Source organism: Sulfitobacter sp. R18_1 (genome assembly GCF_017743915.1).
GTDB classification, from domain to species: Bacteria; Pseudomonadota; Alphaproteobacteria; order Rhodobacterales; family Rhodobacteraceae; genus Sulfitobacter; species Sulfitobacter faviae.
On the sequence record NZ_JAGHRG010000007.1, the window covers coordinates 109755 to 279404 of the forward strand.

Annotated in this window: 170 protein-coding genes, 1 tRNA gene and 2 pseudogenes (1 of these 173 cut by a window edge); 56 read left to right on the top strand and 117 right to left on the bottom strand. The window is 63.0% G+C overall.

What is annotated here, in order from left to right:
* Positions 1 to 17, bottom strand: partial view of a 2-hydroxychromene-2-carboxylate isomerase gene (locus J7392_RS14730; protein ID WP_209218272.1) — the beginning only. Its footprint begins 580 nt before the window's first position; 17 of the gene's 597 nt are visible here — the first part of the coding sequence; the start codon lies at positions 15 to 17; the stop codon falls past the left edge of the window.
* Positions 18 to 119: 102 nt separating this feature from the next.
* Between J7392_RS14730 and J7392_RS14735 the strand changes: the two genes are divergently transcribed.
* A complete protein-coding gene (locus tag J7392_RS14735; protein WP_067262737.1) occupies positions 120 to 1139 on the top strand; it encodes a ribose-phosphate pyrophosphokinase in 1020 nt (339 codons plus the stop codon).
* 76 nt (positions 1140 to 1215) lie between these two features.
* Here the strand turns inward: J7392_RS14735 and J7392_RS14740 are convergent, their stop codons facing one another.
* The 7 genes from J7392_RS14740 to J7392_RS14770 all read right to left on the bottom strand — a co-directional run bounded on the left by J7392_RS14740 (position 1216) and on the right by J7392_RS14770 (position 7610).
* Positions 1216 to 1566: an H-type lectin domain-containing protein gene (locus tag J7392_RS14740; RefSeq protein ID WP_209218273.1), complete on the bottom strand. Its 351-nt coding sequence runs from the start codon at positions 1564 to 1566 to the stop codon at positions 1216 to 1218.
* A gap of 110 nt (positions 1567 to 1676) precedes the next feature.
* A complete protein-coding gene (locus tag J7392_RS14745; RefSeq protein ID WP_067262733.1) occupies positions 1677 to 2117 on the bottom strand; it encodes a F0F1 ATP synthase subunit epsilon in 441 nt (146 codons plus the stop codon).
* Positions 2118 to 2129: 12 nt separating this feature from the next.
* A complete protein-coding gene (atpD, locus tag J7392_RS14750) occupies positions 2130 to 3554 on the bottom strand; it encodes a F0F1 ATP synthase subunit beta (protein WP_209218274.1) in 1425 nt (474 codons plus the stop codon).
* A gap of 18 nt (positions 3555 to 3572) precedes the next feature.
* A complete protein-coding gene (locus tag J7392_RS14755; RefSeq protein ID WP_136720392.1) occupies positions 3573 to 4454 on the bottom strand; it encodes a F0F1 ATP synthase subunit gamma in 882 nt (293 codons plus the stop codon).
* A 15-nt stretch (positions 4455 to 4469) separates the two neighbouring features.
* Entirely contained in the window at positions 4470 to 6008 is a 1539-nt protein-coding gene (gene atpA / locus J7392_RS14760) for a F0F1 ATP synthase subunit alpha (protein WP_209218275.1), read from the bottom strand.
* Positions 6009 to 6569: a F0F1 ATP synthase subunit delta gene (locus J7392_RS14765; RefSeq protein ID WP_209218276.1), complete on the bottom strand. Its 561-nt coding sequence runs from the start codon at positions 6567 to 6569 to the stop codon at positions 6009 to 6011.
* A 294-nt stretch (positions 6570 to 6863) separates the two neighbouring features.
* Positions 6864 to 7610, bottom strand: a complete 747-nt coding sequence (locus tag J7392_RS14770; RefSeq protein WP_067262215.1) for a class I SAM-dependent methyltransferase — start codon at positions 7608 to 7610, stop codon at positions 6864 to 6866.
* A 63-nt stretch (positions 7611 to 7673) separates the two neighbouring features.
* Here J7392_RS14770 and gloB point away from each other — a divergent pair, with 63 nt between their 5' ends.
* The 3 genes from gloB to J7392_RS14785 all read left to right on the top strand — a co-directional run bounded on the left by gloB (position 7674) and on the right by J7392_RS14785 (position 11888).
* Positions 7674 to 8441, top strand: coding sequence for a hydroxyacylglutathione hydrolase (gene gloB / locus J7392_RS14775; RefSeq protein WP_209218277.1), 768 nt, complete (start codon positions 7674 to 7676; stop codon positions 8439 to 8441).
* A gap of 175 nt (positions 8442 to 8616) precedes the next feature.
* Positions 8617 to 10938, top strand: a complete 2322-nt coding sequence (gene clpA / locus J7392_RS14780) for an ATP-dependent Clp protease ATP-binding subunit ClpA (protein ID WP_067262217.1) — start codon at positions 8617 to 8619, stop codon at positions 10936 to 10938.
* Positions 10935 to 11888, top strand: coding sequence for a M23 family metallopeptidase (locus J7392_RS14785; protein ID WP_209218278.1), 954 nt, complete (start codon positions 10935 to 10937; stop codon positions 11886 to 11888). Before clpA ends, J7392_RS14785 begins: the two co-directional genes overlap by 4 nt.
* A 15-nt stretch (positions 11889 to 11903) precedes the next feature.
* Here the strand turns inward: J7392_RS14785 and J7392_RS14790 are convergent, their stop codons facing one another.
* The 3 genes from J7392_RS14790 to J7392_RS14800 form a co-directional block, all read right to left on the bottom strand.
* Positions 11904 to 13841, bottom strand: coding sequence for a peptidoglycan -binding protein (locus tag J7392_RS14790; protein ID WP_209218279.1), 1938 nt, complete (start codon positions 13839 to 13841; stop codon positions 11904 to 11906).
* Positions 13841 to 15040, bottom strand: a complete 1200-nt coding sequence (locus J7392_RS14795; protein ID WP_209218280.1) for a biopolymer transporter ExbB — start codon at positions 15038 to 15040, stop codon at positions 13841 to 13843. Before J7392_RS14795 ends, J7392_RS14790 begins: the two co-directional genes overlap by 1 nt.
* A gap of 71 nt (positions 15041 to 15111) precedes the next feature.
* A complete protein-coding gene (locus J7392_RS14800) occupies positions 15112 to 15642 on the bottom strand; it encodes a gamma-glutamylcyclotransferase (RefSeq protein ID WP_209218281.1) in 531 nt (176 codons plus the stop codon).
* Between the two features lie 66 nt (positions 15643 to 15708).
* On the opposite strand from J7392_RS14800, the gene J7392_RS14805 reads away from it, so the two are divergent.
* Positions 15709 to 16716 carry a DUF2125 domain-containing protein gene (locus J7392_RS14805; protein WP_209218282.1) on the top strand — a complete coding sequence of 336 codons (1008 nt, stop codon included), beginning with the start codon at positions 15709 to 15711 and terminating at the stop codon, positions 16714 to 16716.
* 6 nt (positions 16717 to 16722) lie between these two features.
* On the opposite strand, the gene J7392_RS14810 is transcribed toward J7392_RS14805, so the two are convergent.
* From J7392_RS14810 to J7392_RS14830, 5 genes are all read right to left on the bottom strand, one after another.
* Positions 16723 to 17517 (bottom strand): extensin family protein, encoded by a 795-nt coding sequence (locus J7392_RS14810; protein WP_209218283.1) that lies wholly within the window; start codon positions 17515 to 17517, stop codon positions 16723 to 16725.
* Positions 17514 to 18434 (bottom strand): prephenate/arogenate dehydrogenase family protein, encoded by a 921-nt coding sequence (locus tag J7392_RS14815; RefSeq protein WP_209218284.1) that lies wholly within the window; start codon positions 18432 to 18434, stop codon positions 17514 to 17516. Before J7392_RS14815 ends, J7392_RS14810 begins: the two co-directional genes overlap by 4 nt.
* A complete protein-coding gene (gene hisC / locus J7392_RS14820; RefSeq protein ID WP_209218285.1) occupies positions 18434 to 19516 on the bottom strand; it encodes a histidinol-phosphate transaminase in 1083 nt (360 codons plus the stop codon). Before hisC ends, J7392_RS14815 begins: the two co-directional genes overlap by 1 nt.
* Positions 19517 to 19698: 182 nt before the next feature.
* Positions 19699 to 20319 carry a 30S ribosomal protein S4 gene (gene rpsD, locus J7392_RS14825; protein WP_067262232.1) on the bottom strand — a complete coding sequence of 207 codons (621 nt, stop codon included), beginning with the start codon at positions 20317 to 20319 and terminating at the stop codon, positions 19699 to 19701.
* A 170-nt stretch (positions 20320 to 20489) separates the two neighbouring features.
* The gene (locus J7392_RS14830; protein WP_209218286.1) at positions 20490 to 21059 is read right to left on the bottom strand and encodes a DNA-3-methyladenine glycosylase I; all 570 of its coding nucleotides are present in this window, start codon (positions 21057 to 21059) and stop codon (positions 20490 to 20492) included.
* Between the two features lie 105 nt (positions 21060 to 21164).
* Between J7392_RS14830 and J7392_RS14835 the strand changes: the two genes are divergently transcribed.
* The 3 genes from J7392_RS14835 to phbB all read left to right on the top strand — a co-directional run bounded on the left by J7392_RS14835 (position 21165) and on the right by phbB (position 24144).
* Positions 21165 to 22007, top strand: a complete 843-nt coding sequence (locus J7392_RS14835) for an EAL domain-containing protein (RefSeq protein WP_209218287.1) — start codon at positions 21165 to 21167, stop codon at positions 22005 to 22007.
* A gap of 163 nt (positions 22008 to 22170) precedes the next feature.
* A complete protein-coding gene (locus J7392_RS14840; RefSeq protein WP_209218288.1) occupies positions 22171 to 23346 on the top strand; it encodes an acetyl-CoA C-acetyltransferase in 1176 nt (391 codons plus the stop codon).
* Positions 23347 to 23421: 75 nt separating this feature from the next.
* Positions 23422 to 24144: an acetoacetyl-CoA reductase gene (gene phbB, locus J7392_RS14845; protein WP_209218289.1), complete on the top strand. Its 723-nt coding sequence runs from the start codon at positions 23422 to 23424 to the stop codon at positions 24142 to 24144.
* A 162-nt stretch (positions 24145 to 24306) separates the two neighbouring features.
* Here phbB and J7392_RS14850 read toward each other — a convergent pair whose 3' ends face one another.
* The 3 genes from J7392_RS14850 to J7392_RS14860 form a co-directional block, all read right to left on the bottom strand.
* Positions 24307 to 24471 (bottom strand): DUF465 domain-containing protein, encoded by a 165-nt coding sequence (locus J7392_RS14850; protein WP_082852182.1) that lies wholly within the window; start codon positions 24469 to 24471, stop codon positions 24307 to 24309.
* A gap of 100 nt (positions 24472 to 24571) precedes the next feature.
* Positions 24572 to 25339 carry a methyltransferase domain-containing protein gene (locus J7392_RS14855; RefSeq protein ID WP_209218290.1) on the bottom strand — a complete coding sequence of 256 codons (768 nt, stop codon included), beginning with the start codon at positions 25337 to 25339 and terminating at the stop codon, positions 24572 to 24574.
* The gene (locus tag J7392_RS14860) at positions 25336 to 25551 is read right to left on the bottom strand and encodes a DUF2007 domain-containing protein (protein ID WP_040700850.1); all 216 of its coding nucleotides are present in this window, start codon (positions 25549 to 25551) and stop codon (positions 25336 to 25338) included. The genes J7392_RS14855 and J7392_RS14860 overlap by 4 nt, the downstream gene beginning before the upstream one ends.
* 55 nt (positions 25552 to 25606) lie before the next feature.
* Between J7392_RS14860 and J7392_RS14865 the strand changes: the two genes are divergently transcribed.
* A complete protein-coding gene (locus J7392_RS14865) occupies positions 25607 to 26605 on the top strand; it encodes a polyprenyl synthetase family protein (RefSeq protein WP_209218291.1) in 999 nt (332 codons plus the stop codon).
* Here the strand turns inward: J7392_RS14865 and J7392_RS14870 are convergent.
* From J7392_RS14870 to J7392_RS14880, 3 genes are all read right to left on the bottom strand, one after another.
* Positions 26602 to 27474 (bottom strand): 4-(cytidine 5'-diphospho)-2-C-methyl-D-erythritol kinase, encoded by an 873-nt coding sequence (locus J7392_RS14870; RefSeq protein ID WP_209218292.1) that lies wholly within the window; start codon positions 27472 to 27474, stop codon positions 26602 to 26604. The two genes, J7392_RS14865 and J7392_RS14870, sit on opposite strands and share 4 nt — an antisense overlap.
* Positions 27471 to 29180, bottom strand: coding sequence for a tetratricopeptide repeat protein (locus J7392_RS14875; RefSeq protein ID WP_209218293.1), 1710 nt, complete (start codon positions 29178 to 29180; stop codon positions 27471 to 27473). Before J7392_RS14875 ends, J7392_RS14870 begins: the two co-directional genes overlap by 4 nt.
* Positions 29181 to 29343: 163 nt before the next feature.
* A complete protein-coding gene (locus J7392_RS14880) occupies positions 29344 to 30996 on the bottom strand; it encodes an electron transfer flavoprotein-ubiquinone oxidoreductase (RefSeq protein WP_209218294.1) in 1653 nt (550 codons plus the stop codon).
* A 365-nt stretch (positions 30997 to 31361) separates the two neighbouring features.
* Here J7392_RS14880 and greA point away from each other — a divergent pair, with 365 nt between their 5' ends.
* On the top strand, positions 31362 to 31832 hold the full coding sequence (greA, locus tag J7392_RS14885) for a transcription elongation factor GreA (RefSeq protein ID WP_067268537.1): 471 nt from the start codon (positions 31362 to 31364) through the stop codon (positions 31830 to 31832).
* Positions 31833 to 31930: 98 nt separating this feature from the next.
* The gene (locus tag J7392_RS14890; protein ID WP_209218393.1) at positions 31931 to 32914 is read left to right on the top strand and encodes a hypothetical protein; all 984 of its coding nucleotides are present in this window, start codon (positions 31931 to 31933) and stop codon (positions 32912 to 32914) included.
* A 9-nt stretch (positions 32915 to 32923) separates the two neighbouring features.
* Here J7392_RS14890 and J7392_RS14895 read toward each other — a convergent pair whose 3' ends face one another.
* From J7392_RS14895 to J7392_RS14905, 3 genes are read right to left on the bottom strand one after another with little or no spacing between them, the layout of a single operon-like run.
* Positions 32924 to 34687: a bifunctional molybdopterin-guanine dinucleotide biosynthesis adaptor protein MobB/molybdopterin molybdotransferase MoeA gene (locus tag J7392_RS14895; protein ID WP_209218295.1), complete on the bottom strand. Its 1764-nt coding sequence runs from the start codon at positions 34685 to 34687 to the stop codon at positions 32924 to 32926.
* Positions 34684 to 35286, bottom strand: a complete 603-nt coding sequence (gene mobA, locus J7392_RS14900; protein ID WP_209218296.1) for a molybdenum cofactor guanylyltransferase MobA — start codon at positions 35284 to 35286, stop codon at positions 34684 to 34686. Before mobA ends, J7392_RS14895 begins: the two co-directional genes overlap by 4 nt.
* Before the next feature lie 4 nt (positions 35287 to 35290).
* On the bottom strand, positions 35291 to 36181 hold the full coding sequence (locus tag J7392_RS14905) for a formate dehydrogenase accessory sulfurtransferase FdhD (protein WP_209218394.1): 891 nt from the start codon (positions 36179 to 36181) through the stop codon (positions 35291 to 35293).
* A 49-nt stretch (positions 36182 to 36230) separates the two neighbouring features.
* Here J7392_RS14905 and J7392_RS14910 point away from each other — a divergent pair, with 49 nt between their 5' ends.
* Positions 36231 to 36956, top strand: coding sequence for an AzlC family ABC transporter permease (locus J7392_RS14910; protein WP_209218297.1), 726 nt, complete (start codon positions 36231 to 36233; stop codon positions 36954 to 36956).
* Positions 36953 to 37279: an AzlD domain-containing protein gene (locus tag J7392_RS14915; RefSeq protein WP_067265610.1), complete on the top strand. Its 327-nt coding sequence runs from the start codon at positions 36953 to 36955 to the stop codon at positions 37277 to 37279. Before J7392_RS14910 ends, J7392_RS14915 begins: the two co-directional genes overlap by 4 nt.
* A gap of 9 nt (positions 37280 to 37288) precedes the next feature.
* Here J7392_RS14915 and J7392_RS14920 read toward each other — a convergent pair whose 3' ends face one another.
* From J7392_RS14920 to J7392_RS14940, 5 genes are all read right to left on the bottom strand, one after another.
* Complete coding sequence (locus tag J7392_RS14920; protein ID WP_209218298.1) at positions 37289 to 37897, bottom strand: hypothetical protein; 609 nt, start codon at positions 37895 to 37897, stop codon at positions 37289 to 37291.
* A 33-nt stretch (positions 37898 to 37930) separates the two neighbouring features.
* Positions 37931 to 38065, bottom strand: a complete 135-nt coding sequence (locus tag J7392_RS14925; RefSeq protein ID WP_067265607.1) for an aa3-type cytochrome c oxidase subunit IV — start codon at positions 38063 to 38065, stop codon at positions 37931 to 37933.
* Positions 38066 to 38215: 150 nt separating this feature from the next.
* Positions 38216 to 38680: a DUF6173 family protein gene (locus J7392_RS14930; RefSeq protein ID WP_209218299.1), complete on the bottom strand. Its 465-nt coding sequence runs from the start codon at positions 38678 to 38680 to the stop codon at positions 38216 to 38218.
* Positions 38681 to 38683: 3 nt separating this feature from the next.
* Positions 38684 to 39760, bottom strand: a complete 1077-nt coding sequence (locus J7392_RS14935; RefSeq protein WP_209218300.1) for an MBL fold metallo-hydrolase — start codon at positions 39758 to 39760, stop codon at positions 38684 to 38686.
* Positions 39760 to 41487: an acyl-CoA dehydrogenase gene (locus J7392_RS14940; protein ID WP_209218301.1), complete on the bottom strand. Its 1728-nt coding sequence runs from the start codon at positions 41485 to 41487 to the stop codon at positions 39760 to 39762. Before J7392_RS14940 ends, J7392_RS14935 begins: the two co-directional genes overlap by 1 nt.
* A gap of 158 nt (positions 41488 to 41645) precedes the next feature.
* Between J7392_RS14940 and J7392_RS14945 the strand changes: the two genes are divergently transcribed.
* Positions 41646 to 42578, top strand: coding sequence for an L-threonylcarbamoyladenylate synthase (locus J7392_RS14945; RefSeq protein WP_209218302.1), 933 nt, complete (start codon positions 41646 to 41648; stop codon positions 42576 to 42578).
* Here the strand turns inward: J7392_RS14945 and J7392_RS14950 are convergent.
* Positions 42575 to 43129, bottom strand: a complete 555-nt coding sequence (locus J7392_RS14950) for a YqgE/AlgH family protein (RefSeq protein WP_120351756.1) — start codon at positions 43127 to 43129, stop codon at positions 42575 to 42577. The two genes, J7392_RS14945 and J7392_RS14950, sit on opposite strands and share 4 nt — an antisense overlap.
* Before the next feature lie 164 nt (positions 43130 to 43293).
* Here J7392_RS14950 and J7392_RS14955 point away from each other — a divergent pair, with 164 nt between their 5' ends.
* Entirely contained in the window at positions 43294 to 44106 is an 813-nt protein-coding gene (locus tag J7392_RS14955) for a protein-disulfide reductase DsbD domain-containing protein (RefSeq protein WP_209218303.1), read from the top strand.
* A 9-nt stretch (positions 44107 to 44115) separates the two neighbouring features.
* Here J7392_RS14955 and moaB read toward each other — a convergent pair whose 3' ends face one another.
* The 3 genes from moaB to J7392_RS14970 are packed head-to-tail and all read right to left on the bottom strand — an operon-like array spanning position 44116 to position 46026.
* Positions 44116 to 44658, bottom strand: coding sequence for a molybdenum cofactor biosynthesis protein B (moaB, locus tag J7392_RS14960; protein WP_209218304.1), 543 nt, complete (start codon positions 44656 to 44658; stop codon positions 44116 to 44118).
* The gene (locus J7392_RS14965; protein ID WP_209218305.1) at positions 44655 to 45269 is read right to left on the bottom strand and encodes a LysE family translocator; all 615 of its coding nucleotides are present in this window, start codon (positions 45267 to 45269) and stop codon (positions 44655 to 44657) included. The genes moaB and J7392_RS14965 overlap by 4 nt, the downstream gene beginning before the upstream one ends.
* Complete coding sequence (locus J7392_RS14970; protein WP_209218306.1) at positions 45262 to 46026, bottom strand: uracil-DNA glycosylase; 765 nt, start codon at positions 46024 to 46026, stop codon at positions 45262 to 45264. Before J7392_RS14970 ends, J7392_RS14965 begins: the two co-directional genes overlap by 8 nt.
* A 108-nt stretch (positions 46027 to 46134) precedes the next feature.
* Here J7392_RS14970 and J7392_RS14975 point away from each other — a divergent pair, with 108 nt between their 5' ends.
* The 4 genes from J7392_RS14975 (at position 46135) to plsY (ending at position 49813) form a co-directional block, all read left to right on the top strand.
* Positions 46135 to 47082 carry an aspartate carbamoyltransferase catalytic subunit gene (locus J7392_RS14975; RefSeq protein WP_067265620.1) on the top strand — a complete coding sequence of 316 codons (948 nt, stop codon included), beginning with the start codon at positions 46135 to 46137 and terminating at the stop codon, positions 47080 to 47082.
* A 56-nt stretch (positions 47083 to 47138) separates the two neighbouring features.
* A complete protein-coding gene (locus J7392_RS14980) occupies positions 47139 to 47672 on the top strand; it encodes a hypothetical protein (protein ID WP_209218307.1) in 534 nt (177 codons plus the stop codon).
* A gap of 252 nt (positions 47673 to 47924) precedes the next feature.
* Positions 47925 to 49205, top strand: a complete 1281-nt coding sequence (gene pyrC / locus J7392_RS14985; RefSeq protein WP_209218308.1) for a dihydroorotase — start codon at positions 47925 to 47927, stop codon at positions 49203 to 49205.
* A complete protein-coding gene (gene plsY, locus J7392_RS14990) occupies positions 49205 to 49813 on the top strand; it encodes a glycerol-3-phosphate 1-O-acyltransferase PlsY (protein WP_209218309.1) in 609 nt (202 codons plus the stop codon). Before pyrC ends, plsY begins: the two co-directional genes overlap by 1 nt.
* 34 nt (positions 49814 to 49847) lie before the next feature.
* Here plsY and J7392_RS14995 read toward each other — a convergent pair whose 3' ends face one another.
* From J7392_RS14995 to J7392_RS15005, 3 genes are all read right to left on the bottom strand, one after another.
* Positions 49848 to 51218 (bottom strand): glutamate--cysteine ligase, encoded by a 1371-nt coding sequence (locus tag J7392_RS14995; protein ID WP_209218310.1) that lies wholly within the window; start codon positions 51216 to 51218, stop codon positions 49848 to 49850.
* A gap of 96 nt (positions 51219 to 51314) precedes the next feature.
* Positions 51315 to 51845: a hypothetical protein gene (locus tag J7392_RS15000; protein ID WP_209218311.1), complete on the bottom strand. Its 531-nt coding sequence runs from the start codon at positions 51843 to 51845 to the stop codon at positions 51315 to 51317.
* A 16-nt stretch (positions 51846 to 51861) separates the two neighbouring features.
* The gene (locus J7392_RS15005) at positions 51862 to 52581 is read right to left on the bottom strand and encodes a 16S rRNA (uracil(1498)-N(3))-methyltransferase (RefSeq protein ID WP_209218312.1); all 720 of its coding nucleotides are present in this window, start codon (positions 52579 to 52581) and stop codon (positions 51862 to 51864) included.
* Positions 52582 to 52593: 12 nt separating this feature from the next.
* On the opposite strand from J7392_RS15005, the gene ubiA reads away from it, so the two are divergent.
* The 4 genes from ubiA to J7392_RS15025 are packed head-to-tail and all read left to right on the top strand — an operon-like array spanning position 52594 to position 56281.
* A complete protein-coding gene (gene ubiA / locus J7392_RS15010) occupies positions 52594 to 53568 on the top strand; it encodes a 4-hydroxybenzoate octaprenyltransferase (RefSeq protein ID WP_209218313.1) in 975 nt (324 codons plus the stop codon).
* Between the two features lie 59 nt (positions 53569 to 53627).
* A complete protein-coding gene (locus J7392_RS15015; protein ID WP_209218314.1) occupies positions 53628 to 55553 on the top strand; it encodes an OmpA family protein in 1926 nt (641 codons plus the stop codon).
* The gene (locus J7392_RS15020; RefSeq protein ID WP_007118939.1) at positions 55540 to 55863 is read left to right on the top strand and encodes a hypothetical protein; all 324 of its coding nucleotides are present in this window, start codon (positions 55540 to 55542) and stop codon (positions 55861 to 55863) included. Before J7392_RS15015 ends, J7392_RS15020 begins: the two co-directional genes overlap by 14 nt.
* Positions 55864 to 55885: 22 nt before the next feature.
* Complete coding sequence (locus tag J7392_RS15025; protein WP_209218315.1) at positions 55886 to 56281, top strand: VOC family protein; 396 nt, start codon at positions 55886 to 55888, stop codon at positions 56279 to 56281.
* Between the two features lie 9 nt (positions 56282 to 56290).
* Here the strand turns inward: J7392_RS15025 and J7392_RS15030 are convergent, their stop codons facing one another.
* The 10 genes from J7392_RS15030 to J7392_RS15075 all read right to left on the bottom strand — a co-directional run bounded on the left by J7392_RS15030 (position 56291) and on the right by J7392_RS15075 (position 64936).
* Positions 56291 to 56734 (bottom strand): molybdenum cofactor biosynthesis protein MoaE, encoded by a 444-nt coding sequence (locus J7392_RS15030; RefSeq protein WP_209218316.1) that lies wholly within the window; start codon positions 56732 to 56734, stop codon positions 56291 to 56293.
* A 3-nt stretch (positions 56735 to 56737) separates the two neighbouring features.
* Positions 56738 to 56983 (bottom strand): molybdopterin converting factor subunit 1, encoded by a 246-nt coding sequence (gene moaD, locus J7392_RS15035; protein ID WP_209218317.1) that lies wholly within the window; start codon positions 56981 to 56983, stop codon positions 56738 to 56740.
* Positions 56983 to 57648 (bottom strand): CDP-diacylglycerol--glycerol-3-phosphate 3-phosphatidyltransferase, encoded by a 666-nt coding sequence (gene pgsA, locus J7392_RS15040; RefSeq protein ID WP_209218318.1) that lies wholly within the window; start codon positions 57646 to 57648, stop codon positions 56983 to 56985. The genes moaD and pgsA overlap by 1 nt, the downstream gene beginning before the upstream one ends.
* Positions 57649 to 57733: 85 nt before the next feature.
* Complete coding sequence (gene uvrC / locus J7392_RS15045; RefSeq protein ID WP_209218319.1) at positions 57734 to 59602, bottom strand: excinuclease ABC subunit UvrC; 1869 nt, start codon at positions 59600 to 59602, stop codon at positions 57734 to 57736.
* Positions 59603 to 59887: 285 nt separating this feature from the next.
* The gene (locus J7392_RS15050) at positions 59888 to 60667 is read right to left on the bottom strand and encodes an SDR family oxidoreductase (protein WP_209218320.1); all 780 of its coding nucleotides are present in this window, start codon (positions 60665 to 60667) and stop codon (positions 59888 to 59890) included.
* Positions 60668 to 60679: 12 nt separating this feature from the next.
* A complete protein-coding gene (locus J7392_RS15055) occupies positions 60680 to 61639 on the bottom strand; it encodes a calcium/sodium antiporter (protein WP_247744594.1) in 960 nt (319 codons plus the stop codon).
* A gap of 167 nt (positions 61640 to 61806) precedes the next feature.
* Complete coding sequence (locus J7392_RS15060) at positions 61807 to 62604, bottom strand: S49 family peptidase (protein ID WP_209218396.1); 798 nt, start codon at positions 62602 to 62604, stop codon at positions 61807 to 61809.
* Between the two features lie 59 nt (positions 62605 to 62663).
* Complete coding sequence (locus J7392_RS15065; protein ID WP_067265544.1) at positions 62664 to 63425, bottom strand: ABC transporter permease; 762 nt, start codon at positions 63423 to 63425, stop codon at positions 62664 to 62666.
* Entirely contained in the window at positions 63422 to 64351 is a 930-nt protein-coding gene (locus J7392_RS15070) for an ABC transporter ATP-binding protein (protein WP_209218321.1), read from the bottom strand. Before J7392_RS15070 ends, J7392_RS15065 begins: the two co-directional genes overlap by 4 nt.
* 63 nt (positions 64352 to 64414) lie before the next feature.
* The gene (locus J7392_RS15075) at positions 64415 to 64936 is read right to left on the bottom strand and encodes a carbon monoxide dehydrogenase subunit G (protein ID WP_209218322.1); all 522 of its coding nucleotides are present in this window, start codon (positions 64934 to 64936) and stop codon (positions 64415 to 64417) included.
* Positions 64937 to 65039: 103 nt separating this feature from the next.
* Between J7392_RS15075 and J7392_RS15080 the strand changes: the two genes are divergently transcribed.
* Positions 65040 to 66020 carry a DMT family transporter gene (locus J7392_RS15080; protein WP_209218323.1) on the top strand — a complete coding sequence of 327 codons (981 nt, stop codon included), beginning with the start codon at positions 65040 to 65042 and terminating at the stop codon, positions 66018 to 66020.
* Here J7392_RS15080 and J7392_RS15085 read toward each other — a convergent pair.
* From J7392_RS15085 to J7392_RS15110, 6 genes are all read right to left on the bottom strand, one after another.
* Positions 66017 to 66982 (bottom strand): NADPH:quinone oxidoreductase family protein, encoded by a 966-nt coding sequence (locus tag J7392_RS15085; protein WP_209218324.1) that lies wholly within the window; start codon positions 66980 to 66982, stop codon positions 66017 to 66019. The genes J7392_RS15080 and J7392_RS15085 overlap by 4 nt on opposite strands.
* Before the next feature lie 82 nt (positions 66983 to 67064).
* Positions 67065 to 67175, bottom strand: a complete 111-nt coding sequence (locus J7392_RS15090) for a DUF2474 family protein (protein WP_136720396.1) — start codon at positions 67173 to 67175, stop codon at positions 67065 to 67067.
* Positions 67175 to 68182 (bottom strand): cytochrome d ubiquinol oxidase subunit II, encoded by a 1008-nt coding sequence (gene cydB / locus J7392_RS15095; protein WP_209218325.1) that lies wholly within the window; start codon positions 68180 to 68182, stop codon positions 67175 to 67177. Before cydB ends, J7392_RS15090 begins: the two co-directional genes overlap by 1 nt.
* Before the next feature lies 1 nt (position 68183).
* Positions 68184 to 69662 (bottom strand): cytochrome ubiquinol oxidase subunit I, encoded by a 1479-nt coding sequence (locus J7392_RS15100; RefSeq protein ID WP_209218326.1) that lies wholly within the window; start codon positions 69660 to 69662, stop codon positions 68184 to 68186.
* A 90-nt stretch (positions 69663 to 69752) separates the two neighbouring features.
* Positions 69753 to 71102, bottom strand: coding sequence for a HAMP domain-containing sensor histidine kinase (locus J7392_RS15105; protein ID WP_209218327.1), 1350 nt, complete (start codon positions 71100 to 71102; stop codon positions 69753 to 69755).
* On the bottom strand, positions 71099 to 71770 hold the full coding sequence (locus J7392_RS15110; protein WP_209218328.1) for a response regulator transcription factor: 672 nt from the start codon (positions 71768 to 71770) through the stop codon (positions 71099 to 71101). Before J7392_RS15110 ends, J7392_RS15105 begins: the two co-directional genes overlap by 4 nt.
* A 162-nt stretch (positions 71771 to 71932) precedes the next feature.
* On the opposite strand from J7392_RS15110, the gene J7392_RS15115 reads away from it, so the two are divergent.
* Positions 71933 to 73054 carry a Do family serine endopeptidase gene (locus J7392_RS15115; protein ID WP_209218329.1) on the top strand — a complete coding sequence of 374 codons (1122 nt, stop codon included), beginning with the start codon at positions 71933 to 71935 and terminating at the stop codon, positions 73052 to 73054.
* A gap of 105 nt (positions 73055 to 73159) precedes the next feature.
* Here the strand turns inward: J7392_RS15115 and J7392_RS15120 are convergent, their stop codons facing one another.
* Positions 73160 to 73798 carry a response regulator gene (locus J7392_RS15120; RefSeq protein WP_067265519.1) on the bottom strand — a complete coding sequence of 213 codons (639 nt, stop codon included), beginning with the start codon at positions 73796 to 73798 and terminating at the stop codon, positions 73160 to 73162.
* A gap of 1 nt (position 73799) precedes the next feature.
* On the bottom strand, positions 73800 to 76325 hold the full coding sequence (locus tag J7392_RS15125; RefSeq protein ID WP_209218330.1) for a PAS domain-containing protein: 2526 nt from the start codon (positions 76323 to 76325) through the stop codon (positions 73800 to 73802).
* Positions 76326 to 76610: 285 nt separating this feature from the next.
* Between J7392_RS15125 and J7392_RS15130 the strand changes: the two genes are divergently transcribed.
* On the top strand, positions 76611 to 76835 hold the full coding sequence (locus J7392_RS15130) for a hypothetical protein (RefSeq protein ID WP_209218331.1): 225 nt from the start codon (positions 76611 to 76613) through the stop codon (positions 76833 to 76835).
* Between the two features lie 13 nt (positions 76836 to 76848).
* Here the strand turns inward: J7392_RS15130 and J7392_RS15135 are convergent, their stop codons facing one another.
* Positions 76849 to 77454: a helix-turn-helix transcriptional regulator gene (locus J7392_RS15135; RefSeq protein ID WP_209218332.1), complete on the bottom strand. Its 606-nt coding sequence runs from the start codon at positions 77452 to 77454 to the stop codon at positions 76849 to 76851.
* 233 nt (positions 77455 to 77687) lie between these two features.
* Between J7392_RS15135 and J7392_RS15140 the strand changes: the two genes are divergently transcribed.
* Both J7392_RS15140 and J7392_RS15145 read left to right on the top strand, forming a co-directional pair.
* Entirely contained in the window at positions 77688 to 78551 is an 864-nt protein-coding gene (locus J7392_RS15140; protein WP_209218333.1) for an alpha/beta hydrolase, read from the top strand.
* A 162-nt stretch (positions 78552 to 78713) separates the two neighbouring features.
* On the top strand, positions 78714 to 80786 hold the full coding sequence (locus J7392_RS15145; protein ID WP_209218334.1) for an ATP-binding protein: 2073 nt from the start codon (positions 78714 to 78716) through the stop codon (positions 80784 to 80786).
* A gap of 31 nt (positions 80787 to 80817) precedes the next feature.
* Here the strand turns inward: J7392_RS15145 and J7392_RS15150 are convergent, their stop codons facing one another.
* Positions 80818 to 81672 carry a fumarylacetoacetate hydrolase family protein gene (locus tag J7392_RS15150; RefSeq protein ID WP_209218335.1) on the bottom strand — a complete coding sequence of 285 codons (855 nt, stop codon included), beginning with the start codon at positions 81670 to 81672 and terminating at the stop codon, positions 80818 to 80820.
* A 249-nt stretch (positions 81673 to 81921) separates the two neighbouring features.
* On the opposite strand from J7392_RS15150, the gene J7392_RS15155 reads away from it, so the two are divergent.
* Positions 81922 to 83511 carry an ATP-binding protein gene (locus J7392_RS15155; protein ID WP_209218336.1) on the top strand — a complete coding sequence of 530 codons (1590 nt, stop codon included), beginning with the start codon at positions 81922 to 81924 and terminating at the stop codon, positions 83509 to 83511.
* Between the two features lie 25 nt (positions 83512 to 83536).
* Here J7392_RS15155 and J7392_RS15160 read toward each other — a convergent pair whose 3' ends face one another.
* The 3 genes from J7392_RS15160 to J7392_RS15170 all read right to left on the bottom strand — a co-directional run bounded on the left by J7392_RS15160 (position 83537) and on the right by J7392_RS15170 (position 86310).
* Complete coding sequence (locus tag J7392_RS15160; RefSeq protein ID WP_209218337.1) at positions 83537 to 84676, bottom strand: aminotransferase class V-fold PLP-dependent enzyme; 1140 nt, start codon at positions 84674 to 84676, stop codon at positions 83537 to 83539.
* A gap of 72 nt (positions 84677 to 84748) precedes the next feature.
* A complete protein-coding gene (locus J7392_RS15165; protein WP_067265504.1) occupies positions 84749 to 85420 on the bottom strand; it encodes an amino acid ABC transporter permease in 672 nt (223 codons plus the stop codon).
* Positions 85421 to 85500: 80 nt separating this feature from the next.
* Entirely contained in the window at positions 85501 to 86310 is an 810-nt protein-coding gene (locus tag J7392_RS15170) for an ABC transporter substrate-binding protein (protein WP_209218338.1), read from the bottom strand.
* Between the two features lie 173 nt (positions 86311 to 86483).
* Here J7392_RS15170 and J7392_RS15175 point away from each other — a divergent pair, with 173 nt between their 5' ends.
* Positions 86484 to 87140: a GntR family transcriptional regulator gene (locus J7392_RS15175; protein ID WP_209218339.1), complete on the top strand. Its 657-nt coding sequence runs from the start codon at positions 86484 to 86486 to the stop codon at positions 87138 to 87140.
* Here the strand turns inward: J7392_RS15175 and J7392_RS15180 are convergent.
* Positions 87137 to 88012 carry a LysR substrate-binding domain-containing protein gene (locus J7392_RS15180; RefSeq protein WP_209218397.1) on the bottom strand — a complete coding sequence of 292 codons (876 nt, stop codon included), beginning with the start codon at positions 88010 to 88012 and terminating at the stop codon, positions 87137 to 87139. The two genes, J7392_RS15175 and J7392_RS15180, sit on opposite strands and share 4 nt — an antisense overlap.
* Before the next feature lie 130 nt (positions 88013 to 88142).
* On the opposite strand from J7392_RS15180, the gene J7392_RS15185 reads away from it, so the two are divergent.
* The 3 genes from J7392_RS15185 to htpX all read left to right on the top strand — a co-directional run bounded on the left by J7392_RS15185 (position 88143) and on the right by htpX (position 90162).
* Positions 88143 to 88847, top strand: coding sequence for an SDR family oxidoreductase (locus J7392_RS15185; RefSeq protein WP_209218340.1), 705 nt, complete (start codon positions 88143 to 88145; stop codon positions 88845 to 88847).
* The gene (locus tag J7392_RS15190) at positions 88837 to 89085 is read left to right on the top strand and encodes a DUF6552 family protein (protein ID WP_209218341.1); all 249 of its coding nucleotides are present in this window, start codon (positions 88837 to 88839) and stop codon (positions 89083 to 89085) included. The genes J7392_RS15185 and J7392_RS15190 overlap by 11 nt, the downstream gene beginning before the upstream one ends.
* Before the next feature lie 153 nt (positions 89086 to 89238).
* A complete protein-coding gene (gene htpX, locus J7392_RS15195) occupies positions 89239 to 90162 on the top strand; it encodes a zinc metalloprotease HtpX (RefSeq protein ID WP_209218342.1) in 924 nt (307 codons plus the stop codon).
* A 7-nt stretch (positions 90163 to 90169) separates the two neighbouring features.
* On the opposite strand, the gene J7392_RS15200 is transcribed toward htpX, so the two are convergent.
* The 9 genes from J7392_RS15200 to J7392_RS15240 all read right to left on the bottom strand — a co-directional run bounded on the left by J7392_RS15200 (position 90170) and on the right by J7392_RS15240 (position 106160).
* Complete coding sequence (locus J7392_RS15200) at positions 90170 to 91213, bottom strand: siderophore-interacting protein (RefSeq protein ID WP_209218343.1); 1044 nt, start codon at positions 91211 to 91213, stop codon at positions 90170 to 90172.
* 60 nt (positions 91214 to 91273) lie between these two features.
* A complete protein-coding gene (locus J7392_RS15205; protein WP_209218344.1) occupies positions 91274 to 93370 on the bottom strand; it encodes a TonB-dependent siderophore receptor in 2097 nt (698 codons plus the stop codon).
* A 98-nt stretch (positions 93371 to 93468) separates the two neighbouring features.
* Positions 93469 to 94293 carry an ABC transporter ATP-binding protein gene (locus J7392_RS15210; RefSeq protein ID WP_209218345.1) on the bottom strand — a complete coding sequence of 275 codons (825 nt, stop codon included), beginning with the start codon at positions 94291 to 94293 and terminating at the stop codon, positions 93469 to 93471.
* Positions 94290 to 95321, bottom strand: a complete 1032-nt coding sequence (locus J7392_RS15215; RefSeq protein ID WP_209218346.1) for an iron chelate uptake ABC transporter family permease subunit — start codon at positions 95319 to 95321, stop codon at positions 94290 to 94292. Before J7392_RS15215 ends, J7392_RS15210 begins: the two co-directional genes overlap by 4 nt.
* Positions 95318 to 96256 carry an iron ABC transporter permease gene (locus tag J7392_RS15220; protein WP_247744602.1) on the bottom strand — a complete coding sequence of 313 codons (939 nt, stop codon included), beginning with the start codon at positions 96254 to 96256 and terminating at the stop codon, positions 95318 to 95320. Before J7392_RS15220 ends, J7392_RS15215 begins: the two co-directional genes overlap by 4 nt.
* 62 nt (positions 96257 to 96318) lie before the next feature.
* Positions 96319 to 97236, bottom strand: coding sequence for an iron-siderophore ABC transporter substrate-binding protein (locus tag J7392_RS15225; protein ID WP_209218398.1), 918 nt, complete (start codon positions 97234 to 97236; stop codon positions 96319 to 96321).
* 188 nt (positions 97237 to 97424) lie between these two features.
* Positions 97425 to 102536, bottom strand: coding sequence for a GEVED domain-containing protein (locus J7392_RS15230; protein WP_348540705.1), 5112 nt, complete (start codon positions 102534 to 102536; stop codon positions 97425 to 97427).
* Positions 102537 to 103064: 528 nt separating this feature from the next.
* Positions 103065 to 105599 (bottom strand): ATP-binding protein, encoded by a 2535-nt coding sequence (locus tag J7392_RS15235; RefSeq protein ID WP_247744604.1) that lies wholly within the window; start codon positions 105597 to 105599, stop codon positions 103065 to 103067.
* A 78-nt stretch (positions 105600 to 105677) separates the two neighbouring features.
* On the bottom strand, positions 105678 to 106160 hold the full coding sequence (locus J7392_RS15240; protein WP_209218349.1) for a molybdopterin-dependent oxidoreductase: 483 nt from the start codon (positions 106158 to 106160) through the stop codon (positions 105678 to 105680).
* A 251-nt stretch (positions 106161 to 106411) separates the two neighbouring features.
* On the opposite strand from J7392_RS15240, the gene J7392_RS15245 reads away from it, so the two are divergent.
* The 5 genes from J7392_RS15245 (at position 106412) to J7392_RS15265 (ending at position 117470) form a co-directional block, all read left to right on the top strand.
* Positions 106412 to 107032 carry a response regulator transcription factor gene (locus J7392_RS15245; RefSeq protein WP_067267389.1) on the top strand — a complete coding sequence of 207 codons (621 nt, stop codon included), beginning with the start codon at positions 106412 to 106414 and terminating at the stop codon, positions 107030 to 107032.
* A 418-nt stretch (positions 107033 to 107450) separates the two neighbouring features.
* Complete coding sequence (locus J7392_RS15250; RefSeq protein WP_209218350.1) at positions 107451 to 107963, top strand: hypothetical protein; 513 nt, start codon at positions 107451 to 107453, stop codon at positions 107961 to 107963.
* Between the two features lie 58 nt (positions 107964 to 108021).
* Positions 108022 to 110655, top strand: a complete 2634-nt coding sequence (locus J7392_RS15255; RefSeq protein ID WP_209218351.1) for an NEW3 domain-containing protein — start codon at positions 108022 to 108024, stop codon at positions 110653 to 110655.
* Positions 110656 to 110774: 119 nt separating this feature from the next.
* Positions 110775 to 116516 (top strand): hypothetical protein, encoded by a 5742-nt coding sequence (locus J7392_RS15260; RefSeq protein WP_209218352.1) that lies wholly within the window; start codon positions 110775 to 110777, stop codon positions 116514 to 116516.
* Between the two features lie 225 nt (positions 116517 to 116741).
* Positions 116742 to 117470, top strand: a complete 729-nt coding sequence (locus J7392_RS15265) for a hypothetical protein (protein WP_209218353.1) — start codon at positions 116742 to 116744, stop codon at positions 117468 to 117470.
* A gap of 76 nt (positions 117471 to 117546) precedes the next feature.
* On the opposite strand, the gene J7392_RS15270 is transcribed toward J7392_RS15265, so the two are convergent.
* The 3 genes from J7392_RS15270 to J7392_RS15280 all read right to left on the bottom strand — a co-directional run bounded on the left by J7392_RS15270 (position 117547) and on the right by J7392_RS15280 (position 120993).
* The gene (locus J7392_RS15270; protein ID WP_209218354.1) at positions 117547 to 118653 is read right to left on the bottom strand and encodes a Xaa-Pro peptidase family protein; all 1107 of its coding nucleotides are present in this window, start codon (positions 118651 to 118653) and stop codon (positions 117547 to 117549) included.
* An 89-nt stretch (positions 118654 to 118742) separates the two neighbouring features.
* Positions 118743 to 120332 carry an ABC transporter substrate-binding protein gene (locus J7392_RS15275; protein WP_209218355.1) on the bottom strand — a complete coding sequence of 530 codons (1590 nt, stop codon included), beginning with the start codon at positions 120330 to 120332 and terminating at the stop codon, positions 118743 to 118745.
* Between the two features lie 52 nt (positions 120333 to 120384).
* Complete coding sequence (locus J7392_RS15280; protein ID WP_209218400.1) at positions 120385 to 120993, bottom strand: cupin domain-containing protein; 609 nt, start codon at positions 120991 to 120993, stop codon at positions 120385 to 120387.
* A gap of 206 nt (positions 120994 to 121199) precedes the next feature.
* Between J7392_RS15280 and J7392_RS15285 the strand changes: the two genes are divergently transcribed.
* The 6 genes from J7392_RS15285 to J7392_RS15310 all read left to right on the top strand — a co-directional run bounded on the left by J7392_RS15285 (position 121200) and on the right by J7392_RS15310 (position 126297).
* Positions 121200 to 122231: an ABC transporter permease gene (locus tag J7392_RS15285; RefSeq protein WP_209218356.1), complete on the top strand. Its 1032-nt coding sequence runs from the start codon at positions 121200 to 121202 to the stop codon at positions 122229 to 122231.
* Positions 122232 to 122240: 9 nt separating this feature from the next.
* Positions 122241 to 123146 (top strand): ABC transporter permease, encoded by a 906-nt coding sequence (locus tag J7392_RS15290; RefSeq protein WP_209218357.1) that lies wholly within the window; start codon positions 122241 to 122243, stop codon positions 123144 to 123146.
* Complete coding sequence (locus J7392_RS15295; RefSeq protein ID WP_348540706.1) at positions 123140 to 123979, top strand: ABC transporter ATP-binding protein; 840 nt, start codon at positions 123140 to 123142, stop codon at positions 123977 to 123979. The genes J7392_RS15290 and J7392_RS15295 overlap by 7 nt, the downstream gene beginning before the upstream one ends.
* Positions 123976 to 124731: an ABC transporter ATP-binding protein gene (locus tag J7392_RS15300; RefSeq protein ID WP_209218359.1), complete on the top strand. Its 756-nt coding sequence runs from the start codon at positions 123976 to 123978 to the stop codon at positions 124729 to 124731. The genes J7392_RS15295 and J7392_RS15300 overlap by 4 nt, the downstream gene beginning before the upstream one ends.
* Positions 124728 to 125225, top strand: a complete 498-nt coding sequence (locus J7392_RS15305) for a GAF domain-containing protein (RefSeq protein ID WP_209218360.1) — start codon at positions 124728 to 124730, stop codon at positions 125223 to 125225. The genes J7392_RS15300 and J7392_RS15305 overlap by 4 nt, the downstream gene beginning before the upstream one ends.
* 430 nt (positions 125226 to 125655) lie before the next feature.
* The gene (locus J7392_RS15310) at positions 125656 to 126297 is read left to right on the top strand and encodes a DsbA family protein (protein ID WP_209218361.1); all 642 of its coding nucleotides are present in this window, start codon (positions 125656 to 125658) and stop codon (positions 126295 to 126297) included.
* A 38-nt stretch (positions 126298 to 126335) separates the two neighbouring features.
* Here the strand turns inward: J7392_RS15310 and J7392_RS15315 are convergent.
* The 4 genes from J7392_RS15315 to J7392_RS15330 form a co-directional block, all read right to left on the bottom strand.
* Positions 126336 to 126412 (bottom strand) — tRNA-Arg (locus J7392_RS15315).
* Between the two features lie 76 nt (positions 126413 to 126488).
* Positions 126489 to 127874 (bottom strand): HAMP domain-containing sensor histidine kinase, encoded by a 1386-nt coding sequence (locus tag J7392_RS15320; RefSeq protein WP_209218362.1) that lies wholly within the window; start codon positions 127872 to 127874, stop codon positions 126489 to 126491.
* Positions 127875 to 127882: 8 nt separating this feature from the next.
* The gene (locus tag J7392_RS15325; protein WP_209218363.1) at positions 127883 to 129304 is read right to left on the bottom strand and encodes an FAD-dependent oxidoreductase; all 1422 of its coding nucleotides are present in this window, start codon (positions 129302 to 129304) and stop codon (positions 127883 to 127885) included.
* The gene (locus J7392_RS15330) at positions 129301 to 130035 is read right to left on the bottom strand and encodes a VTT domain-containing protein (protein ID WP_209218364.1); all 735 of its coding nucleotides are present in this window, start codon (positions 130033 to 130035) and stop codon (positions 129301 to 129303) included. The genes J7392_RS15325 and J7392_RS15330 overlap by 4 nt, the downstream gene beginning before the upstream one ends.
* A gap of 316 nt (positions 130036 to 130351) precedes the next feature.
* Here J7392_RS15330 and rpmH point away from each other — a divergent pair, with 316 nt between their 5' ends.
* From rpmH to J7392_RS15380, 10 genes are all read left to right on the top strand, one after another.
* Positions 130352 to 130486, top strand: a complete 135-nt coding sequence (gene rpmH, locus J7392_RS15335; RefSeq protein WP_007118882.1) for a 50S ribosomal protein L34 — start codon at positions 130352 to 130354, stop codon at positions 130484 to 130486.
* A gap of 26 nt (positions 130487 to 130512) precedes the next feature.
* Positions 130513 to 130935 (top strand): ribonuclease P protein component, encoded by a 423-nt coding sequence (gene rnpA / locus J7392_RS15340; protein WP_209218365.1) that lies wholly within the window; start codon positions 130513 to 130515, stop codon positions 130933 to 130935.
* Positions 130932 to 131153 carry a membrane protein insertion efficiency factor YidD gene (gene yidD / locus J7392_RS15345; protein ID WP_067267460.1) on the top strand — a complete coding sequence of 74 codons (222 nt, stop codon included), beginning with the start codon at positions 130932 to 130934 and terminating at the stop codon, positions 131151 to 131153. Before rnpA ends, yidD begins: the two co-directional genes overlap by 4 nt.
* Before the next feature lie 67 nt (positions 131154 to 131220).
* Positions 131221 to 132090, top strand: coding sequence for a tRNA 2-thiocytidine(32) synthetase TtcA (ttcA, locus tag J7392_RS15350; RefSeq protein ID WP_067267458.1), 870 nt, complete (start codon positions 131221 to 131223; stop codon positions 132088 to 132090).
* Positions 132091 to 132197: 107 nt separating this feature from the next.
* Positions 132198 to 133739: a bifunctional diguanylate cyclase/phosphodiesterase gene (locus J7392_RS15355; protein ID WP_209218366.1), complete on the top strand. Its 1542-nt coding sequence runs from the start codon at positions 132198 to 132200 to the stop codon at positions 133737 to 133739.
* Positions 133740 to 134040: 301 nt separating this feature from the next.
* Complete coding sequence (gene yidC, locus J7392_RS15360; RefSeq protein ID WP_209218367.1) at positions 134041 to 135921, top strand: membrane protein insertase YidC; 1881 nt, start codon at positions 134041 to 134043, stop codon at positions 135919 to 135921.
* Positions 135921 to 136658, top strand: a complete 738-nt coding sequence (locus J7392_RS15365; protein WP_209218401.1) for an MOSC domain-containing protein — start codon at positions 135921 to 135923, stop codon at positions 136656 to 136658. The genes yidC and J7392_RS15365 overlap by 1 nt, the downstream gene beginning before the upstream one ends.
* On the top strand, positions 136658 to 137308 hold the full coding sequence (gene yihA, locus J7392_RS15370) for a ribosome biogenesis GTP-binding protein YihA/YsxC (protein WP_067263087.1): 651 nt from the start codon (positions 136658 to 136660) through the stop codon (positions 137306 to 137308). The genes J7392_RS15365 and yihA overlap by 1 nt, the downstream gene beginning before the upstream one ends.
* 37 nt (positions 137309 to 137345) lie before the next feature.
* A complete protein-coding gene (gene argB / locus J7392_RS15375; RefSeq protein WP_209218368.1) occupies positions 137346 to 138209 on the top strand; it encodes an acetylglutamate kinase in 864 nt (287 codons plus the stop codon).
* Positions 138210 to 138275: 66 nt separating this feature from the next.
* Positions 138276 to 138770, top strand: a complete 495-nt coding sequence (locus tag J7392_RS15380; RefSeq protein WP_209218369.1) for a histidine phosphatase family protein — start codon at positions 138276 to 138278, stop codon at positions 138768 to 138770.
* 62 nt (positions 138771 to 138832) lie between these two features.
* Here J7392_RS15380 and J7392_RS15385 read toward each other — a convergent pair whose 3' ends face one another.
* The 28 genes from J7392_RS15385 to rpmC all read right to left on the bottom strand — a co-directional run bounded on the left by J7392_RS15385 (position 138833) and on the right by rpmC (position 159357).
* Positions 138833 to 139600 (bottom strand): amino acid ABC transporter ATP-binding protein, encoded by a 768-nt coding sequence (locus tag J7392_RS15385; protein ID WP_209218370.1) that lies wholly within the window; start codon positions 139598 to 139600, stop codon positions 138833 to 138835.
* A gap of 14 nt (positions 139601 to 139614) precedes the next feature.
* Entirely contained in the window at positions 139615 to 140913 is a 1299-nt protein-coding gene (locus tag J7392_RS15390) for an amino acid ABC transporter permease (RefSeq protein ID WP_209218371.1), read from the bottom strand.
* Positions 140914 to 140916: 3 nt separating this feature from the next.
* Entirely contained in the window at positions 140917 to 142131 is a 1215-nt protein-coding gene (locus tag J7392_RS15395) for an ABC transporter permease subunit (protein WP_067263100.1), read from the bottom strand.
* A gap of 242 nt (positions 142132 to 142373) precedes the next feature.
* A complete protein-coding gene (locus J7392_RS15400; protein ID WP_209218372.1) occupies positions 142374 to 143390 on the bottom strand; it encodes an amino acid ABC transporter substrate-binding protein in 1017 nt (338 codons plus the stop codon).
* A 193-nt stretch (positions 143391 to 143583) separates the two neighbouring features.
* Entirely contained in the window at positions 143584 to 144297 is a 714-nt protein-coding gene (locus tag J7392_RS15405) for an ATP12 family protein (protein ID WP_209218373.1), read from the bottom strand.
* Entirely contained in the window at positions 144294 to 144977 is a 684-nt protein-coding gene (locus J7392_RS15410; RefSeq protein ID WP_209218374.1) for an HAD-IA family hydrolase, read from the bottom strand. Before J7392_RS15410 ends, J7392_RS15405 begins: the two co-directional genes overlap by 4 nt.
* The gene (locus J7392_RS15415) at positions 144974 to 146020 is read right to left on the bottom strand and encodes an RluA family pseudouridine synthase (protein WP_209218375.1); all 1047 of its coding nucleotides are present in this window, start codon (positions 146018 to 146020) and stop codon (positions 144974 to 144976) included. The genes J7392_RS15410 and J7392_RS15415 overlap by 4 nt, the downstream gene beginning before the upstream one ends.
* Positions 146017 to 146370, bottom strand: coding sequence for a CrcB family protein (locus tag J7392_RS15420; RefSeq protein ID WP_209218376.1), 354 nt, complete (start codon positions 146368 to 146370; stop codon positions 146017 to 146019). Before J7392_RS15420 ends, J7392_RS15415 begins: the two co-directional genes overlap by 4 nt.
* Positions 146371 to 146401: 31 nt before the next feature.
* A complete protein-coding gene (locus J7392_RS15425; RefSeq protein ID WP_209218377.1) occupies positions 146402 to 147709 on the bottom strand; it encodes a replication-associated recombination protein A in 1308 nt (435 codons plus the stop codon).
* Between the two features lies 1 nt (position 147710).
* On the bottom strand, positions 147711 to 149084 hold the full coding sequence (locus J7392_RS15430) for a trypsin-like peptidase domain-containing protein (RefSeq protein WP_209218378.1): 1374 nt from the start codon (positions 149082 to 149084) through the stop codon (positions 147711 to 147713).
* Between the two features lie 113 nt (positions 149085 to 149197).
* A complete protein-coding gene (gene rplQ / locus J7392_RS15435) occupies positions 149198 to 149614 on the bottom strand; it encodes a 50S ribosomal protein L17 (RefSeq protein WP_067263154.1) in 417 nt (138 codons plus the stop codon).
* A gap of 163 nt (positions 149615 to 149777) precedes the next feature.
* The gene (locus J7392_RS15440; RefSeq protein ID WP_007118862.1) at positions 149778 to 150794 is read right to left on the bottom strand and encodes a DNA-directed RNA polymerase subunit alpha; all 1017 of its coding nucleotides are present in this window, start codon (positions 150792 to 150794) and stop codon (positions 149778 to 149780) included.
* Between the two features lie 114 nt (positions 150795 to 150908).
* Positions 150909 to 151298, bottom strand: coding sequence for a 30S ribosomal protein S11 (rpsK, locus tag J7392_RS15445; RefSeq protein ID WP_067263152.1), 390 nt, complete (start codon positions 151296 to 151298; stop codon positions 150909 to 150911).
* A gap of 15 nt (positions 151299 to 151313) precedes the next feature.
* A complete protein-coding gene (gene rpsM, locus J7392_RS15450; RefSeq protein WP_067263150.1) occupies positions 151314 to 151682 on the bottom strand; it encodes a 30S ribosomal protein S13 in 369 nt (122 codons plus the stop codon).
* Between the two features lie 261 nt (positions 151683 to 151943).
* Positions 151944 to 152591, bottom strand: a complete 648-nt coding sequence (locus J7392_RS15455) for an adenylate kinase (protein ID WP_209218379.1) — start codon at positions 152589 to 152591, stop codon at positions 151944 to 151946.
* Positions 152588 to 153970 carry a preprotein translocase subunit SecY gene (gene secY, locus J7392_RS15460; RefSeq protein WP_209218380.1) on the bottom strand — a complete coding sequence of 461 codons (1383 nt, stop codon included), beginning with the start codon at positions 153968 to 153970 and terminating at the stop codon, positions 152588 to 152590. Before secY ends, J7392_RS15455 begins: the two co-directional genes overlap by 4 nt.
* A gap of 119 nt (positions 153971 to 154089) precedes the next feature.
* Positions 154090 to 154572, bottom strand: coding sequence for a 50S ribosomal protein L15 (rplO, locus tag J7392_RS15465; RefSeq protein WP_209218381.1), 483 nt, complete (start codon positions 154570 to 154572; stop codon positions 154090 to 154092).
* 432 nt (positions 154573 to 155004) lie between these two features.
* Positions 155005 to 155193: a 50S ribosomal protein L30 gene (gene rpmD / locus J7392_RS15470; protein ID WP_067267994.1), complete on the bottom strand. Its 189-nt coding sequence runs from the start codon at positions 155191 to 155193 to the stop codon at positions 155005 to 155007.
* Positions 155194 to 155195: 2 nt separating this feature from the next.
* Complete coding sequence (rpsE, locus tag J7392_RS15475) at positions 155196 to 155777, bottom strand: 30S ribosomal protein S5 (protein ID WP_067267992.1); 582 nt, start codon at positions 155775 to 155777, stop codon at positions 155196 to 155198.
* Between the two features lie 170 nt (positions 155778 to 155947).
* Positions 155948 to 156307: a 50S ribosomal protein L18 gene (gene rplR, locus J7392_RS15480; protein WP_067267990.1), complete on the bottom strand. Its 360-nt coding sequence runs from the start codon at positions 156305 to 156307 to the stop codon at positions 155948 to 155950.
* Between the two features lie 11 nt (positions 156308 to 156318).
* The gene (gene rplF, locus J7392_RS15485) at positions 156319 to 156852 is read right to left on the bottom strand and encodes a 50S ribosomal protein L6 (RefSeq protein WP_067267988.1); all 534 of its coding nucleotides are present in this window, start codon (positions 156850 to 156852) and stop codon (positions 156319 to 156321) included.
* Between the two features lie 10 nt (positions 156853 to 156862).
* A complete protein-coding gene (gene rpsH, locus J7392_RS15490) occupies positions 156863 to 157255 on the bottom strand; it encodes a 30S ribosomal protein S8 (protein WP_209218382.1) in 393 nt (130 codons plus the stop codon).
* A 12-nt stretch (positions 157256 to 157267) separates the two neighbouring features.
* Positions 157268 to 157573, bottom strand: a complete 306-nt coding sequence (gene rpsN, locus J7392_RS15495; RefSeq protein ID WP_007118851.1) for a 30S ribosomal protein S14 — start codon at positions 157571 to 157573, stop codon at positions 157268 to 157270.
* 18 nt (positions 157574 to 157591) lie between these two features.
* A complete protein-coding gene (gene rplE, locus J7392_RS15500) occupies positions 157592 to 158155 on the bottom strand; it encodes a 50S ribosomal protein L5 (protein WP_209218383.1) in 564 nt (187 codons plus the stop codon).
* The gene (gene rplX / locus J7392_RS15505; protein WP_067267981.1) at positions 158148 to 158459 is read right to left on the bottom strand and encodes a 50S ribosomal protein L24; all 312 of its coding nucleotides are present in this window, start codon (positions 158457 to 158459) and stop codon (positions 158148 to 158150) included. Before rplX ends, rplE begins: the two co-directional genes overlap by 8 nt.
* Positions 158460 to 158461: 2 nt before the next feature.
* Complete coding sequence (rplN, locus tag J7392_RS15510; protein ID WP_005621870.1) at positions 158462 to 158830, bottom strand: 50S ribosomal protein L14; 369 nt, start codon at positions 158828 to 158830, stop codon at positions 158462 to 158464.
* A gap of 63 nt (positions 158831 to 158893) precedes the next feature.
* Positions 158894 to 159139, bottom strand: coding sequence for a 30S ribosomal protein S17 (gene rpsQ, locus J7392_RS15515; protein ID WP_067938762.1), 246 nt, complete (start codon positions 159137 to 159139; stop codon positions 158894 to 158896).
* Positions 159140 to 159153: 14 nt separating this feature from the next.
* Positions 159154 to 159357: a 50S ribosomal protein L29 gene (gene rpmC / locus J7392_RS15520; protein ID WP_209218384.1), complete on the bottom strand. Its 204-nt coding sequence runs from the start codon at positions 159355 to 159357 to the stop codon at positions 159154 to 159156.
* Between the two features lie 181 nt (positions 159358 to 159538).
* Here rpmC and J7392_RS15525 point away from each other — a divergent pair.
* Together J7392_RS15525 and J7392_RS15530 are read left to right on the top strand one after the other, a co-directional pair.
* A pseudogene (locus J7392_RS15525) lies at positions 159539 to 160158 on the top strand (TIGR02466 family protein).
* A gap of 295 nt (positions 160159 to 160453) precedes the next feature.
* A complete protein-coding gene (locus J7392_RS15530) occupies positions 160454 to 161008 on the top strand; it encodes a hypothetical protein (RefSeq protein WP_209218385.1) in 555 nt (184 codons plus the stop codon).
* Positions 161009 to 161077: 69 nt separating this feature from the next.
* Here the strand turns inward: J7392_RS15530 and rplP are convergent, their stop codons facing one another.
* The 12 genes and pseudogenes from rplP to tuf all read right to left on the bottom strand — a co-directional run.
* Positions 161078 to 161491 carry a 50S ribosomal protein L16 gene (gene rplP / locus J7392_RS15535; protein WP_007118841.1) on the bottom strand — a complete coding sequence of 138 codons (414 nt, stop codon included), beginning with the start codon at positions 161489 to 161491 and terminating at the stop codon, positions 161078 to 161080.
* Between the two features lie 13 nt (positions 161492 to 161504).
* Complete coding sequence (rpsC, locus tag J7392_RS15540) at positions 161505 to 162212, bottom strand: 30S ribosomal protein S3 (protein ID WP_067267970.1); 708 nt, start codon at positions 162210 to 162212, stop codon at positions 161505 to 161507.
* On the bottom strand, positions 162212 to 162592 hold the full coding sequence (gene rplV / locus J7392_RS15545; RefSeq protein WP_067267968.1) for a 50S ribosomal protein L22: 381 nt from the start codon (positions 162590 to 162592) through the stop codon (positions 162212 to 162214). Before rplV ends, rpsC begins: the two co-directional genes overlap by 1 nt.
* Positions 162593 to 162595: 3 nt before the next feature.
* The gene (gene rpsS, locus J7392_RS15550; RefSeq protein WP_067267967.1) at positions 162596 to 162874 is read right to left on the bottom strand and encodes a 30S ribosomal protein S19; all 279 of its coding nucleotides are present in this window, start codon (positions 162872 to 162874) and stop codon (positions 162596 to 162598) included.
* Between the two features lie 3 nt (positions 162875 to 162877).
* Complete coding sequence (rplB, locus tag J7392_RS15555; protein ID WP_067267965.1) at positions 162878 to 163720, bottom strand: 50S ribosomal protein L2; 843 nt, start codon at positions 163718 to 163720, stop codon at positions 162878 to 162880.
* A gap of 312 nt (positions 163721 to 164032) precedes the next feature.
* Complete coding sequence (locus tag J7392_RS15560; protein ID WP_209218386.1) at positions 164033 to 165175, bottom strand: PRC-barrel domain-containing protein; 1143 nt, start codon at positions 165173 to 165175, stop codon at positions 164033 to 164035.
* A gap of 242 nt (positions 165176 to 165417) precedes the next feature.
* Positions 165418 to 166449, bottom strand: coding sequence for a fatty acid desaturase (locus tag J7392_RS15565; RefSeq protein WP_209218387.1), 1032 nt, complete (start codon positions 166447 to 166449; stop codon positions 165418 to 165420).
* Positions 166450 to 166847: 398 nt separating this feature from the next.
* A complete protein-coding gene (locus tag J7392_RS15570; protein ID WP_067267962.1) occupies positions 166848 to 167144 on the bottom strand; it encodes a 50S ribosomal protein L23 in 297 nt (98 codons plus the stop codon).
* Positions 167141 to 167758, bottom strand: a complete 618-nt coding sequence (gene rplD, locus J7392_RS15575; RefSeq protein ID WP_067267960.1) for a 50S ribosomal protein L4 — start codon at positions 167756 to 167758, stop codon at positions 167141 to 167143. Before rplD ends, J7392_RS15570 begins: the two co-directional genes overlap by 4 nt.
* The gene (gene rplC, locus J7392_RS15580; protein WP_209218388.1) at positions 167755 to 168633 is read right to left on the bottom strand and encodes a 50S ribosomal protein L3; all 879 of its coding nucleotides are present in this window, start codon (positions 168631 to 168633) and stop codon (positions 167755 to 167757) included. Before rplC ends, rplD begins: the two co-directional genes overlap by 4 nt.
* 18 nt (positions 168634 to 168651) lie before the next feature.
* A complete protein-coding gene (rpsJ, locus tag J7392_RS15585; protein ID WP_067267998.1) occupies positions 168652 to 168972 on the bottom strand; it encodes a 30S ribosomal protein S10 in 321 nt (106 codons plus the stop codon).
* A gap of 424 nt (positions 168973 to 169396) precedes the next feature.
* A pseudogene (gene tuf / locus J7392_RS15590) lies at positions 169397 to 169650 on the bottom strand (elongation factor Tu); the annotation flags it as partial.

Consider the following 169650-nt stretch of genomic DNA (forward strand, 5'->3'; position numbering starts at 1 on the left):
TAGTCGATCCGGGCCATTTGGCTCTCCTTCGGGGGCGGTGCAGCTTTGCCCGACCGTAAGCGCATGCTAAGCGGTGTCAACGTCACGAATCTGCAACCTACCGCTGCCCCGGAGCCCCTATGCCACGCACTTCAGAACCTAAACTGATCTCAGGCAATGCCAATATGCCGCTTGCCAAGGCCATCGCGCGGCGCATGTCGCTGCATCGCGGCGTCAATGTCGGCCTTGTCGATGCGCGGGTCGAACGGTTCAACGACGGCGAGATTTTCGTCGAGGTTTATGAGAACGTGCGCGGCGAGGATATGTTCATCATCCAGCCCACGTCGAACCCCGCGAACGACAACCTGATGGAACTGATGATCATGGCCGACGCGCTGCGCCGGTCCTCGGCCGCGCGGGTCACTGCGGTGCTGCCCTATTTCGGCTACGCCCGTCAGGACCGCCGCACCAAGGCGCGTACGCCGATCACCGCCAAGATGGTCGCCAACATGCTGACCGGCAGCGGGATCGAGCGGATCCTGACCATGGACCTGCACGCCGCGCAGATCCAAGGTTTCTTCGACATTCCGGTCGACAACCTCTACGCCTCCCCGATCTTTGCGCTGGATATCAAGGACGCTTTCAAAGACCGTATGGATGAGCTGATGGTCGTCAGCCCCGACGTTGGCGGCGTGGCCCGCGCACGCGAACTGGCCAAGCGGATCAACTCCCCCCTGTCGATCGTCGACAAACGCCGCGAGAAAGCCGGCGAAGTGGCCGAGATGACCGTGATCGGCGATGTGAAGGGCAAGACCTGCCTGATCGTGGACGACATCTGCGACACCGCGGGCACGCTCTGCAAAGCCGCCGAAGTGCTGCTGGAGAACGGCGCCAAGGAAGTGCACTCCTACATCACCCATGGCGTCATGTCCGGCCCGGCGGTCGAACGTGTGGCCAATTCGGTCATGAAATCGCTGGTCATCACCGACAGCATCGCGCCGACCCCCGCGGTCAAGAAAGCGCCGAACATCCGCATCGTGCCCACCGCGCCGATGTTCGCCCAAGCGATCCTAAACATCTGGAACGGCACCTCCGTCTCCTCGCTGTTCGAGGCAGAAACGCTGGGCCCGATCTATGACGGGATGTATGCCGCGAGCTAAGCCGCGTGCTGTGATCTAGGGCCGGCCCCAACGGGCCGCCCGCGCCTTCTAGGCCCCTCCCGCCGAAGCGACGGGCCTAGCCGATGACCCAGTCATCCTCCTCCCCCAGTGATCCGATCGCCGTCCAAGCCAGCCGCGCCCGCGCGACGCGGGTGTCGCCCCATGTGCGGAACACTATGTCAAAGCCCGCCTCGGTCACCGCCTCGGCGCAGATGTCGGCGCGGGTGACGGTGCTGGCATCAATGTCCCAAAGCGACATCGTGACCTGAACATGGGGCGGCTCTCGGAAGGGTTCGGAAAAATTGATCCGGCGGCGGCGTTCACGCTGGCCATGGCCCGTCCACATCGAACCGCCGTCTTCGAACTCTGAAAACAGCATTACATCGCCGTTGTCCACGCCGATGGTATGGCTGCGCAGTCGTTTCATATCCCTAGCCTGCCCGCTTTTTTGATCACTGCACAATGATGCCGCAGCAGGGAGAGGCAGAAAAGCAAAAAGCCCCGCCGAAGCGGGGCTTTTCACGAATTTTCAACGCATTACAGGTTGGGTTGCTTGCTCGACAACCCGATGTGATCACCAACGGCAACCATATCGGAGAGCAGCTTGGCGGCGTCATCCACGGGACCGGGCTCATTCTCCCAGTTGTCCTTGGCGCGGGTGTAGACGGCATGCGCCTCTGCCACCATACTGTCCATCTGCTCCTGCGTCATGTCGGCACGCGCCACGGCACGTTCCGCCAGCACAGACACGCCGCCCTGCCCGCCGATTTCGGCGAAGCCGCCGGTCACGACGTATTCTGTCGTGCCCTCCGGCCCTTCCACGCGCAGAAGGCCCGGACGCAGGGTGGTGATGGTGGGCGCATGATCGGCCATGGCCGTCATGTCACCCTCGGTGCCCGGAATCTGCACGGCCGTCACCTGCATCGATGCCAGCCGCCGTTCCGGCGAAACGAGGTCGAATTGCATTGTGTCTGCCATTGTCAGCGCTCCTTAAGCGGCGTCTGCCGCCATTTTCTCGGCTTTCGCCTTCACTTCGTCGATGCCGCCAACCATGTAGAAGGCACCTTCGGGCAGGTGGTCATACTCACCGGCAACCACGGCCTTAAAGGACGCGATTGTTTCTTCCAGCGGCACCTGAACGCCGTCGGAACCGGTGAAGACCTTCGCCACGTCGAACGGCTGGCTGAGGAAACGCTCGATCTTACGGGCGCGGGCCACGGTCAGCTTGTCCTCTTCGCTCAACTCATCCATGCCGAGAATGGCGATGATGTCCTGAAGCGACTTGTAGCGCTGCAGCACCTGCTGGACGTCCGTCGCCACCTTGTAGTGCTCGTCGCCAATGATCAGCGGGTCAAGCAGACGCGAGGTGGAGCCGAGCGGGTCAACCGCCGGGTAGATGCCCTTTTCCGAGATCGAACGGTCAAGAACCGTTGTCGCGTCGAGGTGCGCAAAGGAGGTCGCCGGCGCGGGGTCGGTAAGGTCGTCCGCGGGAACGTAGACGGCCTGAACCGAGGTGATCGAGCCGTTCTTGGTCGAAGCAATACGCTCCTGCATGACGCCCATGTCGGTCGCCAGTGTCGGCTGGTAGCCCACAGCGGAAGGAATGCGGCCCAGAAGGGCGGACACTTCGGAACCGGCCTGCGTGAAGCGGAAGATGTTGTCGACGAAGAACAGAACGTCGGAACCGGATTCGTCGCGGAACTGCTCGGCCAGTGTCAGGCCGGTCAGGGCGATCCGCATACGCGCACCCGGAGGCTCGTTCATCTGGCCGTAGACCAGCGCAATTTTCGAGTCCACGAGGTTGTCGGGAACGATAACGCCGGATTCGATCATCTCGTGGTAGAGGTCGTTGCCCTCACGGGTCCGCTCACCAACGCCCGCGAACACGGAGAGACCCGAGTGCACTTTGGCGATGTTGTTGATCAGTTCCATGATGAGAACGGTCTTGCCCACGCCGGCACCGCCGAAGAGGCCAATTTTACCACCCTTGGTGTAGGGGGCCAGCAGGTCGATGACCTTGATGCCGGTGACGAGGATTTCGGTCTCGGTCGACTGGGCCGCGAACTCGGGCGCTTCGCCGTGAATGGCGCGGGAGTTGTCCGCGTTGACCGGGCCCTGCTCGTCCACGGCTTCGCCGGTGACGTTCATGATGCGGCCCAGGGTCGCGTTGCCGACGGGCACGCGGATCTGGTCGCCAGTGTCGGTCACGTCTTGACCGCGGACCAAACCTTCGGTTGCGTCCATCGCAATGGCACGCACGGTGTTTTCGCCAAGGTGCTGCGCCACTTCGAGAACCAGCGTCTTGCCTTGGTTCTCGGTGTGGAGCGCGTTGAGAATCTCGGGCAGGTCGCCCTCGAATTGAACGTCAACGACAGCGCCGATGACCTGTGTAATTTTACCGACAGCTTTTGCCATGTCGTGTCTCCGATTTGCTTACAGCGCTTCCGCGCCGGAAATGATTTCGATCAGCTCGTTGGTGATGACAGCCTGACGCGAGCGGTTGTACTCGATGGTCAGCTTGTCGATCATCTCACCCGCGTTGCGTGTGGCGTTGTCCATCGCCGACATCCGGGCACCCTGTTCGGATGCACCGTTCTCCAGCAGGGCCGAGAAGATCGCCGTGGCGACCCCGCGCGGCAGAAGGTCGGCCAAGACCGCCTCTTCGCTGGGTTCATAGTCGAACAATGTGGACGCTGCGCTGTCGTCGCCTTCTTCGCCGTCGAATTTGGCGGGGATGATCTGCTGCGCCGTCGGCGTCTGCATGACCACGTTCACGAACTTCGCATAGAAGATCGTCGCCACGTCAAATTCGCCCGCGTCAAAGCGGTTCAGCACGTCCTGCGCGATGTTTTGCGCATCACCATAGCCGATCTTTTTGACTTCGCTGAGGTCAACATGGCCCACCAGATGATCGCCCAGATCGCGGCGCAGCGCGTCGCGGCCCTTCTTACCAACGGTGAGGATTTTCACCTCTTTGCCCTGAGCCAGCAGATCGCGCGCATGGGCCTTGGCCTTCTTCGCGATGTTGCTGTTGAAGCCGCCGCACAGCCCGCGTTCGGCGGTCATGACCACCAGCAGATGCACCTTGTCTTCACCCGTGCCGCTAAGCAGCTTGGGCGCGCTGTCGGAACCGCCGACGCTGGCCGCGAGCCCTGCCATCACGGCGTTGAACCGCTCAGAATAGGGACGCGAAGCCTCGGCAGCCTCCTGCGCGCGGCGAAGTTTCGCCGCGGCAACCATTTGCATGGCCTTGGTGATCTTGCGGGTCGATTTGACCGACGAGATCCTGTTCTTCAGGTCCTTGAGATTTGGCATTGCCTTATCTCCCGTTTAAGCGAAGTCGGCGGCGAAACCGTCGATGGCGGCTTTGATCTTCTCTTCCAACTCGCCTTTGACCTTGCGGTCGTTGTTGGTGATGTCCTTGAGAAGGTCGTCATGCTTGCTGCGCAGATGCGCCAGCAGGCCCGCTTCGAAACGGCCGACGTCCGAGATGTCCACCTTGTCGAGATAGCCGTGGGTACCGGCGTAGATCACGCAGACGATTTCCGAGTTGGTCAGCGGCGCGTACTGCGGCTGCTTCATCAGTTCGGTCAGACGCGCACCACGGTTCAGCAGCTGCTGGGTCGCGGCGTCGAGGTCGGAACCGAACTGGGCGAAGGCCGCCATTTCGCGGTACTGGGCCAGCGACAGTTTCACCGGACCGGCCACCGAGGACATCGCCTTGGTCTGAGCCGAAGAGCCAACACGCGAAACCGACAGACCGGTGTTCACGGCGGGACGGATGCCTTGGTAGAACAGTTCGGTCTCAAGGAAGATCTGACCGTCGGTGATCGAGATCACGTTGGTCGGAATAAACGCGGACACGTCGCCACCCTGGGTCTCAATGATCGGCAGCGCGGTCAGCGAGCCGTTGCCAGCTTCGTCACCCAGTTTCGCGGAGCGCTCGAGCAGGCGGGAGTGGAGGTAGAAAACGTCGCCCGGGTAGGCTTCGCGGCCCGGCGGGCGGCGCAGCAGCAGGGACATCTGACGGTAGGACACGGCCTGCTTGGAAAGGTCATCGTAGATGATCAGCGCGTGGCGGCCATTGTCGCGGAAATGCTCGGCCATCGCGGTGGCGGCATAGGGCGCGAGGAACTGCATCGGCGCGGGCTCGGACGCGGTCGCGGCCACGACGATGGAGTAGTCGATCGCGCCGGTCTCTTCGAGCTTTTTCACCAGCTGCGCCACGGTCGAGCGCTTCTGGCCGATCGCGACGTAGACGCAGTACATCTTCTTGCTCTCGTCGTCGCCAGCGGCTTCGTTGACCTGAGCTTGGTTCAGCATCGCGTCGAGCGCGACGGCGGTCTTGCCGGTCTGACGGTCGCCAATGATCAGCTCACGCTGGCCACGGCCAATCGGGATCATCGCGTCAACGGACTTGAGGCCAGTGGCCATCGGCTCGTGCACGGATTTACGCGGAATGATGCCCGGTGCCTTCACGTCGGCGATGCCGCGCTTGGTGGCGCCGATGGGGCCTTTGCCGTCGATGGGGTTGCCCAGACCGTCAACAACGCGGCCCAGCAGTTCGTCACCGATTGGCACGTCCACGATGGAGTTGGTGCGCTTGACGGTGTCGCCTTCGGTAATGTCGCGGTCGGAGCCGAAGATAACGACACCCACGTTGTCGGCTTCGAGGTTCAGGGCCATGCCCTGAATGCCGCCGGGGAATTCGACCATTTCACCGGCCTGAACGTTGTCCAGACCATAGACGCGGGCGATACCGTCACCGACGGAGAGAACGCGACCCACTTCGGCCACTTCGGTTTCCTGACCGAAATCCTTGATCTGGTCCTTCAGGATCGCAGAAATCTCTGCTGCTTGGATACCCATTTATCCGACCTCTTTCATTACATTCTGGAGGGAATTGAGCTTGGAGCGGATCGAGGTGTCGATCATCTTCGAGCCCACTTTGACGACAAGACCGCCGATGAGGCTTTCATCAACGGTCGCATGAAGTGATACTTTTTTGCCGGTGGAAGCGGTCAGCGATTTCGCCAGCTTGTCCGACTGTGCCTTCGTCAGTGCCTTGGCCGTTGTGACCTCGGCAGTGATTTCGCCTTTGGCTTCGGCAATGGTCTCGCGCAGCGCTTTGACCAGCGCGGGCAGCGCGAACAGGCGGCGCTTTTGCGCCATCAGTTGCAGCGTGTTCGCCATGGCCTTGGTCAGGCCCATCTTCTCGGCCAGCACCTTGATCGCCTGTTCCTGCTCTTCGCGGGTATAGAGCGGCGAAGTGGTCAGGCGGCGAAAATCGTCGCTGTCGTTCAATGCCGCTTCAAGCGCGGTAAGATCGCCCTCGATGGCATCGACCTGATTGGCCTCGCGGGCCAGATCGTACACGGCTGTCGCATAACGTTCCGCGATACCGGTGGAAATGGAAGCAGGTTCGGACACGTCCATCCTCTCGTTCAATAAGCGCCGGATATGCGAAGATGTCGCGTCACCAGCAGTTGGCGCGGCTTGAAGTTACCCAAGACGTCTAAATCAGGGGCGATGTAGCAGACAGGTTCACGCCCGGCAACACAGTATAGCCAGGTAATGTCTCGGCGTGCTGCAATATTGCAAGGGCTGCGGCCTATCGCGGCTCTTTGCCGCAGAAAAATGCCACCCAACTCACCGCTGGAGCAGGCCCACGAATCCAGCCCCCTCGCGCACTGCATGCGCTAAGTCTACAAGGCGCTGAGGCGTTTAGACCGGTTTGGCCTGCGGCTCTGCCATCCCCTCCAACACCCCGATGGCGCGCCTTGCGGTGCTGCGTTGCGGACGGCCCCGTGGCGGGTAAACCAGTTTCGTGGCCTCCACCAAGATCGCGCCGCCGCCCATCATCGTCGGCATCTGACGCCCGATTTTTTCGAACAAAGGCGCCGATTTCATCCAGATTCGCTGCTGCGACGGGAACTGATAAAGCGCGCCGAGGTGCCGTTCGGGCAAGAACTGATGCTTGCGCAACTGCGTCTCTAGCTGCCCCGGCGAATAGGGCCGCCCATAGCCGAAAGGCGTGCGGTCGCGCCGCGCCCACATGCCCGCGCGGCTTGGCACGATAAACAGCGCCTTGCCCCCCGGCCCCAGCACGCGCCAGCATTCGTCAAGCAGTTCACTGGGCCGCTCAGAAGTTTCGAGCCCATGCATCAGAACCAGCTTATCCACCGCCCCCGTCTCGACCGGCCAAAGCGTCTCTTCCGTCAGGACCGAGGTGTTGGGCATCCCCGCAGGCCAAGGCATCACCCCCTGCGGGCCGGGCATCAAGACCATCACCCGCCGCGCATCCGCCAGATAAGGGCGCAGCAGGGGCGCGGCAAAGCCAAAGCCGACAACGGTCTGGCCCTTCGCCTCGGGCCAAAGCTCCAACAACCGCCCGCGCAGGGATTTCTGCGCCGCACGTCCCAACGCGCTGCGATAATAGAAATTGCGCAGATCCTGTACATCAAGATGCATTGCAGCCCGCCTTGGTGAGTGTCACTCTTACCGGACCATAACAACACAGCGAGGTAAGACGCCATGGCCTTTGATCTGGTCACGATTCCCTGTCTGTCGGACAACTACGCCTTTTTGCTGCGTGACCATGACAGCGGCGCGGTGGCGCTGGTCGATGTACCCGAAGCCGCGCCGATCATGGCAGAGCTTGACCGCCGCGGCTGGACGCTGAGCCAAGTCTGGCTGACCCACCACCACCCCGACCACGTTCAAGGTCTGGCCGAACTGCTCACCCGCTTCCCCGCCGAGGTGATCGGCGCCAAGGATGATGCCCACCGCCTGCCCACGCTCGACCGCGCGGTGGCCGAGGGTGACAGCATCAAGCTGGGCGCGCTTGAGGCCCAAGTGCTCGATGTGTCGGGCCATACCGTGGGCCATATCGCCTTTCATGTGCCCCAAGCCGAGGCGGCCTTTACCGCCGACAGCCTGATGGCGCTTGGCTGCGGCCGCCTCTTCGAAGGAACGCCTGCGCAGATGTGGGAAAGCCTGCAAAAGCTGACCGCCCTGCCCCGTGACACGACGATCTGCTCGGGCCACGAATACACCGCCGCCAACGCAAAATTCGCCCTGACCGTTGATCCGGACAATCCCGCCCTTATATCAAGGGCCAAGGACATCGACAGCGCCCGCGCCAAAGGGCAGCCGACCGTCCCCTCGTCGCTTTCACTGGAACTAGAAACCAATCCCTTCCTGCGCCCCGCCAACCCGGCCATCCGCGCGACCTTGGGGATGCCAGACGCCACCGACACGGAAGTGTTCACCGAAATCCGCAGGCGAAAAGATCAGTTCTGAGCGCCTGCAATCATGGCTCAAAGTCCTCGCTCACGGCAAATGTGACCGATTCGGACCAGAATCTTCTTGAAGATGGGCGATGATCAACCAAACTCTAATACTATGAGGCCATGGTCGGACCGGGGCCTGAGACATCTCAGCACCTCACCGACCCCGATCGAAAAGGAGCACGCCCGTGCCTTCATTCTCGACTACACTTGAGCAGGCAATCCACGCGGCCCTCGCGCTGGCCAATGCCCGCCGCCACGAATTCGCAACGCTTGAACATCTGTTGCTGGCCTTGCTCGATGAACCCGATGCCGTGCAGGTCATGAAAGCCTGTTCCGTCGATGTCTCTGACCTGCGCGATACGCTGGTGGAATTCGTCGACGATGATCTCAGCAATCTGATCACCGACATCGACGGTTCCGAAGCGGTGCCGACGGCGGCTTTCCAGCGCGTGATCCAACGCGCCGCAATCCATGTGCAATCCTCGGGCCGGACCGAGGTGACGGGCGCCAACGTGCTGGTCGCCATCTTTGCCGAGCGTGAGAGCAACGCCGCCTATTTCCTGCAAGAACAGGACATGACCCGCTATGACGCGGTGAACTTCATCGCCCATGGTGTCGCCAAAGACCCGGCATATGGTGAATCCCGCCCCGTCACAGGCGCGCCCGAGACCGAGGAAGAGGCCCAAGGCGTCACCGATGGCGACAAGAAGGAATCCGCGCTGGCGAAATACTGCGTGGACCTCAACGCCAAATCCCGCGAGGGCGACATCGACCCGCTGATCGGCCGCGAGGGCGAGGTTGAGCGCTGCATTCAAGTGCTCTGCCGCCGTCGTAAGAACAACCCGCTTCTGGTGGGGGATCCAGGTGTCGGCAAAACCGCCATCGCCGAAGGGCTGGCGCGCAAGATCGTCGCCGGTGAAACGCCTGAGGTGCTGGCCAATACCACGATCTACTCGCTCGACATGGGCGCGCTCTTGGCGGGCACCCGCTACCGCGGTGACTTCGAAGAGCGGCTCAAGGCCGTGGTGACCGAGCTTGAGGATCACAAGGACGCCGTGCTTTTCATCGACGAGATCCACACCGTGATCGGCGCCGGTGCCACTTCGGGCGGCGCGATGGATGCCTCCAACCTGCTGAAGCCCGCGCTTCAAGGCGGCAAGCTGCGCACCATGGGCTCCACCACCTATAAGGAGTTCCGCCAGCACTTCGAGAAGGACCGCGCGCTGAGCCGCCGGTTCCAGAAGATCGACGTGAGCGAGCCTTCGGTCGAAGACGCCACCAAGATTCTCAAGGGGCTGAAACCCTATTTCGAGGAGCATCACAGCGTCAAATACACCTCCGACGCGATCAAGACCTCCGTGGAACTGGCGCATCGCTATATTAACGACCGCAAGCTGCCCGATAGCGCGATTGACGTGATCGACGAAGCCGGTGCCGCCCAGCACCTCGTCGCCGCCTCCAAGCGCCGCAAGACCATCGGCACCAAGGAGGTCGAGGCCGTGGTGGCCAAGATCGCCCGCATCCCGCCGAAGAATGTCTCCAAGGACGATGTGGTGGTGCTGAAGGATCTGGAAAGCTCGCTCAAGCGGGTGGTGTTTGGTCAGGACGACGCCATCGTGGCGCTGTCTTCGGCGATCAAACTGTCCCGTGCGGGCCTGCGTGAGCCGGACAAGCCCATCGGCAACTACCTCTTCGCTGGTCCCACTGGCGTGGGTAAAACCGAGGTCGCCAAGCAATTGGCCGACACCCTCGGCGTGGAACTGCTGCGTTTCGACATGTCGGAATATATGGAGAAACACGCAGTTAGCCGTCTGATTGGCGCGCCTCCGGGCTATGTCGGCTTTGACCAAGGCGGCATGCTCACCGATGGCGTGGACCAGCATCCGCATTGCGTGCTGCTGCTCGACGAGATGGAGAAGGCGCACCCGGACGTCTACAACATTCTGTTGCAGGTGATGGACCACGGCAAGCTGACCGATCACAATGGCCGCACGGTGGATTTCCGTAATGTGGTGCTGATCATGACCTCCAACGCGGGCGCCTCCGAACAGGCCAAAGCGGCTGTGGGCTTTGGCCGCGACCGCCGCGAGGGCGAGGATACCGCCGCGATCGAGCGGACCTTCACGCCGGAGTTCCGCAACCGTCTGGACGCCGTGATCTCCTTCGCGCCTCTGCCGAAGTCGGTGATCCTGCGGGTGGTCGAGAAGTTCGTGCTGCAACTCGAAGCGCAGCTGATGGACCGCAACGTGACCATCGAGCTTTCCAAGAAGGCCGCCGAATGGCTTGCCGACAAGGGCTACGACGACAAAATGGGCGCGCGTCCCTTGGGCCGCGTGATCCAAGAGCACATCAAGAAGCCGCTGGCCGAGGAACTGCTCTTTGGCAAGCTGGCCAAGGGCGGTGTCGTCAAGGTCGGCGTCAAGGATGATGAGCTGACGCTCAAGGTCTTGGGCAGCGAAAGCAAGCGTCTTTCCGGTGATCGCCCCCCGCTGCTCACCGCGGAATGATCTATCGGGCCGCACTGGCCCTGATCCTCTCCTCCGCCAGCCCTGCGCTGGCGGAGGATTTGCAATTGGCCTTTCCGCTGGATTGCACCCTTGGGCAGGACTGCCACATCCAACAATATATGGACCGCGACCCGAGCGGCGGCGCAGAGGACTACCGCTGTTCCGGCCTGACCTATGATGGCCACAAGGGCACGGATTTCGCCCTGCCCGACCGCGCGGCGATGGCCGCGGGCGTGACCGTGCGCGCGGCGGCGGCGGGGGTGGTCAAAGGACTGCGGGACGGGATGCCAGATGGCGCGCCGCTTTCGGAGGTCCGAGGGCGCGAATGCGGCAACGGCGTGGTGATCGACCTCGGCCAGGGATGGGAGACGCAATACTGCCACCTGAAACACGGCTCGCTCCGCGTTCAAGAAGGGCAAGAGGTGGCGGTTGGCGACGCTCTCGGACTGGTCGGCCAGTCCGGCAAAGCGGCCTTTCCGCATCTGCACCTGTCACTGCGCCATCACGGCCAGCCCGTCGATCCATTCGCCCCCGAAGGCCATAGTTGTGACGTCGAACCACGCAAAACCCTCTGGCAAGACACCCCGCCCTACCACCCCGGCGGGCTGATTGCGCTTGGCTTTGCCGACCGCGTGCCCAGCTATGATGAGATCAAGGCGGGCGAAGCCAATCGCGACACCCTGCCAAAGGATGCGCCTGCCTTGGTCGTCTACGGCTACAGCTATGGCACGCGAAAGGATGACGTGCTGCGCCTCAGCCTCGCGGGGCCAAAAGGCACGGTCATCGAAAGGGATGTGGTGATGGAGAAGCCGCAGGCGCAAGCCTTTCGCGCCATCGGCAAACGCGCGGCTTCTGCGCCATGGGCCGCCGGGCGCTATACGGGCAGGGTCACCCTGCTGCGCGAGGGCCGTGTGATCGACGAAAAGACCGGCGTTCTGACCCTGCGATAGGCCGGGGCTGCCCGCCTACTTCTCGGTAAACTTCAACTCGATCCGCCTGTTCTGCGCCCGCGCGGCTTCGGTATTGCCCTCGGCTACGGGCTGATACTGGCCAAAGCCATTTGCGGCCAAACGATCCGGCGCAATGCCAAGGAAATTGACCATATATTTGACCACCGACAGCGCCCGCGCTTGGCTGAGTTCCCAGTTGTCCGCAAACTCCCCAAAGCCGGAAAGCGGTACATTGTCGGTGTGACCATCGACGCGGATCACCCAATCGATCTCGGGGGGGATGTCGTCCACCACGCTGCGCAGAATGCCCGCCACCTTGGCGATCTCACCCTGCCCGTCTTGGCTCAGCACCGCACTGCCCGGCGCGAAAAGCACCTCGGAAGAGAAGACAAAACGGTCGCCTTCAATCCGCACACCCTCCTGATTGCCCAGCAGATCACGCAACCGGCCAAAGAATTCTGAGCGGTACTGGGCGAGGTTCTTGCTCTCTTCCTCAAGCCGCTTGCGCTCTGCCGCCTCCAATTCGGCGCGGCGGCGTTCCTCTGCCGCGACCCGCGCCAGCGCGGTGTTCAACTCGGAGCCAAGCGATTGCAATTCCACCGATTTCGCCGCATCCCGCGCCACGGCGTCATCGAGCAGCGCCTGTAGGTTCCCCAATTGCGCGCGCAGTTCCGCGACCTGTTGGTTCAGCAACTCGGTCTGCCGCTGCGCCGCGGCGCTCACGGCTTTTTCCTCGGCCAGCGTTTCTTCGGCCTGCGCCAAAAGGGCAGCGCGGCGTTCGGCGGCGGTGGTCTTATCCTCGGCCAAAGTCTCCGCCGCGAGTTTTGCCGCCAGCGCCTGCGCCAGACGTTCGCGCAGATCCGACTGTGTGCCGCTCAGCGCTTCGCCCTCTTCCTCAAGGCTCTGCACACGGACCAGCGCCTCGGCCAGACGGGCGTTCAAGGTCTGCTCCGCCGCCTCGGCCTGCGCCAACCGCGCGCGCAGGTCCTCTTCGGTGCCTTCCGCGGCTTCCAACTCTTCGGCGAGCGCGGCGCGTTCGGCTTCCAAACCCGCGCCGCTATCTTCCAGCCGCTCCATTCGCAGCAGCGCTGCGGCAAGCTCACTGTCGAGATCGCTGCGCGCCGCGCGGGCAGCGGCCAAAAGAGTCAGCGTCTCTTCGGCCTTCTTGCGCTGCGCCTCAAGCGAAAGGGTCATGGCCGTCAGTTCCGCATCCGCATCCTCCAGCCGGTCGCGCAGGGCCTGCGCCGCTGCGGCTTCGGCCAGACGGGCGGCTTCCTCGGCGCTGAGCGCCTCTTCGGCCTCCGCCACCTCGGCATTGAGGGCGGCGACTTCGGCCTCGGCTTCGGCGTTTTGCGCCCGCAGATCGGCCACCAGCGCATCCAACGCCTCGCGTTTCGCGGCGGCAAGCCGGGCCGTTTCCGCCTGCGCGTCGATCTTCTCCCGCGCAGTGCTAAGCGCGAGGTTCAGCGCCTCTTGCTCATCCAACAGTGCGGCTTCGCGGTCTTCCAAGTCACCGATGCGCGCCTGATCTTCGGCCTGCGACGCCAAGAGCGCGGCCACCCGCGCCTCAAACCCGGTGATCTCGGCCTCCGCCGCCTGCAAGGCAGCCGCTTGCGCGTCGCGTTCGGAGGTCAGCCCAGCGATCACCGCCTCTTGTCGCGACACCTCATCGCGCGCGTCGTTTAGTGAGGCATTCAGCGCGCCAAGCCGAGCCTCCAACCGCGCGGTGGTGCGCTCTTCGACGCCAAGCGCTTGGGCAAGGGCCGCGACCTCTCCGGCCAATTCGTTAAGCTCGCTTTCCTGCCCGCTGATCCGCTCTGTCAGGACGAATTGCACCACCATGAAGATGGTCAGCACGAACATCAGAACCAGCAAGAGCCCGGTCATCGCATCGACGAACCCCGGCCAGATGGAGCCCTGAAACCGTGCGCCTGTCCGCCGGGAAAGTGCCATTACTGGTCCCCGCCACCGGGGATATCGCTGGCCCGCAGACGGCGGGCCTCAGGGGCGCGTTGCCCGGAGAGCGCCTTGGCCAGCAAGGAGATATCCTTGCGCAATTCGGCCATGGTTTCCTGCCGCCCGGCAGAAATCTCTTCCAAGATACGCAGCATCTGCACGTCGATGGAGCGCAAGCGCATCCGGCTTTCTGCGTCGATCCCTTCGCCCGCGACTTGACCTTCGAGCGTGGCGATCAATCGGTCTTGCCCATCGGCCACCCGCTCCAGCGCGCTGTTGGTGGTGGTGTCATGCTCCATCCGCGTGGTCATCCGGTCCACGGCATCGGCAAGCTTGCCCAGCTTGTCGTCGACCATGGCGCGGCTAACGTCGGACTGGGTGAACATCTGCTGCATCTCGGCCATCTGTTCGACCATTTGGTCCATCACGCTGGCCATGATATTTTGGTCGCCCACATCGTCGCCCGAGGTCAGCCCGACCCGCGTGATGGAACTTAGCCAATCTTCCAGCTCTTGATAGAAGCGGTTCTGCCCGTGGCCCGCGAAAAGCTCCAACAGCCCCACGACGAGTGAGCCTGCAAGCCCCAGAAGCGAGGAGCCAAAGGCCACGCCCATGCCGCCCAACTGCGCCTCAAGCCCGGTCATCAGACGGCCAAAGACATCGACGCCCGCCTCCCCCTCACCGGGGGCGAGGGAGCGGATCGTGTCGACCACCGCCGGAACGGTTGTGGCCAGCCCGTAGAATGTCCCCAGAAGGCCGAGGAAAATCAACATGTTGACGATATAGCGCGTGATCTCGCGCACTTCGTCGATGCGCGAGGCGACGGAATCGAGGATCGACCGGGTGGAGGTCGTGCTGACCTGCATCCGCGCGCCGCGTTGGCGCAGAAGCGACGCCAAAGGCGCCAGCAATTGCGGCGGTTTGGCATCGGGTTCGGCATTGCCAGCGGCGAAATCCTCGATCCAGCGGACCGAGCCGATAAGCTGCATCACCTGATAGAAACAGGCCAGCACACCGACGATGAAGACAAAGATGATGACCCCATTCAGCCATGGGTTCGCGGCAAAGATCGGCAGCACCCGTGGCAACGCCAGAAAGACCCCGGCCCCCGTGAGGCCAAGCGCGATCAGCATCAGAGAAATCTGACGCACCGGCTGTGAAAACTGCGGTTTTGCCTTGCGGTCTGGCTGTGCCATGCGGCCTTTCCTGACCCTTTGTTCTGCTCTTGCCGCAGCTTACACTGAAACGGCAAAGAGTTGCCAAGTTTTTATGAGGTCAAAGCCTTCACCCGATCATGCAACCACTCCAACGCGGGGTCATGCAAGCCCACTTCGGACAGATGCACGGCGGTGTTGATTAAATACTCGGTATTTGGTCCGCGTCCGCCTACGGCGCGGGCAATGATCTGCGCCTGTTCTTCCAAGGGCAGGCCGCCGCAATATTGCTCATGCGCCGCGTCGATCACATAGGTGACTGCCTCCACATCGCGGCCATCGGTCAGATGTACGGTGAGGTTTTTCTCGACATAGGCCGAAGAGATCAGTTCACGCTCGCGCAGGTACTCCAGCGTCTGCGCCTCCCGCCCCGCAGTCACCCGCATCGCCATGCCTTCGCAGGCCGAGCGGACGGATTCGTCCAGCGCCAGCACCAGCCCCGGCTGTTCGACCGTGCCCCGGTGATGGATCGAGCGCATGCAGAACGATCGGGCATAACCCGGCAGCGTGGCGATCACGCTTTCCGCTACCTCGAAACCGGGGTTCCACAAGAGGCTGCCATAGCCAAATACCCACATTGTCATCCTGCTGGTCCTTTCTGCTGGCCTTCGGTAAACCGCATCTGAAGCACGATTTGAAGGGCTATCGAAATGCGGAAATTGGTTTGGCTGCTGATTGTGCTCGCCGCACTTTGGGGCGCGTGGTGGGCTGCCGCCACGACGCAGATGCAAAGCACCCTGACCCGCCTGCTCGACACCCGCCGCGCGGCGGGATGGGAGGTGACGCTCAAAGACATCGACAAAGCAGGCTTCCCCCTGTCCTTGCAAAACCGGCTGAGCGGGTTTGCCGTGGCAGACCCGGCCCGCGGTCTGGCATTCGAGGCCCCGCAGCTTGATCTCTCCGCCCCGGTCTGGTGGCCCGGTGATCTCTCCGCCCGCGCGCCCGTTGCGGCGGCCGACCTGCCCGCAGGCGCATTGCCCCTAACGCTGAAGATGCGCGACCTGCGCGCCGATCTGGAACTGCATCCCGGCACCTCGCTTCAACTGGAGGCGATGGAGCTTCGCAGCACGCATCTTGAGGTCGACGGCCCCGACGGGCTGCTGCTGAAGGCCGAAGAGCCGCGAATGCGGATCGCGCAATCGGGCAGTGCGGCGCGGGATTATGACATCGCGCTGCTGCCCGGCGGCATCACCCCCGGCCCCTTGCTGCGCAAGGTTTTGGGCGATGGCGCGGGCCAACCCGGCGGCCAGCCAATCCTGTCGGCAATGATGGCCGTGACCTTTGCCCGCCCGCTGGACCGGCACAGCGCGATGGCAGGCACCCTGCCGCAGATCGACGCGCTGACGGTTGAGAATGTGGATGCCGCTTGGGGCGAGGTGGCTTTGGGCGCCGAGGGGGCGCTCACCTTTGACGCCGCGGGCATTCCCGATGGGGTGCTGAGCCTGCGGGTCACCAATTGGACCAAACTGCTGGACGCAGGCGAACGTGCGGGCTTTCTGCCGCCGTCGATGCGCGGGCAGGTCGACACCATGCTGCGGCTGTTGGAAGCGCGGGGCGGCACGCCGGGCGGATTGGACCTCGACCTGATCTTTACGGATGGTCAGATGATGCTGGCGGGGATCCCGCTTGGCCCCGCGCCGCGGTTAGTCCAGCCCTGACCGCGCTTAGCGGCAGTAGCTGCCACTGCGATAGCGCGCCGTGTCGAAGTGAAAGTGGTCTTGGTGAAAGCGGTCCGCCTCTGGCCCCAGCACCGTGCCAAACGGCCCGCAGGCGCCCCGGTGCATCCGTCGCAAGGCCGCGCTGCTGTGCCGCGCACGCCAGCCCTTCAGCAGGCTGATCGTGCTGCCGTCCGCCAGCTCAAACCCGGAAATGTCGATCGCGCGGCCCTTGCCATGTTCGGAGATCTTACCGCCCTTGCGGTTGTTCCGCGTCCGGCAGGCGTAATGCGCGGCGACCTTGAGCTCCTTCAGCCCGCCGCCCTGCCCCGCCAAAGCAGGCACCGCCGATTGGCGCACCCATGTGTTCAGCGCCTTGGCCGTGGTGCAATCCATCACCGCCTCGGTGCTGAGCCGGATGCCCGAGACCGAGCGTATCTTGACTGCATTCTCAACCCCGCAACCGCTGATCCGGCCCGGCACCCGGCCCACCCGCTTGCCCTGTATCGCCAGATCGCCGCAGACTGCGCCCTTGGCCAACATCCGCTGCCGCGCACGGGCGGCCTGTTCAACCTTGGCGCTGCGCAGGGAGGGACGGAGCGATGCTTTCATCCCCTGCCCGCCCTCGGCGGCGGCACGGGCGGCGGGGTCACGTTCGGGCGGGGCGATCGCGCCGCCGGGGGCGACGCTGACCGGCAAGCTATCCCCCTGCTGACGCGCCACGGGGCGCTCAGAACTGTCCGGCCCGTCAGCCAGAGCAATTTGCCCCAGCATGATCAGCGGCAGGACAGCCCAGCCCTTCATGACTTGGGCGCGCCCCGGCCAAAGTCGGGCGCGTCGGTATCCTGCCCCGCCTCAATAATGCCGCGCCGGATCGCCCGGGTGCGGGTGAAATAGGCGTGCAGATGATCGCCATCGCCGGTCCGAATGGCGCGTTGCAGGGCGAAAAGCTCCTCGGTGAAACGGCCAAGGATTTCCAGCGTCGCGTCCTTGTTGGTCAGAAAGACATCGCGCCACATCGTGGGATCACTGGCCGCGATCCGGGTGAAGTCGCGGAAACCGGCGGCGGAATACTTGATCACCTCGCTGTCGGTCACCCGGCGCAGGTCGTCGGCCACGCCCACCATCGTATAAGCGATGAGGTGCGGCGCGTGGGAGGTGACGGCCAGCACCAGATCGTGATGCTCGGCGTCCATTTCCTCAACATTGGCGCCCGCGCCTTCCCAGAGCGCGCGCAGCCGGGCGATGGCGTCCCTGTCGGTGCCTTCCACCGGGACCAGCAGGCACCAGCGGTTGTCGAAGAGCTCGGCAAAGCCGCTGCGCGGGCCGGAATGCTCGGTCCCCGCCAGCGGGTGCGCGGGGATGAAATGCACACCGTCGGGCAGATGCGGCCCCACCTGCGCGATGACGTCGGCCTTGACCGAGCCTACGTCCGTCACCGTGGCACCGGGTGCGAGATGCGGCGCGATTTCTGCGGCCACGGCGCCCATGACACCCACCGGCACGCAGAGCACCACCAGATCGGCGTCCGCGACGGCCTCAGCAGCGCTGTCGCAGACCCGGTCGCAGAGGCCGATCTCGCGCGCCGTGGCGCGGGTCTCGTCGCTGCGGGCATAGCCGGTGACTTCGCCCGCCAGACCGCCGCGCTTCATCGCCCAGAAAAGTGAGGAGGCAATCAGCCCCAACCCAATCAGTGCAACCCTGTCGTAGACCTGCGCCATCAGCTGCCTCCCTTGAACTGTCGCACCGCATGCACGACCCGGCGGCAGGCGCTTTCGTCGCCGACGGTGATCCGCAGGCAGTTGGGCAGGTTGTAGCCCGCCACCCGGCGCACGATCAGCCCTTGTGTCTTAAGGTAATCGTCGCAGGCCTCGGCCTCGGCCTGATTGGCGAAACGGGCCAGCACGAAATTGGCGAGCGAGACGTCCGAGGGCACGCCGATCTCGGCCAGCGCATCGGCGAGCCACGTGCGCCAGCGGGCGTTCTCGGCGCGGCAATGGTCGGTATAGGCGCGGTCGCGCATCGCCGCCTCGGCGGCGTTGAGCGCGGCCTGCGACAGGTTGAACGGGCCTCGTACCCGGTTCAGCACGTCGATCACATGGCCCGGCCCATAACCCCAGCCAATGCGCAGCCCGCCCAGCCCATAGAGCTTAGAGAAGGTGCGCGTCATCACCACGTTGTCGCGCCGGTCGACCAGTGCGGCACCGCCGTCGTAACCCTCGACATATTCAGCATAGGCCCCGTCGAGCACCAGAAGCGCCTGCGGCGGCAGCGCCTCGGCCAGACGCTCCAGCTCGGCCAGACCGATCATCGTGCCGGTGGGATTGTTTGGATTGGCGATGAACACGAGCCGCGTCGCCTCGGTGCAGGCGGCGAGGATGGCATCGACATCGGTCACCCGCTCACGCTCGGGGACTTCAACGGGCGTCGCACCTGCGGCCAGCGCCGAGATGCGGTACATGGCAAAGCCGTGCTCGGTATGCACCACCTCGGTCCCCGGGCCGGCATAGGCCTGGCAAAGGAAGGCGATGATCTCATCCGAACCGGCGCCGCAGATGATCCGCTCGGCATCGAGGTCCAGCACCTCAGCAATCGCGGCGCGCAGGGCGCTATGGTCGGAGGGTGGGTAGCGATGCAAGTCATAGGCCGCGCGGCGATAGGCTTCGACGGCGGCGGGGCTGGGGCCCAGCGGGTTCTCATTCGAGCTGAGCTTGACCACATTCTCAAGGCCCGCGACATGCGCCGCACCCCCTTGATAAAGGTCGATCTCCATAATGCCCGGTTGCGGTGCGATCTGTGTCATCTCGCTCTCATCCTCACGCTACTGCCGCCCTTCTATCGGGGGTGTCGCGGTGATGCCAGAATCATTCTGCATCCGCGGCGCCAGCGGACAGGCTGTTGCCCTGCTGCCCGCCGCCCTGCGCAAAACGAAAAGGCCGCGCGGTTTGCACCACGCGGCCTTTGGTATTCGACAGGCGAAGAAGCTTAGTTCTTCGCGTAGAATTCCACGACGAGGTTCGGCTCCATCACAACCGGGTACGGCACGTCGCCGAGGCTCGGTGTGCGCACGAAAGTCGCGGTCATTTTGGAGTGGTCGCACTCAAGGTAGTCCGGCACGTCACGCTCGGGCAGTTGCACGGCTTCGAGAACCGAGGTCAGCTGCTTGGAACGGTCACGCACTTCGATAACGTCACCCTCTTTCACGCGGTAGGAGGGGATGTTGACCTTGCGGCCGTTCACTTTGACGTGGCCGTGGTTCACGAACTGGCGTGCGGCGAAAACGGTCGGCACGAATTTGGCGCGGTAAACAACGGCGTCCAGACGGCGCTCCAGCAGGCCGATCAGGTTTTCACCGGTGTCGCCTTTGACACGCTCGGCTTCGCCGAAGATGCGACGGAACTGCTTCTCGGTCAGGTCGCCGTAGTAGCCTTTGAGCTTCTGCTTGGCGCGCAGCTGAATGCCGAAGTCCGACATTTTGCCTTTGCGGCGCTGGCCGTGCTGGCCGGGGCCGTATTCACGACGGTTCACCGGGGACTTCGGACGGCCCCAGATGTTTTCGCCCATACGGCGGTCTAGTTTGTGCTTGGCAGCTGTGCGTTTTGTCACGGCTGATCTCCTTTATAAGGCCCCGAGGGGCGGTAAAGGGCGTTGTCCTTTGGCCGAAGCCCGACAGGCTTCCCCTTGCGGGGTCCACCAACACCAATGAAGGGGCGCTTATACGGGGCCATGACAGGGAGTCAACGGGGGATTTTCGGCGAACTTGATACGCCTCGCCCCTACCGTGCCATCGCAGCGCAGGGTGCGTGGCGGTGACAGGTCAGGATATGATCATTCACCAGCCCGCAGGCCTCCATCCAGGCATAGGTGATCGTCGGCCCGCAGAACTTGAAACCGGCTTTCTTCAGGTCTTTGCTCACCTGCTCGGACAAGGCGGTCTTCGGCGGCACCTCGGCCTGTGTGGCAAAGCGGTTTTGCAGCGGTTTGCCATCGACATAGCGCCACATGAAGGCGTCGAACCCCTCGCGCGCCTCCACCTCCTGCCATGCGCGCGCGTTGGTGATGGCGGCTTTGATCTTGCCCCGGTGGCGGATGATGCCCGGATCACCCAGCAGGCGCAGCACGTCCGCCTCGCCCCATTCGGCGATCTGATGCGGGTCGAACCCGGCAAAGGCCGCACGGAAATTATCGCGTTTTTTAAGGATCGTGATCCAGCTTAGCCCCGCCTGAAACCCGTCAAGGATCAGCTTCTCCCAAAGCGCGCGGCTGTCGTATTCGGGCACGCCCCATTCGGTGTCATGGTAGGCTTGGTAAATCGGGTCATCCCCGGCCCAGTCACAGCGCTTCATCTTCGGCCCCCCTCTGCGCGATCCACCGCGGAAATCGCCGCCGATTAAGACCGTATTATCACCTTTGCGCCCATACCAATCGCAGGACAGCAAGAGAGTACCGCCGTGCCCCGTCGATTCCAACGCCCTTTCGCCGACGTTCCCCCCGGCGGGGACAGCCCGCTGAATCATGCAGTGATGCAGCGCGATGCCGCAACGCTTGAAATGGTGCGCGAGGCTGTGGCCCATCGCCAAACGCTGCTGGCGTTTCAACCTGTCATGCTGGCCAGCGATCCGACAAATGTTGCCTTTCACGAGGGGCTGATCCGCCTGCTTGACCCTACGGGTCGCGTGATTCCGGCCAAGGATTTCATGCCCGCGATCGAGGACACGGATACCGGGCGGCAGGTGGATGTTCTGGCCCTGCGTCTCGGGCTGAACGCGCTGCACCACCATCCCGGCCTGCGGCTGTCGATCAATATGTCCGCCCGCTCCATCGGGTATCAGGAATGGACTCGCGTCTTGCGCCACTGGCTGGCCCGCGACGCCACCTTGGGCGAGCGGCTGATCCTTGAGATCACGGAAAGCTCGGCCATGATGGTGCCGGAACTGGTGACAAGCTTCATGAACCAATTGCAGCCCCACGGCATCTGCTTTGCCATGGATGATTTCGGGGCGGGGCAAACGGCGATCCGCTATTTCAAGGATTTCTACTTCGACATCCTGAAACTTGACGGGCAGTTCATTCGCGGCATCGCGACGAACCCCGACAACCGCGCCCTGACCGCCGCACTGATGTCCATCGCCACGCATTTCGACATGTTAACCGTGGCCGAATGCGTGGAGAACGCCGCCGATGCGGCGGTGCTGACCGAGATGGGCGTTGACTGCCTGCAAGGCTACCACTTCGCCGCGCCAACCACCCGCCCCCCGTGGCTGAAATTCGACCGGGTGCGCGCCACCGGCTGAGCCAGCGCGGACAGGCCGCCGGGGCTGCGGCGGCGGGCTGCCTGCTCAGTTGCCGCATTGCAGCGCATCCGCTATCACTACCTCAGAGGGACGGGAGCGCCCACGCCCGACGATGGCGCGTGTCGGTGTGCCCCCGCCCAACAAGGTAGAGGAAAGTCACATCATGACCAATGTCGTCATCGCATCCGCCGCCCGGACCGCCGTGGGCAGTTTCGGCGGAGCGTTCGCCAATACGCCCGCCCATGATCTTGGTGCCGCCGTTCTGAAAGAACTGGTGGCCCGCGCCGGGGTGGACCCGTCCGAAGTTTCCGAGACCATTCTGGGACAGGTGCTGACCGCCGCCCAAGGTCAGAACCCGGCGCGTCAGGCGCATATCAACGCAGGGCTGCCGAAAGAAAGCGCGGCTTGGGGCATCAACCAGGTCTGCGGCTCGGGCCTGCGCGCCGTGGCGTTGGCGGCCCAGCATATCCAGCTGGGGGATGCGAATATCGTGGCGGCTGGCGGGCAAGAGAACATGACCCTCAGCCCCCATGCGCAGAACCTCCGGGCGGGCCAGAAAATGGGCGATCTGCAGTTCATCGACACGATGATCCGCGACGGTCTCTGGGATGCCTTCAACGGCTACCACATGGGCCAAACCGCCGAGAACGTGGCCGAGAAATGGCAGATCAGCCGCGACCAGCAAGACGAATTCGCCGTCGCCTCGCAGAACAAGGCCGAAGCCGCGCAGAAGGCTGGCAAATTCGCCGATGAGATCGTTCCCTTCACCATCAAGACCCGCAAGGGCGAGACGGTCGTGGATCAGGACGAATACATCCGCCACGGCGCCAATATCGAAGCGATGCAGAAGCTGCGCCCGGCCTTTACTAAAGACGGCTCCGTCACCGCGGCCAACGCCTCGGGCATCAACGACGGTGCGGCAGGTGCGCTGCTGATGAGCGCGGATGAGGCCGAAAAGCGCGGCATTCAGCCGCTGGCGCGGATCGCCTCCTATGCCACCGCCGGTCTCGACCCGTCGATCATGGGCGTGGGCCCCGTCTATGCATCGCGCAAGGCGCTGGAGAAAGCCGGTTGGTCGCCCGAAGACCTCGATCTGGTGGAAGCCAACGAAGCCTTCGCCGCACAGGCCTGCGCCGTGAACAAGGAGATGGGCTGGGATCCGGAAATCGTGAACGTCAACGGCGGCGCCATCGCCATCGGCCACCCGATTGGCGCCTCGGGCGCGCGGGTGCTCAACACCCTGCTGTTCGAAATGCAGCGCCGCGACGCCAAGAAAGGTTTGGCGACGCTGTGTATCGGCGGCGGTATGGGTGTTGCCATGTGCCTTGAGCGCCCCTAAGACTAAATCGGCGCGCAACTTTCTTGCGCGCCGAAACATGCATTTGCAAGAACATTACCTTGAGGGAGGGATTACATGTCACGCATCGCTTTGGTCACCGGGGGAAGTCGCGGGATTGGCGCGGCCATTTCGACCACGCTGAAGGACAAAGGCTATACCGTCGCCGCCACCTATGCCGGCAATGACGAAGCCGCCGCGAAATTCACCGAAGAGACCGGCATCAAGACCTATAAATGGAACGTGGCAGATTACGACGCCTCCAAAGCGGGGATCGAACAGGTCGAAGCCGAGCTTGGCCCCATCGAGGTGGTGGTCGCCAATGCGGGCATCACCCGCGACGCGCCCTTTCACAAGATGACACCCGACCAGTGGAATGAAGTCATCGCCACCAATCTGACCGGCGTTTTCAACACGATCCACCCGGTCTGGCCCGGCATGCGCGAACGCAAGTTCGGCCGCGTTGTCGTGATCTCTTCGATCAACGGGCAAAAGGGGCAGTTCGCGCAGGTGAACTATGCCGCGACCAAGGCGGGCGATCTGGGCATCGTGAAGTCACTGGCCCAAGAGGGCGCACGCGCGGGCATCACCGCCAATGCCATCTGCCCCGGCTATATCGCGACCGATATGGTCATGGCCGTGCCCGAAAAAGTCCGTGAAAGCATCATCGCGCAGATCCCCGCCGGACGTTTGGGAGAGCCCGAAGAAATCGCCCGCGCGGTGGCCTTTCTCGTTTCCGACGATGCGGGTTTCATCAATGGCTCGACGATCTCGGCCAATGGGGCGCAATTCGTCGTCTAACGGGCGGATGTTCTGGAAATTTAATGGGCCAGTCTTTTCCCAAGACTGGCCTTTTTTAATGCGACAAATGAAAGCCGAATGCGGCACTTACTAGCCATCCAGCCTGCCGCCCCGCCAAAGCGGAACGACAGCGATCAAAAACGCCGCATTGCGCGGCGAGGGTCAGCTCGACAGGCGGCTAATCTCCTCTTTCAAACGCAGTTTTTCCTTTTTCATGGAAGCCACTTTCAAATCGTCCATACCGGGGGCGCGTTGCGCGGTTTCCACCGCCTCACTCATCGCCTGATGCTTGCGCTTCAGGGTGTCCAGATGTGCGTTCAAAGCCATACAATCCTCCATGATTGGTGTGTGGAATTTCAGTGGACCACAGCGCGACCCACAAGTCACGCGGCACCGCAGCATAGGGGTGAAGTTGGTAAAGAAACGCTTAAGAAGTAGGATAGACCAGCGGCGCCCCCCGGCGCAGGACCGCTTCGATTTCCGGCACATAGCTATCGCCGTCCCCCTCATGCCGCGCGCCGAGGTGCATGACAAAGCTGTGATAGAGCCGAAAAGCACCGCGCCCGTTCTTGCGCGCACGCAAGAGAATCAACTCCGGCATCCTTCCCGCGCGCGAGGCGAGCGGCAGCACCTCGACCGATCCCATCTCATGCGGCAGCGCCGCCAGAATCTCGGGCAGACGTTCGGCGCGATGGATAAAATGCGCCTGCCCCTTGGGCTTTAGCCGCCGCGCGGCGGTGCGGACCCATTGTCGCAGGGGCGTCGCCTCGCCCAAGGCCGTCTCGCGCCCGGGATCGCGGGACTGGACCGAGGCGGCCCGGTCAAAATAGGGCGGATTGGCCAGAACGTGGTCAAATTGTCGCTGGCGCAGATGCAGGGGCATGTCGGTCAGATCGGCCTCGACCACCTCAAGCGCCGCGCCGCCATTGCGCCGCGCGAGTTCGGCGTAGGCAGGTTGCAGCTCACACCCCGTCAGCGCCAGCCCCGGCACCCGCGCGCCTAAGCAAAGCACCGCCGCACCGACCCCGCAGCCCAATTCCAGCACGCTTTGCCCCGCCGTGGCCTCAATGCTCGCGGCCAGCAAAACAGGGTCCACCCCGGCGCGGTAGCCACGCCCCCGGCGCGGCTGCCAGAGGTGCAGCTTGCCGCCCAGAAAAGCGTCACAGGTCAGGTCATCTTCGGCGAAACGGGTCACAGCCCCAGCGGAATCTCATTGTCGCGCATCACCCGCAAAGCGGCGTCATGGTCATCGGGGTGCACCATCAAGCGGCGCGGGAAAATCCCGATGCCGCCTTCGAGCACGCTCATGTTTACGTCCATTTCAAAGCAGTCTATATCCTCCCCCCTGAGAAGGGCGGTGGCAAAGGCGATGATGGTCATGTCGGTGCTGCGCAAAAGTTCCTTCATATCAAAGATGTAGAGCCGGATCACCGGCATGTCGAGCGGGACGCGGGAAATGATGATGAAAAGTGATGCAACGGCCAAACCGCACGACCGCATGGCGGCCTATCTAAGCGATGATATGGCGGCGGTCAGCGCGCTGATCCGCGAGCGGATGGCGTCGAAACACGCCCCCCGCATTCCCGAAGTCACCGCCCATCTGGTCGAGGCTGGCGGCAAGCGCCTGCGCCCGATGCTGACGCTGGCTGCGGCGCGGATGTGCGGCTATGACGGCCCCTATCACGTCCATCTCGCGGCGACGGTGGAGTTCATCCACACCGCGACCCTGCTGCATGACGATGTAGTGGACGAAAGCGCGCAGCGCCGCGGGCGGCCCACGGCGAACCTTTTGTGGGACAACCAGTCGTCGGTGCTGGTGGGGGACTACCTCTTTGCCCGCAGCTTTCAGTTGATGACCGAGCCGGGCTCGATGCCCGTCATGCGCATCCTGTCGAACGCCGCCGCGACCATCGCGGAGGGCGAGGTGCTGCAACTGACCGCCGCGCAGAATCTGGCCACGGATGAACAGGTCTATCTGCAAGTCGTGCGCGGCAAGACGGCGGCGCTCTTCTCAGCCGCGACTGAGGTGGGCGGCGTGATCTCGGATGCGCCGGAGGATCAGGTCACGGCGCTCTATGACTATGGTGACGCCCTTGGCATCGCCTTCCAGATCGTCGACGATCTGCTGGATTATCAGGGTGATACAGGGGCCACGGGCAAGAACGTCGGTGACGATTTCCGCGAGCGCAAGCTGACCCTGCCGGTGATCAAAGCCGTGGCCAAGGCCGACGAGGAAGAGCGCGCCTTTTGGACCCGCACCATCGAGAAGGGCAAACAGGAAGAGGGCGACCTCGACCATGCGCTGATGCTTCTGGACAAACACGACACGCTGACCGCGACGCAGCGCGATGCCTGTGACTGGGCGGAAAAGGCCAAAGCGGCGCTTGCCCCCCTGCCCGACCATGAGTTGAAAGACATGTTGATCGATCTGGCCGACTACGTCGTCGCCCGGATCAGCTAAGCGGCCAAGATCCGCGCGGCGGCGACCCACCATCGCGGCGCCGCGCTGGCGATGCGATGGGCCGCCGCCTCGGCCTGCGCCGCCGTGGCGTAGAGGCCGAAACAGGTCGCGCCCGAGCCGGACATCCGCGCCAGCGCCGCATCGCTCAGCGCCTCCAGACAGTCCCCGATGACCGGCTCCCGCGCGATGGCGGGCGCGGCAAGGTCGTTGCGCTGTGCGCTCAGAAAATCGATGAAGTCGGAAAAGCCCGCGAAGCTCGGGATCACCTCGGGCATCGGCGGCTGGTTCTTGTCGCTGAGCGCCGAGAAGACAGCGGGCGTCGGCACATCGACGCCGGGGTTCACCAGCACCATATGGCAAGGCGGCAGCGCGGAAAGCGGCGCGAGGGTCTCCCCCACCCCCTGCATCCGCTGCGGGCCGCGGGTCAGACAGACCGGCACATCCGCCCCGAGCTGCGCGGTCTCTGTGGTCAGCGGAACGCCCCAATGCGCCGCAAGCAGCTCCAAGGCCGCCGCCGCATCGGCAGAGCCGCCCCCGATCCCCGCCGCAGCGGGCAGGTGTTTCTCAAGATGCAGTGCGGCGCCACGGCCCGCGCCTGCGTCCAGCATCTCTGCCGCGCGCAGGACAAGGTTGCGCGCATCGGTCGGCACCCCTTCGGCCCGCGGGCCGCTGACCGTCAGGGTCAAATCATCCGCGGCAGCCACATCCAGCCGATCGCCCACACCAGCCCGCACCACCAGCGAATCCAGCAGGTGATAGCCGTCGGCCCGCTGGCCGGTGCAATGCAGGGTCAGGTTCACCTTGGCCCAAGCCATCCGCGACGCCGCAGCGCCGGGGTCGGCGGGCGCCCCATCCTTCGAAAGGCTCATTCGTCCGCAGCAACCTTGAGCGGGGCCGCGCCCTCTTCGGCCAGCACGGCATCGAGCCCGACTTCCAGCTTGCGGCGCATCCGCTCGGGGTCAGCCTCCGAATCCGCATCCGTCAGGTCAACGAAAGAGAGCGCCCGGCGCCACTGGAATTCGGCCTCGCGCTTGCGGCCCACGGCCCAATAAACATCCCCGAGGTGATCGTTCACCACCGGATCGACCGGCTCCAACTCGACCGCGCGTTCCATCTGCTCAACCGCTTCTTCGTAGCGGTCCAGCCGGTAGAAGACCCAGCCCAGCGAATCGACGATATAGCCGCTGTCGGGGCTGGCCGCGACGGCGCGTTCGATCATGTCCAGCGCCTCGTCCAAGTTGCGCTGCTGTTCGACCAGCGAGTAGCCGAGGTAGTTCAGCACCTGTGGCTGTTCTGGGTTCAACTCAAGCGCGGCGCGGAAATCCGATTCGGAGCCTTCCCAATCGCCGCTGCGTTCCTTGGCGATGGCGCGGGCGTAGAACAGCACCCAGCGGGCACGGGCGGTTTCGGGCGTCAGCGCGAGCGCTTGGTCGTAGGAGGCGATAGCCGCCTCATAGTCCTCTTCGGCCCGCAGCATGTCGCCTAGCGTGGAATGCACCACGGCCAGATCACCATGGCTGCGCGCGAGTTGTTCCAGCACTTCGATGGCCTGCGCGGTCTTGCCCGAGCGGCGCAGCGCATCGGCGCGGCCCAGTTCGGCGGCGTGATAGGCCGGGCTGTCAGCAGGCAGGGATTTATATTCGGCAATCGCCAGATCATGCTCGCCAAGGTTCTCTAAAAGGCTTGCCGTCAGCAAAAGCGCATCGACATGGTCCGGGCGCAGATAACGCGCGATGCGCGAATAGAGCAAAACGTAATAGTCCCCCGCCGCCTCATTGCGCAGTACGGCGGCGAAGGTGAAAAACACCTCGGCCATGCCCGCTTGGGCGTCGGGCATATGGCTGAAGGGCGCGGGCGTTTCCTGCTGCAAACCTTCGATGAGCCGCGCGATTTCGGGGTCGCTATCCGCGCCAAAACCGTCCGATAGCACGGCCAGCGCATCCTCGCTGCGCCCCAATTGGCCAAGAATCTCGGCATGGGCCATCACGCCGCGCCGGGTCTGGCCTGCGGCCCCTGCCTCACCACTGGCAAAGATCGCCTCCGCCCCTTCGAAATCGCCCACGCTCGCCAGCGCGAGGGCCTTGTGATACATCACGAAGCCCTGCATCCCGGCCTCTTCGCTCAGGCTGTCGAAAGCCTTTAGCGCGGCGGTGACATCGCCCGCCCCCATATGCGCCCAAGCCTGCACCAGCCCGCCGACCCAAGGGCCGATGGCCGAGGTATCGCGTTCAAGCAGAGCCTTGTAGTCGCCCTCTTTCGCCAAGGCGGCCACAAGGGTCATCTCGGCCACCTGGCTCTTGGTGCCGAGGGTGATCATATTGCGTGCCAGCGGCAGCGCCTTGTCCACCCGCCCGAGCGAGAGATAGGACAGCACCGCGCTTTCCATCAATTCGATGTTCTTCGGGTCCCGCGCCAGCGCCTCGGTGTAGTACCGCGCGGCCTCGGGATAGTCGCTGTTCACGGCAGCATGACGCCCCGCCAGATAGGGGCCTGCGACCGATTGCGCCATCAGCGGCGCCGACAGGCCGATGCAAAGCGCCGCAACGCTGGTGAAACCTAGGACATTCCGAAACATGCAAACCGCCTCATATCGCTTTGCTTGCAGGCTATCATCTTCGTGCCGGGGCGCAATGGCGGGGCGGTGATGTCGCCCGTGGCCGACAGTATTTCGCCGAAAAGACGAAAAGGACCGACACGCCTGCGCGTGCCGGTCCTTTAATTGCGCCTTTGGCGATGGCTCACATATTCGGGTAGTTCGGCCCGTCGCCGCCCTGCGGAGTGGTCCAGACGATGTTCTGTCTCGGGTCCTTAATGTCGCAGGTCTTGCAATGCACGCAGTTCTGGAAGTTGATCTGGAACCGCGTCTCGCCGGTTTTGTCATCCTCGACGAACTCGTAAACCCCCGCCGGGCAGTAGCGGGCCGAGGGGCCCGCGTATTTCGGCAGGTTCACCTCGACCGGAGTGTTCGGGTCTTTCAGCTTGAGATGCGCAGGCTGGCTTTCCTCGTGATTGGTAAAGGAGAAGGCCACGTTGGTCAGACGGTCAAAGCTGAGTTTGCCATCGGGTTTGGGGTAGTCGATCTTCTTGTGCTGATCTGCAGGCTCGGTCGCCTCGGCGTCCGATTTGCCATGGCTCAGCGTGCCCAAGAGCGAGAAGCCGAGCGTATTGGTCCACATATCGAAGCCCCCAATCGCCAGCGAGGCTGTGAGCCCGTATTTCGACCAGAGCGGCTTGAGGTTTCGCACCTTCTTGAGGTCGGTCCCAATCGGCCCCTCGCGCACATCGGTTTCATAGTCGGTCAGCTCATCGCCGCCACGGCCCGCTTGGATCGCGGCATAGGCGGCCTCAGCCGCCGCCTTGCCCGAGAGCATGGCGTTGTGGTTGCCCTTAATGCGCGGCACGTTGACCATGCCCACCGAACAGCCCAGCAGCGCCACGCCGGGGGCCACCATCTTGGGCATCGACTGATAGCCGCCCTCGGTGATCGCCCGCGCGCCATAGGCCACGCGTTTGCCGCCTTTAAGAAGTTCGGCCACCATCGGGTGATGCTTGAACCGCTGGAATTCCATGTATGGGAAGACATGCGGGTTCTTGTAGCCGAGGTGAACAACGAAGCCGACGTAAACCTGATTGTTCTCAAGGTGATAGATGAACGACCCGCCGCCCGCATTGCTGTTAAGCGGCCAGCCCATTGTGTGGGTCACGGTGCCTTCTTTGTGCTTGGCGGGGTCGATCTCCCAGATCTCTTTCATGCCAAGACCGTATTTCTGCGGCTCTTTGCCCTCATCCAGCCCGTATTTGGCGATGACCTGTTTGCTGAGGCTGCCGCGCACGCCTTCGGAGAGGAAGACATATTTGCCGTGCAGCTCCATCCCCGGCTCATAGCTCGGCCCGGGGGTGCCATCTGCATTTTTGCCCATCTCACCGGCGACAACGCCTTTGACTTCGCCGTTCTCGCCAAAGACGAGTTCGGAGCAAGCCATGCCGGGGAAAATCTCGACACCCAGTTCCTCGGCCTGTTCGGCCATCCAGCGGCAGACATTGCCTAGAGAGACGATGTAGTTGCCGTGGTTCTTCATCAGCGGCGGCATGGGAAATTCCGGGACGCGCAGCTTGCCCGCCTCGCCCAGCAGGTAAAAGTTGTCTTCTTTCACCGGCACGTTCAGCGGCGCGCCTTTTTCCTTCCAATCGGGGATCAGCGCGTCCAGCCCGCAGGGGTCAAGCACCGCGCCCGAGAGGATATGCGCGCCCACTTCGGAGCCCTTTTCCAGCACCACAACATTGCAATCGGCGTCCAACTGCTTGAGCCGGATCGCAGCCGACAGGCCAGCAGGCCCGGCGCCGACGATCACAACGTCATATTCCATCGCTTCGCGTTCAATCTCGGCCATTTTGGTGCTCCCTCACGGCAAATTCGGTTTGGATTTGGCTAAACCACCGCCGCGCGCAATGCAATCGCGACCCTGCGTTTATTGCGCAAAACGTGGGCTCCACGACATAACATAACGCGCGACCCTGCGGATCGCCGGTTTTTCCCCCTTGAGATAGTGCTGCCGCGCCCGGTTTCACCACCCAAGCGCTGCGGCCCGCACGGCGAAAACGGGACTGGATTGACGGCAGTCAACCGCCGATCCCGGCGCCGTTAGCCCCTTGCAATTGGCGGGCAGTTTGGGTCAGGTATCTGCCAAGTTAACACGCAATTGGCCGCCCCCCGGCGAAAACCCGGGTGCGGCCCTCATTATGTAGGCACACCGCCATGGAAAAAATCCCGATGACCCGCGACGGTCACACCGCGCTCGAAGTCGAACTTAAGCAGCTTAAAACGGTTGAACGCCCCGCCATCATCAAGGCCATCGCAGAGGCGCGCGAACATGGTGACCTGTCGGAAAACGCCGAGTATCACTCGGCCAAGGAAAAGCAGTCTTTCATCGAAGGCCGCATCAAAGAGCTTGAGGGCGTGATTTCGCTCGCCGATGTGATCGACCCCAAGAAACTGTCGGGCTCGATCAAATTCGGTGCCACGGTGACGTTGGTCGATGAGGATACGGATGAAGAGAAAACCTATCAGATCGTTGGCGAATATGAGGCCAATATCGAAAAGGGTCTTTTGAACATCAAATCCCCTATCGCGCGCGCGCTGATCGGCAAGGAAGAGGGTGATTCCGTCGAGGTGCGCACCCCCGGCGGGCAGAAATCCTATGAGGTTCTCAAGATCGTCTACGCTTGAACGGGAAGGCTGACATGGCAGAGCCCGACGCTTCCGCATCCCCAGAGCAAGCCCCCCGCGCCCCGCGCGGCGGGACCGGCGCGGCACGGCCCACGCCGATGGGCATCTACGACCGGCCCAAGGCCAATAGCATCACCGAGATCGAGATCATCGCAGGCGCCCTTTCGGCGCTCTGGCTGCTTGGCACGGCGATCTATTTCACCTTCATCGCCGCCGAGGTGCCCGAGGGCACGCCCGACAGCGGGCTGCGCGGGCTGTTGATCCTGCTGGTGGTGATCATGCCCGTCGCGATGATCTGGGTTGGGGCCACCGCCGCCCGCGCCGGGCGGGTCATGCGTGAGGAAAGCCAACGTCTGCAAGCCGCGATTGACGCAATCCGGCACTCCTATATCTCGCAACAGCAGGGCAACAAACCGGCGGGCGAGGGCAGCATTGCACGCAAGCTTGATGAACTCGCCGCCAGCCTCCGCAAGACCGAGATTGCGATGGCCGGGCTTCAGGGCCGCGATGCGCCGTCGCGCCCCGTCGATCCGGCCCCCGCGCCCACACCGCCCGCCGCCGAAGACCAGCCGACGCTGGCCCTTGGCACGCAGGCGAGCGACAGCGCGCAGCCGCTTTCTGCCGAGGATTTCACCCGCGCTCTGAACTTCCCCGAAACGGCGGAGGATCAGGCCGGTTTCGACGCCCTGCGCCGTGCGTTGAAAGACCGTTCCGCCGCGCAGCTTGTACAGGCCGCGCAGGACGTGCTGACCCTGCTCAGCCAAGACGGCATCTATATGGACGATCTGCGCCCCGATCGCGCCCGCCCCGAGATCTGGCGTCAGTTCGCCAGCGGCGCGCGGGGCCGTACAATTGCGCCTTTGGGTGGCATCCGCGACCGCTCTTCACTGGCCCTGGCCAATGCGCGTATGCGGCAAGACCCGATCTTTCGCGATGCCGCGCATCACTTCCTGCGCCGATTTGACCGGACCTTTGCCGAGTTCGAGAAACAGGCAACGGATGAGGAAATCTCATCGCTGGCTGACACCCGCACTGCCCGCGCCTTTATGCTGCTGGGCCGCTGTGCGGGCACCTTCGACTGACGCTCGGCCTTAGCTGGTAAAACTGCCGTAAGGAATGAAACGGACGAGATCGCCGGGCGCAATGTCGCGCGCGGTCTCGTCCAATTCGACCAGCCCTTCGGCCCAGCTTAGCCCGCTGATACGGCCCGATCCTTCGGAGGCAAAAACCTCGGCCCGGCCATCGCGCATCCGGGCGCGCAGATATTCCCGCCGCCCGGCCTTTTTGCGTTTCTCAAAGGCGGCAGGCACATCAAAGCCCTGCGGTTCCCGCCAGCCGCCCCCGGCAAGCAGCGCCATGGCGGGCCGCGCGAAAATCAACGAACAAACCATCGCCGCCACCGGATTGCCCGGCAGCCCGAACACCGGCACACCTTGCCACAGCCCAAGTGCCAAAGGCCGCCCCGGCTTCACCGCGATCCGCCAAAGCTGCATCGCTCCCGCCTCGGTCAACAGGGCCGAGACGTGGTCTTCGTCCCCCGCCGAAGCGCCGCCGCTGGTCAGGATCACATCCACCTGCCCCGCCGCCGCGTCGAGCCTAGCGCGCAGTGTCGCGCGGTCGTCGGCCACGCGGCCCAGATCGACGGCCTCGTGCCCAAAGTCCGCCGCGAGTTGCAACAACATGGGGCGGTTTGCGTCGTAAATCTGCCCGTCGCGTGCTGCCTCCCCCATCTCGACCAATTCGTCGCCGGTGGAGATCACGCCGACCTTCAATCGCTTGCGTAGGCGCACCTCTGCCACACCTGCTGCCGCCATCAATGCCAGTTCCGCCGGACCAATGCGCGTGCCTGCGGCGAGGATCACATCGCCGGCTTGTACGTCCTCTCCGGCTTTGCGGGTGTTCGCGCCCTGTTTCACCGGCCCGTGAAACCGCAACATGCCGCCCTCGGCGGTCACGTCTTCTTGCAGGATCACGGTATCCACGCCCTCAGGCAGCGCTGCGCCGGTCAGCACGCGGATCGCTTGGCCCGCAGGCACTGCGCCGGGGCGATCCCCTGCCGCTGCACGGCCCGGCACCAGCGGAAGCTCATGCAACCCTTCGCCGCGCCCACCGGCAAAACCGTAGCCATCGACCGCCGTGTTCGGCAGCGGCGGGTTCGCGCGGATGGCTGTGACATCTTCGGCCAGGATACGCCCCCCGGCATCGGCGGCGGGAAAGGTTTCGGCCCCCGTCACCGGGTGGAGGCGCTCTTTCAACAGCGCCAGCGCCTCATTCACCGGGGTCCAATGCACGCCGGGTGGGAGGGCAAAGCAGTCGTTGCGCAGGGGCGGCGGTGCGGTGGTGGCAGGTGCCGTTGGGGCGGCGATCAGCCCCACTTCGCGCAGGATAAAATCGGCAATCGCACGGGTGTCGTTCAGATCGAAAACAGGCCTGTCCATCTCAAGCGCCACGTCGCTGGCCACCGCCCGCACCGTCGGGTCATCCGGCGCGATCAGCGCGTTTCCGGTCTCGGCCCGATGCGCTTCGACCTTGGGATGGCCATCGCGTTTGTAGCCTTCGATCAGCACCAGATCGACGGGCGAAAGCCGCGCCAGATGCGCGTCGAGCGGCGGCTCTTCGGCCCCGCGCAACTCATGCATCAAGGCAAAGCGCGCGCCGGAGGCCAGCAGCACCTCACGCGCGCCCGCGACGCGGTGGCGGTGGCTGTCCTTGCCGGGGTGGTCCACGTCGAAAGTGTGATGCGCATGTTTGACGGTCGAGACGGTGAAGCCGCGCCCGGTGATCTCGGCCACCAACCGTTCCATCAATCCGGTCTTGCCTGCATTCTTCCAACCGACGACGCCGTAAACCCTCATGCCATCGCCTCTGCTTTCGCCAAATCCTCGGGCGTGTTCACGTTGAAGAAAGCGGCCTCGTCGGGGAAAAGCGCCTCGCGCCCATCATGTTTTTCAGTCCACAGCACCACCTTGCGCAGCCCGCCGGCCAAAGCGGCACGCAAGTCATCTCGCAGTGCCACCGGCCATAGGCCAAAAGTCGGATGCCGTGCGCTGCCGCGTTTGGCGTCAGGGGTCGCCGCCAAGGCGAGCGGGTGGGTCATGCCATCAGCGGCGAGCAACAGACGCGGCACCAAATCGCAGGGGAAGAAAGGCGTGTCGGCAGCCGCGGTGACAATCGCCTCCGCCCCCTGCTCCGCCGCCCAATCCAACCCGGCGAGCACGCCCGCGAGCGGACCGGCAAACCCTTCGATACTGTCGGCCAGCACCGGCAGACCCAGATCAGAAAAACGCGCCGCATCGCCATTGGCATTGAGTGCCAGTCCCGCGACCTGTGGCTCCAGCCGGTCGATCACCGAGGACAACAAGGTGCCCTGCCCCAGCGGCAGCAGCCCCTTGTCGCCACCGCCCATGCGGGTCGCCTGCCCGCCCGCCAAAATGACGCCAAGTGGTTGTTTCATCTTATTATTCCTTCGCGCCCTTGCGGCCACTTTTGCGCGGTTCTTCAGCCACGCTGGCGGGGTCTGCGTCGCGGATCAACCGGTTTTCCCCTGCCAAACAGGTGAACCGCTGCCCGCGCATCCGCCCGATCAATGTGAGGTTCACCTGCTGCGCAATCTCCACCCCCCAAGCGGTGAAGCCCGAGCGGGACGCCAGCACCGGAATGCCCATCATCGCTGTCTTGATCACCATTTCAGAGGTCAACCGCCCGGTGGTATAGAGCACCTTGTCGTCGGCCCCGACCCCTTCGGAAAGCATCCAACCCGCGATCTTGTCGACCGCGTTGTGACGGCCCACATCCTCCATATAGACCAATGGCCGGTCGCCTTGGCAGAGCACTGTGCCGTGGATCGCCCCGGCCTCCAGATAGAGGCTCGGCGTGCGGTTGATCTTGGCCGCCAGCGCATAGAGGTCCGAGGTGCGCACCGGCGTGTCGGGCAAGCTCACCTCCGCCAGCCCCTCCATCATATCACCAAAGACCGTGCCCACGGCGCAGCCGCTGGTGCGGGTCTTGCGCTGCATCTTGTCCTCGTAATCGGTGGCCCGTTTGGTGCGGACGACGACAGTCTCAAGCTCTTCGTCATAATCGACGCCGGTGATCTCTTCGTCCGGGCGCAGCATCCCTTGGTTGCGCAGAAACCCAAGCGCCAAATAGGCCGGGTAATCGCCAATGGTCATGGCGGTCACGATCTCTTGCCGGTTGAGGAATATCGTCAGGGGGCGCTCTTCGACCACATTGATCGCCACTTCGGCCCCGGTGTGATCCACGCCAGAGACGCTGCGGGTCAGCCGAACAGCAGTCGGATCCGGGGCGATCAGATAATTGCTAAGTTCATTGTCTCGGGCCAATTGTATCCCCCTGCGGTTAGGTCTAAGCCTTTGACATTATATTTAAGAGTTCGCCATGGCCATCACCACAACCAAATCCGCCTATCGCAAAGGGATCGTCGACGCGCTGCCCTTCGTGCTGGTGATCATCCCCTTCGCCTCGCTCTTTGGCCTATTGGCGACCGAGGCTGGGTTGAACGTGTTCGAAACGCTGACCTTTTCGATCGTGGTGATCGCCGGGGCCGCGCAGTTCACGGCGCTGCAACTGCTGCGAGAAGACGTGCCCACGGCCATCGTGCTGGCCTCTGCACTGGCGGTGAACCTGCGCATGGCGATGTATTCGGCCTCTCTCACCCCGTGGATCGGCGGCGCGCCGCTGTGGCAACGGGCGCTGGCGGCCTATATGACGGTCGACCAATCCTATGTCGCCGCGATGACGCAATATGAGCGCGACCCTGAGATGACGGTCCCGCAGCGGATGGCCTATTTCTTTGGGACCGTGACGCCGGTGGTGCCGCTTTGGTATATCTTCACGCTGATCGGCGCGATGGTCGGCTCCAGCGTGCCCGAAAGCTGGGCGCTGGACTTCGCCATTCCGATCACCTTTCTGGCCATGATCGCGCCAATGTTCCGCACGCTGGCCCATGTGGCGGCGGCGGTCGTGGCGGTGGTCGTGAGCCTTTTCGCCGTTGAGGTGCCCTATGCGCTTGGGCTGATCATCGCAGGGCTCGCGGGCATGATCACCGGCGCGCAGGTCGAGGCATGGATGGAACGGCGCAAGCCGGGGAGCATGGCACGATGATCGATAGAACCGCACTGTGGGTCGTGATCATCGGCCTCGGGCTGGGCAGCTTTTTCCTGCGCTTTGTCTTTACCGGATTGGTCGGCAACAAACAGATGCCCGCATGGCTCTTGCGGCATCTGCGCTATACTGCCGTGGCGATTCTGCCCGCGCTGGTGGCCCCGCAGGTGATCTGGCCCTCGGCCACCGGGGGGCAGTTCGACCTGCCGCGCGTTACCGCGGCGGCGGTGACATTGGGTGTGGGGCTGGTGACCAAGAACGTCCTCGCCGCGATCCTGTCAGGGGCCGCGGCGCTTTATGGGATGCTCTATCTGGTGGGGTAAGCGCGGGCGCTACTGTTGGGCCAGTTGCGCCGCGCGCAGGGCGTCGATCACATCGCCCTCATCGTCTTCGTAATATTTCGTCGTGGTGACACCCGGCAGGGCCTCGAACCGCTCTTGCAGCTTGACGGGATAGTAGGTCGACCCGACGCTTTGAAACCCCGGCAACTGGCTGAGAATGCCGCTGGTGGCATTGGCGCAAAAGGCACCAGGCACCGCGCCATTGGCGGTCACCAGTTCGAGCGCGCGTTCGGCCACCTCGGGGCTGACGGGGATTTCCTGACTGACCACATGAAAGGTGCTGCGCGCATGGGCCGATTTATAGGCCTGCAACCACGCGGGCGTCACCCCGTAGAGCACATCGCCCCGCTCGGCCATCCGCGCATCCCGAAAGGATCCCGCGGGGTCAAAGATCACCCGTTGCGAGCCGTTCACCATCAGCGCGCTATGGCCGCCGCTGCCGGTGCGGTTGTTCACCATGGTCATCAATGTGAGGGAGGGCGGCTCGGGCGAGCGGTAGGCTGCACGCGCCACAACGTCGGGCGGGCTATCGGGGCTTTGATCCACCGAACAGCCAGCCAGAACGCCAACAAGTGCAATCGACGCTAAGAAAGTTCTCAAACCGTTACCCTCGCGCCTAGGGATAGGACGTGATCAACCGGCAAAGATCGCCAGCAGAACAAGAATCACGAGGATGACGACGGTGCCGCGTGTCACGAAGGACATGAACCCGTCAAAGGTCTTTTGCTGCTCTTCGTAATTCATGCTGCCGTGTTCATGTTCAGCCATTTTCGTCTCCCTAAGACAATTTGTTGGCGCTGATTAACCTATTCGCATCACCCTGTCACGGGGGATTGATGCGCAGAAAACCATACTAGCTTTGCGCCGCATTACGCGCTATAGGGGAATCCTACACTTCCCCGCACGCTATAGAGTCTCTCAGCTTTCGCCGTCTTCCAGATCGGCGACCAGACGAAAGCCGATCCGTTGTGGCGCGGCATCCGGCACCTTCTTCGGCAAGGCCCGTAGCATCACGTTCAACTGCCCCACATGCTGCACCAATTGCGCCCGCGCCCCTGCCGGATCGACGCCGTAAAAGGTGATGATATCGGGGTCGAAATACCCCATGCCTTCAATCCGCAGCACCCCGGCGTCGCCCCCGGCAAAGCCGATCGCCGCCTCATGATCGTTGTCGAGCTTTTCCTCGAAATTCTTGAGGTAGAGCACGACCCGCTCATAGGCCCATTGGGCGGGAGATTTCTGTTTCACCGGCTTGTCGGTCACCGATTTCGGCAGGGGTTGATCGCCCGACTTGGGCTGGTCCGCGCCCGTATGCACCTCATGCATGCGCGGTAATGCCGCAGCCTCATAGGCCTCGGCTGCCGTTTTCACCTCATCGCCCATCGCTCACCCCTTGCGCTGATACACCCATGCGCCATCCGCCGCGCGCAAGCTGCGCTTGGCCTCTCCGGCTTGGTAAAGGTGGCTCAGATGGGCGACGGCTTCAACCAGCGCGAGGCCATATTCCGCCTCACCGATATTGCGTTTGAACAGCGGCGCGAAACATTCCGAGGCCGATTTTGGCGTGTCGATATAGGCCAGAAGCCTGCGCAGGGCGCTGTGATGGTTTTCGATCAACTGCTTCAACCGCGTCGGCAAGCCGGTGAAGGGCAGCTTGTGCCCGCCAAGCACTAGATGATCCTCCCGCGCCAAGGGCACGAAACGCTCGCAAGCCTCCAGCCATTCGCCGATGGGGTCGGCCATCGGCTCGGTCGGGTAGACGCCGATGTTGGGGCTGATGGAGGGCAGAATCTGATCCCCCGCGATCACCAGATTGTCGTCGTGGCTCCAAAAGGTCGCGTGCTCGGGGGCGTGGCCATTTCCGATATGCACTTCCCAATCGCGGCCACCCATGCGGATCACATCGCCCTGCCGGATGCGGGTGAACCCCAGCGGCAGCGGGGCCACCACATCGGCGAAATTGAAGGGCCGCTCATTGGCGCGTTTGTCATAGAGCGCCGAGGCCATCCCCGCCTTGCGGTAGAACGCAAGGGCTTCGGCGACCGGCACCTCTTGGACATCCAGCGTCAACATCCGCGCGGTCAACCACGCGGTGCGCGTGGTGACCAGTTCCGCCCCGAACTCGGTCTGCAACCACCCGGCAAGGCCGATGTGATCGGGGTGGTGATGGGTGACGACCACGCGCGAGATCGGCTTGCCGCCAAGCGGCCCCGCCATTAACCCGCGCCAAATATCCTTGGCCCGGCGCGAGGCAAAGCCCGTGTCGATCACTGTCCAGCTATCGCCCTCGTCCAAGGCATAGACGTTGACGTGATCGAGCTTCATCGGCAGCGGCAGGCGGAACCAAAGCACCCCCGGCGCCACTTCGGTCGCCTCCCCCTCGGCGGGGGGCACGTCCCATGGATAGCGCAGCCCCTTTGGCGGTTTCGGCGTGGTGGCGGAGAGGGTTGCTTGTTCTGACATCAGCGTCTCAAGTCTTCGACATCAAGCGCATAGAGGTCTTCGGCCCCCGCCTGCGCATGGGCCAGCAGCCCCTGATGCTCTGGCAAGAGCCGCTGGATATAAAACCGCGCCAGCTTCTCACGCGCGCCGCTGCCGCCTGCGGCTTTCTCAGCCATCGCGGCTTGCAGATGCAAGTGCCCGCCCAGCACACGGGCGAAGGCGCGCAGGTAGGGCACAGCCCCGGCGAAACGCTCATTCATGTCCTTTTGCGCGGTGACCCACTCGGTCGCCTCGCGCAGGGTTTCGCTGGCCTGCCAGACGGCATCGGCCATGCGCGGGAACGGGTCGCGTGCGGTTTCGGCATCGGCTTCGATCTCATCCAACAGCCGGTTCGCCGCCTCGCCGCCGTCCATCATCTTGCGGCCCACAAGGTCCATCGCCTGAATGCCGTTGGTGCCCTCATAGATCGCCGTGACACGCACATCGCGGCTGAACTGCGCCGCGCCGGTTTCCTCGATAAAGCCCATGCCGCCGTGCACCTGCACGCCCATTTCGGCAACGCTCATGCCTACGTCGGTGCCGAATGCCTTGGTGATCGGGGTGAGGAACGCGGCCCGGGCGGCCCATTCATCCCCCTGCCCGGCGCGCGCCATGTCACTGGCATAGGCACAGCTCAGCGCAATCGCGCGGGAGGCAAAGATATCGGCCTTCATGCTCAAAAGCATCCGGCGCACATCGGCGTGATCCACGATGGTGCCGGTGCCGCCTTCGACGGGGGAACGGCCCTGCTTGCGCTCCAGCGCGTAGTCCAGCGCCAGTTGATAGGCCCCTTCGGCCGCGCCGATGCCCTGTTCGCCGACACCAAGGCGCGCGTTGTTCATCATGGTGAACATCGCCGCCATGCCGCCGCCCTCGCGGCCTACTAGCCAGCCGGTGGCCTTGTCATATTGCATCACCGCGGTGGGCGAGCCGTGCAGGCCCATCTTATGCTCAAGGCTGACGACGTTCACGCCATTGCGCTGGCCCGGCGCGCCAGCCTCATCGGGGATGAACTTCGGCACGAGGAAGAGGCTGATCCCCTTGGTCCCCGCCGGCGCCCCCGGCAGGCGCGCAAGAACCAGATGGCAGACATTGCCTGCGAAATCATTGTCGCCCCAAGAGATGTAGATCTTCTGACCAGAGACCGCATAAGTCCCGTCGCCATTGTCTTCGGCCCGGCTGCTCAGCGCGCCCACGTCCGAACCCGCCTGCGGCTCCGTCAGGTTCATCGTGCCGGTCCATTCGCCCGAGATCAGCTTGGGCAGGTACAATTCCTTGATCGCATCGCTCGCGTGATGCTCCAGCGCCTCGATCTGGCCTTGGCTCATCAGGGGGGCGAGTTGCAGCGACAGGCAAGCGCCGCTCATCATCTCGTTGACCGCGCTGGTCAGGGTCATCGGCAGCCCCATGCCGCCAAACTCCGGGTCCGCCGACATGCCGATCCAGCCGCCCTCGGCAATCGCGGCGAAACCCTCGGCAAACCCCGGAGAGGTGCGCACGACGCCGTTTTCCAGCTTTGCGGGGTGCAAATCCCCGCCCCGTTGCAGCGGCGCCAGCACGTCATCGCACAGCCGCCCGGCTTCGGACAGGATCGCCCCGGTGACGTCTTCACTGGCTTCAGAGAAACGGTCGGTGCTGCGAAGCGTTGCGAAATCCAGTACGTCCTCGATCAGAAAACGGTAGTCATCCACGGCGGCGCGGTACGGCATATCATATCCTCCTGAAAGGCGCGCTTGATCTGGCAAGCCTGACATGGCCCTGATAAAGGCTCGTTTATGTTGCCGCCAGCATGAAATGCCCGGCCGCCCCCCGCAACCCAAACGCGGCGTCACGGGATGCTGCAGGATTAGACAGGATTAGCCCTGCTATGACCGAGACGCTGCCCCCCACGCCCCAAGGCATCGCCCGCGCCGCCCGCCTGTTGCAAGAGGGCGCGCTGGTCGCCCTGCCAACCGAGACGGTCTACGGCCTTGGCGCGGATGCACGCAATGGCGAAGCCGTGGCGGGGATCTATGCCGCCAAGGGGCGACCCAGCTTCAATCCGCTGATCGTGCATTTGCCGGATATCGAGACGGCCAAACGATACGTTGAGTGGACGGACGAGGCCGATCGACTGGCGCAGGCCTTTTGGCCCGGCGCGCTGACATTGGTCTTACCGCTCAAATCCGACAGCGGGCTTTCATCTCTTGTCACGGCAGGGCTGCCCAGTCTTGCAGTGCGCGTGCCAGCCCACCCCGCCATGCGGCAGGTCTTGCAGGCACTCAACGGTCCCGTGGCCGCGCCCTCGGCCAACCCCTCGGGCAAGATCAGCGCGACCACGGCTGCGCATGTGCTGGCGGGCCTCGACGGGAAGATCGCGGCGGTACTGGATGACGGCGCTTGCAGCGTGGGTTTGGAAAGCACGATCCTCGGTCTGACCGGCCCCCGCCCTGCCCTGCTTCGCGCAGGCGGTCTGCCGAGTGAGGCGATTGAAGCGGCACTCGGGCAACCGCTGGAGATCGTGGATGGGGCAGAGATCATCGCGCCGGGGCAGTTGGCTTCTCACTACGCCCCTGGCGCGGCGGTGCGGTTGAACGCGGAAACGGCTGGGCCGGGCGAAGTGCTGCTTGGCTTTGGAACGATGGTTTGCGACCTCAACCTCTCGCCCTCCGGCGACCTGACCGAGGCTGCGGCGAAGCTTTTTGACCATCTGCACCAGTTGGACGCCACCGGACAGAGCATCGCCGTAGCGCCGATCCCCGATCACGGCTTGGGCCGCGCGATCAACGACCGTTTGGCCCGCGCCGCCGCGCCGCGCTAGGCGTGGCCGGCTGAGGCCGACAGCCCCAAGGGGTCGATGCCCAGCGTTTTGAGCGCTGCCGCCCATTTCTCTGCATCCGGCAGGTCAAAAATCACCTCCGGCGAGGCTTCGCAGGTCAGCCAGCCGTTCTGCGCAATCTCGCCCTCCAACTGCCCCGGCCCCCAGCCCGCATAACCCAGCATCAACTGCGCGCGCTCCGGCCCCTTGCCGGTTGCGATGTCTTCTAGGATGTCGCGCGTGGCGGTCAGCGCAATGCCATCGCCGACCCGCAGCGTTTCAAGGGCAGAACGGTATTCATCGGAATGCAGCACAAAGCCGCGCCCCGTCTCGACCGGGCCGCCGAAATGCACCGCCAGAGATTTCGCCTGCGGCGGCGTGTCATCGACCAATTGATCCAGCACATCCGACAGGCGCAGTTCCGGGGCGGGTTTGTTGACCATCAGCCCCATCGCGCCCTGTTCGGAATGCGCGGAAAGATAGATCACGGAATGGGCGAAACGTGGATCGCCCATGCCCGGCATCGCGACCAGCAGCTTGCCCGTCAGTTCCATTGTCTGACCCGTCAACGCCCACCTCCTAAAGGTAACCTTTCTTTGAACATGGCCGCTTGCGCCCCACAAAACAAGAGATGCCGCCCGCCGCCCGCCCCATCGGCGAAACATGGATGATGCAAATGTGACTTGGCAGGCGCGGATGGATACCGCATCAAGACCCCATGAATATATCGCGCCTCTTCTCCGCTTTTGTGTCCTGCCTTGCCCTTGCCCTGCCCGCCGCCGCACAGGACGGTGTCGGCACGCCGTTGCAGGGTGATCTGCTCACTGGTTGGCAACAGTCTGACGGGCGGCGGGTGGCGGCGATCCGGCTGCGCATGGCACCGGGGTGGAAGACCTATTGGCGCAGCCCCGGTGACGCTGGAATTCCGCCGGAGTTCGATTGGTCCGGCTCTGACAACCTGCGCGATGTGCAGATCACATGGCCCGCGCCCAAGGTCTTTGACCAAGGCGGGGTGAACTCCATCGGTTATGCGCGCGAAGTGATCCTGCCGCTGACCATCACCCCCCGCCGCCCCGGTGCCCCGATAAGCTTGGACGCCAGCATCGACCTTGGCGTGTGCAGTGACATCTGCCTGCCGCAAACCATCCGCCTGCGCGCCCTGCTCGACACCCGAGACAGCAAACCCACTCCGGCCATCGCTGCCGCCTTTGCAGCGCGGCCCTATTCAGGGGCCGAGGCTGGATTGAAAAGCGCCCAATGCAGCCTGCGCCCCACCGCGCGGGGGTTGGAGATCGAAACTCGGCTGGCCCTGCCCTCAGCCGGGGGTAAGGAGACCGTGGTGATCGAGCCCGGCAACCCCAACATGTGGATGAGCGAGATGGACAGCCAGCGGTCGGGCAATACGCTTGTCGCCAGCGGAGAGATGATCGCCGAGAGCGGCACGGCGCTGGCGCTCGACCGCTCCGCCATTCGGATCACGGTGATCGGCAAGAACCACGCGGTGGAGGTAACGGGCTGCAGCTCTGGCTAAACCCGCGCACTACTTGCGGCGCTGATGCTCATCCAGCCGCGGCATGATCTCAACGAAGTTGCAGGGCATGTGGCGGTAGTCCAACTGTTTGAGCAGGATGCCATCCCACGCGTCCTTGCAGGCGCCCGGGCTGCCCGGCAGCGCGAACAAATACGTTCCCTGCGCCACGCCGCCCGTCGCGCGGCTCTGCACCGCGCTGGTGCCGATCTTCTCCATCGAGATCATGGTGAAGACCGTGCCAAAGGCGTCGATCTCTTTCTCATAGACATCGCGGTGCGCCTCGACCGTCACGTCGCGCCCGGTGAGGCCGGTGCCACCCGTGCTGATCACCACGTCGATCTCAGGGTCCGCGCACCAGTCGCGCAGAAGCGCCGCGATGGCGGGGCGGTCGTCGGTCACGATCTCGCGCGCGGCCAGCACATGGCCCGCCGCTTCGATCCGCGCGACCAACACGTCGCCCGAGCGGTCCTCGGCCAAGCTGCGGCTGTCCGAAACGGTCAGCACGGCAATTCTTACGGGGATGAACGCCCGGCTGTCGTCGATCCTGCTCATGTCCGCTCCATCATTGCCAAACGCGCGGCCAAAGCCACGAAAATACCGCTGCTGATCCAGCCCAGCAGCCGCCCACCGCCCGCCAAACGCCGTCCGATCCCGGCGGCAAAGACCCCGACCGCGCCGTTGATGACGAAACCGCCCAAGGCCAGCACCGCGCCAAAGGTCAAGAACTGCGCCAAGACCGGCCCGGCCTCGGGCACCACGAATTGCGGCAGAAAGGCCAGCACGAAAAGGATCACCTTTGGGTTCGTCAGATTGACGATAAACCCGGTGTTAAAAGCACGCCAGCCGCCCAGGCCGGGCGTCGTGTCGCGCAGTTTTCCGGCTTGCCGCAGTGTTTGCACCGCAAGCCACAGCAGATAGGCCACGCCGAGCCAGCGGATCAGATCAAGCGCCCAAGGCAGCGCCGCCACCAGCGCACCAAGGCCAAGCCCCGCCAGCGTCACATGCACCAAAGCGCCCGCGGAGATCCCGGCACTCGCCGCCAGCGCGGCACGCGGGCCCGAACGCAGCCCCTGCCCAAGGCAAAACATCATATCCGCCCCCGGTGTCAGGTTCAGCGCCAAGGCGGCAGGCACGAAAGCCAGAAGGGTCAGCGCATCAACCATCGCGCAGCTTCGCCTGAACGCTGAGCAGATCGGCCCAAGCCTCGCGCTTGGCCTCGGGGTTGCGCAGAAGGTAGCCGGGATGGACCATCGGCATGCAGGAAAGATCGGCGGCTTTGGTCCAATTGCCCCGCAACCGCATGATGCTGCGTTTTTCCAGCAGCGACTGGCAGGACCAATTGCCAAAGAGCACCAGCACCTTGGGCTTGGCCAACTCGATATGACGCTGCACAAAGGGGCGCATCATCGCGATCTCATCTGGCTTCGGGTCGCGCCCCTGCGGCGTGCGCCACGGCAGGATGTTCGACAGATAGACATTGCGGTCGCGCCCCATGTCGATCGCCGCCAGCATCCGGTCGAGCATCTGACCCGCACGCCCCACGAAAGGTTTGCCCGCGCGGTCTTCGTCCCGGTCGGGGGATTCGCCCAAGATCATCAATGGCGCGCCGGGCACCCCATCGGCGAAAACCAGATTGCGCGCGCCTTTGTGCAGCTCGCAATGCTCGAACCCTTGGATCGCGGCGCGCAGCTCTTCCAATGTCTGCGCGCCCTGCGCGGCGCGGCGGGCCAGCGCCACCGGGTCGGGTTGCTCCGAGGCTTGCAGGGGCTGCGGCCCTTTGGCCAGCTTGGCGCTGGCCTTGGGCGGGCTTGCGGGCACCTCATAGCGGTTGACCGGCGCGTCGCAGATCGCCTCGGTCGCGCCAAGCTCGACCTGCCACGCCAGCATCTCTGCCGCCTGATGATAATCGAATGATTCCATAGCCGCAGCTTACGCCCTGTCGGCGAGGGGCGAAATGCCCTATCGCTGCGCTTTACCTGCCAAGCCGCCCGCGCCTATAAGGCGGCAACAGCAGAAGGGATCGCCACCATGTCATTCGCCCATCGCCACCTGCTTGGCATCGAGCAGCTCTCGCAGTCCGACATTACCACCCTTCTGGATTTGGCCGACACCTATGCCGACCGGAACCGCCAGCCGAACAAACATTCCGACGCGCTGCGCGGTCTGACGCAGATCAACATGTTTTTCGAGAACTCCACCCGCACGCAGGCGAGTTTCGAGATCGCGGGCAAGCGCCTTGGCGCGGATGTGATGAATATGGCGATGCAGGCCAGCTCGATCAAAAAGGGTGAGACGCTGATCGACACGGCGATGACGCTGAACGCGATGCACCCCGATCTGTTGGTGGTGCGCCATCCGCAGTCGGGCGCGGTGGACCTGCTGGCGCAGAAGGTAAACTGCGCCGTGCTCAACGCGGGCGACGGGCGGCACGAGCACCCCACGCAGGCGCTCTTGGACGCGCTGACGATCCGCCGCGCCAAGGGGCGGCTGCATCGCCTCAGCATCGCGATCTGCGGCGACATCGCGCACAGCCGCGTGGCCCGGTCGAACATCCTGCTGCTCGGCAAGATGGAGAACCGCATCCGCCTTGTCGGCCCGCCGACCCTGATGCCCAGCCAGATCGACCAATTCGGCGTCGAGGTTTTCGACGACATGAAAAAGGGGCTCGAAGGCGTCGATGTGGTGATGATGCTGCGGCTTCAGAAAGAGCGGATGGACGGCGGCTTTATCCCGTCGGAGCGCGAGTATTACCACCGCTATGGGCTGGATGCCGAAAAGCTTGCCCATGCCAGCCCCGACGCCATCGTCATGCACCCCGGCCCGATGAACCGCGGGGTGGAAATTGACGGCACTTTGGCCGACGACATCAACCGTTCCGTCATTCAGGATCAGGTCGAGATGGGCGTCGCCGTGCGCATGGCCGCAATGGACCTGCTGGCGCGCAACCACATCGCCGCCCAACCCGGCGCGGCCTGACCGGAACCCCGACGGGCCAAGCGGCGTTTTCCTGAGAACAGTCAAAGGAAGCCGTCATGCCCCATACAGAAGTCGCCCCGCAAGAAGCCGGCAAGGTCCGCGTCTATGCCCTCTCGCTCTCGGATGCCGAGGCGCGGGCGATGCGCGATGATGAAACAGCACAGGCCGCGGCCCTCGGGGTCGATCGGATCGACGCGGCCTATACAGAGGTCTTCCGGGTGGCCGACCTCGATCAACTGGGGCTTGCGGGCTATCTGCGCGACGGCAATGGCGTAAACCCCGAGCAGATCGAGACGGACCGCAGCAAGCTTGCCGCGCTCGATGGTTGGGTGATGATCGTCTACTCCCGCGCCTTCGCCGGGCAATCGCTGCAACTGGCCCCGATCCCGGCGCTGACCCATATCGGCACCTATACCGAAGGCGGCCCCGATACGCCCGTGCAGGCGATGGAGGCCGAAGCCGCGCAGCCCTACACCGGCATCCCCCGCGTCGCCCCGTCCGAGCCCGCCAAGGGGGGCGGCGGCAAGACCATGGTGATCGTCGCCGTGGCCGTACTGATCCTGCTGATCATCTGGTGGCTGCTGGCCTAAGCGCGAAAACCACTGGCACCCTCGGGGCCAGCGGGCTACATCTGGCCCATGCAAGAACCTGAACACGATCCGAAAATGTCTGGCCGTATCGCCATGGTCGCCCTTCTAGTGGCCTTTGGCGTGGTCGGGCTGATGATTTGGATTGGCGGCTAGCGGCGCGCGCGCCGCGCCTGCGCCCAAAAGACCGCTTGGTTTGGGGGGCGATTTGGGGCATGACAGCGGCGCATCTGCTATCGCACCAAAGGCCCGCCCATGACCCAGTTCTTCACCAATCTGCGCCTTCTCGACCCTCAGGCTGGCACGCTTGAGCCTGCTGCGGTTCTGGTCCGCAACGGGGTGATTGCCGAAGTTTTGGACGATGGGGCAACAACGCCCGAGGGCGCGGAACTGGTCGATTGCGGTGGCCATATCCTCGCCCCCGGTATCGTCGACATCGGCGTCAAAGTTTGCGAACCGGGCGAGCGGCACAAGGAAAGCTACCGTTCAGCGGGCCTTGCCGCGGCGGCGGGCGGGGTGACCACCATGGTCACGCGCCCCGACACCGAACCCGCCATCGACAGCCCCGAGACGCTGGAATTTGTCACCCGCCGCGCCAATGAAGCCGCCCCGGTGAATGTGGTCCCGATGGCCGCGCTCACCAAAGGCCGCGAAGGGCGCGAAATGACCGAGATTGGCTTCCTGATGGACGCAGGTGCCGCTGCCTTCACCGATTGCGACCGCGTGGTGACGGATACCAAGGTCTTCTCCCGCGCGCTCACTTACGCCCGCAGCCTCGGCGCGCTGGTCATCGCCCACCCACAGGATCCGGGGCTGAGCAAGGGGGCGACCGTCACCTCTGGCAAATTCGCCTCATTGCGCGGCTTGCCTGCCGTCTCACCCATGGCCGAGCGGATGGGGCTAGACCGCGACATCGCCCTCATTGAGATGACCGGCGCGCGCTACCACGCGGATCAGATCACCACCGCCCGCGCCCTGCCCGCGCTGGAACGCGCCAAGCGCAACGGGCTGGACATCACGGCTGGTGTGGGCATTCACCATCTGACGCTGAACGCGCTCGACGTGGCCGACTACCGCACCTTCTTCAAGGTGAAGCCGCCGCTGCGCGATGAGGAAGACCGCCTTGCCGTGGTCGAAGCCGTGGCCAGCGGCCTGATCGACATCATCTGCTCCATGCACACCCCGCAGGACGAAGAGAGCAAACGCCTGCCCTTCGAGCGGGCCGCCAGCGGCGCAGTGGGGCTGGAGACGCTGCTTCCCGCCGCGATGCGTCTGGTCCATGCCGAGATGATGGACCTGCCCACGCTCTGGCGCGCGCTGTCGCTGAACCCGGCCAAACGCCTCGGCCTGCCCGGCGGGCTGATCGCCGTGGGGGCGCCTGCGGATATGGTGCTGTTCAACCCCGACGCGCCCTTCGTGCTGGACCGCGCGACGCTGCGGTCGAAATCCCGCAACACGCCCTTTGACGGGATGCGGATGCAGGGTAAGGTCGTGGCAACTTATGTAGCAGGTTCCTGCGTTTACGAGGCGAATTGATGCCCCCAATCGAGACTTCCGTTGAATTGATCCTTTTCTGGGCGCTGGCAGGCTATGTCATCGGCTCTATCGCCTTTGGCATGTTGCTGGCGCGGCTGATGGGGCTGGGCAATCTGCGCAGCATCGGATCGGGCAACATCGGGGCGACCAACGTGCTGCGCACCGGCAACAAGAAGGCGGCGGCGCTGACGCTGTTGCTGGACGGGGCCAAGGGGGCCGTGGCGGTGCTGCTGGCCCGCGCCTTCGCGGGCGAGGATGCGGCGCAGGCGGCGGCGCTTGGCGCGATGATCGGCCATTGCTACCCGGTCTGGCTGGGCTTTCGCGGCGGCAAGGGTGTGGCCACCTTTCTGGGCCTCATGCTGGCGCTGGCTTGGCCTGTCGGGCTGGCCTGCTGTGCGGTCTGGCTGGCCACAGCAGCGCTCTCGCGCATCTCGTCGCTTTCCGCACTGGCGGCGGCGGCAAGCTCGACCTTCTTGCTGGTCTTCCTTGGCTACGGGGAGATGCTGCTTTTGGGCATCGCCCTGACATTGCTGATCTTTTGGCGGCACCGCGACAATATCCGCCGGATCCGCGCAGGCACGGAATCGCGCATCGGCCAAAAAGGCTGACACCGCCCGAGGGCGGCCTCAGCCTCTTTCCCGTTCAGTAGGAATATTCGGCGTAGATACGGCTCAGATCGCCGTTCCATGGCCCATGATAATCCGCCAACAGATCGTCGGCGGGCACGCGGCCCGTCTCGATGCTGTCGCGCAGAGCGTTGAGGAAATGAGTCTCATCCGGCACCAGCCCACCGGCGCCGGGACGGGCGCGGGCTTTCAGCCCCGCCTCTGACAGGGCCACGGCCTCGCGCGCCAGATCATGCATCTTAAGCCCGCCCACCTCGGCCTGAAGGCCGTGGGTGGAGGCGGCGATGCGCAATTCTTCCCGGGTCTCGGCATCCCAGCCTTTGACCAAATCCCACGCGCCATCCAGCGCGCTTTGGTCATACATCAACCCGACCCAGAAGGCCGGCAACGCGCAGAGCCGCCGCCACGGGCCGCCATCAGCGCCGCGCATTTCGATGAACTTCTTGACCCGCGCCTCGGGGAAGAGCGTGGTCAGGTGGTCGGCCCAATCGCTCAGCGTCGGCTTCTCGCCGGGCAGCGCGGGCAACTCGCCTTTCAAAAAGTCGCGGAAGGATTGGCCGAGCGCGTCGATATACTTGCCGTCGCGGTAGACAAAATACATCGGCACATTGAGCGCGTATTGCACCCAAGCCTCAAAGCCGAAGCCCTCATCAAAAACGAAGGGGATCATGCCGGTGCGCGCGTCATCCAGATGCCGCCAGACCAGCCCCCGGGTGGATTTCACGCCGTTGGGCTTGCCGTCGAGGAAGGGCGAATTGGCGAAAAGCGCATTGGCGATGGGCTGCATCGCCACGGCGACGCGCATCTTCTGCACCATGTCGGCCTCGCTCGCGAAGTCGAGGTTGACCTGAACGGTACAGGTGCGGCGCATCATGGTGGTGCCCATGGTGCCGACCTTTTGCATATAGCCGTCCATCAGCTTGTAACGGCCCTTGGGCATCAGATCCATCTGCTCATGCGACCACTCGGGCGCGGCCCCCAGACCGATGAAACCGACGCCGATCTCATCGGCCACGTCTTTCACCTCGCGCAGGTGGGTGTTCACCTCGTCGCAGGTCTCGTGAATGGTCTCGACAGGGGCGCCCGAGAGTTCCAACTGGCCGCCCGGCTCAAGGCTGATGTTGGCCCCGTCTTTCTCAAGCCCGATCAGCTTGCCACCCTCTTCGACAGGGGACCAATTGTGGCGGTCGCGCAGCCCTTCCAACATCACCCGGATCGAGCGTTCCCCCTCATAGGGGAGCGGTTTGAGCGTGTCCTTGCAATAGCCGAACTTCTCATGCTCGGTGCCGATGCGCCACTGCTCGCGCGGCTTGCAGCCGTCCGCCAGATACTGCGCCATCTGGTCGTGATGTTCGATCGGGCCGCCGCCGGATTGAGGAATGGACATATGCGAGGGCTCCGTTTTGAAGGATCGTCTTGGGTGTCTTCTAAGGTGTCGACGTGGCGTCGCGTCTAGCAGGGATGGGCGGATTTGACGGGGCTGTCAATGCAGCAAGACATGCGCCGGGCGCAGCGGCGCGCGCTCCCAGATCACAACGGCGTCATGGCGGGTCTTGCGTAGCTCAAAGAGCATCCGCTCGGTACGCAGCCCCGGCAGGGCGGCGAAAGCATCAAACAGCGCCTCGGATCCTGCGGCGTTCACCGGGATCAACAGGGGCGTCTCATCGTCGCGCGGCTCAAGCCGCCAATGGGCCGGAAACATCTGCCGGTCGAGGCTCAGCCGCTGCAACTCGCGCAGAGCGACCGTGCCGCCGGTTAGCGGGCCAAAGTAGGTGATTTGCCCTTCGACGACCTGCACCGCGCCCGCACCATCGCCCTGCCCGCGAAAACGCGCGCGTTGCACGCCAAGCCAGATCAGCGCGGCACCGCCCGCCAGCGCCGCATAGCCCGGCACCGCCAGCAGGAAACCGGGGCCCGTCACGAGCCAGAGGCCAAGGCCCATCAGCCCGCCGCCGACAATCGCTTCGCGCCAGCGCCAAAGCTGGTCGCGGGCCCCTTGGCGCAGGAAACTCATCGGGCCACCCTTTGCATCACCAGTCTCCCAAAGCCTGCTGCCACATGGTCATCGCCGCCACGGCCGCCGTATCGGCCCGAAGGATGCGCGGGCCGAGCGTGACCGCATGGGCGTGATCGAAACTGTGCAGCCGTTTGCGCTCGCCCTCGGAAAAACCGCCTTCGGGCCCGATCAGGATGGCCCATGGCCCCTGCGCATCCGGCGGCAGCGCACCGCTTTCCCCGGCCAAAGCCTCATCGCAGAACATGATCTGACGGCTGCTGTCCCACTGGTCCAGCAGCCGCCCCAGCTTCTCGGCCTCGGCCACTTCCGGCACATAGGTGCCGCCGCATTGCTCTGCCGCCTCAACCGCATGGGCCTGCAGGCGCGGCTGCTGCACGCGGCCCGCGTTGGTAAATTCGGTCATGACCGGCAGGATGCGCGCGGCCCCCATCTCAGCCGCTTTTTCGACGATGAAATCGGTGCGGGTCTTTTTGATCGGGGCAAAGAGCAGCCACAGGTCCGGCGGCATTTGCAAAGGGCGGGTCTGTTCGACACAGGTCAGCACCCCGCCGCGCTTACCCGCCTCGGCCACCTCGGCCAGCCATTCGCCATCGCGCCCGTTGAACAAAAGCACCCCGGCCCCGACAGTGAGCCGCATCACCCCAAAGAGGTAATGCGCCTGCTCGCGCGCCAAAGGAACCGTTTGCCCCTGCCCCAAGGGCTGATCTACATACAATCTGATTTTCGCGTTCATAGGGCCAGATATATGCACAACCAGCCGCCTTCGCCAGATGCTACGCCCGATGCGCCTGTTGCCGATGCGGTGGCCGACAATTGGGTCGACCGTCACGCCCCGGCGGGGCTGCGCCCCTACCTGCGGCTAAGCCGCGCAGATCGGCCCATTGGCACATGGCTGTTGCTGCTGCCCTGCTGGTGGGGGCTGAGCCTTGCGATCCTCTTCGACCAGTCGCCACGGTGGGAGGATCTGTGGATCTTCGCAGGCTGCGGCATCGGTGCTTTCCTGATGCGCGGCGCGGGTTGCACGTGGAACGACATCACCGACCGGCATATCGACGGTAAGGTCGCCCGCACCCGGCTGCGGCCCATCCCCTCGGGCGCGGTATCGGTGAAACAGGCGCTGGCGTGGATGCTGGGGCAGATGCTGCTGGCGCTGCTGATCCTGCTGTCTTTCAACCAAGCAGCCATCGCCATGGGCGTGCTGGCGCTTTTGCCGGTGGCGGTCTACCCCTTTGCCAAACGCTTCACGTGGTGGCCGCAGGTCTTTCTGGGCCTCGCCTTCAACTGGGGCGCAATGCTGGCTTGGACGGCCCATGCAGGCACGCTGCATGCGCCTGCCGTGGTGCTCTACTTCGCGGGCATCGCGTGGACGCTGTTTTATGACACGATCTATGCCCATCAGGATGCCGAGGATGACGCGCTGATCGGTGTGAAATCCACCGCCCGGCTCTTTGGTGAGAATTCCGGCAAATGGCTGCGGCGCTTCCTGATGGCCACGGTGGGGCTGATGGGGATTGCCGTGATCTATGCCGGGCTGCCCCAAGCCTCGGTGCTGGCGCTGGCGCTGGCCCTCGGCGGGCCTTGGGCGATGGGATGGCATATGGCATGGCAGCTGCGCGGGTTGGATACCAAGGACAACGCCAAGCTTTTGCAGCTCTTCCGGGCCAACCGCGATACCGGCATGATCCCGCTGTTGTTTTTCGCGGCAAGCTTGCTGGCCTGATTGCACCCCCGGCAGGACGCGCGTATCAAGTCGCAAGCTTAACAATCAGAAGTCCGCCCATGCGCCTCTCCGCCATTTTCACGATCGCCCTGACCTTTGCAGCCGCAGCGGTGGTCTCTCTGGTGGCGGCGAGCTTTTCGGTGCAACTGATCGAAGACACCTCGGAAATCGGCGTGCGTGACGCACTGGACGCGCAGGGCATGACATGGGCCGAAGTGCAGGCCGATGGCTTGCAGGTCACCCTCGCCGGGATTGCGCCGACCGAGGCCGTGCGCTTTCGCGCCCTGTCGACCGCAGGCACTGTGGTCGACGCCGCCCGCGTCATCGACGAGATGGAGGTCGAGGCCCAATCCGGCATCGCCCCGCCGCGTTTCTCTGCGGAAGTGCTGCGCAATGACGCGGGCATCTCGATCATCGGCCTGATCCCCACCAGCACCGACCGCGAGGCGGTGATCGATGCCTTTGGCGACATGGCGGGCGACGCCTCGGTCACCGATCTTTTGGAATCCGCGGATTATCCCGCCCCCGAAGGCTGGGAAGACGCGCTGAGCTTTGCCGTGCAGGCGATGGCCGACCTGCCCCGCGCCAAAGCCTCGGTCGATGCGGGGCGGGTGACCATCACCGCCATCGCCGACAGCGCCGCCGCCAAGGCGCAGATGGAACGTAAACTGCAACGCGCCGCCCCGCCCAGCCTGCGGCTGCGGTTGGACATCGCGGCCCCGCGCCCAGTGATCACGCCCTTCACCCTGCGGTTTGAGATCGACGCAGATGGCGCGCGTTTCGATGCCTGCTCTGCCGATACCGAAGCCGCCGCCGACCGTATCTTGAAAGCGGGCATCACCGCCGGCGCGCCTGAGAGCGCCGATTGCACAATCGGTCTGGGCGTGCCCAGCCCGAACTGGGGCCGCGCCGTGGCGCTGACCATCGACGCGCTGCGCCGTTTGGGCCAAGGCAGCATCTCTTTCGCCGATGCGGACATCACCCTGCTGGCCGCGCCGGGCACCGAGTCCACCACATTCGATCGCGTGGTGGGCGAATTGGAAAACGCGCTTCCCGATGTCTTTGCCCTGACCGCGAAACTGCCCGAGGTCGAAGACCCAGAAGCAGGCCCGCCCGAATTCACCGCGACCCTCTCGCCCGAGGGGCAGGTGCAACTGCGCGGACGGCTCTCAAACGAGGGGCTGCGCGATCTGGCCGACAGCTACGCGAAATCGCATTTCGGCTCGGCCAACGTCTATACCGCCGCGCGGCTGGACGAGACCCTGCCGGGCGATTGGGCCACCCGCGTCCTGACCGGGCTTGAGGCCATGGCCTCCCTCGCCAATGGCTCTGTCAAAGTCACGCCCGACCGGCTTGAGGTGATGGGCAACACCGGCAACAAGGACGCCAACACCACCGTCGCCTCGCTCTTGGCCGATAAGCTGGGCGAAGGGGCGGATTACAGCATCGACATCACCTATCAAGAAAAGCTCGACCCGATCGCGGGCCTGCCGACACCGGAAGAATGCGAAGCCGAAATTCGCGAAATCCTGAAAATCGGCAAGATCACCTTTGAGCCGGGCAGCGCCACGATTGACGCCTCCGCGCTTGGGACGATGGACGATATCGCCGAGGTGCTGAAAAACTGCGGCGACATCCGGCTGGAGATTCAGGGCTACACCGACAGTCAGGGCCGCGAATCGATGAACCTGTCGCTGTCGCAAAGCCGCGCGGAATCGGTGCTGAACGAATTGCGCGCCCGCCGGGTGCTGACCTCCTCCTTCGTGGCCAAGGGCTATGGCGAGGAAAACCCCATCGCAGACAACAAGACCGAAGAAGGCCGCGAAGCCAACCGCCGTATCGAATTCCGCCTGATCCAGCCCGAGGCCGAAACCCCCGAGGACGAAACAGCGCTGGAATCTGCTGAAGAAACGGGCGATACCACGGCAGAAGAGATCGGGGAATCCGACGAAACCGAAGAAGGCAGCGGTGATGAGCAGAACTGAGTTTGTCCTGGCAACAGCCATCATTCTTTTCGTGGCCTTCTGCATGGGATGGTTCGCCAATTGGCTGCTGAACCGCTTTACCCGCGTGGCCGCCGATGATGTGGCCCAGCTGGACCGGATGAGCCAAGAGCTGCACGAGGCCGAGGAAACCCGCGATCAGGCGATCACCTATCTGCAACAGCGCGAGGCCGAGTTGACCAACCAACTCGCCCAGACCGAGGCCGAGCTGCGCGCCGCGATGGACGGGCTGCGCGACGCCCGCCATGAGGCCGAGGAAATGCGCGCCTATATCGAACGTCAGAAAGCCTAACCCAGACCTTCGGAGCCCTGCCATGGCCAAACTCGCCCACTCCATGATCCGCGTCTTTGATGAAGCGGCATCGGTGAAATTCTACGAAGACGTGTTCGGGCTGAAAATCGCGGACCGTCTGGATTTCGACAGTTTCACCCTGATCTACCTGCGCGACGCCACGGGCGCCTTCGAGCTTGAGTTGACCATCAACAAGGACCGCGAGACCCCTTACGATCTGGGCGACGGCTACGGCCATCTGGCCTTCGTGGTCGACGACCTCGAAGCAGCGCGCGAGACCGCGATCAAAGCCGGTGCCACCCCGCGCGAGATCGTTGATTTCCGCCCCGCCGGAGAGACCGTGGCGAAGTTCTTTTTCGTGGCAGACCCCGATGGCTACCAGATCGAAGTCATCGAAAAAGGCGGGCGTTTCGCCTGAGCCGAAGGCTCACCAACGCGCCAACGCCGCCTCGTCTTCGTCCTTTGCGGCGACCCAAGTGTCCCCCTTTGCCGTGATCTCGCGCTTCCAAAAGGGCGCGCGGGATTTGAGGTAATCCATCAGGAACTCCGCCGCCTCGAACGCATGGCGGCGGTGCCGCGCGGCGGTGGCGACCATCATGATCTGGTCCCCCGGCACCAAACGCCCGTAGCGGTGGATCACCAGCGCATCTTGCAGATCGAACCGCGCCATCGCTTGCTGTGCAATCTCGCGCAGGGCCTTTTCGGTCATCCCGGGGTAATGTTCGATTTCCATCGCGCTCAGCGTGCCCGCATCATTGTCCCGCACCACGCCTGTAAAGGTCACGATCGCGCCGCTGCTCCCCTCGCCCTCGGCAAAGCGCGCGGCCTCCTCACCCAGATCAAAGGGCGCTTCCTGCACCAAAACACGCATCGCTCAGCCCCCGGTCATTGGGGGGAAGAAGGCCACCTCGCGCGCGCCTTGCAGCGGGGCGTCGAAATCGGTCAACTCCTGATCCACGGCGACCCGCAGCGCGGAAAGGTCGGAAAAGGCCACTTCGTAGCGCTCCTCCCGGCCCCGCAATTCTTCGACCAATTCGGCCACCGTGGCAGCTTGGCTCTCGACCCGTTCGCGGGGCAGGCCGATGCGTTCGCGGACCCATGCGAAATACAAAACATCCATTAGCGTGGCTCCTTCAGATGCGGCATTGCCTTGCGCAGATAGTCAAAGCCGGTGATGGCGGTCAGCACGGCGGCGACCCACAAGAGCGCCAGCCCCAGCAGCCCGGCCCATTCCATCCCGGCGAGTTTCCAGCCCAGCCCGAGATGATCTTCGACCTCGCCATCAAGGATCGCTTCGATCATCTGCTGGTCCATCCCGAAAACGCTCATCCCCAGGTAATGCTCGAACACGCCTTGCGAGAAGAGCACGGCGATGGCGATCATCTGCAATGTCGTCTTCCACTTGGCCAGTTGAGTCACCTTCAACGTGCCGGCGACATCGCCCAGATACTCCCGCAGGCCCGAGACAAAGACCTCGCGAAACAGGATCAACGTGGCGGGCAACACCAACCACGGCGACCAGCTGGAAAAGGCGACGATTACCATGAGCGCGATCACGACCATCGCCTTGTCGGCAATCGGGTCGAGCATGGCGCCGAGTTTGGTTTCCTGCGCCCAAGCGCGGGCAAGGTAGCCATCGAACCAATCCGTCACCGCTGCCCCGACAAAGAGCAGCAGGGCGAACCAATCGGCATAGGGGCGCGTAAAATAGAGAAACATGACCGCCACACCGGGGGCCGCGACCAGCCTGAGCAGGGTCAGGATATTGGGCAAATTCCATTTCATGACGTTATCCTATCTTGCGCTGTTCGTGGCTGAAAGGACGAAACCGCCCCGCCTGCGGGCCGTCGCCACCACGGGGCCGCCCGCCCTAGCCTTTTTCATGGAAATAGCCGTAGATCGTCTCGGCCAGCGCATCCGACACGCCCTCGACCGCCTTGAGATCGCTGAGGTTCGCGCGGCTCACCGCCTTGGCCGAACCGAAATGCGCGAGCAGCGCACGCTTGCGCGCAGTGCCAACGCCCGGCACATCGTCGAGCGGCGTGGCGCTGACCCCCTTGGCCCGTTTGGCACGGTGGGTGCCGATGGCGAAACGGTGCGCCTCATCCCGCAGGCGCTGCACGAAATAGAGCACCGGATCGTTGTGACGTAGCGCCATGGGGCGCTTGCCGACGCGGTGGAACTCTTCCTTGCCCGCGTCGCGGTCGATGCCCTTGGCCACGCCCACCATGGGGATATCCTCGACCCCATGCTGCGCCATGATAGAGGCCACGGCGCTCACCTGCCCCGCGCCGCCGTCGATCAGCAGCAGATCGGGCCAAAGGCCGCGGCTGCGGTCCGGGTCTTCTTTGATAAGCCGTTTGAACCGGCGGTGCAGCACCTCTTTCATCATGCCGAAGTCATCGCCCGGGGTCAGGTCATCGCCGCGGATGTTGAACTTGCGGTACTGGTTTTTCATCATGCCTTCCGGCCCCGCCACGATCATCGCGCCGACGGCATTGGTGCCTTGGATATGCGAGTTGTCGTAAACCTCGATCCGCTCGGGCGGCTTGGGCAGGTCAAAGGCATCGGCCAGCCCCTGCAAGAGCTTGGTCTGGGTCGCCGTCTCGGCCATCTTGCGGGCAAGGCTTTCGCGCGCATTGCGCAGGGCCCCGTCGACCAATTCGGCCTTCTCGCCCCGCTTCGGCACCAGGAGTTCGACCTTACGGCCCAGCTTGCCGCTCAGCGCCTCGGCCATCAGATCTGGGTTCTCGATCTCGTTGCTGAGGATCAACTGCCGGGGCGGCTCGCGGGTGTCGTAAAACTGGCCGATGAAGGCCTCCAGCACCTCGGCGGCGTCGATCTCGCTCCCGATCCGAGGATAGTAGTCATGGTTGCCCCAGTTCTGGTTGGCGCGGATGAAAAAGACCTGCACGCAGGCCTGACCGCTTTCCATATGCAGCGCGATAATGTCGGCCTCGTTCACCCCCTGCGGGTTGATGCCTTGGGCGGTCTGAACCTGCGTCAGCGCCTTGATCCGGTCGCGCAGGGCGGCGGCGCGTTCGAACTCCATCGCCTCTGACGCCTCTTCCATGTCCCGCGCCAAACGGCCCTGAATATCCGTCGATTTGCCGCTTAGAAACCGCTCGGCATCGCGCACGGTCTCGCGGTAATCCTTGGCCGAGATTTTGCCGACGCAGGGCGCGGAGCAGCGTTTGATCTGATGCTGCAAACAGGGCCGCGTGCGGCTGTCGAACATCGCGTTGGAGCAGTCCCGCAACAGGAACACCCGTTGCAGTTGGTTCAGCGTCCGGTTCACCGCGCCCGCGCTGGCGAAGGGGCCGTAGTAGCTCCCCTTCTCCTTTTTCGCGCCGCGGTGCTTCTTGATCTGCGGGTAGTCGTGATCGGCGGTGACAAGGATATTGGGAAAGCTCTTGTCGTCGCGCAGCAGCACGTTGAACTTCGGCTTAAGCTGCTTGATCAGGTTCTGTTCGAGCAGCAGCGCCTCGGTCTCTGTCTTGGTGGTCAGAAACATCATCGAGGCGGTATTGGCGATCATCCGCGAGATCCGCGCCGAATGCCCCGTGGGCCGCGCGTAGGACGACACCCGCGCCCGCAGGTTCCGCGCCTTGCCGACGTAAAGCACGCGGCTTTCCGAATCGAGCATCCGATAGACGCCCGGCGAGGAATCGAGCGACTTTAGATAGGCTTGAATCACCTTGCGGCCTTGCGGCGGAGGGCTGTCGTTGGGCGTGGTCATCTCAGGCGCTGATTCTCGTGCTTCGCTGCAATAGGACGGCAATGGGGGCAAGCTTTAACATGTCCACCAAACATGTGGATAACTCTGCCGATAACTTCTGGGCATCTTGGATTTCTCTTTGTTTTTAACATGGTTCGCTGATTTGCCTAATTTTTAGGCGTGCCCATAATATCCTGATTTCGTTCATTCTTTTGTTTACCATGAAACAAGCCTCTGAAAACAAAAGGGTTTCGGTAACACTTTGGTTACATAGGTTAAGGACGTGCAAAACTTCCCGCATGCGCGTCAGTTTCGGGGGCATTTAGGGCTTGTTTCCCATTGCAAATGCTCTCCGCCATCGGTGCAGATAAGCTGCCCCGTGACCCCGGGCGAATCGATGAAATACCCCAGTGCCGCCGTGATATCCTCAGGGTTGGCCCCTCGCCCCAGAACCGTGCCACGGCGCTGCGCGGCAAAGTCATCGGGGTCTTGATGCGGGCCTTGCAGGGTCGGGCCGGGCCCGATGCCATTCACGCGGATCGCGGGGGCCAACGCCTGCGCACTGGTGCGCGTCATCGCCCAAAGGCCCATCTTGGCGATCGTATAGGTGGTGAATTCCGGCGTCAGGTTGCGCACCCGCTGATCAAGCATATTGACGATTAAACCGCTGGCACGCGGCTCTCCCCCGGCGTCGGTATCGGGGGTCAGCCCCTGCCCCGCCATCGCCTGCGTCAAAACGAAGGGCGCGCGCAGGTTGCTGCCCATATGGCGATCCCAGCTTTCGCGCGTGGCGCTGGCGATATCGTCCTGCTCAAAAATCGAGGCGTTGTTCACGAGGCAGGTGATCGGCCCGCCGAGCGCATCCGCCGCGCGGGGCAGAAGCGCTTCGGTTTCGGCGTCGTCGAGAAGGTCAGCTTGCAGGGCCACGGCGCGGCGGCCCATGGCCGCAATCTCGTCGGCGGTCGCCTCGGCCCCGGCGCGCGAGGTGGCATAATGCACCGCCACATCAAAGCCGCGCTGCCCGAGGTAGAGCGCCATGGCGCGGCCCAGACGTTGCCCGGCTCCGGTCACCAATGCCCGCCGCATCTGCCGCCCTCCTCAGATCAGGATGATAAACAAATAAAGCCCGTAAAGCGCGCTGAGCACCACGCCCCATAGCCGGGTGATATCGCGGCCCAGATAGACAAAGGGGATCAGCAAGAGGGACGCGCCCAACATCACCCAAAGGTCGATCCGCAAGAAAGCTTCGTCGACCGAGATCGGACCGACAAGGCTCGCAATGCCGATGATCGCCAGCAGGTTGAACATGTTGGAGCCGATCACATTGCCAAGCGCCACATCCGCCTGACGGCGCAGCGCCGCCATCACCGTGGTCGCGAGTTCCGGCAGCGACGTGCCCACGGCCACCAGCGTCAGGCCGATCACCGTGTCACTGACCCCATAGGTCTGGGCGATGATCGTGGCGTTATCCACCAAAAGGCTCGCCCCCAAGGGCAGGCCGATCAAGCCGAGGATCAGGAACATCGCGATTTGCCAGCCCGCCATATCGGGGTCCGCGCCTTCGGGCTCTTCCTCATCCTCTGCCGCACCGCTGCGGCAGGCGTGGCGGTGGTCCTTGGCATCGCGGAAAGCGTCGAAAAGCATATAGGCCAGACCGGCGAGCAGGATCAGCCCGGCGATCCAGTCAAAGACGCCGCGGAAGGCCAGCGCGATGAACAAGAGCGAGGCCGCGATCATCTGGTTATAGGTCTTGCGGGTGCTGCATTCCGAGGTGTGCATCGTCGCCAAAAGCGCCGGAATGCCCAGCACCATCAGGATATTGGCCGTATTTGACCCCACCACATTGCCAAGCGCCAGCCCCGGCACCCCGTCCAAAATCGCCTTGACCGAGATCAACAACTCCGGCGCCGAAGTGCCAAAGGCCACGATGGTCAGGCTGACGATCAACGCAGGCACGCCGAGGCGCAGCGACAGGTTCACTGCCCCTTTCACCAGCGCATCCCCCGCAAACAGCAGGATCACGAGGCCAAGCCCCGAAAGTAGCCATGGCATCAGCATCAACGCCCTCCCTTACAGGCACAATCGCCTTTGCCAATGCGGTAACGTCCGCAGTCACGGCATTTGGACCGGGTCAGACGTTTGCCCCCCAGCCAATGCATTTTTCCAAACCAAGCCATGAGGCCCATGGCCACCAGAAACAGCAGGACGATCTTGAAAACCATGGGCTAGAGTCCAAACCGCGCAAAGGCCGCGCGTTCCTCTATGCCCTGCACTGCGTCCTGCATCATCTGCACGCCAAATCGCGACAACAGCCCGCGTTTCACGCCATAGCGGCGCAGCCTGACCTTGTCGCCAAAGCGCTCTTTCAGCAGCGGTTTCAGATGACCGATCCCGTCAATCAGCCCCAGTTCGGCGGCGCGTTTCGCCAGCCAGATTTCCCCGGTGAAGAGGTCTTGCCCCTCGGGCAGCTTGCCCGCGCGGCGGGTCTTCACATGGTCGATAAAGTTCTCATGGATGTCTTCAAGCAGCAGTTTCAGCCGCGCGACATCCTCGGGATTTTCCGGGCGAAACGGGTCGAGCATGGATTTGCTCTGCCCTGCCGTATAGACCCGCCGCTCGACCCCATGATCGCGGATGAACTCATGCACCCCGAAGGAGGCCGAGATCACCCCGATGGAGCCGACGACCGAGCTTGGGTCCGCGTAGATCTCATCCGCTGCGGCCGCCAGCCAATAGCCGCCCGAAGCGGCCACATCCTCGACGAAGGCGATGACGGGAATGTTCTTTTCCTCGGACAGCCGCCGGATGCGCGCGCCGATCAACGACGATTGCACCGGGCTGCCACCGGGGGAGTTGATCTCCAAGGCGACAGCGGCAGGCTTGCCCTTGGCAAAAGCCTTTTCGATGACCGGACCCATGGTGGCATCGTTCAATACCGCGCGGCCCTGCGCGCCGATCATGCCGGAAAGCCGGATTACGGAAACGCTGGGCGGGGATTTCAGGAAGGGCAGCCGAATTCTCATGCTCTTCATGTAGAACGCCCACCCCGCGCAAACAAGGCGGAGGCCCAAGTTTCGTAGGCTCAGGCCCGCAGACGCCAGCCGGTGCGGAAAATCCACCAGATCACGCCGAGGCAAAGCGCGGTAAACAGCGCGATGGCGGCAAGGCTGGTGATGATCGGCACATCCGCCGCGCCGAAAAACGCCCAGCGAAAGCCCGAGATCAGGTAGACCACCGGGTTGAAATGCGAGATCACCTGCCAGACCGGCGGCAGCATCGAGATCGAGTAGAAAGACCCACCAAGGAAGACGAGCGGCGTGACGATCAAGAGCGGCACCAGTTGCAACTGCTCAAAATTCCCCGCCCAGATGCCGATGATGAACCCCATAAGCGCGAAGCTGATACAGGTCAGGATCAGGAAAGCGACCATGGCGATGGGATGCTGGATGGTGATATCGACAAAGAAAAACGCCGTGATCAAGATAATCGTGCCGATGAACAGCGCCTTGGTGGCCGCCGCACCGACATAGCCGATGACGATCTCAAAAAAGTTGATCGGGGCCGAGAGCAGCTCGTAAACCGTGCCGATGAACTTCGGGAAATAGATCCCGAAAGAGGCGTTGGAGATCGACTGCGTGATGACGCTGAGCATGATCAGCCCCGGCACGATGAAGGCGCCATAGCTCACGCCCTCGACCTCATCAATGCGGCTGCCAATAGCGGCGCCAAAGACCACGAAGTAAAGCGAGGTTGAGAGCACAGGGGAGATGATGCTCTGCGTGATGGTGCGAAAGAAACGCGCCATTTCAAAAGCGTAGATGGCTTTGATCGCGGTCCAGTTCATGCCGCATCCTCCTTGAGCAGATCGACAAAGATATCTTCCAAACTGCTTTGCCGTGTCGCCACGTCTTGCAGCACCAGACCGCTTTCCGCGACCTTGGAGAGCAGCTTGGTGATGCCGGTCCGCTCGGCATTGGTGTCATAGGTGTAGATCAGCGATTGCCCATCGGCGGACAATTCCACGTCCGGCGATTGCAGCGCCAGCGGCACTTCGGTGATCGGCTCAGTCAGCTGGACTTCGAGTTGTTTCTTGCCCATGCGCGCCATCAGCGCGTGTTTCTCTTCGACCAGCAGCAATTCGCCCTTGGCGATGACGCCGATCCGGTCGGCGATGGCCTCGGCCTCTTCGATATAATGGGTAGTCAGGATGATCGTCACGCCCGAGGCTTTCAGCTCCGCCACGATCGCCCACATGTCCTTGCGCAGTTCTACGTCGACGCCCGCGGTCGGCTCATCCAGAAACAGCACCTTCGGGTCATGCGCCAGCGCCTTGGCGATCAGCACGCGGCGTTTCATCCCGCCCGAAAGCTCGCGGATCTGGCTGTCTTTCTTATCCCAGAGCGAGAGTTGCCGCAGGATTTTCTCCAACACCGCCTCATCCGCCGGACGGCCAAACAGCCCGCGCGAGAAGCGCACCGTGTTGATGACCTTCTCAAAGGGTTCGAGATTGATCTCCTGCGGGACCAGCCCGATCATGGAACGGGCCGCGCGGAAATCATCCCGAATGTCATGGCCGCCGACGGTCACCTTGCCGCTGGTCGCGGTGGTGATACCGCAGATGGTCGAAATGAGCGTCGTCTTCCCCGCCCCGTTCGAGCCCAGAAGCGCGAGAATCTCGCCCTTTTCGATCTGTAAATTGACCCCTTTGAGCGCCTCGAAACCGCCCGCGTAGGATTTACGCAGGTTCTGAATATCCACGATTGTCGGCATGGTCGTCTCCGCTTTGGTAAGGCGCGCAACCTAACCGGCTTTGGACCGGCTGAACAGATGCCTTCAGGTCTTGGCGCGGCCGAACCAGCCCTTTTTGGCAGGCGCGTCTTCTTCGGTGGCCGGCGCCTCTGCGTCCTCCTCTGCCGGACCTTCGAGCGAGGATTGCAGGTTGTCGAAGAACTGATCCGCCATTTTCTTGGCGAAACCGTCGATAATCCGGCTGCCAAGCTGCGCCAGCTTGCCGCCGACCTTGGCCTCGACATCATAACTCAGCTCGGTCCCGCCGTCCTTTTCGGCCAGCCGCACCTCGGCCCCGCCTTTGGCGAAACCGGCGGCACCGCCCTTGCCCTCGCCGGTGATGGTCAGCGCTTCGTTCGGCACCAGATCGGAGAGCGTCACATGGCCCTTGAACGTCGCCTTCACCGGGCCAACCTTTTGCACCACCGTCGCGTCATAACCCTCTTTGACCGAGCCTGAGACGTCTTGCGCGCCGGGCACGCAGGTTTGCAGCATCTCCGGGTCCAGCAATGCCGCGTAAACCTCGGCGGGGGTGGCGGCGATCTGGCGGGTGTCGGACATCTGCATGGCTGGCTCTCCCTTTGGCGTATCGCAGCAGTCTAGCGGGTAATTCTGCGCAAACCAATGTCAAAGCGCTGGACCTTACGCCCCGGGCTGATAGGTCTTTGCCATGACAAGTAATTCCCATAACCGCGCCGGACTGGCGATCGGGCTGATCCTTCTCGGCGTCGCCGCGATTTCGGTCAATGACATGCTGATCAAACGTCTGTCGGGCGGCTATCCGCTGCATCAGATCGTCTTTACCCGCTCGGCCATTGGGATTCTGCTGGGGCTGGTGCTGGTCAAGCTCGAAGGCGGATTTCACCTGCTCAAGACGCGACAGCCGGGGCTGCATCTGCTGCGCGGGCTGCTCATCGTGATTTCGAACATGTCCTTCTTTCTGGCGCTGTCGGTTCTGCCGTTGGCCGAGGCGACGGCGCTGTTCTTTGCAGCCCCCCTCTTCATCACGGTGCTGTCGATCCCGCTGCTGGGTGAAAAGGTCGGCCCGCTGCGCCTTGGCGCGGTGATCGTGGGGTTCATCGGCGTGGTGATCATGATGCGCCCTTGGGCCAGCACGGCAACGCTCGAAACCTCTCGCTGGGTTCTGCTGCTGCCGGTACTAGCGGCGCTGACCTATGCGTTGAACCAATTGATGACCCGCAAGCTGGGCGTGAACTCCAAAGCCTCGGCGCTGATGGTCTATATCCAAGCCGCCTTTGTCGCCGTGTCGCTGGGGTTTTTCCTGATCGCAGGCGATGGGCGGTTCGTGGATGAGGGCAGCAGTGCCTCGCTCCAGTTCCTGCTGCGCGCGTGGATTTGGCCTGCGCGGGAGGATTACCTCACCTTCCTCGGCATCGGGTTGAACATCGCGCTGATCGGCTATTGCCTCAGCCAAGCCTACCGGCTGGGGGATACCGCCACCGTCGCCCCGTTCGAATATATCGGCCTGCCGCTGGCGGTGTTCTGGGGTTTCGTGATCTTCGGCGACCTCCCGGTCTGGGAGGTCTGGGTCGGGATCGCGCTGATCCTCGCCTCGGGTCTGTTCGTCTACCTACGCGAGCGCCAGAAGGCGCTGCGCGTGACCCGTTTGCAGGGCGGGCGGCGGGCTTAAGCCGCCACCTCCACCACCACCTTGCCCGTCGCCTTGCGGTCGCGCAGCAGGGCCAGCGCCTCGTTGGCCTGTTCCAGCGGCATGACGTTGCTGACATGGGGTTTCAGCTTGCCCGCGACATACCATTTGATCAGCTCGGCGAAACTGTCGGTCAGGACCGAAGGTTTGATCTTGGCATAGCCGCCCCAGTAAAAGCCCAAAACGGTGAGGTTCTTGACCAGCAGGATATTGGCCGGAATCTGCGGCACCTCGCCGCTGGCAAAGCCCAAGGGGATCAGCCGCGCTTCGGGGTTGCAGGCGCGCATGGCGGCTTTGAACTGATCACCGCCCACCGGGTCATAGACCACATCGGCCCCGCCCAATTCCTTGACGATGGCGCGGATGTCGTCGGTCTCGGAACTAATCAGGTGATCGGCACCCGCCTCTTTGCAAACGGCAAGCTTATCTTCGCCGCGCGCCACGGCGATCACCTCGGCCCCCATCAGCTTGCCCAGTTCCACCGCCGTCAGCCCGATGCCACCCGAGGCGCCCAAGACCAGCAGCCGCTCGCCCGGCTGCAACCGCGCCTTATAGTCCAGCGCCACATGGCTGGTGCCATAGGCGATCAGAAAGGCCGCCGCGTCGACCGCTGTCATCTCTTCGGGGATCGGCACGCAGACGGCTGCCGGAATGGCGGCATATTCGGCCAGACCGTCAAAGCCGGTATAGGCCGCCACGCGCTGGCCGACCTTCAGGTGATCCACCCCCGCGCCCAGAGCGGTGATCGTGCCCGCCATCTCCATCCCCAGCGTGAAGGGCAGCGGCGGTTTTTCCTGATAGGTGCCCTTGATGATCAACAGATCACCAAAGTTCAGCCCGCAGGTCTCGACCTGAACCAGCACCTCGCCCTGCCCCGGCATCGGCATCTCAAGCTCTTGCAGGGTGAGCGGTTCGTCATAGGCGGTGACTCGCATGGCGCGCATCGGGCTGTCCTTTCGTGCTGCTTTGGCCCGAAGAGGCCAGAAGCCAGCGCGCTTGGCAAGGCCCGTGGCCCGCGCCGCTGCGTCAGCCGGGCATGATCACCAGCCGGATGCCATAGGCCACCACCGCCAGCAGGGCGACGCTGGCCAGCCAAAGCGCCACGAACCAGCCCGCGCGTTTCAGCCAATGGCGCATCAGTGATAGCCCTCCTCGGGGTCGATCTTGCCGCGGAACACCCAATAGGCATAGGCGGTGTAGCTCAGGATCAGCGGCAGCAGCACCAGCGTGCCGACCAGCGCGAACATCAGGCTCTCATCCGGGGCGGCAGCCTCTGCAATGGTCAGGCTGGGCGGGACCATATGCGGGTAGAAACTGATCCCGATGCCGATGAAGCCCAGCACGAAGAGCGCCAGCGCGCAGAAGAACGGCTGCTTGTCGCCGCGGCGTTGCAACCCGCGCAGCATGCCGAAAGCCGCAAGCGCCACCAAGAGCGGCACGATGCCGCTGAAGAGCGCGGTGGGCCACGCGAACCAGCGTTCGAAATAGACTGCGTCGGTGAAGGGGGTCCAAAGGCTGACCAGCCCCATGAAGACCAGTGTCGCCACCGCCAACGGCCATGCAAGGCGGCGCATATGCGCTTGAATGCGGCCCTCAAGCTTCATATTGAGCCAAGTCGCGCCCAAAAGCGCATAGCCCGTGGTCACGGCCACACCGGTCAGGATCGAGAAGGGCGTGAGCCAGTCCCACCAGCCGCCCGCATAGGCGCGACCTTCGATCTCGATCCCCTGCACCAGCGCGCCCAAGGCGATGCCCTGACAGAAGGAGGCCACCAGCGAGCCGCCAAAGAATGCCATGTCCCACAGCGGTTTCCAGCGTTTCGTGCGCCAACGGTACTCAAAGGCGACGCCGCGGAAGATCAGCCCCAGAAGCATCAGGATAATCGGCATGTAAAGCGCGGGCATCACCACCGCATAGGCCAGCGGGAAGACGGCGAAAAGCCCGCCGCCGCCCAATACAAGCCATGTCTCATTGCCGTCCCAGATGGGGGCGACGGAGTTCATCATTACATTGCGCTCGCCCTCATCCTTGGTCATCGGAAAGAGCAGCCCAACCCCCAGATCGAAGCCGTCGAGGATGACGTAGATCAACACCGCTGCGGCGATGATCCCAGCCCAGATGAACGAAAGTTCAAGTCCAAACATCTCAGCTCTCCTCGCCTTTGTTGTACGCGGTCTTGTCTCTGACCGCCGCCTCTTCGCCGACAGCAAGGATCGGCCCCTCGCCGCGCGCCGGGTCGTTCTGCGCCGCCCCGTCTTGCGCGTCGCCCCCCTGAACGTCGTCACGCTCGTCTTCCAGCACATGGCCGACAACCGGTTTGCGCATCATCGCCAGAATATACCAAGTGCCCGCGCCGAAGACGAAGAAATAGACCACAATGAAAGCGATCAGGGAGGTCGCTACCGCCGGTGCCTCGATCGGGGCAAGGCTTTCCGAGGTCCGCAACAGCCCGTAGACGGTGAAGGGCTGCCGCCCGACCTCGGTCGTGATCCAGCCCGCCAGCACCGCGACAAAGCCGGTCGGCCCCATCACCAGCGCCAAACGGTGCAACATCGGCGCATCGTAAAGCCACCCGCGCAGCCGCGCGAAGGCCGCCCAAAGCCCCAGCCCCAGCATCGCAAAGCCAAGCGCGATCATGATGCGGAAAGACCAGAAGACGATGGCCACCGGAGGCTCATCCGCGTCCGGAATCGTGTCCAGCCCGTCGAGCGGCGCGTTCAGATCATGCTTGAGGATCAGCGACGACAGTTTGGGAATTTCCACCGCGTAGTCGATGCGCTTTTCTTCAGGGTTCGGGATACCAAAGAGGATCAGCGGCGCGCCCTCGGGGTGGCTGTCGTAATGCCCCTCCATCGCCATGACCTTGGCGGGCTGATGCTCCAGCGTGTTCAGCCCGTGCATATCGCCTGCGAGGATCTGGAGCGGTGTGACCAGCAAGAGCATCCACATCGCCATGGAGAACATCCGCCGCGCCGCCGCATCCGCACGGTCGCGCAGCAGGTGCAGCCCCCCGACGCCGCCGACGACCAGCGCCGTAGTGAGATAGGCCGCCAACACCATATGCACCAAACGGTAGGGGAAGGAGGGGTTGAAGACGATCGCCCACCAATCCTCGGGCACGAACTGGCCCACGTCATTGATGGCAAAGCCCGCAGGCGTCTGCATCCAAGAGTTCACTGACAGGATCCATGTGGCCGAGGCCAGCGTGCCAAGCGCGACCAGCGCTGTGGCGAACATATGCAACCCGTCGCCCACCCGTTTGCGGCCAAAAAGCATGATGCCCAAAAAGCCCGCCTCAAGGAAAAAGGCCGAGAGCACCTCATAGGCCATCAGCGGCCCGACCACCGGCCCCGCCTTGTCAGAGAAGACCGACCAGTTGGTGCCGATCTGGTAGGACATGACGATGCCCGAGACGACCCCCATGCCAAAGGCCACCGCGAAGATTTTCTTCCAGTAGTTGAAGAGCTTCAAATAGGTCTCATCGCGTTTCCACAGCCAGAGCGCGTTGAGCACGGCCAGAAAGCTCGCCAACCCGATCGAGAAAGCCGGGAAGATGATGTGAAACGAAACCGTGAATGCAAACTGCACCCGCGCTAGGATTTCGGCGGTGTAACCGTCGAGCATATGAAGCCCCCGCGTATTGTTTCCTGACCTATATAGGACCGGGCGGCGGGAGCGGCACAGGCTAAATTGCCGCAGTGCTTGGCCCGCGTTCTAGCTGTCGAACGTCACCACGACGCGCAGCCCCGGCGCGTTGTCGGCAAGCTCCAGCCTTGCCCCATGGAGTTTCGCCACCCCATCGACCAGCGCCAGACCCAGCCCATGACCCGGCGTGCCCCGGCTGCGATCCAGCCGGTAAAGCCGCTGCAACACTTTGTCGCGGTCCTCAGTTGGAATGCCGGGACCGCCGTCCGCCACCGTGAGCGTGACCTGCCCCGCCGCCTGCTTCAGCGCGACCTTCACCGCCTCGGCATCCCCGGAATGGCGCAGGGCGTTTTCAATCAGATTGGCCAGCAATTGCCCCAAAAGCGCGCGGTCACCGGTGACATGAACAGGGGGTTCGGGCAGATCGCAAAGCAGGCGTTTGCCCTGCTCCCCTGCTGCAGGCTCGTAAAGCTCGACCATGGTGCGGCAAAGCGCGGTGAGGTCGACGGAGGCGAAATGCGCGCGGGCCTCGCCCTGCTCCACCTGCGCCAATTGCAAAAGCGATTGAAAGATCGCGGCGATGCCCTCCAACTCGGCCCGGGCACGGGCCAGCGGTTCGGCGGGGTCCGCGCCCGCAGCCTCGGCCCGGTCCAGATCGTCAAGATGGACAGAGACACGCTGAATCGGGGTCTTCAGATCATGCGCGATATCGAGAGAGACCTGCCGCAGCGCGGCAACAGAGGTTTCCTGCGCCCGGGCCATCTGGTTCACCGCCTCGCCGATGCGCAACAGGTCATCCGACCAGCGCGGCCCCGGCGCGACCCTTGCGGCCAGATCCCCTGTCGTCAGCCGGTCTAGCGTGGCACGGATCACCTCCACATGGCGTTTGGAGCGGCGGGCAAGGATCAGCCCGCCCGACAGCGCGATCAGCACCGTGGGCAGCAGGCTTACCAGCAGAATATTGACGAAAACCTCACGCAGGGCCGTGATCTCGGCCCGGCTGCGCGCGATGGTCAAAAGCCCGCCATAAAGCGTGTCGGTCAGGGTCAGGTAAACACCCCGATACTCCGCCCGCGCCGCGCCAATCGAGACGATGTGATAGCCCTCGTTATCCCGCGCGATGGCCCCGTTGCCGTAAATGCGCCCGTTGGGACCGATGTAGCTGAGGATCAGCCGGTTCGGGTCGGTCTCACGCGATTCCGCCTCGACCAGCCGCGCGAGGGCGGCGGCACCGGGGGCGGCGCGAAAGCCCGCCATGTCCTGCGCCAGATCGGCGCGGATCGCTTGCTCGAACGACCGCTGGGTGACGGCATAGCTGGCCGCGAGGCTGAGCAGGCTGACGATGGTGAACAAAAGCACCAGCAAAAGCGCCAGACGCAGCGGCATCGACCGCCAGAGCCCCGCGAGCCGCGCCCTCATGCGTCGATCCTATAGCCCGCGCCGCGCACGGTCTGGATCAACTCGGTCTCGAAGGGCCGGTCGACCTTGGCCCGCAACCGGCTGATATGGGTCTCCACCACGTTGGTCATCGGGTCAAAGGAAATGTCCCAGACCGCCTCCAAGAGCATGGTGCGGGTCTGCACCCTGCCCTTGCGGCGCAAGAGATGCTCCAAAAGGGCAAACTCCCGCGGCAGCAGGTCGATCTCTTGGCCCGCCCGCGTCACCCGGCGGCTGATGAGGTCCATGGTTAGGTCGCCCGCGCGCAGGGTTGTCTCCTGCTCCAGCGCCTGCGGACGGCGGGCCAGCGCGTTGACCCGCGCCGAAAGCTCTCCGAAGGCGAAGGGTTTGACCAGATAGTCATCCGCCCCGGCATTGAGCCCGTCGATCCGGTCCTCCACCGCGCCCATGGCCGTCAGCAACAGCACCGGCGTGGTATTGCCCGCCCCGCGCAGGGTTTTCAGCAGCGTCAGCCCATCCAACTCAGGCAGCATGCGGTCAAGGATCAGCACGTCATATTGCCCGGTGGTGGCCTGCACCAACCCGTCGCGGCCATCGGCCACTACATCCACCGCATGCCCCTCTTCGCGCAGGCCGCGCGCGATATAGGTGCTGGTGGTGTTATCGTCTTCGACAACAAGCAGTTTCATCCTGTCCTCATGTAGGATTGCCGATGAGTTATGCCAAATTCGCGGCCCGTGCAGCCCACAGGCGGCAATCTCACAAATTTGTATAGGGCACGGCAAGGCACTGTAAAACCGCAGGTCCAGATAGGCTCCCGGAACGACCGAATGCACAGCAAGGAGCATGCAATGACCAAGACCCTTTCCAAGCCCCCCCGCGCCGCCGCCCTTGCGCTCAGCGCCGCGATGGCCGCCACGCCGATGCTGGCGCTGGCCCCCTCGGCCGCGCTTGCGGTCCCGCCGGGCGGCTATGCCGACCTGGTCGAGGCCGTCTCCCCGGCCGTCGTCTTCATCGAGGTGACCGGCAAGCAGCAGCAGGCCGTCGCCCAGCAACAGCTGCCCCCCGGCATGCCCGAGGAACTGCGCCGCCGGTTCGAGCACATGCTGCCCGGTCAGGATGGCGCCGCCCCCGCCCCGCGTCAGGGTCTGGGCTCGGGCTTCATCATCTCCGAGGACGGCCAGATCGTGACCAACCACCACGTCGTCGCAGGTGCCGAGACCGTGACCGTGAAGCTTGCCGATGGCCGCAAGTTCGACGCCGAGGTGGTGGGCAGCGACGCGATGACCGATATCGCGCTGCTGAAAGTCTCTGCGGATGTGGACCTGCCCAAGGTGGACTTCGGCACATCGAAAACCCTGCGCGTGGGGGATGAGGTCGTGGCCGTAGGCAACCCCTTCGGCCTTGGCGGCACCGTGACCTCGGGCATCGTCTCGGCCCTGTCGCGCGATATTCAGGCAGGCCCCTTCGATGACTTTATCCAGACCGACGCGGCGATCAACCGCGGCAACTCCGGCGGGCCGCTGTTCAACAACGAGGGCGAGGTCGTGGGCGTGAACACCGCGATCCTGAGCCCCGGTGGCGGGTCGGTCGGCATCGGCTTCTCGGTGCCCTCGGATCTGGTGCAGACCATCGTCGCCGATCTGGCCGATGACGGGTCGGTCGAGCGGGGCTGGCTGGGCGTGCAAATCCGGCCCATGACCCCCGAGGTCGCCAATGTACTGGGCTATGACGAGCCGCGCGGCGCGGTGATCGAAGCGATCACCGAAGACAGCCCCGCCGCCAAAGCGGGCCTTAAGAAGGGCGACATCATCCTGTCCTTCGGCGACACAGAGGTGGACGATCTGCGCGACCTGACCCGTGCGGTGGCCACCACCACGCCCGAGAGCGCGGCAGAGGTCGTTGTGTTGCGCAAAGGGTCCGAACAGACCCTCGACGTGACCGTGGGCGCGCTGGAACCCAAGCCGGCGTGATCCACGCCTTCCCGGCGCCCCTCATGCCGCCGGGAAGCCCCCAGCCCTTCGCCCTCGCCGGGGGCTGGGCAGCCTGCCCCGGTGGTCCTGCACTGCCGGGGCTTTTTATGTGCCCTCGCCGCCATCACCTTCCCCTGATGGAGCATTGTGCATATGAAACCGCACCAGTTCCGCCACGGAATTCGCCTCAAGCTTGCGCATCACCCGCGCGCGGTGCACCTCGACCGTCTTGATGGAGATGTCCATCTCGCTGCCGATCTCACGGTTCGACAGCCCCGCCGCCACACGTTCGAACACCCGGTGCTCCTGTGGGGTGAGCCGGGCCAGAAGTTGCGCATTTTCGACCTCTGCCGCCTTGCTCTTGCGCCGGGCCGCATCGGACTGAAGGGCCGCGTTAATCAGGTCGAGCATGTTTTGGTTGTTAAAGGGTTTTTCGATGAAATCCACCGCCCCCGCCTTCATCGCCGTCACGGCGGTAGAGACATCGCCGAAGGCCGTCATCAGGATCAGCGGCAGTTTGATCCCCCGCGCGTTCAGCGCCTTTTGCAACTCCAAACCGCTCATCCCCGGCATCCGCACGTCGCTCACAAGGCAGCAGCAACCGCTGTCCTCATAGCTGTCAAGGAACGCCGCCGCCGATGCAAAGGGAATGGCGCGCAGCCCAACGGAGCCCAGCAACCACACCAGAGACTCCCGCACCGCGGCGTCATCATCGACGACGTAAACGATCCCCTCTTGCGACATTCTACTTTTGCACCTCCAACGGCAGACGCACGGTCAGGCAGGCGCCCTCGGCATCGGATTTCGTCACGGCAATCGTTCCGCCATGGGACAGAACGATCGTTTCGCAAATCGCCAGCCCCACGCCAAGCCCCTTGTCCTTGGTAGAGCGGAAGGCGCTGAAAGCGGTCTGCGCGGGCATGTCCGGGGCAAAGCCGCGTCCCGCGTCGGCCACGTCGATCACGATCTCCCCGGCTTCGCAGCGCGCGGTGACCGAGACTTCGGCATCCGCACGCTCCGCCTCCCGACAGGCGTCGATGCCGTTCTTGATCAGGTTGATCAACAGCTGCTCGATCTCGATCCGGGCGCAATGCAGGGCGACTTCGCCACATTGATCGTTGATGGCAACGGTGACCCCGGTGGCCGAGCTTTCGGGCTGGATCAGCAGTTGCACCGAGCGGAGGATCTCATCGAAACGGACCGCATTGCGGTCGGCATCGTCGCTATGCAGATAGTTCGACATGGAGCGCAGGATGGCGCTGGCCCGTTCAGATTGGCTTTGCATATTGTTGAGCACGGCGATCATATCCTCTCTCTCAAGCTGGTCGTTCTTGGCACGCAGCACGCAGCCTGCGGCAAAATTGTGAATAGCGGCTAAAGGCTGGTTCAATTCATGGGCGATGGCGGCGGTCATCTGGCCCAGAGTTTCGCGCCGGTTGAGCAGTTGCAGCGCCGTTTCATGCCGGTGCAGCCGCTCTTCGCGCTCGACCTTTTCGGTGATGTCGGAGGCGATGGTCAAAAGCCCGCCCGCGGCCACGGGATAATCCGTCACCTCCAGCCAACGGCCCGTCGATGTCCGCGCACGAAAGAATTTGGCCGGGGTGTTGCGCCGGTCGCGCCGCTGCGCGCTCCAGCGGGTCTTGCCTTCGGTGGTCGTTGCCATTTTGCCGGTCTGGGTAAAATGGGCGAGCAATTCATCGAAGTGTTTGCCGATGATATCGCCCTCCATCCCGGCATAGGTCGCGCGATATTCCTCGTTGCAATAGACCAGCCGGTCGCTGCTGTCGAAAAGCGCCACCATGGTCGAGATATTCTCGAAAGCCAGCGCCAGAGCCTCCAATGCGCTTTTGCGCTCGGTCTCGGCGGTGGCGATTTCGGTCATGTCGAAACAGGTGCCGCGATAGCCTGCCAGTTCCGCTTGAGCATCGAAGAAAGGTTTGCCTGACATGTCGATCTGCCGTGTCCGCTCCTTGCCCAAGGGCAAGACCAATCGCAGATCGCGAAAGGCTTCTCGCGCGGCGAAGCGTTGTTGTAGCAGGTCGTAATCCCCTTGGTCTTTCGCCACATCGGCGTCGGCAAGGGTCTTGCCCAGATCGAAGATCGGGCTTTCGCTGTCGGTCTGACGGCCACCGCCAGACAGAAAGGTGAAACGCCCTTCGGCGTCCATCTCCCAGACCCAATCGGTCGCGCTTTCGGTGAAGTCGCGAAAGCGGGTTTCGCTTTCCACCAGTTCGGTCAGCACGTTCTGCTGATCCGTCACATCTTGAATCGCGGCCAGCAGATGCACATGACGGCCCCGGTCCAAACGGCGAATGCAGGCGCGCGCTTCGATCTGGCGTCCGCTGGCGGCAAGAAACTTGACGTTCTCCACCACATCGCGCGGGCGGCTGCCCGCCATATGCACCATATGCAGGTTGTTGCGGATCGTGGCGCGGCTGCGCGGCTCCACGAAACTCTGCCCCTGCTGCCACATCTCGCGCAGGTCTTGCGCGTCGCGGCCCAAAAGCGCTTCCACCTCGGGCGAGGCATCGACCAGCGCGCCCTGCTGATCCCACTCCAGATAGCCGATCCCCGCCACCTCTGCCGCAAGCGCATGTTTCGCCGCGCTGACCTCTGCCTCATGCACCGCGTCCTGCACGGCGGAGCGGTCCATGATCATCACCAACACCCCCACCACCTGCCCCCGGTCGGACAGCGGCTGATAGACCGCCGCCCCTTGGGTGCGGTCCAGCACGGGGCGCGAGAAATCGAAATGCCATGTGACCTGCCGCCCGGCCAAGGCCTTTTCAAGGTTGTCCGAAATCTCGTCCAGCAGGTCCGGTGGGACGATCTGCGACAGGTGTTTGCCCACGATCTCATCCGCTGGCCTGCCGAAGGACGCGCTATAGGCGTCATTGACGAAAGCATAGGTCATATCGGGCGTGAGAAAGGCCGCCTGCACCGGCAAATGGTCGAGGAAGTCGGGCAATCTGCGCCGTGTCTCATCGGTATTGGCGGTGTTTTGCAGCTTGCGCCGGTTGCGCATCACGCGCCAGACCTGTGCCACCAGCACCGCAAGCGCCGCCACCGCAAAGACCAGTTCGATCGGGTCGCCATAGGCGCCGCCGCGCGGGGCCGATGCCAACACCACGACGACATAAAGCGCCAAGACCGCAACCGCGCCCCCCACGGCGAAGCGGTTGATCGCATCGCCGATCTGCTTGGCGATCATCACGCCGGACAAGACGATCCCGCACAGCGCAATCAATGTAAACGCCGCGACCAAGCTCATGCGCACCTCTACTTTCCCTCAAAAGGTCGGCTTTTTCGGCTCCCCTGTCTATTGGGGGAAACCCTGACAAGGGCCGATTAAACCGCCTCGCAAAACGGGTATACGATGGCGCGCCGAAATTTCGTGAAAATATCTGCCCTAATTTCAGCAGCTTGTTCCTGCCTATAGGGGATAACCCTGACCCCGCTGGGGCTTTGCCCAATTGGCGACAAATTTTCGGGCCGTTAGCCTCTGGCCACCTACGGAATTAACCGTGTGTTTTATGGTCAAAACGCGGATTTTGCAGTGACAGATAGTGAAACCCCACCCTCGAAGCCCTCTGACGAAAAGGCAGAAAGCAAGACGCCCACGCAGGCCGATCTGATGGAGATCCGCAGCCTCTACGCTCAGGCCGACGCGATGGCCGAAGCCGCTGAGAAGGCGGGCAAATCCGACGGTGAGGCGCAGCCTGCCGCGGCCCCGCCCCCACAAAGCGCCGAACAGGGTGATGAACGAAATGACGCGGGCTAAGCCGCGAGACCGCTCACTTCGAACTGTTGGACACCACATGGTCACTGTCGATCCCGCCCAGCGAATGAAACAGGCCCGACGTATTGCTGACGCCGAATTTCTTGAGCAATTTCGCGCGATAGACCTCTACCGTCCGGTGCGAAATATCGAGGTTGAGCGCGATTTGCTTGCTGGTCAGCCCCTCTGCCAGGTGGCTCAGGATCTCGCGCTCGCGCCGGGTCAGCGGCAGATAGGGCCGTTCGGCAGAAAGGTCTGCAAAGCTCCAAACCGCGCGGTCGAGCGGGCGTTCGGGGGTGAAGGAATGGCCGCGCACCCGGCACCAGAACAGGCTGCCGTCCCGCCGTGCCATGATGCGCTCGTCCCAATAGGTATTGGTCTTGCGCAGCTGGTCGACGCCGCGGTCGCGGATGTTTACGAACTCTTCATCCGAGGGGTAGAGAATGGCGAAAAGCTGGTCGCGCAGATCGCCGCGCGCATAGCCGAACATGGCCGCGAAGGCGTTGTTGCAGTCGCGGATGCAGCGGTTCTCGGTCACCACAAGCCCGACGGGCGCATGAACAAAGGCAAGCTCTTCAAAGCGCCCCTGCGCAAAGCAATCGTCGGTACGTATTTCCACCATCTTGCTCCGTTTAACTCTATTTCCGATGCTGAAACCGCAAGCTAGTCGACGGGAGGAGGCGGCGCAACACGGCGCTGGCCCGCGCAGGGAGGACGCGATGCTAACACGCAAGCGCATGGCGGACGCGCCATGATCGCGCGGGCCGCGGTCGCGCGGGTACGGCTGGCAGGGGGCAAGGGCGCGGGTGACATCACCCGCGCTATGTCCATGCTGACCCGGAAAGGCACGCGCCAATGACCGCCCCCCATTTCCACTTTGTCCCCGTAATGGGCCATGAGGTGCATGTCGCCGAATGGGGTGATCGCCAGAAGCCCGCAGTGCTAATGCTGCACGGTCTGGCCCGCACCGGGCGCGATTTCGATGAGGCCGCCGCCGCCCTGTCGCGGGATTTCCATGTGCTCTGTCCTGATATGATCGGGCGCGGAAGGTCGAGTTGGGCGCGAGATCCTGAGGTGGAATATTCGGTCGAACATTACGCGCAAATCGCGACGGGGCTTTTGGATCACTTCCAGATCGACCGCGCCGCGTGGTTCGGCACCTCTCTGGGCGGCATGATCGGGATGCATGTGGCCTCTAGCCCTGAGGCGCGGCGGGTCAGCGCCTTGGTGGTGAATGACATCAGCCCCGAACTGCCCGAGGCCGCGGTGCAGCGGATCCTTTCCTATGTGGGCAGCCTGCCCGCCTTCGACAGTTTCGCCGAAGGAGAAGCCTGGCTGCGCCAGACCTATGCCCCCTTCGGCCCGGCGGCAGATGCCTATTGGCAGCGCATGGCGCGGTCGTCACTGCGGCGCCGTGGGGATGGGCGGCTGACCCTGCATTATGATCCGCGCATCACCGTGCAATTCACCGCCTCGGCGCATGAGTTGTCGACATGGGACCGTTGGTCACGGACCCGCACGCCTACTCATCTGCTGCGCGGCGCGCAGTCGGACCTGCTGCAACCCGAGGCCGCACAGCGCATGACGCAAAGCGGCCCCCGGCCAGACATGACCGAATTCCCCGGCTGCGGCCATGCCCCCAGCATGTCCACCCCCCAAGACATCGCCCTGCTGCGTCGCGTTCTGGTTGAACTATTGGGGCGATCCGCACCCTCATAGGCGCGATTTATGCAAAATTGACGCTACTGCCCCGGCATTTGCATGCATCCGGGTATTTTTCTTGCGTCAACAAAGAACTGTGCGGTCTAATGCCCCCGGGGCGCATCCGGCCCTCAGAAGGCCGGAGCGTGGAGGACAGGGACCATTTTGGGCAAAGCCGGCATGGAAAAGATCAGAAATGCGCTGTCTCAGCGCGCGAAACGGATTGTCGTGCTGGTCGCGCTCTGCGCCGTTGTCCTTGGCTTTGGCCACCGGATCGAGACGCTGTCCTACCAGACCTACATGCAGGATCTGGAGCTCGACACCACCTTGGAGCTGATCGAAGTCCGCGAACGGATCCGCGCGGATATCTTCGAGCAGATCCTGAAACTGCGCGAATTGGCCACCGTCATCAGCGAGAACCCGACGATCACCCAATCCGAATTCAGCGCCCGCGCGGCAGAGTTCATGGCCGAGAACCCGGATGTCATCAACCTCGCCGTGGCCCCCGATCTCGTTGTCACTATCGTTCACCCCTATGAGGCCAATCGTGGCGTGCTGGGGCTGGACTACCGCCAGAACGCGGCGCAATTGCCGAAAGTCGAACAGGCTTTGCAAAGCGGTGAGGGGCTGGTGACCGGCCCGGTCAATCTGGTGCAGGGCGGGCGCGGGCTGATCCTGCGGCATCCGATCTTTGATTCAACCGGCACCAATGCCGCGCCGGACACGCCTTGGGGCATCCTCTCGATGGTGGTCGATTACGACGCCCTCGTCACCCGGTTGCAAATCCCTGAACTGATCGAGAAATATGATCTGGCCATCCGCGAGTTGACGCCAGAGGGAGAGGTCGAACAGACCATCATCGGCGACCCAGAAATGACCTTGGTCGACCCGATCAAGCTCGACTTCAGCTTTGCCTTTGGCACTTGGCAACTGGCCGCCACGGTCAAAGGCGGCTGGCCAGAGCACCGCCCGGACTTCTGGCTGAACTGGCTCTTGCGTCTGCAAGGCGCGCTCGGCGTTACGATTTTTGCGTGGTACATCATGCGTCTGGCCGACAACCGCAAACTTGCCGAAGAACGCCTGCGCACCGGTGTCGAAGCCTTGGACCACGGTTTTGTCATGTATGACGCCAGGGGCACTTTGGTGCTTTGCAACGAAAAATACCGCGAGATTCATGGCTATAGCGACGTGGTGAAGCCCGGCTCAACCTATGAGAAGATCGTGCGGGACAGCATCCGCCGCGGCATGGTCCCCGATGCCATCGGCAAGGAAGAGGAATGGATCCGCATCTGGCTGGAAAAGCGGGAGAACGGCGCCTTTGAGACCGAGCAGCGCATGCCCGATGGTCGCATCATCCGCACGTCAGACCGGCGGATGAAGGACGGCAGCGTCGTGGGTCTGCGGATCGATGTGACCGATCTGAAAAAGGCGCTTTTGACCGCCGAGGACGCGAACAAGGCCAAGACCGATTTCATGGGCGTGCTGAGCCATGAGTTGCGCACGCCGCTGACCGTCATTCTGGGCCATGTCCGCCTTGCGCGGCATTTCGACCGGACCCCGGCGGCGCGTGACCTATGCACCGCCATCGAGGCTGATCCCCAGACCCGCGAAACGCTCTCCCCCAAGCTGTCGGCGACGATGTCCAAACTGGGCGACATCATGCAAACGGTCGAGCGGTCTGGCAATCACCTGCTGACCCTGATCAACGAGGTGCTCGACTTTGCCAAGATCGACGCGGGCAGCCTGTCCATCGCGATGGAGCCGGTGCAGATCGACGATATCGTCACCCCGACCGCGGACCAGCTCCGCCCGATGGTCGAAGACAAAGGGCTCGAGTTAAAGGTGAAATCGGCCAGCGGCGTGATGCTGGCGGATGGCAAACGCATTCAGCAGGTGTTGATCAACCTGCTAAGCAATGCGACGAAATTCTCCGACGAAGGGACCATTTCGCTGACCTGCCGCATCCGGGGGGAGGTGGTGGAATTCCGCGTGACGGATTCCGGCATCGGCATCCCCGAAGATGAACTTGAGCGCGTTTTCGAACCCTTCCATCAGGTCGATTCCACCGCCACCCGGCGCTTTGGCGGCACCGGGCTGGGCCTTGCCATTTCGCGCGACATCGCCACCGCCCATGGCGGCAGCCTTGTCGCCACCAGCATCATGGGCAAGGGCAGTAGCTTTTTGCTGACCCTGCCCCTGCGCCCTGCCATTGCCCTCGCCGCCGCCGAAGCGCGGGAGGCCGAGGTGGCCTGAACGACGCACCTCGGCTCTTCAACACCATGCCTCACCGCGCAGGCAGGTGCTCCACCACTTGCTCCTGCTCGCCCAGCCCTTGCACACCCAGCCGAACCCGGTCGCCAGGGCTGAGATAGCGCTGCGGTTTCAGCCCCATGCCCACGCCCGGCGGGGTGCCCGTGCAGATCAGATCGCCCGGCTCCAACTGGATGAATTCGGACATGTAGGAGACAATCGTCGCCACATCGAAGATCATCTTTTCGGTAGAGCCGTTTTGCAGCCGCTCGCCATTGACCTCGGTCCAAAGCGACAGCTTGCCCGGATCGCCCAACTCATCCCCCGTCACGAGCACTGGCCCTGTGGGGCAAAAGTTGGGAAAGCTCTTGCCCTTGACCCATTGCCCGCCCCGCTCGGCCTGCCACGCGCGCTCGGACACGTCGTTGACGACGCAATAGCCCAGCACACGATCCAACGCCTGATCGCGGCTGACGTTCAAGGTGGTACGCCCGATCACCACGCCCAACTCGACCTCCCAATCAAGTTTGCTCATCTCCTTGGAATAGAGAAGCGGATCGTTCGGCCCGCAATAGGTGCGGCTGGCCTTGTTGAACAGGATCGGCTCGCGCGGCACCTCCATGCCCGACTCCGCCGCATGGTCGGAATAGTTCAACCCGACGCCCCAGATGTTGCGCGGCTGGCTGACCGGTGCGGCGATGCGCTGGCCTTGGGTCTGGGCCAGCGGCAGCCCTTCCAGATCGACACCCTCCAACACTTCGCGCAACGTCGGGATTGTCTCGGGCGTGAAGTCTGGCACAAGGGCGCTGACATCCCGCGCCTGCCCTGCCGCATCCAGCACCACCGGCGTTTTCACGCCGTCCCGCGCCCCGTATCGCATCAATCGCATGGTGAAATCTCCCCTCTTCACAACCCTCGTTGGCCGTACCATAGCTACTGGGTTGGCGATGACCACCGCTTTGCAAAGTGGCGCACGCCGCCTCTGCCAATCGGCATCCGTCTGCTTATCGGGGTGAAAAGTCTTGTTCTTGCCCCAATTTAGCCGTTGCGGCATTGGCAGCGGAGCCCGAGGGGGATACCTTGGGTGAACATCTGCCCACGCGCCAAGTCAGATGCAAAGACCACGACAGAGGCAAATATGAACGACTTTTACAACGCTCTGGCGGATTTCGACGATCCGCTGCGGCAACTCTATATGCTTGCTGTCGAACCTGACCTCTCTGTCGAAGACAAGATCGCCAAGCTTTTGCAACTGGGCACAGAGGCGCTCGACCTCGAACTTGGCATCGTCTCCCGCGTGGATCACCCGGTCTATGAATGCGTCTATGTTCATGGGCCCGATTGGGCACCCGCCCCGGGCAGCACCTTCGACATCAATGGCACCTATTGCCTGCATACGCTTGGCAACGACGATGTGACTGCTTTTCACCACGCGGGCCAGCAAGAGATTTCGGCCCATCCCTGCTATGAGAACTTTGGGCTGGAAAGCTACATCGGGGCACCGCTGAAAATCGGCGATGCGCTCTTTGGGACGTTGAACTTTTCCGGCACCGCCCCGCGCCCTGCCCCGTTCAGCAAGGCGCAGACCCAATTCGTCCAGTTCCTCGCCCGCTGGCTCAGCAGCGAACTCTCGCGGCAATCCGAGCGCCGCGCGTTGCGCGAGCAGCGCGGGTTGCTCAAGGCGATGGTCGATGCCGTGCCCGAGGCCATCATCATGGCCGATCCCAACCGCCGCGTGGCCATGGTGAACCCGGCGGTCGAAACACTGTTCGGCTACACCCCCGACGCGCTTTTGGGGCGGCAAACGGCGGTTCTTTACGAGACCCTCGGCAGCTACGAACGTATGGGCGAAGAGCTTTCAAACGCTGGCACGGCAAGCAAGGAAAGCGGCTTTACCGTCGCCTGCCGCCGCGCCGATGGCTCTACTTTCGAGGGGCAAGTCGCCACCGCCAAGGTCGAGACTGACCGCGGTGAGCATCTGGGCTATCTCGGCGTGGTGCGCGACGTCAGTGAGCAGCGCGAGTTTGAACGCGCCAAGGACCAGCTTATCGCCACCGTCAGCCATGAGATGAAAACACCGCTGACCGCGCTGACCGGGGCGCTGCGCCTGCTTGAGTTGAACCCGGACGATCTGCCGCCGCAAAAGCGCAAACTGTTGCAGCTTGCGATGCGCAACGCGCGGGCGATCGATCAGATGGTGGGGGATATTCTGGATGTCGAAACCCTGCGCAGACCGGATCAATCGGGGTTCTCCGAACGCGCCTTGGCACCGCTCTTGGCCCAAGCCTCAGAGACCTTGGTCTCCTACGCGAAAGAGCGCGGCGTCGGCTTGGAAATGACCCCCTCCGAGGCCCCTGCACCGCTGTTGCGGCTGCACGAAGGGCGGCTCACGCGGTTGTTGTCGAACCTGCTGTCCAACGCGATCAAAGCCTCGGACGAAGGCGGCACGGTTCAGCTTGGTCTTTCAGAGGATGGCACCGGGTTCTGGGTCAAAGACCACGGCAGCGGCCTGCCTTTGGAACTGCAACCGGTTCTTTTCGAACGGTTTTCCCGCGGCTCCAGCTACCGGGTCAAAGAGGGGCATGGGCTGGGCATGAGCATCGTCAAAGCCATTGTCGACCAGCACCTTGGGGAAATCCGCTTTGAAACCGCCGAGGGCGAAGGCACGACCTTTTTCGTAGACTTCCCGCCGCTCGAAGGGCGGCCGGATGCGATGGCCGCCTCCTGACGGCGCATCGCGGCCCCGGCGAGCTTCAGGTCAGAAAAGCCCGAAGCGCGTGCAGCGTGCGGTCAATCCCGGCGGCGGTGGTCAGCACCCCCGGCGACATGCGCAGGGTCTGGCTGCGGTTGTCGACGTAAATCTCCAGCGCCGCCAATTGCGCCACCACATCCGCCGCGTCGATGTGATCGGGCAGAACCACCATGAGACTGCCGCCCCGCTGGTCCGGGTCCGCCGGGCTGGCAAGGGTCAGGCCCATCTCCTCAAGCCCCGCCTGTAGCTGCGCGGTCAGCTTGCGGTTATGCGCCGCCAAGACTTCGGTGTTCTGCCCCATGCGCCATTTCATCGCTGGCAGGCTGGCCACCGCAGGAACGGTCGAGGGCGTGCCACTGTCGAGCCGCCGAATGTCAGGCGCGAATTCGAAAGCGTCGAGATCCCATGAGAACGGATTGCCTTGCGAGAACCAGCCGCGCATCTCGGGTTGGCACTGCGGGATCAGTTCGGCATCCATATAGACGATCCCCGCCCCCGGCGTGCCGCACATCCATTTGAGGCTGGTCGACAGGGCGAAATCGACGCGCGGCGCGGTCACGTCATAGGGCAGCAGCCCCACGGCCTGCGTCATATCCACCCCGATGAGCGACCCCATCTTGCGGCCATGCGCCACCAGTTGCGGGATGTCCAACCGGTGCGAGGTCGTCGAACTGACCCAAGTGAGCAAAGCCAGCGCCACCTCCTCATCCCAATGGGCGATGATGTCTTCGGCCTCGACCCAATGGCCCCCTTGCCGGATCGGCACAGTGTTCAACGTGAAACCAAAACGCTTCGACAGGCCGGTGAGCAGGAAGTGCAGAGAGGGGAAACCATCCTCGGCCACCAAGACCTTCTTGCCGCGCAGGGTGCCTTCGGGCAACGCACCGATGACGGCCATCAGCCCGGTGGTGACGCTCTCTGTCGTGGTGACGGTGCCCTTCGGCGCGCCGATCAACTCGGCCCAGAGGTCAATGAACTGCTGGCGCTTGGGCAAGACATCGGCCCATTGATCGCCGTTGGGCGCGGCCCATGCATCTGTGAAATCGGTGAGCCCGGCCAGCATATCCGCATGTTTGCCGGGGTATTGGCCGATGGAGTGATAAAGGAGATAGGCGTCGCCCGTTCCTGTTTCTGTGGACATTGTAATCTCCGTAGGGTGTTGGCCGCGCAGGCGCGCGGGACGGTAGTTTTGTGGGGGACGGGGCGCTTCGGCTCAGCGGTAGCCGCGCTTGTAATGCTGCTCTAGCCAGCCGGTGAAACGGACCATCGGCCAAAGGATCGCGATGTAGATCAGCGCGGCCAGCAGCAGCGGCGTGGGGTTGGCGAAAAGCGCCTGCGCGTCGGTGGCCTGTTTCAGAAGGTCATCCATCGCCACGACCGAGGCGAGCGAAGTGTCTTTCATAATCGCCACCGCATAGGAGGCCAGCGGCGGGATCATCATCCGAAACGCCTGCGGCAGGATCACCTTGCGCATGGTGGTAAAGAAGGACAGGCCAAGCGCATCGCAGGCTTCGAACTGCCCGCGCGGTACGGCTTCGATCCCGGCGCGCACGACCTCTGCCGTATAGGCCGCCAGCACCAACGCCAGCGCAATGGTCGCCCCTACGAATGAGGAAAAGACGATGCCCGCGAAGGGCAGCGCGTAGTAGACGAGGATCAGCACCACCAGCACCGGAATGGCGCGGAAGATATCCGTATACAGAACCGCCAGCAGCCGGAACGGCTTGGCCGCATAGAGCCGCACCAGACAGACCAGCACGCCAAGGATACCGCCAAAGAAAATCGCCGAAGCGCCCAGCAGAATGGTGTTGAGCAGCCCGCGCATCAAGATCGGGAAAGCGCGGCGCATCACGTCGAGATTGAAGAAGATGTCGATGATTTCCATTGCGCAGTCCGTCAGTTTGATCGCAGAGGGCGAGCTTTGGGCCGTGGGCGGAGCGGCGCCCCGCCCACGGCCCAAAGGTATCAGTCAGCCGAGGTGGGCACCGGCAGCGGGGTCACCGCAAGACTGCCCTCGGCGGGGGCCACGCCGAGCCATTTCTCATAGAGCGCCGCCATGGTGCCATCCTTTTTCATCGAAGAGATCGCATCGTTGACCGCCTCCAGATGCTCAGAGCCCTTGGGCATCATGATCGCGAATCTATCGCCCGTCGGAATCTCGACCGAGACCTGCAAGCCCTGCATCGTCGGCTGGGCAAAGGCGTAGCGCAGGCTGACGATATCATTCACCGCGGCATCGATCCGGCCACTGCGCAGATCAGTCAGCATATTGGCGGTGGTGTCATAGCTGGAATAGGATTTATAGCCGAGCTCACCCTCCCGCTCTTTCAACCAATTCTCCGGGAAAGAGGTGGCGATGGAACCGATGCGCTTGCCCTCCAGCCCGTCGAGATCGGCAATCCCGGCGTCGGTCTTGGTGCCGACCCCCAATGCGCCAGAGAAATAGGGCTGCGTGAAAGACTGCGCCTCAAGCCGTTCATCGGTGATGGTGAGCGAGGAAATCACCGCATCCACCCGGCCCGAAGCGGTGGCCACGAAAAGCGCGCGGAAGTCGTAGCCGCTGATTTCGGTCGTCTTGCCAAGCCGAGCCGCGACCTCATTGATGATGTCGACCTCGAACCCCTCGAACACGCCCGCTTCGTTCTTGAACTCCCATGGCGGGTTCGCCGGGTAAGAGCCGATTTTCAGCACGTCCTGCGCCATGGCAGAGACGCCCGACAGTGCCGTCAGCGCCGCGACGGTGAGGCCAACGATCAGATTATTTTTCAGATTCATGTTTTGCTCCCTGTGAACACCCCCGCGCAGCGCGGCAAGCTTTCCCCTATTGGCTGCCAGTTTTCGTATACGAATTCAATTGAATTTTACAAGTATGCAAACTTATACCTAGCCATAAGCATATTTCTTGCGCATGCTCGGCCTGCAATCGCATACTTTTCAGAGAGGCCGGAATGCCCCGCTCAGCTAAGCGTCACATGAAAGATCAGATTTACGACATCTTCCTCGGGCGCATTCAGCGGGGCGAGATCAGCCATGGCGACCGCTTTGTCGACACCGCCGTCGCCGAAGAGTTCAACGTCTCGCGGATGCCGGTGCGCGATGCGCTGATGCGCCTGTCGCATGAGGGCTACCTCGACAGCACGACGCGGGGCTTCACCCTGCCCAACCTGTCGATGCGCCAGATTTGCGAGATTTTCGAGTTGCGCCGCCTGCTGGAGCCGCGCGCCGCAGCGCTGGCCACCAATCAGCTGACCGATGAGGACATCGCCACCCTGACCCGCGCGGTGGAACAATCCGAGCGCACGTTGGAAACCGGCGATATCGAAAGCCTCTATGCCGCCTCCGAAGACATCCGCCGCACTTGGATCATGGCCGTGCCTAACATCGAGTTGCGCGACACGATCCTGCGCTACATGGCCCAAATTCAGGCCGTTCGCATGGCCACGCTGCGCGACGCCGTCGCGCATGAAACCCTCGTCGATTTGCACCGCGACATGCTGCGCGCCTTTACCGCCCGCGATGCGGCCAAGGTGGAGCTTTTGCTGCTGCGCTACGTTCTGGCCGGAGAGGATAGCTTCCTGCGGCTGAAAGCCCGCGCACAGGATTAACCCGCCTCGCCCTTGGCCACCGCACAGAGCCAATCGCGCACGATGATCGCCGCGCTCGACACCCCCTGCCGGGGCGAAAGCAGGTAGAAATCCAGCCCGCCTTCCATCACATGCGGCACCGGGCGCAGCAGCCGCCCTGCCTCAAGATCGCGCTGCACCAGAAAGCGGCTTGCCAGCGCCACACCCTGCCCCGCCAAAGCAGCATCAAGGCTTAGGGTCGTTTGATTGAACCGCAGCGCGCGGGCCGGTTTGACGCTGCCGCCAAAAGCCTCTTCAGCAAAGCGCGGCCAGAGGTCATGGGTGTCGTGAAGCAGGGTCATGCGCGCCAGTGTGGCGGCATCGACCGGCCCCTCCCCCGCAAGCAGCGCCGGAGAGCATACGGCCACCACCTCCTGCGCGAAAAGCAGGTTCGCCCTCAGGCTCGCCCCAAAGGGCGGACGCGCCTGCCGCACGGCAAGGTCGACCCCATCGGCATGAAAACTCGCCACCCGCTCTGTCGCCGTGATGCGCAGATCGATGCCGGGGTGGGCTTGGGTGAAGTCCGAAAGCCGGGGGATCAGCCATTTCGACGCGAAGGTCGGCGTCACGCTGATCGTCACCCGCGCGGGCGCGTGGCGCAGAGCATCCGTCGCCTCCGCCAATTGCTCGAAAGCACGCGACACCGACAGATGATAGGCGCGCCCCTCGTCGGTAAAGGCCAGCCCCCGCGGCTCGCGCAGGAACAGACGCAGCCCCAGATGATCCTCCAGCCCGCGCACCTGTTGGGCAACCGCGCCTTGGGTCACGCCCAACTCATCCGCCGCGGCCCGGAAATTCAGGTGACGCCCGGCGGCGGCAAAGGCACGAAGCCCGTTCAAGGGCGGCAGAGGCATCTCATTCGACACGATAGTTTTCCTATAGTCATACAACAAAGCATCTGGCTGGCTGCACGAGATCACAGCGCCTAAATGACGCTGCATATCCCCGCAGCGCAATCGCTGCCTAGTATATGGAGCATATCCGATGACAGCAGAAAAAGTAGCCCTTATCACCGCAGGCGGCAGCGGCATGGGCGCCGGCGCGGCCCGCAAACTGGCAGCAGATGGCTTTAAGGTTGGCGTCCTGTCTTCCTCCGGCAAGGGGGAGGCGCTCGGCACCGAACTGGGTGGCTTTGGGATCACCGGCTCGAACCAATCGCCAGACGCGCTGGCGCAGCTGGTGGATGGCGCGTTGGACCGTTGGGGCCGCGTCGATGTGCTGGTGAACTCCGCCGGGCATGGGCCGAAAGGCGACAGTCTGGAAATGAGTGACGCAGATTGGCACGATGGGATGGATGTCTATCTGATGAACGTGATCCGCCCCACCCGTTTGGTAACGCCGATCATGGCGGCGCAGGGCGGCGGTGCGATCATCAACATATCGACCTTCGCCACCTTCGAGCCGGACCCGCTCTTTCCCACCTCGGGCGTCTTCCGCGCCGGGCTGGCAGGTTTCGCCAAACTCTATGCCGATCAATATGCGGGCCAGAACATCCGCATGAACAACGTCTTGCCCGGCTTTATCGACAGCCTGCCCGAGACCGAGGACCGGCGCGCGCGCATTCCCATGGGGCGCTACGGCACGGAGTCCGAGGTGTCATCGCTGATCGGCTGGCTCGCTTCCGAAGGCGGGGCCTATGTCACCGGGCAGAACTGGCGCATCGACGGCGGGCTGACCCGTGGCGTCTGAGGTGCTTGTGCCCGCCACGCCGCAGCGGCTTGCCTTTTGGGTCAAATGGATCGCCTCGGTGATCCAGATCCTCGGCTATGCCGCCACAGGTTTCGGCTGGACGCCGTGGAACCTCTACCTCTTCGTGGTGGGGGTTCTGGGCTGGCTGATCGTCGGGCTGCTTTGGAATGACCGGGCGATCACGCTGGTTCACCTCGTTGCCATGGGGGCGATGTTGGCGGGGATGGCCAGCCAGTAGTGGCGGTGTGTCGAGGGGTGTCGCCTGCGTGACGGCCCCCCGTATCCCCGCATAACATCCGGCGGGGGAACCGTGTCCCCTCCCCCCGCCTGCCTTGCACGACGCGGAAGCTGCCCCATATCTCTTTGCAAAGGACAACCGCGAGAGACCAAGATGGGCTATGTGAAGACAGCGATGCTGATGGCGGCGATGACCGCGCTTTTCATGGGGGTCGGCTATTTGATCGGCGGATCGGGCGGTGCGCTGATCGCGCTGGTGGTGGCGGCGGGGATGAACGCCTTCACCTGGTGGAACTCCGACCGCATGGTGCTCAAGATGCACAATGCGCAGCCCGTCTCGCCGGGGGACCGCGCGGGGCTCTACGCCATGACGGCAGAGCTTGCGCGGAATGCGGGTCTGCCCGAGCCCAAAGTCTATCTGATCGACACGCCCCAGCCCAACGCCTTCGCCACCGGGCGCAATCCGGCCAATGCTGCTGTGGCGGTGACCAAGGGGCTGATGCAAAGCCTCAGCCGCGAGGAACTGGCGGGCGTCATCGCGCATGAGCTGGCCCATATCCGCAACCATGACACGGCGATCATGACCGTGACGGCCACTTTCGCCGGTGCGATTTCGATGCTGGCGAATTTCGCGCTGTTCTTCGGCGGCGCGCGTGAGCGGATGGGGATGATCGGGACGTTGATGATGATGTTCCTCGCCCCCATGGCCGCCGCGCTGGTGCAGATGGCAATCAGCCGGACCCGGGAATATGCCGCCGATAAGGCGGGGGCCGAGATCTGCGGCCATCCGCTCTGGCTCGCCTCCGCGCTTGAGAAGATCGCTATGGGGGCCGCGCGGATCGACAATCACGCGGCAGAGCGCAACCCCGCCACGGCGCATATGTTCATCATCAACCCGCTACACGCGCATAAACACGACAATCTTTTCGCCACCCATCCGGCGACGGAGAACCGCATCGCGGCCCTGCGTGCGATGACACCTGACGCCGCGCCAGTGCGAACACAGAGCGCCCGCCCAACCAGCAGCAGCCGGATTCCAAAAACCGGCAGACGCCGCGACGCGGGGCCGTGGCGCTAGGCCGCGCTTAGCCCCGCCGCCAGTAGGCGGTGCAAATCTGGCGGGTTTTATCCATGCCGAGCTGGGTTTTGAAATGCCCGCGCAATTGCTGGGCGTTCTGGAACTCTCCGGCGAAAAAGGCATAGCCCAAACCGTCATCCGTCAGCGCCTGCGCATGGCCAAGCACTTCGGCCTCGAAGGTGGCGGGCGGCAGGGCATGGACGCGCAGCTTGGTCTTGGGCAGGTAATCGCGATAAGACACGCCGCGCGGCAGGGCCGCCACCACATCGCCCACCGCATCCTCCGGCAGCCGCGCCAAAAGCTGCGCCACGGCGGGCAGCCCCGTTCCATCGGCGGCAAGGAAATAGGAAGAGGCTTTCGGCAAGGCGCTGATGCCCACCGGCCCCATTGCGCCGATCCGCTGCCCGGCATGGGCGCTCTGCGCCCATTGTGAGATCAGGCCGGAGCCGTGGCGAACCACGTCGATATCGACCTCTTCGCGCTCGGGGCGGATGTTCTTGAGCGTGACATAGCGGGCGTGCAACTCATCCGCCCCCTTGGGCCAGACCGGCGCCCCATTGGCGCCCATCACCGGCCAGACCGGCGTGCGGCTGGCATCGCGCGGCAGGATCAGGCGCAGATGGATGCCCTGCGGGGCAAGTTCGGCAATGTCGGGGTAATGCAGGGTAACACGCTGCATCCCTTCAAAGAGGATTTCGCTGTTCAGCACCTCCAACAAACGGAAGTTCTGCGGCGTCTCTCCGGCCTCTTGCGCCACTCCCTGCCAGCGGATGCGATCGGCCAGCGCGGGGTCAAACTCCGCCACATGATGGACCATGCCCTCTTTCGAGAATTGCATGGCGTTTTCGCCGGGAGCTTGCAGGCTGACCTCCAGCCCACGCGGGCAAAGATCGAACTCTACCCGGTAGCCGTCTTGCTCAAACACATGACCCGTCGGCCCCTTGGCGCGAAACACCATGCCGTGGTCATCGACAAGATGCGACAGGATTTGCGAGAGCATCTCCTGCGGGGCGTCCATGGGGATGGTGGTCTTGGCTTTGGCGATGGTCATCCGTGGCTCCTCCCGGTCAAAAGAAAGCGCGGCACACGAGGGGAGTGCCGCGCTCTAGGCTCACCAGCTATGGGCCAGCTTCACGGTGACTTCACGGCCGGGGCTGTAGAAGTCAGCGTAAGAGCCGCCGAAGGAGGTGTGCTTTTCGTCGAACAGGTTGGTGACATTGGCCGACAGGGTAGTCTGCTCGGACAGGTCATAGCTGACCGCGGCATCGACCACGACAAAGCTGCCGGTCTCGCCTGTGGCGTTGCTGTCGCTGTAGTAGTAGCCGCTGTTGAACCGCGCGCCCAAACCGACTGTCAGATCACCGCGGCCAAGGTTTTCCCATGTCCGGCTGGCCCAGATCGAGGCGATGTTTTCAGGCACCAGACCGGGGCGGTTGCCGACGTTGCCCGCGGTGCCGTTCTCTTTGATCTCGGCATCCAGATAGCTGTAGGCGGCGGTGAGAGTATAGGCGCCCATCTCGGCCTTGGCTTCCAGATCGATACCACGCACGCCGATCTCACCGATGGTTTCCGGCAAGTTGGTCGCCGGATTGGTGCGGGTGATGTTGCTTTTCGACAGGTCATAGACCGAGGCCGTCAACAGCGCGTTGGTCCCCATAGGCTGCCATTTGGTGCCCAGCTCGAACTGCTCGCCCTCTTCCGGCTCGACGCCAAAGCCTGCGGGCACGACCGACTGTGCGTAGTTCCCAAAGACCGAGAGGTTGGGCTTGATCTTATAGGTCAGACCCACGCGGCCTGTCGTCTCGCTGATGTCGTTGGTTTGAACCGTGCCGGCAAGGTTGTTGGTTTCGGTCACGTCGATCCAGTCGTGGCGCAGCCCGAAGGAGGCGATGAAACGCTCGTTCCAGTTCAGCTCTTGCTGAGCGTAGATCGCCTTGCCTTCCGTCTCGGTGTCAAGATCGGCAAACATCGGCACGCTGGTCGGACGGCCCGTATAGGTCGGGTTGTCGCGGTCAACCGACGGTGCCGGGCCATAGAAGCGTTGGTCAGACTCGTCGGACCAAGAGAATTCGACCCCCGCCGTGGTGGTGCTGGCGGCCCCGCCGAGGAACCCCTCATAGGTCAGATGCAGATCGGATATCATGCTCTCGCTCGTGCCATCGCTGGCAAAAAAGGCGCGGTCCACCGTGCTGTCATTCGGGGTTCCATCGCTGACATAGGCATAGCCGAAGTCATCGGCGCTGTCGCTATAACGCAGGGTGCCGCCAAAGCTCAGCCCGTTGCCAAAATCATGCGCACCCAGAACAGAGATGGTCGTCCGCTCGGTGCCGCGGTAGTTATAGTCAGGCTCGCCATAGAACACATCGCTGCGGTCAAAATCGCCGCCCGCCGGGAAACCGCCGCTGCCGGGCACGGAATCGCGGTTGAGGTGATCGACGATCACGGTCAGTTCAGAGGCATCGGAGGGGCGCCATGTCAGGCCGCCCATCGCGAAAATCTCATCGTTCTCGGAATAGGGGTACTCAAGCTCACCGTTGCGCAGCAGACCGGTGAAACGGTAGCTGAGCGTGCCTTCCTCATCCAGATTGTCGCCGAAATCCACACCGGTTTCCAAGCTGCCATAGGAGTCGACCGAGGTGTAGACACTGCCAAAACGTTCTTCACGGGGGCGTTTGGTGACATAGTTGACCGAGCCGCCGGGATCGGAAAGGCCAAAGGTCGACGACGACGCGCCGCGGATCACTTCGACCCGCTCATAGGCGAAAGGCTCTTCGCGGACAGCGCCAAAGTTCGCGCCCAGCGTCAGCCCATCGCGGTAGGTATAGGCCTCAAAACCGCGCAGGATGAAATAGTCGAACCGGTCATCCGCGCCATAGCTGTCGGTGCTGGCACCGGCGGTGTAGTTCAACACCTGCTCCACGCTATCCGCGCCGCGGGCTTCGATCTCGCGGCTGGTGACGACCGAGACGCTGGCCGGGATGTCGATGATCTCACCCGACAGTTTGCCGCCGCTGCTGATCTCGCTGGCGACAATCGTTTCGGCATCCGCCGCGCCCGAAGTCTGCGCCTCGGCTTCGAGGATCACGTCATCCAACTGGTAAGCTTCTTGCGCGTAAAGCGTGCCCGGCACCAGCGCCGTACAGCACAAAAGCGCCGTCTTGAGAGAGCCGCGCCCCAGTTGCAGGGGGATGAGTTTGGAAGAGGACATGGCGGTCTCCGTAATAACCTAGTGAATCAGTCGGGATTCCCTTACCTCTATGATACGCAGGAGGCCAGAGTCAATCTGACTAAATTAGTCAGTTATTTTCAGGCCGCGGCATTCTTGCGCGGCGGCCCCACCTTGTGACGCCCGATGGGCACCATGCAGGGGGTCTGCGAGACCGGATCGTTGACGATACGGCACGACAGGCCAAAGACGGTTTTCACCAATTCCTCGGTCAGGACCTCGGCGGGCGGCCCCTCGGCGCGGATGCCGCCATCGCCCACGGCGATCAGGTGATCGGCATAGCGCGCGGCAAGGTTCAGATCATGCAGCACCATGACGATCGTCGTGCCCTGCGCCATGTTGAGATCGACCAGCAGGTCCAGCACCTCAACCTGATGCGCCACGTCCAGAAAGGTCGTTGGCTCGTCCAGCAGCAGCAGATCGGTCTCCTGCGCCAAGGCCATGGCGATCCAGACCCGCTGGCGTTGACCGCCCGAAAGCGTGTCGAGATCGCGCTCGGCCAGTTCCTCGGTCCCCGTCGCGGCCAGCGCGCGGGCCACGGCGCGGTCATCCTCTGCCGACCAGCGCGAGAACAGCCCCTGATGCGGATGCCGCCCACGCCCCACAAGATCGGCCACGGCAATCCCCTCAGGCGCGATGGGCGATTGCGGCAGCAGCCCCATGACCTGCGCCAGCTTGCGCGACTTCATTTGGTGCACCGCTTCGCCATCCAGCAGAACCGCGCCGGACTTGGGCTGCAAAATCCGCGCCAGCGTCCGCAAAAGCGTCGACTTGCCCGAGGCGTTCCCGCCCACGATGGCCGTGATCTTCCCCGCCGGGACGGTGAGCGTTACGCCTTCCAAAATCACGCGCTTTTCATAGCCCGCGCCCAGATCGCGCGTTTCAAGACGGTGGTCGTGGGTCATAGGGTGCCCCCATTTCTATTGGCGCGAACGATGAGATACAAAAGGAAGGGCGCGCCGACCGCGCCAGTGACGACCCCCACGGGCAAGCGGGCGGGCAGCAGGAACTGCCCCACGAAATCGCCCGCGATGACCAGCAAAGCGCCGACCAGCCCGGCCCCCAACAGCAACCCGGTGGTGCCCGGCAAAAGCCGCGCCGCGATGGGGCCTGAGAGGAAGGCGACAAAGGCAATCGGCCCGGTCGCTGCCGTGGCGATGGCCACAAGGCCGACGGCGGCCAGTGTCACCCGCAGCCGCGTGGCGTCAGCACGCACGCCCAAGGCTTCGGCGGTGTCATCACCAAGGCGCAGCACCTCCAAGTCGCGGGCGGTAACGGCCAAGAGCCCGCCGAAGACCAACAGCGCCCCCGCCACGGGCAGCGCTTGGACGAGTTGCATGCCGTTGAGGCTGCCGGTCAGCCAGCGCATCGCCTCGGCCCGGTCCCATGCGGGCGCTTCGAGCAAGACATAGGCCGTCACACTGTCTAGCATGGCAGAGACGCCGATGCCGATCAGGATCAGCCGCGCCCCGGCGGCACCGCGCCGCGAGGACAGCGCCCAGATCATCGCCGCGACCCCAAGCCCCGCCGCCACCGCGACGAGCGACACCAGCCAACCATCGAGGGACAGAATGACGATGGCAAAGACCGCCGCCGCACCTGCGCTGGCGCTGATGCCGATGATGTCGGGGCTGGCCAGCGGATTGCGCAGCATGATCTGAAACGCCACCCCGCCCAAGCCAAAGCTGGCCCCGGCCAGCAACCCCATGACCGCACGCGGCAGGCGCAAGTCGGTCACCACGAATGAGGCATTGGCCCCCGGCGCCCCCGTCAGCGCGGCCCAGACGTCACCCGGCGGCAGGCAGCCGCGCCCGCAGCTCAGTGTCAGAAGCATAAGCGCGAGAACAAGCGCGGCCAAAGCGACCAGCACCTGAACACGCCGCGTCGCGGCAGGGCGGAAACGGCGGGGTGCGCTGACAGTCACATCGCTCATAGCCCGCGCATCCTGTGATTGCGCACCGTCCAGATAAAGAAGGGCGCGCCGACAAAGGCCGTGACGATGCCCACGTCCAACTCATTCGGGCGGGCGATGACGCGGCCCAGCACGTCCGACAGCCCCAGCATGGAAGCCCCCGCCAAGGCCGAGAGCGGGAGCACCAGCTTGTAATCAACGCCCGCGATCATCCGGCACAGATGCGGCACGACCAGCCCGACAAAGCCGATTGGCCCGCAAAGCGCCGTCGCCGTGCCGCAGAGAATCACCGCCCCCGCCGCCGCCATAACCCGGCCCAAGGCGACGCTCTGGCCAAGGCCGGTGGCCAGTTCTTCGCCCAAGGCCAATGCGTTAAGAACCCGGGCCGAGGCGAGGCTCAGCGCCAGCCCCACCAGCGCAAAGGGCAAGGCGGGCAAGAGGGTCTCGAAACTCGCGCCGCCGATGCCGCCCACCTGCCAAGATTGCACGGAACCCGCGATGTCATTGCGCGGCAGCACCACCGCGATGATGAAGGCCGAAACCGCGACAGAGGTCGCGGTGCCCGCAAGCGTCAGCTTCAGCGGTGTCGCCCCGCCCTGCCCGGCAGAGCCGATCAGATAGACGAAAACCGCCGTCACCCCGGCCCCAGCGATGCCGAGCCACAGAAAACTATGCGCGCCGCTGATGTCGAACCAAGCGATGCCCACCACGACGAAAAGCGCCGCCCCCGCGTTAACGCCCAGAATGCCCGGATCGGCCAGCGGGTTGCGGCTGATGCCCTGCATCACCGCGCCCGCAAGGCCAAGCGCCGCGCCCGCCAGAACAGCCAGCGCCGTGCGCGGCATCCGCACGGCGACTGCGGCGGCGCCGATGGTCTCGATCCGGCCGGTCATCCCCGCCCAGATCTCGCCCCACGGCACCGCGCGCGCGCCGACGGTCAGCGACAGGCCGGTCATCAGCAGCAGCAGGCCCAGCAAAAGCGCGAGGCCCGCCAGCCGTTGGGGGCGCTGCACCTGCATTATTCGCCGCGCGTGGCGGCGGCGCTCAGCCGCGCGAGGTAGTCGTCGAGCACATAGTCGATCGACAAGGGCGTCGGGTTCGCGGCAGTGCCCATCGGGTCATTCGCCAAAAGCACGACCGAGCCGCGGGCGACCGCCGGAAAGCGCGCGATCAGCGGGTTTTTGGCCAGTTCGTCCAACCGCGCCTGATCGCCATAGGTCACGACAACGTCCACGTCTTCAAAGAGGTCGATCCGCTCGGCACTCACCCGGCCCGAGTATTTCCCGGCCTCGCTGGCCTCGCGCACCGCCTGCGGCGTCGCCATGCCGAGGTCGGTCAGGAATTGCACCCGCTGGTCAGCGGCGGCGTAGAAACCGATGGTGCTGAGGTCACGCGGATCAAGGTGGGTCACGAACATGCCGGTCTTGCCCGCCAGTTCGGGATGCGCCGCGCGGGCGGTGGCGATCCGCTCTTCGATCTCGGCGACCATCGCCTCGCCCTCCTCGGCCATGCCAAGGCCCGCCGCGTTCTGGCGGATCATCTCGCGCCATGTCGTGGTCCATGCCGCTTCGGGGTAGGCAACGACCGGGGCGATGCGGCTGAGGGTTTCATAGTCCGACTGCGACAGGCCAGAATAAGCGGCGAGGATCACATCGGGCTGGGTGCTGGCCACGGCCTCGAAATCGATACCGTCGCCCTCATCAAAGAGCGTGGGCACTTCTGCGTCGAGCTCGTCCAGCCGTTCGATCACCCAAGGCAGGAGCCCGTCGCCATCGTCATCCCCCCATGAGGCGCGGGCGAAGCCGACCGGCACGATGCCAAGCGCCAAGGGCACTTCGTGATTGGCCCAACCGACCGAGGCCACCCGCTCGGGCCGCTCTTCGATGGTGGTTTCGCCAAAGGCGTGTTCAACGGTGACGGGAAAGTCTTGCGCCATGGCGGCAGTCGCGCCAAAAGCCAAGCAAATGAATGACAACGTTCTGAGCACCGCGGCCCCCTTAATCCGATTCTTTTAGTAAACTATTGCCTGTTATGCCCCAGCGGGCGGGGATGCAACAGGTCAGTTCATCGGATCATGGGTTCGAGCGGTGACGGGACCGCCTGTGAAGCGGCCCCGGCCTGTGGCTATTGGATGCTTACCTCGAAGGAGACGAAGCCCTGCGCGCCCGGTTGCAGCGCCCCCGTACAGGACCAGCGCAGCGCCCCGTCATAGCCCGGCGCATTCGCCAATGGCGCGGCCACGGTGCAGGTCACCCCATCGGCCAGGGTGACCGGGCTGGGCACCGCAGCGGCCAAAGCCGTGTAGGGCGGTGTCTTGTCGTAAACGACGATGTCGCGCGCGGGCACGGTGCCCACGGTTTCGACATAGATGCGGTATTCCAACACATCCCCGGCAGCGGCGCCGTTGCTGACCCCCTCGGGCGTGCCGCGCGTCACGTTGCGGACGGTTTTGGTCAGTTTCAACGTGCCCTGCGCCGCCTCAACCACCAACCGGTCGGAGTTGACGTTTCGCTGGGCAAGCCCGCTGGAGCCATAGCTGGTGTCGGCGACCAGATCGAAGCGATAGGTCGATCCCTGCGTTGCCGCGCCCGAGGCGGTGACCCGTGCAAGGACACAGATCAGCCCGCCCGCATTGGTGGGCAGCGCCCCGGTGATCGCTTGGTCCGGCGTGCCGTCGCAATCCGTATCCTCGTAGAGCGCGGTCGAGAAGGCCCCTTCGGGCGCCGAGGCTTCGGCGGTGACGTTGAACACCACGTTTCCCGGGGCCGAGGCGATATATTCATGCCGCAGCGCCAAGACCTGTCCTGCCCGGATCGTCTTGTCCTGCGATTGGTTCAGCCGCGCCGCTTCGATCAGGCCGAAGTCGAGCCCGGCGTAGGCGGTGCCCGCTGCGGGGGTGAAGGTGAAGCGCCCGTCATGGGGATCGCCGTTGACCACACCGGGCAAGGCCGCGCCGCCCTCGGACACGTTGAGCAGACCCGCGCCGGGCTGGGCCACCACGGTGACCGCGCCGCTATACCCCTCAGGCAAGGCCGCGCGCCATGTGCCGTCCGCCGCCAGATCGGGCGTGACCAGCAATGCGCCGCCCGCGTCCAAAATCTCGACCTCGGCGCGGTCCGTGCCCGCCTCGCCCGTCTGCTGGGCTCCGTCATAGGCGTCGGCCCCCACGCCGATGTCAAAGAACACCACGCCAGAAAGCACCGGACCGTTGGCGCGCCGGGCCACGCGGGCAAGCGCCTCGTCATCATCGGCCAGCCCATCGCCGAGGTCATCCACCAGCGCGCCGGTGCCGGGGTCGCTGTCGGGGTCAGGAAGCGACGCGCCGATGATCTCTGCCTGATTTTCCGTGGCGCCTTCGCCCTGCAAAGTGACGCGGATGGTCAGGCTGTGGCTGCTGCCCGAGGGCACGTCGCCAAGCAGCCACAGACCGGTCGAAGCATCATAGCTATCGCCCTGCGCCGCCGCGTCGTCCGAGACATAGGCGAAGCCATCGGGGATGAGATCGAGCACCCGCACATCCGAGGGGCTGCCGGGGCCGGTGTTGGTCACCGTCAGCACGAGGTCGAGCGCCTCTCCCACCGTGGCCTCTGTCGCGGGGCTGGCGTCCGCCGCGCGTAGGATGGTTTGGGTCAGGGCCAAATCGGCCTCAGTCGGTAGGGTTTCGAAACCGAAATCAGAACTCACCGGGCTGCCGCTGCCCGCATCGACGGCAAGGCTCGCGATCGGGTTTCCGGTGGTCAGGGTGAGGCCCGCCGGTATCTCGGGGTCCGCCTCATCCACTTCGACCAGATAGGCGCGGGCCGGGTCGAGGTTGCTGAAGGAATAGGCCCCCGCCGCATCGGTTTCGGTCACCGCCACCTGCGTATCATCGGCCCGGTCGCCGGGCGTGCCAGCATCGTCGAAAAGCGTCACGGTGATGCCCGCGGACAGCGTGGCTTCGGCCCCGTCGCGGCTGCCGGAACTGTCGGCGTCCTCATAAAGCGTTCCGCCGATCCGGCCCTGTGGCAACAGATTGACGAGGGTCACGAGGTAATCCTCAACCTCCCCATCGAAGTTCAGACCGCTGAAGGGGTCTTGGGTCAGCGCGCTGGAGGTCGACCAGCGGATGCGGGCATAGGTGGTGCCATTGCCCACATCGACCGGCACGGGAATGTTCAGGCTGATCTGGTTGTTAAACGCGCCATCGGTATCGCCTAAGCCGCCGTCACGAAAGTTGATGGCCACCTGTTCGGTCGGGTCGAAGACATTGTTCTGGTTGAAGTCGATCCAGAGCTGAAGATTAGTGATGCCTTCGGTCACCGGCAGGCCGAGGGCCAGTTGCGCGCTGAGGGTCTCATGGGTCTGGATGGTCAGCGGCACAATGGTGCCCGCCTCAAGCACCGGGAACTCGGCCACGGAATCCTCGTCGTCGATCCCGTCGAGGTCGTCGCCATCGGCATTGGCGCTGAACATGCTCTCGGTCTCGGAATCGGGGAGGCCACCACCAAGGTAGATGTCCGGCACGATGATATGGCGCGGCTCACCATAGCTGGCAGGCGCGTCGCCCCGGTCCACCAGATCGGCGGCGGCGATGATGAGGGAGTAATCCTCGATCTCGCCATCGACGGCAAAGCTCGCCACCGGCAGCCCGGCTTCGGAGGAATAGCGGAACCGTGCGAAGGTGGTAGAGGTGGTGGCATCGCTGGGCACGGTCACGTCGATCTGGATCACCCCGTCGCCCGCCACATCGTCAAAGCCTGTGCCATCGTCGCGCAGGTCGCGGGCAATGTTTTCGCCAAATGACCCTTCGAAGACCCCGTCGCCGTTAAAGTCGATCCACGCCTGAAGGTACCCCGCCCCTTTGACCGGAATGTTGAGTGTGCTGATCATCCCTTGGGTCATCACCGGAAAGACCACCGCGTCTTCGTCATCGCTGTCCAACAGGTCGTCCGCCGTGGCCGAGGCATCGGACTGCGCCACCAATTCGATATCGGGCGGCACATCGCCAAGATAGACCTGCGGCGTATCGCTGACCCCATGCGAGGCGGTCAGGTAAGAGATCGGCGCATCGCCAAAGTCGACCCCGAGACCGTCGAAAACAGCGACCGTGACCTGCGCCCTGTCGCATTGCGTGGGGTCAATGCTGTCGCAAAGCTCATAGTCGATCAGGTAGGTGCCCGAGGGCACCCCCGGCGGGACGATCACCCGGCCCGCATCCGCGCCTTGGGTTTCCAGCACGGGCACCGGATCACCGCTGTTCTGGGGTATGGCTTCGGTCAGCACCGCAAGCGTCGCGGTGGGGAACGCGGCAGGCAGCCCGTTGATCGTGTCGTTGGACATGACCTCTCCCGCCGTGCCGCCAAGCAGGCTGTTGAGCGGCGTCGCGGTATAGTCATCATCGCCCGCCACCACGCTGGCCGAGGTATTCGCCACCGCGCAAAGCCGGATCGACGAGCCGCGCCGCGCGTTGTTCAGCGAACTGCCGGTATAGCCGTGGATGAACTCCCCCTCGGTGAAGGTGCCATATTCATAGGTGGCATAGTTGTCGAAGCCAGTCTCGTTCGGCTCTTCCGTCCAATTGGTCGGGTCACCCACCTTGGCGGGGTCCATCGTGATCGCCTGCCCCCCGGCGGGAAAACCGGCGAGCGGGGCGGTGTGGAAATACGAGATGCCATCGGGCGCGAGCAGCGGGCCGACCACATCCGAACTGTCATCCGATGCCCCACGGCTGTCTACATCCGTCTGCTGAACGATCACGCCGTTGATACGGCTTTGCTCGACCGCCCGCCCTTGGGGGTTGGAAGGGGTGGCGCTGCCGTCTTCGACAAGGCGCAGACGGTAGGTGACGAAACCGTTGTCAGCGGGCGTCATCCGCGCTTCGAGCGAGCCGTTGATATTGACCGCAGTGGCGTTGCTGATCTGGGTCGCTTGGAACACGACATCCAGATCGTTGCCATTGATGTCGGTGGTGACATTATCGAAGACGAAGATATCCGAGGTCGTCAGCGCCGCCGCGCTGCCCGCCCCTGCCAGCTGCGTGCGCGGCTGCGCGAAAACCGAACGCGGGGTACAGGTTTGCGGGCCGGTGTCGGTGGACAGGACATTGGCGACGATGCTGGCGTTTTGCGGGTTGGACTGTAGGCGCGACACGAAAGGCGTGCCGATCGCACCGATCCCCGCCGTGGCGGTGCTGTCAACCGCGCCCGACAATGCATCCGCCGCCGTCACGGTATATTCCGCCGTACAGGTCGCCTTGCCGCCCGGGGCCACAGGTGCGGTGATGGCCGGGCAAGTGACCGTGCCGACAAGACTGTCTTCGATCACCACGTCTTGGTTCGGGTTGAAGGGCAGCTCCCCTGTGTTGGTCACCTCATAGATAAAGGTGACCGTCGTGCCCTGAAGCGCGGAGAGCGGGCTGGTGAAACGTGCAAGGCTGATGGTCTGTTCGGTGGTAAAGTTCACATCGGCGAAGATGCCGATCCCCCGCGCCCCTGCATCATAGGGCAGGGTCACCGGATTGTAGTAGCTGCGGACCTCGCCAATACTTTCGTCGTACCAAATCTCAATCTGTGAGGTCGCATCGGGATAGCTCAGCCGGATCGACCCGTTGGTATCATCGCCCGAAGTCGGCGAGAGGAAGGCGCTGCCGTCGATGAAAAGACATTGCGCCTCGTTCCCGTTCAGCAGGCCGGTGTCGCCGGACCCCGGCCCGGGGCCGACCACGACGGTGGGCGCCGGCCCCAATGTGGTGATGCTTGGGTTGCCGTTATCGCCAAAGGCCGTCACGAAATCGCAGCGGTCCCCGGTGCTGTGGTTGTCGGTGGGGTCGATGTCGAGGATGTCGACGGTAAGGTTGTCGACCTGAAACGCGACGCCGCCGGAACTGGCCGACACGCTGGCGGTGATCCGGTCATCGCCGCGCCGCCCCGCATTCGGCCCGGCATCGCCCACGATGACAAGCGAATCGACACCGCCGCCCAGGACATTCACATCGTCGGGCGTGAAGATCGGATTGCCCTGCGCGTCGGTGCTATAGGGGCGCAGATTGCCGGTGATCTCGACCGTTGTGTCGATCTCGAAACCATATTGGTCCGACAGGGTCCGCAACAAAGGCCCGGCAAAACCTGCGGGCCAATCGAAAGTGGACCAATCGATCGAGAAATCCCCGGCATCCGCGGGAGAGGAGGAGACGGCAAGCGTGGCACAAACGGCGAAGGAGACACCGCGCAGCGCTTTTCGGTTTGAGAGACGTTTCACAATTCACCTTTCGGTCCGAACCGGAGAACCCGCGCAACGAGGCCCCCAGCGAGAATACGAACAAATATCTACCGGACATTTATCGCGAATTGTCGGTGCCAATGCGAAGGTGCGTCCGGTCAATGCAGATGCCGCTGCGGATAGCGCGATATACTTACGGATAGGTGAAACAGCTCTGGCCAGATCGCCAAATGCGCCCCCGGTCTTCCCCCCGAGGGGAGGACGGGGAAAACCGGTGGGGCGCATCGCTGCAAAGCTATCAGGGAGCCGCTCCCTGGGGTAGGGGAACGGGCAGCAGCTCCCGAGAAGGCCCGCGTCGTGAAGCATATTTTCAGGCGAAACGGTCGAAATGAACCGGTTGCCAGCTTGGGACGCGGTCATTGGTCTGGTCAATGACGCCTTCGTGCAGACCCGTCTATCGGCGGGCATAACTAACTATAGGTCGCGCCTCGCATCGTTGCATCTGGACGGGGGTATAATCGGACTAGTCTTAAGGATAGGTTTCCGCCGCCCGCCCAAGCAGACTTGTCAGAGGTCAAGCTGCGCCTTCATCGCCGCCAGCGTCGCGTCGCAGGTGGCGGGCAATGCCTGGGCCAGCGCGCGCGCCTCTTCGTCCTTGTCGGTCTTGCAGGCGGTCTCGATCTCTTTGAGCAGCCCGTGCAACCGGTCGGCGCCGAGCATGCCGCACATCCCGGCCATGGCATGGGCGCGGGCCTGTAGGTCAGGCAGAGCATCGGCTGCCATCAGGTCAGGCAAATCGGTCGCGACTTGTTGGTCGAGCTTTTCCACCCGCTCGCGCAATTTCTCCGCGCCCAGCAGGTCGAGCAGATCTGCGATTTGTTGTTCGTTCAACAGGGGCCGTTTCGCGGATTTCGCCTGTACCGATGACTGGGCGCTGGCCAAACGCTCGGGCAGAGCCTGTTCGGGCATGACCGCGCGTCCCGAAAGCTCGCGCAGCTTGGCGCGTAGTACCTTCATATCCAACGGCTTTTGCATGAACCCCGACATCCCGACGGCGCTGAACTCCGCCCGCTCTTTTGGCATGGCATGGGCGGTCACGGCGATGATCGGCGTTTCGCAGTTGGGGCCCTCGCCGGAAAGAATCGCCTTGGTCGCCTGAATGCCGTTCACCTCGGGCATGGAGATGTCCATGAGGATCGCATCGAAGGGTGCGTCTTCGGCCAGTTCGATCGCCTCGCGCCCGCCGGTGGCGAGGGTGACGTCATGGCCAATCTTCTCAAGCATCGCCTTGATCAGCTCGCGGTTAATCTCATTGTCGTCCACCAGCAGAAGGTTGAGCCGCTGAGCCGCCGCGGGTTCGGCGCGCTTTTGCGGGTTGGGGGCCGCATCGCAGTCGATCTCGGCCAGATCAGCAAGCTCTACGGGCAGGCGCAGGGTGAAACATGTCCCCTCCCCCACGGTCGACTCGCAGGTGATCTCACCCCCCAGACGTTTGACCAGACGGCGCACGATCCCCAGCCCCAGGCCGGTGCCCCCGGTGCGGCGCTCATAGCGGCTGTCGAGCGAGACGAAATCTTCGAAAATACGGTCGATATCCCCCGCCGGAATGCCGGAGCCGTCATCTTCGACCTGCAGGTGGAACGCTTCCCCCTCGCCCGCGGGTTTGGCGAACCAACCGCGCAGGGCCACATCGCCGCCGGGGCTGAACTTGATCGCGTTGCTTAAAAGGTTGACCAAAATCTGCTGGATCGCCCGCGGGTCCGTGACGATGGCCTTATCGTCTAACTGGGTCAGATCAAGATGCAGCCGGGTGCCCCCGGCCTCGGCCAGAGGGTCCATCGTGTTGATGATTCCCGCCATCAGCACGGTCATGTCACAGGTCTGACGCACCTGTTCATATGTCCCCGCTTCACTGCGCTCAATCGCCAGCACATCATTAATATGGCCCAACAAAATCTCGCCCGAGGTCATCGCCGCATCGAGATAGCGCTTTTGCTCATCATCAAGCCGGTCATCTTGCAGCAGTTGCAGGGCCGAGATCACACCATTGAGCGGCGTGCGCATTTCGTGGCTCATCATGGCGAAGAAACGCGATTTTTCCTGATAGGCATCAAGCGCTTCATCCCGCGCGGCGATGATCTCGGCCTCGCGGAGGCGCTTTTCGGTGATGTCCCGAATATAGGCGATAAAGAGCGACCCCTGCCCCATCGGCGATTGCGACACGGACATCTCGACCGGGAAAATGCGCCCGGCGTGGTCGATCATCTCAAACTCGCGGCGGCCCTTGTCGGCGACCTCCGTCTCACCGGTGATGCGGAACCTCTCAAGCCTTTCGCGGTGCATCCTGCGGTCGGCCGGGGGGATCAACAGGCTGATATAGTCCCTGCCCTTCGCCACCTCATGGGTGATGCCGAAGATCTCTTCGGCGGAGCCGTTGAAATCTTCGATCTCCCCCCGCTCATTGATGACGACGATGGCGTCGAGCGATGCCTGAAGGGTGGTCGCAAGGCGCAGGTGGTTTTCTTCGACCAGTTGCGATGTGCGGTTCAACCGGCTGGCCTGCCGCGAGAGGCGGTAGACCGCCCCGACCAAAGCAAGGGTGACGATCAAGACGATTGCCGCCATCACCTCGATCAGCCGCACGATCTCATGGCGTTCGTTTTGGGACAGCTCGCTGGCAATGGCGATGGAGGCGAGGGCAATCTCGCGGGGCACGTCTTCGATGCTGCGCAACATGGCGTCGATATCGTCCAAAGCCGCGATCAGTTCGGCGTCGGACCCATCAATCGCAGGCAGGAACCCGTCCAGCAGGGCCCGCAACTCACGAATTTTCGGTTTGGCCCTTGCATTGTTGCGCACCCGTTCGGCCAGCAGGACGCGGCTATAGAAGATGTCGAACCGCTTGCGGAACTCGTCCAGCGCTTCGGGCGTGGCGGATTTCGCCTCAGTCAAGGCGCGGTCGGTCTTGAGGAATTCGATCTCGATCTGCGTAAAGACCCATTCAGCGTGGTCTTGCTGCGCGCTGTCGAGCGCCTGAATCCGGTCCCAGACGTTATAGGCCAGATAGGCGGCGATGCTCATCCCCAGCACGAGGATAAGCATCAAGACCTGTCGGCTTCTTGCGCGCGCGGGCCCGAATTTTCCTGCGTCGTTCATCCAAGCCCTCTGCGCCATTGTCAGTTACTCGACACTAATTCGGTCAAGCTGCCAGATCGACCGGCTGTAGACCAGTTCCGTCTGATAGGCGATGTCGCTGTCATAGGGGTAGACCACCCAGAGCGGCCCCTTGTCCCGGCGCGACATCTCCTCGCCATTGGTATGGTAGGCGATGATCGGCCCGTCTTCGACCGCGTCGGACATGGGGATTTCCACCGCATAGTCATTGATCGCCGTCGCGGTGATGGTGCCCTCTTCGACGTTCAGCGTCTCAAAGAGGTCTTTCAACGACACACCTTCGAATGCCTGCGTGCCATCGGTCCAGATCGTCGTCGTCTCAAAGCTAGAGACAGGCATGGATTTGAGATCTGAGAGGGTGAAGCTATGGGTTTCCTCGGCCAGCGTCACTTCAAGCACGGCCTCTTCGTCTTGGGCGGCAACCGCCGACGCAAGGCCCAGAGAGAGGGCGGCCGCGGTGATGGTCTTGCTGAGGTACTGAAAGGTCATGTCAAATTTCCTTATCTGGCGTTGTGACCTGACCATACCCTGCCCGAATGACAGGCGCGAAGGCGCAGAAGCGCATCCCCCCTATACCAAAGGATAGGTGCGCCTGTCCCCGCGCGGCCCGCATTGCCATACCAAAGGATAGCGGCGCATGCCTTTGCCCCCCTTTCCCCTTGGGCTTTCATCTTTCTTTTGAAACGGGCACACTCTACCAATTAGAGAACGCCGGCCATTTTGGCTTCAGGAGATCTATTATGTCTTTGCGTATTTTAATTGCCGATGATCACGACATGGTCCGAGAGACCATCGCCATGTTTCTTGATGCGGATGGGGCCACCGTCACCGAAGCGGCAAGCGATCTGGCCGGCGCGCTGGACAAGATCAAATCAGAGCCGCCCTACGACCTGGTGCTGCTGGATTATACGATGCCCGGCATGAAGGGCTTGCAGGGTCTGCAAACCGTTCTCGATATCAACGAGGGTCGCCCGGTCGGGCTGATCTCCGGCACCGCCACCCGGCTGATTGCCGAACAGGCGCTCGAAATGGGGGCGATCGGCTTTCTGCCCAAGACACTGCCCGCCAAGTCACTGGTCAACGCGGTGCGTTTCATGGCGGCGGGAGAGACCTATGCCCCGGTCACCTTCATGTCGGGCAAGGACAATCCCGAAGAGACGGATTTCGAGAAATCCCTGTCCGAGCGGGAGCGCCAGGTGCTGCGCGGATTGATGAACGCGCAGTCCAACAAAGAGATCGCCCGCGACCTCGATCTGCAGGAAGTGACGATCAAACTGCATGTCAAAACACTTTGCCGAAAACTGGACGCAAAGAATCGTACCGATGCGGCGATCATTGCGCGCGACGCGGGCTTCGTTTGAGGCCCGTTTCACACCCCTGAACCACCCCCGGCATCGGCCCAGCGCGTGCGCTGTAGCGCCCCCCGATTTCCCCCTCAGCGTAAACCATAATCGCCCGCCTCGTGCGGGCGTTTTTGCGTTCGGCCTATAGCGACCCGCGACGAATCAAAGATTCGGAAGCCCCATTTCTCCCAGCAAAATTAACCATCTGCGCGGCCCGCGCCCGGCCCGATTTCCGCGCCAAATGATAGGCCGCGGCGCGACCTGATAGGGCCTCCTATCCTTTCGGCTAAGCGCCTGACCACAGGCTCAGCGAGTTAACCGTTCGCTCAGATGATATCGGTATCCGGTTCCCCGAAGATGAGAACAGGACAACGCAATGAGCGTGTCCGTTCATTGCAATCGCCGGCTCTTCACCGGCCAACAAGGGAACTACTAGATGCGTATCCATATCTCCCAATTATCCAAGACACTCATCACGAGTACGGCTTTGTCGCTCGCGGGTTTCGCGGCTGCCGCCGACGCGCTCACGAGCGAATTCTCCTTCCGCGTGGTGGAAACCAATGCCGAGGGCGAAGAAGTCCTCGTAGAGCGTCAGACGGTCCGCCCGGGCGAGGTCATCTCTTATGAGCTGCGTCACCAGAACATGACCGACGGCGCCATGGAAGGGCTCGTCATCGCCGCGCCGGTCCCCGAAGGCGTCTCTATCACATTGGGTGCCGAAGTGACCTCTGTCGCCGCGGTCTTTGAAGTCCAGGCCGAGATGGACCCCGAACAGGAAGGGCTGGAATGGTCCACCGTTCCCGCCATCCGCAAGGTCCTCGATGCCGATGGCAACATGACCGAAGAGCCGCTGCCTGAAGAGGCCGTCGCCGCCGTGCGCTGGACCCTCTCCGAACCGCTCAAAGCAGGCGATTCCGCCTTCAACAGTTACCGCGTGCGCCTGAACTAATCCCGGCGCCTCTCTCTCCACTCTCTCTCCAACTACTATAGAACTAGGGAATATTAACGTGAAACACCATACAACCTTCCTGCGCTCCGTAAGCGCCGTTGCTCTGACCGCCGTGATCGGCACTGTCGCTTTCGCGGCACCCGAAGCGGGCTCTGTCATCGGCAACCAAGCCGTGGCGACCTATACCAACGCCGCGGGCGACACGATCACGGTAACCTCCAACACCGTTGAGACAGTCGTTCAGCAAGTTGCCGGCGTCACCCTGACCTCCGACAACACCGAAACCATCGCCCCCGGCGGTAAGGCGTTCCTGCCGCACATCATCACCAACGATGGTAACGGCCCGGATGCCTTCGCACTGACCGCGGTTGAGACCAACAGCGGCACGCTCGACACCTCGCAGCTGGTCTTCTACCCCGACGCCAACATGGACGGCGTGGCCGATAGCGCCACCCCGCTGACCGAGACACCGACCCTCGCCCCCGGTGAGCAGTTCGGCATCGTGATCGAAGCCTCCGTCGCCTCCACGGCCACCGGTTCCGACACGATCACCGTGACGGCGGCCTCGACCCTCGACGGCACGGTGCTGAGCACCAACACGGACACGCTGACAATCTCCAACGACGCGATTGTCGAGCTGGTCAAATCGATGACCGCGGACCCGGCTTCGGGCGGCAACCCCAATATCATCGACGCAGGCGATACTGTAACGATCACGCTGACCTACTCCAGCACCGGTCTGGCCGCGGCCAACAACTACTCTGTGCAGGACGTGCTTGATGGCCGCCTGACCTATGTGCCCGGCTCGGCCCGTTGGTCTGACTCCGCCACACCGCTGGACGATAACAACGGCTCCACCGTGGGCGACACGACAAACGGCTCTGGCGAGACCATCGCTTGGGACTATGACGACGCGCAGAATGTCAACTTCCTGATCTCCTCTGTCGGTTCTGGCCGCTCGGGTGAAGTGACCTTCCGCGCCGTGATCGCGGATACCGCCAACGCGGGCATCATTACCAACGTGGCGACCCAGGACGTTGACGGCGTGGCCTTCCCGCCATCGAACACCGCCTCTGTCACCGTGGACAACCAATATGCGGTTGCGGTTGCTGATACGGCGATCAACTCCAACGGCACGGCCAACCCGGCGATTGCCTCGGCCACCGACGATGACGCGGCCAACAACGATGTCGTCACGGAATCCGGCGATGTCTATCAGGGCGGCACAATCCGTCAGGAATTCGTGCTGACCAACCTCTCCAACAGCCCGGACAGCCTGACCCTCGACGTGACCAATGGCGACTTCCCGGCTGGCACCACCTTCCGCTTTGTCGGCGCCGACGGTATCACACCGGTGGTCGGCTCTGTCGGTCCGTTGGGTATCGGTGACAGCGCCAAGGTGACCTTGATCGCCACATTGCCAACCGATGTCGCACCGACAGCCACCACCAACTACACCGCCGTCATCACAACGACCTCGGACAACTCCGGCGTCAGCGATGTGTCGACTGCCGAATTCACCGGCGCGGTTCTTGCGGCCTCGGTCGATCTTGAGAACGCCGTGGTCGGCTCCGAAGGCGATGGCGCGGCACCGACGAACGGTGGCAACCCATGGGTCACCCAGTCGACAGACCCGGGCGCACCGGTTGTCTTCGAGATGCTGGTCGAAAACAACGGCCCCACCTCGGACAGCTTCAACCTGTCGCTGGATCAGGCCCTGCCCGCAGGCTGGACGGTTGAGTTCCAACTGCCCGACGGCTCGATCGTGTCGAACACCGGCACCATCCCCGCAGGCGCATCGCAGGCCATCCGCGCCGTGATCACGCCAGCCGATGGCGCCCTGCCGGGTGACACGCTGGTCGACGTCGCGGTCGTCTCTTCCGTCTCGGGTCAAGGTGACCGGATCGTCAACCAAGTTACGGTCAACGAAATCTATGACGTGAAGATCATCGAAGACCAAAGCGCGCAGGCTTCGCCGGGTGGTATCGTGGACATCCTCCACACCATCTCGAACGAAGGGAACGTGGCCATCACCGAAGCGTCGATCACGCAATCGGGTCTGACCAACTTCTCCGGCGCGATCTTCTGGGATCAGAACGGCAACGGTGTGATCGATCCGTCCGAACCGGTGATCGACAACTTCGATGACCTGACCGACGGCGTCTCACCGGGTGTGAACGGTCTTGCCCCGGGCGACAGCATCTCGCTGATCTACCGTGTGCAGACGCCGTCGACCGCCACCCAAGGTGTGTCCGAAGTCGGCACCATCACCATCAACAACACGTTGAACGGTGTCGGGACCGATATCGACCAGACCAACAACGCCGTCGAAGACCGCGTGGTCATCATCTCGGGCGATGTCACACTGAGCAAGTATCAGTACATCGACGCGAGCTGCGATGGCACCGTGGGCACCTTCACCAAGACGCGTCTTGATGTCGAGCCCGGCCAGTGCATCCGCTACATGGTCGAAGCCGAGAACACAGGTGCCTCTGCGGCGGACAACGTGATCATCACGGACGCGGCCCCGGCCTATACCGCGATCACGGACTGTGGCGGCGCCTGCCCTGAAAGCCTGTTCCCGGGCACCAGCACGGCCACCGTCACCTCGACCAACGTATCGAGCACGCATGGCAGCATCCTTCCCGGCGGCTTCGCCCGGGTAGAGTTCACCGTGCGGGTCGACGACTAAGCGACCTCTCGGGCGCCCCCGGGCTGAGCGATGCTCTCCCGGGGGCGCCCCCTCCTCCCCCCGTTTCCGTCTCCCCCATTTTTCACGCCCTTCCCAGGGATCGCAACAGGAGCAAGCTGATGCGCAGTTTCCTTATGTCTAAAGCCCGCCCGGCTCTGGCCCTGATCAGCGCCTCCGCACTGGGCCTGAGCCTTCTGCCCCAGACCGCCACCGCCGCCCCGGCCCCCGGTGGGTCTTTCATCCGCAACGTGGCAGAAGTCAGCTATTTCAACACCTCCCTTGGCATCATGGAACGCGTCTTCTCGAACCCGGTACGGGCCGAAGTCGCCGCGGTTCCCGGGCTCGAAGTGACCGGCTACTCCGACCTTCTGCTGACCCGTGGTGCCTTTGGCCGCTACCATTTCGACGTCATCAACAGCGGCAACGTGCCGCTTTCCACATCGGTCAGCATCAGCGAGCAAGGCAGCGCCAGAATGATGTCGCGCCAATCGCTTTTCCCTGACCTGAACGGCAACGGCCTGATCGATACCGAAGACCGCGCTTTCGACATGTCCGCGCCCTTCATGCTCGCCGCGGGCGAGCGGATGCAGCTGATCTATGAATTCCGCATCTCCGCCGAGACCCCCGTCAGCACCCAATTCGCCAGCATGCTGACCGCATCTGCCGTGACCGAGGATGGCCAAAGCCTGACCGAAGACGCCATGGGCGTCTCGCGGGTCGAGGAAGGCGGGCTCGAAGTCTCGAAAGAGCAGGTCGTCGCCGAGAATGACGAGGGCGCGCTCATCACCTACACCCTGCGGCTGCGCAACGATTCCGAGCGGGACGCCTTTGGCTACCCCGAGATCGAAGGCCAGCCGATCGTGATCGACGGCACCCCCCGGACCGGTGTCTTGCTGCGCGATGCGATCCCGCTGAACACCGTGTTCCACGCGGTGCAGGATTCGGGCACCATGACCGCGCTGGTTCACATGCGCGGCGCGCCTGACCACCACTACGTCAGCGTCGCCCCCGCCGGGCTTTCCCATGACGTGGATGCGGTGGCCTTCTTTCATGAGGGCGACTACGCCGTCGGCCATGCGACCGATCCCAGCTTCTCGGTGCGCGTGCCTGCCGACTTGGGCAAGGTAGAGGTGCAGAACACCGCCTCGGCCTTTTACAACAACCAAGAAAGCACCCTGCTGCTGACCTCCAACACCGTGGTCTATGACCGCGATACAGAGACGGTCGGCACCTTGGTCTTTGAACACCCCCAGACCGGCGCGGACCAGCCCTATGGCACGCCGGGCAGCGACACCCGCCTGCGCCTCACCTCGGGCGCCTGCAACATCAGCACCGAAGTCGACAGCACGGCGGTGACCATCCGCAGCATGCTAACAGGCGATGTGGAAACCATCATCGCGACCGAGACTGGGGCCAACACCGGTGTCTTCCTCACCCCCGCCCTGCCGATGGCGCAGATGTCGCCCGCCGTTGCCGGGGATCAGGTCATGGCCACCGACTTTGGCGATAGCTTCATCGCGACGGCGTCTTGCGACAGTGCGGTGCTTGAGGACGATCTGATGATCAACCCCGGCAACTTCCTGTTCAACTCCGTCACCAACGCCCCGATTGACGGCGTGGCCGTTGCGCTTGTCGATGCCCGTTCGGGCAACGAAATGGCCCGCACCCAGACCGACCAGCGCGGCTTTTTCACCTTCTCCGAAATGCCCGAAGGCGACTACCGCTATGCCGTGATGGACGCGCCCGCATGGATCTTCCCCTCCGCGCGTCTGGACTATGCCGGTATGGGCCGCAATGTGATGGATGCCGGTTGGGGCCGCGCATTCAAACACGCAGGCGGCGCATTGTTCGTCTCCGACATCCCGGTTGATCCGAATTATGGCACGCCGCTGGCGCTGGACAAAGCCGCCGACCTCGACCGCGTGGGTCACGGTGAATTTGTCACCTATACGCTGAGCTTCACCAACAACATGCACCAGGCGCTGATCGGCGGCGAAATCCTCGACCGGCCCGCCTATGGTGTGAACTTCGTGCCCGGCACGGTCACCCTCAACGGAGAGCCGCTGGACGATCCGCAAGAGATCGGCAATGGCGATCTGCGCTTTGACGTGGGCATGCTTGAGCCGCTGTCGGGCCATGAGCTGTCCTATGTGATGCAATTCTCTGCCGCCGCCCGCGAAGGCCGCAACGAGAACAGCGCGATCCTGTCGGGCCGCCAAGCGGGCACCGGGACGCTGCAACAATCGCAGACCGCGCGCGCCATGGTCCGGCTCGACAATTCGGGCGGTGTCTTTGCGCGCCAAGGCACCGTGCTGGGCGCCGTCTTCATGGATTGCAACGGCAACGGTCTGCGCGACCGCGTCGAGGATGAGCCCGGCATTCCCGGTGTGCGCATCGTGACCCAGGAAGGGCTCTTCGTGGTGACCGATATCAATGGCGCCTATTCGCTCAACGGCATGCGCCCGGTGACACATGCCTTCCTCGTGCAGCCCGAAACTCTGCCTGCCGGAACCGCGGTGCAGGTGACCCGCACCAACGATCTGCGCCGGGGTGGCTCGCGCATCGTGCCGCTGAAGAAGGGCGAGTTGCGGACCGAGAACTTCGCCGTGGCCCAATGCACCCCCGAAGCGCTTGAGGAAGTCGGCAAACGCCGCGACCATTTCGCCGGCAAACGTCAGACCCCCGGCATGAATGCAGCCGATCTGCCGATCGACGGCCAGCGCAGCAGCACCCGCTCCGTGCGCGGTGAGGCCGGCATCGCCACCACCACCCAGCTGACCCCCGGCATGATCGCGGCACAAAGCGAAGAGGCCGGACAAGAACCCTCCTCTGTCGCGCAAGCGGCCCGTGCCTCGGCCCAGCGTCAATCGCTCGACAGCATGATTCAGAACCTCGATAGCGCGCCGGGCTTTGTCGACTTTGCCGAAGACACGTCCGTCACCCGCGCCACACAGAACATCCGGATTAAGGGCAAGGCCGATCTCACGCTGTCGCTTTTGGTGAACGGGCGCGAGCTGGGCGGCGACCGGGTGGGCGAACGCACCAATCTGGCAAAGAACAACGTGCAGGCGCTGGAATATGTGGCCGTGAAACTGGCCTCGGGCGAGAACGTGCTGACGCTGGTGGGCCGTGACGGTTTCGGCATCGAACGCGTCCGCAAAGAGCTGCGCCTGACTGCCCCCGGCAAACCTGCCCGGATCGAGATCCTGATGCCGGAAACCGCTTCGGCCAATCCCGCCTCGGTGGTGCCGGTCGTGGTGCGCGTGCTTGACGCCGGGGGCCGCCCGGTGCCCGCCTCAGGCACCGTGACCCTCGCCGCCCGCCGGTCGCTTTGGGATGTGACCGACATCCGCAGCAGCGCGCCCGGCGTGCAGGCCTATCTCGACAATGGCGAGGCGACCTTCAACCTGATCCCGCCGCAGGCCTCCGGCCCCGACCTGATCACCGTGCGCTCCTCCTTTGGCGAGGCCGAGGCGCGGGTGACCTTCACCCCCGACCTGAACGAACGTGTGCTGATCGGTGTGATCGAAGGCGCGGTTTCGCTGAGCGGGGATGCGGGAAATGTTATCGAAGAAGACCGCTTCAGCGCCTTCGAGGACACCACCACCGGAATCCGGGGTGAGCTTTACCTCAAAGGGGTGATCCGTGGCGATGCCCTGCTGACCCTGCGCTACAGCTCGGACCGGGACACCGAAGACAGCCTGTTCCGCGACATCCGGGGAGAGGAATACTACCCCGTCTACGGCGACAATTCCGAACGCGGTGCCGATGCGCAATCTTCGTCCAACCTCTTCGTGAAGGTAGAGAAAGGCCGCTCCTATGTGCTCTACGGCGATATCGCCATCGCGCCTGAGGCCAGCGCGCTGAAACTGGGCGGCCTGCAACGTGTCGCCACCGGCGCCAAGGGCCATTGGGAGAACGACCGCGTGTCGGTCACCGTCTTCGCCGCCCGGACCGCGCAGGAGCAGCAGATCCAAGAAATCCGCGGGCGCGGTGTCTCTGGCCCCTATGACCTTGACCTGAGCGGCTATGTGCAGGGGTCCGAGCGGGTGGAGATCCTCGTGCGGGACGAAGACGGCGGCGATATCCTGTCGGCCACGCCCCTGTTGCGCGGCACCGACTATCTGCTCGACTTCTTCCGCAACACCATCACCTTCGACAGCCCGGTGCGCCAGTTCGACCTTGACGGCAACCCCGTGTCGATCCGCGTGACCTATGAGGTCGAGGCCGAGGGCGCCGAAGCCTATTGGCTCTATGGCGGTGAGGTGAACTATGCCCTGTCCGAGCGGACCTCTGTCGGCGCCCGTGCGGTCCATGCCGACGCCCCCTTGGGCAACGCGGCCCGCCAGCGGATGCACTCTGCCTATCTCCAGCACGAAGACCGCCAAGGCGGTCTGTGGGAGGCCGAGGTGGCCCGGTCGGAGAACGCCATGGGCGACAAGGACAGCGCCGCGCGCCTGTCCTATGAGCTGAAGACCGAAACCCGCCACTTCGCTTTCGAGGCGATCCACACGGGCCGCGACTTCTACGCCCAAGGCGGGTTGGCCCGCCCCGGCACCACCCAGGTCCGCCTGAGCTATGGCGAAGAGATCGACCGGCGCAGCGACATCGCCTTCGGCGCGGAATACACCCGCGACCGGATCAACGACAGCACGCGGCTGACCGTGGATGCGATCTATTCCCGGCATCTGGGCAAGACCCTGCGCGGCGAGATCGGCCTCGAGTATAGCCGGGACCGCACCGCCAGCGGCAGCGAGACCGACACCGCCCTGATCCTCGGCGCGCATTGGACCCCAGCGGCCCGCCCCGGCACCGTGATCGAGGCCAAGCTGCGCGCCCCGCTCAGCGGTGACGCCCCCACCGAACTGACCCTCGGCCTTTACGACGAGCCCAAGAACGGCTGGCGCGTCTATAACGAGATCGAGCTTCAGTTCGGCAGCGACGCTCTGGTCACCCGCGCGGCCTATGGCTTCACCTATACGATGAACGAATGGGTCACCGGCCGGACCGAGATGACCAAGGCCAGCGGCACCAGCGACACCACCATGGTGCAGGGCCTGTCGGTCGATTGGGACATCAACGAGAGCACCAATCTGCGCGCTGACCTTGAGCATTCGCGCAACCTTGAGACCAATGACGGGGAGCTCACCTCCTTTGCCATCGGCACAAGCTGGGAATCGGCGGATGGTGACTGGGTCGGCGATGCCGAACTGGAAACCACTTGGGAAGAGAGCGGCAAGACCCATTACGCCAGCTTCGGCATCGCGGGCAATGTCACCCCTGAGCTGACCGTTCTGGCCCGCAGCCGTGCCGCGCTTGACCGCCGCGAGGGCGAGAACTCCCGCCGCATGCGCACCCGCATCGGGGCCGCCTATCGCCCCAAGGACAACGCCCGCCTGGATGTGCTGGCTTGGTACGAGCACCGGCTGGAAGAGAAACACGCCAGCACGGAAACGCATCTGTGGTCGATCGACGCAAATTACGAGATCGACGCCGACCTGCGGATCAACGGCAAATATGCCGGCCAGCATCAGAAGATCGGCACCAATGCCGGCGCGCGGGCCAACACCACCACGCAATTGATCCAAGGCGGTCTGAACTACGAATTCGGCGACGACCGTTTCCAACTCGGCCTCAACGCCACGCATCTGTGGGACAGCGAGGGCAATTCTTCCAACGGGATCGGCGCCGAATTTGGCTTCACCCCGCGCGAAGGTGTCCTGCTGGCGCTCGGCTACAACAAGGCCCGTGGCCGGGTGGCAGGGCAAAGCAGCCTCTATGACGAAGGGTTCTATTTCCGGTTCAACCTGCTGTTGGACAACTCACTCTGGACCCAGTTCGACCAGTTCCTCGGAAGCTGACCGGGAGACTCAGCCCCGAGGGAGAGCCACGTTCCAAGCGCATCTGGAACGTGGCTCATTCCTCTTTCAGAGCGCGGCGTCGCTCCATAGTCGACCCGGCCTATTCCAAGCGCCGGGCCGACTATCCTTTCGAGACGCTAACTAGCTGTCCGCATTAATGAAATATCGATTTTAGAGGCGCATGATCAGGGACAATGCAAACCTCCAGCCCGATGGGAAACTCCGATGAAAAAGCTCGCTGCCAGCACTGCCTTTTGCCTGATCGCCGCCACCCTCTCCGGCGCGGCAAATGCTAATGATTTCGCCCGTTTCGACAGCCGCAAGATCGCCGTCACCGGCCTGAACTTCGCCCTGTCGCCTTCCGCCTCGGATGCGCGGATCCACCTCAACCGGGGCATGATCCAGACGCCTGTCAAACATGCTCAGGCCCGCCGCAAACTGACCCTGCCCCCGCGCGGCGGCCCATCGGCGGCGGTGCGCCATGTCATCGCCTCGGCAGAGGCGGGCGCGAAAGGCTATGACGCGGTGCAGCATGGGGCGCGGATCAAGCCGCCCAAGCGCCCCACAAGCATGACCATCGGCGAAATCTATCGCTGGATCAAGGCAACCCCCGGCCAGCCCCATGCCATCGGGCGCTACCAGTTCATCCCCAACACTTTGAAAACGCTCGTCGCCGAAGCGGGGCTAAGCAAGAGTGACCGGTTTACCCCACAGGTTCAAGACCTGCTGGCCGATCTATTGCTCGAAGATGCGGGATTCACCCCCTTTATGAAGGGCAAGATCAGCCGCCATCGTTTCATGGAAAACCTCGCCCGCATCTGGGCCGGGCTGCCCACTTCGACGGGCCGGTCCTATTATCACGGCCATGCGGGCAACCGGGCTGTCATTACTTGGAACGAATTCGACAGCCATATGAAAAGCATCTTTGAAAACACGGCACGCGGCACCTCCTGACCGCGCGCCCCACTCTCTCTCTCTCCGTCTCCCTCCAGGCCAAAGCGCGCGTATTTTCGCCGCTTTGGCCACCTTTTTAGCCGCGGCGCTGCATCTCGCGCGGCATTTCCGAGAAGATTTCAGGCCCATCGGCGCGTAGGATCACGATCTCTTCCAGACGCACGCCGAATTTGCCTTCCAGATAGATGCCCGGCTCGATTGAGAAAACACTGCCTTCGGCCAGAACCGCATCGGAGTTCGCGGCGATATAGGGCGGCTCATGGATGTCGATGCCAAGGCCATGGCCGGTGCGGTGCAGGAAGTGTGCGCCATAGCCCGCCTGCGTGATCACATCGCGTGCGGCACGGTCAATCTCGCGTGCCGCGACGCCGGGGCGGGCAGCATCAAGCGCGGCCTGTACCGCCCGCTCGACCGTGGCGAAAACTTCCTCGTACTCGGCATCCGGCGTGCCGAAAAAGCCGCTGCGGGTCATATCCGAAGGATAGCCGTTCAACCGGCAGCCGGTGTCGATCAGCACGGCCATGCCCTGCGCCAATGCCGTATCGCCGGGGTAGTGATGCGGGAAAGCGCCGGATTCGCCGAAACAGACCGAGCAGAATTCAAGGCCCGCGCCATTGGCTTTGTAGTGGTCCTGAATCAGCGCCACGACCTCACGCTCGGTGATGCCTTCTTTCAGCGCGGCAAAAGCGGCCCGAACGGCGCTGTCGTTCAACAGATGCGCGGCTTTGATCGCGGCATATTCTTCGCTGTCCTTGCTGGCGCGCAACAGACCGACGGTGTCATCGGTAAAGCGGCGGCGCGGATGATCGAGCGCATCCAAAAGCCGAAGGGCGAAATCCGTGCGCATGGTCTCATCCAGCACCACCGACAGGCCCGGCGCGGTGGCCCCGCAAGCCTCTAGCAGTTCGGTCAAGGCGGCCTCCGGCCCCTGATCGTCGCTCCATGCATGAAACGGCAGATCGGTGTCCTTGCGCGCGGCGGCGGCGTTCAGGGCGGGCATCAGAAACCCTGCGTAATCGGCGCTGACCAAAAGCATCACCGGGCGTTCGTCGCCATGGGGATGCACGCCAGATAGCCACGCCATATGGCTTGACGGGCCGAGGGCAACAAGATCGGTGCCCGTCTCGGCCATGCGCGCACGCAGGTTGGCAAGGCGGGTATCGAAGGGGGAGGAAGCGGACATGGGCAAAGACCTTGGTATTCAAAAAGGGGTATTGGGATGCGCGGGCCGAGGGGAGCCCCCGGGCCCGCGCAGGGATCAGGGAAGCGGGATCAGCCCTTTTCCACCAACCGGTAGAAGACGAAATCCGATGTCGCGCCGTTCACATAGCCGGTCACGTCATCGTCCATCGCCACCTGATAGGCCGCTTGGAACATGATCACGATGGGCGAATCCTTTTGCACCTTCTGCTGAAGGTCGCGGTACATCTCGAGCCGCTTTTCCGGGTCGGCTTCGGACAGCGCCGCCATGGTCTGCTTGTTTAGCTCTTCCGGCACGGCCCATGCGTTGCGCCATGTGGTGGTCGCGGCATAGGAGTCGTCGGAGTTGTCCGAGTTATAGGCAAAGGCCTTGGCATTGGAATGCGGGTCCATGAAGTCGGGGCCCCAGTACAGCAACATCGCCTCGTGGCTGCGCTCACGGTACTTGGTGATGACCTGACTGCCAGTGCCGGGCAGGATCTCGAAGTTGATCCCCGCGTCGGCAAAGCTCGCCTGAAGCGACTGGGCCATGTCGGTGAACGGCGCCGCGTTGATCACGTCGAGCGAGACGGTGATCGGCGTCTCGATCCCGGCATCGGCGAGGATTTGCTCCGCCTTTTCAGGATCGTAGGTGAAAGGCGTCTCGTCGAACGAGCCGGGGAAGCCCTTGGGCCAGAAGGCCTGGTGCACGTCCATTTGACCCTTGATGATCGAATTGGTCATGCCTTCGTAATCCACCAGATAGCGGGCGGCTTCCCAAACGGCGGGCGGGGTCAGGCTTTCCGTCTTTTGGTTGAACGACAGGAAATGCACCGCCGCCTGCGGGTAGGTTTCGACCTTGATCTCGGCATTGTCGATCGAAGCGATCTGGTCCGGCGTCAGGTTGCGCGCAAGGTCGATATCGCCCTTCTCAAGCAGCAACTGCTGGGTAGCGGATTCGGCCACATGACGGATGATCACGCTGTCGAGCGCGGGCGCGCCGTTGAAATAGCCCTCATTCGCGCTCATCCGGACCATCTGCGCAGGCGCATAGCGGTCGAGCTTGAAGGGGCCGGAACCGGCGGAGTTTTCGTTCAGCCAAGCATTGCCCATGTCGCCGTCGACTTCATGCTCTTTCACCAGCACGCTGTCGACGATGGAGGCAGGGCGCGCGGCGAGCACGTTCAGCACAAAGGCCGGGGAGAAGTCGCCGTCGTATTTCACGGTGACGGTATTGCCCTCGGCCGTGACCATCTGGTCGATGTTTTCAGCCGTCCAGCCCAATTGGGTCAGGATGAAGGCCGGGGTAAGGTTCAGCTTGATCACGCGTGCGAAAGAGAACAGCACGTCATCCACAGTCACCGGGTTGCCGGAGGCGAATGTCGCGCCGTCACGCAGGGTGAAGGTGATCGTCTTGGCCTCGGCATCGGCTTCCCAGTCAGAGGCCAGCCCGGGTGCGAGCACCGTGGTGTCTTCGGCGTCATATTGGACCAGACGGTCGTAAAGGTTGGTGACCAGTTCGCCAGAGGTGAACTCATAAGCCTGCGCAGGGTCGAGCGCCACGATGTCGTCGATGTTCTGCGCCACGACAAGCACGCCTTCGGGCGTGTCGGCCAGGGCCAGCGGCGCGGCCAAGGGCAGCGCCAGCGCGCTTGCCAATAGGGTTGATCTAAGTGTTCTCATGGAGGTCTCCTTGTTGGATCGTTGAAGTTGGAATGTCATTTGCCCAGCGCGCCTAGGCTTTCTTGATCAGTTCAGGCAGCTCGATGGCACCTGCCCGGTTCAGCACGGCCAAAGTGCCGGTCCAGAGGATACGCGCAGTCGTGTCGGTTCGGTTTGCCCAAGCATGGGGAAGCTGGCCGCTGTAATGCAGACAGTCGCCCGCGCTCATGCGGAATTTCTGCCCGTCGAGGGTCTGCTCAATCTCTCCCTCAAGGACAAAGACCATCTCTTCGCCCTCATGGCTCACCGTCTCAGATTCGTAGCCGGGCGGGACGTGAAGCAGATAGCTTGACAGTTCCGCGCCGGGGAAAGTGGCGGCAAGGCTTTCATAGGTCAGTGATGAATTGGCCAGCGCGAACTGCGTGCGCTCATTGCCACGGGTCAGCCCGTCCGAGGGTTTGGGCGCGGCGATGAAATACTCCAAAGCCACATCCAACCCATCGGCGATCTGCGCCAGCGTGCCGAGGGACGGCGTGGCATTGCCCCGCTCTACCTGACTGAGATAGCCCATCGAGACGCCGGATTTGTCGCAGAGCATTTGCAGCGTCATCTGCATCTGCTTGCGCCTTTTGCGGATCGCGGCACCGAGGTTCGGCTCGGGCTTGGCTTTGTCGCGCGGCATCTTGGTCATCTCCCCTGTTCTGTGCCGACGTTACAAAAAATTATTTTGTCTGGCAAAAAAATTTTTGCAAATGGCGAAATTTGTTTTATGCACAAAGCATCCAGAACGGTGCCACCGCACCCTGAGGCCGCGTGTCGGCGCAGGAAATGGCTTGCTTATCAATGGCATCGGCGAAGGAAGGGAGGGCGTGGCCCGTGAATACGAATATGACAAAAGCCCGCAGGCTGGCGCAGGGGGTCTCCTCTCTCGGCGGTTTTGCGGTGGTGACCCTGCTCACCTTCATCGGGCTGATGGCGATCACATTTTTCATCGGGCGGGTCATTCCGATTGATCCGGTGCTGGCCGTGGTCGGCGACCGTGCGACCCAAGAACAATATGACGCCGCCCGTGTGGCGATGGGGCTGGACCGGCCCCTGATCATGCAATTCTTCTCCTATGTCGGCGATGTGTTCCAAGGCGACCTCGGACATTCCGTCTCGACCAACCGGCCCGTGGCGCAGGACCTTGCCCAGGTCTTTCCCGCCACGCTTGAGATGGCGACGCTGGGCATTCTGATTGGCATCGGCCTTGGCGTGCCCTGCGGTGTCTGGGCCGCCGCGCGACAGGGCACTTGGGTGGATCAGATCATCCGCGTCTTCGCGCTGCTGGGCTACTCGGTGCCCGCCTTCTGGCTGGGGCTTGTCGGACTTGTCATCTTCTACGCCAATCTGGGCTGGGTCGCCGGGCCCGGACGTGTCGATATCTTTTACGAAGGCATGGTCGAGCCGCGCAGCGGGCTGATGCTGGTGGATTCGGCCCTTGCTGGTGAGTGGGACATCTTCTGGAACGCGCTGGATCACCTGATCCTGCCTGCGGCGATCCTCGGGTTTTTCTCGCTCGCCTATATCGCGCGGATGACGCGCAGCTTCATGTTGGACCAACTAGGCCAAGAGTTCATCACCACCGCCCGGGTCAAGGGCGTGGCCGAATGGCGGGTGCTTTGGGTGCATGGGTTCCGCCCGATCCGCGTGCCGCTGATCACCGTGATCGGCCTGTCCTATGCCGCCCTGCTCGAAGGGTCGGTGATGATCGAGACGGTCTTTAGCTGGCCGGGCATCGGCAATTACCTGACCGTGGCGCTGCTCAACGCCGATATGAACGCCGTGTTGGGGGCGACGCTGGTGATCGGCGCGGTCTTCATCCTGATCAACAAACTTTCGGATGTGCTCTACCGCATCCTTGACCCGCGCAGCCGCTAGGAGGCCGTCATGACCACTGCAAGAAACTGGCTTTTGGACGACTCCCCCGCCTCGAAATTGCAGGCGAATATGGGCAACGCCTATCGCATGCTGCTGCAATTGCTGCGCAATCCGCTAGCGGTGGTGGGGGCGGTGATCCTGCTGATGCTGATCCTCGCCGCGCTCTTCGCGCCTTGGATCGCGCCGCAGAATCCGCTGGGGCAGAACCTCGACGCCCGGCTGCTGCCGCCTTCGGCGGCGCATTGGATGGGCACGGATGAGTTGGGCCGCGACATTTTCAGCCGCGTGATCTATGGCGCGCGGATCACCCTAATGATCGTGGCCTTGGTCGCCATCATCGCCGCCCCTCTGGGGCTTCTGATCGGTGCGATCTCGGGCTATTTCGGCGGCTGGACCGACAGGGTCCTGATGGGGGTTACGGATGTGTTCCTGTCCATGCCCAAGCTGATCCTCGCGCTGGCCTTCGTCGCCGCCCTCGGGCCGGGGATCGAGAATGCCATCATCGCCATCGCCATCACCTCTTGGCCCGCCTATGCGCGGATCGCCCGGGCCGAGACACTGACCTTCCGCAATTCCGAGTTCATCTCGGCCATGCGCCTGCTCGGCGCGTCTCACGGGCGGATCATCACGCGGCACGTGCTGCCGCTGTGCACCTCGTCGATGATCGTGCGGGTGACGCTGGATATGGCGGGGATCATCCTGACCGCCGCGGGCCTTGGCTTTCTGGGCCTCGGCGCGCAGCCGCCGCTGCCGGAATGGGGCGCGATGATCTCGCGCGGGCGGGCCTTCATCTTGGATCAATGGTGGGTCGCGACGATGCCCGGCTTTGCGATCATCCTTGTCTCGCTCGGCTTTTGCTTTTTGGGCGACGGGCTGCGCGACGTGCTCGACCCCAAACAAGGAGGCAAATCATGACCGCGCCCCTGCTGGAACTTAAAAACCTCTCCGTCAGCTTCCCCACCCCCAAGGGCCGGGTCGAGGTGGTCAAGGGCCTGTCCTTCACCCTCGGCCGTGAACGGCTCGGGATTGTGGGCGAAAGCGGCTCGGGGAAATCCATGACCGGGCGGGCGATCCTGCGTTTGGTGCGTCATCCGGGGCGGCAACAGGCCGATGTGATGCGTTTTGACGGGATCGACCTGCAAAGCCAGTCGGAAAGACAAATGCGCAACCTGCGAGGGGCGCGGATTTCGATGATCATGCAGGACCCAAAGTTCTCGCTGAACCCGGTGATGACCGTGGGCGCGCAGATCGCCGAAGCCCTGCTGACCCACGAACGCCTCGCCCGGCGCGATGTGAAAGCGCGGGTGCTGGAGATGCTGGAATCGGTGCGGATCAACGAGCCCGAGCGGGTGATGGACCTTTACCCGCACGAAGTCTCAGGCGGCATGGGCCAGCGGATCATGATTGCCATGATGCTGATACCGCGCCCCGATCTTCTGATCGCAGATGAGCCGACCTCGGCGCTGGATGTGAGCGTGCAGGCTCAAGTGCTCGACCTCATCGACGAGTTGGTGCGCGACCACGGCATGGGGCTGATCCTGATCTCCCATGACCTCAATCTCGTTGCGCGCTATTGCGACCGGATCCTGGTGATGCACGCAGGTCAGGTGGTGGAAAGCTGCGCCGCCGCCGATCTGCACAAGGCCAGCCATCCCTATACCAAGGGCCTTTTGGCCGCGGTTCCGAAAATGGAAGAGACGCGCGATGAACTGCCCGTCCTCGACCGCAGCGCATGGAGCGGCACATGAGCGCGATTACACTCAAGAACCTCGACATCTCCTATGGGCAAACCAAGGTGGTCACCGGGGTGAATATCGACGTGGCCGAGGGCGAAAGCTTTGCGCTGGTGGGCGAAAGCGGCTCGGGCAAGTCCACGGTGCTCAAGGCCATCGCGGGGCTAGCCCCCGATTGGACCGGTGAGATTTCCGTGCTCGGCCAGCCGCGCGGCCACAAGGTCGACCGCGCTTTTGCCGGGCAGTGTCAGATGGTGTTTCAAGACCCCTATGCCTCTCTCCATCCGCGCAAGACGGTGGACGGCGTGCTGTCCGAGCCGCTGATGATCCACGGCCTCGGCAATCGCAGCGCCCGCGTGGTGGAGATGTTGCAGGCCGTCGGCCTCGACAAACGTTTCCGCTTCCGCTTTCCGCATCAGCTCTCCGGCGGGCAGCGGCAACGGGTCGCCATCGCGCGCGCGCTGATGCTTGAGCCCAAGGTGATGCTGCTGGATGAGCCGACCTCAGCGCTGGATGTCTCGGTTCAGGCGGAGATTCTCAACCTGCTGAAACGGCTGCGTCGCGAACAGGGGCTGACCTATCTTATGGTCACCCACAATCTCCCCGTCGTCAGTTTCATGTGCGACCGCATGGCGGTGATGAACAAAGGCCGGGTGGTTGAGATCGCCCCGGCCAGCGCGCTGCATGACGGCAGCTTTACCGATCCCTATACCCAAGCCCTCTACGCCGCCTCGGGCGGCAATCCAGACCGCAAGGAAGCCCCATGACCGATACCACCGCCGCAATGCAACGCTTTCAGACAGCGCTTGAGCAGGCCACCACAGAAACGCAGGCTTTCGACGCGCTTTGCGCGCTGACCAAAGCCACCGTGGGGGCCAAGCTCTTTACCGTGATGACAGCGGATATGGACGCGATGCTGGCGCGGCGCGTCTATACCGACGACGCTGAGAATTACCCAACCTCCGGCACCAAAGAGATCACCATCGACACTTGGTTCGAACAGGTCCACGGGCGGCAGGAATGCTTTGTCGCCAACACCTTGGCCGATATCGACGCGGTCTTTCCCGATGCGGAACTGATTGGCCGTTTGGGCTGCGCCTCGGTCGTGAACCTGCCGATCATCATCGGCGGCAAGATGGTTGCCACGGTCAACATCCTGCACGAAGAGAGCTATTACACCCCCACCCGCGTGGAACAGGTCAAAGCACTGCTGACTCTGCCCGCCATCGCCACCATGGCCGTGGTGCGGCAAATGGGCTGACGCCCGGAGCGGGCACTGCCGAAAGAAGGCCGTCGCAAAATTGCGGCGGCCTTTTTGACTTGCGGCCCCGGCCAAAGGCCGCCACCATCCCGGCCAAGACGGAACCCATCGGGCATAGCTAAGGTTAACCTTATGAACATGCCCTAGGAGGAATGGCTCATGTGGACTTACGAACTCTTGATCCTGATCATGGCCGCGGTGGCGGCCCTGGCATTCATGGCCAAGCAACGCCCCCAGCCTCGGAAGGTCCGCGCAATCGCCCCCCGCCCCCGGGCGAACAAATTGCATAACCGCCGGTATTGAGGCGTCATCGCGGTTAGAAGTGCCGCGTTACGGGCACTCCCGCGATTCCGCACTCGGCTTTCGGCCCCCGTCCTTGTCTCCCCGTCGGTTTCCGCCATGATGCTGGCAAAACCGGAGGGAGCCGACCTTGGACACCATTGAATATTTCTATTCCGCCCATTCCGCCTATGCCTATCTGGGGCATCGCAAGCTCTTGAAGATTTGCGCGGCCCGCGGTGCGCGGCTGGTGCATCGCCCCTTTGACCTCAGCCCCGTGATCGCCTCAGGCCGTGTGGACCACTTTCGCGGTTTCACGCCGCATTACATCGCCTATTTCTTTGGCCGAGAGATCGAGCGTTGGGCGCAGTATCGCGGCCTGGAAATTCTCAACCACCGCCCGACCCACCACGACAACCCGCTGAACCTTGCAAACGGCTACCTGATCGCCGCCGCTCAGGCGGGGCGGGATGTCGACGCGCTTTCTTTTGCGATTCTTCAGGCCCATTGGCGCGACGATATCGATCTCGCGAATCCCGCGCATCTGCGCCGCGCGACTGAAGCGGTCGATTCTGAGTGCGACGGGCTGATCGCACGGGCGATGGAAGAGGATGTGCAGGCAATCCACGCGCAAAACACTGAAGAGGCCGTTGCCCGCGGCATCTTTGGCTCGCCCAGCTATTTTCTGAATGGTGACATGTATTACGGCCAAGACCATCTGGAACTGATGGATCACGCCTTTGACCAGCCCTACCGCGACACGGGCTTCTACAACCCGCCGCGAGACGGATAAGACGCCCCAAAAACGCCGTGTTCTTCAATGTTGGGTAGTGGCGGACCGAGGAGGATTCGAACCCCCGACCCCCTGATTCGTAGTCAGGTACTCTATCCAGCTGAGCTATCGGTCCACTGAGCGGGGGTTTAGTCTTAGCCCCGGGGAGTTGCAAGCCCTCGTTTTAAGGAAATGCAATTTTCTTCAAAAATCTACAGGGCGCCGTCCCCCTTAGGCAGTGTTATGTCAAAAACCGTGCCTTCCGGCCCGCTGTTGCGCAGCGCAAGGCTGCCGCCGTGGCCGCGCACCAGTTCGGAGGCGATCACCAGCCCCAAACCTGAGCCACCCTTACGCGCCCCGCCCTGAAAGGCGGTGAAGAGATGCTCCCGCGCCTTGGGCGGCAGGCCGGGGCCGGAATCGCTAACGGTGATACACCATGCCTCGCCCATATCCTCGGCCCGCAGATAGACGTCGCCCGGCTTGCCGGTGGCGGTGATCGCCTGCCGGGCATTGCGCATGAGATTGGCCAGCACGCGGTACATTTGCTCAGGGTCCGCGCGCACGGTGAGATTCGCGGGAATATCGGCAGCAAAGCGCACGATGCTTTCAGGATCGGCAAGGCGCTCGCCGTCGATAACCTCTTCCACCAGTTCTTCGAGCGGCATGAGCGTCAGCGTCGGCCCCGGCTCTTCGGCCTTGCCGAAAGCCAGCGTCGATTCGCATAGGTGCACCGCCCGGGTGATCGACCCCACAAGCTTGGGCGCCATGCGTTTGACGGTCGGGTCTTCGGACATTTCGATCCGGTCGGTGAACAGTTGGGCGGAGGTGAGGATGTTGCGCAGATCGTGACTGATCTTGCTGACGGCACTGCCCAATTGGGCCAAACGCTCTTTCTGTTTAAGCGCCTGCGTGAGGTCGGTTTGCAGCTTCTGAAGCGCCTCTTCGGCCTCGCGCAATTCTGTCACGCTGGCGGAGGGTTCAATAATACGCCGCGCATCTTCGGGTGCGGCGGCATAGCGCTGCATATGTCCTGCGACCCGTTTGATCGGTTTCAGCAGCAAGGCCCGCATGGCAAAGAACAAAAGCACCGCCGTGATGACCGAGATCACCGCCGAAAGGATGAGGATGCGAATCCCGTAGTCGAGCATGGCGACACGCATGGGCGCTGTCTCCATCGTGACCTCAATCAGCAGCCCCGCTTCGCGCACCGGCGCGCCGATCACGCGGACCACCTCATTCCCCGGGCGGAACAGCCGCAGCATCGCATCGCGGATCAAGACCGTCGCCGAGGCATCGCGCAGATCATAGGTCTGCGACACCATGCGCGGCATGGGGGAGGCCAGCACCAATTGCCGCGCCTCATCCCGGCGCAGCACCACGTTGAACACCTCGGCGTTGCGCAGCAGCTCCTCTTCCAACTCCGGGTCGAGCATATCGTCGGCCAAAAGCGCCAGCGACGCGATCTGCGCCCGCTCCAACCGGGTCAGCATATATTCCTCGCGGAACCGCGCGATGGAGGGGACAAAGATCAGCACTTCGGCCAGCATCACAAAGATGGTGGTGAGGATCAGCAGACGGCCAGAAAGCGAGTGGATCATGGGCGATCTCAGGGCAAAAAGCGCTGCACGGCGCGCACCACCGTTTTGACCAGAGCGCTATCGAACAGGCGCGGGCTGAAATAGGCCCCCGCCGCACGTTTGTTAATCTCCGAGATCGTGGGGTAAGGGGCAACCATGGCGGCAATCTGGCTCATCTTCATCTTATTGACCAGCGCAAGCGACCACAGGGTGATCAATTCGCCCGCCTGATGGCCGACGATGCTGGCCCCCACCGGGCGGCCCTTGACCACCATCACCTTGATGAACCCTTTGGTCTGACGCTCGGCAATCGCGCGGTCGTTGTGGTTATAGTGGAACCGCACGACCTCCAGCTTGTCGCCATGCTCTTCGCGCGCCTGCGCTTCGGTCAGCCCCACCTGCGCCAGTTCCGGCGCGGCATAGGTGACCCATGGGATATGGTGCAGCTTCGTCTTGCTCGGCAGGCCAAAGAGGATCGAGCGGATCACCACCCCGGCGTGATAGCCTGCCACATGGGTAAATTGCAGCCCGCCCGCCACATCGCCAATGGCATAGACCCGGCGGTTGCTGCTGCGCAGGCTGTCGTCGACCTTGATGCCTGCCTTGGTGGTCTCCACCCCGGCCTTATCCAGATCGAGCCGGTCGATGTTGCTCTTGCGCCCCACGGCCATCAGCAGATGCGAGCCCTTGATCACGCGGCCATCCTTGGTCTCGACCGTGATCGCCCCCGCCGCACCGCTGACCTTGGCCGCATCGCTGCCTTCCTCGAAAACCACCCCCTCGTCCCGCATGGTCTGCAACACCACCTCGGACAACTCGGGGTCATCCTTGCCAAGCGCGCGGCTGCCTTCGATCACGGTGACTTTGCAGCCCATCCGCACATGGGCCTGCGCCATCTCAATGCCGATGGGGCCGCCCCCGATGATGATCAGATGCTCGGGCTTTTCGCGCAGATCAAAGAGGGTCTCATTCGTCTCATAGGGCACATCCGCCAGCCCCGGAATCGGCGGCACCAGCGGAGAGGAGCCGGTGGCCACGACGATGCGCCGCGCGGTAATGATGGCATCGCCCGCCTGCACCTCTTTATCGGAAATGAAACGTCCGTATTCGCGGATCACCCGCACGCCCAAGCCCTCGAACCGTTCAACCGAATCGACCGGCGCGATTTGCGAGATGACATCGGCCACGTGATCCTTGGCAGCGGCGTAATCCACGGCCCCGGCGGCGGCCTCCACCCCGTATTGCGCGCTGTGTTGCTGGGTATAGGCGGTCTTGCCGGTCTTGATCAGCGCCTTGGAGGGCACGCAGCCATAGTTCAGGCAATCGCCGCCCATCTTGTGCCCTTCCAGCAGGGTCACATCCGCGCCCATCTGCACGGCCCCCGCTGCCACCGACAACCCGCCTGAGCCTGCGCCGATGATCAGAACGTCGGTCTTGATACGGTTGGTCATTTCAGCAGATCCTTCTTACCGGTAAATGTCTTGATCGCCACGGGCAGCAGCGACAGCACGCAGAGCCCCAGAATGGGCAATAGAATATGCGGCTCGAAAATAATCCCAAGGTCGGGCGACTCACCCCGGGCGAAAACCGCACCTAGCCCTGCGCCAACCGAGGTAAAGACCAAGGCCCCCGGCATGATTCCGAAAAACGTCGAGATCACGAAGCGAAACAGCGGCACACCGAGAAAGGCCGGCAGCAGATTCGCGACAAAGAAGGGCACCACCGGCACCAGCCGGATAAAGAAGAGCATCGACCACTGGTTGTCGTCGATCCCCGCCTTGATCTTGCGCACCATGCCCTCAGAAGCGTCCATCCGCTCTTTCAACCGTGCGCCAAGGCCCCATTGCGCGGCCAGAAAGATCACCACCGCGCCCAAGGTCGCAGCACTGACATTATAAAGCACGCCCGGAAACAGCCCGAAGAGGAAGCCGCCCGTCAAAGTGGCCACCGTGGCCCCCGGCAGGGAGAAAGCCACGATCACCACATAGGCGGCGACAAAGACCAGCGCGGTCAGCAGGTAGTTGCTGTCGCGAAAGGCGATCAGCGCCTCGCGATTGTCGCGCAGCGCGTCGAAACTCAGGTAATCGCGCAGGGTAAAGGCCCCGATGGCTGCGATGACGGCGATCAGTGCAAGGGGCAGATAGCGCATCAGCGCGGGTTTACTTTGGTCATTGCGGCTCATTTTTACACTTCCTTGGGCCTACATCAGACCAATTTCGCTTTCCTCAATGATGGCGTGAAGCGGGGCGCGGGAACAGGCTCCTCACGCGCGCTTGATGGGACTTGTGCGGGAAAGGGCGATTTTGCAAAGTTACGGGGTGAACTGAAACAATTCCGGCCCCGCAAACCGGCATTTTGTTGCAAAGCGCGGTTTTTCCCTGTCAGGGGGTTTGACTTGCGCGCCCCGCCGCATTAGAGGACGGGCTTGAATTGACGCTGGCCGCGGTGGAACCTTCAAGTGATTCCGTGCCCAGCCAGCTTTAGATGGAGACGGAGCGATGAAACGCACCTTTCAACCCTCGAACCTCGTGCGCAAGCGGCGCCATGGTTTCCGCGCGCGCATGGCCACCAAAGCCGGCCGTAAGATCATCAATGCGCGCCGCGCACAGGGCCGGAAATCGCTGAGCGCGTAAGCGCCTTCGATCTTCGGAACCAGAATATGACACCGCCGGAGGCACCCTTGAATGGCACTTGCGCCACGAAGGGGAACCCTGCCCCGGCGGTTTCTCTGCGTCTGGAAACCCTGACCAAACGGGCGGATTTCCAACGTGCCAGCCGCGCCAAACGCGTGGCCACCCCCGGCTTCATTCTACAAATGCGACCCCGCCGGGAGGAGGAGCCCAGCGCGGCGCCCATTCGCGTGGGTTTCACCTGCTCCAAGAAGGTCGGCAATGCCGTGGCCCGCAACCGCGCCAAGCGCCGCCTGCGCGAGATCGCGCGGCTCACCCTGCCGCAGGCGGGGCGCGCGGGCATGGACTATGTCTTTGTCGGGCGGCGCGAGGCGACAGCCACCCTGCCCTTTGATCAATTGCTCGCCGATCTGGCCCGCGCGCTGGATATTCTGCACGGGGTCCGAAAATGACTCCCCTGGCCGCGCTTCTTGCCCTGCCCGTGCGCGGCTATCGGCTGATCTTCAGCCCATGGGTCGGGCATAATTGCCGCTATCAGCCCACCTGCAGCGCCTATGCGCTTGAAGCCTTGCAAAAACACGGCGGGCTGCGGGGCGGATGGCTGGCCGCCCGCCGGATCGCGCGCTGCCACCCTTGGGGGCAAAGCGGGATCGACAACGTTCCCGATTAGCGCCGCGCTTGCGGCAAAGGGGCAAAATGCCCTAGGTGAAGCCAAGCTGATAGTGAGAGACCCGACGATGCTGGACGAAACCGACGAGATTCACCCCCTCTTTGCCGGCGCACCGCAAAGCACCGAGTTCAAGAAACTGCGCAAACGCATCGTCCGCATGACCCGCGAGGCGATCGATCAATACGGCATGGTTGAGCCGACCGCCCAAGGCGCGCCCAAGCCGAAATGGCTGGTCTGCCTGTCAGGCGGCAAAGACAGCTATACCCTGCTGGCGGTTCTGCACGAGCTGCAATGGCGCGGCCTGCTGCCGGTGGAGCTTTTGGCCTGCAATCTCGATCAGGGGCAGCCAAATTTCCCGGCGACCGTGCTGCCGGAATTCCTTGAAAAGATGGGCGTGCCGCATCGCATCGAATATCAAGACACCTATTCAATCGTGATGGATAAGGTCCCCGCCGGGCGCACCTTCTGCGCGCTCTGCTCCCGCCTGCGCCGGGGCAATCTCTACCGGATCGCGCGGGAGGAGGGCTGCTCTGCCGTGGTGCTGGGGCACCACCGGGATGACATCCTCGAAACCTTTTTCATGAACCTCTTCCACGGCGGACGATTGGCGACCATGCCGCCCAAATTGGTAAACGAAGAAGGCGATCTTTTCGTCTACCGCCCCCTCGCCCATGTCGCAGAAAGCGATTGCGAGCGTTTTGCCACGGCGATGAACTACCCGATCATTCCCTGCGATCTCTGCGGCTCGCAGGACGGGCTTCAGCGCCAACAGGTGAAGGCGATTCTCGACGGGTGGGAGGCCAACAGCCCCGGTCGTCGGCAAGTCATGTTCCGCGCGCTGATGAACGCCCGCCCCTCGCATCTGCTGGATCCCAAGCTTTTCGACTTCGCCGGGCTCATGCGGAACGTTGAGGGTACGGAGCAAGAACAATTTTAGATAATAATCCGCAAAAAAGCGGGCTCTGTTAACCCACAGCACACCCTAAAGGCGATATCCCTCCCCCGTCAGCGCAGGCATTGCGCGTATTGGGAAGGGATATCGCGATGGCAATTTACCGGCTTTCCGGGCTCACGCAACTGCGCCAGTCGTTCGCCGCTTTGCTCAGCGGTCAGGCTGCTTTGGCCTTCCTCCCCGCGCTGACGTTGCTGGCCTTTTGGATCGGCGGCGAAATGGCTCTGATCGCCGCCTCCGCTGCGCTGCCGCTTCTTTTCCTTGCGGGGCAGCGCTTTGGCGGGAATTCTCAGGCACCCCAAGACGCGCTCGGCTGCATCCTACAGCGCAGCGCTTTTGAGGAGTTGGCCGAACAAATTTTTCAAACCGCCCAATCTCGGGGGCGTTTGTCGGCCACATGTTTCATTGCGCTCGAAGGGCTTGACCAAATCACCGAACGCCACGGTCAGACCGCCGCCGACACGGTCCTGCGGCAAAGCGGAGAACGATTGCAGGGCGGCCTGCGCTACGATGATCTCATCGGCAAAATGGGAGAGGCGCGGTTCGCCGTCTGTACGGCCCCGGTACGGCAGCTTGACCTTGAACTCTGCATTCAACTGGCCGGGCGGCTACAATCCGCTTTGGAAGAACCGTTTTTCGTCGATGGGGTTACGATCCACCTCACGGCCTCCGTCGGCTTTTGCCTTAACACCCGCACCCCGGGCAGCGATGGCGCCGCATGGCTTGCCGCCGCTGCCACCGCCCTGCGCAGCGCGCAGCGGCGCGGCCCCTCATCCATTCGCGCCTTTTCCGACCAGATGCGCCGGGAAACCGAAAGCCGCGCCGAACTGCGCGAAGAGGTCGCGCAGGCCTTAGACAGCGGCCAAATACAACCATGGTTCCAGCCGCAAATCTCAACCGACACAGGCCAGATCACCGGCTTTGAAGCCTTGGCGCGCTGGAACCATCCGGTACAGGGCATGATCCCCCCATCGGATTTCCTGCCCGCCGTCGAAGAGGCCGGCCTGTTGGAGCGTTTGGCCGAAGTCATGATGTACCACTCTTTCGCGGCCCTCAAAGCCTGGGATGGGTCCGGCACCGTGGTGCCGCAGATCGGGGTGAACTTCGCCGGGGGTGAACTTGCCAACCCCCGGCTCATCGACAAAATCACTTGGGAGTTGGACCGGTTCGACCTGTCCCCCGACCGGCTCGCCATCGAAGTGCTGGAAACCGTCGTCGCCTCATCTGCCGACGATGTGATCACCCGCAATATCAACGCCCTGCGTAAGCTCGGTTGCCGCATTGATCTTGACGACTTCGGCACGGGCCATGCCTCCATCGCATCCATCCGCCGCTTTTCCGTCAGCCGGATCAAGATCGACCGCTCTTTCGTCATGAAAGCCGACCGCGACCCCGATCAACAGCGCATGATCAGCGCCATTCTCACCATGGCCGAACGACTGGGCATTGAGACCCTCGCCGAAGGGGTGGAAACGGTGGGGGAGCATGTCTTGCTCGCCCAACTCGGCTGCGACCATGTGCAGGGATTCGGCATCGCCCGCCCCATGCCGTTTGAGCAAACACTCGATTGGATCGCCCGCCACAACGCGAAACTGCAAGACGTGCCGCGCATCATGAATGGGCGTGCCACCTAGCGGGCTTTGTGCTTAGCACGGGGCCGGGGCATTAAGCGACGGAGGTCGCGACGGCCGAAGGGTCTGAGGCAGAGGAGAACACCCTGCACCCCGAAGTACGGCCACGCCCACCGCCCCCTGCCCCGTTCAATGCCGGGGCCACCGCTCCCCCGCAACCGCCCCGGCGAAACTCCGCAAAACCCATGCCAGATGGACCAAAACCACCCTGCATCCCCCTTCATCCCGCCCGATTCCACTTGACCTTTGGCCCCGCACTCTGTTGAACCCCCGTGATATTCAAAGACATCAGGTGGCGGTCCCCATGGACGAACAGAACAAGAATCTCATCCTTGCCACGGCGCTCAGCTTTGCCGTCATCCTCGTGTGGTTCCTCCTGTTCCCGCCCCCCGAAGCCGACCCGGCATTGGAAGCCGGTACCGAGATCAGCCAAACTGTCGAGGGCACATCGGTTCCCGCCTCCACCGCCGATACCGCCGATACCGCGGCCGCGCCCGGCACGGAAGAGGGCGAAGGCGCCGCCCCCGAAGGCCGCCGCGCGGCACTGGCAGCAGCGCCCCGCGTGGCAATCGCGACCGACAAGGTCAGCGGCTCCATCTCGCTCATGGGCGGTCGGATCGACGATCTGAAACTGAACGATTACCAAACCACGCTCGACGCGGATGCCGAAATCGTGACCCTGCTCTCCCCCGAAGGGTCGAGCGATGCTTACTATGCGCTGCACGGTTGGGCCGCCGGTTCGGGCCTCGCCCCCGATGCCGTGCCGGGTGTCGACACGCTTTGGACCCTGAGCGAGGGCGAAACGCTAGGCGTCGACAGCCCCGTGACCCTCACTTGGGACAATGGCGCCGGGCAGGTCTTTACCCGCACCATCTCGGTCGATGACCAGTATATGTTCGACATCACCCAGAGCGTGACCAACAACGGCGAAGGCGCGGTGAACCTTGCCCCCTTCGGCATGATCGCGCAGCACGGGCTGCCCGAAGACCTGAAAAGCTTCTTCATCCTGCATGAGGGCGCCGTGGCCATGGCCAATGGTGAACTTTCCGAAGTCGATTGGGACGATATCGCCGAAGCCGATGTGAACAGCACCTGGGGCCGCCCCGCCGTGGTCACCGAAGGCGTCACCGAGGGCTGGGTCGGCTTTACCGATCACTATTGGCAGGCGGTGCTGATCCCCGACGCGGGCGAAACCTTTGAACAGGCGCTCACCTATGATCCGCGCGCGGACACCTACCGCGCCTTCACCCGCCAGCCGACCCGCTCGGTCGCGGCAGGCGAAAGCGTAAGCACCTCCAGCAAGTTTTTCGCCGGTGCCAAGGAATGGGAAACCCTTCAGGATTACCAATCCTCCGGTGTTGCCAAATTCATCGACAGCATCGACTGGGGCTGGTTCTTCTTCCTGACCAAGCCGATCTTCTGGCTGCTGCATGAGCTGAACAAACTTATCGGCAACATGGGTGTCGCGATCATCGGCCTGACGCTGCTGATCAAGGCGGTTCTCTTCCCGCTGGCGTACAAATCCTATGTCTCCATGGCGCGGATGAAAGAGCTTCAGCCCGAGATGGAAAAGCTGAAGAAAGAAGCGGGCGACGACCGTCAGAAGATGCAACAGGGCATGATGGAGCTCTATAAGAAGAACAAGGTGAACCCTGCTGCGGGCTGCCTGCCGATCCTGCTGCAAATCCCGATCTTCTTCTCGCTCTACAAGGTGATTTTCGTCACGATCGAACTGCGCCACGCGCCCTTCTTTGGCCCGTTCCAAGACCTCAGCGCGCCCGATCCGACCTCGATCATGAACCTCTGGGGCCTCTTGCCCTATGCCGCGCCCGAGCCGGGTTCGATGCTGGCGCTGATCTTCATCGGCATCCTGCCGCTGCTCTTGGGTATCTCCATGTTCCTGCAGCAAAAGCTGAACCCGGCGCCCACCGACCCGACACAGCAGATGATCTTTGCATGGATGCCTTGGGTCTTCATGTTCATGCTGGGCGGTTTCGCGAGCGGCTTGGTGGTGTACTGGATCGCCAACAACACGATCACCTTCACCCAGCAATATTTGATCATGCGCAGCCAGGGGTACAAACCTGACCTTTGGGGCAACATCAAAGGCGGCTTCAAACGCACGCCCAAAAACGCTGCCGCCAATGCGGATGCCAAGCCCAAATCGGGCAAGTCGAAAAAGTGATGCAGGTCACCGCGCTCAATCGGCATCCGCTCAAGGCCCATGGCCGCGAGACGGTTGAGCGTGTGACCCTGCGCGCCGGGCAATCCATGCCCTATGACCGGCTCTGGGCCGTGGCCCATAACGCCTCCAAAGCCGCGCCGGGAGACTGGGCGCGGTGTTTGAATTTCACCCGGGGGGCCTCTTCGCCGCAGTTGCAGGCGATCACGGCCAAGCTGGATGAGACCACTGAGATGCTCACTCTGCGCCACCCGACGCGCGGCGAAATCACCTTCCACCCGGATCGCGAACAGGCTGCCTTCCTCGACTGGGTGCGCCCGCTGGTGGCCGAAGGCCGCGCTGCCCCGGTGGACATCCTCCGCCTTGATGGCCGCGGCTATACCGACAGCGCGGAGTCAACGCTGTCGCTCAACAGCCTCACCTCCCATCGCGCCGTCGAAGAACTGGCAGCTGCCCCGCTGCAAACCGCCCGCTGGCGCGGCAACATCTGGTTTGATGGCGCCGCCCCTTGGGCCGAGTTCGACTGGCTGGGGCGCGACTTGAAAATCGGCGAAGCACGGCTGCATGTCTCCAAACGCATCACCCGCTGCCTCGCCACCACCGTAAACACCGACACCGGCGCGCGCGATGTGGATACGCTCGCCGCACTCGACCAATTGGGTCACCGTGATTTCGGTGTTACCCTGACCGTCACCACCGGCGGAGAGATCGCCGTGGGCGACGAACTGGAGCTGATCTGATGCAAGTGAACTACACCATCGCCGAAGAGCCCGACGCCCCGAGCGCCGAGAAGGGCCGGATGCTTTTCGCCGGGGAGACGACATTCGTCAAAGGCGTGGTGGCGATGGACGGGCTGCCGCCCCCAGACCGGATGGAGGTCTGCTTTGCCGGGCGCTCCAACGTCGGGAAATCGACGCTGATCAACGCCCTGACCGGGATGAAAGCGCTGGCGCGGGCGTCGAACACGCCGGGCCGCACGCAGGAGATTAACTTCTTCACCGCCGGGGAAGAGCACTACCTCGTTGACCTGCCGGGCTATGGCTATGCCAACGCGCCGCTGCCGGTGGTCGAGAAATGGCAGCGCCTGCTGAAACAATACCTTTCGGGCCGCCAGACCCTGCGCCGCGCTTTCGTGCTGATCGACGCGCGCCATGGGGTGAAGAAGGTCGATGATGAGATCATGTCCCTGCTCGACAGTTCCGCCGTCACCTTTCAGGTCGTGCTGACCAAGGCGGATAAGGTCAAAGAAGCCGAGCGCGCGAAGATCCTGTCGCAGGTGAAAGACGCGCTGAGCAAACACCCCGCCGCCTACCCGGAGATTGTCGTGACATCTTCGGAAAAGGGCTGGGGCATCCCTACGCTGCGTGCCATCATCGCCACGCTGGTATAGCACCTCCCGCCGCTATCGGCTTCCCATGGGTCAACAGATGAGAACGCAAGACATGAACCGCGACTGGATCGCCACCGCCCAAACCCTCAGCCAGGCTCTGCCCTTTTTGCAACGCTACGCCGATGCCACCGTGGTCATCAAACTGGGCGGCCATGCGATGGGCAGCGACGAAGCGATGGACGAATTCGCCCGCGATGTCGCGCTGATGCGGCAGGTGGGGGTGAACCCGGTGATCGTCCATGGCGGCGGCCCGATGATTAACGACATGCTGGCGCGGTTGAACATCAAATCCGAATTCGTGAACGGCAAACGGGTGACCGATGCCGCGACCATGGAAGTGGTCGAGATGGTGCTCTCGGGCCTCGTCAACGCGCGGATCGTGCAGGCGATCTCAGAACAAGGTGGCCGCGCGGTCGGTGTCTCGGGCAAAGACAGCGGCCTGATCGTTTGCGACCCCGAAGACCCCGCTCTGGGCCTCGTGGGCAATCCGACACAGGTCAACCCGCGCATCCTGCGGGACTTTGCCGACAAGGGCATCATTCCCGTCATCGCGCCGCTCGGCATGGGCCACGGGGGGGAGACCTATAACATCAACGGCGACACCGCCGCTGGCGCCATCGCGGGCGCATTGGAGGCCGACCGCTTGCTGCTGCTGACGGATGTGGCGGGCGTCAAGGACGGCAATGGCGAGGTTGTGACCGACCTGACGGCGAGCCAGATCAACGAGATGATCGCCGATGGCACCATTGCGGGCGGGATGATTCCCAAGGTGCAAACCGCGCTGGACGCGCTCGAAGGCGGTGTGCGGGCGGCGGTCATCCTCGACGGGCGCGCGCCCAATGCCTGCCTGTTGGAGCTTTTCACCGAACACGGCGCGGGCAGCATCATTCGCAAGGGCTAGGCCCAAAGCGCTTGCCCCCTGCCCCTGCTTCACGCCTATGATGGGTCGAGCAGCGAAAGGAACGACATGCGCCGCCTGATCCTGATGCGACACGCGAAATCGGACTGGTCCCATGGGACCAGCGACCACGACCGTCCCCTGAACGCCCGCGGGCGCGGGGCGGCCCAAGCCCTTGGCAATTGGCTGCGCGCAGAGGCGCTGCTGCCTGATGCGGTGCTCTGCTCAACGGCGGCCCGCACCCGCGAAACCTGCGCCCGCTTGGCGCTGTCTGAGGGCTGTCAGGTGGAGCACCTTCGCGAACTTTACCTCGCCGAGCCTGATCAGATCATCACCAGCCTGCGCCAGCGCGGCACGGGCAACACCTTGCTGCTGGTGGCGCATAACCCCGGCATCGCCGCTGCCGCCGCAGGTCTGTTGCAGCAGCCGCCCGAACAGGAAGCCTTTGATCGCTACCCCTCGGGCGCGACGACGGTGATGGATTTCGCGGTTGAAGGCTGGGCCGAGGTGGCCCCCAGCAGCGGCCTGCTGCACGCCTTCACCGTCCCCAAACAGCTGGTTTGAAACGCAAACGCCCCGACCGAATGGCCGGGGCGCATGTTTTACCCTCGTCCGATTTGCCCGGCTCAGTGCCCGAGGATCTGGCTCAGGAACAGCTGCGTGCGCGGGCTTTGCGGGTTGTTGAAGAAAGCCTCAGGCTCGTTCTGCTCAACAATCTGGCCTTCGTCCATGAAGATCACGCGGTTCGCCACCTGACGTGCAAAGCCCATCTCGTGGGTCACGCAGAGCATCGTCATACCTTCTTCGGCAAGCTCGATCATCGTGTCGAGCACTTCCTTGATCATCTCAGGGTCAAGCGCCGATGTCGGCTCGTCAAACAGCATGATGCGCGGGCGCATGCAGAGCGAGCGGGCAATCGCCACACGCTGCTGCTGACCGCCCGAAAGCTGGCCGGGATACTTATTGGCCTGATCGGGGATCTTCACCTTTTCGAGGAAGTGCATCGCCGTTTCCTCGGCTTCCTTTTTGGGCGTCTTGCGGACCCAGATCGGCGCCAGTGTGCAGTTCTCAAGGATCGTCAGATGCGGGAAGAGGTTGAAGTGCTGGAAGCACATGCCAACCTCGGAGCGAATCTTGTCGATGTTCTTGAGGTCCGAGCTTAGCAGCGTGCCGTCGACCTCGATGGTGCCCTTCTGATGCTCTTCCAGCGCGTTGATGCAGCGGATCAGCGTCGACTTGCCCGAGCCCGATGGCCCGCAGATCACGATCCGCTCGCCCCGGTGCACGGTCAGGTTGATGTCGCGCAGCACGTGGAAGGCCCCGTACCACTTGTTCATGTTGTCGATGCGGATCGCGACTTCGTCGGATACTTTCATTTGTGCGGTCTCAGCCATGCGAGAACCCTCCCTTAACGATGGTCAGTCGCAAGACGGCGTTCCAGCCACTGCGAGTATTGAGAAATGCCGTAGCAGACGATGAAGAACAGCACGGAAGCAAAGAGGAAAAGCTCCCAGTAAACGCCGTTCCAATCGGTCGAGGCGAGGATCGGACCCCGGATCATGCCGATGATGTCAAACAGCGAGATGACCGAGACCAGCGTGGTGTCCTTGAACAGGCCCACTGCGATGTTGACGATGCCCGGGATCGAGATCTTCAACGCCTGCGGCAGGATGATCAGCCGCATCGCCTGCGGGTAGTCGAGGCCAAGGCTGTCGGCGGCCTCGTACTGGCCCTTCGGCAGCGCGGCGAGGCCACCCCGGATCACCTCGGCGATATAGGCCGAGGAGAACATGGTGATCATGATCACCACGCGGATGAAGAGGTCCACCCCCGAGCCCGGCGGGAAGAAATAGGCCAGCATCACGTTCGCCACGAACAAGAGCGTGATCAGCGGCACGCCGCGGACGAACTCGATGAAGACCACGCAGATGCCCTTGACGATCGGCAGGTGAGACTGACGCCCCAGAGCCAGTGCGATGCCGATGGGCAGCGACAGCGACACGCAGGTGATGCCCAGCATCATGTTGAGCATGAAGCCACCAAGGTCACGGCTGGGGATCGCTTGCAGCAGGGGCGATGCGGGGCGCAGCGCCTCGCCAATAAAGCCGCCGATATACCAGACGATCACCGCAGCGACGACGCCGCCCGCCAGCGCCATGGCAAAGCTCTTCTGCACCAGACGGCTATAGACGACATAGCCCGCCACGACGCCCAAGAGCGCGAAGATCGGCCCCCAGATCGGCCCGCCCCAGATCAGCCAGAAGGCAAGGAACGGGTAAACGCCGGTGAAAAGCAGCAGCTTGCGCGGCAGGTCGATGAAAAGCACGGGGGCCGCGGCAAGGAACAGCAGCACCAGCGCGAGGGTGGGACGCCAGTATTGGTCGCTGGGATATTTGAAGCCGAAGAGCAGTTGATGCCAACGCTCGCTTAGCACCGAGAAACAGGCCCCGGTCGCGCCGTCCAAAATCTCGCGACATTCCGACAGGCTGCTCGCGGACCAGACGCCGTTCAACAGCCATGGCAGAGAGCCGGAGACCAGAAGATAGAGGAAATAGAGCGCCACAATCGTCAGGATCGCGTTCGCCCATGTCGGGAAAAGGTTGTCCTTCACCCATTTCAGCGGGCCGCCGACCTTATCCGGCGGGGCCGCAGGCGGCAGCGAGGTTTCACGCACGAAGGCGATGGATTCAGCATGTGTGTTTGACATGGCTTAACGCTCCTTCAGCTTCGTTGCGTTGTTGTAGACGTTCATCACCATGGAGATGCCCAGCGAGATGACGAGGTAGAAGAGCATCAAAAGAACGACGCATTCAATCGCCCGCCCGGTCTGGTTCAGGGTGATCCCGCCCAGCGTGGCCGTGATGTCGGCATAGCCCACAAGGATCGCCAGCGAGGAGTTCTTGGTGATGTTGAGGTAGTTCGAGATCAGCGGCGGGATGATTACGCGCAGCGCCTGCGGCAGCACCACAAGGTTCATGATCCGGCCCGACCGCAGCCCCAAGGCAGCAGCGGCTTCGGATTGGCCCTTGCTGACGGCTTGGATGCCCGCGCGGACGTTCTCGGCAATGAACGCACCGGTGTAGATCGACAGGGCGAACCACAGCGCGATCAGCGGCGCGCCGATCTGGATGCCGCCGCGGAAGTTGAAGCCCTTCAGCGCGGGGTAATCCAGCCCGATCGGCATGCCCATGATGAAGAACATGATGATCGTCGGCAGCAACAGGATCGCGACCGAGGGCCAAAGCATCGGCAGCAAGCGGCCCGTGTCATAAAGCAGTTTCGTCGCATAGCGGCGGTAGGCAAAGACGCCGATCACCGAGGCGACAAAGGTCGCCACCACGATCATCGAGCCCGGCCCCCAGACCGGCCCCGGAATATAGACGCCCCGGTTGGTGAAGGCGAAAGAGCCCAGCATCATGGTTGAGGCCGGATCGTCACCGCGGAAGGCCGAAGGCGCGGGCATGGCGGCGGTCATGATGGTGTAGATGATCAGGATCCAGATCAGCACCGGGATGTTGCGGAAAATCTCGACGTAGCCGGCCATCAGCTTGCGCACGAGCCAGTTGTTCGACAGGCGCAGAACCCCGGCGATGACGCCAAAGATCGTGGCCGTGACACAGGCAAGGAAGGACACCAGCAGCGTGTTGATGATCCCGACCCAAGCCGCCTGAAGGTTCGACGATTGGCTGGTATAGGGGATCAGCGTCTGGTTGATGTCATAGCCCGCCGGATTGCCGAGGAACTGGAAAGAGATGTTCAAACCGGCGGCGCGCAGGTTCGCGGCAAGGTTCGATCCCAGATACCAGATCGCCGTGACCAGCAGCGCCAGCGCGATCACCTGAAAGGTGATCGACCGATAGCGGGTGTCGCTCAACAGCATAGATGGCCGGAACGACGCCTTGGGAGGGTCGGAGAATGTCGTCATGTATGTATCCCTGTGTTCCGGCTTGTTTTTTATCGGTGCATTTGGCGCACCTTGGCCGAATCATTTTTGGTCGTAGATCGATTTATCTCGATCGTGGGTTTTTATTGTCTCGTTGGGGTTTCGTCAGTCGTTTTTTGACCGTTTTTCTTGTCAGTAGGGAGCTTTTGTTGGCCAGAGGCAGGCAGCCCCACCGGCCAGAGGCGCAAGGGGCGCAGGAATTCCTGCGCCCCTCGCTTCGCAATTTAGCGGAAGGGCGGTGCGTAGAGCAGGCCACCGTCTGTCCACTGGGCGTTCAGCCCGCGTGCCAGACCGATCGGGGTCTCTTCGCCGATGTTCTTGGCAAAGATCTCACCGTAGTTGCCTTCGGCCATGATGGCGCGCTTGGCCCAGTCGGCGTCGAGGCCGATCATCTCACCCAATGTGCCCTCGGTGCCCAAGAGGCGGGCAACTTCGGGGTTGTTGGTGTTGCCGGTCATCTCTTCGATATTGGCCGAGGTGATGCCCAGTTCTTCGGCAGCGATCAGCGCGTTCAGCACCCAGCGGGTGATGTCGCCCCAGTCGTTGTCGCCGTGGCGGACCAGCGGGCCCAGCGGCTCTTTCGAGATGATCTCGGGCAGCAGCACGTGCTCATCGGGGTTTTCGAAGGTCGCGCGTGTCGCGGCAAGGCCGGAGGCGTCGGTGGTGTAGGTGTCGCAGGCACCGGCGAGGTACTGCTGCTGGCCTTCGGCGTTGGTTTCAACGGGGACCGGCTCGTAGCTGATGTTGTTCTTGCGGAAGAAGTCCGCGAGGTTCAGCTCGGTTGTGGTGCCGGTCTGGATGCAGACGGTCGCGCCGTCGAGATCCTTGGCCGATGAGACGCCAAGCGCTTTCGGTACCATGAAGCCCTGACCGTCGTAGTAGTTCACGCCGATGAAATCGAATTTCAGGTCGGTGTCGCGGCTGAAGGTCCATGTGGTGTTACGTGCGAGGAAGTCGATCTCGCCCGAAGCCAGCGCGGTGAAGCGGGTCTTGCCGGTTGTCGGCACGAATTCCACGGCGTTCTTGTCGCCCAGAACGGCGGCGGCAACGGCACGGCACACGGCCACGTCGAAACCTTCCCATTCGCCGTTGGCGTTCGGCGCGGCAAAGCCAGCAAGGCCGGTGGTCACGCCACAGTTCAGCTTGCCACGGGCTTTGACGTCATCAAGCGTGGCGGCACCAGCAGCACCGGCCGCAAGGCCAGCAACGGTCAGCGCGCCAAAAATTACGGTTTTTTTCATTTTTACCTCTTCCTGATAGTCCGCCACGTTCACTGGCGGTTAATCCGACGCCAGATGACGCCGAAAGCGATCTTGTGCAGGGTTTCCCCTGCTCAATGAAAAGCAGTGTGGGCGGATTCAGGTTTGAAGGTCAAGGGCGCGATGGGCAAAATCAGGGCGGGTTTTCACATCGCGGCGCAAAGCTTTTATCAAGTTAAGCAGCTTTGCAAAGCACTATTATTGCACATGCATGTAAAAACGCCTGCCGCTTGATTTCGGCCTCTTGCTCGGCCACGTCATCGCGGCCCCATTGCTCGGCCTGCCATGTCTCATCCAGCCGCGACAGGGCCCAAATCTCCTCGGGGTCAAAGGCCTGCTCGAGCGCGGCAAAGCCAAGGATCAGTGAGCCGGTGAGGCTTACAAGGTCATGAAACGCCGCCAGTTCAAAGGGATCGAGCGCCGCCGTCCGCCGGTGCAACTCGGCCAGGGCTTCGGGCGCTTGCGGCTCATGCATGATGCCCTCCCGCGTCTCCAACCGCACGCCAAGAGTTTGCGCCGCCCAGTCCAGCATCGGATCCCACTCAGACGCTTGCCGGGCGACCAGACCTTCGGGGCTGTCGGCGCGGTAGCACAGAAGATCGCTGTCGCCATAGGCCGCGAGCATCTCGACGACCTCGGCCTTTTGCATCGCGACCTTGTCGATCGCGGCATTGGCGGTCTTGGTCACCGGCATGGTACGCGGGTCGATCTGTTTCTCCTGCGCCTGCCATTCGGCGGCCACGGCCTCGGCCATGGCACGGGTCGGCAGGGTCAGGGGGCGCTTGGCCGGGGTTTTCACCCGGCGGCCGTCCAACTCGACGGTGAAACCATCTTCGACCGCGACCACGGCGGCGTCTTTCCAAAAGCGTTTGGCTTTCCAGTCACTCATGCGGGAATGCTCCAGATTTGTTCCAGCAGGGCGGGCAGCGCCGCGAAATCCTCAACCAGATGCGCGGCGGCGGCCAACCGTTCCGGGCCGTGATAGCCCCATTTGACGCCGATCCCGGTCACCCCGGCAGCGGCGGCCATGTCCATGTCGAAAGAGGTGTCGCCGATCATCACCGTGGCCTCAGGCCCTACCCCGGCATCGGCCATCGCCTGATGGATCATCGACGGATGCGGCTTGGAGGGATGGAAATCCGCCACCTGCTGCGTGATGAAAAGCCCCTCCAGCCCGTGACCGGCGATCAGCTTATCCAGCCCGCGTTTCGACTTGCCCGTGGCGACGCCCAACAGCACCTCCGGCTCTGCGTGAAGACGCCGCAACGTCTCAACCGCGCCGGGGTAAAGCGGCGAAGATTGCGCCACGCCCGCTTCGGCCCGCAGCGTCATATAGGCAGCCTTATAGGCTTCAACCATCGCAAGGTGGTCCCCCGCCGGGCGCGTGGGGGCCAGCACCGTCATCGCCACATCCAGCGACAGGCCGACGATCGACAGGATCTCGGCCCGCGTTGGCACGGGCGCCTCCACAGCCCCAAAGGCCGCCGTCATCGCCGCGACGATATCGCCTTGGCTGTCGACCAGCGTGCCGTCGACGTCAAAGATCACCAAACGGAGCGGTTTGCTCATTGCAGCGACTCGAAAGGGTCTTCTTCGGCCAGTTCTTCGGTCCAGCCGAAGGTGTCCCAGCTATGCGCCATATGGTCGGGCAGTTCGGCGGTGATCGTCACCACCTTGCGCGTATGCGGATGTTCGAAACGCATCATCCGCGCGTGCAAATGCAGCTTCTTCGAGATGATCCCGCCCAGTTGCGCGCCCCAGCCGTCACCGAGGTTCTCCTGCCCCGAGCCGCCGTATTTGCCGTCACCGACGATCGGATGCCCGATCTCGGCCATATGCGCCCGCAGCTGGTGGGTGCGGCCCGTGACCGGCTCCATCGCCACCCAAGACGCGCGCGAGCCGACGCGGAAGAGCGTGGCATAAAGCGTATGCGCGCGTTTCGCGCCCGGCGTGTCGTCCATGTCGCGCGGGTGCACGGCGATCATCTTCTCGCCCTCGCCCTTGCGACCATGGCCGCCCGCCTTGACCAGCCCGTATTTGATCTCGCCCAGGTAAGGCGTCGGCACGCCCGCCACGATGGCCCAGTAGATCTTGCGCGTCTCGCGGTGCCGCATCGCCGCCGTCAGCGCCTTGGCCGCCGCGCGGGTGCGCGCCAAGAGCAGCACGCCCGAGGTATCGCGGTCGAGCCGGTGCACCAGCCGCGGCTTTTCCTCGGCGTCGAAAATGAGCGCCTCTGACAGCGCGTCGACATGGCGGTCGGCCTGACCGGAGCCGCCCTGCACCGCCAGTCCGGCGGGCTTGTTCAGCGCGATGACATGGTCGTCGCGGTAGATCACGCAGTTGCGGATCATCTTAGCATCCGCCTCGGTGATGCGTGTCCGCTTGGGCGGCGGGGGCGGCGCGGCATCGGGCAGCGGCGGCACGCGCACCTGCTGGCCCGCCTCGAGCCGCGTGTTGGCCTTGACCCGGCCTCCATCGACACGGATCTCCCCCTTGCGGCACATCTTCTCGATGAGGCCCTGATTGATCTGCGGAAACATCCGCTTGAACCAGCGGTCGAGCCGCTGGTCGCCATCACCCTCGGCGACGGTCACTGTCTGTACGCGGCTCATGCCAATACCTCTCGGGCCAACCAGAGGCCCAGCAAACAGGCGGCCAGCGACAAGATCACCGAGGCCCCCACATATGAAAATGCGACAGCGGCGCGGCCTGCCTCGAGCAGGCGCAACGTGTCGAGTGAAAACGCCGAGAAGGTGGTGAAGCCGCCCAGAAGCCCGGTCATCAGGAAGGGCAGCAGCAGCGCCTTGTCGGCGAACGTGACCCAGACCAGCCCGATGGCGAGCGAACCCGCGACATTCACCGCAAGCGTGCCCAGCGGGAAGCCCACGGCCAGACCGACAAGGTAGCGCAGACAGGCCCCCAGAGCGCCGCCGAGCGCCACCATGATCAGTGTTTTCATCATCGACACCCCATCGCGCCTGCGCGGCCCGGAGTCAAGTTTTCCGCTTGGCGCGCAGCCCGGCGAAGTAATCCTGCCGCTTTTTCAACTCCCGCTCAAAACCGCGCTCGACCGGCTCGTAGAGGCTGGGGCGCTCCATCGCATCGGGGAAGTAGTTCTGGCCTGAGAACCCATCCTCGGCGTCATGGTCATAGGCATAGCCCGAGCCGTAGCCCTGCTCCTTCATCAGCTTGGTGGGCGCGTTCAGGATATGTTTCGGCGGCGGCTCCGACCCGGTGCTGCGCGCCAGACGCCGCGCGCCCTTGTAGGCTTTGTAGACAGCGTTGGATTTCGGCGCGAGGCAGATGTAGGTCAGCGCCTGCGCGATGGCCAACTCCCCTTCGGGGCTGCCGAGACGCTCGTAGGTCTCCCATGCCTGCAGGCAGAAGGCCTGTGCCTGCGGATCGGCAAGGCCGACATCCTCCACAGCCATGCGGGTGATCCGCCGCATCAGGTAGCGCGGATCCTCGCCGCCCTCCAGCATCCGCCCCAACCAGTAGAGCGCCGCGTCCGGGTCCGAGCCGCGCATGGATTTATGCAGCGCCGAAATGAGGTTGTAATGCGAATCCCCCGACTTGTCGTATTGCGCCGCGCGGCGCATGAGGCGTTTCGACAGGCCCGCCTTGTCGAGCGGCCCGTCGTCCTTCCACGCGGTCACCTGCTCGATCAGATTGAGCAGCGCCCGCCCGTCACCATCGGCCATCTCCAGCAGCGCCTCGCGCGCCTCGGGTTGAAGCGGCAGGGGCTTGCCCAACTCGCGCTCGGCCCGCTGCGCCAAGCGCTCCAGATCGTCACGCGGCAGGCGCTCCAGCACCAGAACCTGCGCGCGGCTCAGCACAGCGGCGTTGAGCTCGAAGCTCGGGTTCTCCGTGGTCGCGCCGACCAGAAGGATCGTGCCATCCTCCATATGCGGCAGGAAACCGTCCTGCTGCGCCTTGTTGAAACGGTGGATCTCGTCAACGAAGAGCAGCGTTCCCTGCCCCTGACGGCGGCGCATCTTGGCCGCGTCAAAAACCTTGCGCAGTTCCGGCACGCCCGAGAAAATCGCGCTGATCTGCACGAAATGCAGATCGGTCTCATCCGCCAGCAGCCGCGCGATCGTGGTCTTGCCGACGCCCGGCGGCCCCCAGAAGATCAGCGAAGACAGCGCCCCGGCGGCCAGCATCACCGAAAGCGGCGCATCGGGGCCGAGCACCTTTTCCTGCCCGATCACCTCGCCAAGGGTTTTTGGCCGCAGCCGGTCGGCCAGTGGGCGGTGGCCGCCCTCTTCCGCCTCTTCCGTCTCTCCGAACAGATCCGCCACGCTACCCCCTGAACCGCAGCGCCATGCGCCGGTCGCCCCGTTGTATCACCATTTGGATGCGGCGCACCTGCCCGGAAAGCAGCGCCACGAGGGCGGCGGTATCTTCCACCGCCACGCCGTTGACCGAGACAATCACGTCGCCGTCCCTGAGCCCCACGCGCGGGCCGAAGCGCCCCGTATCGAGCACCACCACGCCCGCGCTTTCCAAGGGCAGGTTCATCTCGGCAATGACCGCAGGGTTGATCCGCGCCGCTTTCAGCCCCGGCAGCAGGCTGCGCGCGCCCAGGGTGACCTCGGCCCGGTCCGGCACGTCAGGCGCGGCGATCAGGGCCACGGTCACCTCCTGCAGCCGCCCCTCGCGCATGACGCCCACGCGGGCGGAATGGCCCAGACCTGCCACCGACATGCGGTAGATCATCTCGGCGGGCGTGTTCACCGGCTGGTCGTCAACGCTGACGATCACGTCGCCAACCTTTAGCCCCGCGCCGTTGAAGGGGCTGGCGGGATGCAGCCCGGAAACGATGATCCCGCCCGGACGGTCCAGCCCCAAGGGCCCCGCCATGTCGGCATCGACCGGCTGGCCCGAAAGCCCCGCCCAGGGGCGCTGGAAAGCGGTCTCCCCTGCCCGAGCCTGTGCCACGAAGGCGGCGACCAGATCGGCGGGAATGGCAAAACCGATGCCGTTGCTGCCGCCCGAGCGCGTCAGGATCGAGGTATTCACCCCGATGAGCCGTCCGCCCATGTCGATCAGCGCCCCGCCGGAATTTCCGGGATTGATCGGCGCGTCGGTCTGGATGAAATAGCCCTGCCCGCCCCCGCCCGCGGCACCAGAGCGCGCCAGCCCCGAGACGATCCCGCTGGACACGGTCTGGCCCACGCCGAAGGGGTTGCCGATGGCCAGCGTCAACTCGCCCACCTCTACCGCGTCGCTGTCGCGCAGTTCGAGAAACGGCAGACCCTCGGCCCCTTCGAGCTTGAGGATGGCCAGATCGCTCTCGGCATCGCCCAGAAGCACCCGGGCGCTGTACTCGCGCCGGTCGTTCAGCACGACGCGGATGTCGGTGGCGGTGCCGACAACGTGGTAGTTCGACACAACGATCCCGTCAGCCGAGAGGATCACGCCGGAGCCAAGCGAGTTCTGCACCCGGGGCCGCTCGGAGAAGGGATCGCGGAAGAAACGCTCGAAGAAGGGGTCGGCCTGCAGCGGCGTGCGGCGGGCCTTGGTGATGGTGCGGGCGTAGATGTTGACCACCGCGGGGGTGGCCTGTTTGACCAGCGGCACAAAGCTCAGCTGCATCTGCGCGGCGGAGCTTGGCACCTGCTGTGCGGCCAGCGGGCCGCAGAGCAGCATCAAGAGCAGGAAAAGGGTTCTCATGCCCCAGATATGCGCAGGGAGTGGAGCCGGTGCAACTGCGTTTTCCGCGCCCCCCCGGCAAAAGAAAAGCCCCGCCAAGGGGCGGGGCTTTCCGAATAACCATGGCGGGGATCTTATTCCGCCGCTTCTTCCTCGGCCAGGCGCGCCTTGTCGGCGGCACCCTTGGCGTCGCGGTCGCGGTCGACGAATTCGATGATCGCCATCGGCGCCATGTCACCATAGCGGAAGCCAGCCTTCAGGACGCGGACGTAGCCGCCCTGACGGTCCTTGTAGCGCGGGCCCAGAACGTCGAACAGCTTGGCGACATACTGGTCTTCTTTCAGCTTCGACGCGGCCTGACGGCGGGCGTGCAGGTCGCCGCGCTTGGCGAGGGTGATCATCTTCTCGATGATCGGCTTCAGTTCCTTGGCTTTCGGCAAGGTGGTCTTGATCTGCTCATGCTCGATGAGCGAGCCTGCCATGTTCGAGAACAGCGCCTTGCGGTGTTCATGTGTACGGTTCAGGCGGCGGTATCCACGTGCGTGACGCATTGTCTTACTCCAATCGTGATGCCCTCTACGGGCGGTTTTGCTTTGTCTGGCCCGCGATGCGTGTCACGGGCTCTCCTTGGGGCTTGCGCCCGGTCTTCACGGCACCCGATTTCTTTGAAAGAAATCGGTGCCGGAAACTTTGAAAGTTTCCGGGCACCGTATCTTAGAACGAATCCTCGAACTTCTTGGCGAGGTCTTCGATGTTCTCTGGCGGCCAATCCTCGACGTCCATGCCAAGGTGAAGCCCCATGCCCGACAGCACTTCCTTGATCTCGTTCAAGGACTTGCGGCCGAAGTTCGGGGTGCGCAGCATCTCGGCTTCGGTCTTCTGGATCAGGTCGCCGATATAGACGATGTTGTCGTTCTTCAGGCAGTTTGCCGAACGGACCGAGAGCTCCAGCTCGTCGACTTTCTTCAGCAGCAACGGGTTGAACTCCAGACCGTCGTCGTCGTCCTGACGGGACGCCGATTCCGGCTCGTCGAAGTTGACGAAGATGCCAAGCTGGTCCTGCAGGATGCGCGCGGCGAAGGCCACGGCGTCATCCGGCGTGATGGAACCGTCGGTCTCGACCTTCATGGTCAGCTTGTCATAGTCCAGCACCTGACCTTCACGGGTCGGCTGCACGTCGTAGGAGACCTTCTTGACCGGCGAATAGATCGCGTCGATCGGGATCAGGCCGATGGGCGCGTCTTCCGGCTTGTTCTTGTCGGCGGAGACATAGCCCTTGCCGGTGTTGACGGTCAGCTCCATGTAGACGTCCGCACCATCGTCGAGGTGGCAGATCACATGCTCGCGGTTCAGAATCTCGATGCCGGCGGATTCGGAGATGTCACCGGCGGTGACGACGCCCGGACCCTTCGCGGAGATCGACAGGCGCTTGGGGCCTTCGACTTCCATGCGCAGGCTGACGCCCTTGAGGTTCAGAATGATGTCGGTCACGTCTTCGCGCACACCGGCGACGGAGGAGAACTCGTGCAGCACGTTGTCGATCTGCACGGAGGTGATCGCCGCGCCCTGCAGCGAGGACATCAGCACGCGGCGCAGCGCGTTGCCGAGGGTCAGACCGAAGCCCCGCTCCAGCGGTTCGGCCATGACGGTCGCCTGACGTGCGGGGTCATTGCCCGGCTTGACGTCAAGCTGTTGCGGCTTGATCAATTCAGCCCAATTCTTGTGGATCATGCGTCCCTCCATCCTTGTTTGTGCCTCATGTCCAAATGACACAAACGCTCGAGGTTTCTGAAAAGCGGTATGGGGCCGCACGCAAGGCGCGACCCCATGTAAAACAATCCCGGCTTAAACGCGGCGGCGCTTCGGCGGGCGGCAGCCGTTGTGGGCCATCGGGGTCACATCACGGATCGAGGTGATGTTGAAACCGGCGGCAGCCAGGGCGCGCAGGGCGCTCTCGCGGCCCGAACCGGGGCCCTGCACTTCGACTTCCAGCGTCTTGACGCCGTGATCCTGTGCCTTGCGGCCGGCATCTTCGGCGGCCATCTGGGCGGCGTAGGGTGTCGACTTGCGCGAACCCTTGAAGCCCATGGTGCCAGCAGACGACCAGGAGATCGCGTTGCCCTGCACGTCCGAGATCAGGATCTTGGTGTTGTTGAAGCTCGAGTTCACATGCGCCACGCCTGCGGCGATGTTCTTGGAGACCTTACGCTTGGTGCGTGTCTTATCGCGTGCCATTGATCGGACCCTCCCTTATTTCTTCTTGCCAGCAATGGCCTTCGCGGGGCCTTTGCGTGTGCGTGCGTTGGTATGGGTGCGCTGGCCGCGAACCGGCAGGTTGCGACGGTGGCGCAGGCCACGGTAGCAGCCGAGGTCCATCAGGCGCTTGATGTTCATCTGCGTGTCACGACGCAGGTCGCCTTCGACGGTGTAGTTGGCGTCGATGTGCTCACGCACGGCCAGAACTTCGGCGTCGGACAGTTCGTTGACCCGGCGGGTCTCGTCGATGCCGACAGCTTCGCAGATGGCCTTGGCGGAGGAGCTGCCAATACCGGTGATATAGGTGAGGGCGATGGGAACCCGCTTTGCAGTCGGGATGTTTACGCCGGCAATACGTGCCACGTTAGCTATTCCTTTTCGTTGCGGGTCCGTGATTCCAGACCCTTTTTTCACAACACAAGCCCGAGGCGGTAAGACCATCGGGCTAAGGCTGATCAGGTGATCTTGCGGGGTTGGGCGGAACCCTCGCCGCAATTTGATTCTCTTACGAGATAGGGGTGACTATGAGGTTTTTCTGAGGGCGTCAAGGCCCGCGCAAAACTCTGCGCCGATCGGCAGCGCGAAGGCAAAGGACAGCGCCCCCTGCCCCGCGCCGCCGGGAAATCACTTGTCGAGAACCTGCGCGATTGCGCCGCGGACTTCTTCGATCTGACCCAGACCATTCACACCGCTGAGCATCTCTTTGGCATAGTAATAGCCGATCAGCGGAGAGGTCTGTTTGTAATAGGCCATCAGACGGGTTTTGAGGCTTTCCTCATTGTCGTCGGCGCGGCGCTTGAACTCGGTCCCGCCGCAGTTCGTGCACTTACCATCCTTGGGGATCGGTTTGGTCAGGTCGTTATAAACCTCGCCACAGCTTGCGCAGGTGGAACGGGCGGTGATGCGCGCGACCAGCGCCTCATCGTCGACCTTCATCTCGATCACGGCATCGAGGGTCTGGCCCTCTTGCGCCATCAGATCGGCCAGCGCATCGGCCTGCGCCAGCGTGCGGGGGAAGCCGTCGAAGATAAAGCCGCCATGCTCGGCCCTGTCGGTGAGCTTTTCGCGGATCAGGCCAATTACGATCTCATCGGTGACGAGCGCGCCGCGGTCCATCACGTCGGCCACGATCTTGCCCATCTCTGTCCCGCTGTCCTTGGCCTCACGCAGCATGTCGCCGGTGGACAGCTGAACCATGTTGCGGGTTTCGACCAGATGACGTGCTTGGGTGCCTTTGCCTGCGCCCGGAGGCCCGAGTAGGATAATATTCATCGACGTACGGGGCTCCGTTTCTTGCGTGTACCTTTGCCTTTGCCCGCGCCCTTGCCGCGCAGCTGAGACTTCTCAAGCAGACCTTCATACTGATGCGCCAGCAGATGGCTCTGAACCTGTTGGATCGTGTCCATGGTGACCGAGACCACGATCAGAACCGAGGTGCCACCGAAGTAGAAGGGAATGGCGAACTGGCCGCGCAGAATCTCGGGCAGAACACAGACCGCCGCCAGATAGGCCGAGCCGAGGACAAGGATGCGATTGACCACATACTCCAGATATTCAGCGGTGCGCTTGCCGGGACGGATGCCGGGCACGAAGCCGTTCTGGTTTTTCAGGTTGTCGGCCACGTCATCGGGTTTGAAACTGACGTTGAACGTATAGAAATAGGCGAAGAAGACGATCATGCCGACGAAGAACAGCAGGTAAAGCGGTTGACCGGGGCCGAAGTTCGCCAAGAGCCAAGACATCACCGGGCTGGTGGAATTGCCCGAGAAGGTGCTAACCGTGACCGGCAGCAGCAGCAGCGAGGAGGCGAAGATCGCCGGGATCACGCCCGCCGGGTTCACCTTCACCGGCAGGTGGCTGGTGCCGCCGTCGTACATCTTCATGCCGACTTGGCGACGCGGGTATTGAATATGGATCTTGCGCAGGGCGCGCTCCATGAAGACCACGAACATGATCGTCGCGATCACCATGACCAGCACGCCCACGATGACGGCGGGGCTGATAGCACCCGAACGGCCCGAGGCGAAGAACTGCGCGATGGCGGCGGGAACCTCGGCGATGATGCCCACGAAGATGATCAGCGAGATGCCGTTGCCAATGCCGCGTGCGGTGATCTGCTCCCCCAGCCACATCAGGAACATAGTGCCACCCACGAGGGTAATCATACAGGCCGCGATAAAGCCGAAGCCCATCTGGCCATCGGCCACGATGTCACCGGCCTGAAGGCTCACGGCAAGGCCGTAGGACTGCAAAGTCGCCAGCGCCACGGTGCCGTAGCGTGTATACTGGTTGATCTTCTTGCGCCCCTGCTCGCCCTCTTTCTTAAGCTGTTCCAGCGCAGGCACCATGGAGGTCAGCAGCTGAACGATGATCGAGGCCGAGATATAGGGCATGATGCCCAGAGCGAAGATACCCATCCGGCCAAGCGCGCCGCCGGTGAACATCGACACCATGCCGCCGATGCCTTGGCCCGCGCTCTCCATAAAGTCACGCAGTGCGCCACCGTCGATGCCGGGAACCGGAATGAAGGTGCCAAGGCGGTAAACGATAAGCAGCCCGAGCGTGAACAGAATCCGGTTGCGCAGGTCTGTTGCCTTGCCCAATGCGGACCAGCTCGTGTTCGCGGCCATGTTTTCGACGGCAGATACCATGAGGGGTCTCTTCTCTTGTTGCGAAAACGCCGCCCGGGCCGTTTTCCGGCGGGCGGCGTTCGGGAAAACTTGAGGTTATGTAAGCGGCTGGCGCGCCGCTCACAAGCCTTAAGGCCGCTTTACTCGGATGCCTCGGCCGCCTTGGGGGCGGTCACGGTCACCTTGCCGCCTGCCTTCTCGACCGCCTCGATGGCGGACTTGGAAGCGCCAGCGACGTTCAGGTCGACCTTGGAGGTGATGTCACCCTTCGCCAGAACGCGAATACCGTCCAGCTCACGACGGACCAGACCGGAAGCGACCAGCGCTGCGGCGTCGATGGTGTTGCCCGCGTCGAGTTTCTTCGCGTCAATGAATTTCTGGATCAGGCCCAGGTTAACGACAGCGAAGGATTTGCGGTTCGGCTTGTTGAAGCCGCGCTTGGGCAGACGCTGGTAGATGGGCATCTGGCCGCCTTCGTAGCCGTTGATGCTCACACCCGAGCGGGACTTCTGACCCTTGATACCACGGCCACCCATTTTACCCTTGCCAGAGCCGGGACCACGGCCAACGCGCATACGCTTCTTGGCTGCGCCTTCGTTGTCGGAAAGTTCGTGCAGTTTCATGTCGCTTCTCCTTATGCCGGAAATGGCCCCCAGCGACGGGAGTGGCCAAACGCGGCGTTGCGATTCCATTGCGACCCAACACGGGCCACCGGGGGCGTATAGGGGATGGCGGGGGGCGTGACAAGGGGGGCATGGCGCCTAGGGCTTTTTGCGCAGCCACGAGGGCCAGCGCCTGCCCGTGGGGAGCCGATCTTAACGGCTATCCGACCTACTTCATGGCGCAGCGATACTGTACGCTATCAGAGGGGTGCCCAGCCCCACCAAATCGCCAGCCTGCCGGTACGCGCAGCCGATGGCCCGGCGCCTTCGGCTCGATTCCGGGCCTGCGGCCCCACGAAGCGACGCCCCCTGCCCCACAACGCAAAACGCCCCGCAGTTTCCTGCGAGGCGCTTTCGTAGGATGGTCCCCCACCCTACCGCTGAACCCGGGGTTCAGCCTTTCTCTTCAACGATCTCGACCATATGCGAGACCTTGTTGATCATGCCGCGCACGGAAGGAGTATCTTCCAGCTCACGGGTGCGACCCATTTTGTTGAGGCCGAGGCCGACCAGCGTTGCGCGCTGTTTGGCGGGGCGGCGGATCGGCGAACCGACCTGCTTGATTACGAGTGTCTTGGCCATGCTTATGCCTCCTCAGCCACTTGAGCGGAGGACTCTACGTTGTCTTCACGCTTGGGCAGAATGTCAGCCACTTTCTTGCCGCGACGCTGCGCGACGGAACGGGGCGATTGCTCTTTCTTCAGACCGTCCAAAGTGGCGCGGATCATGTTGTAGGGGTTCTGCGAACCGACCGATTTGGACACAACGTCTTTCACGCCCAGCATCTCGAACACGGCACGCATCGGACCACCGGCGATGATACCGGTACCTTCAGGTGCTGTGCGCATGATGACGCGGCCTGCGCCGTGGCGACCATGCATATCGTGGTGCAGGGTGCGGCCTTCGCGCAGTTGAACGCGGATCATCTGACGCTTGGCTTGCTCGGTCGCCTTGCGGATGGCCTCGGGCACTTCTTTCGCTTTACCCTTGCCAAAGCCGACGCGGCCTTTCTGATCGCCCACGACCACGAGTGCGGCGAAGCCGAAACGCTTACCACCCTTAACGGTCTTGGACACGCGGTTGATCGCGACCAGACGGTCAGCGAATTCCGGGGTCTCGTCGCGTTGGTTGCGGCGGTTGCCCCCACGGTTGTCATCTCTTGCCATCTGGCATCTTCCTTTTTCTGTGGCCTTACCGGCCCTTAGGATCAATCCTGGTGAGCCCATGGCCCCCGGATCATCGAGAGGGCCTTCCCGGCCCTCTTCGCAGGAGAGCTATGCACGGGGGCATAGCCTTCGTATGAGAGCGGGTGCGTGGTTGCCCACGCACCGCACAATCAGATCTTCAAACCGCCTTCACGCGCGGCTTCGGCCAGAGCCTTCACCTTGCCGTGGAAGAGGAAGCCGCCACGGTCGAAGTATGCTTCTTCGACGCCGGCTTTCTTGGCACGTTCGGCAATCGCGGCACCGACTTTGGTCGCTGCTTCGATGTTGTTTTTGCCAACCACGCCCAGATCCTTCTCCATGGAGGAGGCGGAGGCCAGTGTCACGCCGTTCACATCGTCGATCAGCTGGGCCGAGATGTTCTTGGACGAACGGTGTACCGACAGGCGAAGACGCCCGGCGTTGACTTTGCGGAGTTTGTTCCGAACGCGCATGCGGCGCTTCAGGAACAGCTGTCGTTTGGTATTTGCCATCAATCCGTTCCTTACTTCTTCTTGCCTTCTTTGCGGAAGATGAACTCGCCCTTATAGCGGATGCCTTTGCCCTTATAGGGCTCGGGCTTGCGCCATGCGCGGATGTTCGCGGCAACCTGACCAACGAGCTGTTCGTCGATGCCTTCCACAACGATTTCGGTCTGCTTGGGTGCCGTCACGGTCACGCCCTCGGGCGCAACGTAGTCGACATCGTGGCTGAGGCCGAGGTTCAGTTTCAGCGTGTTGCCGTTCATGGCCGCACGATAACCAACACCCTGGATTTCAAGCTCTTTCTTGAAGCCCGTGGTGACGCCGGTCACCAGGTTTTCGATCATGGTGCGGGACATGCCCCACTGCTGACGGGCGCGCTTGGACTTGCCGCGCGGTGTCACAGTGATTGCGTTGTCTTCGACCGCGAGGCTCACGTCATCAGTGGCACGGAAGCTGCGGGTGCCCTTGGGGCCCTTCACTTCGATGGTCTGACCGCTCACCTCTGCCGAGACACCCGAAGGCATAGCGACTGGTTTCTTACCGATACGAGACATTGTCTTCTCCTTAGAATACGGTGCAGAGCACTTCGCCGCCAACATTGGCAGACCGTGCAGATGCGTCCGACATCACACCTTTGGAGGTGGAGACAATCGACACGCCGAGGCCCTGACGGACGACGGGGATGTCATTGACGGCCATGTAGACGCGGCGACCGGGCTTGGAAACCCGCTTCAGCTCGCGAATAACAGGTTCGCCTTCGTAGTACTTGAGGCTGATCTCGATGGCGGGGTGGCCATCGGCGCCCCTGACTTTTTCATAGCCGCGGATGTAGCCTTCGTCGGCCAGCACGTCCAAGACCCATGCACGCAGCTTGGAAGCCGGTGTGGAGACGGTGGATTTGCCGCGCAGCGAAGAGTTACGGATGCGTGTCAGCATATCTGCGATAGGATCGTTCATCTGATGCGCTCCTTACCAGCTCGACTTGACCATGCCGGGAATCTGGCCGGAAGAGCCAAGGTCCCGCAGCGCGATCCGCGAAATTTTCAGTTTACGATAGTAGGCGTGCGGGCGGCCCGTCAGCTGGCAACGGTTATGCAGACGCACAGCAGAGCTGTTGCGCGGCAATTTCGCCAGTTTCAGGGAAGCGCGGAAACGCTCTTCCATCGGTTTGCTTTCGTCGCTCACGATCTCTTTCAGAGCCGCGCGCTTCTCAGCGTACTTTTTAACCAGTGCTTCGCGCTTCTTCTCGCGCTCAATCATGGATTTCTTAGCCATTTCTAATCCTTCCCGCGCTTATGAATTGAAGGGCATGTTGAATGCTTTCAACAGCGCCTTGGCTTCAGCGTCGGTTTTCGCCGTGGTGGCGATCACGATGTCCATACCCCAAGTCTCGTCAACTTTGTCGAAGTCGATTTCGGGGAACACGATATGCTCTTTCAAGCCCATGGCGTAGTTGCCACGGCCGTCGAAGCTTTTGCCCGAGATGCCGCGGAAGTCGCGGATACGGGGCATTGCAATCGTGATCAGACGGTCAAGGAATTCGTACATACGGTCGCCACGCAGGGTGACTTTCGCACCCAAAGGCATGTCCTCACGCACGCGGAAACCAGCGATGGATTTCTTGGCCACGGTTGTCAGAGCCTTCTGGCCTGCAATCGCGGTCAGGTCTTCCTGAGCCGACTTGGCTTTTTTGCTGTCGCGCACGGCTTCGGCACCGCAGCCGATGTTCAGAACGATCTTGTCCAGCTTGGGGATCATCATGTCGTTCTTGTAGCCGAATTCCTCTTTCAGGGCGGCGCGGATCTTCTCGCGGTATTCGGCCTGAAGGCGGGGTGTGTAGGTTGCGGTATCAAGCATCGATCACGTCCCCCGTGGTCTTGGCAAAGCGCACTTTCTTGTCGCCTTCGATTTTGAAACCCACGCGGGTGGCTTTGCCATTGGCATCCACCAGTGCGAGGTTGCTCAGGTCGATCGGCATCGCCTTGGGGATGCGGCCGCCTTGAGATGTCTGTGTCTGGCGCGTGGCGCGGATGGCGATTTTCACGCCGTCAACGATGGCCTTGTTCGACTTGGGGTCAACGGACGAGATGGTGCCCGTCTTGCCTTTGTCCTTGCCGGACAGGACGATGACCTTGTCACCTTTGCGAAGTTTAGCAGCCATGATTACAGCACCTCCGGAGCGAGCGAGATGATTTTCATGAAGTTTTTCGCGCGCAGCTCACGAACGACCGGCCCGAAGATACGGGTGCCGACCGGCTCGTTGTTGTTGTTCAGAATAACGGCGGCGTTGCGGTCGAAGCGGATGGCGGTGCCATCTTCACGACGAACTTCTTTGGCGGTGCGAACGACGACGGCCTTGCGGACGTCGCCCTTTTTCACACGACCACGCGGGATGGCTTCCTTGACCGACACGACGATGATGTCGCCGACGGACGCGTATTTACGCTTGGAACCACCCAGGACCTTGATGCACTGAACACGGCGCGCGCCGCTGTTGTCAGCAACATCCAGGTTGGTCTGCATCTGGATCATTTGGTTTCTCCCGACCTTCTGGGGGGCGATGCGGCCCTCATCCCAGGGTTTCGTTTAAGGGGCTCAGGCTTCGGTCTTATCCGAAGTCAGAACTTCCCAACGTTTGGTTTTCGACTTGGGGGCACATTCGATGATGCGCACAGTGTCGCCCACCTTGAACGTGTTGTTCTCATCGTGAGCCCGGTACTTCTTGGACTTACGGATGGTCTTTTTCAGAACCGGATGCGTAAAGCGGCGCTCTACGGAAACGGAAACTGTTTGTGCGTTGGCGTCCGATGTCACGGTGCCTGTAAGGATACGCTTGGGCATGTTTCAGGCTCCTATTATTCGGCTGCCGCAGCAGCGGCTTTCTGGTTCAGCACGGTGTGGACACGGGCCACGTCACGCTTAACAGTCTTCAGACGTGCGGAGTTCTCCAGCTGGCCGGTGGCCTGCTGGAAACGCAAGTTGAAGGATTCTTTTTTCAGGTTCACAAGTTCGTCGCGGAGCTGGTCCGGCGTCTTGTCATGCAGTTCGCTGGCTTTCACGGCCTCTTCCTTTCAACATCACCAGTAGGCCCCTGTCAGGGTGACCATGATTCTGGTGGAGTTCATGATGAAAGGTGCCAATACGCGTTGAGGTCGCACATGGCAACCCCCGTTGGCCCGCATCTGCGCTTTTGGCGCAAATAGGCTGGCGATAGGGGTATGTTCGGCGTAAGGAGGAGCCATGTCAAACATCAAATCGCTTTTCGCCACCCGCCTCTATCACGCCGCCCTGTCGGACCACGGCAAGCCCATCGACACCGATGAACTGGCCGCCTCTTGCTTCTCGATTGCCGAGGATGATGAGGCCGGTCAGGACTGGTGCGAGGAGAACGGCTATGCGGGCTACACCTCTTATGCCTCTCTGGATGACCTGCCCTACCGGTTCCCGATCTTCGCGGATCTGAAGAAGGTGCTGGACGCACATGTTGCGGCTTTTGTCGAGGATCTGCAGTTCGATCTGGGTGACCGCAAGCTGGTCTGGATTCGCTGTGGCTGAACATCCTGCCCGAGGGCGGCATCCACACCTCTCATATCCATCCGCATTCGGTGATCTCGGGCACCACCTATGTGACCATGCCCGAGGGCGCCAGCGCGATCCGTTTCGAGGACCCGCGCCTGCCGATGATGATGGCCGCGCCGGGCCGGACGAAGGACGCGCGCGAGGAACTGCGGCCCTTCATCTATGTGGCCCCCGAAGCCGGGTACGTGCTGCTGTGGGAGAGCTGGCTGCGGCACGAGGTGCCGATGAACATGATCGAGGAAGATCGGGTTTCGGTGAGTTTTAACTACAATTGGGCGTAAAAGACTGAGGGGCATCGCCTGCCCGCGGGTGGGCGATCCAACGGTGCCTCGTGCCACTTTATCTCTCAACCATGATGTGCGCCCGCGAAGTTGCGCCCAACTCTACCAAATCTCCTACCCGGTCGCACCAAAGGTGCGCCTCGTATATTCTGGCACGCCTATGGCGTGACGGGCGGGCAGGCGATGGCCCGGCGCCTGTGGCGCGGATCGGGCCGGGGTGGCAGTGACAGGCTTCTTGCCCTGATGGAAAACTTGACCGACAGTTGAACGCTTTCAAAAGGTCATTCGCATCGCCATGTTTCTCCGCCTGCTCTTCCTCGCCTCAGCCGCAGCCACGGTCGCCGCCTTCCTGTACCCCACATTCCGCGACCTGCTGCTCATCGCCCTGCCCTGCGCCATCGCCAGCGCGATCCTCCTCCTGCAATCGCTCCGCCGGGGGCGCAGAGACTGGGTCATCGTTGACGGCTCCAACGTCATGTTCTGGAAAACCGGAGCACCCGACATTCGCGCTGTGCGCGAGGTAGTGGACGCACTCCGCGCGCGCGGACAATCCCCTTGCGTGGTCTTCGACGCCAACGCGGGATACCGCCTCATTGGCCGGTACCAACACGACAAGGCGCTGAGCAACCAACTCGACCTGCCCGCATGCCGCGTGATGGTCGTCCCGAAAGGCACGCCCGCCGATCCCTACATTTTGAAAGCGGCCCGCGATCACCGCGGCCGGATCGTCAGCCGGGACCAGTTCCGGGATTGGAGCGAGGCCCACCCCGAGATCGGCACCCCGGGCCATCTGGTGAAGGGCGGCTACCGGGGCGGGAAACTCTGGCTCGCACTGAACCGCGAAGACTGACAAAACAAAACCCCCGCCGATCGCTCGACGGGGGTCTTTTCTTTCACCACCCCTTGCGGGGCCGCGGGCTTACCAGTCCTCGCGGACCACGACCCGGGTTTTGATCGGCAGCTTCATGGCTGCCAGACGCAGGGCTTCGCGCGCCACGTCTTCGCCGACACCGTCGATCTCGAACATGATGCGGCCCGGCTTGACCTTGGCGGCCCAGAAGTCGACGGAACCTTTACCTTTACCCATACGAACTTCGACGGGCTTGGAGGTTACCGGAACGTCCGGGAAGATGCGGATCCAGACACGGCCCTGACGCTTCATGTGACGCGTCATGGCGCGGCGTGCCGCTTCGATTTGACGGGCTGTAACCCGCTCCGGCTGCAGTGCCTTCAGGCCGTAGGTGCCGAAGTTCAGGTCAGACCCGCCCTTCGCCAGACCCTTGATAGAGCCCTTAAACTGCTTGCGGAATTTAGTACGCTTTGGTTGAAGCATTTGTCATTCCCCCTTAGCGACGACCGCCGGCACCGCGAGGTGCTGGGCCGTCTTGGAGTTCCTGTGCCTTGCGGTCACGCGCGGCGGGGTCATGTTCCATGATCTCGCCTTTGAAGATCCAGGTCTTGATCCCGATGATGCCGTAGGCGGTGGACGCCTCGACATGCGCGTAATCGATGTCGGCACGCAATGTGTGCAGCGGCACGCGACCTTCGCGGTACCATTCGGTACGCGCGATCTCGGCACCACCCAGACGACCCGCGAGGTTCACGCGGATGCCCAGTGCGCCCATGCGCATGGCGTTCTGCACGGCACGTTTCATGGCGCGGCGGAAAGACACCCGGCGCTCCAGCTGCTGTGCAATGCTCTCACCAACCAGATGTGCGTCGAGCTCAGGCTTGCGGACCTCAACGATGTTGAGGTGCAGTTCCGAGTTGGTCATCTTGGCAATCTTCTGGCGCAGCGTCTCGATGTCCGCGCCTTTCTTGCCGATGATGACACCGGGGCGTGCTGTGTGGATCGTGACGCGGCACTTCTTGTGCGGACGTTCGATGATCACACGGGCAACACCGGCCTGGTGGCACTCTTTCTTGATGAAGTCGCGGATTGCGAGGTCTTCCAGCAGAAGATCACCGTAATCCTTGGTGTCGGCGTACCAGCGGCTGTCCCAGGTGCGGTTCACCTGAAGGCGCATACCGATCGGATTGACTTTGTTACCCATCAGGCTTGCTCCTCAACTTGACGCACTTTGATCGTGATCTCGGCAAACGGCTTGATGATCTTGCCGAACCGGCCACGGGCCCGCGGGCGACCGCGCTTCATGGTCAGGTTCTTGCCGACATAGGCCTCGGCCACGATCAGCTCATCGACGTCCAGGTTGTGGTTGTTTTCCGCATTGGCGATGGCGGACTGAAGGCATTTCTTCACGTCCTGCGCGACCCGCTTCTTGGAGAAGGTCAGGTCGGTCAGCGCCTTGTCCACGGACTTGCCACGGATGAGGGCAGCAACCAGGTTCAGTTTCTGCGGGCTGGTGCGAAGCATGCGCAGTTTTGCCATTGCTTCGTTGTCTGCCACGCGGCGGGGATTCTTATCCTTGCTCATGGCTTATTTCCGCTTCGCTTTTTTGTCGGCGGCATGACCGTAGTAGGTCCGAGTCGGGGAGTATTCACCGAACTTCTGACCGATCATTTCTTCGCTGACGTTGACAGGAATGTGCTTGTGACCGTTGTAGACGCCGAACGTCAGACCCACGAACTGGGGCAGGATCGTGCTGCGGCGCGACCAGATCTTGATCACTTCGTTACGGCCGCCCTCGCGGGAAGCCTCTGCCTTTTTGAGGACATAAGAGTCAACAAAAGGACCTTTCCATACTGAACGAGCCATTGATTAACGCCCCTTCTTCTTGGCGTGACGCGAGCGGATGATAAGCTTGCTGGACGCTTTGTTCTTGTTGCGGGTCTTGGCACCCTTCGTCGGCTTACCCCAAGGAGTAACCGGGTGACGACCACCAGAGGTCCGGCCTTCACCACCGCCGTGCGGGTGGTCGATCGGGTTCATCACCACACCACGCACAGAGGGACGGATGCCCTTGTGGCGCATGCGGCCCGCTTTACCGTAGTTCTGGTTGGAGTTGTCGGGGTTGCTGACGGCACCAACGGTGGCCATGCATTCCTGACGCACGAGACGCAGCTCGCCGGAGCTCAGACGGATCTGAGCGTAGCCACCGTCACGACCCACGAACTGGGCGTAGGTGCCGGCGGCACGGGCGATCTGACCGCCCTTGCCGGGCTTCATCTCGATGTTGTGGACGATCGTACCGATCGGCATGCCCGAGAAAGGCATCGCGTTGCCGGGCTTGATGTCCACTTTGGCGCCGGCGATGATCTTGTCGCCGATGGCCAAACGCTGCGGGGCCAGGATGTAGGCCTGCTCGCCGTCTTCGTACTGGATCAGTGCGATGAAGGCTGTGCGGTTGGGGTCATATTCGATCCGCGCGACAACAGCGGACATGTCCAGCTTGTTACGCTTGAAATCAACGATACGGTAGAGGCGCTTTGCACCACCACCTGTACGACGCATTGTGATTCGTCCGGTGTTGTTCCGGCCACCGGATTTGGTCAGACCCTGAGTAAGGGCTTTGACCGGGCGGCCTTTCCACAGCTCCGAACGGTCGATCAGTACCAGTCCACGCTGGCCTGGCGTCGTCGGTTTGTACGACTTGAGTGCCATGTTCTCTGTCTTCCGTTTGCTAGGCACGCTCGCACCGAGGTGAAAGCGCGTTGGTTATAGGGCCCCGAAGGTCCCCTGTGGGAGTGGTGGATGGGTTTAAATCTCTTGCGAGGCAGGCATCCCAACCACCGGGATCGTTCAAATAGCCAAACCCCGGACGAATCCGGGGTCTGAGCCGATGTGGCGACCTAACAGGTTCGCAACAGCCCGTCCAGTGGGCATGGCGAAAATCCTCTCCCCCGCCCCGCACAAAAGAAAAGAAGGCGCCGAAGCGCCTTCTTCTATTGGTTTAGCAGTTACCCAAAGCGGGTATTAGTCAAGGCCAATGCTCTCGGCCAGACGCATACCGGGGTCGAGGATTTCAACTTCAGCTTCGTTGAATTCCGGCATGCTTTCCAGACGCTCCTCGGTCACGCCGGGGACGATGACTTCGTCTTCACGCATGATCAGCTTCTCAACCGGAATGGCGACTTCGTTTTCACCCATACCAAGGAAACCACCAACGCCGATGATTGCAACTACGGTGTCACCACGGACGCCGATAAAGTCGATTTCGCCAACGTCTTCACCGGTCTCGGTTGCAACGCTGCGGCCAGTCAGTTCTTCGGCGGTCAGGTTAAAGATCGGCAGACGCTGCACGTTCTCCTGATAGCGGGCACGGTCTTCTTCGGCCATATTGCCCTGCTCGTCGGCGTTGAAGTCTTCCATCAGTACGCGCGCTTGCTCTTGCTCAACGTCGATCTCGGCACCTTCGGCACCTTCAACGTTGACCTGGGGTGCTTCGGCTTCTTCGACGACAACATTCGCGTCTTCGCCCTGCTGCACGTTCACGTTGGCTTCTTGCTGCTCAACGTCGACGCGGGCTTCTTCGGATTCGGCCACGTTCACATCGGCTTCGGCCTGCTCAACGGTCACGCGCGGCTCGGCTTCTTCGATGGTTACTTTCGGCTCGGGGCGCACGAACTTCACGACGGGTTCGGGCTGCTCAAGATCAACGATCGGCTCGCCGGTGTCCACGTCAACCTGCGGTTTCGGCACCTGCACGGTCACGACCGGCTCGGGGATGCGCACGGTAACCTGCGGCTGTGCCTGCTCGACGGTGATGATCGGCGCTTGCTGCTGCACGCGAACGGTCGGCTCGGGAACGGCGACGTTCACTTCGGGCTGGCCCTGCTCAACAGTCACCACGGGAGCGTCCTGCGACACGTTCACATCGGGCTCGGGAACGGTCACGTCAACTTCGGCGTCTTCCTGTTCGACAACCACTTGGCCGCCAGCAACATTCGCGGTCGCGGCTGTGCCACCTTCGACCTCGGCTTCCATCTCGGCTTCAACTTCGGCGTTGCGCTCGATGGTCTCTTCCACGTTCTCTGTCGCATCCTGCGCCAGAACCGGAGCGGCCGCGAAAAGGGCAACGGCGGATACGCCAGCCATGAGTGTTTTGGTATAGATCATTAGGTCTCTCCCGTGTTCGTTTACGATAAGTGAGGCGCGCAGCACCCCGTCTTCCACGGTGAGACAACCGGCAGCTTTCTGCTCTGTTCCAAGAAAATTGATGGCTTTTTTTCGGAACTTTTTCGGGGTCGCCGCATGATTGAACGCGCAGCCGAGAGGATCGCGCGAAGGTAATGACAGCCCTCCAAACGCAAAGACCCCCGCCGAAGCGGGGGCCTAAATCATAGCCAAATCCTGGGGCTTCAGGCGACCCGGCGCGCCTGCGCGAAAGACAACAGGCGCTTGCTTTTCTCATCCCACAGATGCAGCCGCGCATTGGCGAGGCTCTCGCGGATGGTCATCCGGTTCCCCTCGGCCAAGGCGACATGGTCGCGCAGCACTTCCGGCAGGCGATAGAAGGGAATGCGGCTGTAGAGGTGGTGCACATGGTGAATGCCGATATTGGCGCTCAACCACTGCAAGGGGCGCGGCAGGATGTAATGCGAAGAGCCGTGAAAGGCCGCATCATGCAGGTCCCAAGCGTCATTCTCTTCCCAATGGGTCGTCTCGAACTGGTGCTGGACATAGAACAGCCACATGCCCGCCGTGGCCGCCAGAAGGGTGCTGGGCACGAAGATCAGCAGAATGGGCATGATCCCCCCGAAATAGAAGATCACTGCAAGTGCTGTGAGGATCGTCAGATTGGTGCCCATCGCGCTCAGCCAATAGCGGGTCTGCGCCATCAGCCCCAGCGGCACGCGGTTCTGCACGAAGAACAGATAGGTCGGCCCAAGACCAAAGAGCACGATCGGGTTCCGGTACAGGCGGTAATGCAGTCGCCCGAACAGCCCAAGCGCGCGATACTCCGCAACCGTGAGCGTGTAGATATCGCCAATGCCGCGCCGGCCAAGGTTCCCAGCCGAGGAGTGGTGAATCGAATGGGTGCGACGCCACACGTCATAGGGCGTCAGCGTCAGCACCCCGAGCGCGCGGCCCACCCAATCGCTCGTGCGGCGACTGCTGAAAAATGCCGCATGGCCGCAGTCGTGTTGGATCGCGAAGAGCCGCAGCAAGAAGCCCGCGTTCACCAGAGAGATCGCAAGCGCCAACCAGCCGCTGATCGAGAGCGCCCACCAAGCGAGCGCCCAAAGAAGGATGAAAGGACCGAGCGTGATCGCCAGTTCAAAACTGCTGCGCCAAGTGCTCGGCTCGCGGTAACGGGCCAGCACGCGCACCCAGTCGCGCGCGTTCGACACGTCCGCAGACGCGCCGGAGGTAGATTTTTCGTGGGACATGGACCTGCTTTTTGTCGTTATCCGAGGTCTTGTAGAGGAAAGCACGCCGCAAGCAACGCCCGCGTCACCCTTTGCCGTTACGTCGCGGCATTTAGGCTGGAAACAGCCTGCTTTGGGGGGAGGGTTGAGCCTGTGGCTAGTCCATGGCCGGGGTGGCATTCATGCTCCGAGGGCCAGCGCCTGCCCGCGGGTCGGCGATCTGACGGACCTTGGTGCCACTTTATGGTTCAACCGAGATGTGCTTTTGCGAGGTCACGTCCAGCCTCACCAAATCGCCTACCCGTCCGGGCGGGCAGGCGATGGCCCGGCGCCTGCGGCTTGTCCCGGGCCCCGGCGCATCCCCGAAACGAAAAAGGCCCCCGCAATGCGGAGGCCTTTTCCAAATGTCTAACCGGAAATCAGAGCCCGGTGGAGACGTCGATTGTGTTGCCCTCTTCGAGCGTCACATAGGCCTTTTTCACGTCTTTGCGGCGGCCCATCTGGCCCCGGAAACGCTTGACCTTGCCTTTGGTGATGGTCGTGTTCACGGCCTTCACCTTGACGTTGAAGAGCGCCTCGACGGCCTCTTTGATCATCGGCTTGTTGCTGTCGATCGCGACTTCAAAGACGACGGCGTTCTGTTCGGACGCCATGGTTGCCTTCTCGGTAATGACCGGCTTGCGGATCACGTCGTAGTGTTGATGCTTGGCGCTCATTTCAGGCGTGCCTCCAATGCTTCAATCCCCGCTTTGGTGATCACCAGAGTGTCACGCTTGAGGATGTCATAGACGTTTGCGCCCATCGACGGCAGGATGTCCAACCCATCGATGTTGCGCGCGGCCTGTGCGAAGTTCTCGTTGACCGAAGCGCCATCGATGACCAGCGCGCGTTTCCAGCCCAGGTTCGAGACCTGCTTGGCCAGAGCGGCGGTTTTGCCCTCGGAAGTAGCTTCGTCGATGATGACCAGCGAACCGGCTTTTGCTTTGGCGGACAGCGCGTGGCGCAGGCCCAGCTTGCGGAACTTCTTGGTCAGCTCGTGGCCGTGGCTGCGGGGCGTCGGACCCTTGTAGATACCACCCTTGCGGAAGATCGGCGCGTTGCGGTCACCGTGGCGTGCGCCGCCGGTGCCCTTCTGGCGATAGATCTTCTTGGTCGAGTAGCTGGTCTCGGACCGGGTCTTGACCTTGTGCGTCCCCTGCTGCGCGTTGTTACGCTGCCAGCGCACGACGCGGTGCAGGATGTCGGCACGCGGCTCCAGGCCGAACAGGGCTTCGTCCAGGTCTACGGACCCGGCTTTGCCACCGTCGAGTTTGATGACATCGAGTTTCATGCGTCACCTTCTTTCTTGTCAGCGTCGGCATCGGAATTGTCGGCATCCGAACCTTCAGCTGCGATTTCGGCTTCTGCGGCTTTCAGCGCTTCAGCTTCCTGTGCGGCTTGCTCTTCGGCCAAACGCTTGGCTTCGGCTTCTGCCTCTGCGGCGGCTGCGGCGGCGGCCTCTTCGGCGGCTTTCGCGGCTTCGTCAGCGGCAGATTTCAGAGCGGCGGGCAGGATCGCGTCTTCGGGGAACGGCTTTTTGACCGCATCCTTGACGGTGACCCAACCACCTTTGGAGCCGGGAACGGCGCCTTTGACCATGATCAGGCCACGCGCGCTGTCGGTCTTGACGACTTCAAGGTTCTGCGTGGTGACACGGGCAGCACCCATGTGACCGGCCATTTTCTTGCCTTTGAAAACCTTACCGGGATCCTGACACTGGCCTGTGGAGCCGTGCGAACGGTGAGAGATCGACACACCGTGCGTGGCGCGCAGACCGCCGAAGTTGTGACGCTTCATCGCACCGGCAAAACCTTTACCGATGGATGTGCCCGCAACGTCGACATACTGACCGGCGAAGTAATGGTCAGCGGTGATTTCCTCACCGACGTTGATCATCGCGTCCGCGTCGACGCGGAATTCGGCCAGCTTGCGCTTTGGTTCCACTTTCGCCGCGGCGAAGTGACCACGCATGGCTTGGCTTGTACGTTTGGCTTTCGCCGAACCGGCACCGAGCTGAACGGCGGTATAGCCGTCACGGTCCGCGGTGCGCTGTGCGACAACCTGAAGCTTGTCCAACTGAAGAACGGTCACAGGGATCTGTTTGCCGTCTTCCATGAACAGCCGGGTCATGCCGACTTTTTTTGCAATAACGCCTGAGCGCAACATATGATTACCCTCCCGGCTTTACGATTGCAGCTTGATCTCGACGTCCACGCCAGCGGCGAGGTCGAGCTTCATCAGCGCGTCCACGGTCTGGGGGGTCGGATCGATGATATCCAGCAGACGCTTGTGCGTGCGGATTTCAAACTGGTCACGGGATTTCTTGTCGACGTGGGGACCACGAAGAACGGTGAATTTCTCGATCTTGTTCGGCAGCGGAATGGGACCGCGAACCGAAGCGCCTGTGCGCTTGGCGGTGCTGACGATTTCCTGAGTGGAGGCATCGAGCACCCGGTAGTCAAACGCCTTCAGGCGAATGCGGATGTTCTGGCTTTGAACGGCCATATGCATATCCCTTGTTTTGGGATTCTAACGGATTGGAGGAAGCAGGCTCATCCGGCCCCCTCTTCGCGCCTTGGTAATAAATCAAACGGGGCGCGTCTAACGCACCCCGGTTCGATGCGCGTCCTATAGGGGGAATCAAAGCAAGTGGCAAGAGGGTTCTAAAAACCCCCGTGTTTTTAGAACCAGTGCGCAAAGTCACGCCGCCCCGGCGTGACCGCGCACCCCGTCAGCGTTCAATCACAACCAATAAATGCCCTGTCCCCCCGTATCACGCGCACTTCACAGGCCCCATCCCACAAAAGCAAAAGGCCGCAGCAAAAGCTGCGGCCTTTCGAATATCTGAACCGTGGTCCCCGGTCAGGCCAGGGGGTGGGCTCTCATCGCTCCTGCGGAGCGACTGTCGCCCACCGGGTCCGTTTCAAAATCACTCAGTGATTTTGGAAACGACGCCCGCGCCAACAGTCCGGCCACCTTCGCGGATCGCGAAGCGCAGGCCGTTTTCCATGGCGATCGGTGCGATCAGCTCAACGCCGAAGGACACGTTGTCGCCGGGCATGACCATCTCGGTGCCTTCTGCCAGCTGAACGGTGCCGGTCACGTCAGTTGTACGGAAGTAGAACTGCGGACGGTAGTTCGCGAAGAACGGCGTGTGACGGCCACCTTCCTCTTTGGTGAGGA

Coding starts and splice junctions, on each gene's coding strand:
- J7392_RS14735 (WP_067262737.1), top strand. CDS start 120: ATGCCACGCACTTCAGAACCTAAACTGATCTCAGGCAATGCCAATATG.
- J7392_RS14740 (WP_209218273.1), bottom strand. CDS start 1,566: ATGAAACGACTGCGCAGCCATACCATCGGCGTGGACAACGGCGATGTA.
- J7392_RS14745 (WP_067262733.1), bottom strand. CDS start 2,117: ATGGCAGACACAATGCAATTCGACCTCGTTTCGCCGGAACGGCGGCTG.
- atpD (WP_209218274.1), bottom strand. CDS start 3,554: ATGGCAAAAGCTGTCGGTAAAATTACACAGGTCATCGGCGCTGTCGTT.
- J7392_RS14755 (WP_136720392.1), bottom strand. CDS start 4,454: ATGCCAAATCTCAAGGACCTGAAGAACAGGATCTCGTCGGTCAAATCG.
- atpA (WP_209218275.1), bottom strand. CDS start 6,008: ATGGGTATCCAAGCAGCAGAGATTTCTGCGATCCTGAAGGACCAGATC.
- J7392_RS14770 (WP_067262215.1), bottom strand. CDS start 7,610: ATGCATCTTGATGTACAGGATCTGCGCAATTTCTATTATCGCAGCGCG.
- gloB (WP_209218277.1), top strand. CDS start 7,674: ATGGCCTTTGATCTGGTCACGATTCCCTGTCTGTCGGACAACTACGCC.
- J7392_RS14785 (WP_209218278.1), top strand. CDS start 10,935: ATGATCTATCGGGCCGCACTGGCCCTGATCCTCTCCTCCGCCAGCCCT.
- J7392_RS14790 (WP_209218279.1), bottom strand. CDS start 13,841: ATGGCACTTTCCCGGCGGACAGGCGCACGGTTTCAGGGCTCCATCTGG.
- J7392_RS14795 (WP_209218280.1), bottom strand. CDS start 15,040: ATGGCACAGCCAGACCGCAAGGCAAAACCGCAGTTTTCACAGCCGGTG.
- J7392_RS14800 (WP_209218281.1), bottom strand. CDS start 15,642: ATGACAATGTGGGTATTTGGCTATGGCAGCCTCTTGTGGAACCCCGGT.
- J7392_RS14805 (WP_209218282.1), top strand. CDS start 15,709: ATGCGGAAATTGGTTTGGCTGCTGATTGTGCTCGCCGCACTTTGGGGC.
- J7392_RS14810 (WP_209218283.1), bottom strand. CDS start 17,517: ATGAAGGGCTGGGCTGTCCTGCCGCTGATCATGCTGGGGCAAATTGCT.
- J7392_RS14815 (WP_209218284.1), bottom strand. CDS start 18,434: ATGGCGCAGGTCTACGACAGGGTTGCACTGATTGGGTTGGGGCTGATT.
- hisC (WP_209218285.1), bottom strand. CDS start 19,516: ATGACACAGATCGCACCGCAACCGGGCATTATGGAGATCGACCTTTAT.
- J7392_RS14830 (WP_209218286.1), bottom strand. CDS start 21,059: ATGAAGCGCTGTGACTGGGCCGGGGATGACCCGATTTACCAAGCCTAC.
- J7392_RS14840 (WP_209218288.1), top strand. CDS start 22,171: ATGACCAATGTCGTCATCGCATCCGCCGCCCGGACCGCCGTGGGCAGT.
- phbB (WP_209218289.1), top strand. CDS start 23,422: ATGTCACGCATCGCTTTGGTCACCGGGGGAAGTCGCGGGATTGGCGCG.
- J7392_RS14850 (WP_082852182.1), bottom strand. CDS start 24,471: ATGGCTTTGAACGCACATCTGGACACCCTGAAGCGCAAGCATCAGGCG.
- J7392_RS14860 (WP_040700850.1), bottom strand. CDS start 25,551: ATGAAGGAACTTTTGCGCAGCACCGACATGACCATCATCGCCTTTGCC.
- J7392_RS14865 (WP_209218291.1), top strand. CDS start 25,607: ATGAAAAGTGATGCAACGGCCAAACCGCACGACCGCATGGCGGCCTAT.
- J7392_RS14870 (WP_209218292.1), bottom strand. CDS start 27,474: ATGAGCCTTTCGAAGGATGGGGCGCCCGCCGACCCCGGCGCTGCGGCG.
- J7392_RS14875 (WP_209218293.1), bottom strand. CDS start 29,180: ATGTTTCGGAATGTCCTAGGTTTCACCAGCGTTGCGGCGCTTTGCATC.
- J7392_RS14880 (WP_209218294.1), bottom strand. CDS start 30,996: ATGGCCGAGATTGAACGCGAAGCGATGGAATATGACGTTGTGATCGTC.
- greA (WP_067268537.1), top strand. CDS start 31,362: ATGGAAAAAATCCCGATGACCCGCGACGGTCACACCGCGCTCGAAGTC.
- J7392_RS14890 (WP_209218393.1), top strand. CDS start 31,931: ATGGGCATCTACGACCGGCCCAAGGCCAATAGCATCACCGAGATCGAG.
- J7392_RS14895 (WP_209218295.1), bottom strand. CDS start 34,687: ATGAGGGTTTACGGCGTCGTCGGTTGGAAGAATGCAGGCAAGACCGGA.
- mobA (WP_209218296.1), bottom strand. CDS start 35,286: ATGAAACAACCACTTGGCGTCATTTTGGCGGGCGGGCAGGCGACCCGC.
- J7392_RS14910 (WP_209218297.1), top strand. CDS start 36,231: ATGGCCATCACCACAACCAAATCCGCCTATCGCAAAGGGATCGTCGAC.
- J7392_RS14915 (WP_067265610.1), top strand. CDS start 36,953: ATGATCGATAGAACCGCACTGTGGGTCGTGATCATCGGCCTCGGGCTG.
- J7392_RS14925 (WP_067265607.1), bottom strand. CDS start 38,065: ATGGCTGAACATGAACACGGCAGCATGAATTACGAAGAGCAGCAAAAG.
- J7392_RS14930 (WP_209218299.1), bottom strand. CDS start 38,680: ATGGGCGATGAGGTGAAAACGGCAGCCGAGGCCTATGAGGCTGCGGCA.
- J7392_RS14935 (WP_209218300.1), bottom strand. CDS start 39,760: ATGTCAGAACAAGCAACCCTCTCCGCCACCACGCCGAAACCGCCAAAG.
- J7392_RS14940 (WP_209218301.1), bottom strand. CDS start 41,487: ATGCCGTACCGCGCCGCCGTGGATGACTACCGTTTTCTGATCGAGGAC.
- J7392_RS14945 (WP_209218302.1), top strand. CDS start 41,646: ATGACCGAGACGCTGCCCCCCACGCCCCAAGGCATCGCCCGCGCCGCC.
- J7392_RS14950 (WP_120351756.1), bottom strand. CDS start 43,129: ATGGAACTGACGGGCAAGCTGCTGGTCGCGATGCCGGGCATGGGCGAT.
- J7392_RS14955 (WP_209218303.1), top strand. CDS start 43,294: ATGAATATATCGCGCCTCTTCTCCGCTTTTGTGTCCTGCCTTGCCCTT.
- moaB (WP_209218304.1), bottom strand. CDS start 44,658: ATGAGCAGGATCGACGACAGCCGGGCGTTCATCCCCGTAAGAATTGCC.
- J7392_RS14965 (WP_209218305.1), bottom strand. CDS start 45,269: ATGGTTGATGCGCTGACCCTTCTGGCTTTCGTGCCTGCCGCCTTGGCG.
- J7392_RS14970 (WP_209218306.1), bottom strand. CDS start 46,026: ATGGAATCATTCGATTATCATCAGGCGGCAGAGATGCTGGCGTGGCAG.
- J7392_RS14975 (WP_067265620.1), top strand. CDS start 46,135: ATGTCATTCGCCCATCGCCACCTGCTTGGCATCGAGCAGCTCTCGCAG.
- J7392_RS14980 (WP_209218307.1), top strand. CDS start 47,139: ATGCCCCATACAGAAGTCGCCCCGCAAGAAGCCGGCAAGGTCCGCGTC.
- pyrC (WP_209218308.1), top strand. CDS start 47,925: ATGACCCAGTTCTTCACCAATCTGCGCCTTCTCGACCCTCAGGCTGGC.
- plsY (WP_209218309.1), top strand. CDS start 49,205: ATGCCCCCAATCGAGACTTCCGTTGAATTGATCCTTTTCTGGGCGCTG.
- J7392_RS14995 (WP_209218310.1), bottom strand. CDS start 51,218: ATGTCCATTCCTCAATCCGGCGGCGGCCCGATCGAACATCACGACCAG.
- J7392_RS15000 (WP_209218311.1), bottom strand. CDS start 51,845: ATGAGTTTCCTGCGCCAAGGGGCCCGCGACCAGCTTTGGCGCTGGCGC.
- J7392_RS15005 (WP_209218312.1), bottom strand. CDS start 52,581: ATGAACGCGAAAATCAGATTGTATGTAGATCAGCCCTTGGGGCAGGGG.
- ubiA (WP_209218313.1), top strand. CDS start 52,594: ATGCACAACCAGCCGCCTTCGCCAGATGCTACGCCCGATGCGCCTGTT.
- J7392_RS15015 (WP_209218314.1), top strand. CDS start 53,628: ATGCGCCTCTCCGCCATTTTCACGATCGCCCTGACCTTTGCAGCCGCA.
- J7392_RS15020 (WP_007118939.1), top strand. CDS start 55,540: ATGAGCAGAACTGAGTTTGTCCTGGCAACAGCCATCATTCTTTTCGTG.
- J7392_RS15025 (WP_209218315.1), top strand. CDS start 55,886: ATGGCCAAACTCGCCCACTCCATGATCCGCGTCTTTGATGAAGCGGCA.
- J7392_RS15030 (WP_209218316.1), bottom strand. CDS start 56,734: ATGCGTGTTTTGGTGCAGGAAGCGCCCTTTGATCTGGGTGAGGAGGCC.
- moaD (WP_209218317.1), bottom strand. CDS start 56,983: ATGGATGTTTTGTATTTCGCATGGGTCCGCGAACGCATCGGCCTGCCC.
- pgsA (WP_209218318.1), bottom strand. CDS start 57,648: ATGAAATGGAATTTGCCCAATATCCTGACCCTGCTCAGGCTGGTCGCG.
- uvrC (WP_209218319.1), bottom strand. CDS start 59,602: ATGACCACGCCCAACGACAGCCCTCCGCCGCAAGGCCGCAAGGTGATT.
- J7392_RS15050 (WP_209218320.1), bottom strand. CDS start 60,667: ATGCGGCGGGCATTGGTGACCGGAGCCGGGCAACGTCTGGGCCGCGCC.
- J7392_RS15055 (WP_247744594.1), bottom strand. CDS start 61,639: ATGCTGATGCCATGGCTACTTTCGGGGCTTGGCCTCGTGATCCTGCTG.
- J7392_RS15060 (WP_209218396.1), bottom strand. CDS start 62,604: ATGAGAATTCGGCTGCCCTTCCTGAAATCCCCGCCCAGCGTTTCCGTA.
- J7392_RS15065 (WP_067265544.1), bottom strand. CDS start 63,425: ATGAACTGGACCGCGATCAAAGCCATCTACGCTTTTGAAATGGCGCGT.
- J7392_RS15070 (WP_209218321.1), bottom strand. CDS start 64,351: ATGCCGACAATCGTGGATATTCAGAACCTGCGTAAATCCTACGCGGGC.
- J7392_RS15075 (WP_209218322.1), bottom strand. CDS start 64,936: ATGCAGATGTCCGACACCCGCCAGATCGCCGCCACCCCCGCCGAGGTT.
- J7392_RS15080 (WP_209218323.1), top strand. CDS start 65,040: ATGACAAGTAATTCCCATAACCGCGCCGGACTGGCGATCGGGCTGATC.
- J7392_RS15085 (WP_209218324.1), bottom strand. CDS start 66,982: ATGCGCGCCATGCGAGTCACCGCCTATGACGAACCGCTCACCCTGCAA.
- J7392_RS15090 (WP_136720396.1), bottom strand. CDS start 67,175: ATGCGCCATTGGCTGAAACGCGCGGGCTGGTTCGTGGCGCTTTGGCTG.
- cydB (WP_209218325.1), bottom strand. CDS start 68,182: ATGTTTGGACTTGAACTTTCGTTCATCTGGGCTGGGATCATCGCCGCA.
- J7392_RS15100 (WP_209218326.1), bottom strand. CDS start 69,662: ATGCTCGACGGTTACACCGCCGAAATCCTAGCGCGGGTGCAGTTTGCA.
- J7392_RS15105 (WP_209218327.1), bottom strand. CDS start 71,102: ATGAGGGCGCGGCTCGCGGGGCTCTGGCGGTCGATGCCGCTGCGTCTG.
- J7392_RS15110 (WP_209218328.1), bottom strand. CDS start 71,770: ATGAAACTGCTTGTTGTCGAAGACGATAACACCACCAGCACCTATATC.
- J7392_RS15115 (WP_209218329.1), top strand. CDS start 71,933: ATGACCAAGACCCTTTCCAAGCCCCCCCGCGCCGCCGCCCTTGCGCTC.
- J7392_RS15120 (WP_067265519.1), bottom strand. CDS start 73,798: ATGTCGCAAGAGGGGATCGTTTACGTCGTCGATGATGACGCCGCGGTG.
- J7392_RS15125 (WP_209218330.1), bottom strand. CDS start 76,325: ATGAGCTTGGTCGCGGCGTTTACATTGATTGCGCTGTGCGGGATCGTC.
- J7392_RS15135 (WP_209218332.1), bottom strand. CDS start 77,454: ATGGTGGAAATACGTACCGACGATTGCTTTGCGCAGGGGCGCTTTGAA.
- J7392_RS15140 (WP_209218333.1), top strand. CDS start 77,688: ATGACCGCCCCCCATTTCCACTTTGTCCCCGTAATGGGCCATGAGGTG.
- J7392_RS15145 (WP_209218334.1), top strand. CDS start 78,714: ATGGAAAAGATCAGAAATGCGCTGTCTCAGCGCGCGAAACGGATTGTC.
- J7392_RS15150 (WP_209218335.1), bottom strand. CDS start 81,672: ATGCGATTGATGCGATACGGGGCGCGGGACGGCGTGAAAACGCCGGTG.
- J7392_RS15155 (WP_209218336.1), top strand. CDS start 81,922: ATGAACGACTTTTACAACGCTCTGGCGGATTTCGACGATCCGCTGCGG.
- J7392_RS15160 (WP_209218337.1), bottom strand. CDS start 84,676: ATGTCCACAGAAACAGGAACGGGCGACGCCTATCTCCTTTATCACTCC.
- J7392_RS15165 (WP_067265504.1), bottom strand. CDS start 85,420: ATGGAAATCATCGACATCTTCTTCAATCTCGACGTGATGCGCCGCGCT.
- J7392_RS15170 (WP_209218338.1), bottom strand. CDS start 86,310: ATGAATCTGAAAAATAATCTGATCGTTGGCCTCACCGTCGCGGCGCTG.
- J7392_RS15175 (WP_209218339.1), top strand. CDS start 86,484: ATGCCCCGCTCAGCTAAGCGTCACATGAAAGATCAGATTTACGACATC.
- J7392_RS15180 (WP_209218397.1), bottom strand. CDS start 88,012: ATGCCTCTGCCGCCCTTGAACGGGCTTCGTGCCTTTGCCGCCGCCGGG.
- J7392_RS15185 (WP_209218340.1), top strand. CDS start 88,143: ATGACAGCAGAAAAAGTAGCCCTTATCACCGCAGGCGGCAGCGGCATG.
- htpX (WP_209218342.1), top strand. CDS start 89,239: ATGGGCTATGTGAAGACAGCGATGCTGATGGCGGCGATGACCGCGCTT.
- J7392_RS15200 (WP_209218343.1), bottom strand. CDS start 91,213: ATGACCATCGCCAAAGCCAAGACCACCATCCCCATGGACGCCCCGCAG.
- J7392_RS15205 (WP_209218344.1), bottom strand. CDS start 93,370: ATGTCCTCTTCCAAACTCATCCCCCTGCAACTGGGGCGCGGCTCTCTC.
- J7392_RS15210 (WP_209218345.1), bottom strand. CDS start 94,293: ATGACCCACGACCACCGTCTTGAAACGCGCGATCTGGGCGCGGGCTAT.
- J7392_RS15215 (WP_209218346.1), bottom strand. CDS start 95,321: ATGAGCGATGTGACTGTCAGCGCACCCCGCCGTTTCCGCCCTGCCGCG.
- J7392_RS15220 (WP_247744602.1), bottom strand. CDS start 96,256: ATGACCGGCCTGTCGCTGACCGTCGGCGCGCGCGCGGTGCCGTGGGGC.
- J7392_RS15225 (WP_209218398.1), bottom strand. CDS start 97,236: ATGGCGCAAGACTTTCCCGTCACCGTTGAACACGCCTTTGGCGAAACC.
- J7392_RS15235 (WP_247744604.1), bottom strand. CDS start 105,599: ATGCTTATCCTCGTGCTGGGGATGAGCATCGCCGCCTATCTGGCCTAT.
- J7392_RS15240 (WP_209218349.1), bottom strand. CDS start 106,160: ATGACCTTTCAGTACCTCAGCAAGACCATCACCGCGGCCGCCCTCTCT.
- J7392_RS15245 (WP_067267389.1), top strand. CDS start 106,412: ATGTCTTTGCGTATTTTAATTGCCGATGATCACGACATGGTCCGAGAG.
- J7392_RS15250 (WP_209218350.1), top strand. CDS start 107,451: ATGCGTATCCATATCTCCCAATTATCCAAGACACTCATCACGAGTACG.
- J7392_RS15260 (WP_209218352.1), top strand. CDS start 110,775: ATGCGCAGTTTCCTTATGTCTAAAGCCCGCCCGGCTCTGGCCCTGATC.
- J7392_RS15265 (WP_209218353.1), top strand. CDS start 116,742: ATGAAAAAGCTCGCTGCCAGCACTGCCTTTTGCCTGATCGCCGCCACC.
- J7392_RS15270 (WP_209218354.1), bottom strand. CDS start 118,653: ATGTCCGCTTCCTCCCCCTTCGATACCCGCCTTGCCAACCTGCGTGCG.
- J7392_RS15275 (WP_209218355.1), bottom strand. CDS start 120,332: ATGAGAACACTTAGATCAACCCTATTGGCAAGCGCGCTGGCGCTGCCC.
- J7392_RS15280 (WP_209218400.1), bottom strand. CDS start 120,993: ATGCCGCGCGACAAAGCCAAGCCCGAGCCGAACCTCGGTGCCGCGATC.
- J7392_RS15285 (WP_209218356.1), top strand. CDS start 121,200: ATGACAAAAGCCCGCAGGCTGGCGCAGGGGGTCTCCTCTCTCGGCGGT.
- J7392_RS15290 (WP_209218357.1), top strand. CDS start 122,241: ATGACCACTGCAAGAAACTGGCTTTTGGACGACTCCCCCGCCTCGAAA.
- J7392_RS15300 (WP_209218359.1), top strand. CDS start 123,976: ATGAGCGCGATTACACTCAAGAACCTCGACATCTCCTATGGGCAAACC.
- J7392_RS15305 (WP_209218360.1), top strand. CDS start 124,728: ATGACCGATACCACCGCCGCAATGCAACGCTTTCAGACAGCGCTTGAG.
- J7392_RS15320 (WP_209218362.1), bottom strand. CDS start 127,874: ATGATCCACTCGCTTTCTGGCCGTCTGCTGATCCTCACCACCATCTTT.
- J7392_RS15325 (WP_209218363.1), bottom strand. CDS start 129,304: ATGACCAACCGTATCAAGACCGACGTTCTGATCATCGGCGCAGGCTCA.
- J7392_RS15330 (WP_209218364.1), bottom strand. CDS start 130,035: ATGAGCCGCAATGACCAAAGTAAACCCGCGCTGATGCGCTATCTGCCC.
- rpmH (WP_007118882.1), top strand. CDS start 130,352: ATGAAACGCACCTTTCAACCCTCGAACCTCGTGCGCAAGCGGCGCCAT.
- rnpA (WP_209218365.1), top strand. CDS start 130,513: ATGACACCGCCGGAGGCACCCTTGAATGGCACTTGCGCCACGAAGGGG.
- yidD (WP_067267460.1), top strand. CDS start 130,932: ATGACTCCCCTGGCCGCGCTTCTTGCCCTGCCCGTGCGCGGCTATCGG.
- ttcA (WP_067267458.1), top strand. CDS start 131,221: ATGCTGGACGAAACCGACGAGATTCACCCCCTCTTTGCCGGCGCACCG.
- J7392_RS15355 (WP_209218366.1), top strand. CDS start 132,198: ATGGCAATTTACCGGCTTTCCGGGCTCACGCAACTGCGCCAGTCGTTC.
- yidC (WP_209218367.1), top strand. CDS start 134,041: ATGGACGAACAGAACAAGAATCTCATCCTTGCCACGGCGCTCAGCTTT.
- J7392_RS15365 (WP_209218401.1), top strand. CDS start 135,921: ATGCAGGTCACCGCGCTCAATCGGCATCCGCTCAAGGCCCATGGCCGC.
- yihA (WP_067263087.1), top strand. CDS start 136,658: ATGCAAGTGAACTACACCATCGCCGAAGAGCCCGACGCCCCGAGCGCC.
- argB (WP_209218368.1), top strand. CDS start 137,346: ATGAGAACGCAAGACATGAACCGCGACTGGATCGCCACCGCCCAAACC.
- J7392_RS15380 (WP_209218369.1), top strand. CDS start 138,276: ATGCGCCGCCTGATCCTGATGCGACACGCGAAATCGGACTGGTCCCAT.
- J7392_RS15385 (WP_209218370.1), bottom strand. CDS start 139,600: ATGGCTGAGACCGCACAAATGAAAGTATCCGACGAAGTCGCGATCCGC.
- J7392_RS15390 (WP_209218371.1), bottom strand. CDS start 140,913: ATGTCAAACACACATGCTGAATCCATCGCCTTCGTGCGTGAAACCTCG.
- J7392_RS15395 (WP_067263100.1), bottom strand. CDS start 142,131: ATGACGACATTCTCCGACCCTCCCAAGGCGTCGTTCCGGCCATCTATG.
- J7392_RS15400 (WP_209218372.1), bottom strand. CDS start 143,390: ATGAAAAAAACCGTAATTTTTGGCGCGCTGACCGTTGCTGGCCTTGCG.
- J7392_RS15405 (WP_209218373.1), bottom strand. CDS start 144,297: ATGAGTGACTGGAAAGCCAAACGCTTTTGGAAAGACGCCGCCGTGGTC.
- J7392_RS15410 (WP_209218374.1), bottom strand. CDS start 144,977: ATGAGCAAACCGCTCCGTTTGGTGATCTTTGACGTCGACGGCACGCTG.
- J7392_RS15415 (WP_209218375.1), bottom strand. CDS start 146,020: ATGAGCCGCGTACAGACAGTGACCGTCGCCGAGGGTGATGGCGACCAG.
- J7392_RS15420 (WP_209218376.1), bottom strand. CDS start 146,370: ATGATGAAAACACTGATCATGGTGGCGCTCGGCGGCGCTCTGGGGGCC.
- J7392_RS15430 (WP_209218378.1), bottom strand. CDS start 149,084: ATGAGAACCCTTTTCCTGCTCTTGATGCTGCTCTGCGGCCCGCTGGCC.
- rplQ (WP_067263154.1), bottom strand. CDS start 149,614: ATGCGTCACGCACGTGGATACCGCCGCCTGAACCGTACACATGAACAC.
- J7392_RS15440 (WP_007118862.1), bottom strand. CDS start 150,794: ATGATCCACAAGAATTGGGCTGAATTGATCAAGCCGCAACAGCTTGAC.
- rpsK (WP_067263152.1), bottom strand. CDS start 151,298: ATGGCACGCGATAAGACACGCACCAAGCGTAAGGTCTCCAAGAACATC.
- J7392_RS15455 (WP_209218379.1), bottom strand. CDS start 152,591: ATGAATATTATCCTACTCGGGCCTCCGGGCGCAGGCAAAGGCACCCAA.
- secY (WP_209218380.1), bottom strand. CDS start 153,970: ATGGTATCTGCCGTCGAAAACATGGCCGCGAACACGAGCTGGTCCGCA.
- rplO (WP_209218381.1), bottom strand. CDS start 154,572: ATGAAACTGCACGAACTTTCCGACAACGAAGGCGCAGCCAAGAAGCGT.
- rpmD (WP_067267994.1), bottom strand. CDS start 155,193: ATGGCCAAGACACTCGTAATCAAGCAGGTCGGTTCGCCGATCCGCCGC.
- rpsE (WP_067267992.1), bottom strand. CDS start 155,777: ATGGCAAGAGATGACAACCGTGGGGGCAACCGCCGCAACCAACGCGAC.
- rplR (WP_067267990.1), bottom strand. CDS start 156,307: ATGGCAAATACCAAACGACAGCTGTTCCTGAAGCGCCGCATGCGCGTT.
- rplF (WP_067267988.1), bottom strand. CDS start 156,852: ATGTCTCGTATCGGTAAGAAACCAGTCGCTATGCCTTCGGGTGTCTCG.
- rpsH (WP_209218382.1), bottom strand. CDS start 157,255: ATGAACGATCCTATCGCAGATATGCTGACACGCATCCGTAACTCTTCG.
- rpsN (WP_007118851.1), bottom strand. CDS start 157,573: ATGGCTAAGAAATCCATGATTGAGCGCGAGAAGAAGCGCGAAGCACTG.
- rplE (WP_209218383.1), bottom strand. CDS start 158,155: ATGCTTGATACCGCAACCTACACACCCCGCCTTCAGGCCGAATACCGC.
- rplX (WP_067267981.1), bottom strand. CDS start 158,459: ATGGCTGCTAAACTTCGCAAAGGTGACAAGGTCATCGTCCTGTCCGGC.
- rplN (WP_005621870.1), bottom strand. CDS start 158,830: ATGATCCAGATGCAGACCAACCTGGATGTTGCTGACAACAGCGGCGCG.
- rpsQ (WP_067938762.1), bottom strand. CDS start 159,139: ATGCCCAAGCGTATCCTTACAGGCACCGTGACATCGGACGCCAACGCA.
- J7392_RS15530 (WP_209218385.1), top strand. CDS start 160,454: ATGTTTCTCCGCCTGCTCTTCCTCGCCTCAGCCGCAGCCACGGTCGCC.
- rplP (WP_007118841.1), bottom strand. CDS start 161,491: ATGCTTCAACCAAAGCGTACTAAATTCCGCAAGCAGTTTAAGGGCTCT.
- rpsC (WP_067267970.1), bottom strand. CDS start 162,212: ATGGGTAACAAAGTCAATCCGATCGGTATGCGCCTTCAGGTGAACCGC.
- rplV (WP_067267968.1), bottom strand. CDS start 162,592: ATGAGCAAGGATAAGAATCCCCGCCGCGTGGCAGACAACGAAGCAATG.
- rpsS (WP_067267967.1), bottom strand. CDS start 162,874: ATGGCTCGTTCAGTATGGAAAGGTCCTTTTGTTGACTCTTATGTCCTC.
- rplB (WP_067267965.1), bottom strand. CDS start 163,720: ATGGCACTCAAGTCGTACAAACCGACGACGCCAGGCCAGCGTGGACTG.
- J7392_RS15560 (WP_209218386.1), bottom strand. CDS start 165,175: ATGATCTATACCAAAACACTCATGGCTGGCGTATCCGCCGTTGCCCTT.
- J7392_RS15565 (WP_209218387.1), bottom strand. CDS start 166,449: ATGTCCCACGAAAAATCTACCTCCGGCGCGTCTGCGGACGTGTCGAAC.
- J7392_RS15570 (WP_067267962.1), bottom strand. CDS start 167,144: ATGAGCGCCAAGCATCAACACTACGACGTGATCCGCAAGCCGGTCATT.
- rplD (WP_067267960.1), bottom strand. CDS start 167,758: ATGAAACTCGATGTCATCAAACTCGACGGTGGCAAAGCCGGGTCCGTA.
- rplC (WP_209218388.1), bottom strand. CDS start 168,633: ATGTTGCGCTCAGGCGTTATTGCAAAAAAAGTCGGCATGACCCGGCTG.
- rpsJ (WP_067267998.1), bottom strand. CDS start 168,972: ATGGCCGTTCAAAGCCAGAACATCCGCATTCGCCTGAAGGCGTTTGAC.